Source organism: Spirosoma sp. SC4-14 (assembly GCF_037201965.1).
Lineage (GTDB): Bacteria > Bacteroidota > Bacteroidia > Cytophagales > Spirosomataceae > Spirosoma.
Genome location: NZ_CP147518.1, coordinates 2261172 through 2491857, shown reverse-complemented (window position 1 = coordinate 2491857; position 230686 = coordinate 2261172). Strand labels below are relative to the sequence as shown.

Sequence of the window (230686 nt, the reverse complement as noted above, 5' to 3'; positions counted from 1 at the left end):
TACAATAAATATATAAGCCTCGTTTAATTAACAAAATGGATACACATATATACATATCAAATACCCCGTTTCAAACATTGATGATAAAAGAGATTATACATACTCAAGAATGCACTAGTGTAGAAAATATTATTATCACGACATTAAAAAACACCAAAATAGACATCAAAAATGTGTCTGTTTTTTACGTTAGAAGAAATCTAATGGCAATATGGGATTGTCGTAAAATCAAAAAATTAATACGTAAATTAACTAATACTAAACAAACATTTTTTTTTATTCCTCATGTAAACAATTTATTAAGTTCTTACTTATATGAATATAGCAAACTAAACAATATCAAAATAAACATATACTACGAGGGAGTTGCACTATTGTATGATCCAGTGGTTAGAATAAGTACACTCTCCCTAATGAAAAGATACATAATTGGATACATCTCAGGGATGGGCTATGTGCATAGCCGTTCTTTATACCCACAATTACTTCGAGACAAATCTAATGCATATACACCTATACCTGAATTCACAGAAAATTTCAAGGGAATTATAAAAATAAATATTAATTACGATATAACTGATAAAGTAGAATCAAACATATTAATATTAACTCCACCTATAAAAAACAGGAAAAAATTACGCATATTTTTAAAAAATCTAAATCACACAATAAACACTCTTAAAAATGCAAATAAGATAACTTTTACATTTAAACTGCACTACGAAACTACAAAAATTCAACAGAGATATTTAAAAATATATTTAACAGATAAAAACTACAGATTTTCACTATTAGACAATAATTTACCTATTGAGTTAATATTACAAGATTCATTTTATTCTAAGATTATATCTTTTGGATTTTCTAGTGCTTTAATAAACGCTAAGGTATTTTTCAAAGATAATATTTCGGCCACTGCAATTGTAGATAACCATCTTGATAACATTACACTTCTAAAGATAGCCAATCAACTTGGTATTAGTGTTTTAAAAATTGAATCAACTGGTAATTTAAGAAGTTTAACACCCACAAATTACACCGACATTGGATAAAGAGTTTTTGTGATAGTTTAGGCATTGCATTTAAACCAACAATCAGTTAAGTAAGTAATCACGCAGAATTAATTTGAACTATTTTAACCCGTTTTTTTTCATTCCGACGCAGGGATCTTCGAAGATAAGTAGGAAATTTAGATTTATCCGAAGATTCCTCCTGCGTCGGAATGAAAAAAAATAGTTTAATCTAAATTTGCTTGACTACTTAAGTACTTGTGTTGAATTAAATTAGATTTTTTAGTTTACCAACATACTAATAATCAACAAATTGACTGGTATTGTGTTCTAACTTAAATTCGTCTAATTACTTTAAGTAAATGAGCGAAATAGTGATTTAGTGAATAATTACATAAAAATCAATGATTTAGCTTAGGATCTAATCTGGTTTAAATTTGCGTGATTACTAAAAAAAGCAAAAACGACAAACGACGAGATTAATTATTTTCTTAATTCATGAATTCAGTGTAGTCACTTAAATACTCGTACAACGACTTATATTTAAAGCAACCCAAAATGGAATTTTATATATACTTATTAATATTAGCTATTTGCACATATATTGTAGAGCGAAATTTCCGTATTAATAACTTTTACAATCCATTTGTTTTATTTTTCGTTAGTCATGTTTTTACCTTATATATAGCTCTTCTATGGGCTGATAGTTTTAAATCTTCAAAAGGGGTCAGTATTAGTGATAATACAAAATTCTTTATTTGTTATAGCTTATTAGTGAGTGTTATTTCTGCTACAGTATTTAACTTTTTTTTTACCAATAATACAAATAATACAAATTTCAATAAATGGTTTCTTCTTCCCCCAACAGCAAAGGAGATACGCATAGCATATGTTCTTTATATTTTGGGAATTTCCTTATGGTTATTTTTTATATTATCAGTAGGTACAATACCTATTTTACACGCTGATATAGATAATTTTCGAATAAAAGCTAGAGAAAGTATGGGCTATGTAACGTTAGGAAGTATATGCTTATTAACGTACAATGGTGTGCTCTTAAGTTTGCACTACAAAGGATTCGTCAAAATTATCTTTATTCTTATTAGTTCTCTATTCCTGCTAAGTTTTGGTAATAGAGAACCCTTCTTATCCTTTTTGATCTTCTGTCTAATATTACATATAATAAAAAATAAAATAAAGTTCAGACTTGGTGCCATTACAATTATTGGTAGCATCGCGTATGTAATCTTAGTAGTATTAGGCGCACACAGAATGAATGCAGATGCAGATTTTAAAACTAAGTTCCTTTTAACAATAGGCTGGAGACCATTTGTCAATATTCAAAACTTGGATATTATCCTTTCTAAATTTAATTCTTATTTATACGGACTAGGGTATTGGATTGATTTATACGTTTTAGCCCCAGGCTATTCACCAAATTTGGGAACTTGGCTAAAGGGTATTTTAAAACTCGACTTTGATGGAGGAAGTGTTACAATCACTCATTTAGGAGAATCTTATATTAACTTCGGATATGCTGGTATATATATATATCCAACAATAATTTCATTTTCACTTATAAAGACACATTATTCGTTTAAAAAAAAATATCTGTCTTACTTCCCGTTTGTACATACAAAAAAAGCAGTTATTTATTTGCTTTTAAGTTATAGCCTGAGCGGACTGGTTAGTAGCGGAGTAACTTCGGTTATGCTTTATAAGTTCATACCATTCTACATCATATATAGAATTCACCTGATACTATCTAATGCTGATTCAAAATTACAATAACGTGTCTTGGATCTGCGAACAGGCAATAACACAAATGTCGAATGTATAATCCTTCAATACATTCTTAAATATTATCTTTTCCCGAAAATATTTTCAAGTATGCAAATTGGAATTATAGGTACACGTGGCATTCCTAATTATTATGGTGGCTTCGAACAATGTGCTGAATTTTTAGCGGTTCAATTAACTCATTTAGGGCACGAGGTAACTGTCTATAATTCTCATTATCACCCCTATCGGGAGAAAATTTTTCAGGGTGTTACTATCATTCATTGCTATGATCCCGAAAAATACCTTGGTCTGGCAGGCCAATTTATTTATGACTTTAATTGTATATTAGATACTCGTAAGCGCAATTTTGATTTAATATTACAACTAGGTTATACAACAAATGCTATTTGGGGCTGGCTGTTACCATCTAGGCCGGTTATTGTGACTAATATGGATGGAATAGAATGGATGCGAAGCAAATATCCTTTCCTAGTTCAAGAATTCTTAAAAAAAGCTGAGCGTTGGGCTGTAAACAGTAGTGATTATTTAGTTTCTGATTCTATCGGCATTCAACAACATATAGAAAAAGTATACAATTTATCCTCTACATATATTCCTTATGGGTCTTATGTCTTTACTAATCCGAATTCTGAAATTCTTGAAGACTTTTCTCTTATGCCGTATCAATATGATATGCTGATAGCGCGCTTACAGTCTGACAATAGTATAGATGAGATTTTAGAAGGTGTTATTAAGGCATCCAAGAGAACATTTTTAGTCGTAGGCAATCATTTAACTAAATATGGAAGGTATCTAACAAGGAAATATGCCAAATACTCTAATATCAAGTTTTTAGGCGCTATCTACGATTTATATACACTAGACAATCTTCGCTACTATTCAAATATTTATTTTCATGGACATAGAGTAGGTGGAACAAATCCATCTTTACTAGAAGCAATGGCATCTAGTGCTTTTATTTGTGCTTATGACAACATATTCAATAAATCTATTTTAGGCAAGGATGCTTTCTACTTTAGAACATCTGAAGATATAGCACAGGTTATTTCTGAGTACACCAAACTTCAGTACCATTCCTTCTTGGAAAATAACCGCATCAAAATTGAAAATACGTATCATTGGCCACTAATAGTAAAACAATATGAAGAGTTGTTCAAAGAGGCTATAGCGTCAAATACACACTCCATAAAAAAACAGACTATCTCTATTTAAGTAGCTTCCTTTTACCTCATATCCATGAATCTACCCATTCCATATGGTCGCCAGCATATTACTGATGACGACATAGTAGCCGTGACTGAAGTGCTTCAGTCACCTTATCTAACTCAGGGACCTAAAATTGGAGAGCTTGAAGAAGCATTTGCCAAATACATCGGATCAAATTACGCAGTAGCTGTAGCAAATGGTACGGCTGCTCTTCATTTATGTTGTATGGCACTTGATGTAGGCCCTGGTACTCGCGTAATTACAACGCCTATTACATTTTCGGCCTCAGCCAATTGTATCCGCTATTGTGGTGGTGAAGTCTATTTTGCAGATATTGATCCCGACACAGTATTACTCGATCCAAAAGCTGTTCGAAAACTGCTTGAATCTCACCCAAAGGGCTATTTTTCAGGAATTATTCCCGTCGATTTTGCGGGCTATCCTGTCGATTTAACAGCCTTCCGGGCATTAGCTGATGAGTTTGGTTTATGGTTGCTTGAAGATGCATGCCATGCACCAGGGGCATTTTTTACTACTAATCAAACTGTTCATCGCTCAGGCGATGGTTCATTGGCTGATTTGGCTATCTTCAGCTTTCACCCCGTTAAGCATATTGCGGCAGGCGAGGGTGGTATGATCACGACTAATAATGAAGCGCTCTACAAACACCTGCTGCGATTACGGACTCATGGCATTACTAACAAATCTGAGGAGTTTACCCCCCCCTATCCTGGCGAACCCGAACGGGGCGGGTGGTATATGGAGCTACAGGAGCTAGGCTACAACTATCGGCTGACCGACATTCAGGCTGCTCTGGCATTAAGTCAGCTAAGCCGGGCCGACTCCATGCTCAATCGTCGTCGGGAACTGGCCAACCGCTATGATACGGCCTTTGCAGAAGCAGCCTTAACTGGCATTCCGATAGCGACTATTGCACCACCTGTGGAGATTGGTCATGCTTATCACCTGTATGTGATTCAGACACCCAACCGAAAGCAGTTATATGATTTTCTACGGACAAAAAATATTCTGGCCCAGGTGCATTATATTCCAGTTCACTTGATGCCCTATTATCAGCAATTTGGTTGGAAACCGGGTGATTGTCCCTATGCCGAACAATATTACGGTGCTTGTCTTAGTCTACCACTATATCCGACCCTAACTAACCAAGAGCAGGATTACGTGATCGAAACGGTTACTTCCTTTTTCAATTCCGCTGATAGATTAGTAACATACCCACTCGAAAAATCAGTTTGATGAGTAATCTAGCCATCATAACAGCGCGGGGTGGTAGTAAACGCATCCCGCGTAAAAATATCCGACCCTTTCTGGGAAAGCCTATTATTGCCTATAGCATCACCACGGCTATCCAGTCAGGTATGTTTGATGAAGTTATGGTTTCAACCGACGATGTGGAAATAGCAGCTATTGCTAAAGAATATGGCGCATCAGTACCCTTTCTGCGAGACTCCAAGACCGCCGACGATTTTGCTACTACAGCCGAAGTACTAACCGAAGTGCTAACTCAATATAATAGGCAGGGCTCTCATTTTAAGCAGGCTTGTTGCCTCTATCCAACAGCTCCATTCATTACTCCTTACTTACTCCAGAGCGCATTCGACTTACTTGTTAAAAGAGGTTTTGATTCAGTCTACCCAATTCAGCCATTCAACTTCCCCATTCAACGGGCTATACGGCTACAAGGAGGGAAAGTACAGTGGTTTCAGGCTGAACATGCGCTAACGCGCTCGCAAGATCTTGAACCATCTTACCACGACGCAGGGCAGTTCTATTTCTTTAGTGTAAATGCCTTTGAGCAAACCAGACGATTGATTTCTGACAATTCGGGTGGCATCATCATTTCAGAAATGGACGCTCACGACATCGATACTGAAGATGACTGGGAAATTGCAGAATTTAAATTTCAATTAAATAGAAGTCAAGAAAAACGATGAATCGAGTTGTTCTTCGTGCCGACGGAAATGCGCAGATTGGTATGGGGCATGTGATGCGTTGTCTTGCTCTGAGCCATATGCTCAGAGATGAGTTCTTACTGCAATTTGCAATTAAAGAACCGGAGGCCTATGTATGCACATTGATTCAACAAGCAGGGCTATGTGTTGTTCCACTACCTGAATCAACAGCCGATACAACGTTTCTGGAATTGATCAATACCGATGATATAGTAGTGTTGGACGGTTATGCATTTGACATAAGTTTTCAGAAACAGATTCGCAATCGAACCAAACGGCTGATATATATTGATGATTTACTGAAAGGCCATCAGGTAGCCGATGTAGTGATTAATCATGCAGGTGGTATTAGAACTAATGAATATGATGCAGAACCTTATACAAAGTTTTATTTAGGTCCTCACTACGCATTACTTCGTCCTGAATTTTTACAACCCCAAGGCTTTGGATCTGCAATAAGAGGTGGACCATTTTTTGTTAGCATGGGCGGGGCTGATTTACAAAATATGTCCTTACATATACTGGAAGCCATTCGATTAGTTGACCCAATGCTACCTATCCATATTGTTCTGGGACCGTTTCATCCCAATCGTCAATCAATAGAAGCATACTCCCTCCAATTACCGAACCTTGTCATTTTACAGAATCAGAATGTAAATGAAATGGTCCGCGAATTGCAGCAATGTAGTTTAGCTCTTACCTCTTGTAGCACCATAGCTTATGAGGTCTGCGCAGTAAACCGCCCATTAATTGCGATTGTAACAGCCGATAATCAAGCACGTATTGCTCAGTTCTTGTCTGAAGAGCAACTCGCCGTTTCGGTCAGTTTTCCTGCTTTACTACCACATTCAACTCCAAGACCTGCATTAGCACAGATGCTCAAACTGACAATTCAGTCATTCCAGCTTTTTTCCGATATAACCCTTAAATCGTTAGCTAGTCAAAAGCGTTTTTTCGATGGACAATCTCCTGAACGATTCCGAAAGCTTTTTCAGCAGCTAAGTGTTAATAAAGCATAAAACAACTAAGCCTATTTTTATGCTCACCTACCGCAAAGCTCAACCCAGTGATGTACAGCTTTACTTTGACTGGGCCAACGATCTCGAGACCCGTCAGCAATCGTTCAATTCGAGAGAAATTCCATTAGAGACACATACTGCCTGGTTTACGAAAAAGTTGACTGATCCCGATGCCCTATTATTGCTATTTGAGGATGAGCAGCATAAAGCTGTGGGCCAAGTTCGGTTTGAAAGAAAACATGAAACTGATATGCCTGCCGAAATTATAGTTGGCGTGTCGGTAGATGCTCGTGTTCGTGGTCAGGGATTTGCTAGCCAAATCATTACGCAGGGCTGCGAAGCATGTAAAGAACAATGGGGTGCTGTAACGATCCATGCCTATATAAAAGCTGATAATCAAGGCTCTGTACGTTCATTTCAAAAAGCAGGATTCAAATTTTCGCATGGAAGTGGTAAATTTAATCCTCCTGGTCAGGAAGGTTTAAACTTAGTTTATGTTAAAACCTTATAGTCACAACTCATATATACCTACCGAACTCTAGTTCTAAACCGTTATGACAGCAAATCAACCGATTCAGGTTGCCAATTTTACGATAGGTGCTGGCCACCGTCCTTTTGTAATCGCAGAGATGTCAGGAAACCACAACCAGTCACTCAGCAGAGCTTTAGAGATAGTTGATGCAGTAGCCGATGCAGGTGCTCATGCCTTGAAGCTCCAGACATACACACCCGATACGATTACTTTTAACGGTTCTTCAGAAGAATTTTATATTCGCGATGCTAAATCGCTCTGGGTCGATAAAAACCTGTATAAACTTTATGAACAAGCCTATACGCCTTGGGAGTGGCATAAACCTATTTTTGAACATGCCCAAAAGCGAGGTATGATTGCCTTTAGCTCTCCATTTGATACTACTGCTGTCGACTTTTTGGAGTCGCTCAATGTACCCTTGTACAAGATCGCATCTTTTGAAAATACTGACCATATTTTACTCAAAAAAATAGCTCAGACAGGCAAGCCGGTTATTATGAGTACTGGCGTAGCTTCTTTGGCCGATCTCGACGAATCAGTAAAGGTTTTACGCGAAAACGGCTGCAAGAACCTTGTTTTGTTAAAATGCACAAGCACGTATCCTGCCACGTCTGAAACCACTAACTTGCTCACCATCCCGCATATGCGCCAACTGTTCGATCTACCAATTGGCCTCTCCGACCACACAATGGGGATTGGTGCCGCCGTAGCTGCTGTAGCACTAGGTGCTGTTGTACTCGAAAAACATGTGACGCTTCGTCGGGCCGAAGGAGGTGTCGACTCGGCCTTTTCACTTGAACCCGATGAATTGAAAAGTCTGGTTATCGAAACAGAGCGAACGTCTCTAGCTATGGGACAAGTTAGCTATACACTAACCCCCAAAGAGCAAAAAAGCCTTCAATTTAAACGGTCATTGTATGTTGTGCATGATGTAAAAACAGGAGAAGCTTTTACACCTGATAACGTACGCAGTATTCGCCCATCTAACGGGCTACATACCCGCTATTACGAACAAGTACTTACCTGTTTTGCCAGCCAGGATATTAAAGCAGGGACGGCGCTCCACTGGGACTTAATTGATAAAGAGTGAAACGAATAGCTCAAATGGACAAGCTATATACTCTTTCTCTCATTAAAAAAAATAGGTATAATTGAATCGTAAGCTATTCAGAATTAGGACAGTCGTAATATTAACACTTTTTCATGTTTATAGTTTTTTCTGCTCTGATCTCATATGTTTAGGATTATCTCAACTACCCGTCGATAGGACAAATTCGTCATGAAGGGCCTAGAAGCTGAGATAAGTACCATAAAAATGTACTTACCGCAATCTCCTGCTCCACTCCTTCCGTACCCCCACATACATCCCAAAACCATTCGTATAGAGGCTTCCGTTATCCGCGCTAAGTGACGTCTGAAGCAGTAGCCCCTTCCAATACGATAAGGGAACCTGAAAGCTAACGATGCCTGAAAACTGGTTGAGTGGGTTCGCGAAAGGAGCATTATAGGTACCCAGATTATGGCTAAATGATCCTTTGATCTGGTAGGTAATTGGCCCGTTTAGCCAGCGTCGGGTAGGCTTCAGTAAAGTTCCGCTTAGCCCTATATGCCAAACCTGTACCCGGTTATTATTGCTAAACCCACCATAAGGCAACTCACCCGTTGTGCTATAGGCGGGGGTAATAAACGGCGTACCTAAGCCCATACTGGCATACGACCAGCCATCCCGAAACTGCGAATGGTTGAAATAATTGACTTTCCCGTTCTTTCCCTTCCCAAAGTCATCTCCACCCTGATTGGCCGTATTCAGGTATTCGATTAGTAGCTGCTGAATAAAGGCGTTTGGGTTAGTTGATCGGATACGCAAGCCGTTCAGGCCATCGGCAAAACTATTCCCACGAAAAAAGGCCCCCGTTTCATACGGGTTCTGGCGATAAGCGTAATAAATAAATCGATCTGTCTTGAATTCCACTGCCACATCGACCGAACCTACATGATTACCAATTCGATTCGTTAGGTCGAAATTGGCGTACGCCAGTGAATCGACAATGCCCGTTGCGTCTGCTTTCAGGCCACTGACTACATTGAGATAGTCTTTAAAACTGGAGGGTAAGTATGGACTTTTGACAAGTCCTATTTTCACCAGATCGTCGCTATAACCGCCCCAAACTACCTGGTGATTTACTCCTCCATATAGCTTCCATTTGCTATTGGGTTTTCCCAAACGCACGTATAAGGACTTTTGATGGAGCATCGTATGCTGCACATAACGTCCGCCCAGCCAGCCGTGCGCAAAACTACCTTTCACGGCCACAAATCCCCTTGTGAATGTTAATGGCGTAAACGGCCGGATTTCGAGTTGCACTTTAGGCACCGGGAGTGCATTTCCTGACCAGGCATAGGAGCCTGTCGACAAAGTTGAATCGGCCAATCCGAAAAGTTCGCGCCGACGACCTGCGTAAAACTCAAAAACCCCGTACCGAAACTTTACGTAACTTTCGGGTAGTAGCCATTGTGTGGTGGCACCAACATTGGCCACGGCATTTATGGCACCACCATAGCTGAGTTTGCCAGTAGCTAATCGTAAGGAATCATAGTCAAGGCTAGCACTCAGACGTCCTGTCGCAGCGGGCATTGAATAAGGGATAATACCATACTGATTACTCCGCAGCCAGAACGGCGTTCGTGCAGATGCAGGAATAAAACTGCCCGCTTCGCCCGATACCGTCAGCAATCGTTGTGCATATAAATGCGTACTTACAACGAAAAAACAAAAGATTATCAGAACAATACGATGCGTTGATGGCCTACCCAAACAAGGTAAACCAGTAGGTGGCTTTCCTTGCTGTTTAAGCAAATAAATTTCCATTATACAGTTACGGGCTGTTTCTATTCAATAACTCGCTGGTCTAAATGACGTAAATTGGTAGACCATCAAGCTAAATAACTATTCATGTATAATACATATACAATTATCCCATAAGACGATACCCACAAGAAAAAGTATCCCCCATTTTATGTTTTTTTGTTATTTATTATTATACTATAGTATCCACATTGGATAATTACTTAATATCTATTATGAACGTTGAACGAGGTATTCACTACAGATTGGTTATAAAAAAGGCGTTGTTGATTGCGCAATTAGCCGTGCGCAATCAACAACGCCTATAGGGGCATCTAACCTGGAATAGCTGTTTTCTATCCTATCCAACCCATAAAGCAACGGTTGTCAGAATGGTATCACTCTGTCCTTAAGCTCTTGGCCGGATTAGTTAAAGCAGCTCTGAAACTTTGGAAGCTAATTGTCAATAACGTTATGAGCATGGCTATTAGTCCAGCCAGAGCAAATACCCACCAGGTAAGATCTACTTTATACGCAAAATCCTGAAGCCATTCGTTAATTGCCCACCATGCTATCGGCGAGGCAATGATCAGAGCGACAACAACCAGTTTCAGAAAATCCTGAGAGAGCAATACGACAATATTCCCCGTACTGGCTCCCAACACTTTCCGAACACCAATCTCTTTCGTACGTTGCTCGGCGGTGAAGGTGGCTAGTCCGAATAAGCCCATACAGGAAACCAGGATGGCAATGGCCGTAGAGAGGTTAACGAGCTGAGCTGTTTTTGTCTCTTTTTCGTAAAGTTGAGCTATAGAGTCATCCAGAAAGGTATAATTGAACTTATTATCGGGATATACTGCTTTCCATGCCTGCTCGATATGGGCCAGGGTTTCTTTCAGGTCATCGGCCTGCCTACCTTTTGTGATTAATTTAATGCCAATGTTTTTGGCACGATCAGGTATATGGCCAATGAACACGGGCCCTATCTTTTCATGAAACGACTGTTCGTGAAAATCAGCGACAACCCCAACAATTGGAAGCTTTTTATCACCAAATTCGAGAAGTTGGTTGATGGCTTCAGCGGGCTTCCTGAATCCCAATGCTTTTGCGTAGGAGGCATTGATCACCAACTCACGCAATGAGTCGCTTTTGTAGTAGTTGCGGCCCGCCAGTAGCCGAAGCTTATACAACGGAATAAAATTAGCATCGCCAACTTTGGCCGATACATCCATCTCTATATCTTTATCATTTTGGCCATGGTATTTTAGCTTCGTCACCATGTAGCTCGACCCCATCGGTGGAAACCACTCCATCGTAATCCGCTCGACTCCCGCTAACTGTTTTATTTTTTGGGCCAGTACCTGACTCTTCTCATCCCAGAGTGTACGGACTTCTATGGTCGCGTCGGTCGAAAAACCGAGGTCTTTGTTTCGCATGAAATTTAGTTGGCGCCCAACCATTAGCGTACCAACAATAAACGCTAAGGATACTGTAAACTGAAACACAATAAGCCCTTTCCGTAGGTGGCCTGTTCTACTCCCTTTCAGTGCATTCTGCCCTTTCAAGGTTAGGGCAGGTAGATAAGACGACAGTAGCCATGCCGGATAAAAACCAGCCAACATTGATGTAACAACAATGAGCCCAAGTAGAAACAGGATCGTCTGTAGGTTAAATAAATCGACAGTTAGGCCTTTGGGCAGCAGCGGTTGCATAGCCAATAAAATTGGTCCCACAAGCAAGACGGCAATCCCAACTCCCAACAACGTCAGTACTGCGGTCTCGCTTAAAAACTGAGTAATTAGGCCCTTCCGACTACTTCCCATCACTTTCCGTATTCCAATTTCCTTCGCCCGCTGAATAGACTGAGCCGTTGACAGGTTAATAAAATTGATAGCCGCAATCAGCAGAATAAAAGCAGCTACCCCCATTAGGCCATATAACGTTGGCAAATGGGCTTTACGCGAATAATTATCCTGATAATCAGCATTAAAATGCACATCCGACAGCGGCTGCAAATCCGGCCAGAACTTCATCTCTTTTGCATAATGCTGTTTTGAAAATTGCTGAAATAACGGAACTAGTTGCGCAGGCACTGTCCCTTCCGAAAGCTTTATATAAGCCTGCGATGCCGACCAGTTGTCGTCCCATTGATCGAGATTGATCTCATTTTTTAGCCGACTGGCCCGCACGGTAGCCATCGAAATAAAATCGGTAAAGGTAAAATCGGTTGGCCGCTCCCAGTCTTTTACGATCCCGGCCACACTGACCCGAACTGAATCGCGGTAAATAATTTCCTTCCCAATCAGTTCTTCCACCGGCAATGGGCCAAAATACTTATGCGCTTTTTGTTCGGTTAATACAACCTTAAAGGGTTCATTGAGCACTTTAGGATTTCCGATCAGCCATTTATACGTAAAAATTTCGAAGTATTGGGGATCAACGACCACAATATCGGTACTTCCGCCCGTTCGCCGACTACTCTCAAAGTGGTTTGGTTTTTCCTTTCCAGTCGGTATCAATACATCCGTTTCAATAGTATGAAAAGCGGCTACCGTTTCAAGACCCGTTATTTCCCGACGAATAGCCGCCGGAACGGCATTTGGAATAAACCCAACGGTATGTACCTCGTCAGTCGGGTTATATTTCACCTTACCAACCAATCGGTAAATGCGCTCCCGATCAGGATGGAAGGTGTCGTAACTTAGCTCATAGTGCGTAATCAGGTAGATAACCAGACAGGCGGTTGCACCCAGCGTTAGCCCAAACAGATTAATCAGCGAGCTGACCTTATTCTTCGTCAGGTTGCGAAAGGCAATTTTGAAAAAGTTGCGTAGCATGACAGGATTTGCGAAAAAAGGTGATGGGTATTGATCAGGTTTGCGCTTCACAGCAAACGGCCGTAAAAAGCTCAGTACTTCCCGTCCATATTGTCGACGAGCAAACCCGATGTTAACTTGTTGGCAGTTTCGCTCGAATCGTTCGTGCAGATCGCCCTGCACTTCCTCCAGCAGATGCGGAGCGCAGAACCACTCAAGCAGTCGGTCAGCCCAGCGGGGTGGTAGTGGGTTCATAGTTGGGGACGGAGGGCTAGGGGCAGAGAGCTTAAGGCTGGGGATTACATAGCAAAGTATCCCTTTGCCCTACGTCCCCAGTCCTAAGTTCCTTACTCCGTTTTCAAACTTTTTACCGGATTTATAACCGCAGCCTGCAACGATTGCCAGCTAACGGTGAAGAAGGCTATGGTAATGGCGATCAAGGCTGTACTGGCAAATATCCAGGCGCTCAAACTAATACGGTATGGATAACTTTCGAGCCAGTGTTCCATAGCATACCAGGCCGCCGGAAACGCAAACAAAAACGACAGAGAGACCAGTTTCAGGAAATCGGTCGAGAGCATTTGAACAATGCTGGCAACCGAAGCTCCCAGTACTTTTCGAATACCAATCTCTTTAGTTCGGCGTTCGGCCGAGAGCGTTGCTAATCCAAACAGGCCAATACACGAAATGAAGATCGTCAGAATGGCACCAAACAAGACCATTTGCTTCCATTTCGCTTCCGATTCATACCGCTTCAAGTTCTCCTGGTCCAAAAACGTATAGGTGTACGGGCTTAGTGGAAAAAGCCGTTTAAAGGTTTTTTCAAGATGGCGAAGGCTGGCGGTTTCGGTATTGGGTTTGATTTTAATGAATGCTTTCCCATACTGATTACCAGCCCGCATCGTAAACAATTGTGGACGTATTTTTTCGCTCAACGAACCGTAGTGGTAATCTTTTACGACACCAATAACCTTATATTTTTTATCGTTGTTAAGCCAGAAATTCACAATCTGCCCAAGAGTTTTTTTCCACTCGGCCTTCTTCACAAATGATTCGTTCACAATAACTGATTCCGAAGAATCGGACGGAAACTGAGTCGAAAAATTTCGGCCCGTTACGATCGAAATCTTTAGCAACGGAATATAGGCTTCATCGACCGTTTCGTAGGTAAAACTAAGTTGGGTATCGCCGTTTATTTTAGCTACCGTTCCCCAGCGACCGCCATTCTTTGGAGCAATATCAATAATGTTGGCGTTTTTGGTCAGCTCATCTCTGAGCAGTTTCACTTCGCTCCGTTTCAGATTCGATTTGTCAATCATCACCAGATTTTTATCATCATATCCCAACGGCGTATTGGTCAGATAATCAAACTGGGAGTATATGGTTAAGGAAGCAATAATCAGAAACGAAGCCAGTGAAAACTGTAAGACAACGAGTGATTTTTGCAGGTAATTTTTACCCGATAAATTGAAACGGTTGTAAAGCGTTTTGACCGGATCGTATCCCGATAAAATCAGGGCCGGATAGAATCCTGATAATAGGCTGGTCAGAAAAAACAAGGCTATATATCCAGCCACCAGTTTTATGTCGAACAGATAGGAAAGCGACAGTGCTTTATTTGCTAGTTGATTAAAGGTGGGCAACGCCAGTTCGAGAAGGCCAATGGCCAATACGAAGGCGGCAAAGCAGAGCAGGAACGATTCGCCAAGAAATTGCAAGATCAATTGCGATCGGGCACTGCCAACCACCTTACGAACCCCAATTTCTTTTGCCCGCTTTAGCGACCGTGCTACCGTGAGATTCACAAAATTGATACAGGCAATGAGCAGAATAAACAACGCAATACCCGACAAAATATAGGAAAACACTGGATTGCTCTCATCCACAAGACCATTATTGGCCGGTAGCTCTTTACTCAGGTGCATGTCGGTCAGTGGCTGAAGTTCATAAATCGTTTTGTCGGTTTCGTTGAACTTCTCCGCAATTGCTTTGATCCCTTCGCGCGCATCGGCCAGATAAACCTGATTCATTTTAGCCTCTACGACTTTTTTACTGGCATTTGGACTAAGTACAACAAACGTGTTCAAAAACACATTGAACCAGTTTTCGTTATTACTCATTTCTTCGGCACTGACTTTAAGGGGGAGCAGTACATCGAATTTGACGGATGAGTTTTGGGGCGCTTTTCTGGTGATACCAGTTACAGTGTATGGCTCAAACTGATCGTCATCTCTTAAGTACATAATCTTGCCCAGCGCATCGGTAGTGCCAAACTGTTTTTTTGCCATCTCGTCAGATATAACGACCGAATGGGGCCGTTGCAAAGCGGTTTTCGGATTACCGTGGATCAGCGGAAACGTAAAGACCGAGAAGAAGCTGGTATCGGCCAGATAAACCTCCTGATTTATTACGTCATTCCCCAACTTCATATCTTTTCCATTCAACTGATAACGGACGAATGTTTGAATCTCAGGCACGCCAGCCTGAAACTTGGGTCCAGGAAAAAATCCGGTATAGGGTTGTCGGTATTTGGCAACGCCAGCAGGCGTAATCGCCTTACTCGTAATCCGGTAGATCAATGGATTGTTCTTATGAAACCGATCATAGCTAACTTCATCTTTCGTATACAGTATGATCATCATGGCGGCTGCTAAGCCGATGCTCAGGCCCACAATATTGATGGTCGAATAGGCCTTATTCCGGGTAAGATTCCGAAAAGCGATCTTGAAATAATTTTGTAACATATCGATACTGAGTAAAGGAGTTGACGGATATTGACTGGGTTTGCGCTTTACGGCAAACGGTCGTAAAAAACCAAGTACTTCCCGTCCATATTGTCGACGAGCAAACCCGATGTTAACTTGTTGGCAGTTTCGCTCGAATCGTTCGTGCAAATCGCCCTGCACTTCCTCCAGCAGATGCGGAGCACAGAACCATTCGAGCAACCAGTCTGCCCAGCGGGGTGGTGATTTTACCGGTCGTGGCGCCATATTCATATGCTAATGGCGGGAAGTGAGTTGGGGGCAATTGAATTCCACAACTGGTCGCGGGTAGCCCGGATGTCGTGTAGCGTGCGGCTCCCCAGCGCGGTAACCGTAAACAGGCGTTTCCGGCGGCCGCCCCGCTCAGCCGTAGCATCGCCCATGCGTGAGGAAAGCATCCCTTTTTCTTCCAGCCGATGCAAAGCTGCATGAACAGCGCTAATACTTACCGAACGCCCGGTTTGCCGGTCCAGTTCGTCGGTAATGGCCACCCCATAAGCACCATCGCCCAGCACGGCAACCGTCAGTAACACCACTTCTTCAAACTCGCCTAAATACGATCGTCTCATCCTCAAATCATATAATTAAGTTTTGTAGAACAAATGCTTTGCCAAAATCAAAAAACTTGATTTCCAGTCAGTATAAGCCTGCGAGAGTTTAGAATTTGTACGATTCCGGACATTTGGTGTGTCCGTTGTCGAACAGATCTGGATGGATTACGTGTTGCCATCAAACGGGAGTCTGTGCTTATTTTGCTTTGTTCTACAAAATTCTGCTCTTAGTTTCGTAGCCTCTGCCCTACCATACAGACAAGTATTGATTGTAATCATTGCATCGTTTAAAAATTAGTTTCTATGAACCAGCCTCTCTGGTCACTAAATGGCCAACGCGCGCTCGTAACGGGCGGCACCAAAGGTATCGGCGAAGCAATTGTCCGGCAATTTCTTGAGCTGGGCGCTGCCGTATTTATTATTGCCCGCGACAACGAGCTTCTTCGGCAACAACTAACAGCCTACCGCCAGCAGGGGCATATGGTAGAAGGGGTGGCTATCGATGTGAGTCAGCCGGGTGTAGCAGTTCAGATTATAGAAACTGTAAAAATAAAATGGGGCAAGCTGGATATTCTGGTTAATAATGCCGGAACGAATATCCGAAAACCGACTGCCGACTATACACCCAATGAGTATGACCACATCCTGAACACCAATCTTCGTTCGGCCTACGAGTTGAGCCAGGCGGCTTATCCCCTGCTGAAGGCTTCGGAACAGGGCGGTAAACTTGTTTTCGTTTCGTCAGTCTCGGGTCTGACGCACACCAGCAGTGGCTCACTCTATGGCATGACCAAAGCCGCGCTACTGCAACTTACCCGCAATCTGGCCGTTGAATGGGCCCCCGACGGTATTCGGGTAAATTCAGTAGCGCCATGGTATATAAACACCCCGCTGGCATCGCCAGTGCTAAATAATCCCGAAAAATTGAGTGGTATTTTGAAACGTACACCTATGAACCGGATTGGTGAGCCCGAAGAAGTAGCATCGGTCGTATCGTTCCTGAGTATGCCCGCTTCGGGATACGTTAGCGGACAAATCATTGCTGTCGATGGCGGCCTGCTGGCCTGGGGCTATTGATATAGTTAGTGTGCCTTGCCATAGGTTTTTTCTCCGGCTTCGATCGCTATTGGCAGCGTATTTTTTTTGGGAGGAACAGGGCAAGCGTAGCCTTCGTGATAAGCACAATACGGATTATAGGCTTTATTGAAGTCAATAATCATTCGTCCGTCTTTAATATCGCCCAGACGAAGATCGAGATAACGTCCTCCACCATACGTGGCATAACCTGAGGTAGCATCCCGAAATGGCAAAAAAAGGTAGTCGCGGTATTGGGGTAATCGAAGCAGGTTCAGGTTGCGGTAAAGAGTCAACTGCAACGATTTACCAGCCAATACAAACGACACCACCGCATACTCAACATGCGGACGGGTTTGCCCATTGTAGGTGGGCATTTCGAAGGGCTCGGCTTTGGGCGTTAGCTCAACGGTTGCCTCCACCCGATAGGTTGAATCAGGCTCATAAAAGCGCAGGTATGACAGATCTTCTTTCGACTTCAGTGGGCTATTGGACGAGGTCAGAAAATCGTTTTTATATACTTCGCGATGCTGTGTGATTTCGTTGGCAAAATGAGTTTGGCCAACCGCAACAGTTGTCAGAAATACAGACCCAAAAAGCAATAAAGCGCGCATAGGTATTCGGCAAAAGCGTGTTGCCCCGGATGAACTGGCAGGGCATATCCGGTGTTATAATAATACAAAACAACCACATCAGGTCAACAAACCAAATAGAACAATGAATCAGAAAGAAACTTTTCAGCAACTAATTAAAGGCGATAAGCCGGTGCTTGTCGACTTCTATGCCGACTGGTGTGGTCCCTGTAAACAACAGGCTCCCATTCTGAAGCAACTTACTGATCGCACTGGCGATAAAGTCCGCGTAATTAAAATTAACGTAGACCATGCTCAGGCAGCTGCCAACCAATATCAAATCCGGAGTATTCCAACTATGATTATGTTTAAAGACGGCAAAATTGTCTGGCGGCAATCGGGCGTACAGCCTCTTCACACTCTTGAAAATCTAGTGAAGCAATTCGCTTCTTAAAGCAGGCTAAACGATCAATTCAAACAAAAAACCCGACTAGGATTATGGTCGGGTTTTTTGTTTGAATTGATCGTTCTATTTCTTTTGAGCCTGCGCCAGTCCAAAACTTTTTAGGTTTGTCAGGGCAATCACATTAATAATCTTCCATTGCCCGTTTATTTTTTCGACTACCCGCGTCTCTTTCGATGTTGTTTTACCGTGGCTATCGACCAGGGTTTGATCATACGAAACAAAAGCCATATTCCCATTCTGGTGAATGGTGTAGTTGCCATTCTGAACCGTAACGTTGTCCGTTACTTTCGAGCTTTTAAATTGATTGGCAAACTGCTTTTCCAGGTCATTCCAGCCTTTTACCAGCAGGAAATCTCCTCCATATAAATTAGCCGCGAAATTGATGTAAGGCGTATGCGCCCAGGCGTTTGCCCATCTTGCTTTATCTCGCTTGAAAAACCCTACGGTTTCTTCGTGTAATACGCGTTTTATGGCATCGTTGTCGGATTGCGCCGAACTGACAGAAACGTTACTCAACAATAGGATGGTTAGCAAAAATAACGTTTTCATGGCTGGTAAATGTTGATTTACCGGTTAAAGTATAGAAGTTTATTATAACAATCAAATATTATTTTGTACTTTTTCAAATTGAAATAGATTAGGATAGTCTTCGCGTTCCCATCGGTTAAGGTAGGCTTTTGGTCAATGGTCCCGTCCTGTGCTGTTTACCCAATTTGGGTAGTTATCATTACCAATCGAAGGCCGAAACGCAACTGGCTATCAACAAATGATCAGCAGATTTCGGCTTCGGATTATCGTATTCTCGATGGGTTCGATTAGTTTAGCACAAACCCTTTAATCATGAAAAAAAGAACGTTTCTTAAGCTTTCTTCTGCATTAATGACTGCTCCTGTATTTTCTCCGTTAGCGAGTTGGGCATCCGACGATAAGCTAAAAAACTGGGCCGGGAATTACACCTACAGCACCGACCGACTCTATCAGGCCAAATCGCTCAAGCAGGTCCAGGAACTGGTCAAAAAGTATGACAAACTAAAAGTGCTCGGCACCCGGCACTGTTTCAACGGTATTGCCGATAGTACACATAATCTGATCTCCCTGCGGCAGATGGACCAGGTTCTTGGCCTGGACACAAAAGCGCATACAGTAACCATTGATGCCAATCTGAGCTATGGGCAGTTAGCTCCCTATCTGGAAAGCAAAGGATTTGCTCTGCATAATCTGGCTTCATTACCTCACATTTCCGTTGCCGGAGCCTGTGCTACGGCAACCCATGGATCGGGCGTAAAAAATGGTAACCTATCAACGGCAGTGTCGGCAATGGAAATCGTGACGGCAGCGGGTGAAGTCCGAAAGTTGTCGCGGCAGAAAGATGGCGATATGTTTCGGGCAGCGGTTGTTCATCTGGGGGCGCTGGGCGTGGTGACCAAGGTCACGCTCAATGTGGTACCAACATTTCAGATGCGGCAGGATGTATATGAAAACCTACCGCTGGATCAGCTAAAAAACCACTTTGAGGCCATTGCTTCCGCTGGCTATAGCGTGAGTCTGTTTACTGACTGGCAAAAGAAGCGGATCAACGAGGTCTGGATTAAACGAAAAATTGAGAAAGGCGTTAAACTGGATGCTAAGCCTGAATTCTTTGGTGCTAAGCGGGCCACCAAAAACCTGCATCCTATTGCTGAGCTTTCGGCCGAAAATTGTACTGAGCAACTGGGAGTTGCGGGACCCTGGTACGAACGATTACCGCATTTCAAAATGGGCTTCACGCCTAGTAGCGGCAAGGAACTTCAATCTGAATATTTTGTGCCCCGGAAAAATGCAGTTGAGGCTATTCTGGCCGTAGAACACCTCCGCGACCATATTAGCCCACATTTGCTGATTTCAGAACTGCGCACCATCGATGCCGACGATCTATGGATGAGTCCATGCTATAAACAGCCGAGCCTGGCTATTCACTTCACCTGGAAACAAGATTGGGCTTCAGTAAAAAAAGCCTTACCGATGATCGAAAAAGCACTGGCTCCGTTCACTGTTCGGCCGCATTGGGGTAAATTGTTTACCCTCTCCCCATCGGTGCTCCAGTCGCGGTACGAAAAATTGCCAGATTTTAAGAAACTGGTAAAGGAATACGATCCGAAAGGTAAATTCCGTAATGCGTTTCTGGACTCGACTATCTATGGATAGTTGCCATTTTTTCATTGGTGATTAGTCGTTGGGAAAAAACAAATACCTAATGACTAATTACCAATGCCTACCGACAAAGCTGTTAACGGGGTTGCTCAGGCAGCGGAGCTGTCAGAATAGCCAGACAGGTTTTGAGGCCCGTTCGCAGATTACCTACTCGTAAGTTTTCGTTCGGACTGTGCTGATTGTTATCCATGTTCACGAGCGGAACAATAACGGCCGGAATCGTTAAGGCCTGAATAAATGGCACAACCGGCACCGTACCTCCCATAATCCGGATAACAACCGGGTCTTTACCAAAACTATCGGAGAGGGCTTTACGGAGCCAAACCCCCATTGGCGCATTAGTATTGGTCCGAAACGCTGGTGTACCGGCATTTCCTTCGAAAAATACAATCTGCGAATGCATAAGTCGTTCTTCGGTGCCCGGAACATGGTCCAGAACGGTGAAGCCTTGTTTTTCGATGTGCATCCGCACCAATTCAACCATCCGTTTTCCATCCGTTTCGGGTACTAACCGAATATCGAAACTGGCTACAGCCTCCTCGGGAATAATTGTTCCGGAACCGGGCCCTACCACCGCCGATTTCATCCCTCGTATGTTTAGCGACGGATATTGCAGTGATTCCTGGTAGTTGGTTCCTACTTTTTCTTCTTCAGCAATTTGCAGCGTTTTGTTAATGTTCTGTTTGTTATCCGGCACGGCCGCCATAATCGTTCGGCTTTCGTCGTCGAATGAAATTCCATCGTAAAAACCCGGAATCAATACCCGGCCCTGCTCATCCTTCATAGAGGCAATCAGCCGGGCCAGACGAAACCCCGGATTAGGTGCATAGTTACCAAAATGGCCACTGTGCTGCGGAGTAACCGGGCCATAGGTTGTTATGGTAAAACCGGCATTGCCCCGGCACCCAAAAGTTAGTGTCGGCAGATTAGATGAGTGCATTGGGCCATCCATCACAATCATGTAGTTGGCCCGGAGTTTGTCTTTATAGGACGCCAAAGCGCTTTTTAGCCCCGGCGAGCCTTTTTCTTCTTCCGAATCGATAATAATTTTAACATTAAACGGCGGAGTCTGCTTCTGAGCCTGCACAATATCCAAAGCATTCAGCATCATAATGATTGGTCCTTTGTCATCTGAGGTCGACCGGCCAAACAGCCGCCACTCATCGTTGACTGTGGTTTTTGGCAAGCTGGCGGGCAAATCAATATAGGTGCCTGCGGTTGTTTTCTCCTTTAATACTGCCACAAATGGATCGTTCTGTTTCCACTCGCTGGCTCGAACCGGTTGGCCATCCAGATGGAAATAGAACAGAACGGTTTGTGTAGCTTTCGGAAAGGTTTTTTCGGCCAGAAGCAATGGCAACCGTGCTGTTTTCAGTACCGATGTTTGAAAGCCACGCCTGGCAAACGCTTTTTCGGTCCAGGCAATGTTCTTTTGTATATCGTCGGCATTGATGGCATCATTTGGCAGAGCAACATACTCACTCAGTTCATCAATAGCAGGCCACATCTGCTTATCGACCAGTTCATCTATCCGCTGTGCGTTCAATTTTTGGGCCTGGCCCGCCAATGGCATAAGCAACCAGAATGTGCTTACTATGCCCAAAAGATAGGTAGCTGTAGTTAATCTGGTCAAATACTGTTTTGATAGCGTAGTTTGCCGAAGTGTCATAGCTGGCCGAAAATCTCGATTATCTGCGAATTAAGTCAAGCCACCCCACAATACCAATTATTCTACCACCCAAAAGATTCTATTCAATATAAAGAATCACGTAACTAGTATAATACAAAATAATACCTTAGTTAAACATTGAAATTGGCCGGTCAGAAAGTTCCCGAATTCCATACGCCGGAATGGTTTTCAGATAAGAAGCAAACGTTCGGTTATACAATGCTCCGTGTCGTTTCGATTGAATCAGCCGAACAGCATCTTGTCCAGTAAATCCCATATAAGTCAGGATTAGTCCAGCCAAAAGAGCTGATCGATTATGCCCCATGCCGCAGTGTGATAAAACCTGATGACCATTGTTAATTAAACTAGCGCCGAAGCGGGCCAGCGCGTGTAATTTCCGTATATCGGGGAGTTCGTGATCTTCGAATGGGAAAAAAATATAAAGCGTCTGGTTCATAATTGCCGGGATATTCTGATCCAGCGAACTATCCAGATTAAATACGGCGTCTATAGTGAGTTGGGAAATGGGTTCCCAGTTATCGATCGTAGGGGAAATAAATAGTGACCCTTTGTCATCAATTTGATAGAGCTCCATTGTTATAAGTAATTTTCATCAACCTTTTGTGTCGCTTTGAGCTGCTCACCAACCAACAACGTTACGTTATCAGTTTAAAAGCCAATAAAACTAACCATAACTTTTACACATACTCATCGGGATTTACGTAACGGCAGTGATGAGTTCGTATAAGGTTAATAATCTGTTCGAGTCTGCCAATAGGGTTAGGGTATGTACAACTTTATCACTCAATTCGATTTAGATAGTACGGAGGTTTTCAAAAAACAGGACAGTATAAAAACATACTCCCGGCCATGTTACACACAGTCGGGAGTAGTAAGAATTTGCGCTTTCATTGCTTATGATCCACACATCTCGCAACCTTCCGGGTCGTCGAGCGAGCAGGTCATAGCCGCATATTGCTGTTCCAGATCGGTTACCATTGGTACCGGTATTGGTGTGGCATTGGTAGCGTGCTCTTTCGCGTACTGGGCGTAGTCGAGTGGTTTTTCGACTGGTGCTGTTTCGGCCATGGCTGGCTCCAGTTGCGGTTCGGCCTGAGGTTGTACAACGGTGAACTTCACGGCGTCGGTAGCTGCTTTCGTACGCAGGTAGTACATACCGGTTTTCAGACCAGCTTTCCACGCATAGAAGTGCATCGATGTCAGTTTACCAAAGTTCGAATCCTGAATGTGAATGTTCAGTGATTGCGACTGACAAATGTAAGCCCCCCGATCGGCGGCCATGTCGATAATATGTTTCTGTTTGATCTCCCAAACTGTTTTGTAGAGATCCTTGATATTCTGCGGAATACCCGGAATGGCCTGGATCGAGCCATTGGCCAGAATCAGGTTATTTTTCATGGCATCGTTCCACAGTCCAAGTTTTACGAGATCCCGGAGCAGATGTTTGTTCACCACAACAAACTCACCCGACAACACGCGACGTGTATAGATATTGCTGGTGTAGGGCTCAAAACATTCGTTATTACCCAGAATCTGCGATGTCGAAGCGGTAGGCATAGGAGCCAGCAACAACGAATTCCGAACACCGTGTTCAACAACTTCTTTCCGCAACGACTCCCAGTCCCAGCGATTCGATTTTGGATTTACGCCCCACATATCGAACTGGAATTGCCCCTGCGAAATTGGTGAACCTTTCCAGGTTTCGTATGGACCATATTCCTTGGCCAACTCCATCGACGCTGTCATGGCACCGAAATAGATCGTCTCGAAAATATCTTCGTTTAACCGACGGGCTTCATCCGACTCAAACGGCATCCGCAGCATGATGAAAGCATCCGCCAGCCCCTGCACGCCCAGACCAATTGGCCGGTGACGCATATTCGAACGACGGGCTTCTTCAACCGGGTAGTAGTTGAGGTCAATGATCTTGTTCAGGTTGCGCGTGGCAACTTTCGTAATATCATATAGTTTCTGATGGTCGAATCGAAGCACGCCATCTGTGCCACGAGTAATGAATTTTGGCAGTGCAATAGATGCAAGATTACAAACCGCTACTTCGTCGGGTGCTGTATACTCAATAATTTCGGTACAGAGGTTCGACGATTTGATGGTGCCCAGATTCTTCTGATTCGACTTCTTGTTAGCCGCATCCTTATAAAGCATATAGGGCGTGCCGGTTTCGGTTTGCGATTCCAGAATCTTAAACCACAGATCCTGCGCTTTCACCGTACGGCGTGCACGACCTTCGCGCTCATAACGGGTATATAGGGCTTCGAACTCATCGCCATAACAATCGGCCAGCCCTGGACACTCGTGTGGGCAAAACAGCGACCATACGTCGTTGTCTTCCACACGTTTCATGAATAGATCAGGAGTCCAGAGTGCATAGAACAAATCGCGGGCGCGGTTTTCTTCTTTACCCGAATTCTTTTTCAGATCCAGAAAGTCGTAGATGTCGGCATGCCAGGGTTCCAGATAAATGGCAAAGGAGCCTTTCCGTTTTCCACCACCCTGGTCGACATAGCGAGCCGTATCGTTGAATACCCGCAGCATCGGAATAATACCATTGCTGGTTCCGTTAGTGCCTTTAATGTAGGTTCCCGTTGCCCGGATGTTATGGATGCTCAAACCGATACCACCAGCCGACTGCGAAATTTTAGCTGTCTGCTTCAGCGTATCGTAAATCCCGTCGATTGAGTCGTCCTGCATGGTCAGCAGGAAACAGCTCGACATCTGGGGTTTGGGTGTACCGGCATTGAATAAGGTAGGCGTCGCGTGCGTAAACCACTTCTCACTCAGCAGATTATACGTTTCAATTGCCGACTCAATATCATCCATATGGATACCAACTGCTACCCGCATTAGCATATGCTGCGGCCGTTCGGCTATACGCCCATCAATTTTCAGCAGGTACGATTTTTCGAGGGTTTTATAACCGAAATAATCATACCCATAGTCGCGGTCATAAATGATGGTCGAATCGAGCAGGGCTGCATGCTGCCGTACAACTTCATACACCTCTTTTGAGATCAGTGCCGCGTTTTCGCCCGTTTTCGGATCTTCGTACGTATACAGGCGTTTGATAGTCCCCGAGAACGATTTATTGGTTTCTTTATGCAGGTTCGAAATAGCAATCCGGGCAGCCAGAATAGCATAGTCGGGGTGCTTGGTGGTCATCGATGCGGCTGTCTCAGCGGCTAAGTTGTCCAGCTCAGTAGTCTTTACTCCGTCGTAAAGACCATTAACCACCTTCATGGCAACCTCAACGGGCTGAACATAAGCCGGATCGAGGCCATAGCACAATTTTTCGATCCTGGCGGTAATCTTGTCGAACTTGACCGACTCCCGGCGTCCGTCACGTTTGATTACGTACATGAGCGTTTGGGTTAGTTTTTATATATGGAAAAATGTTGAATTCAAAATAAAAAACAGCTTGTGTTACCTTAAAAATATACCCAAATAGCCATCAGACTGCTTTGCCTTTCAAGAAGGCATAAGTAACCTGCATGGCCACCTAACATACCTAACGCTTCGCTGAGCCAGATGGCGTTTTAAAGTTCTATTGAAATAGACGGAAAAGCAACCGTGAAGGTTCGGGTGTTTTCACAATTCACCGAAACATGCAACTCTATCAGACAGGTTAAGAAATTGTTAAGCCGTAAGTCTTAGCGACTTAACAATACCCGGTAGAAGAGCTATGCTAAAAAAAATAAAAGAGCGATTTTACTGACCGGCCTATAGTTCCACAGAGGTCTATAAGCCAGCATAGAGGAAGTGTAACGTTCTTTAAAGTTAAAGAAAAAAGCGAGCAGTAACAAGTGCTTATTATGTCAATATTAGCCAACGGACCCTAATTATCCGGCTGATAATCAAATAGAAAAAGAACCCCTAAAACTATTTGCCAATCCGACCAGAACACCGTACCTTTGCAGTCCTTTTCGGTCGGAAACCGAGAAGATGCAAGAAACTGAGATTAGATCATGAAAAAGGGCATTCATCCGGATTACCGTGAAGTGGTATTCCACGACCTGTCGAGCGATTATAAATTTGTGACTCGTTCAACGGTTCAAACCAGAGACACTATCGAGTTCGAAGGCAAAACCTACCCACTCGTTAAAATTGAAGTTAGCTCCCAGTCGCACCCATTCTATACGGGTAAGAACGTACTGCTCGATACAGCGGGTCGTGTGGACAAATTCCGCAAGCGCTACGGCACCAAATAAGTGTAAAAACTTATACAACAAAAGCCCCGCTACAATGGGGCTTTTTGTGTTAACTGCTTAAAGGAAACCAGCGTATCCTGTTGCTTCTGTCAGTATGTAGTATGACCCAAATTCGCGAGCTTACTTCATTTATCGAATCATTGGCCCCCCTCTCCTACCAGGAGTCGTACGATAACTCCGGGCTGATTGTGGGCGATCCAGCTACTGTAATAACGGGAGTTCTGGTTACGCTCGACGCCACCGAAGCGGTTGTCGACGAAGCCATCGCTAAAGGCTGTAATCTACTAGTTGCTCATCATCCTATTGTGTTTAAGGGGCTGAAAAAACTGAACGGCAACACCTACGTTGAACGAACGGTTATTAAAGCCATCAAAAACGATATTGCCATTTACGCTGCCCATACCAATCTGGACAATGTATGGGGAGGGGTCAACTTCAAGATTGCCGAGAAGTTAAACCTGCAGAATGTACAAATTCTGGCTCCTAAATCGCAGGTGCTAAGCAAACTGGTCACCTTTGTTCCCATAGCTGATACACAACAAGTTCTGGAAGCGCTGTATGCTGCCGGAGCCGGACAGATTGGGAAATACAAAAACTGCAGTTTTCGGGTCAATGGAACCGGCACCTACCAACCCGACGCTGATGCCCAGCCAGCTATAGGGACTATAGGCCAATACCACGAAGAGGCCGAAAACCGGATTGAGGTTATTTTTCCATCGCAACAACAAGGTCAACTACTTACAGCGCTCCGCCAAGCTCATCCGTATCAAGAAGTAGCTTATTATATAACGCTGCTCGACAATCGGAATCAGGAAGTTGGTTCTGGTGCAGTAGGTGATTTGCCCGAAGCATTGGGGGGACAGGCCTGGCTCTCTTATTTGAAGGCAAATATGAACCTGAATCTGATCCGTTACACGCCTTTGGGCAACCGTCCGGTCAAACGAGTGGCGGTATGCGGTGGTGTCGGTAGCTTCCTACTATCGGATGCCATACGGGCCGGCGCTGACGTATTTGTTACGGCCGACTACAAATATCATGAGTTTTTCGACGCCGATGGCCGCATCGTAATCTGCGATATTGGGCACTACGAAAGTGAAGTGTTTACAAAAGAGTTAATTAGCCAGCATTTGGCAAAAAAATTTACTACTTTTGCGGTAATTTTATCTGAAACGGACACGAATCCCGTTAGCTATTTCTAATGAATAATGTATAATGAATAATACAAAACTATCATCCACCTAAAAGTCAGATAGTTACACAAATCTCATTATACATTAAGCATTATTCATTATACATTAAAAAAAATCACACTCCGAATGGAACTGACGATTGCGCAAAAATTAGACGCTCTTCTTAAACTGCAATCCCTTGACTCTCAACTAGACGAACTCATCAAAATTCGCGGTGGTCTACCCGAAGAAGTCCGTGATCTGGAAGATGATATTGCTGGCTTCGAAACGCGAATTGGTAAGTTTCAGGCAGAAATCAAGGCGCTGGAAGAAGACATCGAGCGCAACCGGGTTGCCAAAAAAGACGCCGAAAAGCTGATCAATAAATATAAAGATCAGCAAATGAACGTTCGTAATAACCGCGAGTTCGACGCCATTTCGAAAGAGATTGAATTACAATCACTCGAAATCGAACTGGCCGACAAGCGTATTAATGAGGCTCAATTCCGCGTACGTGGGAAAGAGGAAGAGATCAAGACCACCCAGGCCGCTCTCAACGAGCGTCGGGAAGACCTGAAAGCTAAAAAGCAGGAACTGGACCAGATTACGTCTGAAAGCCAGGAAGAAGAAAAAGAAATTATCAGACAACGCGATGAACAGGCCACTACTGTCGAAACTCGTCTGCTGAACTCGTATAACAAAATCCGCAGCAACGCCCTGAATGGTCTGGCTGTAGTGACCGTAAAACGGGGAGCTTGTGGCGGCTGCTTCAACGTGGTGCCCCCACAACGTCAGGCCGACATTAAAGACAAAAAGAAAATTATTGTCTGCGAACACTGCGGACGGATTCTGGCCGATGTTGAAGGCGTTCCTGAACCAGCTACCGTTGGTCGTGGCCGCTAGTCATCTGCCGACTATGAACCATTTTTTCTCAAGAGCGCCGGGCTTTAGCCCGGTGTTTTTGTTTATTTTATGCTCGTCCTTCCTTACGCAGGGTCAGGATTTCAACTGGACGCCACAACAGCAACAGGCCTATACGGAGTTGCAAAAGCTGAAAGTCTCCTCCGCTCAGCAGCTTTTGGCTAGCGATCAATCGCGAAATGGTATACGCATTTTTCTGGACGATTATCTGGATATGCTTACGCTCGTTACCTCCGACGATGACCGAGCCTACGCCAGCTTAAGCGATCGTGAAGATGAACGACTCGATGCGCTAAAAGATATGGATGGGAATTCGCCCTGGCAACGGGTTATGCAGGCCGAAATTCGCCTTCACTGGGCATTTATCAAACTCAAATTCGGCAAAGAAATCAGTGCCAGCTGGGACGTTATCAGGGCTTACAAGCTACTGGCTGCCAATCAGAAACGCTTTCCAACTTTTTTGCCCACCTATAAATCGCTCGGAACGCTCCATATCATGATTGGTTCTGTACCGGAAAATTATAGCTGGGTAGCAAGTCTGCTCGGGCTGCAGGGTAGCATTAAACAGGGGCAGCAGGAATTGGAACGTGCCCAGCAAGATCCTGCGTTTCGGCTGGAAGCCCAATTAATCGACCTGATGGTTCGGGCTTATGTTCTGAAATTTACCAGCGCCGACGAGCAGACACTCAAACACCTGATCGAAAGTAACCCTGATAATTTGCTGCTTCATTTCTTTGGTGCCACCATCGAGCAAAAAAATGGGCATAGCGCACAAGCGCTTTCCTATTTAACCACACGGCCCACTGGCCCGGCCTATCAGCCCATGCCCATTATTGAAAACATACTGGGCGACATTTATCTTCAAAAAGGCCAGTACACAACCGCAATCCGGCATTTTCAGCAATTTCTGAATACTTATCGCGGGCAAAATTTTGTTAAGGATTCGTACTACAAACTTTTTCTCTGCCATTGGCTTCAACCGACCGACCCATCAGCTACTAAAGCAACCTCTTTTCTACAGAAAGTGCTCCGGGTAGGCCGAACTGCCGTTGAATCGGACAAGGCGGCCCAAAAATTTGCAGAAGCCTATTTAAAGCGGGGTGTTTCGCCAAATCAAAAGGTACTGATGCGGTCACGGCTAGCATCCGACGGTGGTTTTACCGATAGTGCACTGGCCTATCTGCGTCCTTATAATGAAACAAACTTATCGTTACTAGCCGAAAAAGCGGAGTATAATTATCGGATGGGACGTATCTATCAGCGTCGTAACGAACCAGATGCTGCCATCCCCTATCTACAGCGTGCCTTAGCGCTGAGCGAATCGAAACAGGGAATCAGTGAGCAATTGTCGTTTGGCGCTACAGCGGCCTTACAACTGGGCTATATCTATCAACAAAAGAACGACCGCACCAGAGCACAGTCGTTCTTTGAGAAAGCCCTTAGCGTTAAGCACCACGAGTATAAAAACAGCGTGGATAACAAAGCAAAGGCCGCATTAAGCAATTTATAGGCGGCTCCCTATTCCAGGGCGGCAACGCCCGGAAGTACTTTACCTTCCATATATTCGAGCAACGCACCGCCACCGGTAGAGACATAGCTAACCCGGTCGCCATAGCCTGCCTGGTTGACTGCCGAAGCCGAATCGCCACCACCAATGAGTGAGAATGCGCCATTTTCTTCGGTTGCTTTCACCACCGCTTCGGCAATCGCGTTCGTGCCAATAGCAAAATTAGGGAATTCAAAAACGCCCATGGGGCCATTCCAGAGAATGGTTTTTGAACTTAATACAACATCAGAAAACAGCTTCACCGTTTCAGGACCAATATCCAGCCCTTCCCAGTCGTCAGGGATTTCGCCAGTAGCAACAACCTGCCGGTTAGCATCATTCGAGAAGCTATCGGCACAGAGGTTATCAACTGGCATATAAATTTTAACCCCTTTTTCGTCGGCTTTTTTGAGTAATTCAAGTGCCAGTTCCTGCTTATCGGCCTCCAGCAGCGATTTACCGATTTTGCCCCCCTGCGCCTTGGTGAAGGTATATGTCATACCGCCCCCAATAATCAGATTATCGACTTTATCGAGCAGTTTTTCGATAATCAGGATTTTATCCGAAATTTTGGCTCCGCCCATAATGGCCGTAAATGGACGTTCGGCTTCTTCCAACACTTTCTTCGCATTGTCGAGCTCGGCCTGCATAACATAGCCAGCCACGCGATCGTCAAAGAATTGTCCCATAACGGCTGTACTGGCATGAGCGCGGTGAGCTGTTCCGAATGCATCATTCACCCACACATCGCCAAGGCTCGCCAGTTTTTTAGCAAACTCTACGTCTCCTTTTTCTTCTTCCTTATAAAAGCGCAGATTTTCGAGCAGCAAAATCTCGCCCGGTTGCAAGCTGGCAGCCAGATCAATTGCCGACTGGCCAATGCAATCGTCAGCAAATTTCACCTCACGACCAAACGCTTCTTTCAGCGCAGGCAGGATGTGCTTAAGCGAATATTTTTCTTCTGGTCCACCCTTCGGCCGGCCCAGGTGCGACATCAGAATGGCAGAACCACCGTCGTTCACGATTTTCATGACGGTCGGAATTGTTGCCTTAATTCGGGTGTCGTCAGTGATGTTGAACTCTTTGTCGAGCGGAACGTTAAAATCAACCCGAACCAGGGCTTTTTTACCAGCGAAGTTATAAGAATCTACTGTTTTCATGCGACTGCGTATGGTCGTTGGTTTGCGGGGCCAAACTTAGCGGTTTTTTAGCAGAACCGGGCAGGATAGTCCAACTTATGGCTTTATAACTTGTAATGTCGAAAAGCGAGCGATCTGATCAAAATCGACGTCATTGTGTAAAATGGGCATAGTATAAAACATGGCATAGAAAGCGATCAGGCAATCGTTTGGCTTTCTGATCGTGATACCCGCTCGGCGAAGTCCTCGATAAAGATGTGCAGCGCCAATAGCGGCCTCAATGGGATCGGCCTGTAAGCAAATCCCTCCTCACGCGTTCCAATTGACTGTCAATAGCTATTTCCTGAAGAACTTCCCGCAAAATGGTAGGTGTCAGACAAATAAGTCCTTTACCGTTAAGTTGATCTGCTACTAAACTTGTTTTTGCATTATCGACACCCCGGAAACAATCAACCCAAACAGACGTATCAACAATGATCGATCCCAATTGTCTGGCTTATTGAGAGTGCGCATTTGATCTAAATCGCCCTCCCATTGAACCTTGCCGAATAATGATAATAAATCTTTACGACGCATCATATTAATATACTCCTATAAAGCTAACTCGATGGTTGCTTTCTTAGTCTTAGTGTTGCTGATTTCCATTGTCTCTCGAAGCAATTCATCATTGACATCAATATTAGCCCGCATAGCTATTACCTGTCTACTGCCTAAAAATACAGAAATTTACCCGTATCAATACTTCCCTTCACTTCCGCCACCACCAAAGTCTCCGCCCCCGAACCGAACGCCGTGTTTAGCATCAGGGTGCGTTCCGGCTGCGGCCTGAATGGCGGCTATGGTTTCAGTATGAATAAAAAACTCATCCGGCGAATCGTCGTCGGGCGCATCCATAAATCCGTTTTTAGGACTACGCAAGAGTTGAATACCGCCTACCGCAATGCCAATCAGCGTCAGCCCACCAATGGTCAGCGCAGTATTGAGCGGTACCAGCGCTTTGTATTCATGAAACGTAATAACAGCCCCGATCCAGCTCAATACGCCAAGAATAATCAGCATCCGATCCTTCTTCTGCAAACCCTGCCACAGATATAGGGTAGGAATGGCAAAGGTAAGGAACCAGAACAAGCCAGGCCACATAATTTCGGGAGCCAGTTGCGGGCGCGGCTTCAACAGCAATCGATTCAGTTCGCGAACCATAAAATAATTGCCGCTCGCAGCCAGCACAATCAGCGACAGCCACTGAGCCAGGTTTAGCGGATCGGTATAATAAGATGACCGGATTGTCGGTTGCGACAATATGAAATCAGGTTTTCGGGCCAATAGATAGAGCAAGCCCGATACTGCCATCATCACAAAAGGGAGCACCTCGTTGCCCCAACTGAATTTGAGTAAACCATCGAATACAAACGCATAAAAGACGGCAATTGTAAAAAAAGCAATCAACGTATCGCCATAATACCAGAGCACGATCAGGAGCAATGGCAGCGTAAACAGGCAGTGAGTTGCTACCGACAATCCATTGGGTAAAAACTGATTAGCTCCAAATGCCAGAAAGCCCGTCAACATAACCACAAAGGCATTATCGACACCATTGCGGTAGAATAACCGCCGATTAATCAGCCACCGCCCAACCAACCCCACTCCCGCACCAAAGGCTATATTGAACACGCCATAAGTGATTTGATCGCTAAACAACGTCGAATAGACACTGGCAGGCAATAGGTAACAGGCCAGAATGGCAACCGTAGTAAACAGAAACAATCCAATTTCCAGAAAGCCGTTTGTTTGTCTAAAATTGACCGGATAAGCCCGGCGAACAGCCGTAATCTGGGCATCGGTCAGCATCTGTTTCTGATACCATCGTTCGGCCTGTCCAACAATTTCCCGATTATAAATCCACTGTTCGTTATAGGCTTTCATGCGGGGTGTCTCGTTTTGGCAACTGACTGATCAGATAATAAACCACACCAATGCCCGTAAGAATGAAATACCAATAATAAGCGGTGTCGCCCTGAGGGTGTATGTAGTGATAAAATAGATAAGTTACGCCAATGTATCCATACACGACACTCATCAGCAGAAATAAAAATGATTGTTCCCGACGGGCATACTGGTCGAGCATCAGGCAGGCACTCAACAATCCGAAGGCGAATCCGATCCGCCATTCGTCGAAATTAAATAACCCACCCAATAGAGCTACCATCAACAGATTGCTGGCAATAGTCAGGTAGGTATCCGTAAAATGAGCTTTAACCCGACGTTGCTTCAGCAGAAAAGCTACTCCAATGAGGACTAATGAGAGCAATATGGCCGAAAAGACGGTTTTCTGATTAAAAAAATTCGTTTTAAAGTATAGCTCAAGTGGGCGTACCGTAACGCCAACCCATGAAATCAATGCAGTGAGGCCCATACCTACTACGCCCCGATGATCGAATCGGTAAGCCAGTGGCAAAAACAATAGCGCAGGCAACAGCGTGGCCAATCCATAGCGCGTTCCAAACAGGTTATACTGATATTGGGCATATCCTTCGAGCGTCAGAAATAGCAAACAGGCCAGAATAAGCGCATAATCGCCAAACGTTGAACGGCTTTGTGTCTGAGCCGTTGTCCATTTGGGCCGATAACGCCAGGCAAACCCATAACTAGCCACACAGCCCGCAGCAATAGCCACCAATAACGCCGTATGGCCAATCTGGTCGAAATGATCATAGACCAGTAAGCCCAGGCCCGAACTTACTAGCAGAATGCCAAGATAGAGCATCGACCGAAGCTCCCAATGCACCGAAAATAGCCTCGCACGTTCATAATCGGCCAGTTTAGCCTGCTGATCTGTCGATAAAATATCATGCTTCCCTAGTTCATTCAGAACATCAGTTGGGGACATAAATACACTTTTTTTTGTTTTACATATAGCCTTGCTGCTCGTTTACAGTCAGTCTAAGCTACGTTACCTCCAATACCAATACCCAATTTATTATACTAATGTTAACAGGCCCGACAGTATACTGAGGCTTTGATTACATGGTTGGACGCCAGAAAATTATTCTTTCGCCCCGATACTACCTCGACAATTTCCGCTACGTAGTGGATTTTGTTAAGCGTCTGTACGGCGGTTTGCTAAACGAAGCCGAGTGGGCTTTCATCCGCCAATTTGAAGCCTTATCAATCGATGCCCAGTGCCTATATGTTCGATTCAGTAACCGCAAAGGACTATTTTTTCGTATTAACAAGCTACAATACACCGAAATAACTGACTTACCGGCAGCGGTTGGCGAACTGATGCAGGCAAGCTTTATCGAACCCCTGTCGGCTCATCACGAAATCATGGGCGACGAAGCCCTTGGCATCTTCACGAAACCCGAACTGCTGGCACTACTGCCCTTAGAACCCGAAGAAATTAAACCCCTCAACAAGGAAAAAAAAGAAGGTGTTGTGAACTATGCCCGGCACGAGCTTGATTTTGGTGAAATTGTTACAAGCCTGACCACGCACGAAACGGTCATTAAAATGAACTTTGAGGCCGAGGGTATGATGATTAAATACCTGTTTTTCGGTAACCGCAGTGCCAACATGACCGAGTTTGTGGTTCGCGATCTGGGCATGGTTAATTTCGAACGATACGACGAGAGCAAACTCACAGCCCGTTTCCGAACCCGCAAGGAGGTCGAGGATAAATTGCTGATTTCGCTCACCAGCGAAGAATTTCATGATCTGAAAGAAGCCGAAACACCCGCCGACGACATCTATAACTGGTTTCTGAACTGGAATGAAACCCGGCCCGAGCTGAGCGAAATTGCCATACCGGGCTATCAGAAACTAGTTGTTCGGATCGGCAGTTACCTCGAACGACAAAAGCTGCCCGAACCCGCATTGGCCGTGTATGAACTTTCGAACCAGGTTCCGGCTCGCGAACGCCGGGTTCGGCTGCTCTATAAAAATGGTTCGGTAGATGAAGCTCTTGCGCTTTGCGACGAAATTGCGGTTAATCCACTCAATGCTGAAGAGCGTTATTTTGCCAACGATTTCCGGGAGAAAATTCTGGGCGCTGGCGACAGGAAAAAGCGGCCCCGAAAGGCAACGACGCGCTTTCTGTCCGATGCCGAGAGCGTGCGTATACCAGCAGCATACCGGCATCATGTCGAAGCAGGTGTTATGAACTATTATCTGGACCATGACTACGATGCCGCTTTTACCGAAAATTATCCCTGGCGCGGGCTGTTCGGGCTGGTTTTCTGGGATATTATTTATGACGCCAATGTGCAGGCTATTCATCATCCCCTGCAACGGGCACCGTCGGATTTCTATTTACCCGATTTCTATCACAAACGAGAAGAATTTCTGAAAAAACGGCTCGCCGAACTGGCCACCAAAGACGACTGGCGTCGGCATACGGGCCGAATGTTCAACGCCAAATACGGCATTACCAACGTGCTCGTCGACTGGTCCGACGAGCTGCTGGCTCTTGTTCACCGAATGATTGAGTTGCTGGAAACAGAACAACTTCGGCTTATTCTGCTCGAAATGGCCCGCAATGTCCGCGAACACACACGCGGCTTTCCCGATTTGCTAATCTGGAACCAACAAGGCCAGTACGATTTTGTAGAAGTAAAATCGCCAACCGATCACCTGGGTTCTCAGCAGCTTCACTGGCTGGAGTTTTTCCAGACCATTGGCGTTCACGGAAAAGTTGTACGAGTGATCTGGGAATTATAAAGTCGTGCTGCCAGCACTGTTTCTGCCAAAATATTTCCTGGTGAAAATGTGTAAAAGCGTGCCATCTTTGCGTTCTAAAGCCGCAAACAATTTTTATCATGCAAAGACGGAGTTTCCTTAAACAATCTGGCCTGCTCACGGCCGGAGCTTTTGCTCTTAACCAAGTTGATATACTGGCTAATGCACCCAAAAAGGTGATTAGCCCATTTGGTGTTCAGCTTTTCAGCGTTCGCGATGTGCTGCCTAAAGATCCCAAAGGCGTAATGACCGATCTGGCCAAGATGGGCTATAAACAGTTCGAAAGTTTTAGCGGTGCCAAAGGCTTTTTATGGGGTCTGGAGCCGAAAGAAATGAAATCGTTTCTCGATGGCATAGGCGTAAATATGGTTAGCACCCACTTCGATTTTCGGGGTTCGGCCGACAAGCCTGATGTACTGAAGAAAAACATCGAAATGGCTCAGGGTGCTGGTTTAAAATACCTGCTTTGCCCCTATATCGGCCCACAAAAAACCTGGGACGACTGGAAAAAAATTGCCGATCTGTTCAATACCGTAGGAGAGGAAGTCAATAAAGCCGGCCTGAAATTTGGCTACCACAACCACGATTATTCATTCCGGCCACTCGATGGCAAATTGCCGCAGGAGTTTCTGCTGGCCAATACCGATCCTAAGCACGTTATGTTCGAGCTAGACCTTTGCTGGATCGATGTGGCCGGTGTTGACACGGCATCGCACCTGAAAAAATACGGCAAGCGGTATGAACTCTGCCATATTAAAGACTATAAAAAAGAGAATGGCAAACCCGTTCAGAACGATCTGGGCAAAGGAAGTGTCGATTTCAAAAAGACCCTGCGTGTAGCCCTGAACAGTGGCATCAAATACTTCCTGGTCGAACAGGAAGAATATCCCGAATCGTCGCTAATTAGCCTCAAACACGACGCCGAATACATGAAGACATTGTCGGTATAGTCAGAACCGGGATTACACTGATTTAGCTGATTTCTTTTCGCTTCAAAAAAGCGCTTTTTCAGCTAAATCAGTGTAATCCCGGTCTTAATCCTCACTCCTTGCAGAAAATAGCCGTTTCAGCCAGCCTTTCTTTTCTTCGTCCTCTTCCTTTTTATCCTGATCGGTTAATTCATACTTTGCCAGCGCCCGCATATCGGGTTGCCCGGCATCAACCCAGCAGGTATACCAGAAATCGCCTACCATTTTGATGGAAGCGCGCATCTGCCGCTCAACCTGCCCACGCAGCCGCTGGTGATACTGCTTCGAAAAATCGCTCGAATACACTTTCGTAGTAATCCCGTTTCGTTCTTCAAAACCAAACTTACGCATCTCACCAACCTCAGCCGTTAATTGCTCTTCAAAATGCAGCACCGAATCGAGTGCAGCATTGGCCGTAAAGACGGCTTTCCAGGCAGCTTTCTGGGGTGAGTAAACATACTCGGCCTGCCCCGTCAGAAAATCATAATCAGCGCTAAATAGCTCAGGCAACCGCGACTCCCAAAACCCGTGAATTCCCTGCTGATTGGTCAACTGACCATTGTAATTCCGCGTCGTGTGTAAGGGCACATTAGCATCGGCAATGTAATGTCCCAGATCGGCTGCTACCCGTAGAATTCGGCGAACATCTCGTTGCTTAAAGGCTTCGGTCAGTTGGTATTTCGTTAACTGAATGTGCCACGGAACAATGCCATGTAAAGCCAGTGAGTCTTCACCATAGCGCTCCATTGCGGCCTTATAATAACGCGGCAGTGCCGTTGCTGAAGTGTCGGCATAGGCATCCAAGTCGATAAAATGCCGGGGAGCCTCTCCTACTACCGCATACCGGCGTTTATCAGGATTAACGGCATTATCGGTCAGATAAATGATGTGTTTTTTGAAAAAAGGCATCATTTCGGGTGGTAATGTGAATACAGCCAGCCGGTTAATCTGCTGATGAGCATAGAACCCCCAGACAGGCCGCCGTTGCGTTGCCGAGAGAGCCAGAATATAACTTTTCCGAGGTATTACACCCTTACAATTCAGGTTTTTGGGCTGAATTTCAGCATAAGCTACCTTACCATTTAATAAACTTTCGACAAAAAAAGTAAGAGCCACCAAAAACCAAATAAATCTATTGTAGTTTTGACTAAACATGGTACTTTACAGTTAAAATATTTAACTATTCACAAAAAGCACCGTGTTAATCAGAATAATATTTCGAAAAACAAAAGAAACACAAATAATCATGAATGCTAAATCACGGGGCTATGCCCTTATTGTTGTGCTGGTTTGCGCTTTTGCTTTGACAATATACGGTGCGTACTCACCTGCAAGAAAAGCTCAAAAACAGCAAGTTGTATGTATAAAATTTAAAAAAGGGGTTGAAAGTGCAGCTGTTGAACAGCATATGAACGGTTTTGCGGCCCTAAAGCACGAAATTCCACAGATCGTTGGTTATACCTCGGGTAAGACAATTTTGCCCAATCAGGCCGTTTCAGACTATGATGTTGTGCATTACCTGACTTTTCAGACTGAAGCAGATATTCGGACTTTTGAGCAAAGTGAAGCTTACAAACAGTTTGTAGCACAAAACCAAGGCGTTTGGGATAAAACCTTGATCGTCAATGCTGACATTCGCCCATAATTAGGCTAAACTTCTAGAAATTCGGCTGCAACTATTGATTGTTCCAGCCGAATTTCTTATTTTTGCGCCCTCTTATCGCGACAACGATTTCATAATACATACAAATGGCAAACCATAAGTCAGCAAAAAAAGCAATCCGGTCGAGCGCTAAAAAGCGGTTGTTGAACCGTTATCAGCACGTAACGACCCGGAACATGGTAAAAAAACTACGTACCACAACCGATCATGCAATGGCGGTTGAATTATTCAAATCAGTTTCGTCGGCGCTGGATAAACTGGCAAAACGCAATGTTATCCACAAAAACAAAGCGGCTAACAATAAATCGAAACTGGCTCGTCTGGTAAACGGTCTTAAACCGGCGGCTGCTTAGTAGCTAACGGAGCAAGCGTTTATAGTACTAGTTTTATCGTATAAGAACCTTATCTTTTTTGCAGATAAGGTTTTTTTATGCACTTTAGGAACGAAAACCTCCGTAACTAGCTCGTTTCCATGACCTATACAACCTCCGGCACCATTCAAAGCTGGGCCGAAGAAGACCGCCCGCGCGAAAAGCTGATGCTAAAGGGCAAAGCTGCCCTTTCGGAAGCCGAACTCATCGCCATATTGATCAACTCGGGCACGGTCGACCTAACCGCCGTCGATGTAGCCAAAATAATTCTGAAAAGTGTTGGTAACAACCTAAATGAGCTAGCCAGGCTGAGTGTTAAAGATCTCTCCAAATTCAGAGGTATTGGCGAAGCAAAAGCCATTAGTATTGTAGCTGCTCTTGAGTTGGGCCGCCGTCGGAAAGAACAGGACCGCCCGCAACGAGCCCGAATCACCTGCTCACGCGATGCGTACAATGAAATGATTCCGCACCTGATGGACAAGCCCCACGAAGAGTTCTGGCTTTTGCTTCTAAACCGGGCCAACGAAGTGCTGCGGCCTGTCCAAATAAGCTCGGGTGGGGTGTCAGGTACGGTTGCCGACGCCAAAATTATTTTCAAACAGGCGCTTGACTATCTGGCATCAGCAATCATTCTGATTCACAACCATCCTTCTGGCAATCTAATGCCGTCGCAGGCCGATAAAGAACTTACCCGCAAGTTGAAGGAAGCCGGACGCGTTCTGGAAATACCCGTACTCGACCATTTGATTTTTACCGACAAAGCCTACTACAGTTTTGCGGATGAAGGTATTCTATAACAGAAGTTACCTTGTCGACAAGTCTACGAGAACAAAAAAGGTTTTGGACTAAAACACAGTACAAAAACGATCAGTGCCAGCCAGCCCATTATCCTGCGTTTGGTATCGAGCGGTTCCTGCAACTCAGTTTCGGGGTGATAGATTCCGAGAAAACGCCCCAGCACAAAAACGAAGACCAGAAATCCCTGATATCCCTCCCATTGTGGCTGTACCCAGGAAAAAACAAGCTGAGTCGCCACTACACTGAGGGTAATCAGGAGAGAAGTCATACGGTTCTCGCTAATGTTGGCAAAAGCGAGATATAGAAATACGATGTAGAGTGCGAAATTACCTAACTCCGAAAAAAAGGCTTCGTCGGATGGGACCGCAAAATCGGTTGGTTTAAACAACCCCAAACCGGCATAAAAGGCAAAAACGATAAACAGTGCCGGAGCCACCCACCGATACAAGTCCCGCCCAATTAGCGCATACAGAATATGCCCTCCATCGAGCTGGCCGATGGGAATAAGATTCAGGGATGTAAAAAACAGTGCCAGGTAGCCTGCCATCAGATACGGATAATGAATCATCTCATACTGGTGCGGCAAACGGGCAGGATCGGCAACGTAGTTTTTGAAGAAGCTAAAGAGCAGGTTGTCGCCCAAACCGACAGCAGCCCCCGGCGGCAAATTCTGATACGCAAACTGACCGTAGTTGAGGCCCCACTTCTGATACTCGGGATGAATTGTGAAAATAAATTCAGGCGGTGGCAGGTGAGTGAAGCCATACCACAACACAACCAGCGCCAGAGCAAAACCAGCCAGCGGCCCAGCAATGCCAATATCGAAGTATTTCTTCCGGCTATTGATGTAATCCTTGATACGAATAAACGCCCCGAGGGTGCCTATGCTCTGTCCGATTCCTAACCAGAGCGGAATATAGTATGGCAACGTAACGCGAACACGATTGGCTTTAGCAGTAAAATAATGCCCAAACTCATGGACGGTCAAAATGGCCAGAAAGGGTATCGAAAACTGAAAGCCCTGCACAAATTCATCCCAGCCCAACGTTTTCATTCCATCAATCGGAATAAACAGCCGCCCAAACATCCACTCGGCTCCCGCCATCGTTGTTGTGACCAGCGTGATTAAAAAAAGACCTCCGTGGAGGAGGTACGTTTTGGTGCGTTGACTCATCAGTACTGTATGATCTATGAAATTTGATGTATGAGGTTGTTCAACAATGAACCTACCGATCGCTTGTGAATCATACCGTTTACTTCATATATCCTTTAAATAATCTAAAATTGTCTTAGGCGGTAACACATGCACCGCCTGAATCCCTAACGCTGCAGCGGCTTGTATGTTCGCAGCATTATCGTCGAAGAACGCCGTTTCGCTGGCAACCAATCCGGCTTCAGTTAGCACATGCTGATAGATTTCGGGCGATGGTTTTGCCAACCGAACCTCGTACGAATAAAACACCTGCTCAAAAAGATCCCCAAGCGTGGGCTGATTCAACCCAGCCAGCACCTGATTGACACGCCGAATATGAATTGGACTGGTATTACTGAGCAAAAACAGTCGATAATGTGGCTTTAATTCTTTGATTCGCTGAATACGCTCCACAGGCAAATCGAGCAGAACCGTATTCCAGGCCGTGTCGATCACTTCGTCGGCCCAGTCATCATTCTTAAGCAGTGACCGAACATGAGACCGAAACGCTTCGTCATCGATCAGGCCGGTTTCGTAATGATTAATAAAGTTGTGTTCTTTCCAGATCGTCCGTACCTGCTCTTCCGACACATTAGCCAGCATAGCAAAATTACGGATGGGAGCCGTTAGGTCAATCGGAATAATAACGTCGCCGAGGTCAAAAATGAGGTTACGAATCATCAGAATTTTAATGATTTTGCCACTGTATCAGCACTGTTCAGTTTATAATGTTACTCCAGCACAACACCCATTGAGCAGAACTTATCGATCCGTTGATTGATCCGTTCCTGAGCATCAATGGCATTCAGCTCGGCCAAAGCGTTGAGGATTACATTTTTTAAAATATAAGCCATTTGCTGATGATCGTTGTGCGCTCCGCCAATCGGTTCTTCCACAATGCCATCCACCAGTTTATAAAGCTCCATGTCGCGGGCTGTCAGCTTCATGGCTTCGGCGGCCTGTTCTTTAAAGTCCCAGCTACGCCAAAGGATAGTAGAGCAGTTTTCGGGAGAAATAACTGAATACCAGGTATTTTCGAGCATCAACACTCGATCGCCAATAGCAATACCCAACGCTCCGCCCGAAGCGCCTTCACCAATAACAATGCAGATAACCGGCACTGTCAGCATAAACATCTCTTTCAGGTTACGCGCAATGGCTTCGCCCTGGCCACGCTCTTCGGCCTCTAGTCCAGGAAATGCGCCCGGCGTATCGATCAGGGTAATGATCGGTTTATTAAATTTTTCGGCCAGTTTCATGAGCCGAAGTGCTTTCCGATACCCTTCAGGATTAGGCATCCCAAAATTGCGGTGTTGACGCTGTTTGGTATTCCGCCCTTTCTGTTGCCCGATAATCATTACTGTCTGCCCACCCAACTCACAAAATCCGCCTACCATAGCCGGATCATCGCGAACGGTGCGATCGCCATGCAGTTCGATAAACTGATCACACATGAGCGAAATGTAATCAAGCGTATAAGGACGATCTGGATGACGCGACAGTTGTACCCGCTGCCAGCGGGTAAGATTCTGAAATATTTCCCGACGGAGTTTGTCGATACTAAGCTCCAGCATGTTAACCGCTTCAGTAACATCGACATTACTGGTTTGGGCTAATTTCTTGGTCTCTTCCAGCCGCGCTTCAAGATCGGCTATAGGCTTTTCAAAATCGAGGTATGTTCTCATGAGCTAGTCATTAGGAGTAAGAAGCAGGAAGTACCCTAATCGGGGACTCCTCGCGTCGAAATACTCACTACTTATAAGTCGAAGCTTTCGCCTTTTTTGGGAATAGTTACCTGCGGGTAGCCAGCTTCAGACAGGGTTGCCTTAAAGGACTCCATGCTTTCGTATTCACCGTGAACAAGAAAAATATTTTTTAGCGTTTCGGGCGATTGTTTGCCAACAAAACTCATCAAATCATTGCGGTCGCCATGCCCGCTAAACACGTCTATTTTCTCAATATTGGCCAGTACCTGATGATCTTTCCCTTTGATGCTCAGCGTTTGCTGTCCATTCAGAAGACGCCACCCCAGGGTACCTTCGGCACAGTAGCCAATAATCAGAATGGTTGAGTAAGGGTTGCTAATATTTTGAGCAACGTGGTGTTCAACCCGCCCGCCCTGCACCATTCCCGACGAGGAAATAATAATACATGGTTCGGCATAGTCAGAAACGGCCTTACTGGCTTTTGATGATTCGAGAAACTGAAAGTTCTGAAAATCGAACAGTACTTCATTCTCTTCGTAGAATTCTTTAGCCTCGCCATTCAGCATTCTGATATGCTGTGTGTAAATTTTGGAGCTTTCAAATGCCATAGGGCTATCCGAAAACACGCGTATTGGCGGAAAATTCCGTTCCGTATAAAGCCGATTTAATGTATACAACAGCGCCTGGGTTCGCCCAACGCTGAATGACGGAATAATAAGGCGTCCGGGAATGTCGATACAGGTCCGCTGGATTACATCGGCCAGTGCGTCTTCGGGCGACATGTGGTTCTCGTGCAACCGATTGCCATACGTGCTTTCGCAAACCAGATAATCAACAGCGGGCACGGGTGCCGGGTCGACCAGGAGTGGGTAGTTCTTCCGACCAATATCGCCCGAGAAGCAAATACTCTTACGCTCTCCATTTTCAAACACATTGATCACGATATGAGCGGCTCCCAGCAGATGGCCCGCCGGAATAAACGTGACATCAACGTTGCTGGTAAGTCTGAACTTTCGGTTGAATGCAATGGGGACAACATTCTCCATTGCCTCCCGCACCTGTTTATCCAGATAGAGCGTTTTCTGCATCTGTACCTGCCGCTCTTTCACTTTCTGTTTTTTGCTGACATTCAGGTCATTGATCCGCTTCTGATTGAGCGATGCGGCATCTTTCAGCAATACATTGGTTAGAGCCAGCGTTGGTTCAGTACACAGAATCTGGCCTTCATACCCTTCCCGATACAGGTTTGGCAGATTACCCGAATGGTCAACGTGGGCGTGGGTCAGTAATACCACATTTATACTCGAAGCCTCAAACGGGAAAAATCCCCGGTGAGGAATAGTTGGAGCGGCTTCGTGTAATCCAGATTGACCGTTGGAGTTGGGTCTCTCCATGTCCGATCCACAGTCAATCAGGATGCGATAGTCATCCTCTAGTTCCAGCAGGTACATACTACCTGTTACCTGCCGGGCCGCCCCCAGAAACGATAATTTCATGCGTACAGCTTAATATTCCGATGCGTTTTTCGATCTCTCGTCAAGGGTGGAGTTTTTAACACAAGTCAGGTGGTAAGTATTATGTAAGTTTGCAAAAGTACAAAATAGACCCCGAATCGCCTAACCGTCTCTAAACGCAGTTATGCCCCATTTTTGCCATTGGTTATCCATTTCTCTGCTTATTTGCCAATTCAGCACCTGTGGCTGGAGCACAATTCCCTCTCGTCGGTTCTCCGTTGCCGATTCGCTGGCCATACAGCGATTGCTGGCCCATGTCGAAGCTTTCCAGTCGGGGCCAGCGGCTCGTTTCGGCACCGTTGCCTTATCCATCAGGCGGGTTAGTGATGGTACTGAGCTAATTGGCTACAATGCCCGCCAAAGTCTTCCATCAGCCTCAACCCTAAAACTTATAACCACCGGAACCGCTCTGGCTGTGCTCGGGAGCACCTACACCTATACAACAACGCTTGAATACGACGGCAGTATAAAAGACAGCGTTTTAACCGGAAATGTATACATAAGGGGTAGTGGCGATCCATCGCTGGGGAGTTGGCGTTTTCCTAATTATTTTGATCTGAGTTCACTCCTCGAATATTGGGCGTTGGCAGTCAAATCGGTGGGTATCCGTCGCATTCAGGGTTCCGTGATAGGTGATGCCAGCCTATACAACACATTAACAACTCCCGACACCTGGCCTTTTGGCGATCTGGGCAATTACTACGGGGCCAGCCTAAGTGCGCTGAACATCAACGAAAATTTATATCGGGTTTTTTTCAAAACAGGACGCAGCATCAATACCCCCGCTCCTGTTCTACGCACCGACCCGGCCATCCCATATCTTACGTTTCAAAATACGGTAACAACCGATGCGGCCCATACCGGCGATCATGTCAACATTTACGGTGCTCCGTTCATGAATCAGCAGTGGCTAACCGGAAAAGTGCCCATTGGTGAGCCAGCCAACGAATTCAGTGTGAAAGGTGCGCTACCCGATCCTGCTTATTTTACGGCCTTTGCTCTTCATCAACAACTCCAACAGACTAATGTTGTGGTTAGTGGTGCTCCGGTTTCGGTAGGTGGTGGCTTATCGACTACGGTAGCCGCAACAGGCCAACGAATAAAGCTTACTCAGCACCAATCACCTTCTCTGGCCGAACTGGCCCAGCAAACAAACTTTCAAAGTCTTAACCTGTATGCAGAAGCTCTGCTGCGAACCACAGCATTAACATTAGATAAAACAGTAACGACTACCGACGATAGCATTGAGGCTTTGCTAAAGTTCTGGAAAAGTAAGGGCGTTAATCTGGATGGTTTTCGCATTCGCGACGGAAGTGGCCTATCAACAGTTGGGGCGCTCACAGCCGATAATATGACAGGCATTCTAAGCGCATTGAGCCGGGAAAAAACCTTTCCTCAGTTCTACGAAACCATTCCGGTGCTTGGCCAGACCGGAACCGTCAGATCACTGGCCCGGCGAACAGCAGCCGCTGGCAATATACGGGCAAAAAGTGGGTCAATTGAAGGGGTTCGGGCCTATGCTGGCTATTTTACAGCAACCGATGGCGAACGAATGAGCTTCTGTATATTAGTCAACAAATTTACGCCCGGCCAGAATCGGGTAGTAACGGCTGAACTGGAAAAGATTTTTGTCGATCTGGTTAATCTGAGCGGCAAATAAGTTGGCGGTGAGTGACGTTACTACCCGTTTTCGGGCGTCACTCGCCACCGGTTTATTCTTCTGTTTCGTGGTCACACACAGTTACCACATTGAACCAATACTGCCCAATGGCTTTTGTTACTTCGCTCAACCGTTGAAACGTAGGCGGTTTGGTAATAAAGCTGTTGGCTCCATTGAAATACGAGGTCTCAATATCTTCCTTGGCATCCGACGTTGTCAGCACCACGATAGGGATATGCCGAAGCTGGTCGCTGGCTTTTATTTCCCGAAGAGCCTCCCGCCCATCTTTTCGGGGCATATTCAAATCCAGAAGAATCAGTTCGGGTAGTGTATGAACGGCCCCGGAATAACGGCCCTGATACGTCAAAAAATCAAGTAAGTCTTCGCCATCTTCAGCAAATGAAATATGGCTGGCAGGATAATGCTGATGAAACGCTTCTCGAGTAAGATAACGATCGTCCTCATCGTCATCAACTAATAGAATATGAATAGGTCTCGGTTGGGTTTGATCGGTCATAATCTTGTAATGATTGACTTTCGGGCAGAACTACGATAAATGTTGTCCCCTGGCCGGGTTGGCTACGGGCCGTGATATAGCCGTGGTGAGAGACAGCTACCCGTTTGCAAATAGCCAGCCCGATACCCGTGCCTTCAAATTCGCTTTTGCCATGCAATCGCTGAAACACTTTAAAAATATGATCTAAATATTTTTCATCAAATCCGATTCCGTTATCAGCAATTGTAATTTCGAAATAACGTCGGCCCGAAATTAGTTCAGGATACACGGAACCATCGACTGGAGTCGACTGAATACGCAACAGAGGTCTGACATCGTTTCGGGTAAACTTCAGCGCGTTTGAAATCAGATTGGTAAACAAATGATCCATTTGGCTACCAATTGCGTCTATAACAGGCAATTGACCAACCTCCAACTGCACATCAAGCCCTTTAATCCGAAGTTCCTGATCGTCCAGAATCCGTTGGATAATACTTGCCAGCGGCACTGGCTTGAACTCTTCCTGATGATTCGAAATACGGGAAAAGTTTAATAAATCTTTAATTAGCTTCGACATTCGTTCGGCCGAGTGAACAATTTTGTCCATAAACATCAGGCTGTCGCCATCGAACAGATTGCCATATCGGTCCGTAATAAGGTTAGCAAACGACTGAATTTTTCGAAGTGGCTCCTGAAGATCATGACTGGCCACAAATGCAAATCGCTCAAGTTCTTCATTAGACGCTTCCAGTTGGCGAATTTGTTCTTTAAGCCTGGCTTCATAGGCACGAAGCTGGTCTTCATTCTGCTGCCGACGCGTCAGTTCCTGCTCCAGTAGCCGATAGGAAATAACCAATGCCAGAAAGGTCAGTAAAGACAACGCAAAAATAATAATGAGCGTGTTTCGAAACGAACGGGCAGCCTGCCGGTTTCGCATTTCCATCAGCGTACGTTCCGTATCGACCATCACGGATACATGACGCCGAAGAGCTTCCATACGCCGACGGCCTTCACCACTCAATTTAAGAACAACAGGCGACTGAGAAGCCCGGTTTTTTATCCGCTGTTGGGCAATATCAATTTTAGCATTAACCAACCGGCTTAGTCTTGAGATTCGCTGTTTTTGTAATGGATTATCGCCCATCAGAACACGTAGTTCTTCAATTCGGCCAGGTATGGCAGCAATGGCAGTCTGGTAAGGCTCAAGATAGGTCGAATCGTTCGTTAGCAGATACCCTCGCGCCCCCGATTCAACATCTTTTACCAGCGAAAGAATATTCTGGAGCGAACTCAATACTTCATATGTATGCCGAACACGACCCGTATCGTCGCCATATTGATTATAGCTGTAGAACGACAATGTGAACCCCGACGCAATCAGGACCACGGCCACAAAGAAGCCCAGCGCAATGCGCCGGTTCATCACCTTTGGAGCAGACTGGCTGAGAAATTTCATAACGTCGGAAAAACAGTATCTCGCAAATATAAAAAAAGAAATAAGCAAACCTAGCCCCGGTCCGGAGGGTATCAGAACGATCTGTCTTATTTCCTTATAACGTTTCCACTACCAAATTATGATTGGTATAGATGCAGACATCGGCAGCAATATGCAGGCTCTCGCGCACCATTTCTTCGGCCGAAAGTGAAGGGGCGTGTTTTTTCAACGCTACCGCTGCCGACTGGGCATATACGCCCCCCGATCCGATTGCCGCAATTTCACTATCAGGTTCAATCACATCGCCCGTACCGGATATAATCAATAAATCGTCTTTTGACGCCACAATGAGCATAGCCTCCAGTTTTCGCAAATAACGATCTGTACGCCAGTCTTTGGCCAGCTCGATTGCTGCCCGTTTAAGGTTACCACCATAGGCGTTTAGTTTTTCTTCAAAACGCTCGATCAGTGTAAAGGCATCGGCCGTAGAACCGGCAAAACCCGCGAGAATTTTTCCACCCATCAGAACGCGTACTTTCCGTACATTACTTTTGGCAACGGTGTTGCCCATGGTAGCCTGCCCATCGGCCCCTAGCGCGACTTGGCCATTATGCCGGATACCAACCACTGTGGTTGCATGAATTGTAGGTTGCATGAAATTCAAGTTAATGTTCGCTATAACAAACCAGAAGCGGTTTAGGGTTCACAAGGGTGTAGGGCTTGGGGCACGGAGGATTGTACAGTACAGCCACGCCCTCCCTGCGCGAAGCCCTACACCCCCTTTCCTTCGCTAAACGGAATGGATCGATTGACGCTCTCTTCCAGCGAAATAAAGGTTTCGGTCCGCTGGATACCAGAGACTTTCTGAATCTTATCGTGTAGAACTTCCCGCAGGTGCTGCGTGTCGCGGCAGACAATTTTAGCAAAAATGCTATAGATACCAGTCGTATAATGAATATTGACGACCTCCGGAATTTTTTCAAGCTGTTCGGAAACTTCGCTGTAGAGCGAGCTTTTATCCAGATAAATCCCCAGAAAAGCGCTAATGTCCCACCCGAGCTTTGTATGATCAATCACCAACTGTGAGCCACGCACAATCCCCATCTGTTTCATTTTATTCATGCGAACATGCACTGTGCCCCCCGAAACAAAAATACGTTTCCCGATTTCGGTATAAGGCATGTTGGCATCCTGCATCAGCAAACTGAGAATTTTTAGATCCGTATTATCAATTTCTAAATTTTTCTCGGTCATTTCTAGTTTGTATTTGATAAAGATCAACAAAAATACCTTTTTTTTGACTGATTTGTAAATTTTAAGAAATTTTTATGTAAAATTTGCAACAATTAAGGCCCTCTATTACCTTTGCATTGTCAAGTTGATCGAGCGGGGTCACACGCCGATCTTCTTGATAACTTTTCCTCACACTGTAGGATGTCGAAATTGGCAGACGTGCCCTCCTGTCTCGGGGGTGGTGATAAGGGATAAACGCAGCATAATGCCGCCCGCAAGGGCGACTGGGGTTGACCACCAGAGTTGTACTGTGGCTAACTGCACCGTGGGCGGTTCGAGTCCCCCTCCTACAGCATTTGGTTTTTAGTTTGTTGATGAAGTGTAATTGAACACGCCGGCTCCGCGATGAGACCGGCGTTTGTTTTTTTATAGCCACTTATAGTTGATTCAAACGCGGACTTTTTTACCTATTTTTGTGGTTTCTAAGTATAGACTCCTCCGTTTTATAACGTGAAGCATATCCGTAATTTTTGCATTATTGCCCATATCGATCACGGCAAAAGCACTTTAGCCGACCGATTATTAGAATTTACCAAGACTGTAGGGTCGCGCGATATGCAGGCCCAATTGCTCGACGACATGGACCTGGAGCGCGAGCGGGGTATTACCATCAAGAGCCATGCCATTCAAATGGATTATATGTACAACGGCGAGTTGTATACACTAAATCTGATCGATACGCCTGGTCACGTCGATTTTAGCTACGAAGTATCGCGGTCAATTGCTGCCTGCGAGGGTGCTCTCCTACTCGTTGATGCCTCACAGGGTACCGAAGCACAGACAATCTCCAACCTGTATCTGGCACTTAACAACGATCTGGTCATTATTCCTGTGCTGAATAAGATTGACCTGCCCGGTGCTATGCCCGAAGAAATTAAAGACGAGATGGTCGACCTGCTGGGCTGCGACCGTAACGACATCATTCCGGCATCGGGTAAAGAAGGAATCGGCGTTCCCGAAATCCTGGCTGCCATCGTCGAACGGATTCCCCCACCGAAAGGCGACCCTGATGCTCCGCTGCAAGCCCTTATTTTCGACTCACATTTTAACTCTTACCGAGGTATTGAAGTTATTTTTCGGGTTAAAAACGGCCGCATTCGCAAGGGAGACAAGGTGAAATTCATGAATACCGGCAAAGAGTATTTTGCCGATGAGATTGGAACTCTACGTCTGACCCAGGAGCCCAAAGACGTTATCGAATGTGGCGATGTAGGGTACCTGATATCAGGTATTAAAGTGGCTAAAGAAGTAAAGGTGGGCGATACCGTTACAACCATCGACAACCCGGCTAAAACTGCCATTCAGGGCTTCTCAGAAGTTAAACCGATGGTATTTGCCGGTATCTATCCGGTAGAAACCAGCGAATTTGAAGACTTGCGTGATGCGATGGAAAAGCTTCAGCTCAACGATGCTGCTCTGGTTTGGGAACCCGAAACATCGGCGGCTTTGGGCTTTGGGTTCCGTTGTGGCTTCCTGGGAATGCTGCACATGGAAATTGTACAGGAGCGACTGGAACGTGAGTTCGACATGACTGTCATCACTACCGTACCATCGGTACGGTTTGAGGTATTAACAACCAAAGGCCAGGAAATTCAGGTATCGGCACCAGCCGATATGCCCGAACCAAACCTGATCGACTTCATTGAAGAACCGTTCATTAGAGCCCAGATCATTACGAAGGCCGAATACGTTGGCGGAATCATGAGCTTGTGTATGGACAAACGAAGTATTCTCAAAAATCAGGTTTACCTGACTGCCGATCGGGTTGAACTCCAGTTTGAGATGCCATTGGCAGAAGTTGTATTCGATTTTTTCGATAAACTCAAAACAATTTCCCGTGGTTATGCTTCGCTTGATTATGAGTTTATGGACAATCGCGAATCGGACATGGTGAAGCTGGATGTGATGCTCAACGGCGATAAAGTCGATGCGTTATCGGCCATCGTTCACCGGTCAAAATCGTATGAATGGGGTAAAAAACTGTGCGAGAAGCTTCGGGAATTAATTCCACGCCAACAGTTCGAAATAGCTATTCAGGCCGCTATCGGTCAGAAAATCATTGCCCGTGAGACCCTAAGCGCACTTCGCAAAGACGTGTTGGCAAAGTGCTATGGCGGTGATATTTCGCGGAAACGTAAACTGCTCGAAAAACAGAAAAAAGGAAAGAAACGGATGCGGCAGGTCGGCAATGTAGAAATTCCGCAGGAAGCCTTTATGGCTGTTTTGAAAATAAACTAAGTCCCGAAGCCAGTCAGGAACGACTGGCTTCTTTTTTTATAAACTCGTTTCCAAGTTACAATCATTACTTATTCAATTCACTCTAACTGGTTACGTAACAATACGCAAATAATCCGCCTGGCCATCTCCCAGGCCATTCATACAGAAAAGTAACCGTTCATCACAAAACAATTACTTTTCCTACGTACGCACGTCTTTGGGATACCGGACCCAAACGGTATCTCACAACAACGAATGAACCTAACAACGTGCGGTTATGAAATCTTTCTCTACCTGTTTTCTGTTCGCTCTGCTTCTTGAGTTTCAGGTAGCAGCTTCGCCAATACCTCAGCCCCGACAACGAGCCCAGCTAACTCGCCTTGCCCATTACAATGCTGGCGCTTATGTATCGAAAGATGGACGTTTTCTGCGCGTTAACATCGACAAACAACTGGGAGGGACGGTATCAATACAGCTTTCTGATGCCGATGGAGCCTCCTTTTTCGAGAAAATACTGACTCCACTCGACACAACGGTACGGTTGAATATCAATCTGACTGAACTAGCTGAAGGCATGTATCAATTAGCGATTTCAAATGGTCTGGACACCGATGTGCGAACGCTAAAAATCAGTAGCCCGAAACCAGCCCACCCTACCCGGACAATAACCCCGCTGTAAGCCACTCCTCTTCTACTTAGTCAATTAGTCTTTTGGTGCTACAAACGTTTGAAGCATTTAAACTGGCTATCAACAGTTCAAAATATGTCTATTTAATTAAATTTCATGATTTAACTATGAAAACTATCTTCTACCTATTTGTGATGATTGGCTCATTACACTGTGCATACGCGCAGGAACGAAGTGTGACAGGTAAGGTCACAACTGCCGAAGACGGGAAAGCCCTGCCCGGAGCCAATGTGCAGATTAAGGGAACCACGCGCGGCACCAATACAGATGCTGACGGTAACTATCAGATTACAGTATCCGACAATGCCACCCTTATTTATAGCTTTATCGGTGTTGAATCGCAGGAAATTAAGGTCGGATCAAAGTCGACAATTAATGTAGCTCTCAAAGCAGATACGAAACAATTGCAGGAAGTGGTTGTTACGGCACTGGGCTCTCAGCGCGAAAAACGAACGTTAGGCTATTCGGTATCGAATTTACAGGGCGATGTGCTTACCCGTTCGGGCGAGCCAAACATAATTCAGGGATTGGCAGCCAAAACGGCGGGGGTAATCGTGACCAGTTCGGCCGGTACGCCGGGAGCCTCCAGCAAAATTGTATTGCGAGGGCCGTCAACCTTTACGGGCGAACAACAGCCTTTGATTGTAGTGGATGGCGTACCGATCAATAACGAAACATTCACCTCTTCGTCAGCCGACTATCCCTTCAATCCGAATCTACAGGGCGTTAACAACTCCAACCGGGCTCTGGACCTCAACCCCGACGATATTGCCTCCGTAACGATTCTGAAAGGCCCCGCGGCATCGGCACTCTATGGGGCCAGAGCCGGTAATGGGGCAATCATTTACACAACCAAAAAAGGGCGCAGCCAACGAGGAATTGGCGTAACGGTAAGTTATCGGCTCGAACTGTCGCAGGTAAACAAACTCCCCAAACTACAGTCCGAATATGCCCAGGGTGCGAATGGCGTTTACCAAACAGCCGATGCAGGGCCCGATCAGCGACTCGGCACCGACGACGACCTGGCTGCCGGTACGCCTAATAGCTGGGGACCTAAAATTTCGAGCGTGCCGGGGCTTCAAACATTCGACAACACGGGTAATTTCTTCAAAACAGCCGTTTCGCACACGACCAATGTAGCACTAACGGGTGGCAACGACCGGGCAAATTTCCGGATTTCGTTTGGCAATCTGATTCAAAATGGAGTAGTACCGAATACGGATTACAAACGAAATACAATTCGTCTGACTGCCGATGCATACATGACCGATAATCTGAAGATTGGTGGTACGGTGAGCTACATGAAATCGGGAGGGATAAAAGCCCAGAATGGCAGCAATGTAGCTGGCGTAATGCTAAGCCTTCTGCGGGCACCGGCATCATACGATTTGCGGGATTATCACTACCCAAATGGGTTCAATCGTAACTACTACGCGTTCTACGACAACCCATTTTTTACGGCGTACAATAATCCATTTACCGACGATATCAACCGCGTGTTGGGCAACGTATACCTGAACTACCACCGGTCGTCGCATCTGGATTTTACCTATAAAATTGGCGTCGATGCCTATTCGGATGCTCGTCGGCAAGTGTTTGCTATCAGTTCAAACGGCGATGATAACCAGCAAACATACGGCCAGGTAAATTACGACAATGTCGTTAGTCGCGATGTTTATGCCGATCTGCTGCTACGGGGAGAGCACCGTTTTAGTGAAAAATTCGGCGTAAACTACACGGCTGGCCATAATATTACCTCGTTCAATTTTACCGACAACTTTGCTCGCGGTCGCAATCTGTCGATCCCGAATTTTTACAATCTGGGCAATGCCGCCGAACTATATGCCTCCAATACGGGTACACGCCGACTAACAACCGCTGTTTTTGGGCAGGCCGATTTCGATTATGCCAATCAGTTATACCTGACATTGACTGGCCGCAATGAATGGTCGTCGACTTTTGATCGCACACAGAAAAACAACTTCTTTTATCCCTCGGCTTCACTATCGTGGGTATTTACGGAAAGCGTTCTAAAAAATACACCTATCTCGTTCGGCAAACTACGCCTGGCTTATGCCGAATCAGGCATTCCGCCGGTTCCGTATCGGACCCGTACGTACTTTGGTAAGCCGTCGTTTACGGATGGGTTTACCAACGGGCTTATTTTCCCATATGGAGGTGTAAATGGCTTTGCTTATTATAATCAGGTGGTAGGTTCGCCTAACCTACGACCCGAGCGTGTGAAGGGCCTGGAAGCAGGTCTGAACGTGAAGTTTCTGCAAAATAAAATTGATCTCGACGTCACGGTTTATAACCAGACAACCGTCGATATTCTGTTGCAACGCCCAACAGCACCGGCATCGGGTTTTACGGCCAGTTACACCAATTCGGGCCAATTGCGCAACCGGGGCGTTGAGGTGATGCTCGGCATCAATGCCATAAAAACCCCGGCTTTCTCCTGGGATATAAACCTGAACTGGTCGATGAACCGGAGCAAAGTACTTAAACTGACTGAAGGCGTAACGGAGCTAAGTCTGGAATCGGCTTTCAACGGCATTGGTGGCTATGCCATTGTTGGTCAGCCATTAGGAGTCTTATATGGCACCAAATGGCAGCGCGACGATAAAGGGCAGCTCATCATTGGCTCGAATGGATTGCCCCAACTGCAAGGTGCTCAGCAAAACATTGGCAATCCGTATCCGCAATGGCTCAGCAACCTCCGCAACACGTTTACCTTCAAAGGCATTACCTTAACAGCCCTCATCGACATTCGTCATGGAGGTGCCATCTGGAACGGTACCTATGCCCGGCTCCAACGCCTTGGCCGCACTCAGGAATCGGCCGACCGCGAACATACTTATGTGATTCCTGGCGTAATGGCCGACGGTACGCCAAATACCACAGCCATTTCTGCCCTCAATTATTTTGGTCGTTATCTGGGCGATAATGGTGGAGCAGCCGAACAGTTTGTAGAAACCGTCAACTGGTTCCGGCTCCGCGAAGTTAGCCTGAGCTATCGAATCAAATTCAAGAAATACGTTGATTACGTCGACCTATCGCTGAGTAGCCGCAATCTGTACCTGAGTACCAACTATAAAGGTGTCGATCCGGAAACCAGCCTGACGGGCGCAGGTTCAAACCTGCAGGGTTTCGATTATTTCAATAACCCCGGTACTCGCTCATACATCTTCGGCATCAACTTCGGTTTCTAACTCACTCACAAAGATATTTCGCTATGAAAAAGATACTCCTTGCAGCACTGGCAATGGCGCTGGCTACCAGCTCCTGCAAAAATCAGTTCGATGAATATGGGGTCAACCCAAACTCTCCCGAAACGGCCTCGGCAGCCCTTCTCCTGTCGGGTGCCGAAGTGTCGACGTTTGCTACGTATGGCGGGCAGTTAGGCCGTATTAGCAGTGTGCTGGCTCAGCAGGCTGCGGGCAACCAGTTTCAATATCAGACCTTCGGACAGTATGTCATCACGGAAGCCGATATTACAAACGAGTGGGGAACCATTTACAATGGCACCCTTATCAATGCCCGAACACTACTGGACAAATATGGCGACCAGAACCCTTATTATTCGGGGATGACAAAAATTCTGATGGCTCTCAGCTTTGGTATGGCTACCGACTTTTGGGGAGATGTACCCTACAACGAAGCCGCAATGGGTTTGCAGGGTAATTTTCAGCCCAAATACGACAAGCAGGAAGATGTGATCAAAGGTATTCAGGCACTGCTCGATGAGGCTATAAGTAACTTAAGCCAGCCCCAGTCGGCCAATCAGTTTTTGCCCGCTGCCGACGATATTATCTTTAAAGGGGACGTTACTGCCTGGATCAACGCAGCCTACATCATTAAAGCACGGTATGCTAACCGGCTAAGTCAGGTCGATCCGTCGGGTAGTGCCACACAGGCACTGGCCGCACTCAGCCATGTCTCGGCCGACCAACCCGATATGAATGCCGTTTTCTATAACATTGCCGGTAGTTTTAATCAATGGTACGATTTTCTATCGAACCGGGCGGGCTACATTAAAATGGGCAAGTTTTTTGTCGATTATCTCAAAACAACCGCCGACCCCCGATTACCCTATCTGGTAGACAAAGATGAAGCAGGTGGCTACTCAGGATTAGCCCCCGAAGAGTCTGACAATTCGGCAGCGTCTGATCCGGGGCCGGGCGTTGCATCGGCCGATTCACCCACACCCATTGCTACCTATGCCGAAGCTAAATTTATTGAAGCCGAAGCTCAACTACGGCTTGGGAAAGCCGCCGAAGCTGCAGTTGCGTTCAACACAGCCGTAGCCGCTTCAGTCAACCGGATTACGGGTTCGCCGATTTCGGCCGATTTCAAACAAAAAGTAGCAAGCGAAACGGCCACAACAATTTCGCTGGAAAAAATTATTACCCAAAAATATGTAGCTCTGTTCACATCGCCCGAAGGCTACAATGATTGGCGTCGGACCAGCTTACCCAAGTTGACGGCCAATCAGGATTCGCAGAAAAAAGCGATTCCTGTCCGGTTGCCCACTTCGCAGGATGAACGCAACTATAACCTCAACGCAACCGTAGTTGACGACATCTACCAGCCGGTTTGGTGGGATAAGTAGGAGTATGGTTTATGGTTTACGGTGGCGCTGCCTCAATGAGATCTAGGCCAGCAGGCAGCACCACCGTAAACCATAAACCAAATACCAGGTAAGTAAACAACAACCACAAGCGGACTTTAGAGGTTGAAACCGTCCGATCAACTACAAAACAAAAGAAAGATGCATTGTAAAAAGCTGTTGTTCTTACTCATTGCTTTATGTACGCTAACTGCCGTTGACGGCTGGGCCCAAAAGCAGGATCAGGCTGTTGCTCAGGCTGTTGAAAAACTTCGCAAGCTCATGATCGACCCAGATAAGGCTGGGCTTGACGCCATTACGGCAACTCAATTGACTTATGGGCATTCGAGCGGAAAAATAGAAGACAAAGCCGCTTTTATGGAAGCACTGACAAGTGGTGCCTCCGACTTCAAAACCATTGAACTGACCGATCAGACAGTTACCGTTGTTGACAATACGGCCTGGGTACGGCATAAACTCTTTGCCGATACCAGCGATAATGGCAAACCCGGACAGGCCAAACTGTCAGTACTCCTGATCTGGGTTAAGCAGAAAGGCGACTGGAAACTCCTGGCCCGACAAGCCGTGAAAATCCAGCAATAAACCGATAAGGCTGGATGTTGGTCAATAGTCATTGGCTGGAAACTAGTATCCAATGACTATTGACCAACATCCAGTGCCTTTTTCTTAAATCGGCATTTATTTTGCGGTACTATCGTTATACCCATATACCACCGTACCGCAATGCGTATTTCAATCCTTATTTTTCTATGCCTGTTTGCTGGCTCCCTCGCTAACGGACAGGTTCTTAAAAAGATAGCCACAGCTCCGGCACCCAGCCAGCAAACGCTGTTTAGCCTTAAGGCCGTAGACGAAAAAACAGCCGAAGAACTTCCCGCTTTGTTTCATATTCAGGCTCGGCTGGCCAAAAAGCAATTTGAAGGAAAAAGTCAGCCAGGACAACCGTATACCTTTATCCTGACCCGCACCGATACATTATCCGTCGTAACGAAAGCGCAGGGTTATTACGAAACCGAAGAAATTATGGTTGTTTCGTGCGATACCTGCGCCGACTATGGGTATGTTGTTCAACTCGAAAAAGAAGACCTCAAAGCCGATAGTATTTTTCGAAATTTACAGGTTAATCAGGCATTTCGGCTCGACAATGTTTACTTCGACCAGAGCAGTTATGTGTTACGGTCAGAATCGTATCCGCAACTTAACAAACTGGTAAAAACACTTGTATCGCTTCCCAAACTGGTGATCGAAATTGCTGGCCACACCGACAATGTTGGCGACCGGCGGCTTAATCAATACCTGTCCGAAAACCGCGCTAAAGTCATCCGAAACTACCTCATTCGGCATGGCATTGCCGAAGAACGCTTGCAGGCCAATGGCTACGGCGATACACGCCCAGCCGCTCCCAACGATTCAGAAGAAAATAAACGTAAGAACCGACGCGTTGAATTTGTTGTCTTAGCTATGTAGGCAATTGGTTGAGTCCCCTTACCGATGTCGGACTTTACTAGCTGCTTTGCTAATCAACAACGTACTGATGGCTTATTTCGTTAATCACAACTCGATTGTTCGTCAGATCTGGGGTGATGCTGACGTTATTTTATTGGTTTTTGCGGGATCGGCTGCTGAGTTTGCCCTGAATCGTGCGGTTGACTGGTTATTTTTTACCGGAAAACTCCCTACCGACCCGATTGCCCGTTTATTCTCCACCGTCCGATATGCACAGGAAATTGTGTTTGCCCCTGAAACACAGGCTCGTCAGGCTATTGCCCGGATGAGTGCCATTCATGGAGGAGTTGAACGAAAGCGTGGCTATCAGATTCCCGACTGGGCCTATCGCGATGTATTGTATATGCTCATCGACTATTCGGAACGAGCCTATGAAACACTGCACCGCCCGCTTACCGATACCGAACGGGAAGAGCTGTTTCATACCTTTCGGGAAGTTGGCGCTGGTATGAGCGTGCCCGATTTGCCCATAACTTATGTCGATTGGAAACTCGATCGGGACGCCCACCTGAACCGCGACTTGGTTCGTAGTGAATTTACCGATAAACTGTTCCGGCGCTATCGCCAGCAACTCGGGGGCTGGCGATACGATCTGTTGCGGCAGGCTCAGGCCGTTCTGGTTCCCGATCAGGTTAGTCAACTGCTGGCCTTACCTAAAAAGCCCTGGCTCAACAATTCCATTGGCCTTTACAAAATCCTGAATTCACTTGGTTTACGATCGATCGTACAACGGGCTCTGCTCCCTACCGAATATCTGGCTCAAATTCGAAGCCTCGACGTAGCCGTATAAGCTAATTAGCCCATCGTTTCGGTCTAACAAAACCCATAAAGTCGGGCCCCGGGACCCGACTTTTTTATATAACACAGGGTACGGTTCAACACATATCGTTTTACCGATTACCTTAGTGTCCCTGCTTGCTTAATTCGACTCATCAACATGATCAGTGCTCCTATTACGACCTCGGTTTTCGACTTGTTTAAGGTTGGGCCGGGCCCATCGAGCTCACACACCATCGGCCCGATGAAAGCCGCCTATGATTTCCGACAGCGGTTAGCCCAGCTTTCTGCCGACCTACAAACCCAGGCTAACTCGGTGCATGTGTTGCTCTATGGATCACTTAGCGCCACCGGCAAAGGTCATGGAACCGACCGCGCCGTTGTGGCCGGGCTTCTGGGATGGCAGCCTGAAACAACCGATCCCGATGCGCTGCTCGAACTGCTTCAGAACCCGGCTAGCTCCTACCCGATTCTGGTGGGGGCCACCACCATTTTGCTGGAACCGCAGCATATCCATTTTGAGCGAAAGCGATACCCGTCGCCCTACGCCAACACGATGGTGCTACAACTCCGGCACCATGAACAGGTTCTTTATCAGGAAGAATACTATTCGGTTGGGGGTGGTTTCATTATCCGAAAAGGTGAACCCGAAGCAATTCCCGACGTTCAGTCGGTACCGTATCCATACAGTACAATGACCGAGCTAAAAACACAGCTTACTACTCATAATCTGCGAATTGACGAGTTGATTATGACCAACGAAATGGCCTTGACCGGACGCACACGGGCCGAGGTCAACCAACGAATCGATCTCATTCTGGAGTTCATGCATAAAGCTGTTCGGCGTGGCCTGCGACACAAAGGCATCTTACCCGGCTCGATCAAGCTGACCCGAAAAGCCCCCATTCTGTTTCGGCAGGCCAAAGGCATGAGTCAATCGTCGGATAGTTTTCTGATTTTCCTGAATGCCTATTGCCTGGCGGCCTCCGAAGAAAATGCGGCAGGTGGTATTGTTGTAACGGCACCTACATCGGGAGCGTCGGGCGTAATTCCGGGACTCACCTACCTGGCCAGGTATCATTTTCATCACGACAAAGCCACGCTGCGTGCTGGAATGCTGGCGGCTGCGGCTATTGGGTTTCTGGTAAAACACAATGCCAGTATTTCGGGGGCAGAAATGGGCTGCATGGGCGAAATTGGCACCGCTTCGGCAATGGGGGCGGCTTTTCTGACTCGTTGTGCACAACCCAGCGGGTCTATCAAAGCCATTGAAGCAGCCGCCGAAATCGCAATCGAACACCATTTGGGCATGACCTGCGACCCCATTGGCGGCTATGTCCAGATTCCCTGTATTGAGCGGAATGCCATGGGGGCCGTCAAAGCCTATAATGCTTTTCTGCTGGCCACCTCCGGAGCCGCATCGCTACAAAAAATCTCGCTCGACGCCGTTGTGAAAGTCATGAAAGCAACCGGTCGCGACATGTCGACCAAATACAAGGAAACCTCGGAAGCCGGGCTGGCGTTGAGCGCTACAGAATGTTAGCGGTCAAAACATTTGCCATGCTTTTCCGTGTTGTTAGGTTAGTGCTTAAATAGCAGAAAACTCCTTTATGGCAACTATTTATACGCCCCAACAGCAACGGGTTCTTCTTATTACCAGCCTTCTGGTTATTGCCGGTTTTATTATTGTAGGTCTTAGCAGCTATATATCGGCTTTTTTTGGCGCCGGAATCCTATACGTAGTCTTTCGTCCATGGTTCGCAACACTAGCGCTCAAACACAACTGGAATCGCCCACTTGTTGCTTCGCTGCTCATTCTGTTTGCGTTGGTAGTTATTATTCTGCCTTTTCTGACGCTGAGTTTGCTGCTTATCGGACGAATTCAGTACTACAGCCAGCACACCGACGAAATTTTGAATCTGGTCAAAAAAGCCGAAGACCTGACAGGCTACCAGATAACTAGTCCGCAAAATATTAAAGCCCTATCGCAGCAGGCAGCAGGCTATGCCTCTAAACTATTGCCATCGCTGGCTGGCGGTACGCTTGACTTCATCGTGATTCTGGGTCTGATGTTTTTCACGATGTATTTCATGTTTGTTCAGCAGGAAGATTTTCAGAAAGGTTTACAGAAATACCTGCCATTCAAACGCGACACGCAACGGGAGTTGGGCGAATCACTCAAAAACAACGTCAACGCCAATGTGATCGGGCAGGCACTGGTTTCGTTTGTGCAGGGAGTGTTAACGGGGCTGACACTCTGGATTTTTGGCGTACCCGATGCCCCTTTCTGGGGTGTTGTTGGTTTTTTTCTGGCCTTTATTCCGATTCTGGGCACGCCACTGGTTTGGGCTCCGGCAGGGTTAATTAAACTATCGCAGGGCGATACGGGGCAGGGTATTGGCATTCTGCTGGTTGGCGCTATCGTGATTATCAACATCGACAACCTGCTCCGTATTATGCTTGCCAAGCGCATGGGCGATATTCATCCCCTCATTACGCTAACCGGTATTGTTTTGGGCGTTCCTATTTTCGGTATTCTGGGTCTGGTAATTGGCCCACTGCTCCTCTCCTATTTTATTGTGCTGATCCGGGTTTTTGAACGCGAAAATAAAAAACAGCAGGAAGAAGTGGCCCGAGATGACGAAAGGGTCGAGGAGAAAGCTCAAAAGGGTGAAAGAGCGAAAACGGGCTAATTTCTACAGCTACTGCGTCCAGTGGATAAACAATCTTGTTGATTGTTTATCCACTGGACGCAGTAGCTACCCGCCAGAACCTAATTAACTTATGACCAGGGTATTGGTGATTAACCGTAGCGGCAGTTCTAAAACTTATTTTTACCTATTTATACTTTCAGGCAATCATCCACCCAAAGGAAAGGCTCAATCTGTCTTAAGAACAATGGATGAATTCAGATTGCATTTCTTCATTCGTTCTATAAAGACAGGCAATCCGGTTTGCATCAGTTGCTGGGTCTTTTTAAAATTAGTGTATATATTTTCAGGTGCCCAATCCCAATCCGGCGTAAAAACTAATCGTGCTGGCTATCGAATATCATTTTTCAGAAGCGCCCACTGCGCCAACGTTTTTTTCAACGTGGCTAGTGCTTCATTGGCAGTCGCTATCGCTTGCGTGGTTGGCTGCATGTCGGTATCCTGTAGTACACCAAAAATAGAACTGAAGGCCCGGTTCAAACTTGTTAAGCTGGTTTTCAGCTCATCGACTTTCTTTTTCTGGATGTCGGTAGTAGCCTTGGCTTGAATACTCTGTGCTTCGCCCAATAAATTTATTACCTGTTTCCGGCCTTCATAAACAGCTATGGAAAGGTCATGCTGCTGTTTCAACACTGCCGGGCTCACCTTTACACGCGGGTCCATCGTGATGGTAAGCGGTTGAGTATATACTTTACCATTTACCGTCAGTTTAATCGTGTAGGTTCCGGGTAGTACCCAGGGCGATGTAGGGTCAGGAGCCGTTTGATGATAGGTGGCTGCAATCGGGTAGGCTGGCGGAAGGGGCAGGGGCGTATAGTGCATATCCCACAGGAAACGATGAGAACCTGCTTTTGCCGATAAAATTTGCTGTGGCCGGATCCAGTAAGAGGGCAGATTTACATCAGGAACATTGTAGGGCTGTTCATCACTGCGGTAGTGACGAATGAGTTTACCGCCCGCATCCAGGACATCCAGCGTTACAACTGAGTTCGCATCGGCAGCAAGGTAATAATTGATGATGGCCCCATCGGGCGGATTCTGCCCCGCAGGTTCTTCCTGTGGCAAAGGTGTATCCGTATTCATATTCCAGCGAACGCGGTACGCTCGTTGGGGCTTGTACAGAATGCTCTCCGCTTTTATCAGTTCAGTTGTTACCTGACGTAGGGGGCTAATATCGTCCAGAATCCAGAACGACCGCCCATGAGTACCAACCACCAGATCGTCGTCTTTAATGACCAGATCGCGAATGGAGGTTGCGGGCATATTCAGTCGGAGTGACTGCCAGTGCCCGCCATCATCGAATGAGACGTAGACGGCTGTTTCTGATCCGGCAAACAATAAGCCTTTCCGAATGGGGTCTTCGCGGACGGTGTTGATCGGATCATTGGGCAAACCGGTTACGATTTCCTGCCAGGTTTTGCCTCCATCGTGGGTCCGATAGATGTGCGGACGCATATCATCACACCGGATGCGGTTGACAGCGGCATAGGCCGTGTTGACATCAAAGTGGCCAGCGTCCATAATCGACACTTTACTCCAGGAGCCAACGCCAGAAGGGGTAACATTTTTCCAGGTTTTACCCCCATCACGGGTAATCTGAATATAGCCATCATCCGTACCAGCCCAGATCGTATTTACGTCCTTGAACGAGGGAGCAATGGTATAAATTACCCCACGTCGGGGCATGGTTTTCATGGCGTCGGTACGATATACCCCAACGCTTTCGGGAATGTCAGGATAGGTTTCGCGAGTAAGGTCGGGACTGATGATTTGCCAGGAGTTTCCACCGTTCTGTGTTTTAAACAGTACGTTGCCCGCGAAATAGAGTGTTTTTGGGTCGATAGGAGAAAACAAAACCGGGGCCGTTCGCACAAATCGGTACTTGCCACTACGAACAGTTTCCGGTGCAATATTCTGCACCTGGCCCGTCCGTTTGTCGAATTTGGTAATCTTACCCCCATATATAATATTAGGATCGAGTGGATCGGCGGCTACATAGCCATATTCCTCGACACCAACCGGATGCCATTCCCGAAAGGTTAGCTGGCCATCGTTACCGCGGCTGGCAATGCCCACTGAGCCACTTTCCTGCTGACCACCCAGCACGTTATAGGGAAAACTGTTATCGGTGCTGACATGATAAAACTGTGCTGTTGCCTGGTTATACCAGGAGCTAAATGTTTGTCCGCCATTCACCGTAATAATACCTCCCTGATCGCCCGCCAACAACATCGTGTTGGGGTTGTTTGGATTGATCCAGAGTCGGTGATAATCATCGCCACCAGGCGCCCCCCGAAAATCATTCCAGGTTTTTCCTCCATCTTCTGATTTCCAGGCAGACACATCGGCAATAAAAAGAATATCTGGATTAGTGGGATGTGCTTTTACTTCGGCAAAATCGCTGCCACGACCCCATAGTCGCGGATCTTTATTGAAGCGCGTCCAGGTTTCGCCCGCATCGTCTGAGCGATAGACGCCACCGAGTTCGGGCGCATCGACGGTAGCATAGAGCCGATTAGGACTGCTGGGCGCGATACAAAAACCAATTCGCCCCAATCCCTGCTCAACGGTAGGCAGTCCTTTGGTGAGTTTCTGCCAGCTTGTGCCGCCATCCGTTGATTTATACAGTCCACTTTCCTTGCCTTGCCAGGCACCGTTTTCCCAGGGACCTTCCTGTGCTGTCCACAAATCAGCATAGACAATGGCTGGATTTTTCGGGTCGATGGTTACCTGAATGGCGCCGGTATCCTGGTCTTTGTACAAGACTTTGTCCCAGGTTTTACCCCCATCGGTCGTTCGATAGACACCCCGTTCGGTATTCGGTCCGTAGGGATGCCCTAATACAGCAGCAAAAACCCGGTTTTCATCGGTAGGATCGATTGATATACCACCAATTTGCTGAGCGTCGCTTAAGCCCAGGTGGGTCCAGGTTTTGCCCGCATCAGTCGATTTGTACATCCCGTTGCCCACCGATAAGTCTGGGCGGTGAAGTCCTTCGCCACTGGCTACGTAAATAACATTGGGGTTAGAGGGTGCTACGGCCACATCGCCAATGGAGCCAGTAGGTTGATCGTCGAAAATAGGAAACCAGGTACGCCCGTAGTCGGTCGTTTTCCAGACGCCCCCATTATTGACACCGATGTAAAATACGTTGGGTTGTTGAGGTACGCCCGCTGCTCCTACCGTTCGGCCACCCCGGTGCGGCCCGATCATCCGCCATTTCATAGCGTTGAAAAAGGCGGGATTGATGGTTTGAGCCTGCCCAAAAGCGGCTAAGCCGACAAACGTTAGCAGGAAGATCTGCCGTTTCATGGTATAAAATAGGCCCATGGCAATAGATGGAGTTAACGCTTAACAAACCAGATGAGAAGGCCTGTGACTGTTACAACGGCGGTTGCCAGTGCAAACAGGATATAAATGACCTGAGAAATCCAGCCGCCGTAACGGCCAAAGTGTAATTCCTCAAAAATGTGTTCGGCAATGTACTCCAGGTCAGCATCACGGGCATCGAATCCGCTGATGTAATGGCCGTTTCGGGCATCTATCGTAGCCGAAACAGTGTACTTACCAAGCATCCGGATACTGTTCGGCCTATTCCCCCGAATAACCAGCGTGCTGTCGCCTGGTTTTGGAAAGTCGATTAACTCAGGCTGAAAATCAGCGATGGATGTTTTAGCCATCGCAATCGACGAATCGACCGGAATGCGTTCAAATGCGATGGGAGTTACTGGCGTTTGCTCAGGCTTTCGTTCGTCGCCAAATTCCCGCTCAATTTGCTCCCAGTGAAAGAAAATACCCGTTGCGCTCATCATCAGCATAAACAACAGGGCAACTACGCCCAGCCATTTATGGATATCGGCATACACGATGCGAGATGATTTATTCCAGCGAACGCCAATTTTGAATACACTCAGCAGCGATCGCCGGTAATACCAGGTACCTGTAAGTACAGACGCCAGTAAACAGATGCCCGCTAGCCCCATGATAAATCCACCTGCGGGCTCCAACAGCAAGTTTTCATGCAATTCCCTCGCCCGTCGAACCAGCGTAGCATTGGCATTTCGAGTGCCAAGAATGGCTCCAGTATATGGGTTCATCTCAATCCATTTCCACTCGCCAGCATCCAGCAAATCAACCCGTACAGCTTCATTTGTCTGCTTTTCCGACAACTGAATACTTCGTATCTGAGCCGCAGGATACCGAGTACGTACTGTGGTTAGCAACCTGCCATACGATTGCCGCTGACCAACAGGCTCAATATGGGTTTGATTCGGATTCAGCAACTTATCAACTTGGCGATCAACGACCAGAATGGAGCCGGTGATCGTGATAATCAGAATAAAAAGGCCACCCACCAGGCCAGAAATTCGATGTAAACTGTAAACGGTTTTATCGGAGATCATAGAATGGAGTATTTTTTAGACAGGATGGACAGGATTTTCTTCATAGTGCCCCTGTTCACCCTGTCTAAAAACCTTTACACAAGTTAATTAATAATAATGGCCGGAACCTGTTGTTCTGTTACGACCTTGTTGAACGTTGGCACTTGTGTGTTAACAACCTCTTTCAGTTTACTAACCGCCGTATCAATTTGCTTAGCCAGATCCTCATAAACAGCATGTTCTGATTTGGTCGGTTTGGCATCAGCAGACGAAACGGCCGAACCTACCCCAGCCATCTTGTCATTCAGGCGAATAGGATATGCCAGCGCATCCTGACCCGCTTTCGACTTTGGTTGCATCAGGGTTGATTCAATCTTGTCTAACTCCTCCAGAATGGGTTTAGCCGCATTTTTAAATTTCTCGGCAACTTTCGGTTCTTTGACGCCGTTTGTGTAGGCATTGATCTGGTTCCGAATCTGACGAAGCTGGTTAATCGACTTGTGGGCTTCTGAAATTTTGCCGTTTATTTTTTGCAGTAAATCAAATTGCTCCTGTAACTCGGCAATGGTGGTTGTCAGCCGCGGATCTTTCCGAATTTCGATCGGTTGCTCGGCAATCAGCGAATCGCCCAGTAACAGACGAACTTTGTAAGTACCCGGCACTACTTTGGCTCCGGTGCCGCGCCCCGACCACATGACGTTGGTTCCTTCAACAGCGGTCGCATCCGGATAACGCATATCCCAGACAAAGACATTCATGCCCGGATTAGCCGTAGCCATGCCCGGCTTTGGAGCCGTTTCGTCCTGATAAAACTCGCTCAATACCTTGAACGGCTGTCCTTTTTTGTCTTTTGTATTTGAGTAGGTGATGATGGTATCATTGCTCGTGGTCATATACAAAAGGCGTAGTTCTTTTGTCGGTTTACTTTTCAGATAGTAGCGAACAATTACGCCATTAGGTGCATTTTCGCCTTCACTGGATGGTCCTCGGCGCCGTGGATTTCCGGCTCCCCCATCCATCCGATACGCGTGGCGAGGTTTGAACAAGTAGGCAGCAGCCATTGGTTTACCGGCTTGCTTCAAGTCCATCAGCTCGTGGAGGGGTGTTATGTCGTCCATGATCCAAAATGCCAACCCGTGGGTAGCAATAACCAGATCCTTTTCGCGCTTATGAATCTGCAAATCACGAACGGGTGTAACGGGTAGGTTCAGGCTCAGTTTCTCCCACGAACCACCATCGTTGAATGATACGTAAACGCCCCGTTCGGTTCCGGCATATAATAATCCGGCTTTATTAGGATCTTCACGAACCACATGGCAATATTCGTCAGCAGGAATTCCAGTGGTAATACTGGTCCAGGTCTTACCATAGTCGGTTGTCTTAAATAGATAGGGAGTACGGTCGCCAGACATATAGCGTTTGGCAGCCAGATAGGCCTTTCCGGCGGTATGATCAGACGGATGGACAATGCTCATGATAGCCAGCTCGGGGAGCATTGCTGCCGGTGGAGTAATGTTCTGCCAGGTTTTGGCACCGTCGCGGCTGATGTGCATCAAGCCATCATCGGAGCCCGCCCAGAATACATTCTTCTCCACGGGCGATTCAGCAAAAGTGAAAATCGTTGGGAAGGTTTCGGCGCCCGTGTTGTCTTTCGTAATGGGACCACCCGTATCGCCCTGCGTTTTCGGATCATTACGGGTTAGGTCAGGGCTGATGTCTTCCCACGAATGACCATAGTCGGTACTACGGTGTAGGTATTGGGAGGTGATATAGAGCGTTTTGTTGTCGTGTGGGGAGAAAACAATAGGATAGGTCCACTGAAACCGATATTTCCGGGCCGAGGAAGGCGATCCCATGAAATATTCCGGATATACGTTGATGACCTGATTTTGATCCGTCTTTTTATCATAACGAGTGATCAGGCCGTCATAACTACCACCATACGTTACATCCGGATTTCCTGGCTCAGGTGTAATATAGCCCGACTCTCCTCCCGACACAGCATACCAATCGGATTTGCCAATCGAATAACCCGTTGTGCGGCTGGCAATCCGTATGGATGAATTGTCCTGCTGAGCACCGTACAGATTATAGGGGAAATCATTATCCACAGCTACATGGTAAAACTGGCAGGTCGGCATGTCGACGTCCGAGAAGGTGGCTCCGCCATTGTAGGTTACTTCGGCCCCGCCATCATCGGCAATGATAAAGTTCTGTGAATTTTTCGGGTTCCACCAGATATCGTGCGTATCGCCGTGATGGACACCAAGAACGGTAAATGTTTTGCCGCCATCGTATGATTTCATGGCATTGACATTCAGAACGATCAGGCCATTTTCATCCTGCGGATCAGCGCCCATCATCATGTAGTACCAGGGCCGCTGCCACAGGTTTTTGTCTTCGTTAATAAGCTGCCACGAGTCCCCGGCATCATCCGAACGGTATAAGCCTCCCTTTGTATTTTCGACCATAGCATACAGCCGATTCGAGTTAGCAGGCGAAACAACAATACCAATTTTACCTAATATTCCTTTTGGCATACCGGGCTTGTTACTCAGGCTTACCCACGTATCGCCCCCATCGGTGGATTTAAACAGTCCGCTGCCGGGGCCACCGCTGCTCATCTTGTAGCTATTACGATAGGCCTGCCACATCGATGCGTAAATAATGGATGGGTTATTGGGGTCTATTTTGACCGTAGCCGCTCCGGTGCTGTCGTTTTTGGTGAGTACAGCCTTCCAGGTTTTACCCCCATCGGTTGTACGAAAAACACCCCGTTCCTTATTAGGGGCAAATGGATTCCCCAGGGCCGCTACATACACGATGTCGGGATTATGAGGATGGACTTCGACATTACCGATGGCATCAGCCATCTTCAGGCCAACATGCTTCCAGGTTTTACCCGCATCCGTTGATTTATAGACCCCATCGCCATTCGCAATGTTGCTCCGAATGTCGGACTCACCCATGCCAACATACACAATATTAGGATCGGAGGGCGCTACACCGATAGCCCCTACTGAACTGGACTTAAAGGTAGAATCCGACACCATCGTCCAGTTGCCGCCCCCATCGGTCGTTTTCCAGACGCCCCCACCCGTTGCGCCAAAATAGTAGGTCAGTGGCTGACTAGGATGGCCGGCCACACCTAGTGCACGCCCTGCCCGAAAGGGGCCAATGTTACGCCAACGTAAGGCATTAAAAAGACTGTCGGATGTCTGGGCAGGATTGGCCTTTGTAATTGGCTTGCTTTTTCGCTGCGCTAATCCGGGGAAGGCAATTAAGATCGTAACAAAAAATGCTCCGATTAAGCAGGTAGTGGTTTTACTTTTCATGAAGAGTGGGTTAGTTATTTTGTTGAGAAGGATAAACTTTAATCCAAGTTAATTGAACGGGGGCGAGACCGCCATGACGAGCTAAAATCATATTGAATACCAGTAAAAAACTATTCCAAGCATGAACCTATCTGATTTTCACTTTACACTGCTTACAAAAGTAGAAAAGAAACAAAATGTTAACTAACTACATTTTTAACAATTAAAAATGCCAGTAAAACCAGAAAATACAGAATCAACTTCTTATCGCTTACTTTGTATAATTCTCTAGGATTAGGCCCTGACAGGCGTTTCCGTTTTAGCTGGTATGAACTATACACGACTCATCAATCCGTTCTTCTATTCTGTAATGTTCGCTGTCGTTAGCAGCGCATTCGTAAGCGGCCAGCTTTTGGCCCAGCAATCAACACAAGCCGATACGGCGATTAATCCAGTTTTCAAGGGAATGGCCTGGCGAAATATCGGCCCTACGCGGGGAGGACGCTCGCTAGGTGCAGCCGGATCCCCTGGTCGAAAACAGGAATATTACTTTGGTGCAGTAGGGGGAGGCCTATGGAAAACGACCGATGGTGGCCAGAGCTGGTCACCTGTTACGGATGGACAGTTAAAGAGTTCATCGGTAGGAGCCGTCGCCGTAGCAGAAACTAACCCCGACATCGTATACATTGGTACCGGCGAAACCCAGTTGCGGGGCAATATCATGCAGGGTGACGGTGTCTATAAATCAACCAATGCCGGAAAAACCTGGACCAACGTCGGTCTGAAAAATACCCAGGCCATTGCCCGCGTACGCATTCATCCAACAAACCCGGATATCGTTTACGTAGCCGCACTGGGTCACCCCTACGGCCCGAATGAAGAACGGGGTATCTTCCGAACGACCGACGGCGGAAAATCCTGGAAAAAAGTCTTGTACAAAGGAGATAAAGCCGGTGGCGTGGATGTGATCATTGATCGAAAGAACCCCAACGTCCTCTATGCTTCGATCTGGGAGGTTTATCGAAAACCCTGGAAAATGTGGGGTGGTGGCGGTGCGTCGGGCCTGTTCAAGTCCACGGATGGGGGCGATACCTGGACCGAACTAACCCGAAAACCCGGCATGCCCAAAGGAACCGTCGGTAAGATTGGGGTAACCGTTTCGCCGGTTGATCCGAACCGGGTGTGGGCCATTGTAGAAGCAGAAGATGGGGGTGTTTACCGCTCAGATGATGCCGGAATGACCTGGAAGCACGTCAACGACGAGCGAAAGCTGCGTCAGCGGGCCTTTTATTACTCCCGTATTTACGCTGATCCGCTCGACAAAAATGGGGTTTATTGCCTGAACGTTGGCTTTTATAAATCCTCGGATGGGGGTGTAAAATTTAACAAGACCATTACGGTTCCCCACGGCGACAATCACGATCTGTGGATCGACCCGGCCGACTCTACCCGCATGATTACATCGAATGATGGTGGGGCAGCGGTGTCGGTCAATAGCGGTAAAACCTGGACCGACGAGAATTTTCCGACGGCGCAGTTGTATCACATTACCGCTACGAACGATTTCCCCTATCACATTGCGGGTGCCCAGCAGGACAATACGACGGTGGCCGTGCCCAGCGAAGACTGGACGAATCAGTTAGTAAAAGGAAACAGCATCAAAAAAACAGAATGGATGTATAATGTGGGGGGTGGTGAAAGCGGCTATATCGCTCAGGACCCCAAGAACCCCGACATCTTTTATGCAGGGAGCCAGGGAGCTTTGCTAACACGATACGACCGTTCTACGGGCCAAACCCGCGATGTACAGGTCTATCCTCGTTTCTTCTCCGGAGAGCCCGCCAGCGCACTTCCCGAACGTTGGCAGTGGACCTATCCGATCGTTTTTTCACCCAAAGACCCAAACCGACTCTATGTGTGTTCACAGCACGTTTGGGTATCGACCAATGAAGGCCAGAGCTGGGAAAAAATCAGTCCTGATCTCACCTTAGCCGACACAACAACGCTTGGTAAAAGTGGGGGTGTTATCACAATGGATATGAACGGCCCCGAAATTTACGCAACTGTGTTTGCTCTGGCTCCTTCGTATCATGATGTCAATACGATATGGGCGGGTTCTGACGATGGGCTGATTCATATCACCCGGGATCACGGAAAAACCTGGCAGAACATTACCCCGCCAGACTTGCCAAAACATACCCGAGTGAGCATTATTGAAGCATCGCGGCACAAACCCGGAACGGCTTACGTAGCCGCTAAACGCTACCAGATGGACGATCGGACGCCTTACATCTTTAAAACGAATGATTACGGCAAAACCTGGAAAAAGATCATTACCGGTCTACGAGCCGATGATTTTGCCCATGCGATTCGGGAAGATATCACGCGGCCAGGCCTGCTATATGCGGGGATGGAACATGGTGTATGGGTTTCATTTACCGACGGAGAAACCTGGCAACCACTTCAGTTCAAACTGCCAGATACGCAAATTGCTGACATTCAGGTAACCGAGAAGGATGTCGTAATCGGCACCCACGGCCGGTCTATTTATGTCCTGGATGATATTTCACCCGTTCGGGAGTTTACGCCTGATCTGGCCCAAAAACCCGTACATCTTTTTAAACCGTATTATGCCGTTCGCCGGGTGCAACCAGCCGTATTTCAATACTATCTGGCCAAACAGGCCGATAGCGTAAAAGTCGAAATTCTTGATGCCGCCGGAACGATTATCCAGACCTTTACCGGTACTAAACCGACGAATCCTAAAGCAGGTGACGATGACGACGATGATGAGCCAGGAAAACCTAAAGTCAAACTTCCGACAACAGCCGCCGGATTGAACCGCTACGAATGGGATCTCCGCTACCCCGGCGCAACCTACTTCAAAGGCATGATTATGTGGGGAGCACGCCCAACGTCGGGTCCATTGGCCTTACCCGGCCACTATCAGGTTCGGCTAACAGTGGCTGGCCAGTCGTTCACTCAGCCGTTCGAGATTCGGCTCGACCCTAGGCTAAAGGGAGTAACGACAGCCGATGTTGAAGAACAGTTTAAGCTGGCCATGAAACTGCGCGATCAGACCAGTAAAGCCAACGATGCGGTAATTCAAATTCGAACGTTGAAGGAAAAACTGTCGAAACAACCCGACAGTCCAGCCAATAAAAAGCTGAAAGAACAACTAAGCATCATCGAAGAAAATCTGTATCAGATTCGTAACCAGAGTGGCCAGGACCCATTGAACTTCCCGATCAAACTGAATAACCGACTGGCTGCCCTCTGGCGTAGTGTTGAAACGGGTGACGCAAAACCCACCGACAGTTCCTACAAAGTATACGAAGAATTATCGGCCGAACTGGACAAGCAAATAGCCGAACTGGATGTACTGCTGAAAACAAAAACCGTGAAAAGTATTGGTATGTGAATGTATTCTGGTGCGGGATGGCGTCCCGCACCAGAATACCACAATAATTTACAGAAAAATGCTCCTTGGACGTATCCATATCGTGCGTATCTTCCTGATAACAGCTTCCCTGATGCTGACAAGCATCTATGGCTATTATCAGGTCTGCGAATGGATGGCCAAGTGGGCCTTTACCCACCAGTCCTATTTTGCAGCCGATGAGCTTATTTTACTAAGGATTCCCCAAACAGACCTTTCTTCTCAGAACGATTTTCTGGTTAGCGAAGGTGAGTTTGAGTGGCAGGGCGAAATGGTGGATGTACTCCATCGCGAACTTCGTTCGGATACGCTGTATATCTATGGATTTCGGGATAAAGCCGAAACCCGGCTTAGGCAGGAAGCCGCCTGGCTCTACCCGGACACGAGACATCCTGACCACCAACCCATTAGCTCCCGTTCCCACACGAAACGGAATAAATGGCTTAATTTGTTTGTATTGCCCCGCCCGTCAGCAATGGCATCCTTGTCTGGATGCACCCTGTCTGGCCAGCAGACTTCCTTTGCCTATTCTCCATCCCGCATCTGGCTTCCTTTACTGGAAATACTTGCACCTCCACCTAACAGGTAGCAACAACCTACTGACTTGCGGGAGCTGCCTATTCACTCTCCTGATACATCAGCAACATCATCTGAAGAGGTAGATGCATACCCGTGCGTCTACAACTTTTCCGGATCGGTACATCCTGCCCGGCAGCATCTTCTTTTATCAATCAACAACCTGCTTTATGAAATTAATCTATATTCGATATATCCTGTCTGTACTCATGCTCGGGTGCCTGAGTACCAGCCTGTATGCCCAACAAACAATAACCGGACGTATTGTTGACCCAACTAACTCTCAGCCCATTGTTGGCGCAACGGTATTGGTTGGTGGTACAAACCGGGGCACAACCGCCGATGACAAAGGGCAATTTAGCCTGTTGGCCAATGAAGGTGATCAACTCCAATTTTCTGCTATTGGGTATCAGCCCTTGACAGTCGGCGTCAAAGCAAGTACGCGTATGCTAACAATTGAGCTTGATCCATCTAACACAGATCTAAACGAAGTGATTGTGGCAGGCTATTCGACGCCACAAACGATTCAGCGGACGGCCGGAGCGGTGGGGTTGATTACCAGCCGGGATATTCAGCGGACCAATGGAATTCACCTTCAGAATTATGTAAACCTGATTCCGGGTGTGAAGGTAGAGATGCGGACTATAGCTGCCGGGAACCGGATCGTTATTCGGGGCTACGGCAACCAGACCAACTTCAATGGAGTTGGTTATAAAGCCTATCTGAATGACATTCCCCTCACCGACGGGGATGGTACGACGTTTCTGGATGACATCGACTTTACAACGCTGAGCCGGGTTGAGGTCCTGAAAGGGCCCGGATCAAGTGCGTATGGCAATGCGATTGGGGGTGTCGTCAATTTCTATACCGAACGGGCACCCATTGGCAAAACGAGCATCAGCCAGCAGGTTTTGGGTGGATCATATGGCTTATTCCGAACAAACACCTCCCTAAAAACGGGTTCAGATAACACCAGTCTGAACATTAACTATGGCCATCAGAAGTACGACGGGTTTCGGGTACATGGCGGTTCTCAGAAAGACTTTTTGAGTATCACCAGCGACACCTATATGAGTGCCAAACGGTCGATGTCAGTCTTTGTAGGGTACACCAATTCGTATGATTTGCTGGCTGGAGAAATCGACAGTGTTGCCATTCTGGAGCATCCCGAAAGTTCTGATCCAGCTTATGTTGCCAACAACGCCAGCATCAAAACAGAGAGTGCGCGGGTTGGGATAAGCCACAACTACCAGTTCACCGACCGCTTTTCGAACAAAACGACCCTTTTTGTTGGTGGTCAGATTATTGATCAGCCCTTTGCTGCTGGGGTAAATAAGACGAACAAGTTCAAATTTGGTGGCCGTAGTGTATTTACTTATAGCAACGATGCCAGCCCATTACGCCCAACGATTAGTATTGGGAGCGAGTTTTTAAAGAACTTCAACTACGCTAAAGGCTATGGTTTGTCGGGTGGTGTTCTTGGCGCGCTCCGCTCCGATCTGGAAGTACAGGCCATGCAGTACAGTGTGTTCGCGCAGGCAGCACTGCAACTAGCACCTAAGTTAACTTTATCGGCGGGAGCGGGACTCAACTATGTCGAATATGGCATTACGGATATGCGGGCAGCGACTACAACCTACGTCAACGTGTCGGGGTATAAACGCTTCAAGCCCATTGTGGCTCCCAGGGCTGCTCTGGCCTATCAGGTCACCAACAATGTGTCGCTTTACGCCAGTGTTAGTCAGGGGTATTCGGCACCGGGTACAAATCAGGTAATTGTTGCCCAGACAGGTATGGTGAACTACAACCTTCGGCCAGAGTTAGGGACAAACTATGAGATCGGCAGCAAAGGAAGCTTCCTGAATAAATCGCTTACCTACGAAATCGCTTATTTTACAATGGCCGTAACGGATAAACTCGTGCCTCAAGGATTTGCAGCCACCTCAACTGTACCGGCCTATTCGATAACGACCAACGCGGGAAAAGTGCAACATAATGGTCTGGAACTGGCCATTCAATATGCCTATCGTCCAAATGCCGGAGCGGTTTCTCTCATCCGCCCGTTTGTGTCGTATACTTATAGCGACTTTTATTACAAAGACTATAAAAGCGACAATAATAGCGATGCCAAAACGGTCGATTATACGGGCAAGAAAGAGTCGGGTATTGCTCCAAACCTGCTGAATGTGGGATTGGATATTGAAGTTCGGTCAGGCTTTTACCTGAACGGAACCATGATGTATGTCGATAAAATGCCCATTAACCTGCCTAATAACCATTTTGCCGATGCCTATACACTCGTTAATGGAAAGCTGGGGTATCGTAGTGGATTAGGGAATCACGTCAATCTGGATGTTTACGTCGGTTCAGACAACATGCTGAGCAGTACGTATTCGTCGCTGGTATTCCTTAATCTGGCCAATCCGGCCAACAACCGCCCTCTGGCATATAATCCATCCCCGAAGATTACCTTCTATTCGGGAGCAATGCTGAAGTATATATTTTAGAACCTGTGCAGAGACGCAAGTATGCGTCTCTGCACATACATGACCACATTCCCCCCTGTTAATCAATGAACATCTACAAAAAAGTCCTTTTGCCAGCGTTTATTATCGTTGTTATCGCGGCTTGTACATCAACTCAAAAAGACCAGCAGACCATTGAAAAACAACGAATCGTCTGCGTAGCCAAGCAATTAACGGAACTGATTTACGCCCTCGGTGCCGGAGACCAGTTAGTGGGCGTTGACCTGTCGAGTACCTATCCCCCGGCCGCGCAGAAACTGACCAAAGTGGGTTACCACCGGATGCTTAATGCCGAAGGGATTATCGCCCTTAAACCGACCGTTGTTTATCATGATGGTAACGTTGCTCCGGAAGCGGTCATGCAGCAATTGGAGAAAGTAGGTGTGCCAATGAAAGTATTTCCTGATGCACATACCGTTCCTGAAGTTAAAGCTCTTTTTGATACACTGGCGGCTCAGTTTGGCGCTCAGAAACAAGCCGACAGCCTGAAAACGAAGCTGGATGCCGATCTGGCTCAAGCGGCCGACAGTGTGAAGCAATACAAAACCACGCCTAAAGTAGCGATCATCCATTTCGGACGAGTCATTAACAATTACCTGGTTATCGGCAAAGCCGGAACAGCGTCCTATATGCTGGAGATGGCCGGTGGTAAAAATGTAATGGATACGCTGAAGGGTATGAAGCCGCTCAGCCCGGAAATCATCAGTAAAGCCCAGCCCGACATTATTCTGGTAACTGATTTTGGCTACGACCGACTGGGTAATGCGGAGAAATTAGCCGCATTACCCGGCATTGCGCTGACACCAGCCGGGAAAAACAAAAAAATTTACCGCATTGAGGAGCACGATCTGATTTATCTGGGCCCTCGCACGGGCGAAAATATACTGATGCTCATGAAGTTAATTCACCAGTAATGAAATTATCTTCTCTGACGCCCGGAACTTGGTACCTTCTTTTGGCCATTCTCCTGCTGGTATCAATCGTGGCCGCGTTGCGAATAGGTGCCGTCGACCTGACATTCGATGATATCAATCAAATTCTGTTGAATGGCATGGGGTTGTCGAATGCATCGGTTGATCCCATTTCGCAAGGGCTTTTTTTGCAGATTCGCCTTCCCAGAGTCTTACTGTGTGCCACAGTTGGTGCGGGTCTATCCGTTTCAGGCGTATTAATGCAGGCATTATTTCGCAACCCCATTGTTGAGCCAGGACTGGTTGGTACCAGTTCTGGCGCTGCGCTGGGTGCGGCTTTGGTATTTGTACTTGGCAAGAACATCAACTGGGCGTTCACCGACGCTCTTGGGCTGTTTTTGTTACCCTGTGTGGCTTTCATCTTTGCTTTTTTTGCCACCTTGCTCGTCTACAGGATCGCATCCGTTAGCGGTAAAGTGAATGTGGCCACAATGATTCTGGCGGGCATCGCTATAAATGCGCTGGCAACTGGTGGCACCGGCTTTCTGTCGTACATTGCCCGTGACCCACAGGCACGATCTATTACATTCTGGAATCTGGGTACCTTTTCCGGTGCCGACTGGACTCAGTTCGCCATTGTGCTACCCGTCACCTTACTCGGGATTCTACTGGCCCTGCGCTTCACCAAAGCGCTGAATGTACTCATTCTGGGAGAAGACGAAGTGCGTCATCTTGGCTACAACATCGACCGGCTCAAGATTCAGGTACTCTTATTGAACACCCTCCTGGTTGCTATCGGTACTGCAATGGTAGGTGTAATTTCGTTTGTTGGACTGGTAGTACCCCACCTCCTGCGCTTACTGAAAACCTCCGACAATCGATTTCTGGTTATTGCGTCCGCCCTGTTGGGTGGGTCGTTGCTTACCCTGGCCGACACGCTGGCCCGAAGACTGGTAGCTCCCGCCGAATTTCCAATCGGCGTCATCACCGCTTTTGTGGGTGCCCCTGTATTTATCTGGCTCCTTATGCGGAATGCCCGATCATTTCAGAAAGGAGGATTTTATGCTTAAGGCAGAAAATCTATCGTTTTCTATTGGCGCTAACGTGCTGATCAACGATGTATCGCTAACGCTGATGCCCGGCGAATTTACGATGGTATTAGGCCCCAATGGAGCAGGAAAAAGCACATTACTCAAGTTGCTGACCGGTACCGAAACACCCCATCAGGGCCAGGTATGGTATGGTGATCAATTGCTTCCATCAATACCTCTCGCTACGCTGGCAAAACAGAAAGCAGTGCTCTCCCAACTGTTGTCGTTACCATTCGATTTAAGTGTATTAGACGTAGTGATGATGGGCCGTTACCCTTATTTCGACCTTAATCCGACTAGTCTGGACAAACAGATTGCAGACAATTGTCTGGAAGAGACAGGTATGCTTTCATTTAAAAATCGTGCGTTTGCGTCGCTTTCGGGTGGGGAAAAACAAAAGGTCCACCTGGCTCGCGTGCTCGCTCAGCTCCACCGCCCACCGTCCGATCAATCAATAAAATACCTTTTCCTCGATGAGCCCATTTCTGCACTGGATATTCACTACCAGCATCAGATATTAAGTCTGGTCCGCAACTTAGCAGCGCAGAATATGGTCGTCTTCGTTATTGTCCACGACATCAACCTGGCCCTGCAGTACGCCCAGAAAGTAATCCTGATCGACAACGGACGCATTTATGGCATAGGCACCGCCGATCAGGTACTGACCGAAACCGCTATCAAAGCGGTGTTTAAGCTGAAACCCTATTTTATGACGCACCCCGAAACTGGCCGACGAGTAATGGTTTGCTAATCAACAGGGCACGTACGATCCGAATAAATTAGTCGCAGAAAAAAGAGCGAAAGTTGCTTACGCCGTTATTTTACTTCCGGCGGTTCACTGCTTTCGCTCTTTAATTTATTGCCGCGTCACTTTGCTGGCACCTGAGGTTTCGGAGTCCAGCGAACCGACCTGACCCAACGTAGCATGACTGGCCCCGCTGGCATCGACCGATGCTTTATCGATGTTCATGCTGGTAGCTTCTATTTTGCTGGCCCCACTCAGATCGGCATCCAGCTTATTGGCACGACCACGTAATACAATATTTGAAGCCCCCGACAAATTAACCGACAAATTCTCAACCACGCCATCGAATACCGTCCGGCAGGCACCGCTCATTTCGATATTCAGGTTGTTGTAGTGATCGAACTCAGACAGGCTGGCTTTCGAAGCACCCGTCAATTTAAGTTCTTCAATAGAAGGAACCGTAATGGTGAGTCCAATTCGTCTCCGGTTGTTCCAGCTAAACAACCCGTTCCGATCCAGTGATACCTCCAGTGTATTACCATCGACTTTTACGTTGACGTCGTCCAGATCTTTTTCCCGACCGTCGGCCACTACTTTGTAGGTTGTTCCCTTACGAAAACGAACCACAAAAGCACCACCCACATCTACTTTCGAGAAATTTGAGACATTGAACTGACGAGTATGATCGCCAATGCGGTCAAAATCGTCGCCCAATTCATCGGTTACCGCATGTTGAACATCATCCGTCAGATCGGTCACATCATTGTCTTCGTCGTTATAGCTTCGGTCTTTCTCACGAGGATAGTTCAGGCAAATCAGGCCATCGTTCTTGGTGAATTTCCAGATACTCGATGCCATTCGGTCGAACTCTTTCTCGCCAAATTCATTGCGAATGAAGCGGGCAAACTCTCTGGTCATTCGGAATGGCTTTTCGTACGGAATCATCAAATCCATGTCCAGATCCTGCGCCCGGAAGTGCGCACCCGGTTGTAGTTCAAGTGCATTATCGAACCGAACGATCGAGTCTTTAATGGCATACGTGTACTTAACCTGCCGGGCATTGCTCTGAGCGTCGGCGCGGCTCGACCCCTGCGCCTTAAAGCGTTGAACCAGACTGAGCGTTGTGCCATCGTAGCCCTGCAACTCAATCGACGGCCGCCAGTGATCGCTTTCCAGATCGTTGATAGCAAAAGTTGGCACGGCCGCCGGAACGGCCAGCACTTTGGTTTCTTCAACCGTACCCCGGCGCTGGAAACTATTGATGAGCGGAGTGGCTGTTCCGCCAAAAATCACCAGTGCAATAAGCCATACTCCACCAATGGTTAGCGCCGTACGGCTACTCAGTACGTTACGGGTTGTGATAAGCATGACACCCAGAATGGCCAGACCAAACGCCGGAATAAACCCGACCAGAAAAGCCGACAGCACCATCGGTATCGTTATATCGGCCCGAATTAACTCAAAAGGAATATCACTGTCACCAAAATTACCACCCGATCCAATTCCAATGGCTGCCCCTAATACTGCCAGGCAAGCCACCATAAAGGCAAAAGCAATCACCAGCATCAATAGCCCGGCAAATACCCGGATGATGGTCAGCGTACCGTTCAGAAGTGGACCCAGTGCACTACCTAATCCACTGATAATTGTCGCTATGGCCCGAAAAGGAAATAGCAGAATTCGGGTAAATGTACTCTCAGTATTCGGGGCATCGTTGATATTCAGATTTTGCTTAATGCTGTGCTCAATATTCGACAACGTGATGGGTTGCCCCTGCATTTCCATCTTTTCTGTCAGCGTGTTGGCCTGTGGCGAAATAATCCACAGAACGATGTATAACAGAAAACCAACGCCAAAAAACACAATGCCCAGCACAAACAGCAGCCGAATAACACCCGTGTCGACACCGAAGTAAGCAGCAATACCAGACGCTACGCCCCCCAAAACTTTGTCTTCGGGATTCCGAAAAAATTTTTTTACGGTTTTGTCTTCTTCAATGGTCATCACACCGGGCAGCGCAATCCACATAGCGATATATACGATAACAGCAAAACCACCCAGGCCACCGAAGAAATCGTTGTGCGATGATCCACCCAGGGCAGGTAGCCCAACAACAAGCAGCACGAAAATCAACCGAACCCACACCACATCCATATTAAAATAGTGCGCCAGACCAGCCGCTACACCACCAAGGGTTTTTCGGCGCAGGTCGCGAACCAGCCGACGGGGTTCGGAGGAAGGATTCGAAGCATAGGACCTGGGATTGTGAGTTGGGTCCTCACCTCCGATGCCCCTGGCCCCTGGCCCCGTACTACTGGCCGAATTACGGCCACCACTCGTCACGAGTACTTCTTCTTCCTCAACGGCTTCAAAGTCAGCAACGGTACCCATGGCCGCAACGAGTTCATTGACATCGTCCAGCGAAACGGCCTGTTTGTCGGCGGCTTTCAGCTTGGCAAGCAATTTCTCGGCAATCCGGTTTTCGATATCGGTAACAATTTCCTGGCAGTCTTCGTAAGTGGAAAAATACTGCTGAACCGATGCCAGATAATTCTTGAGTTTGTCGTAGCCATCCTCTTCAATGTGGAAGATGACTCCACTTATATTGATACTTATTGTCTTTTTCATGGCGATAGAGAAGAGAATAGGTTAAGCGTTGGCTGAAGGATTAGATGGGTCCGGGGCTGGGGTAACTGACGTACTCCCATTGGCTGGTTTAAGGTGCTGTTCAGCTTTACCTACAATAGAGTTTACAGATGCGGCAAGTTCCTGCCAGGTTTCGTTTAGAGCGGTGAGCGAGTTACGACCAAGATCGGTCAGAATATAATATTTACGCGGAGGCCCGGAGGTAGACTCAACCCATTTGTAATCCAATAGCCCCGCATTTTTCAACCGGGTCAGGAGTGGATAAAGAGTCCCTTCTACCACCATGATCCGGGCAGAAGTCAGTTCATCGAGCATATCGGAGGCATAAACCTCGCCCCTCGATATGATGTGCAGAATGCAGAATTCCAGAATTCCCTTTCGCATCTGCACCTGAGCATTTTCAATATTCATCGGTGTATCGAAATTTAAAACAAGTCCGGGTCCGGTGCTCCGGCAATTATGATTACGAATTTCGGAATGCTAGGAAAGCGGGTTTACCACCGACGGAAAATCATCATCCGGAATTCTTGCAACAAAGTTAACATAAGGTACTATGTGATGCAAGGTACCTGTTAAAAAAACTTATTATTAACTGATGAATGGCAGAAAATTTAATTTGAGTGGTAAAATAGGTAGCTATACCTAGTGGTTCAATACCTCCCCAATCACTAATAATTGCCCCGCATAGCAGTTTTTGGGTGCATACTGATCTGGATTTTTTATGGTTTGATTCCGTTTTTGCAGTATAGCCGCTTTGTCGAGCGTTTCGGAGTCTACATAAAATTCGATGGTGTGTTCGCCATCGGGCAGAGCAGGCAGAATAAAGAAATTAGATCGATAATAGGTACAATAACTGTCGAAACGGGGGTATAATCGTGGCTCCTGTCCATCGATCACAACGCGGTACTGCCCGCAGCCCGGCCCCATTACATCGTATAGGCCCAGATGGGTTCCCCGAAAACGCACCAGAAATCGCTCCCCCGGTGTGGTGGCTTTTAATAAAGACGAAAAGCGGTTGGCCAATATCCGGGCCACCGAATCGGTAGTGGGTGTAATAGTCTGCCAGCCTGCCGAATGTGTTACCCGTTCGGCACTGACCATTTGTGCTTTCTCCCAATTGTTGGGGTATAATGGCTCTTTAAGCTGAGCCTTTCGGCCATTTGTTGCTTTTTCAAGCACACCAACAGCGCGGATCAGTGCTTCAGTATAGAGCTTATGACCGGTTTGTGGGTAGGGATGAACATTGTCGGCCGAAAAAACCAGTTTGCCGGGATGTTCGCCCGGTTTTCCACTAAAAACCAACTCACCTTTTTCGGCCAGTTCTACGACTTCCAGACCAAGGTGAACACTCGGAATTTCGTAATGGTCGGCTATTTTTTCCATCACCGTAGCCGATAGCGGGAAATAGCCTTTAGCTAATATCGGTGCCATCGTAGCCGTCAGTGTGTACACAAAACAAATATCGGTTTGTGGGTTAGCCCGCCAGATTTGGCGAACAATTCCTTCCATCGCAACCGCAATTTGTTCCTCGTTTTTGCCATTATCATTCACCGCAAATTCAACAAAGACCAGATCGGGCTTATGGTCCAGTACTTGCTGTTTTAACCGAAATACGCCCAAATCGGAGCCCGTACCGCCAATAGCCGCGGCTATCTGTTCAATTTTACTTTTTGGATATTGCTGCTGAAACCAGTGTAGCGATTGCTCTCGCCAGCCACCTTGGGCTTCGGTAATGCTGCCACCTAAATAAGCGATTTTGGCAGGCATCCCCTTTTTTACTTTTTTAAAGAAATAAGGTAGCCCACCCCGAACCCGACATTCTTTGGCTTTGGCCAGGGTATCGGATTGAGCCAGGGCCAGCGAGAAGCTGCCAGCAAGCATGATGATTAGAAATGATACCGAGAAGTTTTTTAACATACCGTAATTGAGTAGACAATGACGCAATGATAAGTGCTTGACCAAATAAGGCTTAGTAAGGTAAAAAGTACTGCTTTAACGAACAGACCATAGCCAATTTATAGGTACCAGTTCTGCAATCAGCTCCCCGACAGGTTCTAAAAGTATCCGTTTGTGTTGCATTTATCTCCAATTCAGACGCAACAACGCAGCCCACAGACTCGTATTAGTAAGTAGTTTTTCCACTATCTTATGCAGATGCGTTCTCCTTTTTTTTCTGTCGCTTTTATCCTTCGGTGTCGGTACGGCCGGATTGGGCGGACGGTTTAGTGGGCGTTATCGAGCGCGACATTGTCAATAATCGGTCGGGCCAAAAGCCCTGTTCAACCCCACAAACCCGGCATTCAATCCGATTCTTTTTCTGAAGCTATTTCTGTACGACACCTTTGTCTCAACGAAATAACAAAACCAATGAAGATCATGAAAAAAGTAATCGCTTTACTGCTGGGCCTCACTGCCGCTTCGGCATCATTCGCCCAAAACACTACTGACGATCAGCAGGATGTATTTATCCGATCAACCAATCAGAAAGTAGAAGTCTACGTAGCTCCGCAAACAGCCGATGCCACCATTAAATTGCTGGACGGCGAAGGACATACGTTATTTTTGAAAACCAGTACCGTAATAAACGGATTTCGGCAAAAACTGGATCTTAGCGAATTAGAACCCGGATCGTACCATCTGACGGTTTTAAAAGCCGGCGAGAAAGTCGAAAAAACGATTGTTATTGAAACCCTACCGGCGCAAAAGCAAATCTCGCTCAAAGCCTGACGGCCCCGCATACCGACGAAATCAGTCTTGCAGGCGGACTTCGTCGGTATTGAGTTTAATCAAGCATAGATTTACGTAAGATAACGCCGACCGAATACCAATACCTGTTACGGCACTCATTCAGGCTCCGCATTTCGCTCATTTATAGTAAGTAAATGGATTCAACATCGTCTCATACGCTAACCCTAAAGCAAAAAGCGCTGCTGGCGGCTGGCGTTTTTGCCATTTACTGGCCTATTCGGATCTACTACAATATAAATGAGTGGGATTGGTCGTTTGTGCAGGGAGCCTGGGGACTCTGGCTTATTGAAATTCCGCTAACTATTCTGTTTTTTATTGGCTGGCTGAGCGTTACCGAATGGCTCGAAGAAAAACTGTTTAATCGGTCGGGGCGCGAATTTCTTATCAACATGAACTGGTCGGCTCAACTGGCTACGTTGCTGGTGGCCGTTACGCTGGCTCTTGTATTCAATACGGTTTTTCACGCCATCACGCATCAGATTTATGGCCACGTTGCCCGACAGGAAATTCGGCAGAAACTTGGTGAAGTACCAGAACCCAGACGTGAGCCCCGATCACCAATGCGACCAGACCGGCGTCAAAAAGCCAACAACGGCCTAACCATTATGGCCATGCTAATGGCCTATTATCTGGCAGCCAATCGGCGCGGATATAGTCAGTTGGCTCTATTACGCATACAGGCCGAAGAGTTAGGGAAAGAAGCGGCTCAGGCTCAGTTCATGGCACTACGCAATCAGGTAAACCCGCACTTCCTCTTTAACAGCCTTAGTATTCTGTCGTCGTTAGTAGAGGTCGACCCCAAACTATCGGTCCAGTTTATCAACCGTCTTTCCAAAGCCTATCGGTACATTCTCGAACAACGCGATGCCGAACGGTTGCCGTTACGAACTGAACTCGATTTTATTGAATCGTATACGTTTTTGCTACGCATTCGTTTCGACGAACGATTGCAGGTGCACATCAACGTACCCGATGCCGACCGCGACCGCTACCAGATTGCACCATTGACGCTACAACTGCTGGTGGAAAACGCCGTGAAACATAATCGCATGTCGGACGAAGAACCACTTATTGTAACAATCGACATCGAAGACGATTATCTCCGCATTATGAATCGGCTCCAGCCCCGCCCCCGAATGGAAGAATCGACGGGTGTTGGTCTGACCAATATTGTAAACCGATATCGATTACTCACCAGTAAGCCCGTTTGGGTTGGCGAATCGGAAGGCGCATTTGTTATAAAAATTCCATTATTAAAGAGCGAAAAAGAGAACGCGTAACCGAGTGTCGCAAAACATCCGTTGCGGCACTCGATCACGCGTTCACCCATTCACCTCCTATGAACGTAGTAATTGTAGAAGACGAAAAACTTACGGCCCGGCGATTAGAAAATCTGCTGGCCGACTATGATTCCTCCATTGAGGTATTGGCCATATTGCCCTCGGTAGGGAAAGGAGTGGCCTGGTTTGCCGAACGAGTGGAGCAGGGGCTTCCGCAGCCCGAACTGGTGTTTCTCGACATTCATCTGGAAGACGATTCGGGCTTTCAGCTTATCGAACGGGCAGGATTGACGTTGCCAATCATTTTTACGACTGCCTACGATCAATATACCTTGCAGGCCTTTAAAACCAATAGCATCGACTACCTGCTTAAACCCATCGATGAAACTGAACTGGCAGCAGCACTGGACAAATTCAAACGACTCAGGCAGTCGGACACATCAACTCCCCTGCCCAATCTGAACCTTTTGCTCAAAGCTCTGCAAACGGCACCAGCTCCTTACAAAGAACGGTTTATGGTAACGATTGGCACCAAAATCCGAAGCATCGAGGCTGCCGATATTGCCTACTTCTTTTATGAAGATAAATCGACCTGGATCACCACCCGCGACGGACAGCATGTCAGCATCGATTATAGCCTGGACAAGCTGGCCACTATGATCGACCCAAAACAGTTTTTCCGGGTAAACCGCGCGTTCTTGGTGTCGCTGGAAGGCATCCGCACGATCCATACCTATTCGGGAAGTAAGCTCAAACTGGATTTACAGCCCGTTTCGCGGCAGGAAGTCTTTGTGAGTGGCGACCGGATTACTGATTTTAAAGAATGGCTTGGTAAATAGTACAGCCGTTGACCGCTATTCGCTGGTCGAAACAGACGATTCGGCCGGAGAAATCAGGCATTCACGCCGGAAGTTTTTAGTGTTCAGTACCCGATCAATAATTTCCCAGCCCTGACGTTTGAAAAACAATATAAATAAGGCTGAATAATAGCCTTACTGATGATTAAAACCGCTTTTCCAGTAATAAACTCATGAATACAATCTCACTTTTAGGACTTGTTCCGCTGGCTGTTGGTCTGCCCACTTCATCGGGCGCTACGGCTAGTGGCCTTTTTATCGATCACCTGGAAAACGTGCTCGGCACATCGTTCGACCTGAAGATTGTTGCCCGTTCGTATACCGTTGCCCGACAGGCCGAACAATCGATTCTGAACGAAATAGCCCGCCTGGATGCCGTGCTGAGCGGATATCGGTCCGATAGCGAATTCAGCCAGTGGCTCGCGGCCCCAATCCATGAAGCCATTCGTATTTCCGACGATTTATTTGCCGTGTTAAGCGGTTTCGACCACTGGCAGGCCAAAACAGATGGCGCTATCAATGCAGCTACCGAGCAGCTAAGTCAACTCTGGCAGCAGTCAAGTCTGCACAATGCGACGCCAGCCGAAGCCGACCGACAACAGGCTGTGGAGGCAGTCAACCAAAAACACTGGCGGCTCGATGCCGACCAGAAAACAGCGACCCGGCTAACCAAAGTACCGCTTCGGCTGAACACCTTTACCAAAAGTTATGTGCTGGATCGGGCGGCAGAGATGGCGCTAAATATGCCCGACGTCGATGGATTGGTACTCAATAGTGGTGGCGACCTTGTAGTTCGGGGAAACTGGCGGGAGTTGGTAGCCGTAGCGAACCCCCGCGCCGATGCCGAAAATGCGGTGGCAATGGCGCAAATAGCCGTAGAAAACACAGCCGTCGCTACCAGTGGCGACTACCGTCGGGGTTTTCAACTTGGCAACGAATGGGTATCGCATATCATGGACCCACGCACGGGCCTGCCCGCCCGCGATGTTATCAGCGCAACGGTGTTGAATCCAGATGCGGCTACGGCCGGTGCACTGGCTACAGCATTTAATGTATTATCGCCCGCGGAAAGCGCTTTACTGGCCGGGCAACATCCTGGTACAGACTACCTGCTCATCACCCGCGATGGTCAGTCGGTAAGTAGCGCCAACTGGCCCGGTATTGCTCTCCCCGAAAAAACAGCGATCACCGCCGAAACATCAACGAAAACGGCCCACCTGCTTTCGCTACCAGTCAAAGACAAACTGTGGAATCCTAATCAGGAATTGCAGATTACCCTCGAACTGCCCCGATTTGAAGGCCGCTCGCACCGTCCGTTTGTGGCCGTATGGGTTGAAGACGAATCGGGAAAACCTGTTCGGCAACTGGCTCTGTGGTATAACAAGCCCCGCTGGCTGCACGACCTGCGCGAGTGGTATACTCTAAATGTCAATTCGGATGCGGCTGCTTCGGTTACAAGTGCTACCCGGTCGCCGGGAGAGTATACCCTGGTCTGGGATGGCAAAGACGATCAGGGGCAATTCGTGAAACAGGGGAAGTACACTGTTATGATCGAAGCCGCCCGCGAACATGGCACCTATCAGTTGATTCGCCAGACAATGGACTTTAATGGAAAAACCAAACAACAAACTCTCAACGGAAATGTCGAAGTTGCAGCCGCAGCCCTGGATTACCGCGAAAAAGCAGCCACTCGCTAACGGGAAGCCCGAACGTCGTCAGCCAACGTCTATACCACAAGGAGGTATTCGCTGGGCCGGGCTGGCCCGGTGGCTGCATTTGTACCTTTCGGTAGTAAGTTTTGTTTTGGTTCTCTTTTTTGCCGTAACGGGCCTGACACTCAACCATGCCGACTGGTTCGACGACGCTACGGTCACAACCGACCTGAAAGGAAAGGTGAACCCAAGGTGGGTGGCTGGTACTGATACCGCTACGGTTAATAAGCTGGCTATTGTGGAGTACCTGCGGGCAACGCACCAGCTAAAGGGAAGCGTCAGTGAGTTTCGGATCGACGACCGCGAATGTTCGCTTTCGTTTCATGGACCGGGTTACTCAGCCGATGCTTTTGTGAAACGCTCAGACGGAACGTATGAGGTTACAGAAACCAAAATGGGGCTGGTTGCCGTACTGAACGACCTGCATAAAGGCCGCGATACGGGCCAGGGTTGGGCATGGGTGATCGACATAGCCGCCGTGTTTATGACACTGGTTTCTGTAACGGGTCTGGCGCTCCTGCTTGTTCTAAAAAAACGGCGGGTGAGTGGACTTGGCTGGATGCTTCTTGGTGCCGTTGTTACCGGACTGGCATACTGGCTGCTGGTTGTTTAGAGGTTGGTCACTACTCATTGGTCATCAGTTCAACCAATGAGTAGTGACCAACCAACTATTCAGAATATTATTTCGATATTCTGTACTTTTGAAGAATCATATCGCCCATCTCTTCATCCTGCATGGTTCTTCCTACAACTTCACCCAAACCAGCCACTACGGTCCGCTTATTCAGTTTGCCCGTTATTGTGGCAGCCTTGGGGTACTTCGTTGATATTTATGATTTGCTTCTTTTTGGTATTGTTCGCGTCCCAAGCCTGAAAGATATGGGCCTTACTACCGAGCAGATCTCAACGATTGGTGGGCGTATTTTGAACTGGCAAATGGCGGGCCTGCTGCTTGGCGGCATTCTATGGGGTATTTTGGGCGATAAGCGCGGACGTCTGTCGGTTCTGTTTGGATCGATCATCACCTATTCCATTGCCAATATTGCCTGCGGCTTTGTAAAGCACGTTACGTTCATGGACCCACTCACCTACTACGCTCTCATGCGGTTTGTGGCCGGTGTTGGGCTGGCGGGTGAACTCGGCGCAGGCATTACACTCGTGAGCGAAATCGTTCCGAAAGAAAAACGAGCCCTAGCTACCTCACTGGTAGCGGCCGTTGGCGTTCTGGGCGCCATAGTTGCTTATTTTACCGTTAAACTGTTCGACTGGGAAACCACCTTTTTCGTAGGCGGTGGTTTAGGGTTTGGCCTCTTATTATTACGAGTGGGGGTGATTGAATCGGGGATGTTCACCAGCATTACCGGGCAAAAGAACATTAGTCGGGGCAATTTCTTCTCCTTCTTCACGAATGCTGATCGGCTCAGTCGCTATCTCAAATGCATTGCTATCGGAATTCCAACCTGGTTTATTACCGGCATTCTGGCTTCGTTCAGTAACGAATTCGGGAAAGCGTTAGGTATTGCCCAGGAAATACAGCCCGGTCTGGCCATCACCTGGTTATACATTGGTATGTGTATCGGCGATCTGTCAAACGGGTTTGTTAGTCAGGCGCTGCAATCACGTAAAAAAGCGATTAGCCTGTTCATGACGATTGCTCTCATAGCCAGCATCGTTTATTTATATCTGGGAATTAAAAGTACTCCCCTTTTCTATGGTCTCTGTGTAGTGCTGGGGTTCGGCAATGGCTACTGGGCCATGTTTGTGACCATTAGTGCCGAGCAGTTTGGTACTAACCTGCGTGCTACGGCCGCCACCACTATCCCTAATATGGTACGGGCCTTTCTGATTCCAATGACGCTGGGTTACCAGGCTCTAAAACCGCAACTGGATGTCATTAATGCCGGGGCCGTAGTTGGCCTGATTAGCTTTATTTTCGGGTTTTATGCCATCCTGACAATACCCGAAACTCACAATAAAGAGTTGGATTATCTCGAAGAATAACCAGTTGCTGGTCATTGATCATTGGCTCATTCTATGCGCTACAGATCAATGACCAGCAACTGGTTAACTCTATGCCAGCGCCTTGCGTGCTTCGCGGTCGGGATCGTTGGCCAGAGCTGGAACATCGTCCAGAATCATGGTTTCACCATTCTGCGTTGTATAGGGCTTCCAGTTGGGGAGTCCACCGCCGTTTGGATTACCCGACTTCACAAAGTTAATAAACGAGCCCGCCATCTTTTCCGACAACGCGCGTGGACGTTTACCACCGCCCGTATGCGTAAGCATCAGATCGGTGTTGTAGAACCAGAAACAGATGTCGTCGCAGTGAAACGCCCGCATCCGCCCATCAAATAGCGGGGGTTGCCAGCCGAACCAGGCTACATACACGGGTGCTTTATGCTGCGACGCTTTGGCATCGGCAGCAGCAACGGCGTTTTTACGGTTCGACACAATCAACGCCCAAAGTTCAATAGGGCGGGCTTTGGGGAAATTTCGGGCATATGCATCGACAATGTCGCCCGATTTATCGCCAAAACGCGGCTTGATTTTCTCTTTCACTTCGTCCAGTGAAATGGTTTCCAGCGACGCATCGGTCCGGTTGGGATTCATTTCGTGGAATGTCGTACAGATCATCAGCGGAATATCGGCCGAGAAGTGATTGGGGTCGCTGAAAAACGCTCCGCTATTCAGAACATCGCCGTCGCCAACGGGTGCGTATCCTCCTCGCTGAATGCCAAGTCGTTTCGCTTCATCATTCATTTTCGTAACGGCCCGGTTGGCCACGGCAATGTATTCAAGCCACGGAAGTTGCTGCAGTTTCTCGATTTCACCGGGTTTCAACCCCGCTTCCTCCATCACTTTCAGACCCAGTTTTTCGGCATACTCTTTATTGGTTCCGGCCAGCGAACTACCGCTCAGTGCAACCGCCTTATGAAAGAGTCCCTTTGCCGATGGCATATTCATGAGCGTAGTCACTTTGGCTCCTCCGCCCGACTGTCCGATGATGGTCACGTTGTTAGGATCACCGCCAAAGTTGGCAATGTTGTTTTTAACCCATTCGAGAGCCGCCACCATGTCCAGATTGCCAACATTTCCCGATGCCGAATGACCGCCAGCCGCTTTCAGATCGGTGTAGCCCAGCGGACCGAGCCGGTGATTGAGCGAGCAGAAAACAAGGTTTCCGAACCGGGCCAGGTTTTCGCCATGATACCCGTCCTGTTCTATACCGTTTCCGTTGGTGAAGCCGCCCCCGTGTAACCAAACCACAACCGGGCGCTTTTGCTTGTCCAATGCGGGAGTCCAGACGTTCAATTTCAGACAATCTTCCGACACATCGTCGTAGTTCCAATGATCCACAAACGATGCATAGGGATTTGCATAACGTTTCTCCATAATCTGCGGAGCGGAGTTTCCCCACCACAGAGCAGGCCGAACGTCGGTCCAGGGCACTGGTTTCTGTGGCGGCATAAACCGATTCTTCCCAGATGTGTCGGCTCCATAGGGAATACCCAGAAACTGATGAATATCCCGCAGAATAAATCCCCTGACTTTGCCATATTCGGTAGCGGCTACCGCAATGTTGTCGCCCACAAACAGAATCTGATCATCGCCAGTCGGCTTTGCTTTAGGCCGATGCGGGCCAGCAGCAACGGAGGGATACGACACGCCTAAGCTGGCTACGCTGACGCCCAGCGATTGTAAGAAATTGCGTCTTGAAGCTTTCATCGTTGACTCATTTTAAAGGTTAAAGAAGGGTATTCGCCTATTGGCCGAACGCAGTCATTTGCCAGCAAACGATCTTACTGTCAAAAAGACATAAAGAAGCTTTTTTACTGCTACGAATTCGATTTGTTTCTGAATTTCAGCGGATTGTTTCTGGTTTCTGCTCCCGAAATTCGGTAGGCGATAAGCCAGTATGCTTTCGAAAGAATTTGGCGAAGTAGTTCGTAAATTCGAAATGAAGCAGGCAGGCAATTTCGGAAACAGAATAGGTAGGACAGGTCAGGTATTTGCGGGCTTCATCCAGAACCTATTGCTATACTAACGACTGGCCAATTTACCCGCTACCGACCGGCAAATTCGATTCAGGTGCACAGGCGTAATAGCTTAGTTGAATGCGCGGGTAACTCAACCACAGGTTATGCAAAATTGGATGGCGTGCCAGGTTCACGAAGCCACTGGCATATCGGGAGCCATATCAACGGCAACCACCTGTTTACTAGCCGGTTCAGTAGCCGAGGGTATCGCCATTGTACCGCAAACAACCGAAATGGGTTATCCTGTTGAACACCCAACGGGTGAGTTTACCGTCCAACTGGAACAATGCCTTCAAAATGGCATACTGCACATTGGTAAATCGGTTCTCATCCGCACCGCACGTTTGCTGAGCCGGGGCGCTGGTACCGATCATGTGGTGAGTTAACAATCGACTGGTAAAAACACAAAAAAGCTCCCACATTTCAGCAGGAGCTTTCTAACTGGATCAGGGTAGCCTTAGCGTACCCGCATCCGATAAATACTGCGACCACGCAGGCCGACTATTGGGCCACCCACTTCGATAATCCGAGGGCGTGGAGGCCGGTTAATGTGCATAAGATTCGTTCTCATTAGTAGTTGTTGTTGTTTGTGAATGACAATGCAAATATGCGGCACGATCACAGACAAAGAGTACCGAATTCGTACCAACTGCCATAAAAGTCTGATGAAGCTGCTAAAAACATCAATCAACGGAAAGATCAGTTAATATAACATTTCCAAGCGCTTAACAACAATTAACCAATAATAATATAAAAATTTAAAGTTATTACATTTTTCCAATATGTTACTCGTCTGCAATTGTATGGCGGATATCTAAGGCTCACGTCTTTGACTCAACAATAAATTCATCAACACAAGCGTCGCAGACGCGAGTCCCAATCATCCGCGATTGTATCGCGGACGAGCACTGAAAGTCAACCAAACCGTTGCTCCAGCCATCGAACGGCAAATTGAACAATGGCTTTGGCAGAAACAATGACTGCACTGGCACCTCCAACCCTTCCTATCAGTCCACTTTCGGTATTCAGAAAGTCTTCGACAATTGTTTTGAAATAATCGGCGTCAAGTCCATCTACAACCGGATCGGCTGTATCAAACTCTTCAATCATACGCCAACAAACCTCACCGTCAAGTTGTAGTGGAACCTCCATATGCCGAATACGTTTGCCGGGAATCTGCGCCAGATGTTCGGCATGGTGCAAGATGCTCATTGTGTCCAGCGGTGCCCCAATCATCAGAATTTTCCCATCGGTCAACACCAGTTTTTCAAACGGAGAGCCAGGCCCATAACCATAATCGAATGGATGATCAGTTGTAAACCACTTGGCCAGCCGACCAATAGCCGCAACCGAAGCGCCTGGATTCTGACTCCGTAGCGCACCGGGCGTTGTGCGTACAAATTCAGCAAAAACACCATGATCACGGCTGGCACGGGAACTAAATGTGTTGAAGGGAGCAATATCCGGTTTTAGCACGGCTGGGATCTGCCCCAATTCATTCAGCGCATCTTCATACTGCTGCTCCCAGTTTACATAACAAAGCAATGTCCCCTGATTACCAATAACATCCCGAATGGCGTCAATTAATGTATCGGGGCCATTAAGCATGGGTCCTACAGCCCGCAAACCGGCATGAACCATCACGGCGTCGCCCGCCCGAAGACCTAACCTTCGGAGGTGTTCGCCCAGCAATCGCCGTGTCCAATAGAGGTTATCGCCAACCGTTAGCATAAAATTGGTCATTGGTTGATTTGTCATTGGGTAATAAGCAAAGAAATATAGGAATGACTAATAAATTCTCTTTTTGACTACCTGTTGCACAAAGTGTTACCGTACTTTTGGGACATGAAAACGGCAATCTGCGTGTTTCTGAGCGTTTATATACTCCTGCTGTCGGGGCTTCCCTGCGCCGATGGCGATATTGAGCTACGCGCTGAATCCCAGATCGCAACGCTGGCTACCGACGATCACCCGCATCCGACCAATCACGCGGGTGGCGATCAGTGCTCTCCGCTTTGTGTCTGTAGCTGTTGCGGCACTGTCGTGGATACTCCGTCACTTTTTCAGTTTTCGTATCTGCCGAAAATACAATTTCGACCAAGTCAGTGTTTTGGGCCTGTCACGACTGACCTCAGTGCTCCTACATTGCCAACCTGGCAACCTCCTCAATTAGGCTAAGGCAGGATACATACGCCCTTTCGACTCCATATCAACATGGCTGCCTCGTCACGGGCTCCCATTTCTTCCTCTGTTCCACCTTAGTACGTTTCCATCATGCTGGATGCTATCATCCGTTTCTCCATTCAGAATAAACTGATCATTGGCGTTTTTACCCTGGCATTGATTGTCTGGGGTAGCTACTCCATTAGTCGGCTTCCTATTGATGCCCTGCCCGACATCACCAACAATCAGGTACAGGTTATCACCCAAAGTCCGGCGCTGTCGGCCCTCGACGTCGAACGACTCATCAGTTTCCCCATCGAACAAACCATGTCTACCATTCCCGATCTGGTTGAGGTGCGGTCCATCTCCCGGTTTGGGCTATCCGTTGTTACTATCGTTCTGAACGACGATGTCGATATTTACCTGGCTCGTCAACAGGTTTTTGAGCGACTTCAGCAGGCTCGCAGTCAAATACCCGCTAATGCTGGCGAACCTGAACTCGCCCCCGTTACTACGGGCCTGGGCGAGATCTATCAGTATGTTCTGCGGGCTCAACCCGGTTACGAGAAAAAATACCCCCCTATGGAACTGCGGTCGATTCAGGACTGGATTGTTCGGAGGCAATTGCTGGGCACTAAAGGTGTTGCCGATGTCAGTAGTTTTGGTGGCTTACTTAAGCAATATGAAGTAGCCGTCGACCCGCAGCGGCTGCGAGCATCGGGGGTTACCTTGGATGAATTGTTTACGGCTCTCGAAAAAAACAACCAGAATACGGGGGGAGCCTATATCGACCGTCGGCCCAATGCCTACTTCATCCGGTCGGAAGGGCTCATCAATACCCTTTCCGACATTAATAAAATTGTTGTTCACCGAACACCCAACGGCATTCCGGTCACCGTTCGCGATGTTGCAACCGTACAACTGGGCAGCGCAGTGCGCTACGGTGCCATGACCCGGACCGGAGGCTCCCGCAATGGCGAAGGCGAGGTAGTAGGCGCTATTGTGATGATGCTAAAAGGTGCCAACTCGTCCGAAGTTATCGCCAATGTCAGGCAGCGCATCGAGCAGATCAAAAAATCACTACCCAAGGGGGTCGAAATTCACGCTTTTCTAGACCGCACGAAGCTGGTAGGCCGTGCTATTGGCACGGTAGAACGCAATTTGACCGAAGGCGCACTTATTGTCGTTTTTGTACTGGTGCTCCTGCTGGGCAATTGGCGGGCAGGCTTAGTGGTTGCGTCGGTCATTCCATTGGCCATGCTCTTTGCCGTTAGTTTAATGAATCTCTTTGGCGTATCGGGCAACCTGATGAGTCTGGGTGCTATCGATTTTGGCTTGATTGTCGACGGAGCCGTTATCATTGTTGAAGCAACGCTGCACCATATTGCCCTAAAAAAATTCCGGCATACTCTTTCGCAAACCGAAATGGATGAAGAAGTCTTCCAATCGGCCAGTCGTATCCGGTCGTCGGCGGCTTTCGGCGAAATCATTATTTTGATTGTCTATCTACCCATTCTGGCTTTGGTTGGCATTGAAGGGAAAATGTTCCGTCCAATGGCCCAAACGGTGGTTTTTGCCATTCTGGGAGCTTTCCTTCTGTCGCTCACCTACGTTCCCATGTTGTCGGCGCTATTATTGAGCAAAAAGCCCATTCAGGAAGCCCAAACAACAGTTTCAGATCGAATTATGGCCTTTTTTCACCGGCTTTATGATCCAGCCATTCGCTGGGCACTCGATCATAAAAAGCTGGTTGTCGGTTTGGCCATAGGGCTGTTTGGCGTTGCCGTATTCCTGTTCAGTCGATTGGGTGGTGAATTTATCCCTCAACTCGACGAAGGCGATTTTGCAGTAGAAACCCGCGTTATGACTGGCGCTTCCTTATCCCAATCGAGCGATGCCGCGTTGCAGGCGGGCCGCGTGTTGAAAGAAAACTTCCCGGAAGTCATTGAAGTCATTGGCAAAACGGGTGCGGGTGAAATTCCGACCGACCCAATGCCCATCGAGGCAACCGATCTGATGGTTATTTTAAAAGATCGACGCGAATGGACATCGGCCCAAAGCCGGGAAGAACTGGCCGAAAAAATGGAACGTAAGCTGAACCAAATTCCGGGCGTCGATTTCGGCTTTCTGCAACCGATTCAGATGCGGTTCAGCGAACTGATTTCGGGCGTCAAACAGGACATAGCCGTAAAACTCTTCGGCGAAGATCTGGGTATATTGGCCGACTATGCTGCGCGCATTGGCCGCATTGCGGCTACTGTTCCGGGAGCGGTCGACCTCTATGTTGAACAGGTATCGGGATTACCGCAGATTGTGGTCAAATTTGACCGGGATGCCCTGGCCCATTTCGGGCTATCAATTGAAGACGCCAACCGTTATATTCAGGCTGCGTTTGCCGGAGCCTCGGCAGGTGTCGTCTACGAAGGCGAACGCCGTTTCGATCTGGTAGTACGTTTACAGGCCCAAAGTCGGCAACGGCTCGAAGATGTGCAAAACCTGCTCATTGCTACGGTCGACGGTCAAACGATTCCCTTAAGCCAGATTGCCAGCGTATCGTTCCAGAACAGCATCAATCAGGTGCAGCGGGAAGATGCCAAACGCCGAATTACGATAGCTTTCAATGTGCGCGGGCGCGATGTTGAAAGCGTTGTCAATGACCTACAACGCAAACTGGATCAGCAACTGCAGTTACCACCGGGTTATTACCTTACGTATGGAGGCCAGTTTGAGAATCTCGAAGAAGCGAAAGACCGCTTAAGCCTTGCCGTTCCGATTGCCCTCGGGCTTATTTTCCTGCTGCTTTTTTTCACCTTCGGCTCTATCCGGCAAAGTCTGCTGATTTTCTCGGCCATTCCATTGTCGGCCATTGGTGGTGTGCTTGCCCTCTGGCTGCGCGACATGCCGTTCAGCATTTCGGCCGGAGTCGGCTTCATTGCCCTGTTTGGCGTAGCGGTTCTGAATGGGATTGTACTCATTGGCGAGTTCAATCACCTCAAAGCCGAAACGATTCTGCCGCTTCGGGATCGTATTTTGCAGGGAACCGCCACCCGGCTCCGCCCTGTGATGATGACGGCTCTGGTTGCCTCGTTAGGCTTTTTGCCAATGGCGCTCGCCACTACGGCCGGAGCCGAAGTGCAACGTCCATTGGCGACGGTTGTTATTGGGGGGCTGATATCGGCCACGCTGCTTACCCTCTTGGTTCTACCTTGTCTGTACTGGTGGGAACAAACCCGTTTTGGTCATAAATCCATAGAGCAACCATCAGCACCGGCCCTGTCGGGTAGCACCAGCCGACTCGCAAACTGGGTTTGGCTATGCCTCATCTGTGCTGCTATACCAGCGGCATCGGCTCAGAATGTAACCACGCTGACGCTCGAAAAAGCGCTGAATCAGGCGCAGGAACGCAATGGGTCAGCCCAGGTAAACGCACTCAACACAGCACTCCAACGAAGCAACCGGGGCACTGCCCGTGCCATTGGCCGTACGGATCTGTCGTGGATGGGTGGGCAGTATAATTCGCTGAGCTGGGACAACAACTTCACGCTGACGCAAACTATTCCGAATGTTAAGCTCATCAAACGGCTGGAACAACTGGCCGACGCTACCATCCAAAAAGCCGAACTACAGACCCAACTGACGCGCACTGATTTGCGGACGCAGGTAAAACGGGTTTACTATGCGCTCGCCTACCTGAGCGAACGACTCCGGCTATTGCAGCGTCAGGACAGTTTGCTGGTCGAGTTCCGGCGGGCCACCGAGGTTCGGCACCGAACGGGAGAAGGCACATCGCTGGAAGTAGCCACGGCCGATAACCTGCTGGGCGAAGTACGCAATCAGATTGCCATTTCGCAGGCCGACCAGCAGATTGCCAGCAACCAACTCCAGACCCTGCTCAATACAACCAGCCTACTAACAATTTCGGATAGCAGCCTGACTCGCCGACCCTTACCAATCCTTAGCGACTCCGCGCTGGCGCAAAACCCAACACTCGCCCTGCTGCGTCAACAGATCGATATTGCGGGTCGGCAAGTGGCGGTCGAACAGGCCCGGCTCCTCCCCGATTTTTCGTTGAGCTATTTTAACCAGTCGCTGATTGGTACGCAGACGGTCGACAACCGGGAGATTTTTTACGGGGGTGGTAAACGTTTTCAGGGAGTGCAGGTTGGTGTTGCCATACCCATATTCCAGAAAGCACAGCGTGCCCGAATCGAATCGGCGCAGCTAGACCAGCAGCTAAATAAAGCACAATTAGCCCTAAACCAGCGAAATATAGAAGGCGAACTGACTACCGCCATACAGGTTATTCGTCAGCACCAGTCCAGCCTGGCCTACTACGATCAAACGGGTCTTCCGGTAGCTCAGCGGCTGGCCGAGGGAGCACAAAAAGCCTTTCATGCGGGCGAAGTCAGCTACGTAGAATATTCGCAGGCCTTAACCCGGTCGTACCAAACACGCACCGGCTATCTCGATACGATCAATCAATATAACCAGGCCGTTATCGCCTTAGAACAAATTCTGGGCCTTCCATAGTACGATCCAGGCATCCTTACTCCTCTATGAACCTATTATTTTTCAGAAATCACCCGCGGCTCAACGATGTAGCATCCAACGCTCCCTGTAGCGGCTGGGCGGTTATTGTCTGTTTATTACTCCTGCTACAGGGAGCCTCCTGCCAGCCTGGCAACGATTCTACAACAGAGAAAGCGCCCAACAAAGCCCCAGACCATAAACACGCAGAAACACCGGATGACCGGGTTGAGTTAACCTCCGATCAGATCCGGATTGGTGGTGTTAGGCTGGGAAAAGTCGAGTACCGCAATCTGGGCCAATTGCTACAGGTGAATGGTCGGCTGGCGGTACCGGCTCAGAGTCAGCAGACAATTACAGCTCTATTGGGTGGTTTTGTCCGTAGCCTGCCTTTGCTTGTTGGCCAGCCCGTTCGAAAAGGGCAGCTTCTGGCCCGCATCGAAAACCCCGACCTGATCCAGATTCAACAGGACTATGCCGAAACCAGTAGCCGGCTTACATATCTGGAAGCCGAATTTGCCCGACAGCAGGAACTTAGCCGGGAAAATATCAGTGCGTTAAAGGTATTACAGCAAACAACCGCCGATCTGCATGCTACCCGCGCCCGCGTCAATGGGCTGGCCCACCGGCTTCGGCTCGTGGGCCTTTCTCCGCAGGCAGCGCTAACCGGCAAATTCAGTAGCCAGTATACGATAACGGCCCCGGTAAGTGGAGTTATTACTGATGTAACGGCTACGGCGGGTGGCTATGTACAACCTAGCGATGTTATTGCCCAAATCACCAGTAATGAAGGGCTTTATGCTGAGTTAACGGTATTTGAAAAAGACCTGCCCCGGCTGCGGGAAGGCCAGCGGGTAAGTATTCGACTCAACAACGAAAGAACCAAAGAGCGAATGGGACAGATTACTTACATCAACCGCGCTATCGATACCGATCGATCGGTTCGGGTTGTAGCCCGACTCGATCGACCCGATTCGCAGTTAGCCCCTAATACCTTTCTGAAAGCCAGTCTGGATCTGGGCAACAGTCGAGTAACGGCCTTACCGGAAGAAGCCATTGTTTCAGCCGAAGGCAAAGACTACATTTTTGTAGTAACCGACGAAGAAATCCCCGACGAGCACGAGGAAGGTAAAGCTGGCCATACTGACGATGAACACGACCCTAAAACAAGCCAACCGGAGCCGCACGGAACCACGTTTCGTCGTATTCCTGTTCGGCGGGGAGTAACCGAAGCCGGTTTTTCGGAGGTTACCTTACCGGCCAGTCTTGATCCTGCCAAAGCGCAGGTAGTGCTGAAGGGTGCCTTTACGGTACTGTCGCAGTTAAAAGCAGCCAGCGGAGAAGAGCATGGCCATGCTCACTGATTCATGAAAATGTATTCGAGCCTGCACCAACCGGCAGGATTTACGAACGAAACAAGCCCTGATCGACTCTGCAACTCGTTGCAGAGTCGATCAGGGCTTATGCGTCAATCGATTAGCGAAGTAACGATTTCTTAATGACTAATTGACCGGTTTGGCGGCATCAGTTTCAATATACTGCCCATCGTTGCCAAATACTGCAACCACCGCCTTGCCATCCTGCGTAAAATGGGCGTATGAATAGTCGGCATTGTGCGTCCATTTTACAGACTCTACATTGCCAAATTTTTTCGTAAATGCTTTTTCAACCGTTTCATTCGGGGCAGTTGTTGAACTGCACGCCATAAACCACATGCTAAGAAAAAGAACAGCCGTCCAGTTAATAATCGTTTTCATAGTTTTGATGATTAGTTAGAATACGGATGCCCAGGGCTTATCTCTGGTAGTTAGTGGTAGGAATCTAACTGACACCCTGACGACGCAAAAGTCGTTATTTTTCAAACGTTTCGCCTTATCAATCAGCAGATATTACGCTGATTTTAATCATCTTTGGGAGATGAGCGGTCACTAAAACCACGCTGGGTCACAAACTGCTATTGACACTATCAGTGCCAGACAATGGTCTGGAAGAAGATCATCGTATTATTATCAGCCTGACTTGCATAACGTATACTTACCAAAACAAGCCATTGCCTAGGCCATTACGGTTTCAGCGACGGGTTCTATGGTAACAATCACAAATTTTGATGTTGGTGTATTGCTCCTATCGGCAACGCTCGCTACTGGCACTAATACGTTAGCTTCCGGAAAATAGGCGGCCGTATTCCCTTTCGGAATGTTGTAAGGAATGGCAATCACCCGTTCCATTGTTCGGGTTTGCCCTTCATAATGGCTCGTAATGTTCACCAGCTGACGTTCTCCAATACTGCGCCCAACCATGTCCTGCGGGTTCATAAACACAATACGCCGTTCGCCATGAATACCCCGATACCGATCATTGTAATCATAAACGGTTGTATTGAACTGATCGTGGCTACGAATGGTCATCAGCACCAGTTGATCAGGCTCCAGATGATGCATGACCATATCCGTAATGGAAAAATTGGCTTTCCCGTTTTCGGTCTTAAACGTGCGCTCACGCGGACCGTTAGGCAGATAGAAGCCTCCCGGCTGGCGAATCTTTGTATTGAAGTCTTCAAAACCGGGAATTACCCGGCTAATATCGTCACGAATACGGTCATAGTTTGCGGTATAGCTATCCCAATCAACGGTACTGCGTTTGCCCAGTGTTGCTTTTGCCATACCGCAGATAATCGCCACTTCGCTACGCATTTCGCCTTCCAGCGGTTCCAATGCACCTTTGCTCTGACCGACAACACCCATTGAATTTTCGCAGGATGTAAACTGCTGCCCCGACGTTTGCCGATCAATATCGAGGTGAGCCAGGCAGGGTAAAATCAGCGATGTAGAACCCGTGGTTAGATGCCCTCGGTTCAGTTTAGTGCTCACAAAAGCCGTAAGCCGGAGTTTCCGCATAGATTCGGCGGTAAATTCCGTATCGGGACCTGCCGACAGAAGATTCCCGCCCATGCTCACAAATACCTTGATTTTTCCCTTGTGCATGGCTTTGATAGAGTCGACGGTATCCAGTCCATGGTCGCGGGGTGGCTCAAAGGCATATTCGTTCGCCAGTGCATCCAGAAATTCTTTTTTCGGTTTTTCCCAGATTCCCATTGTGCGGTCGCCCTGCACATTCGAGTGGCCACGAACGGGACAAACACCCGCGCCCGGAATACCGATAGCGCCTTTGAGAAGATGCATATTCACAATTTCCTGAATGCTCATCACCCCATTTTTCTGCTGGGTAAGTCCCATTGCCCAGCAGGTAATGATCTTCTGTTTAGGCGCAATCAGGTTTGCCGCTTCGAGCAATTGTGCGCGTGAGATGCCACTCATCTGCTCAATGTCTTCCCAGGCGGTGTTGCGAATAACGGCCACAAATTCGTCGTAATGGGCGGTATATTGCTGGATAAATGCCTGATCGACAACCGTGCCGGGGGCTTTTTCTTCGGCAGCCAGCAGGTGCTTCATAATGCCCCGCAATACGGCCATATCGCCGTTTATTTTCACCTGCAGAAACAGGTCGGCAATGGGCGTACCATGCCCTAATAGCGTCCCCACTGCTTTGATGGGGTTCATAAAATCCTGCGGGTTTTTGAACCGGGTAAGGCCCGTTTCATGCAAGGGATTGACAGCTATGATTTTTGCCCCTTTACGCTTGGCTATCTGTAGGGCGGTCAGCATCCGAGGGTGATTCGTTCCCGGATTCTGCCCCATAATGATAATCACATCAGCCTCATGGATATCGTTGAGCGTAACGGACCCTTTGCCAAGTCCCAATGTAGGACTCAGGGCCGAGCCACTGCTTTCGTGGCACATATTAGAGCAATCGGGCAGGTTGTTGGTACCGAACTGCCGCACAAAGAGTTGGTACAGATAAGCAGGCTCGTTGGGTACTTTACCCGATGTATAAAAAACAGCTTCATCGGGCGATTGAAGGGCATTCAGTTCATCGGCAACGAGCCGAAACGCATCTTCCCACGTTATGGACCGATAATGGCTATCTCCTGATCGCAGCACCAGCGGATGTGTCAGACGCCCGGCATTATTCAGATCCCGGTCGGTCATATGCGACAGCTCGACAACGCTATGTTTGGCAAAAAATTCCGGATCAGCACGTCGGGTATCAGCATCGGAGGCCGTAGCTTTGGCTCCGTTTTCGCAAAATTCGGCAACCGAGCGGTGTCCATCCGGATCGGGCCAGGCACAGGACGAGCAGTCGAAACCATCTTTCTGATTGAGCTTCAGCAGTGCATGAGTCCCCCGGCCAATTCCGCCCTCACGCCAGGCAAATGCCCCCGATTTCAGTACAGCAGGCACTCCGGCGGCTATTTCGGATGGTTGATCGACCCGAAGGCCCGTCAATATTTCAGGCGGTTGAGCCAGAATAGGGAATGTATGTTTTGCGCCAACGGTATCGGGTGCCGGTACGATTTGCCTGTCGGCATTGGGTTTGCCCTGCGGATTATAATGATCCTGGGCCGAATCTCCTCCCTGTGCTGGCCGAGCACCGCTTTTTGGTTGCCGATCGACAGCCTGTTCGGATTGGCTGGCTAGTTTCTTTTCGTTGTTGGGCGACTTCTCCATGACAAAGCAGCTATTAACATCAATTGCCCTTGACAGGTGGCAGGTACGTAGTTTCTAAACTCATTCCGGGCCAAAATGGCTTATTAAAACACGATTATAGACATAGATTTAGAGTAAAGCGGCTCAAAAACGTCGCTCCATTCACAACCATTTTGTAAAGAAAGCCAGTATATCGGCTCGCATGGCGGCTGTTTCCAGATGGCCTACCTCATATATCCGCAGTTGCCAGGCATCCGGCGCTCCATCCTGTTCATATATCGCTTTCAGGTTTTTATCGATTTTTGCCAGCCCATCCAAAGGCGTCAGCGGGTCGAAGCGCCCGGCCAGTCCAAAATGCGGTCGTGGCGAAATAAGGCCATTGATTTCCGACGTTGTAAAATGATTCAGCAGATCGGGAACGTAGTAATAAATGCCATGCAGCCCTAGCCCTTTGGCGGCAATAAGCGACTGATAATCGGTCAGACAACACAGATCGACACAAACCTTTATGCGCTCGTCGAGGGCCGCCAGCCACCAGGCCATCGTACTTCCCATCGACATACCCATTGTTGCGATTCGGGCCGGATCGATTTCGGGTCGGGTTTGCAGATAATCCAGCGCCCGCAGGTTGTCGTAGACCATCATTCCCCACAATACCTGTCCATGCCAGAGCATTTCTTTAAAGGTATCGGTTTCGCCCCGTGCGCGTCGTTCGCCAAAGCACCAGCTATCGATGCATAAACCGGCATAGCCTGCCCGTGCCAATGCCAGTGCATAGGGAGGTTTCTGCATTTCGGGCCGTCCGCGCACAAATTCTTCCTTCCCAACGTCGTACTGCCCAAAATGCGAATGATTAAACAAAACGACCGGTACTTTGCCAGTTTGCTGTTTCGGTCTTGTAAAATAGGCCGGTACCTGTTCGATACCGTTCAGGTCGAGCAACAATTTTTCGATAATCAGCTCATCGGTTTCCTGTTTGTCGATAAGGGTTACCGTTATAGGCCGGTTTCGGTTGGGGAGTTTTCCGAGCAATTGATACAGCTCTTTCCGGCGCTCGGCCTTGCCAGTCATCGGATTATGTTCAGGCATATCTTGTTGAATGGCTTGTATGGGCGTTTTCGGGCAGTCTGAAAAAGGCCGCCAGTCTATTGTATAGAGCAGGGGGAGTACTGCGCCTAACAGTCCGAATTTGTAGTTCATGTTACGATTGCTAAATCAGTAGCTCTTGTAAGTCGTATTAAAAAATAATCCGTGAACTAAAGCTACTCATCGGCCTGGTATCCGTCAAAAGTCTTTCCTCATACTAAAAGTCTCTTTCGCTACCAAAACTTTATTCAGTTACTAGAGTCATAAACCCATTTCTCTAATCGAAGCCCCCGGCAACCTTACCGTCATTTTGAATACCATATGTTCCGTAACTTACTTGTCTTGCTCGCTGGCGTACTAAGTAGTATTGGCCTTGAGGCTCAGCCTCTGCCTATTGGTAATGAATGGATTAACTTTAGCCAGACCTATTTTAAGATTCCCGTTGCCCAAACTAGTTTATATCGCATCACAACAACCGAATTGCAAAAAGCGGGGGTTCCTGTCAGTCAACTTGACCCTACCACCGTCCAGCTCTTCCATCGGGGTGTGGAACAGGCCATTTATGTTGAAGGTGAAGCCGACAAACGATTCGACGCGGGCGATTTTCTGGAGTTTTATGGGCGAGGTAACGATGGTACTCAGGATTCACTCCTATACCGGCCAGCCAGCGCCCAACCGCATAAATACTACAGCCTTTTCAGCGACACGACGGCCTATTTTCTGACCTGGCGGCTCGACGGTAAGCCCGGCAGGCGAATGGCAACCTATTCGGATACTAACTTTACGAACCTTACGCCCGAAGCCTACCACTGGGAAGAAGAATTACGCGTGTTTACCCAAACCTATCCGGCTGGTAATATTTATCCCATCGGAGCCAACTACGAAAATGGAGCTATTCTCACTAGTTATGATGTTGGCGAAGGCTGGACGGGACCAGTCGTCAAAACAAACGATCGGTATGATCAAACCTTTACGCTCGCAAATTTCATATCAATCAACGGAATAAATCCACGAGCTAGTTTTCTAGTGGTTGGCCGAAACCCTGCCAATCATCGGGTTAATTATCTGGCGGGAGCATCGCCAACTACTTTCCGTACGCTCACGAGCACCCAGTTCAAAAATTATAATACAGATCAATTCGAAACAGAACTGACAACCAGCGACATCTCGGTAGCAGGAACGATTATTCTAACTATACAACCGCAGGAAACAGGCGAAGAAGTGTCGGTATCCTACCTAAAATTACAATATCCTCAACGTACAGAATTTGGTACAGCCTCACAGAAAATCCTTCGTTTAAACACGAACGTGGCAGGCCGTTCCTGGCTGGATCTAGGCAATGCTGGCAATACAAGCCGTATTTTTAATATTACGGATCCCATAAACCCGTCACGAATAAATGGTCAGCTTTCGGCGGGACACTGGCAGGGTATCATTTCCAACACACAGTTTACCCAGACACTGTTAGCCGTTAAAAAACCGCAATCTGTTCTAGCAATAAAGCCTGTTTTTTTCCGGCAAATAGATGCCTTAAAGCCCAACTACCTTATCGTTACCCATTCGTCTCTTCGGCAGCCAATAGGTAACGAAACCGATCCGGTTCGAGCCTATGCTTCGTATCGCGCATCTGAAGCAGGAGGTGGTTATGATACCCTGACGGTAACTATCGATCAGCTTTTTGACCAGTTCAGCTATGGCGAACGTCATGCCCTGGCTATCCGCCGATTTGCCGATTATATGCTGCGCAACGGAGGCTCAACACATAAATTTTTATTTCTGATTGGGCAATCGCGCGACCCACAGGGAATTCGTAAAAACTCAAATGGCCCCCTGCTCGATCTGGTACCTAATGCAGGCTGGCCGGGTTCTGATCTGGGATTGGTACAGGGGTTAAATGGGCAACCGACTGATGTACCAGCTATGCCGATTGGGCGTCTGAATGCATCAAAATCGCAGCAGGTGCTGGATTATCTGAACAAGGTGAAAGAACATGAAAACACAACAGAGCCAGCCCTGTGGCGCAAGGATATACTCCATTTGAGTGGCGGAGCAAATTTGTACGAATTGCAGGCGTTTCGAAGTTTCACCGATAGCTTTAAAGCAATTATTGAAAGTCAATATGTTGGTGCAAAGGTCACTACGCTATCGAAACAGACCGACAATCCCGTAGAAACCCTATCCGTTGTCGATCAAATTAACCGGGGTGTGAGCATGATTTCCATGTTCGGGCATTCAAGTCTGGATGTAGCCGATGTCGATATTGGATTTGTCAGCGACGACCGTCTTGGCTATCGGAACAAAGGCCGCTATCCTTTTCTGCTGGCCAATGGCTGTGCTGCCGGTAATTTTTACTTCGGGCGTCCTACTTTTGGTGCCGATTGGATTTTAACCCCTGACCGCGGTGCCATATTGTTTCTGGCTCATACATACAATGGCTTTCCGTTTGCCCTTAAAAACCTCTCCGATCAGTTGTATAGCCTGCTGACCGATAGCAATTATGTGAGCCGTCCGGTCGCCTATCTTCATCAGGAAGCCATCCGACGAAATCTGGCCAAAAACACCTCTATATACGACATTACCACCTCGCAACAGGTGACCTTGCAGGGCGACCCTGCCGTCAGTGTTTTCCCCTTCCCGAAGGCGGATTTCGCTTTTGCAACAGGCAGCTTAGCAGTAAGCGACACTCATGGCGACACGCTAACAACCCAGTCCGATTCGGTTGTTATTTCGGGAGTGGTGGTCAATTATGGACGAGTAGCGAACCAACCCCTCCCGATCCGTATCAGACGTTATATGGCCAATGGGCAGCTTATTCGTGAACAACGCTTTATTCTGTCGGCTCCATTTTATGCCGATACGCTACAGTGGAAATTCCCAAATGACCGTACTACTTTAGGCACTCAGTTTTTTGAGCTTGTTATCGACCCTGACAACACAATTCCAGAAATCCGAAAAACGAATAACAAAGCCGAAATCAACACCGGTGACCAGAGCAGCCATCTCCCATTTACACCCGATCAGATTCCTCCTGGTATTGAAGTAGCATTCGATGGCAAACGCATTAAGGACGGTGACATTGTATCGGCACAACCCGTTATCGATATTCTTTTGCAGGACGAAAACAAAACACTGCTACGAACCGATACGACGGGCCTGGAACTCTACCTTCAAAGCCCCTGCCCTACAGGTTCATGTCCATATAAGCGCTTAAGCCTGCTTGGGCAGCGCGTACACTGGACAGCCGCCGGAGCCGATAATGCATTCCGGTTAAGCTATCAGCCAGACCAACCCCTGGCAGATGGCGTTTATGCTTTTGAAGCCATTGGTAATGATCTAAGTGGTAATCGGTCAGCCCCCTATCAAATTCATTTTACCGTCAAAAATCAGCCAGAAGTAGTATCTACGGGCGCTTACCCAAATCCGTTTAACTACCAAACTTCTGTTCACATTACCATATCGGGTAAAAATCCACCTGACAATCTATCGGTACAAATAAGCGACCTTATGGGACATATTGTCCGAACACTGGGAGGTTCAACACGAATCGGTTTAAATGAATGGTTCTGGGATGGCACTTCCGATACCGGCAGCAACCTGCCATCAGGAGTATATGTTTACAAAATTCTTGGGGCCGACTTCCTCCTGACTACTGATGCTCAGTTGAAAGGCCGAATCATCCTGAATCGATGAAAAACTCATACCTGATTTCAGCAGCATTAGGCGTAACAGGTTTACTTATCGCAGGTTTAATCCTGATCAACCCCAATCATTTTACCAGTATTGACTCGGGTTATTATCTGCAATCGGCCACAAGTCTCTTAACGGGACAGGGCTACCGCTTTCAGGAAGACCGGCATCTGGTCTGGAATGGTGTTTTCCCCATTGGTTACTCTGCCCTCATAGCTCTGCTTTCGGCACTGACTGGCGTTTCGGTATTGATCGCATCGAAACTGGTTAACTATCTGGCCTTGTGTTTTTCTGCATGGCTATGGGTTCGTCGACTAAGCATCAATCGATCATTTTGGCTACTATCAGTATGGTGGCTGGGTAGTTTTCTGAAAATTCTGGCCTATACATGGTCCGAAACCCTGTTCTTAATCCTGCTGGCCGAATGGGTCTGGCAATTACACCTATTTCTCGAGCAACCATCAGGCGGGCGTTCAGGCCTTCTTTGGGGAAAGGGTTATCTGTTGTTTCTGATACGATATATGGGGGGGTATACATTCGGGCTTTTAGGTTGCCTCGGATTGCTCATTTGGATCTCCCCAAAATGGCTTCGGAATTGGCCAGACATTTCGACCAGTAGAACTATTTACGGGCGTTTATTGGTAATTTCATGTCTGGGAATAGCTGGAATGGGTTTCTATTTCTGGCTAAACTATCGGCTATCGGATTCTATGTATGGTGGAGAACGCTTTTTTCTAACCAGCTCAGTTCATGAACTGAGCTGGTTGTTCGGTCGGGCATTGCTGAATGAATGGTTACTCATCCGGGATTTTCTTCCCAATGAATCGAACCAACTAGCCTGGCTAGGCATGATCATTCAACTCGTTCTATTTGCCATTTTTTACGAGCGATTTTCTAATAAAATCCGTGCTTTAACCAGTTTAACAAGCATCCCTCCTGTAAGCCGTTTGTTCTTTCTGACAGGAGTAACCTATTTACTGGTTCTCTTTTCGATCCGAATTGTGAGTCCTTATGCTGGGCCTAATCTGCGGCTCATGGCCCCGTTTACTTTTTGTATACTAGCTGCCGGATTGATCTGGATAGGGTCACAATCTATAATCTGGCAGCGGTTTATTCGTCCCTACTGGATTGTTCTACTACTTTGCTCCTGGTTACAATTACTACCACAGGTTGATTTTAATCGGAAACTTGAACGAATCCGGGCTAAATTGCTAGCCGAATCAACGGACTTCCAGCGACTCCACTTCGATCAGCGTTATAACTACCTCCTATGGCCACACAACCAACCGTTTACCTTGTTCCCCGATGGGGCGGAACCATCTACTCCGACTGGTATGACTGGATTGATAAAGAAATTCAGAACCGGCATGGTATTTCGATTATCCGATTAAAGATGCCAAACTGGCACCAACCCAATATTGCAGAATCTGCCCAGTACCTGTTCAGCCAAATTGATCAACTCACCCCATCCACCTATTTTATTGCGCATAGTGTTGGCTGTCAGGCTGTAATTCGGTTTCTGGCAACGAAAATCGAAACCGATCCGGGGCTAAAAATTGGCGGCTTGCTGTTCGTAGCAGCCTGGATCAACGTCGTAAAGTCCTGGAGTACACTCGACCCCTGGCTCAACAATGCTACACTGCCCTATCAGGCTATCGCCAATCGGTCGGCTTCCCGCAAGGTGGTTATTTCTGACAACGACCCATTCACCCCCGACTACAAAGCCAACGAAACACTCTGGCACGACCAGCTACACGCCGATGTTACGCTGTGTCATGGCCGGGCTCATTTCAATGGAGCCATTGAACCGGCCGTTCTGGAAGCATTCGAAGACATGATGTCGGCTAATCCCAGCATTCCATAATCAGCAGGTCGCCGGTTTTGGCTTCAATTCGCACAAAACCGTCTTCGGCAACTTCATTGCTGCTACTGGTACGGTAGCCCAGCTTGAGGGTGGCGTCCTGAAGATTATATTTCAAGCCTTCCGACGTAAACCCGGCTACGGTACCGACCGGAATCAGCGAAATGGACGTTCCGGCTTCGTACCATTTTTCGAAATGGCCAACCAGCGGAAAAATCCGGGAATGATCATCGATCATCACGATCCGAATCTGATTTTTATACCGAACAATATTGGTCATGTTGGTCAGGCTATGATCGGCCCGCCGACCGGTTGCCCAGACTATATTGACTGCCGGATAGCCCTGTTCAATCAGGTATTCAATCCCCTTATCGAGGTCGGTCTTGTCCTGATCGGGGGTGTGCACAATTTCCAGTGGATATTGTTGTTCACGAATTGTGTCGAGATCCAGTTGGCGGTCGAAATCACCCAGCAGTACATCGACCTTAATGCCCAGTTCGAGCACCCGCCAGATGGCGCTATCGAGCACAACCACCGTTGGGCTCCATTCCAGTAGCTGCCCCAATAGGTCGGGCTGGCAGGCTTCGCCATTGGCGATCAACAAAGCGGGTTCCTGTTTTTCGCGGACAATATGATGAGATGACATAAGCAAAAAGTAAAGCTCCCCAAAAGCCCCCTAACCCCCAAAGGGGGAAGTGCTGCCGCCAGCTTTTGCTGCCAAAGGTAGCTATTCGAATGCGACAGCAACTAAGCGGCAGCACTTCCCCCTTTGGGGGTTAGGGGGCTTCTAATTAATTTTACAGAAAGTAACAACCTATTCTCCTCTGATTTTGCAACGAGTTCTTCATTTTCTGACGCTCCGACGTTTATTATGGCTATATATTATTGCCTATTGTGCGGTAGCGGTCCAGAACTACTTGCTGGGTTATGGTAATTACAACAATTACCTGATGTTTGCCAAGCCGTTTCATAACCTGCTTCTGGACAAAAGCATTTACGGCTTGCATCCCAATCTGTATTTCGACAACTACAAATATAGCCCGACATTTGCCTGGCTGATGGGGCCATTTTATTACTTACCCGACTGGCTGGGCATCATTCTCTGGAATTTACTCAACACGCTGGTACTGCTAACAGGCGTCTGGTTTTATCTATCCGATGAACCCGACCCAGCCAAACAGCGTCGTACGGCCCTGCTAATCATTTTCCTCGAAGCGCTTATTACGGCTCAGAATCTACAGAGTAATAACCTGATTGTTGGGGCAATGTTGCTGGGTCTCTATCATCTTCGCAACGAACGTGTCTGGCAGGCGGCCTTCTTTTTTGTGCTTTGTGGCTTCATTAAGTTTTATGGTATGGCCGCAGCCGGATTTTTTCTGTTCTATCCGAAAAAGCCGCAGTTCATACTGGCCATGCTTGGCTGGATTGTTCTGTTTGCTATTGCTCCGCTCACCATGATTCCGCCCGCTCACCTGCTGGCCGAATACCGCGAATGGTTCGATGTGATCGTTGTCAGCAAACTGGGCTTGCAGGTCTCAGTTATGGGAATTGCACAGGCCTGGTTCGGTATGGCCAAAACCGATAGCAACTATCGTATTATCGAAGCGGTCGGTGCTGTGCTGTTCCTGCTTCCCTTCCTGCGATTTAGCCTCTGGTCGGATCGGTTGTTTCAACGCCGGATGGTCGCTTACTTTCTGCTGTTTATGATCGTTTTCAACAAAATGGCCGAATCGCCAACCTATGTGCTGGCCGTGACGGGTGTGGCTCTGTGGTGGATAACACTCGACGTGCCAACGCCACTGGATCGTATTCTGCTAACACTGGTAGTTGTTTTCACCTCGCTATCGCCCACCGATATTTTCCCCAATATCGTGAAAGAGCAGTTTTTTCAGCCTTATAACATCAAAGCTGTGCCCTGTATCCTGATCTGGGCGCGGGTTCAATATCAGATCTGGACACAGCCAAAACCGGTCAGGCAGCTATTGCAACCCACGAGATGAACGTTGACAAAGCGGAGAGCTTTGTCAACGTTGTCCCATATCCCGCAGTGCTTTTTCAATATCGATCGGATCATCGACGCTTGGCGTCTGAAACTGTGTTTCAACAAGCTTGATGCGATAGCCAGCTTCGAGCCAGCGTAACTGTTCCAACGACTCAGCCCGTTCGAGCGATGAAGGCGGCAGGAGTGTAATTTTTTCCAGAATATCGGCCCGGTACGCGTATAAACCGACATGCCGATGATAGCTGTGATGCAGATGCCAGACCATCGGGTCTAGCCCCCACAGATGCGGAATAGCCGCCCGACTGAAATATAAAACTTCATTCTGAGCGTTAATCACAATTTTGGCTTCTTTAGGATCATGCAGTATCTCGGCCGAATCGACCGAGGCCATCTGCGTAGCCAGTTCAACAGTGCCATCCAGAATAGCCGCTAGCTCATCAATCTGAGCCGGATCGATAAACGGTTCGTCGCCCTGAATATTGATAATATAGTCTGATGCTTTTGCCCGGAGTTCGTCTTCTGCAATAAGATGACTATAGGCCTCCCAACAGCGGTCGGTTCCGCTTGGGTGATCGGTGCGCGTCATTATGGCTTCGCCACCAATCCGACGAACTTCTTCGGCAATTCGTTCGTCGTCGGTAGCTACGACTATTTTATCCAGAGATTGCGCCTTTTCGGCTTGCTCCAGAACACGCTGAATCATTGTTTTACCGCCAATATCAGCCAATGGCTTCCCCGGAAAACGGGTCGATCCATAACGGGCGGGTATAATACCAATTATCATGAGATGCTAGATAGTAGACGCTGGATGCTGGATGTTTATTTCGGTTCCGGTCCAGTAGGGCCAACGGTCCAGTAACTGGGGTCGATAGCTTGCCGTTGCTGGTAATACTGATCGTAAACGGGGCGATAGCGCAGACGTTCGTTCATGACGGTTTCGAACTGACCGAGCAGCCCCAGCATGAGTTCACAGCCTTCCCGAACAGCAAAATGACCACTTTCATTACCCGTAATGTAGTCGACATGTCCGTTGCGAATGACATAATCGGTAAAAAGTGGATTAGCTTTCCGGCGAATCATGATTCGAACACCTGCCACTTCGGCAACCGACAAATCGAGCGCATCATCGAAGAAAAAAGCCACCTGCTGCGGTTGCAGCTTGTGCTGATCCAGAAAATGAGCCAACACCTCTACTTTATTCTTAGCCTGTGAATAACAGGCATGAAAATGTTCGCGGCCAACCAGTTTATCGGCCAGCGCATTGTCGACACCGGTAACGATGGCCACGGCAGGCAATTGGCCGCCATGATGCAGCCAAAAACCAAACCGAAGCAGGTTTGTACCCATTGAATCGATTTCGCTAAAGGAACTACTCCCTGCTTCGGTTTTGATACCGTCGTTAAAAACGCCGTCCCAGTCGAACACAATGGCCCGGATGGTTTTCAGTTTTTCAGTAAGTACATCGGCAGGCGTAACAAACTGCCCACCCAGATCAGTGAAGATTTGTTCGATCATTTGAAGTAGTGAAGAATGAAGACCGCACCGGTGGCCCGGTCTTCATTCTTCACTTAATTTACGCCAGTTCTGGAAGTGTATTCCGATATTTTACCTCAACGGCATGCAGTTCGAGCAGCGGTTTCAGGAACTCTTCGAGGTAACGGATGTCGAGTTGGCTGGCAGCATCGCAAAGGGCTTCCGACGGGCAGGTATGCGTTTCAACAAACAGGCCATCGACACCGGCAGCCACACCCGCGCGAGCCAGAACGGGCAGGTATTCGCGGGCACCGCCTTTGGCATCGGCCGACGGAATACCGTATTTCCGAATGGCGTGCGTTACGTCGAACACTACCGGGTAGTTGGTGCGGGCCATGTGATAGAACGAACGGGGATCGACCACCAGATCGTTATAGCCGAAGGTGTAGCCGCGCTCGGTCAGAATGATCTGATCATTACCCGAATCTTCGATTTTTTTGACCGGATGCTTCATGTTTTCCGGTGCCAGAAACTGCCCATGCTTGACGTTGACGACGCGGCCGGTCTTGGCAGCAGCCGTCACCAACATGGTTTGCATACACAGATAAGCCGGAATCTGGATCACATCGACCACTTCGGCTACGGGTGCACACTGGTCGGGATAGTGAACATCGGTCAGCACCGGGAAGCCAAATTGCTCCTTCACTTTAGCCAGCACCTGAATGCCTTTTTCGAGACCGGGGCCATTGTAGTAGTTGAGGCTCGACCGGTTGTCCTTCTGAAAGGACGATTTATAGATGATTTTGATGCCCAGCCGCTCCTGAATTTCGCGGAGTTGCTCGGCTACGGTCATCATAATTTTTTCGTCTTCGATTACGCAGGGGCCGCTGATGAGGAATAACTCATCGGTCCCGCATTCGATGTCGCCAACGCGAACAATTTTTTGAGACATTTTTCTACTTGATTAACGTAACTTATCTGGTAAGCCACTATTGATTTTTTTTAGCCAGGCACTTAACCTCAAAGTAAACAGGCTCGAATATCTTCTTCAGTAATATAAAGGATACTCAGCCAGAATTTCCTGATAGGTAGCCCCATTAGCCAACAAACCAAGAATATACTGAACCGATAAGCGCGTCCCGGTAATAACAGGCTTGCCCGTTAAACTAGCTGGATTAGTTGTGATGCGCTTATCCAAGTCCATATCTCTTTCCCTTTACAACCGACGGAACAAATCTTTCAGCAGATCGATGGTAATGACTTCCTGCCAGTTGTCGCCAATGGCGTGCAGCCACATATGCGGCAGATTGTACGATACATGCGCCATCTTCGTGATGGTTTCGTCATCCCAATCCTTCGACAAACCCTGCGGCAGATCGATCTGATGGTATTCGACCATTTGTTTGAATTCAGCTACGCCCTCTGGATAGTAATCTTCCAGATGATTCATGATCAAACAATTGGCATAACAATGGCGAGTTCCCAGAATTTTCGACAGGCCATAGCTCAGCGCGTGGCAAACCCCCACTTCCGAATAGGTCAGGCTCAGGCCACCCATCAGCGAAGCAACCATCAGTTTGTCGTCGTTTTCGGGAGTCTGGCCCGAATTTTCGCCCAGATATACCTCCCGACACAACTTCATGGCCTGTTCGGCATAGGCGTGCGAATAAGCATTGTTCATCCGACCGTTTTCCGATTCTACGCAGTGGATATAGGTATCCATACCCGTGTAGAACCACCAGTTGCGAGGAACGCTGGCAATCAGTTCTGGATCGAGCACCACCTGATTGAATACCGTCCATTCGCATTTCAGACCCAGTTTTTTAACGGGCCCCGTCAGCACGGCAGTCATCGACACCTCGGCACCGGTACCCGAAATGGTTGGAACGCCAACGTGATAAACACCGGGTTTCCTGATCAGATTCAGTCCCTGATAGAGCGTTGATGAGCCTTCGTTGGTCAGCATCAGCGACAGTGCTTTGGCAATATCCATAATGCTACCGCCACCGATGCCCACAACGCCCGAAGGCAGGCCTTTTTTTGCCAGAATTTCGTCGCGAAGCTGGTCGATCTGATCAGTTGTCGGCTCGTGCTCTTCAACACTGATGTAATACGTCAGGTCTTCGGGATGAGCCGGAACGCGCTCTTCGAGCGGTTTGCCTTTGAAATAGTTATCGACGATAAAGACAAAATAGCCTTCGTTATCGCTCCGGCGCGGAGCCAGAATTTCGTCGAGCTGCGAGAAACTACCGCGTCCAAAAACGGTCTTCTCAATGCCTTTAAAATTTTTATGCGTGGTTTGTGTTGCTACCATTGTACTGATAAGAGCTATCCTGATTCAAAATTACGCTTCTACCAGCGTTGCTTTCCGAACGGCGGCTTCGATGTTTGCGGCCAGCGTTGCTACTTCATCGGCTGTCCAGGTTGCCCGAATACCGAACGAGATCAGTCGACCAATTACGGCCTGCGCATTCGGAATATCCAGGTTGTTATAGTCCTGTGGTGCTCCAAATTTTTCGATAGGTAAAGCAGCCGCCGTACGCATATCTTTCAGGTGCGTCCACTGGTTAATGAAATGGTACATATTTGTGAACCAGTAGTTGAAACCGCCAACGCCCGCGGCATTCAGTTCGGTCACCACCCGGCCTGCCGTTTCCGTATCGGGCAGGAGCATATTCAGGAATGTTGCCGAATCACCGTCCGCATCAGGAATACGGGCAAACGACATACCCGGCACCTGGCCCAGCGCTTCCATCAACTGTTTTTTGTGGCTGTTATTGCTCCGAATAATCTCAGGAACGCGACGGGTTTGTACGAGTCCAACAGCCGCATGGAGTTCGCTGATGCGGTAGTTGAAACCCATAATGGGGTGCTGTTCCATACCACGATTGCTACCAATATGGTCGTGGCCGTGGTCGGAATACGAGTCAGCGTGTTTATATGCCGTTTCGTCGTTCGTTACCATAATACCGCCTTCGCCCGCCGTTGCGATCTTGAAAAAGTCGAACGAATAGGCCCCGGTTTTCCCCCAAAGCCCCGTTGAAGTGCCTTTATAGCTGGCACCCATTGCCTGACCAGCATCTTCGACCAGCACCAGATTATGTTCGTTAACGACGGTCATAATGGCATCCATATCGGCCATCTGACCACACATATGCACCAGACAAATGGCCTTGGTTTTGGGCGTAATGGCCTTACGAATACCCTCTGCACTGAGGCATAGCGTGTCGTCGATATCAGCAAAAACCGGCAGCGCACCCGCCATCAGTACGGCTTCTACCGTGGCGATATAGGTAAACGGTGGCACAATAACCTCATCGCCCGCACCAACACCCGCAGCCGCCAACGCACACAAAACAGCCGTCGATCCGCTCGATACGGCATGCGCGTAGTTTGCGCCTACTAGTTTGGCAACTTCAGCCTCGAACTCACGGGCTTTGTAAATATTGTTGCGTTGTGCTTCGTGATTGTAGCGAAACAGGATGCCGGTCTCAAGCACATCGTTGATTTCCTTGCGCTCGGCCGCTCCGAAAAATTCCATTCCTGGCATAACGAAAACCGTTTAAAAGCCGCTCCTGAAAATGATTTTCGCAAGCGACTATGATTTTTTTGCAAAAGTACAGCTTTCTTTCGACAGGATTTACAGGATTGTTCAACAGCAAATTCAGTGATCCTTCACGAGTACTTAATACAACGTTCGAATGTCCATGGCAATCCATTCATCGAACACCGTGTTGGCTTCGTCGCGAAGGGTTTGCTGCATGGGAATATGCCGTTCTTCGCGCGGTTTTTCGATTTCCTGATAAATAAAATGGTCGTCGAAACCGGCCCGGGCAGCATCGTAATGAAACGCCCCAAACACAATCCGGCTGGGTCGCGCCCAGTAGATAGCTCCCAGACACATGGGACAGGGTTCGCAGGATGCATACAAGGTGCAGCCGTCGAGCTGAAACGTACCCAGATTCTGGCACGCATCCCGAATGGCTACCACTTCGGCATGGGCCGTCGGGTCGTTCGTTGAGGTGACCTGATTGCACCCCTGTCCCACAATCTGACCGTCTTTTACAACCACAGACCCAAACGGTCCACCCTGCCCGGTGGTCATGCCTTCGCGGGCCAGCCGAATGGCCTCCCGTAAAAAATCATCGTCAGTCTTTAGAGGCTGGTTCTGTTGTACTTCCTGCATATAGTGATTTCAAATAAGTTTCTACGGCGATATGAGCCACATCGTTTTTCTGCAAAGTAGCGGGTGCCAGCTTATCGCGCAACTCCGTATAGAATTGCGCAGCTTCGGTGGTAGCCTTAAGGAGTGAATCGCGCTCAGGTCTGGCAATAGTTTTATGCAAACGAGCTAAATCGGCCGAATCAGCTACGATTTCCAGCCGCCTTACACCACGCGGTAATCCATTATAATGCAGATGAATCATTGGGCCAAGCACAACATTTCGTACAAATCCCAGAAAATCTGTAGCTTCGACATACTCGCCCCGGCCAATTTTCAGCGCGGCATAATGAACCCATATCCAGAACCGATCTTCAACCCACTGAAAATCGAAAGGTGGATATACCGCTGTCGACTCGTGCAGTACAGCGGACAATAGCCCGTTGCGCTCCCAAACAATAACCGGATCTTCGACGCGCTGGTAAAACTCATCAAGTGTAACGAACTTAATATCGACATGAAGCAGGGGCAGTTCATAGAGCGCAATCAGCAGGCGCGGTTCACCAACGTGGTCGCCCCGAAACGATGCCAGCATGGTTCCCAGCCGGGCCGCATACGCACGCATCTGTTCCACATCGGGCGCAATGGGCTGCGCAGTAACCAGCACCAGATCGAGGTCTGAAAACTCATCCATATTGCCCGAAATCCAGGAACCGCCCACCGCCAGACCAATAGCATTAGGGTCTTTCTGGATGTGTGTACTGGCCGTATCAATAAACGTTTGAAAAGGCTGTAAAGTCGGTTGCATCGTGCGTTGCGATTAGTGAATTATCGCAAAACTCCGTGCTATCCGAATTAGTTCGGTGCTTTAGCGGCAACTTGTTAAAATGCGCCGATCTATTCGTGATCCAATCGTTTTTTCAGACTACGGAGTCGTAAGGCCAGCGAAATCCGGTAGGTTCCGGCAAAAAAGAACGCCATACTGGTCCAGATAACAATGTTGAACATACCAAATGTCGGATTACTGATCATCAGGATCGCGAAAACAACCAACCCAATACCCAATAGTAAAACCCATCCCCAATTTGGTATACCGGCCGAGCGCAAACTAAAGGCAGAACCCATCGCAAAGACGCCCCGCAACAAAAGCACCGCGCCCAGCAGCATGGGCAACACGACCATCGTTACCGAAGGATTAACCAGCAGATAGACGCCCAGGGCCAGGTCGATCAGGGCACCAATCATCATCCAGCCCCAACCCTGAATCCGTTGCCGGTTGTTAATCGCAAAAGCGACTTCGGCAATGCCTGTCACGGTAAGCATAAAACTGAATAGCACACTAAGCGACAGATAGGACGTGAGTGGCGTAGCTATGATCCAAATACTGAAACCAATCAGCAATAGACCTACCAACAAAGGAATCCACCAGTGTTTAGCCGTTTCCCGAACCGAATTGTGCAAAGGATCTTCCATAGTTAACCAGATTATGTTACGTTTCCTACAGGTAGTATAACCCCTATGCCCGGTAGTTGTTGGCATTATTTGATAGGCACGACAAAACCAGCCCCCATCGGACTGGCCGAAAGAAGCTTCATTTCCTGCCTGTCGCCACGGCGTTTAAAAATAGCGTAATTCACCAGGTCGAAGGCCAGCAGAAAGCCCCCCTGCATCATGATCGACTTGCCATACCCACGTAATTGATCCTGTTTGTTGGGATGCGACATTGCCCGTTCACTCAGGTACGCTCCGCCAGCTATGTAAGCCACATCCAGCCCCGCATTGAAGAGCAACACCTGTTTCATGGTTTCGTGCCGCCGAACTGCCTGCGGTAATGGTTCATTGGCAGCATTCGCTTTTCGCGCGCCTAATAGTCCGGCTCCGGCAATACCCAGGTTTACCAGATTCCAGTACACATTCATGCGATGCATGTATCGGGTTTCGCCTGTTGTTTGGCCTGCGGCAATACTACCCACCGCAATATTGGCCAATGCATACCCGCCAAGCGCCAGCCCGAGTATCTTCTGATGCTGAATTCGTTGCTCACTGAAAACACGGAGTTCTGGCACAGGCTCAACGCGCTGGGCATTAGCCATTGGCACTACAGATATCGACCCAATGGCAAGAAGCATTTTCCGGAGGCAGTTCATTCAAGTTCCTTTTTAAACTATAACAACAAGTTTAACGGCATGTTTTGAGTAGTTACGCATACTGCAATAAGTATTTTTTTCGGTATGATTTGGCTGTTTGTTAAAATAGCCTTAAACTTGAGTTTTTAAAAAATTTTCCTAACTTTTAGATAAATAATAAATTTTATGGGAAACTATTTACCCAAAACAGTATTGCTCTGGCTGCTGTTTTTTAGCCTTCAGGCCGTTGCTCAAAAAGCAACGATAACGGGTAGAGTGAGTTCAGGGGTAGGCGAAAACCTGCCAGGCGTGTCCATTATAGTACAGGGCACCACAGCCGGAACCGTAACCGACGCCAATGGCAAGTACACCTTAACTGTTCCCGACACGCGCGGAACCATTGTTGCTTCGTTTATTGGGTACGTTACTCAAACGATACCGCTCAACGGGCGCACAATTGTCGACATTACGCTACAGGAAGACGAAAAAGTGCTGAATGAAGTGGTTGTTACGGCCCTTGGTATTCCGAAAGAGCAGCGGAAACTAGGTTATGCCACTACGCAGGTTTCGGGCGAAAACATCATCAAAACATCCCCAACCAATTTCGCGTCGGCACTTTACGGTAAAGCCCCCGGCGTGGTTATCAATGCCAACACGGGCGGAGCTACCAGCGCCGTTGGTATTCAGATTCGGGGGGTAAACTCCATTGGCTACCAGCGCCAGCCACTGATTGTTGTCGACGGGGTCATTGTTCGAAACGGCGACGCTAACAACGAAGGATATTGGAACAACCAGAAAATTAACGGAAACGGTTTGCTGGATATTAACCCTGAAAACATTCAGGACATCAACATTCTGAAAGGTGCTGCGGCTTCGGCACTCTATGGTTCCGATGCCAACTTTGGTGTTATTGTGATTACGACCAAAAATGGTCAGGGTCGCGCCAGCCGTGGCTTGGGCGTTGATGTAAACCTATCGGCCAACGTCGAAAAAGTTTCCACAGCACCCGATCTGCAAACAGAATGGGGACCTGGTTACGAACGTTCAGTTAATAAAGCATCGTTTGGTGCCGACGACGACGGCTGGATTCATACGACCGTCAACGGCCAGTCGGTGAAGTATCCAAACTTCCGGTCTTACGCTCAGTTTGGCCCGAAGATGGACGGCAGCGACGTATACTGGTGGGATGGACAGATTCGTCCGTATGTTTCACATGCCAATAACTGGAAACAGTTCTACCGGACCGGTAGCAGCCTGATCGCTAACGTAGCGCTGAGCAACTCAACTGACAAAGGCAACTACCGGATTTCGTATACCCGCAACGATTATCAGGGGATTCAGATTGGAGGTCAGCAGCAGAAAAACACCTTTAACCTGAATTCGAAGTATTCGATCACCCCCAAACTGACGTTGAATCTGGTGATGAACTACGTGAACGAGAAAGTTCACAACCGTCCCCGCCAGATTTATTATCTGACTAACAACTTTGGCGGTTTCTTCAGTCCGGCCGACTATATGGATGTTTATTTCGACAAATACCAGACATCGAAAGGCTACAAATGGGTTGACTACAACTCTAACCTGGATACCGACGAGCGTCTGAAATACAACATCCGCGCGAAAGACTTCCTCGACTTCTTATGGAATCAGCTTGCCAACAGCTACGACGAAACCTCGAACCGTTTTATGCCATCGGCTATGCTGAACTACAATATTGCCAAAGGGCTAAATTTACGTGGCCGGATGGGTGTCGATTACACCAGCTACTATCAGGAAACCAAAGAACGAAGCACACAACAATTGTCGGCGGGAGCCAGCGGTTACTACGGAACCAGTGCCAACACATCGACCTTTACGTATGGCGACCTGTTGCTGAGCTACGAACGGAAACTAACCGACAAGTTTAACGCAACGGTTTCGGTTGGCTATCAGGGACGCCGGGAGAAATACACAACCAATACGGCAGGTACCCGCGATGGACTAACGTCGGAAAACTGGTTTAGCCTCAGCGCGAGCAAGAACAATCCGCCGTCGGGGAGCTCATCCATCGGCTATCTGCTCAAAGATGGAGTGTTTGGAATTGTCAATCTGGAATACAACAACTTCCTGTTTGTAGAAGGAACCCTGCGTCGGGAGCGTTCGTCGACACTGGCACCGGGTAACAACACCTTCTACTATCCCGGCGTCAGCACTTCGCTCGAATTGAGCAATGCCTTTCAGATGCCTAAGTTCGTATCGTACAGCAAACTGAGAGGTGCATGGGGTATTGTTGGAAACCCACCCGATCGATATATCTCCAACATTGTCTATTCGTCGGGAAGTCTCGACGGTGTGCCCTACCTCTATCCAGCATCATCGGGCTATGGGAACAAGAACCTGAAAAACGAGATGAAGACCGAATTTGAAATCGGGTTAGAGAATCGCTTCCTATCGAACCGGCTCGGCTTCGACCTGACCTACTACAACAACAAGATCAAAGATCAGATCACCAGCCTCGGTACACCATCGACAATTGGTGCAAGCAGCGTACTGGTAAATGTAGGCGATATGCGGAACTACGGTGTTGAACTGTCGTTATATGGCTCGCCAGTTAAAACCAAAGATTTTTCGTGGGATGCCCGTCTGAACTTCGCCGTAAACCGGGGCAAAGTAATTTCGCTGGCTAATGGTCTGGAACAACTTACGCTCGACAACAAGGACAACGGATCGCTGTATGTGTATGCCAAACCGGGCGAAGCCGCTGGTAGCATCTGGGGATACGATCATAAAAAAGACGCTCAGGGTAACTATATCGTTGGCGAAGATGGGTTCTATGTGATTGACTACAGCAAACTGGTCAATTTCGGAAATATCCAGTCGAAGTTTTCGGGTGGTTTGATGAACACGCTGACCTACAGAAATTTCTCGCTCAACGTGCTGACCGACTTTGTATGGGGTGGTCAGATCATTTCGCTATCGCGTCTGTACGGCACCGGTTCCGGTATGTACAAAAACTCGATCTTCGGTCGTGATGCCGAACACGGTGGGCTTTCGTACTACGACGATGGCACGGGTAAACTGGTTCAGGTTGCGGCTGGTACGGCGGCTGGCCCCAACGGCCAAAAAGTATTCACGGACGGTATCATTGCCAAAGGCGTTACCGAAAGCGGTGAAGAAAACAAAGTAGTGGTAGAAGCTCCGCAATATTATCGGTATCACTACAACTGGGGTGGCTATCCAGGCTCCGGCTCGAACATCACCTACAAAGACGCCGTTTTCGACAACAATTACATCAAACTGCGTGAGATTTCGCTGTCGTACTCATTCCCGGTGCGTTTGCGGTCGAAGTTAAAAATGCAGAATCTGACGATTTCGGCCTACGGCAGAAACCTGTTTTACTTCTACAAAACCCTGCCCGGTCTTGATCCTGAAGAAGGTGTCGGCACCAACTGGGTATCAAGAGCTACATCAGTAGGAGCAGGCAATGCCGCTACTCGCTCGATGGGAGGAAGTATCCGGTTCTCCTTCTAGTTAGTCATTCGTCATTAGAGTAATCCATAACAGAAGACCAATGACGAATAAAAGAACCCCAAATTGACCTCATTAACTGAATCATACTAGTGTTGATATGAAACGAATTATCATTACCTGTTTGCTTGGTCTGCTAAGCCTCGGAACGTTCCTGACCGGCTGTAAGCAATCCGAAATCGACAGTGCGTATATTAACCCCAGCGGTGCGGTTTCGGCCGATGTTCAACGGCTGTGGGCGGGTATGCTATTCAACGAACGCGTTAGCCCTCGCTATTGGAATTTATATACATTCCTGATTCCGGAAATTGGTACCTATAGCCAGCTCAATGGCTTTACTACCACAAACGGCGTGTACGAACAAGTTACGGCCTACAACTCCGACCGATGGAATGTGTATTATACACAAACGATGGCCCGATATCGGGAGCTCGAAAAAGTATATAACACGTTAGGAGCTGAAGACAAAGCCGGTCTACAACTCTTTCTGGAAACGGCACGGATCTTTCTCTACGATCAGACAGGGCAGATGATCGACCTGTGGGGCGACATTCCGTTCAAAACCGCTGGCCAGTTGAATGCACAGGGTACCATTAGCCTGGCCACCTACGACAACTCAAAAACGACGTATACCGACATGCTGACTGATCTGAAACGAATTTCAGATTATCTGGCCACGGCCACTCCTTCGAGCTTTTATACAACTCAGTTTACCTCGTATGACTATGTAAACAAAGGCAGCATTCTGAAGTGGCGAAAGTATTGCAACTCGTTGATACTTCGTTTGGCCATGCGAATTTCCAATGCCGATGAAACTACGGCTAAAGCGCTGGTTACGACTATTCTGAACAATCCGAACCAGTACCCACTAGTCGATTCAGCCAGCGAAAGTATCACTATTCAGCCGGCCACAACGACCAGCAATCTGGTTGCCGTGAACGATATGCGAAATGGCTTTGGCGTAAATCCATATGCTCCGTCCTATCTGATCGACAATGTAATGGCCCCGGCCAACGACCCCCGGCTACCGGTTTATTTTACAACTAATGCGTCGGGCAAATACACGGGCGTTGTCAACACCTGGAATGCAACTCAACTAACGGCCGCCCAAACGGCCAACGCTGTTTCGCGCTGGGATTCGACTACGTTCTCCGAAAACAACCTGTTTCCGGGTATTTTGATGACCTCGGCCGAAAGCTGGTTCAACAAAGCCGAAGCTTATGAACGGTGGGGGCTGGGCAATGCTAAAACAGCCTACGAAAGCGGTATTCGTCAGTCCATTGCGTTCTGGTATGGCATCAATAACAACAGTAGTTATACCGGCAAAAAAGATACAGCACCTACCGAAGCGCAAATCACGGCGTTTCTGGCCGCGCCATCAATCGCTTACGGAACCGACAATCTGAAGAAGATTGCCACACAGAAATGGGTCGACTATACGGTCATGCAGGCCACACAGGCCTGGGCGGAAGCGCGCCGGACAAAACTCATCGGTTTTACATTTCCAACCGATAATGGTTCAGCCACGGCGAAAACACCGCCCACTCGTTTGCTCTACCCGACCAGTGAAAGCTCACTCAACACTGCAAACTATAATAGCGTAAGTGCGAACGATAAACTCACAACTACAATTTTCTGGGATGTGAAGTAAGGTTATAAATGACATTGGTCATTGGTAGTAATGCCTAATGACCAATGTCATTTATAAAAGCGGCTTTGGTTTCCGGGTCGTTAATGTTCAGCAACTCACGAATGTCGGGCGGATGTAGCAGTTCAACATCGTTCACCATTAGCATTTGCCGGGGCGAATAATACCCATCGGCCAGTGATTTCTGCAATGCCGTTTTCATAGTAGGTTCCCAGATACAAAGCAGCGGCTCCGGAAATCGCCCATCCGAATCGTAAAAGGCCGTTGCCCGTTTTGCCGGATTACGAGCAGCCACCAGCCTATCAAGAGTTCGATTCGATAGCAATGGCATATCGCAGGCAACCACCAGCCAGGCCGCATTGGGCACGGTTTGCATAGCCGACATAATCCCGTTCAGCGGCCCCATCAACTCATCGAACGCATCGACAATCAGTGGCTGTTCGGTATTGGGTAGTTCGCCAGCCTGTTTGGCATTAACCGACCAATAAACCGTATCGCAATAATGTCGTAACAAATCGGTCAGGTATTCGCGCTGGGGCTTGTTGTGATAAACCAGTATCGATTTATCCTCCCCCATCCGTCGGCTTCGTCCGCCAATCAGCACCAGCCCATTAAGCATCGTCCCGTTTGAAATCGCGTTTTCCACCCGTTTTTTCCATCAGTTTGGTTTCCCTGATAATAATGTCGTGCGACAGGGCTTTACACATATCATAGACCGTCAGCGCAGCCACCGACGCACCAACGAGCGCTTCCATTTCAACACCGGTTTTTCCTTCGGTCGAAACCAGGCAGTCGATCACTGCATCAGACCCATCGACCGTAACCGTAATCTGGCAGTTATCGAGCCCCAGCGAATGACAAAGCGGAATGAGGTCGTCGGTGCGTTTGGCCGCCATTGTTCCGGCAATAATAGCTGTCTGAAAAACGGGACCTTTACGGGTTTGTATATCCGCAGCCGAACCGTCAGTCTGCGACAGATGCTGCATGATGTTGGGGCCCAGTGCAACTACGCTGCGGGCACGCGCCGTACGGCGGGAAATCCGCTTTGCCCCCACATCGACCATCGACGGATTACCTTCAGCGTTGATATGAGAGAGAGAATCCATGAAGATTAATGATGAGTTATGAATGATAAATGATGAATAGATTGCAACTTTTGTAGTAAAATTCATCATTTATCATTCATAACCCATCATTGACCATCATGTTTTCCGTTGCCGAAGCCTTTGCCATTACTCAACAGCACCTGCTCACGTTACCGACCGAAACGATACCGCTCATTGAAGCCACCGGCCGGGTCCTGCGTCAGAGTATCCGGGCCGACCGCAATTTCCCACCGTTCGACCGTGTCGCTATGGATGGGATCGGCATATCGTTTTCGGCGTATGCATCGGGGCAGCGGACGTTTCCAATCGCCGGACGACAATTTGCCGGTCAGCCTCCACAAGTCCTGACCGAGCCAACAGTATGCCTGGAAGTGATGACGGGTGCGATGCTTCCTACTGGCATCGATACCGTAATCCGTTATGAAGATGTGTCTATTGCCAACAGTCGGGCAACTATTTCTATCGACGGCGTTGAACAGGGTCAACACATACACCGGCAGGGCGTCGACCGAACATCTGGCGATGAGCTATTATCGGTAGGATCGCAACTCAGTCCATCGGCCATTGCTGTAGCGGCTTCGGTTGGACAGGCCACCGTTGAGGTGGCGAAACTGCCCCGCATAGCCCTTATCTCCACCGGCGACGAGCTGGTCGATGTCGACGAAACGCCACTCCCCTATCAGATTCGACGGTCAAATACCTACATGCTTCGGGCAGCGTTACAGGCACTGGGCATTACGGCTACGCTCAACCACATTGTCGACGACGAGGCCATTCTGGCAGAACAGTTGGCTACGCTCCTGTCGGAAAACGATGTGCTGATCCTGAGCGGTGGTGTTTCGGCGGGCAAAGCTGATTTCGTGCCCGATGTATTGGCAAAACTTGGTGTGCAAAAGCATTTCCATCAGATTGCCCAACGGCCCGGCAAACCGCTCTGGTTCGGAACAATGGCCGACAAAACCGTCTTCGCCTTACCCGGAAACCCGGTTTCGACGGTGCTATGTGCCTACCGATATGTATTGCCTTATCTGAAAGCCTCTATGGGTTTACCGGCTGCGGCACCGCAGTATGCGCAACTGGCAGAAGCGGTTACGTTCAAGCCCAATATCACCTATTTTCTGCCCGTTCGTCTGGTTTCTTCTGCCGATGGCCAAATGCAGGCTCAACCGCTACCGGGTTCTGGTTCTGCCGATTTTGCCAATCTGCTCAATGCCGATGGGTTTATGGAGTTACCCGCCGATCGGTCGGAGTTCAGCGCCGGAGAAGCGTTTCAGGTATGGAGCAACTAAGTACATTTCAAGTTTTCGATGGTACAGTTTAAAACCGTAAAAGTGGGCGTTGTGCAGGCCACTCCTGCCCTGTTCGATCTGGAAGCCAGTGTCGAGTTGGTTATTCGCTGGATTGAGAAGGCAGCTCAGGCAGGCTGCCGACTGCTACTCTTTCCCGAATCGTTTATTCCCTGCTATCCACGTGGCCTTACATTCGATGCCATTGTAGGGCGCCGAACTGACAAAAGCCGCGACCTATGGCTCGACTATTGGGCCAATAGCCTCGAAGAAACCTCACCTTATGTTCAGAAAATCGGCGAAGCCGTTAAGAAAGCAGGTTTATTCATGGCGCTGGGCGTAACTGAACGCGATCCCATCGGCGGCACACTCCATTGCGCACTGTTTTATTTTGGTAAGGACGGTACCTTTCTGGGCAAACACCGCAAGCTGAAACCAACGGGCCTCGAACGGTATATCTGGGGCGAAAGCGATGGCCGTACGCTGGTTAGTTTCAGTACCGATCTGGGCCGGATTGGTGGGCTAATTTGCTGGGAAAACTACATGCCCCTGGCCCGCACAGCGCTCTATCAGCAGGGCATCGACCTGTATCTGGCTCCGACGGCCGACTCCCGCGACTCCTGGCAGGCCACTATGCAACACATTGCGCTCGAAGGACGTTGTTTTGTTCTGGCCAGCAATCAGTTTGTTCGGAAAGCCGATTATCCCGAGCGGTATCAGCCCGACCTTGTCAACGAACCGGACATTATGAGCCGGGGTGGCAGCGTTATTATTTCTCCACTGGGCGAAATGCTGGCTGGTCCGCTCTGGAATCAGGAAGGGCTGCTGACAGCCGAACTTGATTTTGCCACACTGGCAAAAAGTAAGCTTGATTTCGACTGTGTTGGCCATTATGCCCGCAATGACGTTTTTAAACTGGAAGTGGTGGGGCAACCGCCAATTCAGAACATATAAGTTAGAACCGCATGCAGCTTCCCCCATCGCCAGACCTTTCGGGACTCGTTAAGCACTACCTGATCATTGAAAATCAGGCCGAGGGCGGGTTGTTGCACCGATTTTTTGCCGATGGGCATCCGGGTTTTGTTTTCTCCTATGCCGATCCGTTCCGGGAGTACGACAATCGTATGCAATCCTCTAGCCTACCCAGTAGCTTTGTGTATGGACAGGTGAACCGCTATCATACGCTGATTTCTGGCCAGCGAATTGGTTTGCTGATTGTTGTGATGCAACCCTGGAGTATATATACCATTTCGGGTATTCCAGGAAACGAGCTGACCAATCTCCAGATCAATTGCGTCGATGTGTTTGGTAGCGATGGCAACCAGCTCCAGGAGCAGGTATTGACCAGCACCAATCATATTAGCCGGATTAGCCACATCGAAGCCTTTCTGCGAAAACGCCGAACTAACCTCAGCCCTGAACTAACCAGTGTCGAAGTAGCCGTTCAGCTTATTGAGCAAACAAACGGTAACGCCACTATTCAAACCCTTACCAACACACTGAACCTGACCGAACGAAGTCTCGAACGCCGGTTCGACAAGGTCGTAGGCATTGCCCCAAAACAATTTTCCCGAATTATCCGACTACAAAGCTGTTTGAAAACCCATCGGCAACAGCCTAACCTTAGCCTGACCGAACTCGCTTATGCGGCAGGCTACTACGATCAGGCGCATTTCATCCATGAGTTTACGCGTCTGGTCGGGCTTACACCCTCGCAATACGAAATTAACAACCGGCGACTGGCGGTCAATCTGATGCCACTGACTGCTTGAATACGTTGTCGGTTTTGTACAATTGCGGGCTTATCGTATGATTTACTTTTGGCGCAAAAAACTGTGTCGGTCATTGGTCATACAGTAAAAAGTTAACCACGAAGTGGTGGCATTTTTGTAGCTGACAGATACGCCTTCTAACAATAAAGCTCCGAAGGAGTAACAGAATAGGCTATGCCTGTTACTCCTTCGGAGCTTCAATACAGGAAATATCTTTATCCTATAATCCTGTCATGCGGCATCGGCCCGCAACGGCGGACCGTGTCCGACTACGGCATTTTATGAAAATCACCAATGACAAACTATATGGAAAACCTTCGTATTGCAACAGCTCAGTTCGAAAATGCCAGTGGCGATAAAGCCTACAATCTGGCTATTATTCGGGAGTTATCGGCCAAAGCAGCTCAGCAGGGGGCTCAGGTCGTAGCGTTTCATGAATGCTCCATTACTGGCTACACCTTTGCCCGAAATCTCTCGAAAGACCAGATGCTGGCACTGGCCGAGCCGATTCCTGACGGCGACAGTATTCGGGCACTTACCCAAATTGCCCGCGACTATGATATTGTCGTATTGGCTGGTTTGTTCGAGAAAGATGCGCAGGACCGGTTGTTCAAAGCCTATGTGTGCGTCGGCAACGATGGCTTGATTGCCAAGTACCGCAAACTACATCCGTTCATCAATCCGCATCTGCTGCCCGGCGATCAATACGTGGTTTTCGACCTCTTCGGCTGGAAATGTGGCATTCTAATCTGCTACGATAACAACGTGATCGAAAATGTGCGGGCAACCGCGTTGCTCGGCGCCGACATTATTTTTATGCCTCATGTAACCATGTGTACACCCTCGCCACGACCAGGTGCCGGTTTTGTTGATCCGGCGCTATGGCAAAACCGAGAAGCCGATCCAACGTCTCTCCGGCTCGAATTCGACGGCATGAAAGGCCGCGCCTGGCTTATGAAATGGCTCCCTGCCCGCGCCTACGACAACGGTGTATATGCTGTATTTTCGAATCCAATCGGCATGGACGACGACCAGCTAAAGAATGGCTGCTCGATGATTCTGGACCCATTTGGCGACAGTATTGCCGAATGCCGACAGCTAGGCAACGAGGTTGTAACGGCAACGCTTACGCCCGAAAAACTACAGCAGGCGGGTGGTCATCGCTACCGAAGTGCGCGCCGACCCGATCTCTACCGCGACATTATTGGTCAGGCACACGTGGCCCAACAGAAAGTAGTCTGGCTAACTACCGATCAGCAATAACGTCTGGAAGGTGGTGCGCTGAATGCGCCGTTTGGCATCACTCAAAGTTTTTCTTTTTACGAAGCTCCCGAACTTCAAAATCAAACGGCAGTTCGTTCATGCATTTGAAATGCTTCAGCGGGCACCGATCGAAACCAATTTTAGAACATGGTCGACATTCGAGCCCTGTTTTTTCGAGTACAACGTAGGGAGTCTTGTAGGGATACATACCCAATTGAGGAGTTGTATTGCCCCAGATCGAGTATACTTTTTTCTTCAATGCAGCCGCAATATGCATCAGCCCCGTATCGTGGCTAAACACGATACGGGCGCCCTGAAGAATAGATGCCGACTGGTTCAGGTTATACTGGCCGCAGGCATTATAGATCATCCGGCTTCCTACAGCCCGTACAATTTCATCGCCAGCTTCGCGGTCTTCTTTACCACCCAGCAGCACAATTGGATGGTTTATTTTCCAGCAAAGCTCAATCATGCGCAGCACAGGCAGCTTTTTGGTAGCGTGCTGACCACCGATCGCGTAGGCAACATAATCGTGCCGATGGGTTTCGGGCAGCCAGTCGGTTTCGACCTGATCTTTATACGGAATAAAATAGTCCAGTCCCTTTCCGTCGTTTTGCACACCCAGCGGCTGCACAGTATCCATATACCGATCTACGATATGGACATTGGGCATAGCGTTTATTTTCCAGCGAACATACAGCCACTTCCGCAGATTCAGCTTATTGAAACTGTACGAACGAACGCCCAGACTTAGCTTGATGATACGCGTACGGAGATTGTTGTGCAGATCGATAATGTAGTCGTACCGTTCAGTGCGCAACTGCCGAATCAGATCCGACAGGCTATCGTCCAGATAGTACCGCTTATCGATATAGGGGTTATGATCGATCAACGTCTGAAAGGATCGCTTCGTACAGAAATGAACCTCAGCACCGGGCAATTGCTGTTTTAGACAACGCACCACGGGTGTCGTCAGAACGATGTCACCGATGGATGAGAAGCGCAGTACAAGAATTTTTACCGGGGAGGCCATAAACCACTCTATTTATGCAAAAATAGCGTTTTCCCAAGACGTAACCAAACCATTCAATAGACCCACCAGCGCGGCTGATAAGGAGTTCTGTACTGGCTGTCTTCACAAACAACACAGGCCGATGGTTGCGGTACGTTAACAATTGGGTCAACATCGGGCACGCCCTGCCCGTCGCTGCGGTCCACATACAGATATTGCTCGGCAAGACCTGTTGCCCCAAAGTAGCCAAAGGCCATAACAGTCGGGTCGCTTACGCAATGAATATTCCCCTGAATAGTTTGCGGAGCCGAATCGAATAAGCCGCCCGTATTGTCGGTCAATGCTTTTACCCCTTTCCAGAACGTATAGGCACCCTTGCTGATGGCCTGCTGCTGCACTTCCAGGTAATACTTATCTTTCGACTTATAGGGCACCCGCATAATGTACTGGCGGCTGATGGCATTGCCATTAATATTGGCATCGGAGGTTACGTTGATACAGGTGTAGCACCGATCAATATCCCAGCATGCCGAACAACAGCCTAAACCCGTGAGTGTACCATTGGGCAATTCTCGGGTATAGCAAACACTAATAGCCTCATAATGCGCCCAGTCCCACTTATAGTAATCGCCGGTAGTTTCGGGGTCCTTCATATCCAGATAGACATTCCAGCCCTGATTTTTGGCGCTCACAACCGACTCTCCTTCAACCGTATACTCATAATACAGTTTCTGGATAGGTGGTGCTGCTCTCAACAATTCGGGATCCGATTCGTAGCGAAGCCCAGCTTTGGTTTGTATCGTAATCCTATAGCTCCGTCCGGCAATGCCCCGGATACCACCCGCACTGGTTTTGTATACGCCACCAGATGCCTGTTCGGTCAGCATTTCACGATGGCCCTGATCATCTTCAATCGTAACGGTAGCACCGGTTTCCAGCAGGTTCAGGCTTTTGTAGGAATAATCGGCGGTGCGCGTTAGCTTAATGGTATAGGGTCCGGGCTGATCGGTAATTTGCCCTTCAACAATGAGCGAAGGCGCAATACTGACCGTTCCGGGCTGGTATTCTGTTATACAGGAAACAGCAGCCGCCACAATGCCAAGTCCCAGGAGTAGCAATCGAAAGTAATTCATGGTCAGAACTTGAAATTATAGGTCAATGACGGGAAGGCCGTTCCAAAAATAGAGAGCTTATAGGCATCGGCAAACGAGGCTGGCTGGAGTTTATAGAAAACAGAATACGCATTCTTGTGCGCGTAAACGTTGTAGATCGAGAACACCCAGCTACTCTGATTCCGCTTTTTCTTCAATGGATTCTGCTCGAAAGTCATTGCAAAATCGAGCCGATGATAATCAGGAATACGTTGCTGATTTCGGTCGAGGTAGATAGGTACCGATATACCCCCAACCCGCGCAATAGCCGATGGCTGCGTGGTTGGCCGACCAGTGCTGTAGGTAAAATTCAGGGATAAATTAAACCAGTTGTTTGGGCGATATACGGCCAGCACATTCAGTGTATGCGGCTTGTCGTAATTGGCTGGATAGGCTTTGCCGTTGTTAACCCGTTCTTCCGGATAGGGACTGTTCATGGTCAGGAACGTGCGGGCATAGGTATAACTGATAAACCCACTCCAGAGTCCTTTATTTTTCCGAAGCAATCCCTCAAATCCATACGCCTGACCTTTTCCCTGAACAATCTGCGTTTCAACAGCTTCGGCCAGTTGCAGTTCGGCACCATCGCGGTAATCGATCGCATTGGTCAGTGTTTTGTAATAGACCTCGCCCGAGACTTCGATATTGTTGTTGGGCGTGTTTCTAAAATAGCCCAATGCCCACTGATCGGCAATTTGGGGCTTGGTATAGCTATCGCTCAGGTGCCAGCGCGAAGTGGGCAGTGCCGCCGTTGTATTGGTCACCTGCTGAATATACTGCCGCATTCGACTATATCCCGCCTTAATGGCTTTTCCCTCACCAACCGACCATCGAATGGCAATCCGTGGTTCCAGCCCGCCAGCGGTGTGATATATTTTACCGGCATCATAGGTTTTGGTCGATGCTACGGTTTCGTCCTGCCGGGGCTGGTTTTCCTGATAGGATCGAACGGTTTCGGGACCACGGTTCAGCAATGCCGAATAGCGCAGCCCAACCACCATGGCTACATCCTGGTTCAGTTTCCATTCGTCCTGCACATAAGCCGACACTTCATAGGCGCGTTCGCGGGCAAGGTCAATAGGAAGTACATTCGAATACGCCCCCGGAACCCGCGTATTGGGTTGAATCAGGTAGTCGATAGCGCTCACTCCTGCCTGCCACTGATGGATTTCGTTGGGCGTATAGGTCAGATCAGACCTGATTTGCCGATGCCATACCCCCGATTTCAATTGAAATGCATTGGACGAATCGTCCGATGACAGATCGGCCTGATAGCGGCTGAAGATAGCGGCTGTATTTAGATTCAACTGCTTATTGATGAAGTAATTCCAGCGTAATGTTCCGGTCAGTGTCTGGTAGTTGAATTGGGTCGACGATGCGTTGATTTCCTGTCCGGAGAGCGAATCGGATGCGATCTTAAACAAATCGCTGCTTACGTAGCCAGTTGCCGTAATGGTGTGTTGTTCGTTAATCTGATACTTTAGCTTGGACGTCACATCGTAGAAATTGGCTCGTGTACCTTTGAGATTCGAGGGGGCCAGCTTGAACAGGAAATCGTTAATTGAGGCACGCGCTGCCGCTAGAAACGACAGTTTGTTTTTGATAATAGGCCCTTCAATACCCAACCGATCCGAAATCAGCCCAATTCCTCCATTGACACTCCATTTATCGGCGCTCGGCTCCCGAATTTTCACATCCAGCACCGACGATGCACGTCCGCCATACGTAGCCGCTACTCCACCCCGATTCAGGGTTACGTCGCGCACCACATCGGGGTTAAATACCGAGAAAAACCCCATCAAATGGCTCGAATTAAAAACCGGCGCATCATCGAACAGAATCAGGTTCTGATCGGCACTGCCTCCGCGCACGTTGAAGCCGGGTGCTCCTTCTCCTACGGTGGTAACACCGGGCAAAAGCAACAAACTACGCACAATATCGACTTCGCCCATCAATGGCGGAATCCGCCGTATACTACGAATGGTTAGCTGCGAAACACCGATTTCTACCTTGCGTACATTACGATCGGGCGCTTCGCTGGTAACGATAACTTCTTCCAGATCTTTCGCGTCGTCTTCCATCCGAACCTCCCGGAAGAGCGTTTTCTGAAGAGAAATTGTATCATCGAGTGTACGATAGCCCACGTGCGAAAACCGCAGCACGTACTTGCCGGGAGGCAATTGTACTACATAAAAACCATCTTTGGCCGTTACATAGCCTTTCGATACATTCAGAACAACAATATTGGCACCCTGAATAGGCTTACCCGTTTTGACATCCCGAACGTAGCCCGTTGCCGAATACGTAATAGGTTGGCCCCCCGGAGACCCTTTGGATTGAGCAATTGCTTCGTTGAGTATACAAGCGAATATGACCAGTAGAAGAAAGCGCATAGAGTCAGGTTTAGGAAGCGCAGAGCCAGCGGATAGAACAAATAACTGTATGACGCATCAATGATATAAAGGTAAAAATCGAATCATTTACCCTATTTTGACAAGTCATTAATTGATTATTAATACTTTCCGCCGTTCGCTGTACTCTATGTACGTACCTTTTCGCGCCGTCGTTGCAGATAATCGGCCATTTCCTGTAGAGGTAGTGCATTAAACGTCATTTCTTTGGTAAGTCCACCCTTACGCCCAACGGCCACGCCATAATGCATATCGAGCAGTCCAGCCAGATCGTGCGCATCAGGATTAATGCTCAGCATCACGCCCTGCTGCATGGCATAGTCGATCCAACGCCAGTCAATATCGAGTCGATATGGGCTAGCGTTAATTTCGATAATGACGTTATGTGCCGCACAGGCATCGATAATGGCCCGGTGGTCGATGGGGTACCCTTCGCGGGCCAGCAACAACCGACCAGTTGGGTGCCCCAGTATTATGGTATATGGGTTTTCAATCGCTTTCAGAAGCCTTGTAGTTGCCTTTTCAAGCGACATCGTTAAGGTTTGATGCACCGATGCCACCACATAGTCGAAGCTAGCCAGTGTCTGGTCGTCGTAATCGAGCGAACCATCGCCCAGAATATCGGATTCAATTCCTTTAAATATTCGGAATCCGTCGTCAAAACCGGCATTGAGCTGATCGATTTCGGCTTGTTGCTGCCGCACCCGATCAACATCGAGGCCATTGGCATAGGAAGCGGTTTTTGAATGATCGGCAATGCCGAAATATGTAAGGCCCAACTCACGACAATAGGCAGCCATATCGGCAACCGACTGCTTCCCATCCGACCAGGTGCTGTGGTTGTGGAGTGTTCCGCGTAAGTCGTTCCAGGTTATGAGTTCATTGTTCTGGTGCCGACTCGCCCAGCGAAAGGCAAAGTCGTCTTCCCGCATTTCCGGCACAATATAAGGCAAGCCCGCCCGCGTGTAGATAGTTGCCTCTACGGCTTCCGTTTCCAGTTCGGCTTCGGTACCGTTACTCATCAGCGCAAACTGCAGAAGCGGCAATCCGCCAGCCCCAGGCTGTTGCAAATGCGAATCGGCAGCCGTTTGAATGAATAACTGTTTGTTGAAATCAGTAGCCGGGAAGAACAGCAACTCAACTCCAACATCGAAGCCCTGCAACTGCCCGCGCCATGCAAACGGGGAGGATTCTGACTCGTTCTGCTCCAGATTGGGCAGGCTGGCCAGCATGTTCATGGTCCCAACGGGGTTGCTGGTCTGGATCAGCAACTGAACCGTATCGACCTCCTGTGCTTTTCGGCGCACCTGCCCGCTAATTTCGACCCGCTCGACATGGTTGCTCAATTCGTCGCGGAGCATATTGGCAATCATATCGGCTTTATCCATCCGCACTTTGCCCTGCTGTTCCTGCAAAAACTCCAGTGCAGCCAGAATCTTCTCCTGCGTATTGGCACCGAACCCTTTGATTTTGGCAATCTGTCCGTTCTCTCCGGCCAGTTTCAGATCGCGCAGGTTGTCGATACCGAGTTCCTGCCAAAGCGTTCGGACTTTTTTAACGCCCAGCCCTTTGATCCGAAACATATCCAGAACGCCCGAAGGCGTTTGAGCCAGTAGTTCATCCAGTTCGGTCAGATGCCCTGTTTCGGCAATTTCACGGATTTTATTGGCAACCGACTTCCCAACACCCGGCAACTTAATCAGCTCGTCGACTGACAGTTGTGCCAGATCGGCAGTAGTTTTATCTAAATTAAACGCGGCCGACTGAAATGTCCGCGTACGGAAGGCATCATGGTCGTGGAGTTCCATCAACCGGCCGGTCAGCTCAAGGAGGTCAACGATTTCGGAATTGGTCATGCTAATAGGTGAATTCACTCCGCAAGTTAGGTAATTGGTCAGATTTGGCGGGCAGGCTGGCTAAGCCATAGGCTATCTTTATGGCATAAACCAACACAACTCGGTTTCTTCCCGATATACCCTTATCAATTTATGATGGAATTTGCTCAACAAAAACCTGCCGACCGCGATCCGTTGCTGTGGAAGCAGGCCAAAGCCCGTGTTGGCTTTCGGATACATCTACGCACGTACCTGATTATTAATGCGGGGCTCTGGCTAATTTGGGCCATTTCGTCTTTCAGTTTCCAATCGTCGGGTAACTGGATTTTCCCGTGGCCGATTTTTCCAATGCTGGGCTGGGGGATTGGCCTGGTATCTCACTATTTTGCCGTATTCCACTGGCATAACGAACGCGCCATGATCGAGCACGAATATCAGAAACTGAAGAGCCAGCAACTGTAAGTAGGTGTAATTGATTGTTCACAGAGGCACGGAGATCACAGAGAATACAATATATTACTCTGTGATCTCCGTGCCTCTGTGGACAATGAGAAGTTCCCAATGCCCACTGACTACTATTTACTTCGTAATCACCAGATCATATTTGGTTAGGAGGCCCGGTAGGTTATGAAGCGAGAAACGGGCTTTTTTCACCTTATTAGTCTCAGGATTGAGTTGCAGATTGTAGGAGGTCGAAAAATCAACCTGACTCAGATCGTTATCGTCAAATTTGGTCAGTTCCAGATTACAATGCCGGAATGCGGTTCCGGTCAGTTCGCATTTCAGAAAGTGCGCTTCCCGGATCGAGCACTCCGTAAAATGAGATTTCTTCAGTTTCCGGTTTAGGAAGACCGCGTAATCGAGCTGGCATTCCTGAAAATCGACGTGAAAGCCGAACGGATTGCAAAGCCCGAAATCGACATACGGTAATTTGCAACGTAGAAAACTCACATCATAGAGCTTCGTATTTTTCAGCTCCGCCCGAGTCAGATTACAATCTTCGAATCGGCAATTGATAAAACTGGTACCTGTAATGAAAGCCCCCGACAAATCCAGTTTCTGAAAAATGCACTGTTCAAATTCCTGATCGGCCCACCGCGCCGGTATCGTGTCGGGCTGGTCAAAAGTCTGGTCGTAAAACTCCATACTACACAGCTACGGGTGCTTTAATAGCCGGATAGGGGTTGTAGTTTTCCAACGTAAAATCGTCGTAGGTAAAGTCGAAAATCGATTTCACATCGGGGTTCAACCGCATGGACGGCAACGGACGCGGCTCGCGAGCGAGCTGCGTTTCAACCTGCTCCAGATGGTTCAGATACAGATGAGTGTCGCCACCGGTCCAGATAAACTCATACGGCTCAAGCCCGCACTCCTGCGCAATCATCAGCACCAGCAAGGCATACGAAGCAATATTGAACGGAACACCCAGAAACACATCGGCGCTCCGCTGATATAGCTGGCACGACAGTTTACCATCGGCCACATAAAACTGAAAAAGAGCATGACAGGGTGGCAACGCCATGCCCGGCACATCGGCTGGGTTCCAGGCCGACACAATCATCCGACGCGAATCGGGCGAGTTTTTGAGTTGCTTCAATACATCGCTCAACTGATCGATGGTTCGGCCGTCTGGAGCCTCCCAACTCCGCCATTGACGGCCATATACAGGGCCTAAATCACCATTTTCGTCGGCCCATTCATCCCAGATTGATACACCGTTATCCTTCAGATACTTTATGTTGGTATCGCCCTTTATGAACCAGAGCAGTTCATGAATAATTGATTTTGTATGGACCTTTTTGGTTGTCAGCAGCGGGAAACCATCCTGCAGATTAAAGCGCATTTGGTAGCCAAAAACACTGATGGTGCCCGTGCCGGTGCGGTCGGTCTTGCGGGTGCCATTGGCCAGAATATGGCGTAGTAGATCGTGGTATTGTTGCATAGGACAAAGAAACAAAAAAGGGATTGGTTTTGATAGCCTTTTTCGTTTCATCTATGGGTAGCCTATTGGGTCCTGCCCGGCGAAGTCCCTTCTGTAGTCGTTTACTAATTTAGTCTTAGCAACGCATTTCTAAAAATGGTACACAAGGCTAATATTCATCAGAAAATTAACTTTCTATTTACTATATTTTATATTTATATCTTTTGTATAATTCGGCTTTGATTCCGCACCTACATTTTTTGATTGATGTTGGGCTTCTTGTTAAATTGTTGTAAAACTGACTTTACTGACTGATTTTATACCAACTGGTAATAAGCCCAGCCCTGCTTTTAGCGTATGAAGTCTACAAAACGAATTGGCTGGATTTTAGCCGTTGGTCTTCTAATACCTATTCTGATCGGCATCAATGCGCAGCGAACTACTCAGCGTATTGTTGAGCAGAATACCTGGCTGATTCACACTCATCTGGTTCTTCAAAAGACCCAGCAAATCCAGTCGCATTTAACCAATTTAGACAACGATCTGCGTGGTTATCTGCTAAGTCAAAACAATCCGTTTTTTAAGGCCGACTACGACCGAAACGCTCAGAAAATGGTGGAGCGCCTGCGCGAAATCAAGAAGCTTACTACCGACAGTCCTCACCAGCAAAAACGGCTACAGGTTGTCGATCAGTTACTCCGCCAGAAACTTACCCACGGTAAATTATTATTTACGCTTTCAACCAATGGTCTTGCCCGGCTTGACTCTGTTGAGGGATTTATGCTCATCAGCGACCGGTTGTCTTATCAGCTCAAGCAAATAGAAGCTGTCGAAAACGAACTATTGATTGTTCGGGCAGCGGCCAGTGAGCAGTCGGCTAGTTATGCCACCCGTAGTAGCCTGGTTGGAGCTGTAGCGGCATTGGCCATGATCCTCTGGGCCATTTATCTGTTATTCAGAACCCTGAAAAATACAACGAAGCTAAATCAGCAACTGGCCCAGAGCGAGCAACAGTTGAAACAGTTTCTGGAAGCCGTACCGGTGTCGATCATGGTGATCAGTAAAGATAGTACCTTGTATTATGCCAATCAGGCTGCCACAGCGATGTTTGGGGCGGCTACAAAACTGACCTCTTACGAAGACATCCTAAAACAAATTCAACTCTATAAATTTCCCGAAGGAACCCCCTACCCTGCCGAACAGCGCCCCGCTTATCTGGCCATGCAGGGCAAAACAGCCTGGGTCGATGATCTGGAGTTGCGTTTTGATGGCAAAGCAATTCAGTTACTGAGCTGCGCCAGTCCGGTTTTCGATACTGAAGGCAAATTGCAGTACGTTGTTTCGACCAGCATGGACATTAGCGAGCGGGCACAGGCGCAACGAAAGCTGGAAGAAGCAAAAGAATTAGCCGAACAGGCCGCCCGCCTGAAAGAAAATTTTCTGGCCAATATGAGCCACGAAATTCGGACACCCCTCAACTCGATTATTGGTTTCTCGAACCTGCTGGAAGTAACTACTCTTACCCACGAGCAGGCCGAGTATGTAAAGCTGGTGCAAACGGCAGGCAAGAATCTGCTTACGATTGTTAACGACATTCTCGACATCTCGAAGATTGAAGCCGGAATGATCCAGATGGAATCGATTCCGTTCAGCATTCGTTCGCTCATTGTTTCGTTGCAAACGATGCTTCAGCCATCGGCTACCGATAAAAACCTGGAACTGGTTTTCTTTATCGATCCAACCCTGCCACCACTCGTGCTGGGCGACCCAACCCGGCTAACCCAGATTCTGCTCAACCTGCTCAGTAATGCCATTAAGTTTACCAAAAATGGTTCGGTAACGGTCTATATTTCCCGTCAGGAAGAAACGCATGAGTCGGTTCGGGTTCAGTTTAGGGTAAAAGATACGGGAATCGGCATCGAAGCAACTATGTTGCCTCATATTTTCGAGCGGTTCAGGCAGGCCAGCGATTTTACGACCCGCTTCTACGGCGGAACAGGACTTGGACTCAATATTGTAAAATCGCTCATTGAGATGCAGGGAGGGTGGATTACCGTTGAGAGTCAGCCAGGTATCGGCTCCGAATTTACGCTGGAGCTGACCTATCCGGTAGCGCCAGAATCGGTTCGGCAAACCATGGACCCATCATGGTCTCCATCCGAATCGGCAAAAAAATCGCTGACTATTCTCGCCGTGGAAGATAATCCAATGAATCAGAAACTGGTTCTCCAGGTCATCAAACGCCTGGGCTATACGGCAAAACTGGCCGAAAATGGCCAGCAGGCACTCGATCTGCTTCAGGACAACCATTTCGATCTGATTCTGATGGACATTCAGATGCCGATCATGGATGGCTACCAAACAACCCGACATATCCGCAACACCCTCCAAAGCACAATTCCTATTATTGCGATGACAGCCCATGCCCTGGCCAGCGAACGCGAACAGTGTTTACAGGCAGGCATGAACGACTTTCTGCCGAAACCGTTTCAGATGGACGATTTAGACCGGATGATTAAACACTATGGGTTTTCAAATGAGCATCCGGCCCCCGTTATCGAATCGCCACAACCAGCCATTGCCGAAAGTTCGGGCGTATTTTCTCTTGAACCGCTGCTCAATTCGGTTGGCAACGACCCCGAACTGGCCATGGAATTACTGGAAATCTATCTCGACAAAACTCCCCAGGAAATTAAGTTACTAAAACAGGCAGTGGCCGACAAAGATGTGCCATCTATTGGCCGAACGCTCCATACCCAGAAAGCTCCCGCCATGATGATGGGACTGCAACGGGTAACCGAAAAAAACTTAACGATTGAGGCATTAGTAAAAGGCGACAAAAGTATCGACGAAGTGGCGCCACTTGTTGAAGAATATATTACCATTGTTGAAGCCGAATTGCCCGCCATTCGCGAAACGTGGCAAAAAGGCCTGGATCAGCAACAGAACGATTAAGCTGTTCTTTGCAAAAATTACAAAACAATCATATTGACAATTTAAAATTAATCTATTTTTAAGGCATCAATCAGGTGTAAGACAAGCTTTATCGACAGAATCAGCATGATTTCCATGCGTTTTAGTTAAGTAGAATCATCCTGTTAATCCTGTCGATAAAACTAGTCCTGCATCCCGTCAATCAGAGCGTATGCCTTATTTACTCTTTTTTACCATATCCATCCTTACTGGTTCAACTGCTTTTGGTCAATTCGCGGCTGCCGATAGCACAGTGCTGGCGGCAGCGCAGCAGCAGGCCATTGCGTTATACACAAATGCGCTCCGCGAAAAACCGCATTTGTATAACGGACACGAATACATTCCGCACGATAGACGGATAAAAATCCATCCTTATTTCAACTCCGACACGCTCCAATCGGGATCAATTACTTACAATGGACTGTCTTACGATCGGGTACTGATGCTCTACGATATTGTTCGGGATGAGCTGGCTATTCAGCTCCCCCGAAGCCCCTATCGCGCCCGGCCTCACAGTGAACAGGTAACTTCGTTTTCGTTAGGCCCATACCAGTTCAAACGCATCACTGGCGACAGTCTGGCGGGCGTTCGAACGGGGTTTTATCAGATTTTATACGACGGAAAAATTCAATTTCTGGCCCGGCACATTAAAACCGTTCAGGAAGATCTCTCCAGTGGCGTATATCGGGGAACGTACATTGCCAGAGATCGCTATTTCATCTATAAGGATGGGACTTATCATGAAATAAGGCAAAAGCGATCGGTATTTGCACTCTTCCCCGACCAGAAAGGTCCGCTTCGAAAATACATCCGGGCAAATCACTTAAAGTTCAAAGCCCAGCGCGAAAAGACTATTACGGCAATCGTAAAGCAATATGAAAAACTAACTCACTGAGCATGAACCAACTCTATCGAATCTTTTGGCTGGTTCTTTGCCTGAGTTGTATCGGCACGTATACCTTGGGGCAATCGACGCACGAAGTTCCCATCAGCGGAGATTTTTCAAACCTGCACTTTGACCAATTTGCCGGACAAATTGAGAGCCGTACGCCCTACCGGTTCTTTTACAACACCCGCGATGTCGACAGCCTGATTGTCAATCTGCAAGTGACCAATCAACCGCTCCACACGGTTCTTCGTCAGCTTTTCGAGGGCAGTAAGTACTACTATTCCATCGATCATCAACAACGAGTTTACATAACCCTCGACCGCCCAATACGAACCGAATTACCTATTGGTTTTTTCCACGGCGGAGCTGGTACTGCCAATGGCGATTCGGCCCTCAACGACTATATGACGCAAGGGGCAAAAAAACGAATTGAAACCGAAAGTAAGCTCTACGAAATTGGTCGACGTACTAACCCCATCCGACCGGGGCGGGCCACACTTGCCGGATCGGTGCGGAACGTGGCCTCGGGCGAACCCATTGTGGGAGCGGCTGTCTACATCGAAAACCCACGTATGGGCACCGTAACAGATCAGTTTGGCTATTATTCCATCACCCTGCCCCGTGGTCGGCACAGTCTGAAACTACGGAGTATTGGCATGAAAGATACCCAGCGCCGGATTGTTCTGTATTCGGAAGGCAAACTCGATATTGAGATGGAAGACGACGTAATTGCACTAAAAGAAGTGGTCATTGAAGCCGAAAAAGACGTCAACGTGTCGGGTATGCAGATGGGCCAGCAGCGTGTCGACATCAAAACCATTCGGCAGGTGCCCACAGCACTGGGCGAAGCCGATCTGCTACGGGTTATTCTGACCCTGCCGGGCGTAAAATCCGTTGGCGAAAGTTCTACGGGTCTAAATGTGCGCGGAGGAGCCACCGACCAGAACCTGATCCTCTACAACGACGCTACAATTTATAACTCATCACATTTGTTTGGCTTTTTTTCGGCCTTCAACCCCGATATTATCAAGAGTGCCGAACTCTATAAGAGTGGTATTCCGTCGCGTTATGGTGGGCGGTTATCATCGGTGCTCGACGTTCAGACCCGCGATGGCAACAAGAAAAAACTGGTTGGCTCAGGCGGTATTGGTTTACTGACGGGCCGCCTAATGCTGGAGGGACCGATACTGAAAGACAAAACGTCGTTCATTATTGGCGGTCGGTCGACCTATTCCGACTGGCTCTTGCGGCAATTACCCAATTCAGCATTCCAGAAAAGTCAGGCCTCATTTTATGACCTCAATCTGCACGTTACGCACGATTTCAACGAAAAAAATACGCTCTACCTGACTGGCTACCTGAGCAGTGATCGTTTTAGGCTCAATAGCGATACCACCTACCAGTATCAGAATCAGGCAGCCACATTGAAGTGGAAACACATTATCAACAACAAGCTCTACAGCGTTTTTACGGGAAGCTATAGCGGCTATAACTACCAGGTCTATAGCGAAAAAAATCCGGTCAATGCCTATCAACTGGATTTTGGCATTAAACAATCTCAGCTCAAGGCCGACTTCAATTATTATCCCACCAACCGTCATGCTGTCGATTTTGGGCTTAGTTCGACGTACTACAAGCTGTCGCCGGGCAATTTTCAGCCACGTGGCAGCGAATCGCTGATTGTACCCGATGTTGTTGCCGACGAACAGGGTATTGAAAATGCAGTCTATATTGGCGATAAATTCGACATCACCGACCAACTGTCGATTAGTGGTGGCCTGCGTTATTCGGCCTATACTTATCTGGGTCCCAAATCGGTGTATCAGTACATACCGGGGCAACCCATGACGGTAAATACGATTACGGATACGCTGGTTTATGTTAACAGGGCAGCTATAAAAACCTATCACGGTCCGGAATATCGACTGGCATTGCGGTATTCATTATCGCCAACGGCTTCCATCAAAGCCAGTTTTAACCGAATGCGGCAGTACATTCAAATGCTTTCCAACACCACCGTTATTTCGCCAACCGATATCTGGAAACTAAGCGATCCGAACATCAAGCCGCAGATTGGCGATCAGTATGCACTTGGGTTTTACCGAAATAACCGCACCAACACCATCGAAACATCGGTGGAAGTCTACTACAAAACCATGCAGAATCGGCTCGATTACCGAAGTGGAGCGGTGTTGTTGTTAAATCACCATATTGAAACCGACGTGGTCAATGCGCAGGGGCTGGCCTACGGTATTGAGTTTCTGATCAAAAAGTCGACCGGCAAGTTAAACGGCTGGCTAAGCTACACCTACGCCCGCACACTGCTGCGCACCACCGACCAGAGCAATGGTGAGACGATCAATCAGGGTAACTATTATCCGAGTAATTACGATAAGCCGCACGATGTAACAATGATCGGTAATTACAAAATCAATCGCCGGTTTAGCCTTTCGCTGAATTTCACCTACAGCACCGGTCGGCCCATTACGCTTCCTGTTGCCAAATACACGCTCGATGGCTCCCAACGACTGTTATTCTCAGACCGAAACCAGTACCGAATTCCCGACTATTATCGCGCCGATTTTGCCATGAACATCGAAGGGAACCACAAAGTCCGCAAGCTGGCGCATAGCTCCTGGACCGTTTCGGTCTATAATTTGACCGGTCGGCGCAATGTCTATTCGGTCTATTTCAAATCGGAGAATGGCGTTATCAATGGGTATAAGTTATCCATCTTTGGCCAGCCTATCCCATCCATCACGTACAATTTCAGATTCTAACCCATGAAAGAACAGGCATATAGCTGGGAAAGCATTCGTATAAATCGTACGTTTTTAAGGAAAGTGTTCATCTGGCTCATGCTGCTGGCGCTCGGTAGCTGCGTTGATCCGTATCGACCGCCCGAAGTAGCCTCTCCGGGTAGTTATCTGGTTGTTAGTGGATTCATTAACAGTGCTCCCGGCACTACGAGTACCATTCAACTCTCGCGCACGCAGAACCTGACCAATACCAAAGCGCCTGTTGTTGAAACCAAAGCACAGGTAACCATCGAAAGCAATAATAAGGCGAGCTATAGGCTACAGGAAGGTGCCAACGGAACCTATACATTATCGGGCATTGCACCTCAGTCGAACGAAACCTACCGGTTGCGCATCCGTACGGCTCAGGGTGTTGAATACCTTTCCGATTTTGTTCCGGTAGTGAACACGCCCCCCATCGACAGTATAAGCTGGCACGTTGAAAATGAGGGTGTCCAGATCAATGTCAACACGCACGATCCAACCAACAAAACCCGCTATTATCGCTGGGATTTCAACGAAACCTGGGAATACACAGCCGCTTTTTATTCAACGCTGGAGCTAATTAACAGTCGAATTATTCCGCGTAGCGAATCGGTTTTTCAGTGCTGGGGCAGTGGCGTCGACAAAACAATTCTGGTAAGCTCGTCGATCCGATTGAGTAAGGACATTATCAGTGAGCGGCCATTAATTTTCATTCCGGGTTCCTCCACCAAACTTAGTATTCGCTACAGCATTCAGGTCAACCAATATGCACTTACCGAAGAAGCCTACAATTACTACGATCAACTGGCCAAAATAACCCAGAGCGTAGGCTCGATTTTCGATCCGCAACCCTCGCAGATTATGGGAAATATCCACGCAACGGCTAATCCAAACGAGCCCGTTATGGGATTTTTCCGGGTCGGTACGGTTGCAACGACTCGTCGGTTCATCAACAAATTTCAACTGCCGCCCTGGCTTACGCTGGACGGAAATCGAAGTTGTGTGATGGATACCATGAGCCTAAGCGATCTGCTTGAGGAACCAACCGGAGTGATCAGTGAATATCAACCCGGATTCTATTTCACCTCCTCATACGATTGCCTCGACTGCCGCCTGCGCGGTGGTGTAACCACCAAACCCGATTTTTGGGACCAGTAGTTTTGACGTGAACCTTCCGATGCACACGACCTATAAACAACAGTTACTACTCCTGCTGCTTTTGCTAAACAGCCTTTGGGCATACGGTCAGGCCGTCCCGGCTAACACGATTGCCCAGTCGTTCGATAGCTACCGCCAGCAAACACTTCAGGAAAAGCTATTTCTACATATCGATCAGCCACTCCATTTCACGGGCGAAACAATCTGGTTTAACGTAGCGTACGTCGACGGATCGTTTCATCGGCCACTTTCGGTTAGTAAGGTTGCTTATGTTGAACTGCTGGACACCGATCATAAGCCAGTCCTGCAAACGAAAGTTTCGCTGACAACCGGCGGAGGAGACGGTAGTTTATTTCTGCCAGCTTCGATCAACTCGGGTAATTACCTGCTGCGGGCCTACACAAGCTGGATGCGAAATTTCAGCCCTGCCTATTTTTTTGAGCAGCCGCTGTCGATCATCAATCCATTTAAACCGCTGGAGCAGTCGGCCCCCAAACCTACATCGGCCTACACCGTTCAGTTGTTTCCAGAAGGCGGTAATCTGGTTCAGGGATTACCCGCTACTGTTGGGTTTAAAGTTGCCGACGCCAACGGTCATGGGCTGAATGCCAAAGGCTGGCTCCTGACTGCTCAAAACGACACCGTGGCCAGCTTCAGCACGGTCAAATTTGGCATGGGCCGCTTTTCGTTTACGCCAGCAGGCAACACCATCTACCGGATAGTTGTGGACGACACAAAAGGCAACATGGCCACACAGGCCTTGCCCACCATCTATGAGCAGGGTTATACCATGCACCTCGACGAAACTGCTGACGGTAAGCTCCGGATTACGATCCGAACCAATCTTCCTACGGCGTCGTCGGTTTATTTACTGGCCCACACCCGACAGGTTATCAAAGCGGCAGAAATGCGACCCATCCAGCAGGAAACAACTTTTTTGATTGACCGCAAAACGCTGGGCGAGGGCATTTCGCACCTGACCGTTTTCGATGCCAATCGCAAACCGCTTTGCGAACGACTATATTTTAAGCGACCCGATGCGCTTGCCCTGTCGCTCAAAACCGATCAAAACAGCTATGCCTATCGCAGCAAGGTAACCCTCGATGCTACCGTTCAGGCTTCCTCAATGGTACCTACCGATATGTCGGTAGCCGTTTACCGGCTAGACTCCCTATCGACGTTCCAGACCACCGATATTCTGAGTTATTTTTGGCTATCGTCCGACCTACAGGGAGCTATTGAATCGCCAGCGTATTATGTTCAGCCCGAAACCGAGGAGATTCGAAGCGCGGCCGACAACCTGATGCTCACCCACGGCTGGCGTCGGTTCAAATGGGAAACGGTTTTAGCCAACCCGCCAGCTAGTTTTCGATTCGTCCCCGACTATAACGGTCTGCTGGTTCAGGGTCGCGTAACGAACCCCGTTTCTGGCGCTCCCGTACCCAATATCCTCACGTATCTGTCGGCACCGGGCAAACCCGTTCGTCTGTTCGTTTCGCGAAGTGATTCGACCGGTCGAATTCGATATGAACTGCGTGATTTTTATGGTCCTAAAACCGTAATTGCGCAAACCAATCCACAGGACAGCCTCTATAAACTAACCCTCGACAATCCCTTTTCTGAGCAGGCTGCCGTAATGAGTTTACCCCCTTTGTTTGTCGATGAGCAGAAAGCCGAAAACGTGCTGAGCCGGAGTGTAGCGATGCAGCTTCAAAATACCTACTGGGGCGATCAGTCGCTTCGGTATCGGTATCCGAAGGTCGACAGCGCAGCCTTCTACGGTGCAGCGGGCGAATCGTATATACTGGATGCATATACCCGTTTCCCTACCATGGAAGATGTGCTCCGCGAGTATGTACTGGGCGTACAACCCCGCAAACGCCAGGGGCATTTCCGGTTATATGTACCTAACTTACCCTATCGCGAGTTTTTTGATGAAGAACCCCTCGTGTTGCTGGATGGCGTACCGGTTTTTAACACGGATAAAGTAATGGCGTTCAGCCCACTAAAAATACAGAAACTGGATGTGGTGACGAATCGCTATCTACTTGGAACAGCTCTGTTTAGCGGTATTGTCAGTTATATGACCTACAAAGGCGATCTGGCCGGTTTTCCGCTCGACGCGAATCTACTCAAACTCGACTACGAAGGGTTGCAACTACAACGAGAGTTTTATGCTCCCCGCTACGACACGCCAAAACAACAAAGCAGCCGATTACCCGATGCCCGTACGCTGCTATACTGGAATCCGTCATTACGAACCGATCAGCAGGGGAAAAGCAGAGTCGATTTCTACACCTCCGATCAGGCGGGTTTGTATCTGATCGAAATGAACGCCCTCTGCCGCGATGGTAAAACCGGGTTTCAGCGAGCCATTTTCAGCGTCAAAAAGTCGGAGTAGATTCGTCTCTAACAGCAAGAGGCTGTTAGAGACGAGCCACTTATTTCTTTGCCAGCGGTTTTACAGCAACTTCTTTAAAGAACACAACATCATGTTCGCCATGATTCTGTAGACCGATATAACCCGCATCGGGGCGTCGGCCACGGTAGGGTTCGAAGTCGAACTTACGTTCGGGCACAGGTTGGCCTTCCGTATAGTCGGTCACTTTTACGCCATTTACATAAATGATCGTGCGTGGTCCATCGAGCGTAATGTCCATTGTGTTCCATTCAGGACCAGGCTTGCCGGGTTTGGCCAGCGGTTTCGACAACGAATATAAGGTTCCGGTAACGTGGTATTCGTCTTCATCCGATGTTTCGGGATGGTTGTCAATCTGCACTTCATAGCCATAGTGAACCGGCATCCATGCTTCGCGGGGCTCAATAGGGATGCGGATATAGACCCCCGCATTACTATTTTCTTTCTCCATGCGGTATACAACCCGAATGGTGCAGTTGCTGAATTTTTCTTTTGTCCAGTAGAGTAGCCCCATACCGCCGTGACCGCGAATCATCCCGTTTTCGACCGACATGCTACCTTCTCCTACGTGTTTCCAGCCCGTCAGATCTTTGCCATTAAACAATTGCCGCCAGCCGTCGGCCCGTTTTGTTTTCTGCATCGTTAAGGTTGGTTTTGCAGGTAATGGCGGGGTGATGGCGTCACTATAGGTGGTTACACATAAAAGACTCAGACCCAATAGAATATTTCGAAAATGCAGGTAATTCATCGTTTTATTAAAGGGTTAACCGTGAGACTGTTTAAACTTTCTGAACTACTCTCAAGACGTTCTTTTTACAGCTATATCAGTATCCATAAGGACTCATCCAGTAAAGACCTACTGAAAATAGTTTTCGACCAACGTTATGGCATGTTATGCATAATAAAAATTCCCGACCAACTATGCCCTTACCGGTGAATACATAGCTAGTCGGGAATCAGCAGGTAAACAGGTACTACAGCTTTGCTTTTTTTGCACAGCAGGCATGCCCGCTCTGGGTGCAGCAGCCGTTCTTTGCCTTCGTTTTGCTCTTTTTTTCTTTGTGAGTCGATCCGGCAAACGAAACGGTGGTTAGGGTGGTCAGCAGTGCCAGGCCAAGCAGCATTTTTTTCATGGTACGTACAAATGTTAGTGGTTACGAGTCAATAACGTACTCATGTGAAATTTATGCAAAAATTACGCCACCTCGAAGGAGTAGGTAATGTCGGCCGACGGACGAAACTGGGCCGTTGCCGAGCAGTATTTATCCATCGACAGGTCAATGGCGCGCTTCACTTTATCGGAATCCAACTGACCTTTCAATAAATAGGTGATATGTATTTTTTTGAACGGGGCCGGTGTAGCGCCTTTTTCGCGCAGCCCATCCACCTTCAGCCGAAAATCCTCGATCACCTGTTTTTGCTTCTGAAGGATCAGGATGACATCGATTGCCGTGCAGCCTGCCAGCCCCATCAACAGCATTTCCATAGGCCTGGCCCCTGCATTATGACCACCAATATCCGTTGCGCCGTCGATATGCTGCTTTACGCCGGATGTGCCAATGGCCTCAAAATGAAAGGCATCGTCGACCCGAACGAGTTCGATTTGCATTGTGTTAAATTTTTCTATAGCGTCAACTGGTTGTGAATCAAGCATAGTACTTTTTGCGTTAATAGCTTATAAGTTGTAAATTCACCGCAGGGTGAACTCTAAAACCAAACAACCCAAATCATGTCCGAGAAATTCACCGACGACCTTTTCGACCTCAAAAATGACAGGCGACTGAGTGTATACCTCTACCGGGCTGGCTTCGCCTGCTGGTTGCTCTACATTGTGTCGGGTGCCCGTTTTATGCATTCAGTGAGCATGTATCGAACAGATTTTGGGGTGTTCTCGTTCTTTCTGATGGTTATGGGCCTGTCGGCCTCCATGATTTACGACTACTACCATCATCCGGTCGAGTTTGCCCAAAAGAAAAAGTGGCTGGCAATCAGCTATCTGGTGCTGGCGGGTCTGATCTATTTTTTCATTCTACACAACGAACCCGTATCATTGGGTCAGCTTTTCGGCAAAGGGTTGTTTTAGTTTAATAAGCTAAAACCCTGTCGTCATTTCTTTTCTTTATTGTGGCAGTTATATTCTGGCTAGATAGCTGCATACCAGATCGTATTTAACGAAAAGTTGTCTTCATTTAGCGGGCAACAGTTCAATTGTTACTCCCCATAAAGCGGCTAGTTCATCCCTGATTTCTTTCTGCTCGGCTGGCTTTCTCTTATTAAAAAAAATCCTGAACGATTCATCATTTATTTTGTTCTGCAGCTCACGGATGTCGTTTTTCTCCGTTCCATAACCATGGCGGTAACTCTCTTTGAGTAGTGAAATACAGTCAGATACCTTGCCATAGCGATTCATAATCTCATATAATGCCGCTTTAATATGCAATGTACGAAAGGGGTCCTGACGAGTCGGGATCTCGCGATTGGGTCTCAGTTTTGAATTTGGCAATACTAGACGATTTAGCCGACCGGCAAGATAAAATGGTAAGCCAGGCTCAATTTCCTTTAGGTCTGTCAGGTCTTTCTCTAAAAAAGGATCATATTCACGGTATATATCATACTCTTTTAATTTTATCTTTTCAAGATCAATATCCTTTAGGCTTACTAGTACTTCCATCCTTGCTTCAGGCATATCTTCAGTGTGCGCAAAACGACTCGATACTCCAAATGCCGTAGTAATAGAGCTACTGGGTTGAACTTTGAAATACATACTTAAATGAAATGTCTTCTTATCATTTCCCTCTCGACGCGAATCAAAATAAAGAAATAGCCTGTCAGTACCAGTATTATTAAAAGCACGGCCATAATATTCGATGGTATATTCACTCTCATCGGGCTTCTTTCGCTTCTCAAACTTCATTATCAATCGTCCATCAGGATGAATTTTCAGCGGATAGCCAGCAATTCTATAATTATCGTTTCGGTGATTCTTGCGGATAAGCGCAAAACATATATAATCACCTGCCAATTCTCGGGCAAAATGCAATTCCTCGGGTGTATGATGAGGACGCGGCAAATGAGGCCAACCAATATGCTGATACAATGGGAGTGTTTCGGTTGGGATATGTTGGCTAACTTCGAGCAAAAAATTAGCTAATGCCCGATCATATTGCAGGAGTTCACCGATTTTATCACTTGCCAGCCATTTGCTGTCAAGTGGATCTTTTCGTAATGCAAAGCGCCCTAGCAATAACTTCTGACGATTACGATTTTGCCCCATAATAGCCCCAAAGTACCATTCACTATCTGGCGATTTAGCAAACAAAATTTGGAAACGGAACCTATTCTGCTCGGGCATAAAATCGAATTCACCCCGAAACACCCTTCGCCCATGTCCTTCGGTAGCTTCGACCTGTAGATACCCTTTATTCGTTGGATTAGTTTGAGGATTATCATATTCAATAATAGCCTGGCTAGGCTGATCGGAATTTACCACAGCATTAACTTTTAGCATAAAATGAACCATATCCCGCTCAGCATCAGCAGGATCGTCCCGCTGGATGGCTTTAAAAAAATAACCATGCAGGGGTTGGCTAAACAATGCTACAGATTCTCGCCAAAGTAAAAAGCCGGGAATTTCGTCAAGAGTTGCAAATGAGCTAGGGCGCAGCAAGCGTGTCTGATAAGCCACATACGTTCGCGCAAACGATATTAAACTCTGCACTTCCTGCTGTTTTTCAGGTAATGCATCCTCGGGTAATTTAAGTAATTCATCAGCAATCAAAAATATACGTCCCATAGCCGGATACCCTTGAGCCAAATCAGCACTTGTAAACGTACCCGTCAGTACAGTATTGTCAGCATGATTATTCTGAACAGTAAACACTACCATCAATTTATCCGCTTCGCCTGGCCTATCGGTAGTTTCGGAAAGGGAGAGATAATAGGTACGGTGATTTTCGGTTGCGCCATGGGTTCCAGATATCGTTTCATTACGTAACTCAATAGGTCCCTCATAAGCGATTGCCCTACCGTCAGGTGTTTGATAGGAAAATCTGGCTGTGATCCAGTTACCGATAATGGTCAGATTACCTTCCATGACCTGACCAAGCAGTTCCTTTTCTCGCTTTGTACGCCGGAGCCAATGCCAGAAGTACACATTGAATGTACAGTATGGCTGCGGTTTTTTCAGTTCAAGCTGACTAGATTCGGTTTGCTTTACTTCGAAAAAACAATCCATCAGATCAAGCAAATACCCTTTAAGCCAGTTCTTTTTCAATAAATTTCTCCCTTGAAGGTCACCCTCTTTCTTTCCTGGTTTTGTACGATATTTTTCAATCCAATCATCCGGATATGGAGTGATAAGCGATAAACCTTGCGTTTTTAGATAGGTAGCAATATCAGCAATGTAACGCCTGAACGAAGTGGCATTACTACTAATATCGGGATGCTCAATCCGACGATTGGAGAAATGACTAAGTTGCTTATCTACCTGGGTAAGGTCATTACGATATTCTTTCAGTAATCGGGTTAATAGCTCTGCTAATTGTTGAAGCTCTTCATTACTAATTGTGGACAGCTTTGATTTCGAATCTGATTTGAACATTTGAAGATTGAATAGTCTGTTTTGTGGATTCAACAAAACTATTCAAAAATTTGGCAATACCAAAAATAGACTATGGTATGCCAAAAAAACAGTTTCCTTTCCAAAATCCTTTGTTGAAAAACCAATCTACCATATACGATTCTCCAAAATATAATTTCGTTAAAGCAATTTCTTTTTCAATAAAAAAACTAAAATCAACATAATTCCAATAAAAAATTCTGCAAAAAAGCTTGACATCAATTGTGTTTCTTTGACATATTTACCTTCGGAAGGCGGGAAATACCTGCTTCTACAAACTTCAAAATTCCAATACGATGAAAACCTCAAATTCAAAATCAACATTTTCTCAGGTCTCTGACATTTTTTCGAACAAACGATCAGCTAGAAAATCAGAACAGTCCGAACCTAAAAAACCTATGCACGAATTCTGGCTACATTTTTTTGCACTGGTCTGCTCGCACATAGTCTATCTGCTATTCGTTGATGTTACCCAAATTTTTTATCATACTTAAACAACTAAAACAATGAATAATAAACCAGACAAGAGGCTTTGGATTGTGCTGACTGTCTTTTGCATGGCAGCTTCGCTCATCAATTTAATAACCTCCATTTCTCACCAAGCCGACGTGCCGCTTATTGCTCTAATTAGTTATGATATCCCCTATATCTAAATCGATCTGACCGGCTCTGCATACGGAGCCGGTCTTTTTTTACTATATCCTCTCTATTAAGTTGGCCTCAATTAGAAAATAAACAGCATTGTTTTATAGTATATAATTTTAGTAGATTTATTTCCTACAAATATTTTGACTTACGGCAACAGCGCCCACCAATGCCCCAACTGCACTGCGCAGGCTATTTACCAACTCTTCATTTGCCAGAATACCATCTTCATCGAGCGAGCGGCCGGCCACCGACACAGCGGGCGAAGCCTCAGGAACAACGTTAGCCATCATCACCGTCAGCGTTTCAATCAGTGACGTATGTGCAAACAACGATCGGGGCGATGCATTGATGACGCCAACCGGTTTGTTCATAAACTCGCCACTGCTTACTATCCAGTCCAGCGCATTTTTCAGGACTCCCGACACGCCATGTGCATACTCGGGGCTGCAAATCAGGAGTGCATCGGCGGCTTGCAGACTGGCCCGAAAATCGGTAACGGCGGTAGCAACCTGCTCATTGTCGAGATCAGGATTGAAGGGAGGAATATCGCCCAGTTTATCGTAGAGCGTAATTGTAACACCAGCCGGAGCCAGCCGTATGATGGCGCGCAATAGCCGCGTGTTAGTCGAAGAAAGTCGTAAACTACCCGAGATAGCCAGAATATTCATGAGCGTTGGTGCATTATGTGCTCATTTCAACACCTTCGTAATCTCATTTAGTTTCTCCATTTTCTGCACGAAATCGCCTTTAAGCTGATTGCGGATGGCGGTCAGGTTATCGAGAGTTTCCTGTAAGCTATCGGGCAGAATATCTTCCAGCACTTCCCGAAATCGCTTGGCAAACGTTGGCGACTTCCCATTCGTTGAAATCGCAATTTTCAGATCGCCTTTCTTAACCACTGAACTCAAATAAAAGTCGCACAGATCGGGTGTATCGGCTACGTTTACTAGTATCCGTTGCCGTTTACAGTCCGCCTGCACCTGTCGATTTACGGCCTTATCGTTGGTGCCAACAATGACCAGATCTTTGCCGGAAAGAAACAATTCGTGGTATGGCTCCTGAATCAGTTCCAGTTTGGGATGCTGACGAGCCAGTTCGCGAATTTCGTCCCGAATCTGGGGAGCAATCAGGGTAACTCGGGCATCGGGAGCGTTGCCGAGCACGGCCGACGCTTTCTCTAAACCGACATAGCCGCCACCCACAATCAGGAGGTGCAGATGCTCGGCTTTTACGAAAATGGGGAATAGCGTATTCATAAAAAAAGTCGATAGTTGTCGGCCAATAGCCACTTGCTGGTATCTGACAGCAAACTTACGACTATTACCTGACGGCTATCGACTCTTGTCTGGCGGAGTATCGTTTTTAGAACTTCACCCCTAAATTGACACCCAAAATCCGGCGTTTGGTATTGCTCACATTATTAAGCACATCTGCAAAACCATAGTGATACACAAAATCGAGGAACAATGGGCCCGCATCGAACCCGATATTAGCCAGGCCATTGACCGTAGCAGCCGCAAAATCGCTCTGCGAAAAATTGAAGGCGTTGTTATTCACCCCTAGTGGCGCTGCGTATTCGGCACCAATCTGAATCCGAACGCCTGAGATACCCCGATCCGACTGAGCAACTTTCACCCCAATGTAGGCAGGAACATGAATATACTTCTGGTCGACATTGGAAGTAATATCGCTGATTGTGCTACCATCGCCAGCCTGATAAAAATCAGAACTGGATGTCAGGTATTCGGCACCAATCTGGCCATACACGCGACCACCACCCCGCACAAAGAAACCTAGCTGATAGCCTAACCGTCCGCTGAGTTTGTTCCCCTGAACATCTTCGCCTTCGAAACGGGTTGAATTGGCTCCGGCATACAGCCCAAACGTAAAGTTTTTGTAGTTCTCTTTATGCTCTTTACGCTCTTCAACTGCCACACTGCGCCGACCATCCTCGTAGCCTTCGTCGTAGGCCTGGCTCAGCTCGTGACCAGTGTACATGGGAGCCGAATACCGGCGGCCCATCTGCTCCTCATAGCGATTGTCGTACCGGCGGTTTTCGTCACTGCGCCGATTGTACTCTCGTCGTTCATCGAGCCGATCGTCCAGGCTCTGTTCATACCGGCGCGATGGCCGATAATCCTGCCGATAATCCTGATCGTATCGATTGTAGTAGGAATTTTGCTGACCGAGTGCCAACCCGGCACTGCATACGCCTGCCAGCAATAAAATTGCGTTAACTGATTTTTTCATAAGCTGTTGAGTTGAGTATAGGCATCTAGCCTGTATATTTTTACAACCATGTGCCCGTGTTGAATGTTTCGGGTATTTCTCAATAGTTGCTGGTCATCAGTCATTGGTCAGTAGCAATTGGTAAACAAATGACAACTGACCAATGGCAAACTACTAATGACCATAAAAAAGAGCCATTTCGGTGAGGAAATGGCTCCCTTTGCTGATAAAGGAATTGGCCAATTAGAATTTGAAGCCTACGCTTGCACTAAGAATCCGGCGTTGCGATCCGGCAAATCCGGTTGCCATAACGGGTTGAATCGAATTTCCGAAGCCATAATGATAGGTTAAATCGATCAGCAACGGGCCAATATCGAAACCTAGTTGCCCGAGTCCGTTAAAGGTGCCGCTTTTAATTTCAGAATTACTCAGGTTAAACGAGTTGCTGTTCGAATTGATCCGATTGGCATATTCGACCCCAACCTGCAAACGAACCGCCGAAATTCCCCGATCCGATTCAAGCAGTTTGTAGCCTATATAAACCGGAATCTGAACGTACTCGATATTAATCTTATCCTCAATCTGGCTCACACTAGAGCCATCGCCAGCCGTGAAATAGTTGGAACTGGATGCAAAATATTCAGCACCTACCTGTCCATATAAGCGACCGCCACCCCGAACGAAAAACCCCGCCTGATACCCAAGTCGGCCTGTCAGACGGTCGCCGTTCACATCTTCACCTTTAAACCGGGTCGTGTTTAAACCAGCATAGATTCCAAAGGCAAAGTTTTTATAATCTTTAGTCTTCTTCTCTCTAGCGGTTCGGGTAGTATAGGTTTCGGTAGACGTTGTTGTGGTTGTCGAGCCGTTGTAGCTGTTCGTTGTTGGCGTTGTCGAATAGGTGCTATTGGAGTTGTTCATATTCGACGAGTTGTCCGTCGACATGGTCGTAGGCGTTGATGAATACGTGTTGGTTGACGGATTGGTCGATGTGCTGGTTGTGTCAGTTACCGGCGCAACACTATAAGTCGACGTTGTTGTGGTTGTCGATGTTGTATTCGTCGTACTTTGTCCGTTCGTAAAGCCAACACCGAGCAGGCTAACTGCCAGCAGTGTAAGTTGAGTTTTCATGATATTTCCTATAACGTTGATTTGTATAAAAAAAGGGCGCAACCGAAGTTACACCCCATTAACAGCCCAATTACGAACAATGTTTTTAGATTATTTCAATTTGACGCTTTATGCTGTTTAGCCCAATTTGAAAACTATCCAGCGGAGTGTCGGCACACAGGCTGCTATTCGTTCCGCATTTTCTTGAATGCGTTGATCAGACCGTTTGTAGAGCTATCATGTGTGCTTACGGGGGCATCGTTCTGTAGTTCAGGCAAAATACGGCTGGCAAGCTGTTTGCCAAGCTCAACACCCCACTGGTCGAAGCTGTAAATATCCCAGATAACGCCCTGTGTAAAAATTTTGTGTTCGTAGAGCGCAATCAGGCTACCCAGCGTACGGGGTGTCAGTTTCTTGAACAGAATCGAATTGGTAGGCCGATTGCCCGAAAATTCCTTAAACGGAGTCAGAAAGGCGATTTCTTCTTCACTCTTACCCGACTTACGCAACTCTTCGGCGGCTTCGTCGGCGGTTTTTCCATTCATCAGGGCTTCGGTCTGCGCAAAGAAGTTGGCCAGCAGAATTTTGTGATGCTCACCAATGGGTCGCTGGCTGATAGCCGGAGCCAGAAAATCGCAGGGGATCAATTTCGTTCCCTGGTGAATCAGTTGGTAAAATGCGTGCTGTCCGTTGGTACCGGGTTCACCCCAAATGATCGGCCCGGTCTGGTAATCGACCGGTTTGCCTTCCCGATCAACCGATTTACCGTTGCTTTCCATATCGCCCTGCTGGAAATAGGCCGCAAACCGATGCATGTACTGGTCGTAGGGCAAAATAGCTTCGGTTTGCGCACCGAAGAAATTGTTATACCAGATTCCAACCAGCGCTAGTATAACCGGCAGGCTCTGATCGGCCGGTGTATCGCGAAAATGCAAGTCCATGGCGTGGCCACCTTCCAGCAATTCTTCGAAGTTATCGTATCCAACATACAACGCTATCGACAAACCAATGGCCGACCAGAGCGAGTATCGTCCGCCAACCCAGTCCCAGAAACCGAACATATTGGCCGGATCAATACCAAACTTTTCGACAGCCGCCTGATTGGTCGACAGTGCAGCAAAATGTTTAGCAATGGCTTTTTCATCTCCGGCAGTTTCCAGAAACCACTGCCGGGCCGTTTGAGCGTTGGTCATGGTTTCCTGCGTAGTGAACGTCTTGGACGCAATCAGGAATAGCGTTGTTTCGGGCTTTACGGTCTGGAGGGTCTCGTAAATATGTACCCCATCGACATTCGACACAAAATGAACGCGCAGGTTTGGGCTGGCGTAGGGTTTCAGAGCCTCCGTAACCATCACCGGACCCAGGTCCGATCCGCCAATGCCAATATTTACAACATCGGTGATCGCTTCGCCCGTATAGCCTTTCCACTCACCCGACCGAACCCGCTCCGAAAATTCTTTCATGTGTGCCAATACCTCATTAACGTCGGGCATCACATCCTTACCGTCGACCAGCACCGGTGTGTTCGAGCGATTCCGCAACGCCACGTGCAACACAGCCCGATCTTCGGTACGGTTAATTTTATCGCCCGAAAACATCTTGCCTATGGCTTCGGCAAGTCCGGCCTGTTCGGCAAGCTGCAACAGCAGACCAAACGTTTCGCTGGTAATCCGGTTCTTCGAAAAATCGAGCAGGATGTCCTCAAACTGCCGCGTAAACGTTGAAAAACGCCCGGCATCTTCGGCGAACAGATCGCGCAGGTGACGTTCTTTCAGGCTTTCGTAATGAGCCTGTAACTGAGCATAAGCCGGGAGGCTGGTAAATCGATGATTCGGAAGCATAAGAAGGAAGTTTATAGTTTATAGCTTTCGGCATATGGTTTACAGTTTTCAGTGCTCCGCCTGACCAGGGATTTCTCTCCTGCGGAGCACTAAAAACTGTAAACTGTATACTGAAAACTGAAAACTCATTTCTCGTCGCGAATATCGTATTTCCGACGCAATCTTTTTCCAGATAAAACAGTTTCCTTATGAACAGCCCCATTCAACAATTACCTTTGCGGTATGAATACAACCACGGCCGATACGCTCTTCGACTACGATCGCTGGCAGGCGACGCTACCTGCCGATGCTCAACGGTATCAACAAAACCAGCCTTATCCGCATATTGCGCTGGAAAATTTTCTGGAGCCCCAGGCAGCCGAACGGGCACTGGCGGCTTTTCCGGCCGTGGGCGATGCTGGCTGGATTCACTACGTTCACGTCAACGAAAAAAAACACGGGCTGAACAAAATGGATTTGCTGCCACCAGCTATTCAGGACGTTATTCGCGAAATGAACTCACCCCGGTTTGTGGCCTATCTGAGTCAGCTTACGGGTATTGCAAACCTGATTCCCGACGATTCGCTCGAAGGGGGTGGCCTGCACCAGTCTAAACGAAACGGCTTTCTGAATGTTCATGCCGATTTTACGGTACATCCACACAAGCGCAACTGGCGTCGACGGGTAAATCTGCTTATCTACCTCAACCACGACTGGAAACCCGAATATCGGGGTGATCTCGAACTCTGGGATCGCCAGATGAAAGGTGTCGTTCAGAAAATAGCACCGATCTTTAACCGCTGCGTGATCTTCAATACCGATGAAGATTCGTATCACGGCCTGCCCGATCCAATTTTGTGTCCCGACGATATGACCCGTAAGTCGATAGCACTCTACTACTTCACCGAAGAAACCGTAACGCCAACCCTGCGGGCTACCAACTACAAAGCCCGACCAGAAGATGGTGCCAAAGCCATTCTGATCTGGCTCGACAAAAAAATGGTGGCGACCTATACCTCCATCAAACGTACTTTAGGCATCGACGACGCCTTTATCAGCAATATTCTTAACCGGCTGAGTGGCAAGAAATAAGCGTTGTCCTATTCGCTAGTTTTCCGGCCCGACGTGTTCAGAACTGTTCCGACGAGGGTGCTGCCTCAAACATTTTTCCTTACTTTTGCAGCCCTGTTCACTGGTGTTGAACAGGGCTTTTTGCATTGCCTATGAACCAAAAACTGTTTTATTCGCTCCTTTTCGCAATAGTTGGTGCTTTACTGTTTATTCCTTTTCTGGGTGGGGTCAGGCTGTTCGACTGGGACGAAATCAACTTTGCCGAATGCTCCCGCGAAATGGTGGCCTTAGGCGATTATCTGCGCGTACACGTCGACTTTAAACCATTTTATGAGAAGCCGCCTTTCTTCTTCTGGTGTCAGTCGCTGATGATGACTATTTTTGGTACCAATGAGTTTGCGGCCCGGCTACCCAATGCTATATGTGGTATCATTACGCTCATTTACCTCTACAATCTGGGCGCTAAACTACACGGTCATCGGTTTGGTATTCTCTGGGCGCTGGTCTATCTGGGCTCGGTTACTCCTCATTTATATTTCCGGTCGGGCATTATCGATCCATTCTTTAACCTGTTCATTTTTGTTGGGTTAGTAAACCTGATTTTTGCCTCCTGGAAACGCGAAGGCACCGCCAGCAACCTGCTGTTGCCCCGCTCTGTGTGGGGTTATCTGTTTATTGGCGGGTTTGTCTTGGGAATGGGTATCAACACCAAAGGGCCGGTCGCTTATCTGATTGTCTGCCTTACGCTCTTCGTTTACTGGATACTGAGCCGTTTCCGCTGGTTTATTACCCCCCTTCAGTTTCTGTTCTATTCGGTAGCGGCTACGCTGGTTTCGGTAGCCTGGTATGGCCTCGAAACATTTCTGCATGGCCCGGTATTCATTACCGAATTCCTAAAATATAACTTCCGGCTGTTCAGCACGCCCGACGCGGGTCATTCGGGTTTTCCGGCCTACCATTTTATTATCCTGCTGGTTGGCTGTTTTCCGGCGTCTATTTTTGCCATTAGGGCGTTTGGTCAGCTCATGATCGAACGAAACTACCAGCGCGAATTTCGCCGTTGGATGATCATTTTGTTCTGGGTGGTGCTGATTCTGTTCAGCATTGTACAGTCCAAAATTGTTCATTATTCGTCCATGTGCTACTTCCCGCTGACGTATCTGGGTGCGCTGACGCTTATCCATATGGAAACCAACAAATTCCGGTTTAACAACTGGTTCCGGGCGGGGCTGATTGTGGTAGGTGGTTTGTATGTGCTGGCCACTATTGGCTTACCCATTCTGGCGCATCGGATGGATCTGGTTAAATCAGTAGCCGATCAGGATGCGTTTACGCAGGCGAATCTGGATGCCAAAATCAACTGGACGGGCTGGGAAGTGCTGCCGGGCATATGGCTATTGATTGTTCTGACGCTGAGCATTATGTGGTATAACCGACACCAGATTGCACAGGCAACGCTGCTGCTGTTTGGGGGCATGGCCATTTTTATTACGCTCACGCTCTGGTTCTTCATCGGCCGGATCGAAGGCATTTCGCAGGACGCGGCCATGCGCTTTTTCGAGCGGGCACAGGGGAAAGACGTCTACGTGAAAGCCTATGGCTACCGCAGCTACGGACCTTTCTTCTACACGCAGAAGCCGCCCGTTACGAATCCGAACTATTATGACGATAACTGGCTGCTACGCGGTAAAATCGACAAAGACGTTTGGTTCATCAAGAAAAACGTAGACACGCATACCGCCCTCGATTCGCTTCCCGACATCAAAAAAACTGGCGAAGAAAACGGCTTTGTTTTCTACATACGGAAGGCGAAATAGAGGTTTTCGGTATTTAGTTTTCGGTGGGTTGTTAACGGGCTTTTTAATAAACGGTTTTAACCCTGAAAGGGCGACCTAATTATAGAGCATTTCCTTTCAGAACTCCGAAGGAGTGGCATAATCAACCTATCATGTCACTCCTTCAGAGTTCTGAAAGATGGAAGTCTGTCCTTGTCTATAATTCTGTCATGCCTTCGGCATTTAGTACTGATTTTCCGTACTCAGTTTTTGTATTTTGCTCAGCGAGCATTCGATGGCAATTGACAACGTCATCAAGCGCCATACTTTTCCTCGTCATCGCTCAAGGGACCGATTCAGCCCTTTTCATCTCCCTTATTGCGCCAGCCACCGAAAACCGAATACCGAAAACTTACAAACAAATCTCCTTCATCCGGTTTTCGTCCATGACGAAGACGTTGAAATCGACCTGACCACGAATGCCCTGTACCCAACCGTTCTGGTTATGCTGCCAGAGATACAGATTGTCGGGGTCGTAGGCACGCAGGTGCTTTGTGGAGTAATCGGCTATCCAGAGCGGGTAATCGTCCAGGTGGCCTTTAATGTAGCGCTTGTAGAGATTCCCGTTGGTGTAGATGATTGGCCGGGCCTCATAATGCTCCTCCACCGTCTGGAGCCAGAGCCGCAGCCCGTCAATAATGGTCTCGTCGGATTGGCCGTTGGTTACCTCAAAATCGACCACGGGTGCAAAATCGCCGGGCGATAGGTCAACATGGCTGATAAAGTTACGGGCCTGCTTCAGCGGGTCGCGGGTTGGATGGTAAAAATGATAGGCACCCCGGCGCAGGTTCGACTTTTTTGCTTCCCGCCAGTTCTTGTCGAAATGCTTATCGGCCATGGTAGCCCCTTCGGTTGCTTTCACAAAAACGAACTGCAGCCGAACACCATCGGCCTCCATTGCCCGAACGCGCTTCCAGTCGATTCGGTCGTTATGGCGCGACACGTCGATACCATGAATGCCGTAGCGCATGGGTAACCGAATACCGAAGGCCCGTACAAAGCGCCAGTCCATATCGTCGTGGCGGTAAGCTCTAAATACCCAATAGCCAACTGCCAATACCATAAAGGCCGAAATCCAGAGACCGTATCGCCGAAAAATAATGTTGGCCAGAACGCGGGTTTTCATGAAGCACTCGTTACTTTTTGAGCCGAAAATACAGCTTTATGGGCGAATAGTATACACAAAAAAAGCTCTCCGCATAGTGCGGAGAGCCTCTTATTAGGCTGTTGAACCGATTTGCTCAATCGTGTCCTTCGAGCTTGACGATTTTGTTGTATAGCCCCAGAAGCAGGAATGGAGCGGCCCATTGGCCGACAAACAAGCTGCGGTTTTTTGAGCCCTGGTACTGTAAAAATAACGATACGGCCATTGAGCCAAGTGCCGACCATAGAAAAATGTCGGATGGCAGTTTGGCCGTTTGCTCCTCAATTGCACTTGCAACGGGGCCTTCTGTGTGTTCTGGATTTTGATTCTTTGCCATAACGTTGATTAATTGGTTTATTACAGAAGCCTTAACTGGCTGTTGAAAACCTTTGTTCAGTTTATGACCAAGTAATTAGGGGCTTTTGAGGGAATAGACCTAAAAGGTTTTTAAAAACCTTTTAGGTCTGCTGACTATTTGTTCGGCTGGGGCGTCGTACGCAGGTACGGTTTTACGAACGTTACTCCTTTCGGGAATTTCGTTTCCAGTTGGTCGTTCGACACGGCTGGCGTAACAATCACATCTTCGCCGTCTTTCCAGTCGGCTGGCGTAGCAACCTGATAATCGGCTGTCAGTTGCAGTGAATCGATTACCCGCAGCAGTTCGTTGAAATTACGACCTGTTGAAGCCGGATAGGTCAGCGTCAGTTTGATTTTCTTATCGGGCCCAATCACAAATACCGAACGAACCGTTGCTTTTTCGCTGGCATTAGGGTGAATCATGTCGTAGAGCGTAGCGACAGTCCGATCGGGATCGGCAATGATCGGGAAATTCACCTCAACACCCGTAACGTCTTTAATATCGGGCGTCCAGCGATTGTGCGAATCCAGATCGTCGACCGATACGGCAATCACTTTTACATTCCGTTTTCCGAACTCATCTTTCAGCAGGGCTGTCTTGCCTAATTCTGTCGTACAAACGGGCGTAAAATCGGCCGGATGTGAAAACAGCATACCCCATGAATTACCGAGCCATTCATGAAAATGGATGTGGCCCTGGGTTGTGTCGGCCTCAAAATCAGGGGCAATATCTCCTAAGCGAAGTGACATAGTGCAAAAGGTTTATATTATTAACTCTATATACTTTATCTAGTAAAGTCAAAATGGAAAAACCGGCGTGTTACACCGGTTTTACGAAGCAAACGTAGAAAAGATTTTCGAAGTTCACAATGCGTAGCCAGCTAATCTGGAACAATCAGACTATGGTCTTTTATCAGGCAACGTCTCTGCAATTACGTTCTTCGATAGCAGTACTATTGCGAACTTAAATCAGTTTTTCTTCAACAGCAATCCGAACCAGTTCGGCAGCATTCCGAACCTGTAACCGGCGCATCATATTGGCTCGGTGGTTATCGACCGTCCGAACGCTAAGCTGAAGCCGTTCGGCAATTTCGCGGCTACTCATGCCATCGACCAGAAATTGCAGAATTTCTTTTTCCTTATTCGACAAACGCGATGGCTGAACCTCACGCCCCTGCTTGCTGCCTTTTTTCAGTTGTTGCATATACCCGCTCAGAATGATGGAGGCTACTGGTGAGCTATAATATTTTTCACCTGCGGCAATCATTCGAATCGCCTTGATCATTTCGTCAGACGACGAATCTTTCAGAATATAGCCATAAGCTCCTGCTTCTACCGAGCGAAGAATATAGTCTTCGTTATTATGCATCGACAGCATCAACACCCGAACGCTCTTATACAACCGGGTAATTACCTGTGTGGTCTGAATCCCCGACATCCCCGGCAGTGAAATATCCATCAGAACAACATCGGGCTGATGCGATTTTAGTTTTTCGAGAGCCTCTTCGCCATCATTGGCTTCATCGATAATTTCGAGCCCTTCGGCCTGTTCCAGCAAAAGCCGAATTCCATCGCGGACAATTGAGTGGTCGTCCACTAACATTAATTTAATTGGCATCATAATGAACGGATTGCATCTGATAGGGAATACTTACCTGAACTTTGGTACCCTTTCCGGGTACTGAACTAATTTTTAATTTACCATTGAGTAATTTGGCACGCTCCTGCATGTTGTGTAAGCCCTGCGAAGGAGCACGCCCATTTTTAGAAGGCCTCGGAACAGCCGACCGCTGGTTGGCCAGCCGAAAGCCTCTGCCATCATCAGTAACAACAAGATGAATGTATTTTTCGCGCGCAATCAACTCAATATGAATATGCGACGGATGCGCATGTCGCACCGCATTGCTGATGGCCTCCTGCGTAATCCGGTAAAGCATTATTTCCACATTTTTATCTAAACGCCCATCGTCTATGGTTAGGTTCGATTCGAATGTAACATCCAGCGAATCGCTACGGTCGTTTTCGGCCAGCATTTTAATAGCCGGAACAATACCAAAATCACTTAATACCGTCGGCATCAGGTTGTTTGAAATAGTACGCGTTTCCTGAATGGTTTGCGTAACTAATTTTTTCAGGTTACCGATACTTTTCGACTGTGCAGCCCAGTTTGCATTATCGGGTTCTGGCGCACTCCGTTTTAAGTTAGCCTCCAGCCCCTCGATCTGCAACTTAATCGCTGTCAGCATCTGCCCTAACCCATCGTGCAGTTCCCGCGATAAGCGTTTCCGTTCGTCCTCCTGCCCTGCCATCAGATATGAGGTCCGAAGTTTCTGATCGTCGATTTCCTGCTTGTATTGTAAACGAGTGGCTTCGAATAGTTTTTGCCGCGTTTCGTTCAGCGATTTATTTACACTGAGCAACTCGCGGTTAGCAATGCTGGCCTGCTGCTCGGCCTCAACAAGTTGTTCGATGGTTTGTTTTAGACGCCGGGTGGCCGGTCTGAAAATCAGCACCCCTATTCCTGCTAAAACGATGATAGAAACGAGATAGATATAAAACTCAATGGATTCGAGCACACTAAGCTGATAACGGAGTTCGCCCGTCAGATGCCGAACAATGGCATCTATTTCTTCCAGAAAGGGTTTTTCGTTTGCCAGCAATAGTTCCAGACTCGCCTGAGCGTCGGAATTGTTGATTTCTTCGGGACTTTTCAGGGTTATGAGGTGGCCAACACTCCGCCGGAATGCGTCGAATTCGGGAGCTATTTCGTCGTACAACCGCTGCACGATTGGCGAATTCGGAATATTCACGTTATGCACCTTCACCTGCCCGCTCCGGCTTTGAAGATGGTAGCGCTCGAAGGTCCTGAAGATCTGGCGTAGCTCGTCGCGATTCAGGTAAAAGTTATCGCGCTCTTTCACATCCATTACCTGCAACGCCTGCTTCACAATTTGCTGGCTCTGATGCCGCTGAAGGGCCGTATAACGAATGATCCACAGTTCATCCTGCACAGAGTTTAGCCGCCACTGCGTCAGAATCTCGCTTCCGGTTAAGAGAATACCCAGAATCAAAAACAACGTTACATACAGGCGAGTGAACCGAAAGGGAATTGCCTGGTCGTTTTTTGTGTTATCGTTGAGTAGTTCAGACACAGTTAGTATGAACGAAGCTAAAAGATTGAGTAAATGTAGTAAATTTCGTAGTTTTACCTCACACTTGTCACATACTGTGCCCAACGCCATGAATCGCATTCTCGTTGTTCTGCTTGTTGCCAGCTTTGCTGCCTTCTCGTTCCGTCCGCAGACGTCGTTCGTCCCGAACCACGGAACTGTTCCACCAGTTGTCTCTGCAGCGGCTGAACCAGTCAAATTGTCGTGGGAGGTCCTGCGCGATGTTACTTTCAAAAAGAAGTGGTATGCCGAAGAATCGGTATACATGCTGTATCCAACGTTTGGACAGGGTGTTCAAAAACTCAACGGCAAAACGGTAGAACTAACCGGCTATGTGCTACCCGTCGATCTGGAATCGAACCTGTATGTGCTATCGGCTTTTCCGTATAGTGCCTGTTTCTTCTGCGGTGGCGCTGGCCCGGAGTCGGTTGTATCGCTCAAATTCAAGAAAGCGGGCAAGAAATTTAAGACCGACGAACGCCGGACGTTCCGGGGTACGCTTAAACTCAATGCCGACAATATTTACGAACTGAACTACATCCTGGCCGACGCCGAGATGCTTGATCAATAAGATTCTTTTTCTCCCAATCAAAAAAGGTCCCGGCTGAACAAAGTTTAGCCGGGACCTTTTTTGATTGGGAGATAGCCTATCTTTATTATGTCAACCGAAAAGTCATTTAATACGCTGAACTAAAGAATGGTACAAACAAAAAGCCACTGTTCTAAATTACAGCGGCCTCGTCTTAAAAAAATCATATTGAGTGGAGATAGTCGGATTCGAACCGACGGCCTCTACAATGCCATTGTAGCGCTCTAGCCAACTGAGCTATACCCCCGTCAAAACGCTCGTTTGCGTTTTGTGGGTGCAAAGATGAATAAAAATTTTGTAGGGCACAAACGCCTGTCCGAAAAAATTTAAGGATTTGAAGCAGAAGGTTCGTTACCTAAAACAATATTTGTTTTCTGTTAACAATTATGTAGCTTTGATTATAGTCTACGACAACGTATGCATACCGTTTATATTATTTATAGCCCCTCGACCGATCAGTATTTCATTGGGCAGACGAAAGATCTGAAAATCGCGTTATGGCAACACAACGCCAAAACAAACCCTGTTACGGCCGACGGTAAACCTTGGGAAGTGAAGTTTAAACAACAGTTTGACACACGCAATGAGGCCCTTAGCCTCGAAATGAAATTGAAGAATCGAGACCGCACTTTTTGGGAAGAACTCATACTTAGCGCTCAACCAACTATCTAATCGCTATGACAAAAGCCGCAGTTCGAACTGCGGCTTTTTTTTGTCTGTAACTGCGGCTAAGTGCTCACCCTAGTTGCGATATCTTCAGAAGGGTCGTAATGCCTTCACAAACCGACCTTTGAAATAATCGGAATACAAATTGTCTTCGCGCACACCCCGCGACGAGGAAGCATGGATAAATCGGATGTTGTTGGCGCCGTTCACCTCCGTAACAATGCCCGTATGCGACACATAGCCCGCCTGCCCCTTATCGGGTACAAAGAAAATCAGATCGCCGGGCTGAATCTCATTCACTTCCACTTCACGACCTACTTCCGACTGCTGCCAGGAAACACGCGGCATCCGCAGACCAACTGTATTGAACACGGCATATACCAAACCCGAACAATCGATACCAGAGGTTGTATTACCACCTGTTCGATAAGGCGTTCCGGTATAGGTTCGGGCAATTTTTACCACTTCGGGCACATACCGATTTTCGTAGGTTCGGGTATCGACTACCTTACCGGCTGCTTTTGCCGAACCAGTTGGCGAACGATTGGTAGACCGGGTCGATGACGACCGACGCGCTACGGAACTCGATGCAGGAGAACGACGACTAACCGAATGAGAAGGCCCTGACGAACGCAAAACCTCACAGGAACTAAGCAGCGATAGCAGGCAAGCGCTAAGTAGAACGGGACGCCATAAGTCCCGCGACCAGCATTGTTGCATACGGATGGGATTAGGGTTTCACCAGTCAGATCGTCAACTGTTTTGTAACCGAGAAAAATCTGACTGGTGCAAACTATCAAATTTTCATAGATAACGCAATCCGTTTGCGTCTCGTATCCACTTCCAGCACTTTAACTTTTACTTTCTGGTACACCTTCACCACAGTTTTAGGGTCAGAAACGAAATGATTGGCCAGTTGCGAAACGTGTACGAGCCCATCCTGCTTGACACCAATATCAACAAAAGCACCAAAGGCCGTAATGTTTGTGACAACGCCATTCAGCACCATTCCTTCGTGTAGATCTTCGACCGAACGAATACGGGCATCGTATTCGAATACCGAAAGCCGCTCGCGCGGGTCACGGCCCGGCTTTTCGAGTTCGGCCAGAATATCGCGCAGCGTCGGCAAGCCCACCGAATCGGTCACATATCGCTCGGGTTGGATTTGTTTGCGCAGTTCGGGCTTACGAATCAGGTCGGCAACTGTTGCTTTGATGTCTTTAGCCATTCGCTCCACCACCGCATACCGTTCGGGATGTACGGCACTGTTGTCGAGTGGGTTTTCGGCACCTTCGATACGTAAAAAACCTGCGCACTGCTCAAACGCTTTGGGTCCCAGACGCGGTACTTTTTTGAGCTGATCGCGTGAGGTGAACGCTCCATTCTGGGCTCTGAAGCTAACAATGTTTCCGGCAAGCTGAGGCCCCAGCCCCGACACATACCGCAGCAGATAGGCGCTGGCCGTGTTCAGCGAAACACCAACCTGGTTCACACAACTTTCCACTACGGTATCCAGACTGTTTTTGAGATCGGTCTGATCGACGTCGTGCTGATACTGCCCCACACCGATGGATTTCGGATCAATCTTAACCAGTTCCGCCAGCGGGTCTACAAGTCGGCGACCAATGCTGACTGCCCCCCGAACGGTTACGTCGCGATCTGGAAATTCTTCGCGGGCCACTTCAGAAGCCGAATATACCGATGCGCCCTGTTCGCTTACCATGAAGATAGGTTTGCCCAGAGCAAGGCTTTGAATAAACTCTTCGGTTTCGCGGCCAGCCGTACCATTCCCGATAGCGATCGTGTCTATGTTGTATTGTTCGACCAGTTTCCGAACGGTCTGAGCAGCCTGCTGTTTCTGGTTTTCCGACTGAAACAGGTAGAGTACTGTATCGATCAACAGATTACCCTGTGCATCAATGCAAACAGTTTTGCAGCCCGTCCGGTAGCCAGGATCAATGGCCAGCACACGCTGAGGGCCAAGTGGAGGGCTAAGCAATAACTGCCGCAGGTTGTCAGCAAAAATCCTGATGGCTTCGGCGTCGGCTTTCGCTTTGGAGAGATTATCGAATTCTGTTTCGAGCGATGGTTTCAGCAACCGTTTGTAGCCATCCCGAATGGCCAGCGAAAGCTGTTCGCTACAGGCTGCCGAACCCGAATATCGCCCGATAAACTGCCGTTCCAGCCGTTCGATAGCAGCCTCTTCATCGGGGCTGATGCTAACCGACAAAAAACCCTCCGTTTCTCCCCTACGCAATGCCAGTAACCGGTGCGAAGGCACGCGCCGAAGCGGCTCGGCAAAATCGAAGTAGTCCTTATATTTTACCCCTTCGGTTTCTTTGTTTTTTTTCACAACCGAGCGAATAATGGCTTCGCGGTCGAACAGGTTCCGAATTCGTTGGCGAGCGTCGGCATCTTCACTAATTCGTTCGGCCAGAATATCGCGGGCACCCTGCAGGGCGTCATCGATGGTTGGGACGACATCGGTCAGATAACGTTGAGCCGACCGATCCAGATTTGTTTCCCGCTGCAACATGATCAGATTGGCCAGCGGTTCCAGCCCACGTTCGATGGCCAGCGTAGCCCGTGTTTTCCGCTTTTGTTTATACGGTAAATACAAATCCTCCAGTTCGGTCAGCGAATCGGTTGCTGCTAGTTTTCGTCGGAGGTCATCGGTTAATTTCCCCTGTTCGTCAATAGCTTTCAGAATAGCATCCCGGCGCTTGTCGAGCTCCAGCATTTTCTGATGAGCGTCTTTGATTTGGCCAATTTGTAATTCATCGAGCTGCCCAGTAGCTTCTTTTCGGTAACGGGCAATAAATGGCACCGTAGCGCCCCCTGTCAGTAGTTCGATGGTGGCTGCTACAGACCGACTGCTGAGCCCGAGCTGTGCAGCGATCCGTTGCTCGATGGTATTTTCCCGAACCGGTGCTGCGCTGGTGTTCCGTGCGGGTTGATTGGATGCGAATTGAGACATGCGGTTGACTAGTAATCTAACGCAAAAATGGTCTCTGGAACCGACAGGGCAAAAAAAAACATGCCATAAGGCATGTTTTTACAACGGTTGTCTTTATATCTTACAATTAAGCTATTTCGACATTCACGGCGTTTAAGCCTTTCTTTCCGCGTTCGACATTGAATTTCACTTTGTCGTTTTCACGGATTTGATCAATGAGGCCAGAAGCGTGTACAAAGATATCTTCACCACCGGCATCGGGTACAATGAAACCAAACCCTTTGGTCTCATTAAAGAATTTTACTGTTCCTGTTTGCATTGTTTATTAAAATTTAAGCGAAGGACGGCACAATAATGCTCATTTCCAAATACTATTCAAATTTTTCTGCCGCTTTATTTAACATACGTCGAATAGTGCAATGTATTATTATTGCGCTACTTATCTCCGCTGATCCTTATGAATAGATTCGCACAAACCAGCTTTATCCTTCTCCTGTTTTATCTACTAACCTATATACCAGCCAGCGCCCAGGGAAAAATCGCCCCTTCTGCATTAAAAGCACAGATTGAGAACCGCGAAGATTCGCTCCGTAATCTGGTAAGTTATTTTGTAGGGCATAGCCTGAAACGAGGTCGAAAAGCCCGAATCATAGGCTATACCGTTGTGGGGAATACGCCCATTAAGGTCTACGACGAATACATTAAAACCTTCAAAAGTGGCCAGACCCTAAACCGACGTTACTACTACTTTCTTCCGAAAATGACGGTCAAACGGATGAATGAAAGAATTTTATATGCAACTTATTTGAGTAGTAACGGCCAACTCCTGGAGCTTTTCAATGAAACTATTGTTGGCAATCAGGCCAGGTAAGGCAGATATGGTTCCAGCCGGTCGGTATTCCGGAAAGCCGTTACTTCATGAAGCTGATTGTTATAGGCGTCGTAGCGAAGTTCGACGTAAAAGTCGCGAAGATTGTAGAGCAGAAAGATTGCATCACCTTCGTATCGATTAGCCAGAATATCGCCAGCAAAATATAAAGTATCGAGTTGCTGCTGGGCAGGAAGTTTTGTAAAGTCGGAGGGTTGCATACGACGACGGGGTTGACAAGCGAAATAAGCGAAAAGCGCTCGACTGTACAACCCCGACTGCCGACTTTATATACTATACATTAAACTGCAAACCAATACAACTAAAATATATATTTCTATAAAAACCTAATGGACAAAGGACTTAGGCATCCGCTGGCGACCGTAGCAGATGCCTGTTTTTTAGCTAAGTTTTACTTCCCGTCCGCTGTGAGCGGCCTGATAGATGGCTTCGACAATCCGAATATCACGCAGGCCCTCTTCGCCCGGCACCAGCATTGGTTTATTATTCAGAATCGCTTCGGCATCATCGTCCATTTGCTTGGTCTGTTGCCAGGGCACTTCGTAGGAATGTTCGATTACACCGCCGGGCCAGCTCCCTTTCTGGCCATTATAAGCCGAATAAGGCTCCATGCGCAGTCGGCCTTTTGAACCGGTCACATCCAGATAGTTCATGTTCATGCCATAGCTGGTTTGTAGCGCAGCCCGCGCTCCGCTCGGAAAAACGAGCTGAACCATGCTGGTTTCGTCGAGCCCATTTTTATAGACCTCAGGCCGGGTTGTATACTGCTGGGCCGTAAGGGCAATAGGTTCTTCGCCAGTGGCCAGCCGGGCGCCCTGGATCACATAAACACCCATGTCGTACATGACACCCCCACCCATTTCTTTTTTCTGCTTCCAGTGATCAGTGCGGGCATCGTAATATGCAGCCGAGCAACTCACCATCTGCACCTTACCAATACCGCCACTGCGTAGAACTTTGACGTATTCCTGCGTATTGGGTTCATGATGCAGCCGGTACCCTACTGCCAGCGACCGTTTATTTTTCGCGCAGGCATCGATCATATTCTGGCATTCTTTAGCCGTTACGGCCATTGGTTTTTCGACCCAAACGTGCTTACCAGCCTTGGCTGCCCGAATCACATACTCCTCGTGCATCGATGGCGGCAATACCACATACACCACATCGATGTCGGGATTATTGGCAATCTGGTCGAACGTCTGATACGAATAAATATTCTTATCAGGAATGTTGTACTGCTTTTTCCATTTCTCGGCCTTGGCGGGCGTGCCGGTTACGATACCTGCCAGATAACAATTTTTTGTTTTTTGCAGAGCCGGAGCCAGCAGATCGGTGCTGTAGTAGCCTAAACCAACCAATGCCACACCAAGTTTGTCTTTAGCGGGGCGCGTAGCCCCCCAGAGGGCATTGGGCAAAATAGTGGTGGCTGCGCCGGTCAACGCAACCGTATGCAGGAAGCTTCTGCGGGTAGTCATGGTTAATGGATTTATGGTTAGCCTGTTAGAATACCAAACTTACAGACATCAGGCTATAAACTGCAATTTTTTGTCGAACCCGCCCGATAAGAGTTTTGTTGCCTTAGTTACTGCCGTGCATAAAGATTCTAATTTTGCGTCTATAAAAACGGGCTTTTCTGATTTACTACTCCCAATCGTTCTGGTTTGGATTACTGATTATGTCGAAAAAAGTTAATATTGGTTTGGTTCAGATGAGTTGCTCGGCCGATGTCGAAGCAAACATTCTGAAAGCGATGGATGGTGTTCGAGAAGCGGCTCAAAAAGGCGCGCAGATCGTTTGTTTGCAGGAATTATTCACATCGTTGTACTTCTGCGATGTTGAAGATCATCATAATTTCAGTCTGGCCGAAGCTATTCCAGGACCAACTACCGAACGGTTAGGAAAACTGGCGGGCGAGCTGGGTGTCGTTATCATTGCTTCGCTGTTCGAAAAACGGGCTCAGGGGCTCTACCACAACACAACAGCAGTACTCGATGCCGATGGCAGCTATCTGGGCAAATATCGCAAGATGCACATCCCCGACGACCCCGGCTATTACGAGAAGTTTTATTTCACGCCCGGCGATCTGGGCTATAAAATTTTCGACACAAAATTTGCCCGAATTGGTGTGTTGATCTGCTGGGATCAGTGGTATCCCGAAGCCGCCCGGATTACAGCACTGATGGGTGCCGAGATTCTTTTCTACCCCACCGCTATTGGCTGGGATACCAACGAGCCCGATCCGAACCAGAATACAGAACAGTATAACGCCTGGCAAACCATTCAGCGCAGCCATGCCATTGCCAACGGGGTTCATGTGGTGTCGGTCAATCGCGTTGGGCGCGAAGCCGATCAGCAGTTCTGGGGCGGTTCGTTCGTGACGAATCCGTTCGGTTCACTGCTTTATCTGGCCCCCCACGATCAGGAAATTGTGCATGTGCAGGAAGTCGATCTGGCCTTATCCGATAAATACCGCACCACCTGGCCTTACTTCCGCGATCGGCGAATCGACTCCTATCAGCCAATTACAAAACGATACATCGACGAATAAATCCCTTACTTTCGCCTGTCGGCATGCTATTGTCACAATCTCTAGCGGTATAGCAACAGGCGGTCGTTTTTCTGTCCGGGTGTAATTGGTTCAGTTTGTCTATCTATCCGTCGTGAAGCCAACTATGAAAATAGCGTCCTTATTTCTGGTAGCCAGTCTGGCAGGCTGGGGTGCCTGGTATTCGATGCCCGGCGGCCCGCCCGATCCGGTAGCGATGCCTTTGCAGGGGCCAGTTCCGCCCCAAACGGTCATAACCCCTACCCCCCGTGCTCAATTTACGCCAACAACCCGAAAGGGGTACTATAACATTGATGTAGTTGGCGATTTTACGCTACCCACTACCAAAACCATTACGTTCTGCGGAGCGGGTCGGAATCTTCATGTCAGGCAGGATCGTACGAAACTGTTCCGACGGGGTTTTTCGGCTATCGAGCAAACGCGTATGATTCCCGATGTTGAAATCTGGATGAATGGCGACCCGCCAAGAGGCTGGAAAAGTCCACTGCGCCAAAGCCAGCGATCGCTCATCATTTATCAGGCTTATTTTGCCAATTCCTTTGGGCTGGAATGGGCCCGGAATAGTGATCGGGCCAACGATGTTTTGTATCGGACTCCGGCAGGCGCACGCACTACCCGCAATACGCTGTTTCAGGCTTCGTCAGAACTGGCCGGAGGATGCTATGGCTTCGGCGATTGCCCGCCGGGAAGGATGCAAAGCACATTCAGCAAACTATTTCTGGATATTGAGAACGAAGGCACCAGCGCAGGCAACCAGCAGGAACAGGCCAATCTCTACACGTTTATGGTGAAAACGCTGAAAGCCAACGTTAGCCCCCAAACCGAAATTGGCTCCATTGCTCCCGTTCCACACAACAGTTTCGGAAATTCGAAAGCCGAACATTATACGGCTGGTCCCGACTGGCTCTGGAACATGCCCGCCCGCCAGACCGCTACCAGCAAACAGCGGGGTATGCCCGACGACATTGTGGGTAAATCGTTTTCAGATTATGTCGATTTTCAGATGCCGGGTACCTATTACCTCTATCCCGACTTCGACTATTCGGCGCATCATACCAGCGATGGCGACCGCCATTGGCTGGCTTCTCTGCTGGCCGAACAGGAAGTAAACCGAAAGTTATCGTCTAAAAAACGAATTGCCTGGCACTGGGTTTTCAATACCCAAAGCGCCGATTTCCCCAACAGCGGTAAAGCCGAGCATCCTGCGCCACCCGCTGTGGCCGAAGGGATGAGCATTTTTTACTGGTTTACTGGAGCTTATGGCATCCTGTTCTGGGACGACCATAACGATCTTATCCCTGATCAGCCCTCGCCCAGCGATCCGCAGTTGCAGGGACTGGGCAACGATCGTAACTATGCCTGCTATGAACACTATATTCATGGACTCTGGCGGCTATTTAAGCATCATGGCGATTTGTTTAACGGGCAGGAAACCTATCTGAACGAAGCCACCGAATGTTCATACGATGGCGGTAAAACCTGGGTAGCCTACAATGCCAATCAGATCAAAACCCGCGATCTGCCGTTTGTGCGGGCTATTGTCAATAGCAACCAGATTCTGATAGCCGCCACCAAAGCCTATGCACGCCCCGAACAAAAAACACAGGTGATGATGCGGTATATTCGGAATGGCTATTCTTTTTATACAACCATATCGCTGAAAGGCGACGAAATTTTCCTCGGTCGGGCAACTATGCAGCGAACCCGTGGAAACTAAATGGTGATCATCGAATCACTACTGCTAACCACTTTTTACATGATTCTTGGGATTGAAATTGGCGGCACCAAACTACAACTGGTTACGAGCGATGAAACAGGACAAATCAAGCAACGCTTTCGGTATTCGGTTGATTCCTCACTTGGGGCCAGCGGTATCCGAACACAAATTGAAGCGGCACTTGCTCAACTCTCAGAACAACCCAAAGCGGTTGGTGTAGGCTTTGGCGGCCCCGTCGACTGGCAAAGCGGTCGAATTGCCACCTCGCATCAGATTGGTGGCTGGGCTGGTTTTAATCTGGCAGACTGGTTACACGAACAACTACCCGCAGCAAGCATACGAATTGAAAACGATGCGAATGTAGCCGCTCTTGGAGAAGCCAAACGGGGTGTAGCAACGGGCTTTAGCAATGTGTTTTATATTACACTGGGCAGCGGAGTTGGCGGAGGTATGATTCAGAATGGCCGGATTTATCATGGCACAACCCCCGGCGAAGCAGAAATCGGCCACCTATGGCTTATTCCACCTGATGAGGCTGGCTCACCAGGCCAGACCATCGAACAGACCGTTTCGGGCTGGGCCGTTGATAAGCAAATTCGTGATTTACTTCCTCAGCTCCCGGCTGATTCTGTACTAAAAACGCGGGTTCAGGAAGCCCACCTAAGCGGTCAGACCGGTGGCGAAGCCCGGTTTCTGCATCCGGCATATGAAGCCAGCGACCCCGTTGCCCGTATGCTAATTGAGCAGATAGGCTCTGTTGTGGCCCTTGGCTTGTCGCACGTTGTTCATTTGTTTCATCCCGATGCCCTTGTACTTGGCGGTGGCCTCTCGCTCATTGGCGAACCGCTGCGGGCCGCTGTGCGTCAGGCTCTCCCTCGTTTTGTAATGAAAACCTTTCATCCAGCTCCGATCGTGTTGCTGGCTAAACTGGGTGAAGATGCCGTACCGATTGGCGCTCTGCAGGTAGCACAGGCAGGAAATTAAGTAAAATTTAACGAGAGATCGCCCTACCCTGCCACAACCATTAGATAGTAACTCAATTTACCTGAAAAAGCCACTTTACGTGCTTAACGGGTAATTAACCAATATGAATTCCTTGGTTTATTAAATAGGCAAAGCAATCAAAATTACTGATGCTCTTGCATTTATACCGCTTACTCGTATTTTTGGGCAATTGCCTGACTACCGTTTGGCCCAGTATTCCAGTAGGCAGGCGCTCCTAAAACGTATCCCGCTTAACCTCTACCGTTATGTTTGCCAACAAAACTCCATGGATTGTCCTGTTGGTTTTATGGATGATCGGTTCTACCTGGTGGCATGTCTGCAAAATAAAGCATCTATGTGCCGACGATGCCCTTCCTGCATCAGAAACGGCTGTCACAGAACCTACAGTAGACACAACGCCACCCGGTGCCGATGGGTACACAATTGCCGACGGAAATCGCTTCCGGCTCGAACTACCCGGTAACTTTAGCTTTGCTAAATCGGGGGCCAATGCCAACCTCAATACCCTTGGCGGTTCGCTGGAGCCGCTCATTACCTACCTGAAAGCCAATCCCGGCCGGAAGGTAGAAATCATTGGCTATTATTCACCTTCGGAAACCAATACGGCTACCTTCACCAATTTAGGGCTGGCCCGCGCAGAAGGCATCAAACAATATCTGGTACAGCAGGGCATTCCGGCCGCATCGCTCACAACAATTGGTACAGAACGTAATCTTTCGTTTACGGCCAAAGGTGATTCTCTACTTGGAGGTCTTACTTTTGCATTTAGCGGAGCCGAACTTTCCACTACGGGTACCGAATCAGCGAGTGTGACGGCTCCGGCCCCCATTACGCTCACCGAACCTACCACAGAAGCCGATCTGGCAGCTTCTGAAAAATTCAAGTCAGTATTCGAACCCATTGATCTTTATTTCTCTCTCGGCGAGGCTAACTATATTAAAACCTCCGATACAGAGAAATTTTTTACAGAAGCCACGAAGTATCTGTCGGAGCATAAAGACAAAAAACTCCAGCTCACAGGCCACACAGACAGTTCAGGGCCCGATGAAGTAAACATGCGTCTATCGCTCGACCGCGCCAACGACGTAAAAGCCAAACTTCGCAAATCGGGGATTCCTTCTTCCCAGATTATTGTGGAAGCAAAAGGCGAAACGCAGCCTAAAGCTGATAACAGCACCATCTCGGGTCGTAAAGCCAATCGACGTGTAACGGTCGTCGTCATTCAATAGCCTCACTAAATGGCAGTCAGAATCAGGGAATCGCCCTGGTGCTGGCTACCTGTTAAAACTCCCGCAACCATGTTCGAATTAAACCCACTTAACCTACCAGACGCTCAGCTACAGCACCTGATTATGGCCGTTGTGACGCTGATATTGGGCTTTATTATTGGCTATGCATCGCGGCAACGGCTCATTAGGCAGCTAGAAGGCGATCTGGCCAGCACTGAACGCGAAGTAGCCGATTGCCGGCAAACCCCTTCGGAACCTGTTTTGAATGACGAGGAGATAATTCTCGATCGAATTCGTTCCCGGGCCAGCATACTGGATTTTAGCCGGATTGGCTACGGGTCAATTGCCGAGGCCGACGACCTCAAAAAAATAGTCGGCGTTGGGCCCTTTCTGGAACGTAAACTCCATGCCACCGGCATTTATACCTTTCGGCAGATTGCCAATTTCACCGCAGAAGATATCGATCAGGTAAACGACATTATTGAGTTTTTCCCTGGTCGTATCCAGCGGGATAATTGGGTTGGGCAAGCCACTGAATTAGCTAAAAAGAAATAAGTGTAGTGCTTTCGGAAATACTATTCCCAAAGCCAAAACCCATAAACTGAAAACGCTAAAAAGTCATGTTTGGATTAGATCCTTTTAGCCGCCCGGTAGCCATTACCGAAATACTCCTGATACTTGCTTTTATTGCTTTCATTGGTTGGCTGTTAGGTCGCCTGGCACTCAGTGGGCGTATTGGTGCGCTCAGAACGGCCATTGCCGATAAAGAAGCCCAACTGGAAGATTGCCGCCGATCGAAAATTATGGGTACTATTCCGCAAAAAACGGTTCAAAAAACCATTACTCCGGAAGATTTACCTCATTTTGTTCATGCTGATCCATTGCTGCCTGCCACCTCACTGGACGATACGCCGGAACTGATTGACGAAGACCCTGTGATTCCGATACCGGCCATTGTGGCTCCAATTGCAGGAACGTCGGCAGCCAATTCAGAATCAGCGATTTTAAGCCGGATAGCCGCCCGCTCGGGTGAGCTAAACTTCGACCGAATTGGCAGAGCGTCGGCGCTGGAAGCCGACGATTTGAAAGATATTGTGGGGGTTGGGCCGTTTCTGGAACGTAAACTCCATAGTCTGGGCATTTATACTTTCCGACAGATCGCCAATTTCACTCCAGAAGATATTGATAAGGTCAATGAGATTATCGAGTTCTTCCCCGGCCGAATTGAACGCGACAATTGGGTTGAACAAGCCAAAGCGTTTCATGAACGTAAGTATGGCTCTAAAAGTTAAGTAGTTGGTCATCAGTCAGTAGAATAAAGTCTATCAATGACTGATGACCAATACTATTACGCTTCGGCAATAAGCTGATCGGTTAGCTTTGTGAGTCCGGTTGTTGCAGGCTCCACGATAAACGTTACATTCGATCGCCCCTGAACATCCGGGCTGTGTGGGTCAACGACATAAATGGGCACACCCCGCCGAACAGCATACACCAATCCTGCAGCCGGATATACATTCAGCGATGTTCCAACCACAATAAAAATATCGGCCTCATCGGTAATATCATACGCCACATCCATCATCGGAACGGCCTCGCCAAACCACACAATGTGGGGCCGTAGCTGCGATCCTTTTTCGCACAAATCTCCTCGTTTAAGCTCCCATCCCTCAACGTCGTAAACCAATGACGGATCTTTTGTACTACGGGATTTAAACAACTCTCCATGCAGGTGAACAACCTTCGATGAGCCCGCTTTTTCGTGCAGATTATCGACATTCTGGGTAATGATTGTCACATCGAAATACTGTTCCAGTTTCACCAGTGCCAGATGCCCGGCATTGGGTTCGACACTCAGTGCCTGTTTCCGACGCTGATTATAAAAATCCTGCACCAGATCGGGGTTCCGTAGCCAGGCTTCGGGAGTCGCCACATCTTCGATCCGATGGTTTTCCCAAAGTCCATCCGATGCACGAAACGTTGGAATACCACTTTCGGCACTAATGCCTGCTCCTGAAAGTACGACTATCTTTTTCATAAGCTTTTTTGCTAAGGGCCAGGGGCTTGGGATTGCGGGGGTAGCGGGGAATGTTTCCTATCCCTGCCGCCCCTAGACCAACCCCTACGCTTTTACTCCACCACAATTTCATCCGTCGAGAACCAGGTTTTTTCGCCCGCGTTCGGATGCTCTGGAGGGCAAACACCAACGTTTTTGGCGCGAATCCGAACGTAGCGAGCCCGTGCGGTTTTGAAGTCGGCTACAACCGGCAGAATATCCCACGGGCCGTTTAGTTCGTATTTGATCGGTTGCTTGATGGCATCCTTGAAATCGGTTCCATCTTTCGATAACGCAATTTCGACCGATGTTGGCGGGAAGTTTTTCTCCAGAATAACCTTCAGGAAATTTAATGAAACTTTTGTAACACTGGTCACATCACCCAGATCGAGTGTTACATCCATATCGCCGAAGAAGTTAACCCACTGGCGCCGATCGCGTGGGGTTTCGCCCCGAATTCCATCCGTCAGTTTTTTAGTATCCTTATCGCTGTTGTTTTCGAGCGGTATGGCATAGGTATACGACTTGTTTTTGCCTTTATGCAGCGTAAAGGTTTGCGTTAGCCGCCCACCACTGGGAGTCATCGCCCGCAGCGTTGTTGTTTTGCTTAGCGTAATGGGGCCGATGTATTCAGTACTCGTTTCGCTCGGTTCTTTCCCGTTTAGCGTATAGAAAATCCGGCTGTCGGAGTCGATTTTTTTCAGTACCACCTGCAACTGCCCCTGATCGCTCGCCTGCGTGCTTGCCGTAATATCAAACAGGCGTTTGGCATAATTTACCGGAATCTGCGACAGGCGGGGCAGGTGATTCTTCAGCCGGAGAGCAAAATCTTCAAAATTATGGGGGCCCGTTTGCATCCAGGCAATTTCGGCCAGCGCAATTGCTCTCGGAAACATCATGTATTCTACAGATTCGGGAGTTGGCACATACTCGGTCCATAAATTCCCCTGAACACCCAGAATATACGTCTGCTCTGCTGGCGTTAGCTCGGCAGGCATTGGTTCGTAGGCATACACCTGATCGATGGGTAAATACCCACCAATAGCCAACGGTTCGGTAGCCGGATTACCCTGGTAATAATCCAGATAGCAGGTGCCGGTGGGTGTCATAACAACGTTGTGTTTTTGCTTAGCCGCAGCAATTCCACCTTCTGTTCCGCGCCAGCTCATTACCGTAGCATTGGGTGCCAGCCCCCCTTCCAGAATTTCGTCCCAGCCAATAATTGACCGGCCTTTACTGTTGAGAAACTTTTCGATCCGGCGAATAAAATAACTCTGGAGTTCGTGTTCGTCTTTCAGCTTGTTTTTCTTAATCAGTTCCTGACAGAAAGCACTCTGTTTCCAGGCGGTTTTGGGACACTCATCGCCCCCGATATGAATATATTTGCCAGGAAAAAGCGTCATTACTTCGGTCAGCACATCCTGAAGAAAACTGAATGTTTTTTCGGAAGGGCAAAACACATCTTCCGAAACGCCCCACTTGGTGAATACATCATATTTTTTACTCGGATCGCAGCTTAGCTCCGGATACGCAGCCAGGGCAGCCTGCGCATGGCCTGGCATCTCAATTTCGGGCACGATGGTAACAAACCGGCTTTGCGCATACCGCACCACATCTTTAATTTCGGCCTGTGTGTAGAACCCGCCGACGGGCTTTCCATCGAACTGCTGCGGATAATTCTGGAAGTACTGCCCTACAATCGATTCAGCGCGTTTACTGCCAATCTGAGTCAATTTCGGATATTTTTTAATTTCGATGCGCCATCCCTGATCGTCGGTCAGATGCCAGTGAAACGTGTTCTGTTTGTGCATGGCCATCAAATCGATAAATTTTTTCACGAACGATACGGGCATAAAATGCCGTGACACATCGAGGTGTAGCCCACGATAGCCATACCGTGGTTTGTCGGTAATGGCACAGGCAGGCATGGTTACCGTAGCCGATTGTCCGACGGGTAGTAGCTGACGCATTGTCTGGGTTGCGTAGAACAATCCTTTGGCCGTTGGTGCTTCGACAACCACTCTGGAAGGTGTTACGGTTAGCTTGTACCCTTCGTCGCCCAGGGTTAATTTTTTGTTGATGGTCAGAAAAATGTTAGCCCCCTTGGCCAAAGCAGCACTTGCAGGAGTTACTGCGAGTGTCAGGCCATTGGCGGTTTTAACCTGACCGACAAACTGTTGTGCAACTGACTTAAGCGAGGCATCGGTGGCAGGGGCCAGCACAACCCGCGTTGTTGTTGTGAGGGTAAACTGCCCATCCTGTCCGGCAAACCGGGCCGGAAATGGAATCAGATTGTATTGGTTTTCGGTTTGAGCAAATGCAGCACAGGGAAACAGAAGACAAAAAAGCAGATATTTCATGCGTTACGAATAGTTCAGCCAGCAAAATAGCGATGATTTTGTAAAGGCCGACAAACAAACGACCTTCCGGTTGGGGAAGGTCGCAGAATTATTCAGAATTTCATAAAGAGTATAAATCAACTGCGATCGGGCTCATACCGCACCGCAACAATACCGCAACTAAATGGCTGGCTATGTACCAGCTTCAGTTTAAGTCTGCCATCAAGCCCGTTGAATATGGGCATTCCTTTTCCTAAAATTACCGGATTGACAAACAGATTGTATTCGTCGATCAGGTTATGCCTGATACAGGATGCGACCAGCGATGCCCCACCGTATAGCATCAGATCATTCCCTGGTTGCTGCTTCAGTCGATTTACTTCTTCAACAAGATCGCCACCTGCCAGGGTTACGTTTTCCCATGCGGGCTTATCGAGCGAGTTTGAGAAGACAACTTTAGGCAAGTCGGTCATTTTCTGAGCAAACTCGCCTTCTTCCGGGTTCGATTCTTCGGCCCGTGAGGCCCAGGCTGGAATAAAACCCTGGGCCAGGTTTCGCCCCAGCAGAATGCAATCTATGGACTCCGTTATTGCGCCGACATAGGCTTTCAGTTCATCGTCCCAGTTCCAAACCAGCCAATCCATTTCACCGTTTGGCCCCGCCACGAAGCCATCCAGTGTCATCTGCATCTGTAATTTAACGTTTCTCATGTTTAGCATGTATTCCCATACTCTGGCTACAACCGTAGACCGTTATCCAATCATTTATTAACCCTGCCGATTGTAGGCATAACTAACCATCCACTGAATACCAAATTTATCGGTAAACATCCCGAAATAGTCGCCCCAGAATGCCTTGTGCAATGGCATCATGACCTGACCATCTGCCGAAAGGCCCGCAAACAATCGCTCGGTTTCTTCTTCGCTGTCAGTGCCGATTGACACATAGGTATTGGTACCAATAATGGCTTTCCCAAAAGCCTCTGGCACGTCGCTTCCCATCAAGACACTGGTTTTGCCGATTGGCAAAGCCGTATTAAGAATCTTGTCGGCCTCATTTTCAGAAAACGTGTGTTCGGCCGGGCCATCTTTAAAACGCATTTTACCGATTAGTTCGCCACCAAAAACCGATTGATAGAAGTCAAAAGCTTCTTCGCAATTACCGTTGAAATTCAGATAAGGATTCAGCGCTGCCATAGCATTGTTGTTTTACAATAGTAAAGAGTTGAACTGAGTAACCCGGCAAATCATCGGGATGAAACGACAGAAATTGCCCGATTCATTTAGGCAAATCTAGCGGCAGCTATCCAAACCCGAACGGGGCAATTCCGGCAATCTAAGGGGTAAATCCGACAATCGTCGATGAAATTACATCTTCCATACCAAAGCGGCTCAGTACTGAATAAAAGACGTCAGAAAGCAGGATTAGCCTGAATAACGAAAATGCGAAACCCCAATGCCAGTGGCTGCGCCAACTACGTAGCGAGTTTCCCTAAAAACACAGCCGCATCAGCAGATAAAGTACTGACGGACAGGCCAGACAGCCAAGCCCGGTATAGAATGTAGCGGTTAAGGCACCATATGGAACAAGAGCCGGATCGGTAGCGGCCAGCCCCGCCGACACGCCACTCGTGGTGCCCATCAATCCGCCGTAGATCATGGCCGTGTTTGGATTATTGAGACCGATATACCGCGCCATATAGGGCGTTCCGATAGTAACGAAAACACTCTTGACTACCCCTGCCGCAATACTGAGGGCCATCACATCGGAACTGGCACCAATAGCGGCACCCGTTACGGGACCAACAATATAGGTACAGGCGCCAGCCCCAATGGTTGTGAGGCTAATGGCATCGGTATAGCCCCAGAGCAGGGCCACAAGAACACCCCCCAGAAATGAGAGTACGATACCCAGAAAAAGCGACAATGCACCAATCCATCCGGCCCGTTTCATCACCACAAAGCTGGCCCCCATAGCCGTGGCGACAATAGCGAAATCCCGAAACATAGCGCCCCCCAACATACCAAAACCAGCCAGTGGTTTCCAGTCAGCAATTCCTTTTTCGCCACCGGTACTGATGCCACCAAGGTAGGCTAACAAGAGTCCCATCAAGATGGCGATGGCCGATCCCGGTATCTTTTTTCGCGTTAGTTTACTGGACAGAACCTCGGCCACAGCCATAATTATACCGAGCACCAGAAAACCAACAATCAGACCATTTTTATCAAGAAACCGGGTGATAAGTTCCATCGGGGCGGGTGTTTTTTGGGGTGGCTAACTTAGCAATCAGTGGAATAGATGCCACACAGATCAATACCGGAACGATTCCTGCCACAACGGCAATTAGCCCGCTCGAAACCGCCACTTTCACGTTTTGGGTTGCCGACATGGCCACCACAATCGGTATGTAGAGTTTATTCCAGAACAAAATGCCGGTTTCGGTTTCCAGGTTGACATATTTCTTTTTTACGAGCCAGTCGTTGAGCACAACCAGCAGCAGCATGGCAAAGCCAACACCCCCCACGTTGGCATGAACGCCCAGCAACAGACCAAGCCATTCACCAGCCAACTGCCCGGTCAGATAGCAGAATGCCAGAATAGCAACCCCATAAATAATCATAGATACGTAGTGGTTAAGTAGTTAGGAACAACGGTTTAAGATCGTTTTTGGTAACTTTGCCCATGGCGTTGCGGGGAAGTTCAGCAACCACCCGGTAGTGTCGGGGCACTTTATAAGCAGGCATTTGCTGACGCAGCCAGTTGTTGATTTCGGTAATGTCAACAGAATCGTCATTAACCAGCAGCGCAGCGCCAACCAGTTCGCCCCACTCTTCGTTCGGAATACCCACCACACTGCAATCGCTAATGGCGGGGTGGGTGCGGAGTACCTCTTCAATTTCGAGCGCCGAAATCTTGTAGCCCCCCGATTTGATGATGTCGATCGAGTCGCGACCCAGAATACGATAGTAGCCCTCTTCAACAACGGCAATATCGCCCGTTCGGAACCAGCCGTCGTCAGTAAATGCTTTTTGGGTAGCTTCTGGCCGGTGCCAGTATTCCAGAAAAACGGTATCGCCCTGTATCTGAATTTCGCCGGGTTGGTCGGTCGGTACCTCGTTGTTGGCTTCATCGACCAGTCGAACCTGCACGCCCGGCAACGGTTGACCAATGTGGCCCGCCCGGCGTTCGCCTTCGTAGGGATTACTGATGCCCATACCAATTTCGGTCATACCGTAGCGTTCGAGCAGCGTATGGCCGCTAATGGTTTTCCATTTTTCCATTACCGAAACGGGCAACGCGGCCGATCCAGAAACCATCAGCCGGAAGGGCTTCAGGATTGCCGATAGTTGTTGTTGCTGATCGACCGGAAGGCTTTCCCAATAGGCAATCAGCTTGAAATAAATGGTTGGTACGGCCATGAACACATTGATAGCCCCTTTCTGAAAGGCAGCAAAAACCGACTCGGCAGTAAATGTCGGCAAAAACTCCACCGTAGCACCCGACCAGAGCGCACAGCTAATGACGTTGACAATACCATGAACATGATGCAACGGCAGCACGCACAGAATATGATCTGTTGGCGACCAGTGCCAGGCAGCAACCAGCGTCGAAATCTGCGCTTCCAGATTCCGGTGTGTTGTCACAACGCCTTTGGGCAGGCTGGTGGTGCCACTGGTATACAAAATCATGGCCCGACGTTCTGGCTCAATAGTCGGTAACTGAACCGGCGGCACCGTTGGTTCTTCTCCCAAAACAATCAATCGCAACCCTTTTTGGGCAATCAGCGGGGCCAGCATGGTTGCATACGCACTACTGACAACGATTATTTCCGCTTCCGTATCGTCGATAACATATTGCAGCGACGGCAAGGGATAGGAAAGTGCCAGTGGTACGGCAATGCCGCCAGCCCGCCATACTCCCCACTGCACCCGTACATAATCGAACCCCGGCGTAACCATAAAGGCTATCCGTTTTTCGTTCAGATCAGTATTTTCGGCAAGAAGCAGGGCAGCAAAGGCAGCAGAAGCATCGAGAAGCTGTTGATAGGAATAAGATTGGTTGTCGGATAAAATTGCCGTGTTTTCGGGATGGCGGAGGGCACTATTGATGAGTTGAAGCATAAATTAACCTGAACTAGAGAACCGGATTTAGGAAGCAATTGTGCTTATAGCCTGGTGGCCTGTGTGCCAGCAACCGTAATGCCGTGTTGAGTAAGCGTTTCTACTTTTTTCGGATTGTTGGTTAACATTCGAATGGATTTCACGCCCAGCACCCGCAGGATTTCGGCGGCTTGAGCATAATCCCGTGCATCGCGTTTGAACCCAACTGCTTCGTAGGCATCGGCCTGTGCCAGCCCCAGCCGTTTATGTTCGACGCTTTTCAGCAAAGCAAAATGCCCGTTGCCTTTACCCTCCTGATCGAGCCAGATAATTACGCCCTGCCCTGCCTGCTGAATAAGTCGCTGCGAGATTTCCATCTGTTCCCGACAATCACATTCGATGCTGTTGAACGCATGGCCAAACAAACACGACGAATGAACCCGGCACAGGACGTTTTCAGCTTCGTTTACATCGCCCATAATAAGCGCTATCGATTCTTTTTGTCCGTTGTAGAACAGCACTTCGTGATACTCGCCAAACTTAGTTTTAAGATTGCCTTCAGCTAATTTAACGATCATGGTTGAGTGTTTTTTTGGTAAAACTAAGCAGACTCAGCCTAAGTAGCGTCACGACATATACAGCCGCGAATACAACCGTTCGTGCTGCATACTTCGAATGTCGAAACCGGGGCAGCATAGCCCAATGCAACTTCGGTTGGGGTTGAGCGTTTGTTCGGTTAGCTCCTGGATAAGTTGCTGAAACGAAAACAGGATTTCCTGCCCATCCTGCTGGCCCAACGGAATCAGTTTGACACTATTGGTAACCATACCAACGGCAGCATTGTAATAAAAACCGGTTAACGCATCGGTTTTGGGAATTTGCAGGACTGATGCATATATACCGAAAAGCAGGCAGTAATGACCAGTAGCCTGTTGGGCCCGAATGGCATTGCGGTACTGATCAGCCAGTAGACTGGAACAAAGAGGTTGAAATATTTTTAACAACCGCATGCCAAGTTTCTGACTGGCCTGCCGCATTTCTCGCGGCAACTTCACGGCTGTGCATTCGTCGTCGAGTTGCAGAAGTTCGTTCAGATCGTTATGGGTAGCGGCATCGAAAGCCAGCGAAACCAGAGCAGCATCTGTGTAGAACAGATTTCTGGACAGCATTTCGGTGATGAACGCCCGCGCCGTTGCCGCATCATGCACCACTCCGGCCTGCACGTAAGTTTCCAGTCCCGCCGAATGGGCGTAACCGCCAATGGGTAAGGTTGGGTCGCTCAGTTGTAACAAACGTAACAGGGCGGTATTCATTCGGGAGAGGCTGTAAGTTTCAGGATTTTCGAAAATAGGCTACTGCTGCTGTCGGCGTGTGCATGGGGTGAAACCGAGGTGTTGAGCGGATTTAGTAATTGTCGCTGCTGACGTTCTACGGCATAGCCCGATGCGGTCAGTAAGCGAAACAGCGGTGCGTCGTAGGGAGCCAGCAAGCTATCGTTTTCGTAAAACAAAGGCAGATGCTTGTTGCCAATTTCGTAACAGACAGAAGCCATTTCATGCATGGATGCCGGACAAATCACGAGCGCATCGCAGGGAAGAACCTCAACGACAATAACCGTCTGGCTGTCTTCGTAGAGTACATCGCCCTGCGTCAGACGTGGGTTTTCGGACAGAAATTTCAACGCAACATCCTGCCCATTTCGTGTCCGTTTTCGCATGATGCGTTTGCTGGTTTCATACCATTCCAGCGGGAGGTAGTCGATCGTTCGGTTATTGAGAACGATGGCATCAAGAGAGGCTATTTTTTGCTGAATCAGCATTGGTTTTAGCACACGGATTTAACGGATGCTTACGGATAAGCAATTTTCTAAAACAAAAAATACCGCTGGGCGAGTGGGACCACCGTAACGGGTTCACAGGTGATGGGATGGCCATCGACTTTCACTTCGTAGGTTTCGGGATTTACGTCGATTTGGGGCGTTGCGTCGTTATGAATAAGGTCTTTCTTGGAGATTGCCCGGCAGTTTTTGACGGGCAACACCAGTTTCTGCAAGTCATATTGCTGCACAATCCCTTTGTTGAGCGATACCTGCGATACAAACGTGGCGCAGGTTTTATGCAACGCTTTCCCGTATGCCCCAAACATATGCCTATAGATGACTGGCTGAGGTGTTGGAATCGATGCGTTGGGGTCGCCCATCCGGCTGGCGATAATCATACCGCCTTTTATAATCATTTCGGGTTTGGCACCGAACATAGCCGGTTTCCATAGCACCAGATCGGCCAGTTTACCCGCTTCCAGCGAACCTACATAGTCTGAAATTCCGTGCGAGATTGCGGGATTGATGGTGTATTTGGCTACGTATCGTTTCACCCGGAAATTATCGTTTTGATGGGCTACATCTTCGGGCAAAAACCCGCGTTGTTTCTTCATCTTATCGGCGGTTTGCCAGGTGCGCGTAATTACTTCGGCCACGCGACCCATTGCCTGCGAGTCGGAACTCATCATACTGAACACACCCATGTCGTGCAGAATATCTTCGGCGGCAATGGTTTCGGGACGAATGCGGGAGTCGGCAAAGGCCACATCTTCGGGAACCGACCGCGACAGGTGATGACAAACCATTAGCATATCGAGGTGTTCGTCGATGGTGTTGGCTGTGTATGGTCGCGTTGGGTTGGTTGAGGAGGGGAGCACGTAGGGGTACATGGCCGCTTTGATGATGTCGGGGGCATGGCCGCCACCAGCGCCTTCCGTATGAAACGTATGAATAACCCGTCCGTTGATAGCGTTGATGGTATCTTCCAGAAAACCGCCTTCGTTCAGCGTATCGGTATGGATCGCTACCTGCACGTCGTATTTATCGGCCACTTGCAGCGATGCGTCGATAACGGCCGGTGTCGAACCCCAGTCTTCGTGAATTTTTAGTCCCAGCGCCCCGGCTTCGATCTGTTCTTCGAGCGGAGCCAGGGAAGCACAATTGCCTTTGCCCATAAAGCCCAGATTCATCGGAAACGCATCGGCCGACTCCAGCATTTTTTGAATATTCCAGGCTCCGGGCGTTACGGTCGTGGCGCTGGTGCCATCGGCGGGTCCGGTTCCGCCACCCATCATGGTTGTGATGCCACTGAACAGGGCATGGTCGATCTGCTGTGGACAGATGAAGTGGATGTGCGAATCAATACCGCCCGCTGTGGCAATCAGCCCTGCACCACCGTGTACTTCGGTCGATGCGCCAATGATCATGTTCGGGTCGACGCCGTCCATGGTATCGGGGTTTCCGGCTTTGCCAATGCCAACAATTTTACCATCTTTCAGACCAACATCGGCTTTCACGATTCCCCAGTGGTCGATGATCATGACGCTGGTAATGACCATGTCCAGAACGCCTTCGCTGCGGGTTGCCGTAGCCGACTGGGCCATACCGTCGCGGATGGTTTTGCCGCCCCCAAATTTCGACTCGTCGCCGTAGACAGTAAAGTCTTTTTCAATTTCGATGATCAGATCCGTATCGCCCAGGCGCACTTTGTCACCGACGGTTGGGCCATACATATTGGCGTATTTGATGCGGTTGATTTTCACGGCGTTTATAGTCCTAAGCGAAAGCCTTAAGTTCTTTGATCATGTCGTAATTTCCGATTCCGTTATGCTCGAAATAACCGAGTTCGCGAAATCCATATTTTTCATAAAAGCGAATAGCGCGCTCGTTGCTGCTTTGTACTCCTCCCCACAAAATCATGCGCTCGAATGGCTCCGTTTGCAACTCGTTGAGTACCATTCGAAACAACAGATTACCTACGCCCGAACTCTGCCAGGCATCGGCCACCGATGGCGCAAACGTACAATCAGTTTCAGCGCTTAACTGCAATCCGTAGCTTTCTAACCGTTCTGCTTCTTTTGGTAGAAAACCGCGTTTAATGATGAAATAAGCCACAATTTCAGGCTCGTCAACCGATTCGGCTATGTAGGCCCGGTGGTTCGCATCCTGATAAAAGTTCGTGACCGACTGGCTATCGAACGAGTGCGGCTCAAATCGACGGCGGGTTGCCTGACTAAGTTTGTCCAGATAATTGACCAGCGCCGGTAATTTGTCAATGGCCAACAGGCTAATCGAAACGGATTTATGGTCTTTTGTCTGAACGGTCATGCATTTTTAAAGCCTTTCGAGATGGCCTCCTGTGTGGTTGTTGCAGCATTTTTTTCGGCAATTGAGCCATCGACCAGATTGCTGAAGCCAACTACGCGCTTATTGCCCCCCAATTCGACCAGTTCCACTTCTTTTTCTTCGCCGGGTTCGAAGCGAACGGCCGTTCCGGCCGGGATGTTCAGTCGCATTCCCAACGCTTTCTGCCGGTCGAAAGCCATCAGTCGGTTAATCTCAAAAAAGTGAAAGTGCGATCCTACCTGCACCGGCCGGTCGCCAGTATTAACAACCATTACCGTAGTGGTTTTCCGACCTACGTTGCATTCGATATCACCTTCGGCAAGTATGTATTCTCCTGGAATCATGGTTATAGCTAGCTGCGATATGCTGTTAAATCCGTGTCATCTGTGTTCTGAAAAGACTATTACCGGATCGGATCGTGTACGGTTACGAGCTTGGTGCCGTCGGGAAATGTGGCTTCAATCTGAATTTCATGAATCATTTCGGGAATGCCCTCCATCACATCCTCACGCGAGAGAATGGTAGTGCCATAATGCATTAGTTCGGCTACGGTCCGACCATCGCGGGCAGCTTCCTGCAAACGACTACTGATCAGGGCAATGGCTTCGGGATAATTCAGTTTCAGGCCACGTGCTTTTCGTTTTTCGGCTAGCTCGCCAGCCAGAAACAGGAGGAGTTTTTCGGTCTCGCGTGGAGTTAGATGCATAAACGACGTCGGGATTTGCAGGATTGCTATGCAATATAGACGAAAAAAGAATTTTCGCTACCTTGGTTTAAACCCACAAGTCGGATGTAGGAAATTACTCTCCCGGATGATACACTCGTTCGGCAGTAGCCACAACCTCTTTTTTGTAAAACAGAATGTCTTTGTACTGCCCTTTAATATAACCGTCGACCTGATCGGTGAAGTGGCCCGACGCGGGATCTGAGCTCGATCCGCCCGTAAGGATAGATTTCCCTTTCAGCGTTTTTCCGAATTCAATCACAGCCGCAAAGGTATTGCCCGTAGCACCGTATCGCTTCTGAGTCTGTGGGCTTTTTCGACTGACATATGCATTCAGTGAACCCATATAACCGGGTGTAGCCGGTACAGCCCAACTCCGGCTGACATCACTGAACGATTGCCCGTTGGGAACGCGCTGAAATCGATTAATCGATCCCCAGGCCACCTGCCAGGTACCAAAATCTTTTTGTAAGCCATTAACCACCTTCTTTAACGCATCGAGTATTTGCGTTGTCGAAACGGCATCAGTCGAAATATTGGCACCATTAGTTATCGAATAACGCTCCTCATTAGAGGTAGGTTTTTTCAATTGGGCCACATTCAATTCAATTATTTTCTCCAGCCATAGCACGGCCAGTGTTGTTGCGACTGAGTTGGTATCGGTCTGGAAATTCCAGGATTGCAGGGTTTCTACAGGACCAGCCAGCAAACTGTAGGTCGTATCGGTTTGCAGCGTTTTGTAGGCGGCTACCAGTTTAGGAATATGGTGCTCTCCATTGGGCAGATACGGGTCATGAGCGGCCCTGACAACATCGTCGATCGTGGCATCATTGATTTTATTCAGTACACGAATGGCACTCACGGCACGTGCCGTATGCCCGTCGGGAAGCATATAAACCGGCTTCTTAGCCATCACGGAATCATAAACGCCCGTTCCATACAAAGGTGTCGAATTACAGTTTTGTACCCAGCCGTTTGTGGGGTTGATGTAGTGCGGAATCTCGTCCAGCGAATAGGTTCCCTGCCAGTCAGTAGCGCTGGTGCTACCATCGACGGGGCGTTTCCAGTCGAGCGATGGATCGCGTTTGGGCACAAAGTTGCCATGCCAGTAGGCAATATTGCCTTGCTGATCGGCATAGATAATGTTACTACCGGTCATGGCTCGTTTGTTCAAGACCGATTTGAATTCGTTGAAGTTTCGGGCTTTCATCTTCTGCCAGTGCATGGCCAGCAGGTCGATGTTGGCATCGTGCGTTTTGTGGGCAATCCATTTTGTATTAACCGATGCGATGATTGGCCCATGGTGCGTACGGTAGGCCATCCATTTTTTGGATATGAGCTGGCCGCCCTGTTTGTAATACAGCGTAATGCCCGTGCTGTCGACGGGTCGTAGCTCGCCATTGTAGCGATAGAAATAGTGTCCGTTCTTCCGTTCGATCTGCTCGGCATACAGGTCTTTGGCATCAGATAAGGAGACGGGGTGCATCCAGCCCAGGTGTTCATTAAAGCCTTGAAAAATAGTGAACTGCCCCAGAAAAGGAGCCCCGTAGGCATTAAGCCCTTTTTTGCTGATAACCTGAATTTCAATTCGCCCGTAGAATTCGGCATGTGGATTGATGAGCAGCATTGCCTTTTTGCTTTGCGTACGCGATGGAGCAATAGCCCAACCATTCGATCCGCCATACTCCTGATGTTCGCTCAGGTCTTTGGGCATAAACGACATCGACAGACTGGGATTTCTGGAATAAAAAGCGCGAAGCTCGGCTTCTCCTGAATTGCTGCCTTCGAGCGAGGGCACATTGTTCATCAGCGCCATCCAGGGTTGCACCCGTGTAATGAGCCGTGGTTTCTTCTCTGGATGTGAAATCATATAGAAATTGATTCCATCAGCATACCCATCGCATAGTTTGCGAAGCCATCCTGGCGATTGCTGATAGAGGGCAACCGCTTTAGCGGAATCGATGAACATACGAGTCCAAAGATCTTTGTATAGAGCCGACTCACCTTCAACCTCCGCCTGACGCCCCAGTCGACTGATCAAGGTGTTTTCCACGCTTTCAAAAAACTCCTCGCATTGCACGTACATCATACCGAACACGGCCTCCTGATCGGTTTTTGTGTATACGTGTGGCACTCCCCATTTGTCTTTGATGATCGTGATTCGCCGGGCCTGTTTTTGCAGATGGCTAATTTCTTTTTGGGAAAAGGGTTGTGCCTGAACCGAACAGGCTATGACAAAGACTATGAGGGTTGCTAATTGCTTCATAAAACGTTTGGACTAAGCCGCCGTGCAGAATACAAAGAGGAAGGCATAAAACACGAAACACCAAAAAGGCGACGCGAATCCCAGCACATAATACAACTAATAATTCTGAAATAAATCAATTTCACAGAATATAAAAACACAAAACATGCATTTTCTGTATTTTATTCAAAATTTACAGGAGCTTATAAAATTGTGAATATATGTTTTGCACAAAATGAAAAAGTGGCCGAAATATATATTCAGCTTAAGTATTGATTCTTCACCTGAATAATTTCGGCGGCAATACTTACGGCAATTTCTTCGGGAGTCTGGCTATGGATGGACAGGCCAATCGGTGCATGGATTTGAGTCAGCCCTTCGTCGGAAATACCTTCTGCGCGATAATCGGCAAACAGTTTTCCGATCTTGGTTTTACTCCCCAGCACACCAAAATACCGAAATGACTTATTCAGCAACGCCCGGATAGCCAGATCGTCGGTTCGATAGCCAAAGGTCATAACCACCACAAATTTGTTTGCTCCTGACGGAATCAGATTGGTTAGGTCGCTATACGTACGAATGGTAATTTTCTCATGAGCAACGGCATTCAACTGCATGGTATGCAGGTCCGGGCGGTCGTCGTAGATGCGAATGTAAAAATCCATCAGGCTCATCATTCGCGACAATGCCAATGCACAATGCCCCCCGCCAATAATGAATAGCTCATTTTTATAACCCAGCCGTTCCTGATATTGCCACTCGTCTACCGATCCCCTATTGAAGCTGTAATCAGTATTCAGCGATACGTTTTCCGTAAACTGAATGCCGGATGGCGATAGCGTTAACTGCCCGTTTCGATTTTGGTCAAGGCAATCGACAATGGCCTGAACAGCCGATTCGTCGTGCGGTCGAATCCGATAAACCAGGATGGTCTGATCGCCTGAACAGATCATACCGCTCTGGTTATGAGTGGCTTGTTTGTCATGGTATTGGGTTCGGATGGAAAGCTCAGTGGTGTGTCTTCTAAGCTTTTCATTGGCCATTTCCACAAACTTGTGTTCCATAATGCCGCCCCCAATCGACCCTTCCATGTCGCCCGATGCGGTCACGGCCATCAGAAACCCCTGCCGGCCTGGGCTACTCCCATGACTCTCCAGCACATACAGCAGCATCACTGGCTGCTGTTGTCGTATGCACGTATGAATAAGTTGCCAGGTGGTTAATGATGTTGGTTTGGACATCAGACGGAGTAATATCGTTGATAGAACCGCGAAGCGGTGGTAGTATTATAGAAAAGAAGCCCCTACATTCATTAGAGAGCTCCGAAGGAGTGACATAGTTGATCTATTCTGCCACTCCTTCGGAGTTCTGAAAAAGAGAGGATGTCTGCTTTCTACAATACTACCACCGCTTCGCGGTTATGACGGAAGCTGTTTACTATAACTACTAGTTGAAGAGGTTACGGTTCTATTGTTCGCGTTTTTATCGTACAACGCCATAAGAACCTTTTCAGGTGTCATAGGGGCATCGAACGGAATGTTGGCTGTTGGATTAAAGGCCCGAATAGCATTGCGCAGAGCGAAATAGGCGCCAATGCCGTACATCAGGGGAGGCTCGCCCACGGCTTTCGACCGGAAGATGGCCAGATTGTCCTGCTCGGTTTTCAGGGGTTCGATAGCTATTTCCTTTGGCACCGAATAAATATCCGGCACTTTATAGGTTGATAAGGCATTGGAGCGCAACCGTCCGGCTTTATCATAAACGACCTCTTCCATGGTCATCCAGCCAAGGCCCTGTACAATACCGCCTTCGATCTGCCCACGGTCGATGAGCGGGTTCATGCTGACGCCAAAATCGTGAACAACGTTAACAGCGTCCATTTCATAGGTGCCGCGCAGGCAATCGACCGTCACCTCAACAATGGCCGTACCGTACACGTGATAGGCAAAGGGATGGCCTTTCTCCCGGCTGGCATCGTAATGGATTTCAGGGGTGGCATAATGCGCGTGTTCAGACAGGCTAACCCGTTTCATAAACGCTTCCATTACCAGCCGGTTCCAGTTCCAGTCGGTTCGATTACCGTTCACAAAAACCCATTCATCTTTTAGGGTAACGGCTTCCGCTGACGTTTGAAATTCGCCCGCGGCCACAACCTTTAGCCGGTTAATGATTTCAGCGCAGGCCAACTCCACAGCTTTCCCGTTCAGATCAGCCGTGGCACTGGCTGCCGATGGTGATGTGTTGGCGATTCGATAGGTACTCGTCGTCTGCAACTTCACTCGCTCCGGCCGAATGGACAGCACATGAGCAGCCACCTGTAACATCTTCGTGTTTACCCCCTGTCCCATCTCGACAGCGCCCGTACTTACGCCCACGCTCCCATCGGTATAGACGTGTACCAGCGCCCGCGCCTGATTCATGCGGGTGTTGGTGAACGAGATACCGAAGCAGATTGGCATCAGCGCCAGACCTTTTCTATACAATGAGGTGTTGCTATTGAATGCATCAATTTGGGTTCGAATCGTTTCCAATTGATACAATTCCACGGCTTTATTCCAGCAGGCATGGGCTTCACTCACAGCGTGTTGTCCATAGGCAAATTCATCGCCGGTTTTGTTGAGGTTTTTAGCCTGAATTACCGACGCTTCAATGCCTAATTCCTCGGCCGCTTTAGCGATGGCTGCTTCAATGACGAACATACCCTGCGGCCCACCGAACCCCCGGAACGCCGTATTGGGCGGTAGGTGTGTCCGACAGCTATAGGCCGTGGCCGTTACATTCGGAATGAAATAGGTATTAGTGCAGTGAAACAAGGTACGCTCCAGCACCGCTGGCGACAGATCGGCAGCCGCACCGGCATTCTGGTAGAACGTAGCTTCGTAGGCAATGATCTTCAGATCGTCGTCGAGTCCGATTTTAAAGTCCGACGAATAGGGATGCCGTTTGCCGGTCATGGCCATATCTTCCATCCGGTGCAGCGAATATTTAACGGGCTTACGGAGTACGTGGGCCGCCAATGCACACAGAGCGGCCCACATATTGGCCTGATCTTCTTTGCCACCAAACCCACCACCCAGCCGCGTTACATCGACATCAATCTGGTGCATAGCCAGCCCCACCGACCGACTAACGGCCCGTTGCACAGCCGTAGGACCCTGCGTTGATGAGTAGAGTTTGATGCCGTTATTCTCCTGCGGAACGGCATAAGCTCCCTGGGTTTCGATATACAGGTGCTCTTGCCCGTTGGTTTCCGTTCGGCCTTCAAAAATATGCGTACACTGCGCCCAGGCCATTGTGGTATCCCCCAGTTTATGGGTCCTTGGCTTTACAATCAATTCTCCTTTTGCCTGGGCTTCGCGAGGGTCGGTAATAACGGGTAACGGATCGATGTCGACGGTAATTTTCCTGACGGCGGCACGGGCGATCTCGTCACTTTCGGCCACGACAAATACAATCGGCATGCCGCAGTAGTGGACGTGCTGTTCGGCCAGCAACGGCTCGTCAGGAATGATGCCACCAATCTGATTTTCGCCCGTTACATCTTTGTACGTGAACAGTTTGACCACGCCGGGCATAGCCTCCGCTGCCGATAAATCCAGTTTTTTAATCACACCATGCGCTACTGGCGAGCCAAATGCAGCTCCGAACAAAGTCCCTCGGATCAGCGGAATATCGTCCAGATACACCGATTCGCCCCGTACATGCGTTCTGGAATCTATATTTTTCATTGTTTGTCAATTCTATGTCGCCCAATCTTATGTCTCCGCACCATAGGGGAGCTTGTATATATCGCCCCGTCGGGGCTTATGTTACGGTGTTGCCTTTCTGCTATAATCCTGCCGCCCCTTCAGGGCTTTTGTATGGCATTTGTCTTTCTGCTATAATATTGTCACCCCCTTCGGGGTTTTGATTAGGTGTTTGCTTTTCTGCTACAATATTGTTACCCCTTCAGTGGTTTTGTTGCAGTTTCCTTTTTCTATAATGCTGTTAGCCTTTCAGGCTTATTTAAACTAAATCTTTTCAAAAATGTAAATCCCGAAGGGATGGTATTATTATAGCAAAAGACCATGCCAGCACGAGTAAAGCCCCGAAGGGGCGACACCATTTACTCCTCAATCCAATCAAACAAATATTTTTCGTCGAATTCAATCTGAAATTTTCTCAAAAACTCGTGGTATTCTTCTTTAAATGTACGATTTCTATGATGTTCTTCCTGATTCAGGATGTACTGATAGACGGAATCAACCTGCGATTGCCCATACGAAAACGCGCCATATCCTTCCTGCCATGAAAACTTACCCCTTACCCATTTACGGTCATTAATGAAATTGCAGGAATTGCTCTTGATATCCCTTACCAAATCCGAAATAGACATCGATGGCCGCAAACCAGCAAAAATATGAACGTGATCGGCTGCTCCATTTACGATTATTGGTTTTTGGTCTTTCCCTTTTATGATTCCGGCAATGTATTTATACAAATCGTCCTTCCAATCTTTCCTAATTAAATTGTCTCTGCCTTTTACCGCAAATACAATCTGTATATAAATCTGAGAGTATGTACCAGCCATAGTTAAAATGTCGCCCCGTCGGGGCTTATGTTACGGTGTTGCCTTTCTGCTATAATCCTGCCGCCCTTTCAGGGCTTTTGTATGGCATTTGTCTTTCTGCTATAATATTGTCACCCCCTTCGGGGTTTTGATTAGGTGTTTGCTTTTCTGCTACAATATTGTTACCCCTCCGGGGCTCTGGGTTATTAACGCGTGGTTGGCTCTATAAAACCAGCAGCTTTTCAAGCTTTTTGTTGCGGGGTTTTTATTGCTGATATACTCCTGACAGACTTTCTGTTTTCTGGAGTCAGCCCTTCACATTTGCTATGACATTGACTGCATTAATCCCGAAGGGATGACATTATTATAGAAAACAGGCCACGTTAACCCGAGTAACAGCCCTGAAGGGGCGGCAGAAATGCCTTTACATTCTATCCAACCACCAACTGTTCCGCCTTCAATTCGGGGAACAACTTAATAAAATGGGCTTTTATTAATTGACTGAGCAAAAGCCCTTTATAGGTTTCGGTTCCGCGTGCGTCGCTAATGGGCGCGATGTCGGTTTGGGCTACGTTTGTGGCTTCGAGAATTAATGCTTCAGTGATCGGTTGCCCCGTTAAAAACGCTTCGGTGTTCGTTAATCGCTTTGGGATGGGCGCAATGCCACCCGCCGACAAGTTTACTGATGTTATCTTATCGTCATCAACCGTAAGCTGAATGGCCGAATTAACACTGGCGATATCCAGATGGGTCCGTTTGCTGACTTTCTCGAAATTGAATCGAGTCGATGAACCCGGCAACTGAAAGCAAATCTGTTCGAGATATTCATCAGGGCGTTTATCGAGCGTTTTATAGCCAAGATACAATTCTCTCAATGGCAATTCGCGAGTCGTTACCCCATCCGTCAATGTAAGCCGGGCATCCAGTGCGAGGAAAAAGATCGTAAAATCGCCAATTGGTGAAGCATTGATAAAGTTACCGCCGATGGTCGCCATATTGCGGATTGGCGTCGATGAAACCAGCTTTGTGTAGGCCTTAAAATCAGGAAAATAGCGCTGTATCACAGGCGATTCTACCAAGTCAGTAACAGTCGTCGCAGCGCCAATAACACATTGATTACCATCCTGACGGATACCTTTCAGCGCTATATTATCGGACAGAAACTGAATGGAAGCTTCCCTGATTTCGTCGTGTTTCTGTACGTAAACGTCTGTTCCTCCGCCAACCCGTTGCGCCAATGGATTGTCGTTCTTTAATTCACCATTTAAATTTAACCGCAAAGCCTGCAATCGCTCCTGAATCGTAGCAAAATACGACGGCAAAATTCCACGATCTGCCACAAACTGCGCTGGTGTTTCTTCTGTTCGTGACCCTACCAATTCAGCCACATGAGCAGCTGCCCGCTCGATAGACTTATAGCCTGTACAGCGGCAGATATTACCATCTATAGCCGCAATGGCATTTTGCGTAGTAGCCGTTTTATTACTCAGACAAAAGCCCGCCAGCGACATCACAAAACCGGGCGTACAAAACCCGCATTGTGTAGCCGATTCGTCGGCCATGGCCTGCTGAATAGGATTCAGGTCATCCATGTTGATGCCTTCAATTGTAACGATGTGTTTTCCGTGGGCATTCCCCAACGGCATCAGGCAGGACGTAGCTGTCTGATAGCGTAACTCCCCAGTCGAACTATCGCCCACCAGCACCGTACAGGCCCCACAATCGCCTTCCCGACAGCCAATTTTTGTACCTGTCAGGTAGTGATGATAGCGCACAAAATCAAGCACCGTCGTTCCGGGCGGCAGCGTCGTACTTACTTCTTTATTATTTAAAATGAAGGAAATCAAAACGTTAACTCAATTAATTTTAGACTTTCTTAGGCACTCACATCAATTGTGAATGATCATTTGTGTAGCTCTGTTCATCATTTATCATTCATAATTAGTTAATGATCGTTCAGGGGTAGTCCGCGCCGTTGGAATTCTTTCCAGTTCAGGTATTCGTCGCCTTTGCGTTGCTCAACCATCGTTATACAGCTATCGACAGGACATACTAATTTACACAAATTGCAGCCTACACACTCATTTTCGATGATCGAATAGGTGTTATATGGCTTTCCGTAGGTCAGACTGATGGCCTGATGCGAGGTGTCTTCACAGGCAATGTAGCATAGGCCGCAGTGAATGCATTTATCCTGGTTGATATTGGCAACGATGTGGTAATTAATGTCGAGATCTTCCCAATGCGTGATGGTCGGCACCGATTTACCGATGAAGTCGTAAATGGTTTTAAAACCTTTTTCGTCCATCCAGTTGTTGAGTCCGTCGCACAGATCGTCGATAATCCGAAAACCATGTTTCATAACGGCCGTACATACCTGTACCGATGTAGCGCCCAGCAGCATAAATTCGGCGGCATCTTTCCAGGTACTGATACCACCAATACCCGAAATCGGTACGCGCGATGTAACCGGGTCCTGCGCAATGGTCGTCAGCATTTTCAGGGCAATTGGCTTTACGGCCGGACCGCAATACCCACCATATACCGATTTCCCGGCTACGTATGGATTTGGCACAAAGGTATCCAGGTCGACACCCGTTACAGACTGAATGGTATTAATCAGCGAGAGCGCGTTGGTGCCTCCTTCAACCGACGCCCGGCCCGTTGGCACTACCGAATGAACGTTGGGGGTCAGTTTGGTAATAACTGGTATTGTGGCCTTTTCCATGACCCATTCGACCACCATTTTGGCAATTTCCGGGTCTTGCCCAACGGCCGCACCCATGCCGCGCTCAGTCATGCCATGCGGGCAACCGAAGTTCAATTCAAGCCCGTGTGCGCCTGTATCTTCCACTTGGGCAATCAGTTCATGCCATTTGTCGCGGGTATTATCGGCCATTAGCGACACAACCATCGCCCGGTCGGGAAACTCCCGAACGCATTCGGCAATTTCGCGCAGGTTGATATCGAGGGGTCGGTCGGAAATCAGTTCGATATTGTTGAACCCCATCACTTTGGTGCCGTTATAATCGACCGCCGAATAGCGTGATGACACGTTTTTGATCTGAGATCCCAGCGTTTTCCAAACCACTCCGCCCCAACCGGCTTCAAACGCCCGCAGGACATTATATTTTTTATCCGTAGGCGGAGCACTCGCCAGCCAATACGGATTCGGCGATTTGATCCCGAGGAAATTTGTGCTTAAGTCTGCCATAATTTTAATGATTGAATGATAGAATGACTGAATGATAGAATGATAAAAATGGACAGTATTCTATCATTCAGTCATTCTATCATTTTTTTCAGTATCGCTCTTGCTCCGTCTTTACCGGCCTGTACGGCGTCGACGACTTCTTTGCCGCCGTTTACACAGTCGCCACCGGCAAAAACACCGGGGATGTTGGTTTCGCAATTGTCGTTGATGGCTAGTTTACCAGACCAGTTTGTGAGCTGGTTGCTGCTAACCAGTTCTTCATAGGGAATCTGTCCGGCGGCTTTAATGACCATATCGACATCCAGCGTGATGGTTTCACCCGTTTCGACCGGTGTCCGGCGGCCACTGTTGTCAGGTACACTCAGTTCCATAACGTTGCAAACCAGTTGTGTTACCCGGCCATTTTCGCCTAGTATTTCTTTGGGCGATGCCAGCCAGATGATGTTACAACTGTCCAGTTTTGCCAGGTTCAATTCTACTTCGGTACTTGGCATTTCGGCCTGTGTTCGACGATAAACGATGGTTACCTCTTTGGCACCCAGCCGTTTGGCTTGCGTAGCGGCATCGATGGCGGTCATGCCTAGTCCAATCACGGCTACTTTATCGCCAACCGGAACGGATGGATACCCTTTTTCGCGGATGTCGTAAATGAATCGGATAGCGTCTTCAACCCCTTCCAAATCTTCGCCGGGAATAGCCAAATGCCGGGCAACACCAACGCCGATGCCCAGATAAACAGCATCGTAGTTAGCCTGTAGCTCGGCAAGCGTCACATTTCGCCCCAGTTCCTGATCGTAGTTGATGGTAATGCCGCCGAGTGATGTGATAAAGTTCACCTCATCCTCACAGAACTGCGGAGTCACTTTGTAGGCTGCAATGCCGTAGGTCATTAGGCCACCGCCTTTGCTTTCCTTTTCATAGATCGTTACATCGACTCCTTCGCGGCTTAGTACGTGAGCGCAACTCAATCCCGCCGGTCCAGCCCCGACCACGGCCACTTTTTTGCCGACAGAAGGCTTCCGCTGAAACAATGGCCATTTTTGCTCAATCGCTTTCTCGGTCGAATACCGCTGCAGTTTGGCAATCGGAATGGGTGGTTCTTCGAGCAGATTGTATACGCAGGAGCCTTCGCACAACTTCTCAACGGGGCAGACTTTCGAGCAACCGCCCCCCATGATGTTGGCGTCCAGAATGGTATAGGCCGAACCTTTAATGTTATCGGTGGTAATCTGCTTGATGAATTTCGGGATATTGATGCTCGTCGGACAGCTTTTGATGCAGGGAGCATCGTAACAAAACAGACAGCGATTTGCTTCCACCAGAGCCGCTTCGCGTGACTCAAACGGCGGGTGAATGTCACTGAAGTTTTGCTCGTATTGTTCAGTCGTAAGTCGGTTGTTGAGAATAGCCACGTTGATAATTATGAATGATAAATGATGAATTGTGAATGACAGTTGACTTGTTTCGTTCATCATTTATCATTCATAATTCATCATTGCGTTACAGTTCTACCAATTCCTTATACGTCTCGGGTCGGCGGTCGCGGAAGAACTGCCAGACGCTGCGTACTTCGTCGATCATGTCGAGGTCAAATTCGGCAATGAGGAGTTCGTCTTTATCTTCCGAAGCCTGGGCGAAGATTTGACCGCGTGGGTCCACGAAATAGGAAGTACCGTAGAACCGACCCAGATTCCAGGGCTTTTCTTCACCGACGCGGTTGATGCAGCCCATAAAATAACCATTGGCGGCTGCATGAGCCGGTTGTTCGAGCTTCCAGAGGTATTGCGATAGTCCGGCTACCGTTGCCGACGGATTGTACACGATTTCGGCACCGTTCAGGCCAAGACACCGGGCCCCATCGGGGAAATGGCGGTCGTAGCAGATGTAAACGCCGATTTTGGCATAGCGAGTCTGGAAGACCGGGTAGCCCAGATTGCCGGGTTTGAAGAAAAATTTCTCCCAGAAACCCGATGTATGCGGGATATGGTTCTTGCGGTATTTGCCCAGATACGTACCATCCGCATCGATAACAGCAGCGGTGTTGTACAATACGCCAGCCTGCTCCTTTTCGTAAACCGGAACAATCATCACCATATTGTACTTTTTAGCATATTCAGCCATCCGCTCAGTGGTAGGACCAGGAACTGATTCGGCCGAAGCATACCAGGCACTATCTTGCCCCGGACAGAAATAGGGTGTATTAAAAATTTCCTGCAAACATAAAATCTGCACGCCCTTCTGACCGGCCTCTTCAATGAGCGGTATGTGCTTCTGCACCATCGCTTCTTTAATTTCGTCAATCGTGCCTTCGCCTTCGGTCTTCGGCAGGCTCATCTGGATCAATCCCGATTTAATTAGTCTTGGCATGCTTACGTTGGGTTTAAAAGCCCCTGGCCCCCAAGGGGGTTAGATTTTATTACTTACTTTATTTCGTTTTATAAATTGACCGAAGCCTTTGTCGATCAGGCATTTATTGTCGTCAATAGCGACGGTGCCGCGTAGCAGAACGGTCTTGACTTTGCCGGTTAGTTCCCAGCCTTCGTAGCCAGAGTAGTCAACGTTCATGTGGTGGGTTTTGGCCGACAAGGTATGCTTTTCGTTCGGGTCAAAAATCACAATATCGGCATCGCTGCCGATTCCGATGGTTCCTTTTTTAGGGAACATACCGAAGATTTTGGCCGGGTTCGTACAAGCTACTTCTACGTACTTGTTTAGCGTGATTTTGCCTTTGTTTACGCCCTCACTGTACAATAACTCCATGCGATTTTCGATAGCCGGGTGCCCATTCGGAATCTTCGAGAAATCATCCTTGCCCATCAGTTTCTGTTCCCACATAAACGGGCAGTGATCGGTTGCGACTACCTGCACCAATCCCTGATTGATACCAGCCCAGAGCGCCTGCTGGTCTTTTTTCTCCCGCAAGGGCGGACTCATCACCCACTTTGCCCCCTCAAAATTCTGCTCGTACAATGACGCATCCAGAATCAGGTATTGAATACAGGTTTCGGCAAAAACTTTCTGGTTACGTCGGGTAGCATTCCGAACGCCATTCAACGCTCCCTCACAGGTCATGTGTACGATGTAGCCCGGACAGCCGGTGTAATCGGCCAGATCGGTAAAGCGGCAGCTTGCTTCCGCTTCGGTCACTTCAGGCTGTGAGAGATAATGGTAAAGCGGAGATAGTTTGCCCTCCGACCGATGTTTGGCAATCAGGTAATCGATCATATCGCCGTTGGTCGCATGAACCGTTACCATGCCGCCCTGCTTTTTCACCTCCTGCATCAGGCCAACCATCTGGCTGTCGTTGATCATCAAAGCCCCTTTATAAGCCATGAACGTTTTGAACGAGGTAATCCCCTCGTTCTCAACCATATCCTTGATTTCGGACTTCGACTCATCGGTGAAATCGGTGACAGCCATGTGAAAACTGTAGTCGCCAACGGCCGTGCCACGGGCCCGGGAATTCCAGTCGGCGAGGGCTTCTTTCAGTGAATACCCCTGTTTTTGCAGCACAAAATCAATGACAGTCGTTGTTCCACCAAATAATGCCGCCCGCGTTCCGGTTTCATACGTATCGCTCGAAAAGGTACCCATAAACGGCATCGACAAGTGTACATGCGGGTCGATACCACCCGGGAAAACTAGTTTTCCCGACGCATCGATCACCGTATCGGCCTGAATGGGTAAATTCTTACCGATGGCCGAGATCGTTTCACCCTCAATAAAAATATCCGCAACGTAATCCTCAGCCGCCGTAATAACCCGACCGTTTTTAATAAGTATTGACATGTCTTTCTTTGTGTTCTTTACGAACCTTATGCGCTCTTTGCGAAAACCTCTGCGTTCTTTGCGGTTGAGAAACTACTCCGCATCAATCCCAGATAGACACCACCGCTCAGGAAAAAGCCGACGAACCAGGCATAGTTATATAGCTGTGAAATCCAGGTCGGTACACTGTCGGCCGGAATGGCCTGGATAGTCGTCAGAAAACCAGGAATGTTCGGGATAATACCCGCCAGCAGCGCAATGACGGCCGATGAATTAAATCCATTTTTGAAACTATAAATCCCGGTCGTGCTATAGAGGTCGGTCAACACCAGTTTCTGTTTCCGTAGGAAGAAATAGTCGGCGATCATGATACCACCCACCGGCCCGAGCAGACTGGAATACCCAACCAGCCACGTAAAAATGAAGCCTGTGGGGTCGGCAATTAATTTCCAGGGGAAGATCAGTATACCGATCAGTCCTGTAATGTATCCCCCCTTTCGAAAATCAATTTTTGATGGTGCCAGGTTGGCAAAATCATTGGCGGGACTGACAATGTTAGCAGCAATATTGGTGGCCAATGTGGAGATTGCCACCGAGATCATGGCTATGCTGACCAGTAGTTTGTTTTCAAATTTTCCGGCCAAAATCAGCGGGTCCCAGATCGTAGTCCCATAGATGATTGTCGTAGCCGAGGTAACGACTACCCCTATGAACGAAAACAAGGTCATAGACGGTGGTAAGCCAATGGCCTGCCCTTTGATCTGCGCTTGCTGGCTGGTAGCATACCGGGTAAAATCGGGAATGTTCAGCGAGAGTGTTGCCCAGAAGCCTACCATCCCGGTTAAGGCCGGAAAGAAAAACGCAAAGAACGCCGATGAATCGGCAAATTTGGACGACTGCTGAAGGATGGGTCCTAATCCATTTCCGGCCGATATGGCCCACCAGAGCAAGGCAAGAGCAGCAACTGGCAGAAAGAACGCTTTGAAAATGAGAAGCTTCTTAATGCTTTCGACACCCAGATAAACGACATACATGTTCAGCAGCCAGAACAACAGAAAACAAATGGCTGGTCCCGTTTGCAAACCAAACGAAGCCGGAAATATGCCGGGCAATGTCTCCAGCGATGGAATCCACAACCGAAGCATCTGGTATAACGAAAAACCACCAAGCCAGGTCTGAATACCGAACCAGCCACAGGCTACAATGGCACGTAGCATTGCTGGTATATTTGCTCCACTAGTACCAAAGCTGGCTCGTGCCAGCACCGGAAAGGGGATGCCGTATTTAGCCCCGGCATGACCGTTCAGAATCATCGGAACCAGGACAATGGTATTTCCCAGAAAAATGGTCAGAATGGCCTGCCACCAGTTCATCCCGCCTTCAATGAGCGAACTGGCCATCATATACGTGGGAATACACAGACTCATACTAATCCATAAGGCCGCATAATTCCAGGTTCCCCATGTCCGTTTCGATGCCGGAATGGGGGCCAGATCTTCACTATAAAGCGCCGATGATTCGTCTACGGTTTCCATTTTTCGGTTGTTTAAGCCCCTAACACACTGCAACGGCAGTCCGATGCAACGGCAGTCCGATGCAACGGCAGTCCGATGCAACGGCAGTCCGATGCAACGGCAGTCCGATGCAACGGCAGTCCGATGCAACGGCAGTCCGATGCAACGGCAGTCCGATGCTTCGGCAGCCCGATGTCCGGTTACTGTCGCCTACCCAATTGGCTGCCAAAGTCCGTAACTCTGGTAGCGGCAGCACTGGCCCCGTTGGGGCTAGGGGCTTTGTAACTTACAAACTATTTAGCTCATTCTCAATGTATCGAAGACCATTTTCTTGAACCTGGCTTCGTCGGCTTCCACACAGATGGTGGTGTTTGGGGGCTTACCCCACACCCCCAATTCATCAATCGCCAGCGCTCCAAGGGTCAGTTCTCCCCGGGTTTCGACATCCACAAACCGGGTTATTTTTTCTGTAACGATAGTGGGGTCAATTACAGCGGCAATGGTGATGGCATCGGGGTGATTCGAGCCATTCATTTTCTGATGCTCCTTGCAATACATCCGACGAATACGGTTGATTTTCAGAAAGAAATCAGCATATTTCGTCCCTAACGTTTCCACTTTCTCGTAATCAGCATCGGTAAATACCGAACTCTTTACACTTACATCAAACCCGACGGTTGTAATTGGAATCCCCGACTGAAACACTACCCGAGCAGCCTCAGGATCGACCCAGGCATTGTAGGTAGCCCCCGGATTTATATTCCCGTAGAACTTGTAAAATCCCCCCATGAAATACAGTTCTTTTACTTTCTTCACGATGGAAGGGTCTTTCAAAATGGCCAGTGCTACGTTGGTCAACGGACCAATGGCCACAAGAGATAGCTCGCCGGGATTGGCATTGACCAATCGAATGATGGCATCCACGGCATGCTCTTTTTCTGGCTTCTGTTTTGGATCGGGAAAATGAGCATCACTCATGCCGTCGCTTCCGTGTACGTAGGTTGCATTGCCGTGTACCTGCCGAACCAACGGCCGCGCCGATCCCTGATAAACCGGAATTTGCCCTGATTTTCCGGCCATTTCCAGCGTGTAAAGCGCATTTTTTGTCTGCTGCTCAAACCCTACGTTACCACAGGTAATAGTTATGGCTTCGACTTTCAGTTTTGGCGATGTTACTGCCATCAAAACCGCCAGTGCATCGTCGGTAGCGGTATCGCTATCCAAAATAATTCGTTTTGCAGAATCAGCTTTATTCAATGTTTCTTTTACAGACGCAAACGTTCCAATGGGTAGTAAGACGGAGGCCGTACCAATCGAAAATGTTTCTATGAATTTGCGTCTGTTTGTGAGCATAATTGTCCAAGTGTTGAGTGTTTTAGGATTGACTTTGTAGCCTTTTGTTAACTGACATATTCATCGGCAATTTTCAGGGCCTCGCTGATGATGGCTAACCCTTCGTCGATTTGTTCTTTTGTTACGCAGAGCGGAGGAGCCACAAACACATAACTCCAGCGAACGAAGGTATACATGCCTAACTCTTTGAGTTTGGCTCCGACTTTGCTCATGACCGCCATTTCATCAGGTTTTGCGTTGAAAGGGGCCATAGGTTCGCGGGTTTCCCGATTCCTGACAATCTCAAAACAGCCCAGCAAACCTGTCGTTCTGAAATCGCCGATGCAGGGATGTTTCTGTTTCATTAGCTCAGCCTGCCCGGCAACGTAGCGCCCCATTTCAGCCGCATTTTCAATCAGATTCTCATCTTCATAAATTTTGATGGTTTCCAGTGCAGCCGCACAACTAACCGGATGTGCATTATAGGTCATGCCCGTAGCCAGAACAGTATCGTTGTATTTGGCCGCAATTTTATCCGTAACCATCAGGCACCCAAATGGCAGATAACCAGCCGTAATACCTTTGGCCATCGTCACCATGTCGGGCACAATGCCATGATTTTCAAATCCAAACCACTTGCCTGTCCGGCCAAAACCACTCATTACTTCATCGATAATGAGCAAAATACCGTACTTGTCGCAGATCTCGCGAACGGCTTTTAAATAACCAACCGGATATTGCAAACAACCCGATGTACCCGACTCCCCTTCCAGCAAAATGCCCGCTACATTTCCGGGTCCTTCATACGAAATGATTCGTTCAAGCTGCGCTACAGAATCGGCTAACATACTGGCTTCATCATGATTCCATCGGTACCGATACGGAATATCGACATGAACAAAGTTGGGCGACTGCTGAGAATCGTCGGGTAGTTTACGAGGGTCTCCACCAACCGACAGAGCACCGTAAGTAGCGCCATGGTAGGATTGGTAACGGCTAATAATTTTATGCCGCCCGGTGTATGATCGCGCCAGTTTGATGGCAGCTTCAATTGAAGTTGCCCCACAAAGTGTGAAATAAGCCTTGTTTAGATCGCCAGGACAGATTTCGGCAAGTTTCTTACCTAATTCACCCCGCACTTTCGTCACACAGTAGGGCGTCACATAACTCACTTCCTGCATTTGCCGAACAACGGCTTCTGTAACCCGCTGATTACCATGACCGATATTGACGTTCATTAGCCCCGACGAAAAGTCGATATACCGTTTATCGTCGTAATCGTACAGATAAACTCCTTTCGCGTATTTGACCGCAATAGGAGAAATCCCTTTTTGTTTACTCCAGACAAACACGGTCGAATCAAAATTCTCTTGTAGAATTTCTTCTGTTTCAGTAAGTGAGATTGTATCTAGCATAGTAGTATAAGCCCCCCAAGGGGGCTTGATTAGGTTTGTTAACTCATCCAGTTAATTCCCGCTTCGGGGTTCCATTTTGTTGTTGTTTTTCTAAGTTTTGTCCAGAATTCAATAGAGCTTTTGCCCGTAATGTCGCCAACACCGAAACGGCTTTCGTTCCAGCCGCCAAAAGAGAACGGTTCACGCGGAACGGGCACACCTACGTTGACACCCACCATACCGGCACTGGCTTTATCCATGACGTAGCGTGCCATACCGCCGTTTTGGGTGAAAACCGCTGCCGCATTTCCGTAGGGATTCGCATTTTCAATGGCCAGCGCTTCGTCAACTGTATTCGTCCGCATAATACTGATTACCGGTCCGAATATTTCTTCCTGCGCAATAGCCATGTCGGGTTTCACAAAGTCGATAACCGTAGGACCAACATACGTACCCTTTTCCTTACCTTCTACTTTGGGGTTCCGGCCATCCACCAACACTTTGGCCCCCTGTTGTTCGGCTTCGGTAATGTATCGCTCGATTCGCTCTTTCGATGCCCGATTGATGACAGCACCCAGATTTTTACCGGGTACCACTTTCTGCGCTTCTTCACACAATTTTTCGATGATATGGTCAACCGGACCGACAGCCACCATTGCCGAAGCAGCCATGCAACGCTGTCCGGCACAACCCGCCATCGATGCGGTAATATTTTGGGCTGTCATGCCCGGAATGGCATCGGGCAGCACAATCAGGTGGTTTTTTGCTCCACCAAGCGCCAGACACCGTTTGAAATTGCTCGTTGCCCGCTGATATACCAGTTTGGCAATTTTCGTGGAACCAACAAACGAAACCGCTTCAATGGCAGGGTGGTCGCAAATAGCGTTCACTACTTCACTATCACCATGAACAATGTTGAATACACCTTTGGGTAAGCCCGCTTCCTGCAACAACCCCGCCAGTCGGCCAACACTCAGCGGCACTTTTTCCGACGGTTTTAGTATCATACAGTTTCCGAGGGCTATAGCATTGGGAATTGTCCAGTTCGGCACCATGCTCGGGAAATTAAACGGCACAATACTGGCCACCACTCCCAACGGTACGTGCTCGGTTCGGCACTCTACGCCTTTGCTCACTTCGAGAACTTCGCCAGGAATTAACTGCGGAAGCGAACAGGCAAACTCCGCCAACTCCACTCCTTTTTCAATTTCTGCAACAGCCTCCTCGTAGGTTTTGCCATTCTCTTCCTGCACCAGCAAAGCCAGTTCTTTTATATTCTTTTCTAACAGCGCCTTATATCGAAAAAAGACCTGTACCCGCTCTTTTATAGTGGTTCGGCTCCAGATCGGGAAGGCAGCGCTGGCCGCTTGTACTGCTTTATCCAGATCAGCACTTGTTGATAGTGGAACTGTCGACAGATGGGAGCCATCTACAGGCGAAATAACGTCGAGCAGGCGGTTGGCAGAAGCACTGACAAAGTCTCCATCTATATAATTTTGAACGGGCAAATATTTCATGGTTTTGTTGTTATGCTGCATTTTTTGCAGAAATAAGAGGTGCAAACTAAAAATTATTTATTTATGTATCAAATATTAGCAATAGTTTTGTCAAACAAAACCACATAAATGGAAAAGAATAGTAGCATACTGGATGATCTCGATTTTTCTATCTTATCCTGTTTGCAGAAAGATGGTCGAATGTCATTTACCGAAATTGCCGAACAGTTGAATGTATCCGTCGGTACGGCACGCACTCGGCTAAATCGGTTGATTGAGGAAGGTATAATTAGTATAGTAGGGCGTGTTGACCCCGAAAAAGTGGGTTTCCGAGCCTATGCGCATGTAGCCGTATATGTACGACCCGCAACGTTGAAGGAAGAGATAGCTCAGACAATATCCAGGATGCCCGAAGTTAGTTTTCTGGCCAGCACATCCGGTGACTATGATCTGGAAGTAGATGTAATGTGCCCTACCAACCACCACCTGGTCGAATTCATTAACGAAATTTCAAAGATAGAAGGGGTTTACCAGACCAAAACGACGCTGTATTTCAAAGTGTATAAGTACGCCCAGCCCGATCTGAATCTGCTCAAAAACTAATAATACCACTTGTCTGGCACCAGGTGAGCGGCTTTCTGCTCATGGTCCGTGGCAGACTGGGTCTAATCGGAAAATGTAAAAATTCCTGGTTGTGGCATTCTGAGTCCAGAAATTCTTCCTAAAAGAAAGCCAAAGACCATATGAACCTATGCCTGGTAAAAATAGTACAGAACAAATAGCTACTATTTTTTATGCAAACGGTTGCGGTATCGTTTGCATAAAAAATGTGCTGATAAAGTAGGGATCTCTATGCTTTGTTGTTTTGATAGATTGAATAATTCAGATAATATTCTGTAAAAAGCTAGTAAATACCGCGCGATTCGGCATCTCGATTGTGTAGCCTAAACACCTGAACAATCGCCAAAAATGGTACTTATCCGCGAAACCTTGCTACTTATAACCATAAACTATTTCTGAATTATTCATGCAGGTACGCTATGCTGTTGGTCCGAACGAAACACGTCGGTTTAGCACCGATGAGCTTCGTGAGCATTTTTTGATCGAAACGCTCTTTTCCCCCGATACAATACAACTTTGCTACAGCCATTTCGATCGCGTTATTGTGGGTGGTGTTATGCCGGTAAGTTCGCCGGTTGCGCTAAAAACGTACGACGAACTTAAAAGCAATTACTTTCTGGAACGGCGAGAGCTGGGCATAATCAATGTGGGAGGCACTGGAATTATCGCGGTAGATGGGCAGTTGTATGAACTCGCTAAGTTGGATTGCCTCTATATCGGCCGGGGTAGTCAGGAGGTAACATTTAGCAGTCAGCAAGCAGATGCTCCCGCCTTGTTTTATCTGTTGTCGGCTCCGGCTCATACCACTTATCCAACCCGAAAGGCAGCCCAGGCCGACGTTTTTTCGGCACCAATGGGTTCAAAGGAAGCGGCTAATGAGCGAGTCATTTACCGCTATATCCATCGCGATGGTATACCGAGTTGCCAATTAGTTATGGGGCTTACCATTCTGAAGCCCGGAAGTGTCTGGAATACGATGCCTTCGCACGTACACGACCGACGCATGGAAGCTTATTTTTATTTTGATCTTGACCCCGCCCATCGCATTGTACATCTGATGGGTCAGCCAACCGAAACCCGGCATCTGATGGTGGCCAATCATCAGGCTATTGTGTCGCCCCCCTGGTCTATCCATTCAGGCTGTGGCACCTCCAATTATTCGTTTATCTGGGGAATGGCGGGCGAAAATATGGACTATGCCGATATGGATATGATCGCAATCAATGACTTACGTTAGACGGTATTCGGTTTACGGTTGCTCCGCCTGTTAGCTGGCTTTGATGCGGAGCAACCGTAAACCGAATACCGTAAACCATAAACCCCTCCTTTTCATGAAACGGTATTTGCTTAGTGTTTTTACCCTCGTTACGATGTCGGCCGTTGCGCAGACACCGATCGATGTCGACAAAGAGTTTGCTTTTGCGACTCAGCAGTATGAACGAATGCTGCAAACGCACCCCGACACAACCAAATTTCCACAATCGACCAATCCCGATGGTAGCATCCGCGATATGAAGTCCGACTGGTGGTGCAGCGGTTTTTTTGGTGGCTCGCTCTGGTTCATTTATGAACGCACGAAAAATCCGACCTGGAAAGACGCGGCTCAAAAGTGGACAATGGCGGTGGCAAAAGAGCAATACAATACGGGCACGCACGATCTGGGTTTTATGATCTACTGCCCATTTGGCAATGGCTATAAGCTTACGAAAAACGAAGCTTATGTGCCTATTATGCTAACAGGTGCCAAGTCGTTGTCGACCCGGTTCGACCCAAAGGTTGGCCTGATCAAATCCTGGAACAAGTTTCAGGAGTATTCCTACCCAGTAATCATCGACAACATGATGAATCTGGAGTTTTTGTTCTGGGCCGCCCGTAAATCAGGAAATAAAGAGTTTCAAAACATCGCCATTACTCATGCCGACAACACGCTCAGGAACCATTTCCGCCCCGACTATAGCAGCTACCATGTGATTTGTTATAACCCCGATGGAACGGTAGCCGCCAAAAAAACGGCTCAGGGAGCAGCCGACGGCTCAGCATGGGCACGCGGCCAGGCTTGGGGGTTGTATGGCTATACCGTTATGTATCGCGAAACAAAGGATAAAAAGTATCTGGATCAGGCCCGGCACATCGCCGATTTTTACCTGAATCACCCAAATCTACCCGCCGACAAAATTCCGTACTGGGATTTCAATGCGCCCAATATTCCAAACGAAGAACGCGATGCGTCGGCAGGTGCCATTGCCGCATCGGCGCTGCTCGAATTATCGACTTATGGCGGCCCATCGGCTAAAACCTACTATCAGTCGGCAGTACAAATGTTACAAAGCCTCGCGGGGCCAGCTTATAAAGCAACGCTGGGCGAGAACAATAACTTCATTCTCAAGCATAGCGTTGGCCATAAACCCGGAAAAAGCGAAGTGGATACCCCATTAATCTACGCTGACTATTATTATCTGGAAGGGCTGCTGCGGTACGATGCGTTACGGAAAAAGCACGGAGCTAAGTCATAAAATCGGTAGCCCGGATGGAATCCATCCGGGCAGAAAAACACAGTAATACTTCTAAGTTAACTCTAAAAGGTTTTTACCTTTTAGGGCTGTACATCAGTTGTTCACTGTGCGCATCGCCTTATAACGTTCAATGGCTCCAGCAAACTGTTCGTAAGAAAAAGGTTTTTGCAGATAAGCGATTACTGGAAAGGGTAGCTGGCCAACTTCTTCGGGATAATAGCCTGTGGCAACCACAATACCCTTATGATAGGTAAGTATTGGTCGTAAAAGCGGATCAACATATACGGGTATGTGCCGAAGCTGGAGAAATAAAATGTCAGGTACTTTATACTCAAAATACGAATGAGCTGTCTCCTGAAATTCACACTCCCATACTAATTCCAATTCTGGTTTTCGGTCAATAAAATGCTTGATTAACGCCCTGTGTAGAGCAGCCTTTTCAATAATACCACAAGTGATTTTCTGGGCAGGTTGCTGTTCCATCTGTATTAAAAAATTGCCCTGAGTGAATGACTAAAAGTAATCGACTCAGGCTTCAGGCGTAAAGAAATTAGACCAACCACCCGATTTACTCGGCTAATTCCTGAATTACCTATAAAATGGTATTGAAAATCCGATCAAATAATCGCTTATCGTCCAGCATAACCTCCGCTGTTCCCTGTAGGAGCGGTTGTATGGGTAGCGTATGGCTCGTATTGGTTGTCAGGCCATGCGTTAGGGTCACATTGGCCCGATAATGATTATCCAGCGAGACCGGCACCATACTGGCAATTTTTCCTTCAACAAAACCAAACTCGTTGCTCGGATAGGCATCAAGCCGGATCAGTACACGCTGACCGATATGAATTTTCCCAGCTCCCTTTACGGGTAGTTTAAGTTGTACTTCGTATTTCGTAACTGGAGGGACGACCAGCAGCATAAACGCTTTGGGATTGTTGTCAACTCCTTTCAACAGATACGTGCGACCCGAAACTTTGGCCCGCACAGGGGTTATTATTTTTCGATTTCCGTCAATCTCCGACAGCAGCGTATCGCCAACTTTAACCTGTTGGGCGTCGTTTACGGCCCGCCGGTAGGTAATATTGGGATCTGTAATGAACCATGTAATTTTCTGCGGTTGCTCACGGGCGTTGATCAGTGCCTGTGCTGTAATAATATCGGGATAACGCACTGTGTAGGAAGTAAAGATCAAAATCGTCACGACAACGAAAATAACCAGATTTCCCCATCGAATAAGCCAATGCGGAACATGACCGATGATTTCCTGCATCTCGTCACTGTGCGTATCGTGGCGATTAATAATTCCCTGTAAACGTTCGACTGGCATAGTTTAAGCGTCGGCTAGTTCTAACTGATTCTTTACTAATTCGTAATAAAATCCTCGGCGGGCAGTCAACTGGCTATGATTACCTACTTCCTTAATCTGGCCATGATCGAGTACAATAATCTGATCGGCATTTTTAACCGTGCTGAGCCGGTGGGCAATCACAACAACCGTTCTTCCTTTGAAAAACTGGTCCAGATTGTCCATAATAATTCGCTCGTTGTTGGCATCGAGAGCACTGGTGGCTTCATCAAAAAAAATGTAGGACGGATTTTTGTAGACGGCTCTGGCAATAAAAATCCGCTGTCGTTGTCCACCACTTAAACCAGCGCCGGAGTTACCAATTTTTGTAGTAAACCCGAGCGGAATTTTGCGCAGATAGTCCTGCAGGTTGGCAACCCGAACGGCATCCCATAACCGATCTTCATCAATCTTTTGTCCATCAACTGCAATGTTACGGGCAATGGTGTCGGAGAAAATATAGCCATCCTGCATTACCGTTCCGCACGATTTACGCCATTCGCGGGCCGACAGGTCGGTAAGGCTGCTTCCATTCACAATGATTTCTCCGCTGGCGGGCGGGTAAAATTTCAGAAGAAGCTTAAGCAAGGTTGTTTTACCACTGCCACTTGTACCAACAATGGCAGTAACCTTGCCTTCAGGAATGTGAAGTGTTAAGTCGTTGAGAACAAGCGTAGAATTGGGCCCTCCATAACGGAACGATACGTTTCGCAAATTAATGCCCCGGTTTTGATGCGGATGACCATAAACGGCCGAGATGCGGTCGTCGTCGAAGTATCCTTCCGAAATCACCGATGGGCCATCGGGCGATAACGCAATTGGCCGGCTTAACAACCGCTCCTCATCCAGTTCTTCGTCGGGTTTATTATGAACTTCGCCCAGCCGGTCTAAACTGATTTTGGCATCCTGAATGCTCCGCATAAACGACATCAACTGACTCAGTGGACCATTCATTTGCCCAATGATGTAGGAGATACTCAGCATAACACCGAGTGTAATCTGATTGTCGATAACCAGGGTGGCAGCAATGTAGGAAATCAGTATATTTTTCAGTTGCGTAACAAACGAAGAGCCTACTTCCTGATATTGCTCCAGCGCCAGGCCTTTAATATTGATCTTAAAGAGTTTGGCCTGAATTCGTTCCCATTCCCAACGCCGGGCTTTTTCGCAGTTGTTCAGTTTAATTTCCTGCATGCCCGTAATCAGTTCGTATATCGTGTTTTGATTTTCGCGCATTCGCTGAAAACGCCGGTAATCCAGATCTTTTCGCTGATTCAGGAATATGGTAATCCAGCCGATGGAAATGACACTGCCGATAACAAAAATACCTAATAGCTGACCGCTATAGGTGCCTAATACAATGGAGAAAATAAGCAGGTTGACAACCGAAAAAAGTGTGTTTAAGGTAGCACCGGTCAGAAATGTTTCGATTCGGTGATGATCCTGAATGCGTTGCGAAATGTCGCCTATGTTTTTCGATTCGAAAAAATTGATAGGCAGTTTCATCAGCTTCACCAGAAAATTCGAAATAATGGTAACGCTGACGCGGGTACTGATATGAAGCAGAATCCAGTTACGAATCAGATCGACGGCAATGTTGCCAATAAACAACAGGAGTTGCGATAGTAAAATCAGGTGGATGAAATTCAGATTATGGCGATGAATTCCATAATCGACCAGACTTTGGGTAAGAAACGGAAATACCATGCTCACAATGCTGGCGATAAGCATGCCCAGCAGCACCTGCGTAATGTAGCGTTTGTAGGGGGTGAGGTATTCGAACAGAAAATGAAATCCGGTAGAACGTTGCTGCGTTTCTTCCTTTAACTGATAAAATTCGGGGGTTGGCTCAAGCAGTAAACTAATGCCCTTTTCGTCGGCCGTGCCCGACCAGCATTTCATAAACGTGTCTTTGTCGACCGTTACGAGTGCGTGGCCGGGGTCGCCAATGACCAGCCGATCCGCCGATTTCTGTTTTCGGCCCGGCAACCAGTTCCAGCCGGTCTTTCGAACGTCGTATAGAACTACAAAGTGCTCCTGATTCCAGTGTAAAATACAGGGCAGGGGCGCTTCTTCAGTCAGTTGCCGGTACGAAAGTTTGGCTTTAAGGGTTTTGAAGCCAATGCGTTCGGCGGCATCACTGATTCCCAATAAACTAACGCCCGAACGGGTAATATAGGAGTTGGCTCGAAGGTAATCCAGCGAATAGTCTTTGCCATAATGCGCGGCTACCATTTTTAGACAGGTAGGTCCGCAGTCCATAAAATCGAGCTGACGAAAGTATTTATACCGGGAGACCATAACGATAGGCTGGATTTAGAACAAACGTGTAATCGTTGATTAGAAATGGCTGGAGAAATTAAGCTTCTGAGGCAGGCCATTTTCAGGATTCGCCGGCACTGCCAAACCGCCTAAAGGAAGAGCCGGGGTCTGAAACCGGAGGAAATGATGGCAGGTGATTCCTGAAAATTACATGCTCTATTTCATCTAACAACTTATCATCTTTTAGTAATGAATCAGGTTGAGACTCATCCAGGGTCTGCCGTATAATTTCTGAGCTATAACGAGACAACTTATTGGCCTTTTCGAAAAGGCTAATAAAGTGGTCATAACCCCAGGTATTGCGCCCATTGTAGGTATATATATAGAGAAACGGAAGCGGCAAATGACATATGCCGTAGGTAGTATACAGTTGATGGATGAACAGATTGTCTTCGCCTTTCTCAAAATCCGGGTACCGGATTGTGGTGCAGGCTATGTCGGTTTTACACAGAATGCTGCCTTCCCAAATCCGATGATGGGAACAGTAAGCATCACCGGTTAATGTATCGAACATTAGCCAGTAGGTGAGGGCGCTGGCGGGTTTATTGCTCCGACGAATGGCCTGCCATTGCAACTCAATTCGTAGTGGGTGATACCAGTCGTCGTCGTCCCATTGACAGAAATAGTCGCCTTTGCAGACATCGACCGCAATATTCCGTAGCTGGCCCAATGTCAGCTTAGGCTGGTTGGTGATCATAACAGGACGAATGGTATCCGACTGAATGGACATGGCCAGATTGTGCGAGGCCATGTCGCCGTCTTCGTAAACAATAATTAGTTCTTTATGCGGATAACTCTGACGCTGAAAACAGCGGATGGCCCGTTTCAGTAATTCGGGTTTGTTATGAGTAACACAAAGGCACGAAATCAGAGGAGAGTCCTGCATAGGGTTGAATAATATATGGGTTGCCTTCACAATGCATCAGAAGCGTTCGCGACAGACTATTGGTAAGTCGACGTTCGGTTTATGACGGAGCCTGCCCATTCATGGCTTTCCGCTAACTGATGGTGGATTAGGCTCGTTAGCTGCGGTAACCGGAGCCGAAAGAATATTCCTTCGGCCAGGCACGCTGCGGTATATGCAGCGTAACGTTGGATATAGACCTCGTCGTAAAACTGGCGGATTGCCGAGTCATTATCTGTGCTTACTGTGTCTCTGGATAGAATATGAACGGGTGCAATGTCAATAATGTCGTCGCCCCGGTCGAACCATTTGTTGGTAAACTGTCCCAGTGTTTTGTACTTCGCCAGAAAGTGCGTGTAGCCACAACACGGAAAGTGAAGTATGCAGGGGGCATTTATAGCATGGATAACGCTAGCGCCCGGTTCAAATTCATGAACACCCATCGGCCGCGTTTGTCTGGTGACCAGAGCTGCTGATTTGCCATTGTCATAAAAATGGAAATAGGGCGTGGGCAGCTTAATCTGATTCCGAAAAACATCTTTCTGATGTGCATCGAACGACCCTCGGTTGCGCTTAAAAAGAGAAACCTCTGTAAAGAAGTTGGTAATATGCGGTGTTTCGGGAATAGCCTCATGGTTGAGGTACCGAACAACGTTGATGTTTTGATCGGACAGTGCGTTGAAATGATCCTTTACGGAAGAACCCGAACAGTAAAACAACTCATCAGCATCAATGTGTACTAGCCAGTCAATATCCATATCGAATGCCAGCATGGCAGCTATCTCTGCGTTCATGATCTGACGGGCCATCACTTCCCGTTGCGCAAATGCATAGTTGCTGGTTGCGGATTTCGTTCGAAGCCACAGTTTTTTTAGTAGGCTATTGTGTTGTATTGCCGTAACATCCGGCCAATGGTTGAACTGTTCGAAAAGCGGATCGTTCGGGTCATCGAAAAAAAGAAACAGATGGTCGAACCCGATAGCCATATGGTAGGCTACAAAATAAGACAGTGTAGCTTCTGCGTTTCGAAGGGTAGTGACAATGGCAGTACGCATGATGGGTTTCGGCAAAGTTCTTACACGTATGAAAACGGCTTTCTAATGTCGGACAGGAATTGAAACGCCTACCGGTATTCCCGAATCTGGCTAAAGTCATTTTGAGCAAGGGTGGTCTCTGGCTTACCCTGATAGTAGATTGTGCTCGATCCGCTGGCCGTTGCCTGGAGCTTATCACTGACAAAGACATTGGCTTTGCTCATGCCATTTACAGCCAGCATTGCCTGCCTGGTTTTGAAACCACCAGCCGTTAATTCCGACTGGCCTTGCAGATCGGCATCAAGGTACGAGGTCTCCCCAAGCAACGTTACAGCAGCATGGCTTTGGAGGTTGAGTTTAAGTCGTTCAGCCTTAAGAGTAGCTGTACCGCTGGCTAATGAGTTGGCAAACAATTCTACTGAGCCTAATCGGCCAAAGCCGTCGATGTTGAATTTCGACGCTTTTTCAAATGTTGCTTCCTTAAGCACTGGAAGCGTAACCGTAATATTGACCCATTCATGATTAATGATAACATCTTCCTCTTTTTTAGAGGCAGCAACAGGTTTATACGTAATCGTTAACAACCCTTTTTTAGTACGTACATCCAGCCTATTTATGTCGCTGGAACTACCCGTTGCATTGACCGTAAATTGCTCTCCCGATTTTATGTTGACAATAAATGCGTCGGTTATTTTGATTCGCTCGAAGGGCTGGACAGAAAACGCCCGTGTGCTATCGACCTCTTTGGCGAGGTTGGATTCTGCAATAGAAACCAATTCGTATGGATTGATAAGACAAGACCAGATTCCTACAGCAAGGCTGACTACAAACTGACTGAATAGTGATGTGTTCATGGCATTTTAAGGGATTAAGACACCTGGCTTATGAGCGAATGGGAATCGGGCGATTGCGCACCCAGATATTGCAGGCATATTTAACGCCCTGATCTACAGGAAGGCCAGCGTGAGCCGAATAGAGCAAAACGGCGTCGTCTTCATCCCGATTCAGGAAATAAAGCGCCCGGCCTTTCTGAGGCTGCACTTTTAGGTTCAGTTCAGGAAAAAACGTTTCTCCGCCTTCAAAATCATCGTTCAGGTAAACCAGCAGTGTATGGATCCGATGGTTGGTATCGCCCGAGTCGAAATGGGGTTTAAACTGCTGGGCCTGACCATAGCGAACGCACTGGAGATGTTCGATGTACTGATCACTGACATCCAGCACGGCTGCTACTTTTTCGTAGATGGATTGAAAAACCGGATTCGTGCGATCTTTTAGAAAGGCCGAATAGCTGGTTCTCGATTCCGATAAAGTGCTTTGATTATCCGTATATTCGACAAGACTTGGTTCAAATAACTGATCATGTTCGGCATATTGAACGATAAAATCACATTCGTCATCCGTAAAGAAATGATCGAACAGGCGAACGTTGTTCTGTTGATAGATCGCTGCGGCTATGGATTCCTGATCGTCTGACTCAACCAGGTTCGTAAGCAGATTAAGATCCGCAGCCGCTACGAGTAAGGCTCCGCTCCAATGCTGTTCAAAGCTTTCCAGTGGTTCGGCTATTTCGCCCCGGAAAGGAGAGAAATAATGAATCAGACCAGATTCAACGTTGTGAATAACGACGAAATACCGATCGCCATCGGGCCAGATGCAGTGCCCCAGTAAAGGCCCCTCAAGTTTGGCCAGTAGCGATGACTGTGCTTTGAAGAGAGTAGTGTCTATTTGCCAAGACTGGAGCAATTTGTTAATATCATTGAGTGATACAATCGGAAAGCGAGGAAGTTGTTCAACAGCCGAGCGAACGAGACTACGGTTAACGGAGCCACAGAGCGCTTGCACAAACTGTTGTAATGCAAGCACATTGGGGCATTGAACGGGCGAATAAACGAGTGTTGATTCCATTATTGACGACAGAATTAAGCATCTACGCAGAGTTAAATTAGATTAATCGAATACAGAATTTACTGTAGATAAATAGGTCATTCGCTCAATCACTAATTCACTCATTTTCTTAATTAACGGGCCCGATTTTCTTCTTCAGAGCTACCCGATGTACGGTTTTTACGATTAAAGGTCGACTTACCAAAATTGTAGGTGAACCGTACAGAACCTTGCTGCACATTGCGGGTCTGGAGTGTCGATACATTTACCGCTTCGTACTGACCATAGAAAGCCTCACGATAGGTGTTGAATACATCCGAAACGTTGATCTGGATATTACCAGCCCCCTTAAGCACATTTTTCTGAAGGCTGAAATTGACTGTGCCATAGCTTTTATTTCGATAAAACTGGCTGGCACTTGGAGCGCTGTAGTCGTAGCTACACTCGAGTGTATAGCCATTCGGTAGTGTAAAAACCTGCTGTCCGTTCAGAATGAAGCTCAAAGCCCGATTATCGAAGCTGCTGTTCTGAAAAGCCGATACTGTTCTTACATAGTAAACAACGGCCGTATGCTGCATCTTCCACCACTTGTTTATTGTAAAGGGGGCTGTTACGTCGACGGCTATTACCTGGTTTTTGTCGAGATTTGTGCGGGTATAACGAATTACTTTGGTAACTATATCCTGAATAGGCATCTGAGCGATTACATCCCGGTCTATCCGATAGGTAGCGGTAAGGGTAATGTCTTTGTGCGTATACGAAAGCTCCGTCGTATTTCGGGTCATTGGCAATAGAAAAGGGTTACCTTCCGAATATTCGAAGGGGCTCGTATAAAACTGGAACGGGTTGAGTTCGTAAAACGACGGTCTTCTGAGCTTTCGCGAAAACCCAAAGGCAATACTGTGCTGATCATCGAACTTATGCTGAAGCTGAAAACTGGGGAGCCAGCGCATGTACTGCCGTTTTACGACATTATCGAGAGTCAGCGAGTTGCCTTCTGATTGGGTTTGTTCGACTCGTAGGGCCGCTTCGAAGCTGGTTTTCGTAAACTCTTTACTGAACAACCCATAGGCGGCTACGATATGCTCGTTATACAAAAAATGATTGCTACGCTGTAAATCTCTGATTAGTAGGCCCGATGCAGCCAGCGTGTCGTAGATGAGTTCGTTATCGGTTTGCGTGTGGCTTATTTTGGCTCCAAAATCCAGTTTAGCGGTTTTGCCGAGAGGGTGCGAGTAGTCTGCTTTGGCCGATTTAATCGAAATACTGGAAGGAAACTGCCCCAGCAATACGGACGGAAACGTTAGCGAACTGCCGCTGTCACCGGCATAATTACTACGGAGATCCTGCGTTTTTTGGGTATTGTAGCTGGCATAATCCAGATTTACCGACAACTGATTTCCTGCCGGACTTAACGTGCTTCTATAGTTAGCGTCAATGGCAATGTTGGTTGGATGAGCCTGAGTCAGCGTATTGGTAGGCAGGAGTTGTTGCAGCGGGTTGCCCGTATTTCCCGACTCGGTGAGGATAAGCGTATTGTTGGTTGTGAGGTCGCGCTGCCGGTTATCCGTTCCTTTGACCATTACTCCAATCGTATTATTTTGGTTAATGGTGTAGTCGATGGTACTCTGATAAGAAAGAGGGCGGTTGCGCCAGTGTGTAAAGGCGTCGCTGTCGAAGGTTGTACGGGTCGAATTATCCTGTACGATCCGATGACCCACCTCCCGTAAAAAATCGTTGTTTTCGTAATAGCCTACACGGCCATAATACATGAAGCGTGGTGTTTTAAAACTCGCACTGATGCCCGATTCGTAGCCGCTATAGTGACGATTGATGAAAGCACCAGCATAGGCGCTTCCCTTCAACCCCAGCGTTTTGTCGCGCTTGAGTTTAATATTGATAACGGCTCTGGTTTCGCCATCGTAGCGGGCCGATGCATTGGCAATGACTTCTACCTGATCAATGTCTTCCGACGATAAGTTTTTGAGTTCTTCGGCTGTTAGCGGAAGCTGTTTGCCGTCGATATAAACAACGGGTGTCACCGACCCTTTGATGGTTATGGCTCCCTGCGGATCAATGCGAATACCCGGAGCCTTTTTTAAAACGTCCAGCGCATTGGTTGCCGTTTTAAAAAATGAGTTTGAAACATTCAGCACCAGTTTGCCGAGCACACGCTCAACCACGGGACGTTCGCCTTTCACAACTACTTCCTGTAAGGTTTTGGTATCGGACGTAAGTGTATAACTGCCCAGGCTAACGGTTTTTGTTGTATCGGAAAGAGAGAGAGCGTTAGATGTAAAGGTGGCGTAGTTGAGCGCCGAGACATTGAGGATGTATTGACCTGGTTTAATACCTGCCAGTTCGAAATAGCCTGCCGTATCGGCCAAAACACCTTTAGTCAATGTCGAATCACTTACCGATTTCAGAATAACGGTAGCAAATTCAACCGCTTTGTTATCGGTATTTTTAATTGTGCCCGTTATTGCAACATTTCCTGGAGTCTGTCCCCATAGGCTAGTCAGGAGGCCCAGCGTCAAAACTGCGATTATACTTACTCGCTGTATTGTTTTCATGGTCGATTAGTTTAAAAATCTCATTTACTCATCACTTGATATGCCTTGATTCGGCCAGATTTTCCAGGGCGGTTTCGTGCCTTATAACGAGCGATATAGGAGAGAGCAAATATGGATCAGACTCTTTGTAATCGGATAAGGGGCATGTACTGCCAAAGAATTGGTTAATTGTCGGTTAATTGTCGAAAGAAGATAGAGCAGGTTTCGTGTTGTTTTTTGCTTATCTGTAGCTTACTTATAAAATGCTGAATCGCTTCGTTGATGGTCATCGTGTATGCATCGCGCTGGTTTACGCCCTCTGCGATGTCCATCAAAATCGACAGCTTACAGGAGTCGAAGCGGTTGGGCTGCGTTACTAAAAACACTAGGCTCTCCTGCAAAAACCGGTTGAACTGATCTTTGGCATAGATCTCTTTAAGCCAGAACCACTGTTGCAAAATATCTTCATCATCGGTATGGGCGTCGGCGAAGGCTAAATTCCGGAATGCAATCTGACATAATTCCCTGTTTCGGTCGGGATAAGCCAGAAACAAACCTGCGGTTTCGTTTGTGAGCTGAAACAGCATGTCGGACGAAAGTTGTGCTGGAATTTGCGCGGTATTCTGTTCCTGCCAGCCACTGCCATTTCCAACCGATGGCTTATGACCATAGATAATAAATTGCAGCGCTTCGGCAATCATTTGTGCGCCATCTTCCAGACGATTCTGGCGGAAGTAGAGCCGGGCCAGGTTATGCAACTGCTGAACACGGTGATATTCCAGAATATAAAAGCCTTCAGAAAGCAGTTGAGCGTCGCTATCGATTGAGGCAATTAGGAGCGATTCGGCTTCCTGATAACGGGCTTCTTTATAGCGCAGATAAGCAATTGCTGGCAAGGCTGCTACCTGCACCAGTTGACCGAACGACGGGTTGCTACTCAATTGGTGGCAAGCCTCATTGGCTTCAGCAAACGCCTGCTCTGCACCATTCAACTTTCCTTCGCGAGATAGTTTAAGTCCTGTTTCATATTTATCCCACAGATAGCTTAAGGCTCGCCACTGAGACCCAACATAAGCACGGCTTAAGCGAGCAAGAATGTCGGCAAACAAGCCCGTCTGCAATAATTCCTCGTCGGTATCCGATTTGTCGAATGTCCATAGTGTATTAATAAATTGCTGTAAATAGGGCTGAGTAGGGTCCATACAATGCTTATCTGTTTGGTTAGTGCCAGGCTAGGGACGGTAAGCAAAATCGATGTGATAGAAGCTGGAAGCAGGGCGAGGTATAGCTGATGCGTTAGTCGGCAATCATGGCAACAAACTCTTCCTTGCCACTCTTTTTAATGGCATAATGCATCAGCAACTTGTCTTTGATATTGAATTTATTGGTTGGACAGGCGGCCATACCTTCCCGCCACGATTTGGGACAGCTTCCGCCACATACGGGCAGCATCTGGCATGACGTACAGGGGTATTTTCCGTCCATTATTTCATCATTGAAACTCAATAGGGTGCGGTGTTTTGATAAGGAGTTTAAGCCGTTGTTGATATTCCCCAGTACATATTCTGTTCCTTCATAACTTTCCACATAAGGCACCTCTGTGCAGTCAAACACGTTACCAAAAGCGTCGAAAACCTCGGCGTCGGGCGTCACCGACAGGCAAACCACCGGATTCAGACCGGGTAATAGGGAGGGAGTAAAACCGTGTTTAAATTGCTCGACAATCCAGTCAATTTCCTGCTCAGCAAAAACCTGTTTTTCCAACGAAAGTTTATGAGCATCGTTGCCCCAGGCATGAATCGGCGCTACGTAGAAATAAGCAATTTTGTCCTGCAAATTGTGCTTGGCTAGTAATTTGATGAGCGGAACAACACTCTCATTATTACGTTCGTCGACATTACACCGTATGGAAATCGGGCAGGCCAACTCTTTGAAATCAGAACGATTGTAAATCTTTACCAGATTCTGGAAAATGAGGTTGAATGTTGAAAGCCCTTCTTTCGTATGCCGCCGGGCGTCGTGGTATTCGGCAGTACCGTCTAACGTCACTTCTATTGAATTAACACCATATTTCTGGACCAGATCCAGGAAAATAGGCTCCTTTAAACTTAAGCCATTGGTGACCAGCTTGGCACTATAGGTGCAATTATATTGCCTGGCTAGTGCTTTAAGTTTAGGCGTCAGTTCGCGAATTTGAGCATAGGCCATGAGCGGCTCCCCACCGAACCAGGCAATTTCGACATGCCTGTAATTCTTGAGCGAAAATTTGCTCTCGATACGTTCCAGGATCAACTCTGACGATGCGGCCCCGACGTAGTCTTTAGTATGTTTTTGGCCGCAGTAGCCGCATCCTAACTGGCACATTGCCGTTGGCTGAATAACATGATATAAGGTATTCCCATCGGCTACTGCGGCTTTGTTCCGGCCAATAATGGTTTGTAATTCATTTTCATTTGCTGGTACAATAGCTTCGATCTGACGCAGTTTGTCAAAGTCATTGTCATTCATTTCGTCCCAATCCTCGTTTTGTAGTTTCGTATGGAGCGATTCGTTGATTACGAGGGTTCGGGCCGTACGGGTTGCTAATAACATTCGTTTAGGAATCGTATCCGATATAGGATCGGTGATGACCAAATAGTGTGATCGTTTGAAGTTCATAGCATCAAAAAGATTAGAAAACGGGAAGGATTGGGTGAAAAACGAATGTGAATGATAATGAGTAACGCCAGTAGGAAAAGGTTAAGCGGCAGGACTGGGGCAACCCGTGTTATACACAGGACAGCCCGTATTTTTTTCACCACTGTATCCTCCGGCTAGTTCGTCGGCTTCTTCGGGAGTAATTTCTGAGAATCCTTCCGTTTCTTCGGCGGACGATTGGCCTACTTGTTTAATAGCGTTTTCCAGAGATTTATTGGTCATGGCGATATGACAGATGATTTGTTATTTTTTTAGGGAAAGAAAATCGTATGCTGGAGGATAGATTCCTGCTTTAGCAGGATATAAGGGCTGCGCCATACGAGTACAGGCTTGCCCCGCATGGCGCAGGGAACTTTACGATTTACCGCAACTTGAGTTAGTGGTTGGGCAGCCTTTGTTACCGCAGGCACCATTAACACCAATATCGGTTAGGCCGCCAGCCAGTTCTTCGGCTTCTTCGGGCGATAGTTCTGAGAAGCCTTCGCTTTCAGAGCCGTCTTTACTGGTCAACTGGTTCAGGACTTGTTTTAACGATTTAGTAGCCATGTTTTTTTACTGGTTGAATTGTGGTTGATTGGGAAAGTTGAACAAGGGTGGTCAGATTAATTTCCCTGAATTTGCATACCTGTAGGGGAATATGGGCTGCTTAACCCGAACCCAGTCGTTGGTGAGTACCCTTATTTACATCCTGTATTTGACACCGGGCATCCTCTGTTGCCGCAGGCACCATTAACATCAATGTCGGAAAGCCCCCCCGATAATTCTTCGGCTTCTTCAGGAGTGATTTCTGAGAACCCTTCCGTTTCCTCGCCTTCGTTGCCTGGTAGCTGATTCAGGATTTTGTCTAACGATTTAGTAGCCATAATCTGGTTTAAAAATAAAATAGAATGAATAAACGCTGCGTGCTGGTAGGCCGATAGGGTGCTTGACTAGTCAAGTTCTGCTATACCCGATCGTATAAGTCACTATCCCGATCGCTAACAGCCTGAGTTTGATATGGGGCAGCCTTTGTTGCCACAGGCGCCATTAACACCTATATCGGTCAGGCCACCAGCCAGTTCTTCGGCTTCTTCGGGGCTGATTTCCGAGAATCCTTCTGTTTCTTCGCCCTCGCTGGCGGGGAGTTGGTTCAGGATTTTGTCTAACGATTTAGTAGCCATGTTTTTGAGATAAAATAAATTGTGAAGAAATGCTCTGAAACAGCGTGTATGCTACTGCGACTGCCCACAACTGGTGTTGGTTGTTGGGCAACCTTTGTTGCCGCAGGCTCCGTTCAGGCCAATGTCGGTTAGCCCACCGGCCAGTTCTTCGGCTTCTTCAGGCGTAAGCTCAGAAAAGCCTTCGGTTGTCTCAGGATCACTGCTTTTCAGTTGATTTACAATCTGTTTCAATGATTTACTTGCCATTGTTTTAGGAATTAAAGTGAACTGACTATAAACACATTAGGCCGCTTGTGGCGCCTTATAGGCAGCGCATGTGTTTAACAAGTGAAAGATGCAGGCTATCGTAGCAATCCAAAAATTCTTTAGACCAAGCTTTCGATATACTCGACAAATTCGAATCAACTCTCGCTGTTTGACTTGCTTAAGATCTCCAGGGCCTGTTCGAACGGCAACGGTCGAACGGAATAGTTTTCTACTAACGAGCGTGGTAAAGTAGCCAGCACTGTGGTTTGAATATGGGTAATAAGCCTGAGCAAGTCCCGGCAATAAACCGACGGATTGTCGAATCCATTCTCGGGATGGTAGCGATGTACGACAAACCCTCCTCCGCAAACATTTCGAATGGGGCAAGGCAGGCATTTGGTTGGTAAGGCTGACCGGCTGTGCGCGCATTGGGTAACGAGGGGGGCTGCCAGAGCCGATTCCAGGGTATGCGTCTGTAGATGCTGTCCTTCCTTGGTAATGCCGGGCTGGCAGACTTTCAGTGAATCTTCAGCTTCAATGCTACCGTCGGTTTCAATAACCAGAAAAACACCCGGTTTGCGTCCAACAACGGTAGCGGCTGGCGTAAAGCCAAGAATTAGATTGATAAGTTGCTGGAATAAACGAATGGAAGGCCGTTCCGATACCGGTAGTTGCAACCATTTATCAAAGACCTGAACAAGCCAATCTGCATAAGGTGTTTCTAATGAATGAAGCGGTAAATGAGGAGGCCGGTTCGTGTGCGTTCCATCGGGAAAAAGCAGATTCAGCGAGCTAATCTTTAACCTGACCATTTGCTCTAAAAAACTGGCGGGATCACTGCCTGGATCTATAACTACTAAAATACCAGGCTCATAGCGAACGGCTTTGTGAGCCTGGGCTTTGCGTAGCCCCCGAATGGTTGCTTCGTAAGAACCTTGCCCTTTGTGGTCGACCCGGTATTTATTATGGGTTTGTGGGTCTCCATCCAGGCTAATGCCAATCTGGATATTCAGCTCACCCAGCACCTGGCACCACCGATCGGTTAGTAAAACCCCATTCGTCTGAACAAAATAACTAACCGTTGTGTAAGTGGGCAGGTAGCTAGTCACTTTTCCGACAAACTCATAATAAAACGAAACGGGGACGAGCAGTGGCTCGCCCCCGTGGAAAATAAAGCGGAATGTTCTTGATCGGTGCCTTCGGCAATAATCGCCAACACGCTTCAGCAGCAACGAAACGGTTTCGCCCGACATGAAGCGCGGCTGTAATTGATAGGTAGTGTCACCCTGATTGTAAACGTAACAGTAGGAGCAATTTAAATTGCATCGACTGGCTACCTTAATAACCAGGCCTTTTATCTGCGGATGACGATGCTTTCTCATGTCAAACCCGATTGTTACATTTTTGGCGTACCAGAAGCTTCGCTCTTGAGCCATCCTACTTCTGGCTGTCCGGGTGTCGATGGAGTGCCACCAGTTACCTGATTGGCATCGATTGGGCCATCAGCTTCGCTTAGGTGGTCCAAGATTTTTCGACGAACTTTTTTGCGTTTCGGTAATGAAAAGACATTTTTCCACTTCATAACGATATGGTATATACGTTTTGGTTTTGAAAGACAGAAGACTTATGCCGCTAATAAGTGTTTAGCATTAGTAGTTGCGCATATACCTGCTGCGGTCAAATCGCTCACTCAAACAACTGTTAAAACCTTAGTAGAATAGAAGGATCAGTAAACTTGCTTTGTTTTTCTACTTCATGCTCGTATGTGGGCGAGTAATCTTTATCGCCCCCGCGCACTTTTAAGGATAACTCGTCGGATAAAAGTTCGATTTCATTGCTTTGCAGCTTACGATTGACTGAATCAGCCATTGCCTTTGGCATAAACTTTTCCAGAAATGATTTCATTGAAAAGGGTGTGTTATGTGTTTGTTGAAACAAGTTTAGCCCTACTGATTGGAATTCCTTAAAAATTTAGACTAACGTTCCCATCAACTCG

194 protein-coding genes and 1 tRNA gene are annotated in these 230686 nt (G+C 48.0%); 77 read left to right on the top strand and 118 right to left on the bottom strand.

The genetic code is table 11. The annotated features are described in order from the left end of the window. Nucleotides 1–80: 80 nt before the first annotated feature. The 8 genes from WBJ53_RS10120 to pseI all read left to right on the top strand — a co-directional run bounded on the left by WBJ53_RS10120 (nucleotide 81) and on the right by pseI (nucleotide 8633). Complete coding sequence (locus WBJ53_RS10120) at nucleotides 81–1052, top strand: hypothetical protein (RefSeq protein ID WP_338875983.1); 972 nt, start codon at nucleotides 81–83, stop codon at nucleotides 1050–1052. Nucleotides 1053–1568: 516 nt separating this feature from the next. Next, a complete protein-coding gene (locus tag WBJ53_RS10115; protein ID WP_338875982.1) occupies nucleotides 1569–2801 on the top strand; it encodes an O-antigen polymerase in 1233 nt (410 codons plus the stop codon). A gap of 99 nt (nucleotides 2802–2900) precedes the next feature. Beyond that, a complete protein-coding gene (locus WBJ53_RS10110; RefSeq protein ID WP_338875981.1) occupies nucleotides 2901–4025 on the top strand; it encodes a DUF1972 domain-containing protein in 1125 nt (374 codons plus the stop codon). 24 nt (nucleotides 4026–4049) lie between these two features. Continuing rightward, nucleotides 4050–5276 (top strand): UDP-4-amino-4,6-dideoxy-N-acetyl-beta-L-altrosamine transaminase, encoded by a 1227-nt coding sequence (gene pseC / locus WBJ53_RS10105; RefSeq protein ID WP_338875980.1) that lies wholly within the window; start codon nucleotides 4050–4052, stop codon nucleotides 5274–5276. After that, a complete protein-coding gene (pseF, locus tag WBJ53_RS10100; RefSeq protein ID WP_338875979.1) occupies nucleotides 5276–5974 on the top strand; it encodes a pseudaminic acid cytidylyltransferase in 699 nt (232 codons plus the stop codon). The genes pseC and pseF overlap by 1 nt, the downstream gene beginning before the upstream one ends. Continuing rightward, nucleotides 5971–7011 carry a UDP-2,4-diacetamido-2,4,6-trideoxy-beta-L-altropyranose hydrolase gene (pseG, locus tag WBJ53_RS10095; protein WP_338875978.1) on the top strand — a complete coding sequence of 347 codons (1041 nt, stop codon included), beginning with the start codon at nucleotides 5971–5973 and terminating at the stop codon, nucleotides 7009–7011. Before pseF ends, pseG begins: the two co-directional genes overlap by 4 nt. Before the next feature lie 19 nt (nucleotides 7012–7030). Continuing rightward, nucleotides 7031–7522: a GNAT family N-acetyltransferase gene (locus WBJ53_RS10090; RefSeq protein WP_338875977.1), complete on the top strand. Its 492-nt coding sequence runs from the start codon at nucleotides 7031–7033 to the stop codon at nucleotides 7520–7522. A 43-nt stretch (nucleotides 7523–7565) separates the two neighbouring features. Further along, nucleotides 7566–8633: a pseudaminic acid synthase gene (gene pseI / locus WBJ53_RS10085; RefSeq protein ID WP_338875976.1), complete on the top strand. Its 1068-nt coding sequence runs from the start codon at nucleotides 7566–7568 to the stop codon at nucleotides 8631–8633. Between the two features lie 231 nt (nucleotides 8634–8864). Here the strand turns inward: pseI and WBJ53_RS10080 are convergent, their stop codons facing one another. The 4 genes from WBJ53_RS10080 to WBJ53_RS10065 form a co-directional block, all read right to left on the bottom strand. Then, entirely contained in the window at nucleotides 8865–10277 is a 1413-nt protein-coding gene (locus tag WBJ53_RS10080) for a capsule assembly Wzi family protein (protein WP_338875975.1), read from the bottom strand. Between the two features lie 509 nt (nucleotides 10278–10786). Continuing rightward, entirely contained in the window at nucleotides 10787–13459 is a 2673-nt protein-coding gene (locus WBJ53_RS10075; protein ID WP_338875974.1) for a permease prefix domain 2-containing transporter, read from the bottom strand. Nucleotides 13460–13551: 92 nt separating this feature from the next. After that, nucleotides 13552–16200, bottom strand: a complete 2649-nt coding sequence (locus tag WBJ53_RS10070) for an ABC transporter permease (RefSeq protein ID WP_338875973.1) — start codon at nucleotides 16198–16200, stop codon at nucleotides 13552–13554. Then, nucleotides 16197–16535, bottom strand: a complete 339-nt coding sequence (locus WBJ53_RS10065) for a helix-turn-helix transcriptional regulator (RefSeq protein ID WP_338875972.1) — start codon at nucleotides 16533–16535, stop codon at nucleotides 16197–16199. Before WBJ53_RS10065 ends, WBJ53_RS10070 begins: the two co-directional genes overlap by 4 nt. A gap of 285 nt (nucleotides 16536–16820) precedes the next feature. Between WBJ53_RS10065 and WBJ53_RS10060 the strand changes: the two genes are divergently transcribed. Beyond that, nucleotides 16821–17594, top strand: a complete 774-nt coding sequence (locus tag WBJ53_RS10060) for an SDR family oxidoreductase (protein ID WP_338875971.1) — start codon at nucleotides 16821–16823, stop codon at nucleotides 17592–17594. Between the two features lie 5 nt (nucleotides 17595–17599). On the opposite strand, the gene WBJ53_RS10055 is transcribed toward WBJ53_RS10060, so the two are convergent. Then, on the bottom strand, nucleotides 17600–18205 hold the full coding sequence (locus WBJ53_RS10055) for a DUF1684 domain-containing protein (RefSeq protein ID WP_338875970.1): 606 nt from the start codon (nucleotides 18203–18205) through the stop codon (nucleotides 17600–17602). A 103-nt stretch (nucleotides 18206–18308) separates the two neighbouring features. Here WBJ53_RS10055 and trxA point away from each other — a divergent pair, with 103 nt between their 5' ends. Then, nucleotides 18309–18617 (top strand): thioredoxin, encoded by a 309-nt coding sequence (gene trxA, locus WBJ53_RS10050; RefSeq protein WP_338875969.1) that lies wholly within the window; start codon nucleotides 18309–18311, stop codon nucleotides 18615–18617. Nucleotides 18618–18692: 75 nt separating this feature from the next. On the opposite strand, the gene WBJ53_RS10045 is transcribed toward trxA, so the two are convergent. Beyond that, the gene (locus WBJ53_RS10045; RefSeq protein WP_338875968.1) at nucleotides 18693–19178 is read right to left on the bottom strand and encodes a hypothetical protein; all 486 of its coding nucleotides are present in this window, start codon (nucleotides 19176–19178) and stop codon (nucleotides 18693–18695) included. A 291-nt stretch (nucleotides 19179–19469) separates the two neighbouring features. On the opposite strand from WBJ53_RS10045, the gene WBJ53_RS10040 reads away from it, so the two are divergent. Beyond that, nucleotides 19470–20813, top strand: a complete 1344-nt coding sequence (locus WBJ53_RS10040) for a D-arabinono-1,4-lactone oxidase (protein ID WP_338875967.1) — start codon at nucleotides 19470–19472, stop codon at nucleotides 20811–20813. Between the two features lie 82 nt (nucleotides 20814–20895). On the opposite strand, the gene WBJ53_RS10035 is transcribed toward WBJ53_RS10040, so the two are convergent. The 3 genes from WBJ53_RS10035 to WBJ53_RS10025 form a co-directional block, all read right to left on the bottom strand. Continuing rightward, nucleotides 20896–22452 carry a M20/M25/M40 family metallo-hydrolase gene (locus tag WBJ53_RS10035; RefSeq protein WP_338875966.1) on the bottom strand — a complete coding sequence of 519 codons (1557 nt, stop codon included), beginning with the start codon at nucleotides 22450–22452 and terminating at the stop codon, nucleotides 20896–20898. Nucleotides 22453–22615: 163 nt separating this feature from the next. Beyond that, nucleotides 22616–23083, bottom strand: coding sequence for a dual specificity protein phosphatase family protein (locus tag WBJ53_RS10030; RefSeq protein WP_338875965.1), 468 nt, complete (start codon nucleotides 23081–23083; stop codon nucleotides 22616–22618). A 320-nt stretch (nucleotides 23084–23403) separates the two neighbouring features. Further along, nucleotides 23404–25884 (bottom strand): ribonucleoside-diphosphate reductase subunit alpha, encoded by a 2481-nt coding sequence (locus WBJ53_RS10025; RefSeq protein ID WP_338875964.1) that lies wholly within the window; start codon nucleotides 25882–25884, stop codon nucleotides 23404–23406. Between the two features lie 605 nt (nucleotides 25885–26489). Between WBJ53_RS10025 and WBJ53_RS10020 the strand changes: the two genes are divergently transcribed. The 4 genes from WBJ53_RS10020 to WBJ53_RS10005 all read left to right on the top strand — a co-directional run bounded on the left by WBJ53_RS10020 (nucleotide 26490) and on the right by WBJ53_RS10005 (nucleotide 30332). After that, a complete protein-coding gene (locus tag WBJ53_RS10020; RefSeq protein WP_338875963.1) occupies nucleotides 26490–26732 on the top strand; it encodes a type B 50S ribosomal protein L31 in 243 nt (80 codons plus the stop codon). Between the two features lie 101 nt (nucleotides 26733–26833). Further along, entirely contained in the window at nucleotides 26834–27931 is a 1098-nt protein-coding gene (locus WBJ53_RS10015; RefSeq protein ID WP_338875962.1) for a Nif3-like dinuclear metal center hexameric protein, read from the top strand. A 117-nt stretch (nucleotides 27932–28048) separates the two neighbouring features. After that, nucleotides 28049–28804, top strand: a complete 756-nt coding sequence (locus WBJ53_RS10010) for a C4-type zinc ribbon domain-containing protein (protein WP_338875961.1) — start codon at nucleotides 28049–28051, stop codon at nucleotides 28802–28804. 13 nt (nucleotides 28805–28817) lie between these two features. Next, a complete protein-coding gene (locus tag WBJ53_RS10005; protein ID WP_338875960.1) occupies nucleotides 28818–30332 on the top strand; it encodes a tetratricopeptide repeat protein in 1515 nt (504 codons plus the stop codon). A gap of 8 nt (nucleotides 30333–30340) precedes the next feature. Here WBJ53_RS10005 and WBJ53_RS10000 read toward each other — a convergent pair whose 3' ends face one another. The 4 genes from WBJ53_RS10000 to WBJ53_RS09985 all read right to left on the bottom strand — a co-directional run bounded on the left by WBJ53_RS10000 (nucleotide 30341) and on the right by WBJ53_RS09985 (nucleotide 34394). Beyond that, nucleotides 30341–31528 carry a phosphoglycerate kinase gene (locus WBJ53_RS10000; protein ID WP_338875958.1) on the bottom strand — a complete coding sequence of 396 codons (1188 nt, stop codon included), beginning with the start codon at nucleotides 31526–31528 and terminating at the stop codon, nucleotides 30341–30343. A gap of 570 nt (nucleotides 31529–32098) precedes the next feature. Then, the gene (locus tag WBJ53_RS09995) at nucleotides 32099–32152 is read right to left on the bottom strand and encodes a hypothetical protein (RefSeq protein WP_338877176.1); all 54 of its coding nucleotides are present in this window, start codon (nucleotides 32150–32152) and stop codon (nucleotides 32099–32101) included. Nucleotides 32153–32242: 90 nt separating this feature from the next. Further along, nucleotides 32243–33430: a hypothetical protein gene (locus WBJ53_RS09990; protein WP_338875957.1), complete on the bottom strand. Its 1188-nt coding sequence runs from the start codon at nucleotides 33428–33430 to the stop codon at nucleotides 32243–32245. Continuing rightward, complete coding sequence (locus WBJ53_RS09985; RefSeq protein ID WP_338875956.1) at nucleotides 33417–34394, bottom strand: DUF2157 domain-containing protein; 978 nt, start codon at nucleotides 34392–34394, stop codon at nucleotides 33417–33419. The genes WBJ53_RS09990 and WBJ53_RS09985 overlap by 14 nt, the downstream gene beginning before the upstream one ends. A 137-nt stretch (nucleotides 34395–34531) precedes the next feature. Here WBJ53_RS09985 and WBJ53_RS09980 point away from each other — a divergent pair, with 137 nt between their 5' ends. Further along, a complete protein-coding gene (locus WBJ53_RS09980; RefSeq protein ID WP_338875955.1) occupies nucleotides 34532–36223 on the top strand; it encodes a VRR-NUC domain-containing protein in 1692 nt (563 codons plus the stop codon). A gap of 98 nt (nucleotides 36224–36321) precedes the next feature. Then, nucleotides 36322–37191, top strand: a complete 870-nt coding sequence (locus tag WBJ53_RS09975; protein WP_338875954.1) for a sugar phosphate isomerase/epimerase — start codon at nucleotides 36322–36324, stop codon at nucleotides 37189–37191. A gap of 84 nt (nucleotides 37192–37275) precedes the next feature. Here the strand turns inward: WBJ53_RS09975 and WBJ53_RS09970 are convergent, their stop codons facing one another. Further along, entirely contained in the window at nucleotides 37276–38364 is a 1089-nt protein-coding gene (locus WBJ53_RS09970; RefSeq protein WP_338875953.1) for a zinc dependent phospholipase C family protein, read from the bottom strand. Nucleotides 38365–38455: 91 nt separating this feature from the next. Between WBJ53_RS09970 and WBJ53_RS09965 the strand changes: the two genes are divergently transcribed. From WBJ53_RS09965 to radC, 3 genes are all read left to right on the top strand, one after another. Next, nucleotides 38456–38854 (top strand): Dabb family protein, encoded by a 399-nt coding sequence (locus WBJ53_RS09965; protein ID WP_338875952.1) that lies wholly within the window; start codon nucleotides 38456–38458, stop codon nucleotides 38852–38854. Nucleotides 38855–38958: 104 nt separating this feature from the next. Next, complete coding sequence (gene rpsT, locus WBJ53_RS09960) at nucleotides 38959–39225, top strand: 30S ribosomal protein S20 (protein ID WP_338875951.1); 267 nt, start codon at nucleotides 38959–38961, stop codon at nucleotides 39223–39225. A 119-nt stretch (nucleotides 39226–39344) separates the two neighbouring features. Further along, nucleotides 39345–40040 (top strand): DNA repair protein RadC, encoded by a 696-nt coding sequence (gene radC / locus WBJ53_RS09955; protein ID WP_338875950.1) that lies wholly within the window; start codon nucleotides 39345–39347, stop codon nucleotides 40038–40040. Between the two features lie 23 nt (nucleotides 40041–40063). Here radC and WBJ53_RS09950 read toward each other — a convergent pair whose 3' ends face one another. From WBJ53_RS09950 to WBJ53_RS09935, 4 genes are all read right to left on the bottom strand, one after another. Then, nucleotides 40064–41215: a site-2 protease family protein gene (locus tag WBJ53_RS09950; protein ID WP_338875949.1), complete on the bottom strand. Its 1152-nt coding sequence runs from the start codon at nucleotides 41213–41215 to the stop codon at nucleotides 40064–40066. An 84-nt stretch (nucleotides 41216–41299) separates the two neighbouring features. Continuing rightward, nucleotides 41300–41914, bottom strand: coding sequence for an HAD family phosphatase (locus WBJ53_RS09945; protein WP_338875947.1), 615 nt, complete (start codon nucleotides 41912–41914; stop codon nucleotides 41300–41302). 50 nt (nucleotides 41915–41964) lie between these two features. After that, a complete protein-coding gene (locus tag WBJ53_RS09940; RefSeq protein ID WP_338875946.1) occupies nucleotides 41965–42918 on the bottom strand; it encodes an acetyl-CoA carboxylase carboxyltransferase subunit alpha in 954 nt (317 codons plus the stop codon). 71 nt (nucleotides 42919–42989) lie between these two features. After that, on the bottom strand, nucleotides 42990–44435 hold the full coding sequence (locus WBJ53_RS09935; protein ID WP_338875945.1) for an MBL fold metallo-hydrolase: 1446 nt from the start codon (nucleotides 44433–44435) through the stop codon (nucleotides 42990–42992). Between the two features lie 142 nt (nucleotides 44436–44577). On the opposite strand from WBJ53_RS09935, the gene dacB reads away from it, so the two are divergent. Further along, nucleotides 44578–46113, top strand: coding sequence for a D-alanyl-D-alanine carboxypeptidase/D-alanyl-D-alanine-endopeptidase (gene dacB / locus WBJ53_RS09930; RefSeq protein ID WP_338875944.1), 1536 nt, complete (start codon nucleotides 44578–44580; stop codon nucleotides 46111–46113). A gap of 52 nt (nucleotides 46114–46165) precedes the next feature. On the opposite strand, the gene WBJ53_RS09925 is transcribed toward dacB, so the two are convergent. The 4 genes from WBJ53_RS09925 to WBJ53_RS09910 all read right to left on the bottom strand — a co-directional run bounded on the left by WBJ53_RS09925 (nucleotide 46166) and on the right by WBJ53_RS09910 (nucleotide 49298). After that, the gene (locus WBJ53_RS09925) at nucleotides 46166–46630 is read right to left on the bottom strand and encodes a response regulator (protein ID WP_338875943.1); all 465 of its coding nucleotides are present in this window, start codon (nucleotides 46628–46630) and stop codon (nucleotides 46166–46168) included. Next, nucleotides 46584–48065, bottom strand: coding sequence for a CHASE3 domain-containing protein (locus WBJ53_RS09920; protein WP_338875942.1), 1482 nt, complete (start codon nucleotides 48063–48065; stop codon nucleotides 46584–46586). The genes WBJ53_RS09925 and WBJ53_RS09920 overlap by 47 nt, the downstream gene beginning before the upstream one ends. A gap of 94 nt (nucleotides 48066–48159) precedes the next feature. Next, nucleotides 48160–48699, bottom strand: a complete 540-nt coding sequence (gene hslV / locus WBJ53_RS09915) for an ATP-dependent protease subunit HslV (RefSeq protein ID WP_338875941.1) — start codon at nucleotides 48697–48699, stop codon at nucleotides 48160–48162. Between the two features lie 116 nt (nucleotides 48700–48815). Beyond that, the gene (locus WBJ53_RS09910; protein ID WP_338875940.1) at nucleotides 48816–49298 is read right to left on the bottom strand and encodes an Lrp/AsnC ligand binding domain-containing protein; all 483 of its coding nucleotides are present in this window, start codon (nucleotides 49296–49298) and stop codon (nucleotides 48816–48818) included. 489 nt (nucleotides 49299–49787) lie between these two features. Here WBJ53_RS09910 and lepA point away from each other — a divergent pair, with 489 nt between their 5' ends. The 9 genes from lepA (at nucleotide 49788) to WBJ53_RS09865 (ending at nucleotide 61848) form a co-directional block, all read left to right on the top strand. Then, nucleotides 49788–51575, top strand: coding sequence for a translation elongation factor 4 (gene lepA, locus WBJ53_RS09905; protein ID WP_338875939.1), 1788 nt, complete (start codon nucleotides 49788–49790; stop codon nucleotides 51573–51575). Between the two features lie 256 nt (nucleotides 51576–51831). Further along, nucleotides 51832–52233, top strand: a complete 402-nt coding sequence (locus WBJ53_RS09900; protein ID WP_338875938.1) for a hypothetical protein — start codon at nucleotides 51832–51834, stop codon at nucleotides 52231–52233. 116 nt (nucleotides 52234–52349) lie between these two features. Further along, nucleotides 52350–55454, top strand: coding sequence for a SusC/RagA family TonB-linked outer membrane protein (locus WBJ53_RS09895; RefSeq protein ID WP_338875937.1), 3105 nt, complete (start codon nucleotides 52350–52352; stop codon nucleotides 55452–55454). A gap of 23 nt (nucleotides 55455–55477) precedes the next feature. After that, complete coding sequence (locus WBJ53_RS09890; RefSeq protein WP_338875936.1) at nucleotides 55478–56854, top strand: SusD/RagB family nutrient-binding outer membrane lipoprotein; 1377 nt, start codon at nucleotides 55478–55480, stop codon at nucleotides 56852–56854. 159 nt (nucleotides 56855–57013) lie between these two features. After that, nucleotides 57014–57454 carry a nuclear transport factor 2 family protein gene (locus WBJ53_RS09885; RefSeq protein WP_338875935.1) on the top strand — a complete coding sequence of 147 codons (441 nt, stop codon included), beginning with the start codon at nucleotides 57014–57016 and terminating at the stop codon, nucleotides 57452–57454. A gap of 141 nt (nucleotides 57455–57595) precedes the next feature. Then, the gene (locus WBJ53_RS09880; RefSeq protein ID WP_338875933.1) at nucleotides 57596–58339 is read left to right on the top strand and encodes an OmpA family protein; all 744 of its coding nucleotides are present in this window, start codon (nucleotides 57596–57598) and stop codon (nucleotides 58337–58339) included. 67 nt (nucleotides 58340–58406) lie between these two features. Continuing rightward, on the top strand, nucleotides 58407–59168 hold the full coding sequence (locus WBJ53_RS09875; RefSeq protein ID WP_338875932.1) for an oxygenase MpaB family protein: 762 nt from the start codon (nucleotides 58407–58409) through the stop codon (nucleotides 59166–59168). 147 nt (nucleotides 59169–59315) lie between these two features. After that, nucleotides 59316–60698, top strand: coding sequence for an L-serine ammonia-lyase (locus WBJ53_RS09870; RefSeq protein ID WP_338875931.1), 1383 nt, complete (start codon nucleotides 59316–59318; stop codon nucleotides 60696–60698). Between the two features lie 67 nt (nucleotides 60699–60765). Further along, entirely contained in the window at nucleotides 60766–61848 is a 1083-nt protein-coding gene (locus WBJ53_RS09865; RefSeq protein ID WP_338875930.1) for an AI-2E family transporter, read from the top strand. Nucleotides 61849–62196: 348 nt separating this feature from the next. Here the strand turns inward: WBJ53_RS09865 and WBJ53_RS09860 are convergent, their stop codons facing one another. The 3 genes from WBJ53_RS09860 to WBJ53_RS09850 form a co-directional block, all read right to left on the bottom strand. Next, a complete protein-coding gene (locus WBJ53_RS09860) occupies nucleotides 62197–65178 on the bottom strand; it encodes a glycoside hydrolase (RefSeq protein WP_338875929.1) in 2982 nt (993 codons plus the stop codon). 32 nt (nucleotides 65179–65210) lie between these two features. Further along, nucleotides 65211–66269, bottom strand: a complete 1059-nt coding sequence (locus tag WBJ53_RS09855) for a PepSY-associated TM helix domain-containing protein (protein WP_338875928.1) — start codon at nucleotides 66267–66269, stop codon at nucleotides 65211–65213. A gap of 83 nt (nucleotides 66270–66352) precedes the next feature. After that, nucleotides 66353–69583, bottom strand: coding sequence for a glycosyl hydrolase (locus WBJ53_RS09850; RefSeq protein ID WP_338875927.1), 3231 nt, complete (start codon nucleotides 69581–69583; stop codon nucleotides 66353–66355). Between the two features lie 307 nt (nucleotides 69584–69890). Here WBJ53_RS09850 and WBJ53_RS09845 point away from each other — a divergent pair, with 307 nt between their 5' ends. From WBJ53_RS09845 to WBJ53_RS09820, 6 genes are all read left to right on the top strand, one after another. After that, nucleotides 69891–72983: a glycosyl hydrolase gene (locus tag WBJ53_RS09845; RefSeq protein ID WP_338875926.1), complete on the top strand. Its 3093-nt coding sequence runs from the start codon at nucleotides 69891–69893 to the stop codon at nucleotides 72981–72983. 58 nt (nucleotides 72984–73041) lie between these two features. Then, the gene (locus WBJ53_RS09840) at nucleotides 73042–73590 is read left to right on the top strand and encodes a hypothetical protein (protein ID WP_338875925.1); all 549 of its coding nucleotides are present in this window, start codon (nucleotides 73042–73044) and stop codon (nucleotides 73588–73590) included. Between the two features lie 157 nt (nucleotides 73591–73747). Then, nucleotides 73748–76084, top strand: a complete 2337-nt coding sequence (locus WBJ53_RS09835; RefSeq protein ID WP_338875924.1) for a TonB-dependent receptor — start codon at nucleotides 73748–73750, stop codon at nucleotides 76082–76084. A 65-nt stretch (nucleotides 76085–76149) separates the two neighbouring features. Next, nucleotides 76150–77016, top strand: a complete 867-nt coding sequence (locus WBJ53_RS09830; protein ID WP_338875923.1) for an ABC transporter substrate-binding protein — start codon at nucleotides 76150–76152, stop codon at nucleotides 77014–77016. Further along, nucleotides 77016–78083: an iron ABC transporter permease gene (locus WBJ53_RS09825; protein WP_338875922.1), complete on the top strand. Its 1068-nt coding sequence runs from the start codon at nucleotides 77016–77018 to the stop codon at nucleotides 78081–78083. The genes WBJ53_RS09830 and WBJ53_RS09825 overlap by 1 nt, the downstream gene beginning before the upstream one ends. Then, a complete protein-coding gene (locus tag WBJ53_RS09820) occupies nucleotides 78076–78855 on the top strand; it encodes a heme ABC transporter ATP-binding protein (protein WP_338875921.1) in 780 nt (259 codons plus the stop codon). Before WBJ53_RS09825 ends, WBJ53_RS09820 begins: the two co-directional genes overlap by 8 nt. Nucleotides 78856–78960: 105 nt before the next feature. Here the strand turns inward: WBJ53_RS09820 and WBJ53_RS09815 are convergent, their stop codons facing one another. From WBJ53_RS09815 to WBJ53_RS09805, 3 genes are all read right to left on the bottom strand, one after another. Beyond that, on the bottom strand, nucleotides 78961–81477 hold the full coding sequence (locus WBJ53_RS09815) for a PspC domain-containing protein (RefSeq protein WP_338875920.1): 2517 nt from the start codon (nucleotides 81475–81477) through the stop codon (nucleotides 78961–78963). 21 nt (nucleotides 81478–81498) lie between these two features. Next, nucleotides 81499–81906 carry a PadR family transcriptional regulator gene (locus tag WBJ53_RS09810; protein WP_338875919.1) on the bottom strand — a complete coding sequence of 136 codons (408 nt, stop codon included), beginning with the start codon at nucleotides 81904–81906 and terminating at the stop codon, nucleotides 81499–81501. A 231-nt stretch (nucleotides 81907–82137) separates the two neighbouring features. After that, on the bottom strand, nucleotides 82138–83412 hold the full coding sequence (locus WBJ53_RS09805) for a GDSL-type esterase/lipase family protein (RefSeq protein WP_338875918.1): 1275 nt from the start codon (nucleotides 83410–83412) through the stop codon (nucleotides 82138–82140). Nucleotides 83413–83871: 459 nt separating this feature from the next. On the opposite strand from WBJ53_RS09805, the gene WBJ53_RS09800 reads away from it, so the two are divergent. The 6 genes from WBJ53_RS09800 (at nucleotide 83872) to WBJ53_RS09775 (ending at nucleotide 90093) form a co-directional block, all read left to right on the top strand. Next, nucleotides 83872–84222 (top strand): hypothetical protein, encoded by a 351-nt coding sequence (locus tag WBJ53_RS09800; protein ID WP_338875916.1) that lies wholly within the window; start codon nucleotides 83872–83874, stop codon nucleotides 84220–84222. A gap of 155 nt (nucleotides 84223–84377) precedes the next feature. After that, nucleotides 84378–85523 carry a histidine kinase gene (locus WBJ53_RS09795; protein WP_338875915.1) on the top strand — a complete coding sequence of 382 codons (1146 nt, stop codon included), beginning with the start codon at nucleotides 84378–84380 and terminating at the stop codon, nucleotides 85521–85523. 59 nt (nucleotides 85524–85582) lie between these two features. After that, nucleotides 85583–86362 carry a LytTR family DNA-binding domain-containing protein gene (locus tag WBJ53_RS09790; protein ID WP_338875914.1) on the top strand — a complete coding sequence of 260 codons (780 nt, stop codon included), beginning with the start codon at nucleotides 85583–85585 and terminating at the stop codon, nucleotides 86360–86362. Between the two features lie 191 nt (nucleotides 86363–86553). After that, nucleotides 86554–88077, top strand: coding sequence for a DUF2271 domain-containing protein (locus tag WBJ53_RS09785; RefSeq protein ID WP_338875913.1), 1524 nt, complete (start codon nucleotides 86554–86556; stop codon nucleotides 88075–88077). Continuing rightward, nucleotides 88022–88705, top strand: a complete 684-nt coding sequence (locus WBJ53_RS09780; protein ID WP_338875911.1) for a PepSY-associated TM helix domain-containing protein — start codon at nucleotides 88022–88024, stop codon at nucleotides 88703–88705. The genes WBJ53_RS09785 and WBJ53_RS09780 overlap by 56 nt, the downstream gene beginning before the upstream one ends. Nucleotides 88706–88827: 122 nt before the next feature. Beyond that, nucleotides 88828–90093, top strand: coding sequence for an MFS transporter (locus tag WBJ53_RS09775; protein ID WP_338875909.1), 1266 nt, complete (start codon nucleotides 88828–88830; stop codon nucleotides 90091–90093). Between the two features lie 69 nt (nucleotides 90094–90162). On the opposite strand, the gene WBJ53_RS09770 is transcribed toward WBJ53_RS09775, so the two are convergent. Beyond that, nucleotides 90163–91818, bottom strand: a complete 1656-nt coding sequence (locus WBJ53_RS09770; RefSeq protein ID WP_338875907.1) for a carboxylesterase family protein — start codon at nucleotides 91816–91818, stop codon at nucleotides 90163–90165. Between the two features lie 136 nt (nucleotides 91819–91954). Further along, nucleotides 91955–92059, bottom strand: coding sequence for a hypothetical protein (locus tag WBJ53_RS09765; protein WP_338877175.1), 105 nt, complete (start codon nucleotides 92057–92059; stop codon nucleotides 91955–91957). Between the two features lie 174 nt (nucleotides 92060–92233). Here WBJ53_RS09765 and WBJ53_RS09760 point away from each other — a divergent pair, with 174 nt between their 5' ends. After that, nucleotides 92234–92515 carry a PrpF domain-containing protein gene (locus tag WBJ53_RS09760; RefSeq protein WP_338875906.1) on the top strand — a complete coding sequence of 94 codons (282 nt, stop codon included), beginning with the start codon at nucleotides 92234–92236 and terminating at the stop codon, nucleotides 92513–92515. Between the two features lie 529 nt (nucleotides 92516–93044). Here WBJ53_RS09760 and aac(3) read toward each other — a convergent pair. After that, nucleotides 93045–93887 (bottom strand): aminoglycoside 3-N-acetyltransferase, encoded by an 843-nt coding sequence (gene aac(3) / locus WBJ53_RS09755; RefSeq protein ID WP_338875905.1) that lies wholly within the window; start codon nucleotides 93885–93887, stop codon nucleotides 93045–93047. An 87-nt stretch (nucleotides 93888–93974) separates the two neighbouring features. Between aac(3) and WBJ53_RS09750 the strand changes: the two genes are divergently transcribed. The 3 genes from WBJ53_RS09750 (at nucleotide 93975) to WBJ53_RS09740 (ending at nucleotide 100183) form a co-directional block, all read left to right on the top strand. Beyond that, nucleotides 93975–94307 (top strand): DUF6660 family protein, encoded by a 333-nt coding sequence (locus WBJ53_RS09750; RefSeq protein ID WP_338875903.1) that lies wholly within the window; start codon nucleotides 93975–93977, stop codon nucleotides 94305–94307. A gap of 96 nt (nucleotides 94308–94403) precedes the next feature. Beyond that, the gene (locus WBJ53_RS09745) at nucleotides 94404–98822 is read left to right on the top strand and encodes a CusA/CzcA family heavy metal efflux RND transporter (RefSeq protein WP_338875901.1); all 4419 of its coding nucleotides are present in this window, start codon (nucleotides 94404–94406) and stop codon (nucleotides 98820–98822) included. A gap of 26 nt (nucleotides 98823–98848) precedes the next feature. After that, nucleotides 98849–100183, top strand: a complete 1335-nt coding sequence (locus WBJ53_RS09740) for an efflux RND transporter periplasmic adaptor subunit (RefSeq protein ID WP_338875900.1) — start codon at nucleotides 98849–98851, stop codon at nucleotides 100181–100183. Nucleotides 100184–100321: 138 nt separating this feature from the next. Here WBJ53_RS09740 and WBJ53_RS09735 read toward each other — a convergent pair whose 3' ends face one another. The 3 genes from WBJ53_RS09735 to WBJ53_RS09725 all read right to left on the bottom strand — a co-directional run bounded on the left by WBJ53_RS09735 (nucleotide 100322) and on the right by WBJ53_RS09725 (nucleotide 104566). Beyond that, the gene (locus WBJ53_RS09735; protein ID WP_338875899.1) at nucleotides 100322–100576 is read right to left on the bottom strand and encodes a hypothetical protein; all 255 of its coding nucleotides are present in this window, start codon (nucleotides 100574–100576) and stop codon (nucleotides 100322–100324) included. Between the two features lie 297 nt (nucleotides 100577–100873). Beyond that, nucleotides 100874–103387 carry an FdhF/YdeP family oxidoreductase gene (locus WBJ53_RS09730; protein ID WP_338875898.1) on the bottom strand — a complete coding sequence of 838 codons (2514 nt, stop codon included), beginning with the start codon at nucleotides 103385–103387 and terminating at the stop codon, nucleotides 100874–100876. 141 nt (nucleotides 103388–103528) lie between these two features. Continuing rightward, nucleotides 103529–104566 carry a dienelactone hydrolase family protein gene (locus tag WBJ53_RS09725; RefSeq protein WP_338875897.1) on the bottom strand — a complete coding sequence of 346 codons (1038 nt, stop codon included), beginning with the start codon at nucleotides 104564–104566 and terminating at the stop codon, nucleotides 103529–103531. A 207-nt stretch (nucleotides 104567–104773) separates the two neighbouring features. On the opposite strand from WBJ53_RS09725, the gene WBJ53_RS09720 reads away from it, so the two are divergent. The 3 genes from WBJ53_RS09720 to WBJ53_RS09710 are packed head-to-tail and all read left to right on the top strand — an operon-like array spanning nucleotide 104774 to nucleotide 110003. Next, entirely contained in the window at nucleotides 104774–108142 is a 3369-nt protein-coding gene (locus WBJ53_RS09720) for a C25 family cysteine peptidase (protein WP_338875896.1), read from the top strand. Then, nucleotides 108139–109530 carry a hypothetical protein gene (locus WBJ53_RS09715; protein ID WP_338875895.1) on the top strand — a complete coding sequence of 464 codons (1392 nt, stop codon included), beginning with the start codon at nucleotides 108139–108141 and terminating at the stop codon, nucleotides 109528–109530. The genes WBJ53_RS09720 and WBJ53_RS09715 overlap by 4 nt, the downstream gene beginning before the upstream one ends. Next, the gene (locus tag WBJ53_RS09710; protein WP_338877174.1) at nucleotides 109458–110003 is read left to right on the top strand and encodes an alpha/beta hydrolase; all 546 of its coding nucleotides are present in this window, start codon (nucleotides 109458–109460) and stop codon (nucleotides 110001–110003) included. The genes WBJ53_RS09715 and WBJ53_RS09710 overlap by 73 nt, the downstream gene beginning before the upstream one ends. Here the strand turns inward: WBJ53_RS09710 and WBJ53_RS09705 are convergent. Further along, on the bottom strand, nucleotides 109984–110646 hold the full coding sequence (locus tag WBJ53_RS09705) for a thiamine diphosphokinase (RefSeq protein WP_338875894.1): 663 nt from the start codon (nucleotides 110644–110646) through the stop codon (nucleotides 109984–109986). The genes WBJ53_RS09710 and WBJ53_RS09705 overlap by 20 nt on opposite strands. Before the next feature lie 184 nt (nucleotides 110647–110830). Between WBJ53_RS09705 and WBJ53_RS09700 the strand changes: the two genes are divergently transcribed. After that, the gene (locus tag WBJ53_RS09700; RefSeq protein WP_338875893.1) at nucleotides 110831–112000 is read left to right on the top strand and encodes a glycosyltransferase family 87 protein; all 1170 of its coding nucleotides are present in this window, start codon (nucleotides 110831–110833) and stop codon (nucleotides 111998–112000) included. Between the two features lie 24 nt (nucleotides 112001–112024). Here the strand turns inward: WBJ53_RS09700 and kdsB are convergent, their stop codons facing one another. The 10 genes from kdsB to WBJ53_RS09650 form a co-directional block, all read right to left on the bottom strand. Further along, nucleotides 112025–112786 (bottom strand): 3-deoxy-manno-octulosonate cytidylyltransferase, encoded by a 762-nt coding sequence (kdsB, locus tag WBJ53_RS09695; RefSeq protein ID WP_338875892.1) that lies wholly within the window; start codon nucleotides 112784–112786, stop codon nucleotides 112025–112027. 35 nt (nucleotides 112787–112821) lie between these two features. Then, nucleotides 112822–113517, bottom strand: a complete 696-nt coding sequence (locus WBJ53_RS09690) for a phosphatase (protein WP_338875891.1) — start codon at nucleotides 113515–113517, stop codon at nucleotides 112822–112824. Nucleotides 113518–113575: 58 nt separating this feature from the next. Continuing rightward, entirely contained in the window at nucleotides 113576–114427 is an 852-nt protein-coding gene (gene kdsA, locus WBJ53_RS09685) for a 3-deoxy-8-phosphooctulonate synthase (protein WP_338875890.1), read from the bottom strand. A 96-nt stretch (nucleotides 114428–114523) separates the two neighbouring features. Continuing rightward, on the bottom strand, nucleotides 114524–114679 hold the full coding sequence (locus WBJ53_RS09680; protein WP_338875889.1) for a DUF433 domain-containing protein: 156 nt from the start codon (nucleotides 114677–114679) through the stop codon (nucleotides 114524–114526). Between the two features lie 12 nt (nucleotides 114680–114691). Further along, nucleotides 114692–115789, bottom strand: a complete 1098-nt coding sequence (locus WBJ53_RS09675) for an iron-containing alcohol dehydrogenase family protein (protein ID WP_338875888.1) — start codon at nucleotides 115787–115789, stop codon at nucleotides 114692–114694. A 30-nt stretch (nucleotides 115790–115819) separates the two neighbouring features. After that, on the bottom strand, nucleotides 115820–117025 hold the full coding sequence (locus WBJ53_RS09670) for a DegT/DnrJ/EryC1/StrS family aminotransferase (protein WP_338875887.1): 1206 nt from the start codon (nucleotides 117023–117025) through the stop codon (nucleotides 115820–115822). A 135-nt stretch (nucleotides 117026–117160) separates the two neighbouring features. Beyond that, the gene (locus WBJ53_RS09665) at nucleotides 117161–117661 is read right to left on the bottom strand and encodes a nucleoside deaminase (protein WP_338875886.1); all 501 of its coding nucleotides are present in this window, start codon (nucleotides 117659–117661) and stop codon (nucleotides 117161–117163) included. Further along, the gene (locus WBJ53_RS09660; RefSeq protein WP_338875885.1) at nucleotides 117624–118445 is read right to left on the bottom strand and encodes a nucleotidyltransferase domain-containing protein; all 822 of its coding nucleotides are present in this window, start codon (nucleotides 118443–118445) and stop codon (nucleotides 117624–117626) included. Before WBJ53_RS09660 ends, WBJ53_RS09665 begins: the two co-directional genes overlap by 38 nt. Nucleotides 118446–118534: 89 nt before the next feature. Then, nucleotides 118535–119110 carry a DUF308 domain-containing protein gene (locus WBJ53_RS09655; protein WP_338875884.1) on the bottom strand — a complete coding sequence of 192 codons (576 nt, stop codon included), beginning with the start codon at nucleotides 119108–119110 and terminating at the stop codon, nucleotides 118535–118537. A 65-nt stretch (nucleotides 119111–119175) separates the two neighbouring features. Next, on the bottom strand, nucleotides 119176–119766 hold the full coding sequence (locus tag WBJ53_RS09650) for a hypothetical protein (protein ID WP_338875883.1): 591 nt from the start codon (nucleotides 119764–119766) through the stop codon (nucleotides 119176–119178). 183 nt (nucleotides 119767–119949) lie between these two features. Between WBJ53_RS09650 and WBJ53_RS09645 the strand changes: the two genes are divergently transcribed. Both WBJ53_RS09645 and WBJ53_RS09640 read left to right on the top strand, forming a co-directional pair. Further along, nucleotides 119950–123273 (top strand): SusC/RagA family TonB-linked outer membrane protein, encoded by a 3324-nt coding sequence (locus tag WBJ53_RS09645; RefSeq protein WP_338875882.1) that lies wholly within the window; start codon nucleotides 119950–119952, stop codon nucleotides 123271–123273. 97 nt (nucleotides 123274–123370) lie between these two features. Next, the gene (locus WBJ53_RS09640; RefSeq protein WP_338875880.1) at nucleotides 123371–124921 is read left to right on the top strand and encodes a SusD/RagB family nutrient-binding outer membrane lipoprotein; all 1551 of its coding nucleotides are present in this window, start codon (nucleotides 123371–123373) and stop codon (nucleotides 124919–124921) included. A gap of 34 nt (nucleotides 124922–124955) precedes the next feature. Here the strand turns inward: WBJ53_RS09640 and WBJ53_RS09635 are convergent, their stop codons facing one another. Then, nucleotides 124956–125537, bottom strand: coding sequence for an NTP transferase domain-containing protein (locus WBJ53_RS09635; RefSeq protein WP_338875878.1), 582 nt, complete (start codon nucleotides 125535–125537; stop codon nucleotides 124956–124958). Beyond that, nucleotides 125530–126024, bottom strand: coding sequence for a cyclic pyranopterin monophosphate synthase MoaC (gene moaC, locus WBJ53_RS09630; RefSeq protein ID WP_338875877.1), 495 nt, complete (start codon nucleotides 126022–126024; stop codon nucleotides 125530–125532). Before moaC ends, WBJ53_RS09635 begins: the two co-directional genes overlap by 8 nt. 98 nt (nucleotides 126025–126122) lie before the next feature. Here moaC and WBJ53_RS09625 point away from each other — a divergent pair, with 98 nt between their 5' ends. From WBJ53_RS09625 to WBJ53_RS09610, 4 genes are all read left to right on the top strand, one after another. Next, nucleotides 126123–127313 carry a molybdopterin molybdotransferase MoeA gene (locus tag WBJ53_RS09625; RefSeq protein ID WP_338875876.1) on the top strand — a complete coding sequence of 397 codons (1191 nt, stop codon included), beginning with the start codon at nucleotides 126123–126125 and terminating at the stop codon, nucleotides 127311–127313. A gap of 18 nt (nucleotides 127314–127331) precedes the next feature. Further along, on the top strand, nucleotides 127332–128264 hold the full coding sequence (locus WBJ53_RS09620; RefSeq protein ID WP_338875875.1) for a carbon-nitrogen hydrolase family protein: 933 nt from the start codon (nucleotides 127332–127334) through the stop codon (nucleotides 128262–128264). An 11-nt stretch (nucleotides 128265–128275) separates the two neighbouring features. After that, nucleotides 128276–129082, top strand: a complete 807-nt coding sequence (locus tag WBJ53_RS09615; RefSeq protein ID WP_338875874.1) for a helix-turn-helix domain-containing protein — start codon at nucleotides 128276–128278, stop codon at nucleotides 129080–129082. 306 nt (nucleotides 129083–129388) lie between these two features. Then, the gene (locus tag WBJ53_RS09610; protein ID WP_338875873.1) at nucleotides 129389–130345 is read left to right on the top strand and encodes a nitrilase family protein; all 957 of its coding nucleotides are present in this window, start codon (nucleotides 129389–129391) and stop codon (nucleotides 130343–130345) included. Nucleotides 130346–130382: 37 nt separating this feature from the next. On the opposite strand, the gene WBJ53_RS09605 is transcribed toward WBJ53_RS09610, so the two are convergent. The 4 genes from WBJ53_RS09605 to WBJ53_RS09590 form a co-directional block, all read right to left on the bottom strand. Next, a complete protein-coding gene (locus tag WBJ53_RS09605; RefSeq protein WP_338875872.1) occupies nucleotides 130383–131378 on the bottom strand; it encodes a glycosyltransferase family 9 protein in 996 nt (331 codons plus the stop codon). Between the two features lie 53 nt (nucleotides 131379–131431). Next, nucleotides 131432–132490: a DUF4249 domain-containing protein gene (locus tag WBJ53_RS09600; RefSeq protein WP_338875871.1), complete on the bottom strand. Its 1059-nt coding sequence runs from the start codon at nucleotides 132488–132490 to the stop codon at nucleotides 131432–131434. A gap of 2 nt (nucleotides 132491–132492) precedes the next feature. Then, a complete protein-coding gene (locus tag WBJ53_RS09595) occupies nucleotides 132493–134901 on the bottom strand; it encodes a TonB-dependent receptor (protein WP_338875870.1) in 2409 nt (802 codons plus the stop codon). A 146-nt stretch (nucleotides 134902–135047) separates the two neighbouring features. Continuing rightward, complete coding sequence (locus WBJ53_RS09590; RefSeq protein WP_338875869.1) at nucleotides 135048–136775, bottom strand: helix-hairpin-helix domain-containing protein; 1728 nt, start codon at nucleotides 136773–136775, stop codon at nucleotides 135048–135050. A gap of 132 nt (nucleotides 136776–136907) precedes the next feature. Between WBJ53_RS09590 and WBJ53_RS09585 the strand changes: the two genes are divergently transcribed. After that, nucleotides 136908–137216, top strand: coding sequence for a 2TM domain-containing protein (locus WBJ53_RS09585; RefSeq protein ID WP_338875868.1), 309 nt, complete (start codon nucleotides 136908–136910; stop codon nucleotides 137214–137216). 117 nt (nucleotides 137217–137333) lie between these two features. Here WBJ53_RS09585 and WBJ53_RS09580 read toward each other — a convergent pair whose 3' ends face one another. Further along, nucleotides 137334–137900: a pentapeptide repeat-containing protein gene (locus WBJ53_RS09580; protein ID WP_338875867.1), complete on the bottom strand. Its 567-nt coding sequence runs from the start codon at nucleotides 137898–137900 to the stop codon at nucleotides 137334–137336. A gap of 1 nt (nucleotide 137901) precedes the next feature. Continuing rightward, the gene (locus WBJ53_RS09575) at nucleotides 137902–138696 is read right to left on the bottom strand and encodes a thymidylate synthase (protein ID WP_338875866.1); all 795 of its coding nucleotides are present in this window, start codon (nucleotides 138694–138696) and stop codon (nucleotides 137902–137904) included. 336 nt (nucleotides 138697–139032) lie between these two features. Between WBJ53_RS09575 and WBJ53_RS09570 the strand changes: the two genes are divergently transcribed. The 5 genes from WBJ53_RS09570 to WBJ53_RS09550 all read left to right on the top strand — a co-directional run bounded on the left by WBJ53_RS09570 (nucleotide 139033) and on the right by WBJ53_RS09550 (nucleotide 148879). Beyond that, entirely contained in the window at nucleotides 139033–141630 is a 2598-nt protein-coding gene (locus tag WBJ53_RS09570; protein ID WP_338875865.1) for a response regulator, read from the top strand. 190 nt (nucleotides 141631–141820) lie between these two features. Further along, complete coding sequence (locus WBJ53_RS09565; protein WP_338875864.1) at nucleotides 141821–142543, top strand: hypothetical protein; 723 nt, start codon at nucleotides 141821–141823, stop codon at nucleotides 142541–142543. Nucleotides 142544–142545: 2 nt separating this feature from the next. Beyond that, nucleotides 142546–145317, top strand: a complete 2772-nt coding sequence (locus WBJ53_RS09560; RefSeq protein ID WP_338875863.1) for a TonB-dependent receptor — start codon at nucleotides 142546–142548, stop codon at nucleotides 145315–145317. A gap of 3 nt (nucleotides 145318–145320) precedes the next feature. After that, on the top strand, nucleotides 145321–146478 hold the full coding sequence (locus WBJ53_RS09555) for a DUF4249 domain-containing protein (RefSeq protein ID WP_338875862.1): 1158 nt from the start codon (nucleotides 145321–145323) through the stop codon (nucleotides 146476–146478). A gap of 19 nt (nucleotides 146479–146497) precedes the next feature. Next, entirely contained in the window at nucleotides 146498–148879 is a 2382-nt protein-coding gene (locus WBJ53_RS09550; protein WP_338875861.1) for a hypothetical protein, read from the top strand. A gap of 40 nt (nucleotides 148880–148919) precedes the next feature. On the opposite strand, the gene WBJ53_RS09545 is transcribed toward WBJ53_RS09550, so the two are convergent. From WBJ53_RS09545 to WBJ53_RS09535, 3 genes are all read right to left on the bottom strand, one after another. Next, a complete protein-coding gene (locus tag WBJ53_RS09545; protein WP_338875860.1) occupies nucleotides 148920–149645 on the bottom strand; it encodes a DUF1080 domain-containing protein in 726 nt (241 codons plus the stop codon). 226 nt (nucleotides 149646–149871) lie between these two features. Further along, a complete protein-coding gene (locus WBJ53_RS09540) occupies nucleotides 149872–150030 on the bottom strand; it encodes a hypothetical protein (protein WP_338875859.1) in 159 nt (52 codons plus the stop codon). 62 nt (nucleotides 150031–150092) lie between these two features. Further along, nucleotides 150093–150506: an OsmC family protein gene (locus WBJ53_RS09535; RefSeq protein ID WP_338875858.1), complete on the bottom strand. Its 414-nt coding sequence runs from the start codon at nucleotides 150504–150506 to the stop codon at nucleotides 150093–150095. Between the two features lie 120 nt (nucleotides 150507–150626). On the opposite strand from WBJ53_RS09535, the gene WBJ53_RS09530 reads away from it, so the two are divergent. Then, a complete protein-coding gene (locus WBJ53_RS09530; protein ID WP_338875857.1) occupies nucleotides 150627–150980 on the top strand; it encodes a hypothetical protein in 354 nt (117 codons plus the stop codon). Nucleotides 150981–151082: 102 nt separating this feature from the next. Here the strand turns inward: WBJ53_RS09530 and WBJ53_RS09525 are convergent, their stop codons facing one another. The 6 genes from WBJ53_RS09525 to pgi form a co-directional block, all read right to left on the bottom strand. Then, nucleotides 151083–153497 carry a hypothetical protein gene (locus tag WBJ53_RS09525; RefSeq protein WP_338875856.1) on the bottom strand — a complete coding sequence of 805 codons (2415 nt, stop codon included), beginning with the start codon at nucleotides 153495–153497 and terminating at the stop codon, nucleotides 151083–151085. Nucleotides 153498–154285: 788 nt separating this feature from the next. Continuing rightward, nucleotides 154286–154831, bottom strand: a complete 546-nt coding sequence (locus tag WBJ53_RS09520; RefSeq protein ID WP_338875855.1) for an NADPH-dependent FMN reductase — start codon at nucleotides 154829–154831, stop codon at nucleotides 154286–154288. A gap of 21 nt (nucleotides 154832–154852) precedes the next feature. Continuing rightward, entirely contained in the window at nucleotides 154853–155419 is a 567-nt protein-coding gene (locus WBJ53_RS09515) for a bifunctional precorrin-2 dehydrogenase/sirohydrochlorin ferrochelatase (RefSeq protein WP_338875854.1), read from the bottom strand. Between the two features lie 106 nt (nucleotides 155420–155525). Further along, nucleotides 155526–156413 carry a hypothetical protein gene (locus WBJ53_RS09510; RefSeq protein ID WP_338875853.1) on the bottom strand — a complete coding sequence of 296 codons (888 nt, stop codon included), beginning with the start codon at nucleotides 156411–156413 and terminating at the stop codon, nucleotides 155526–155528. 222 nt (nucleotides 156414–156635) lie between these two features. Next, nucleotides 156636–157523, bottom strand: a complete 888-nt coding sequence (locus WBJ53_RS09505; RefSeq protein ID WP_338875852.1) for an outer membrane beta-barrel protein — start codon at nucleotides 157521–157523, stop codon at nucleotides 156636–156638. Between the two features lie 164 nt (nucleotides 157524–157687). Further along, complete coding sequence (gene pgi, locus WBJ53_RS09500) at nucleotides 157688–159343, bottom strand: glucose-6-phosphate isomerase (protein ID WP_338875851.1); 1656 nt, start codon at nucleotides 159341–159343, stop codon at nucleotides 157688–157690. 222 nt (nucleotides 159344–159565) lie between these two features. Between pgi and WBJ53_RS09495 the strand changes: the two genes are divergently transcribed. Both WBJ53_RS09495 and WBJ53_RS09490 read left to right on the top strand, forming a co-directional pair. Beyond that, complete coding sequence (locus tag WBJ53_RS09495; protein WP_338875850.1) at nucleotides 159566–160414, top strand: 2OG-Fe(II) oxygenase; 849 nt, start codon at nucleotides 159566–159568, stop codon at nucleotides 160412–160414. Between the two features lie 131 nt (nucleotides 160415–160545). Then, nucleotides 160546–162210, top strand: coding sequence for a glycosyltransferase family 39 protein (locus tag WBJ53_RS09490; RefSeq protein ID WP_338875849.1), 1665 nt, complete (start codon nucleotides 160546–160548; stop codon nucleotides 162208–162210). A 370-nt stretch (nucleotides 162211–162580) separates the two neighbouring features. Here WBJ53_RS09490 and WBJ53_RS09485 read toward each other — a convergent pair whose 3' ends face one another. The 5 genes from WBJ53_RS09485 to WBJ53_RS09465 form a co-directional block, all read right to left on the bottom strand. Further along, nucleotides 162581–163354 (bottom strand): GH25 family lysozyme, encoded by a 774-nt coding sequence (locus WBJ53_RS09485; RefSeq protein ID WP_338875848.1) that lies wholly within the window; start codon nucleotides 163352–163354, stop codon nucleotides 162581–162583. Nucleotides 163355–163469: 115 nt separating this feature from the next. Next, entirely contained in the window at nucleotides 163470–163709 is a 240-nt protein-coding gene (locus WBJ53_RS09480) for a hypothetical protein (RefSeq protein WP_338875847.1), read from the bottom strand. Nucleotides 163710–163843: 134 nt separating this feature from the next. Then, on the bottom strand, nucleotides 163844–164479 hold the full coding sequence (locus WBJ53_RS09475) for a peroxiredoxin (protein WP_338875846.1): 636 nt from the start codon (nucleotides 164477–164479) through the stop codon (nucleotides 163844–163846). A 214-nt stretch (nucleotides 164480–164693) separates the two neighbouring features. Beyond that, the gene (locus WBJ53_RS09470) at nucleotides 164694–165332 is read right to left on the bottom strand and encodes a response regulator transcription factor (RefSeq protein WP_338877173.1); all 639 of its coding nucleotides are present in this window, start codon (nucleotides 165330–165332) and stop codon (nucleotides 164694–164696) included. A gap of 4 nt (nucleotides 165333–165336) precedes the next feature. Beyond that, on the bottom strand, nucleotides 165337–166881 hold the full coding sequence (locus WBJ53_RS09465; RefSeq protein WP_338875845.1) for a sensor histidine kinase: 1545 nt from the start codon (nucleotides 166879–166881) through the stop codon (nucleotides 165337–165339). An 88-nt stretch (nucleotides 166882–166969) separates the two neighbouring features. On the opposite strand from WBJ53_RS09465, the gene WBJ53_RS09460 reads away from it, so the two are divergent. Next, nucleotides 166970–167470: a DUF3299 domain-containing protein gene (locus WBJ53_RS09460; protein ID WP_338875844.1), complete on the top strand. Its 501-nt coding sequence runs from the start codon at nucleotides 166970–166972 to the stop codon at nucleotides 167468–167470. Nucleotides 167471–167661: 191 nt separating this feature from the next. Here the strand turns inward: WBJ53_RS09460 and WBJ53_RS09455 are convergent. Continuing rightward, a tRNA-Ala gene (locus WBJ53_RS09455) sits at nucleotides 167662–167735 on the bottom strand. 170 nt (nucleotides 167736–167905) lie between these two features. On the opposite strand from WBJ53_RS09455, the gene WBJ53_RS09450 reads away from it, so the two are divergent. Beyond that, nucleotides 167906–168160, top strand: coding sequence for a GIY-YIG nuclease family protein (locus WBJ53_RS09450; protein WP_338875843.1), 255 nt, complete (start codon nucleotides 167906–167908; stop codon nucleotides 168158–168160). A gap of 84 nt (nucleotides 168161–168244) precedes the next feature. Here the strand turns inward: WBJ53_RS09450 and WBJ53_RS09445 are convergent, their stop codons facing one another. From WBJ53_RS09445 to WBJ53_RS09435, 3 genes are all read right to left on the bottom strand, one after another. After that, nucleotides 168245–168874 carry a C40 family peptidase gene (locus WBJ53_RS09445; RefSeq protein ID WP_338875842.1) on the bottom strand — a complete coding sequence of 210 codons (630 nt, stop codon included), beginning with the start codon at nucleotides 168872–168874 and terminating at the stop codon, nucleotides 168245–168247. 76 nt (nucleotides 168875–168950) lie between these two features. Further along, nucleotides 168951–171131: a Tex family protein gene (locus WBJ53_RS09440; protein WP_338875841.1), complete on the bottom strand. Its 2181-nt coding sequence runs from the start codon at nucleotides 171129–171131 to the stop codon at nucleotides 168951–168953. A gap of 106 nt (nucleotides 171132–171237) precedes the next feature. Continuing rightward, a complete protein-coding gene (locus WBJ53_RS09435) occupies nucleotides 171238–171429 on the bottom strand; it encodes a cold shock domain-containing protein (RefSeq protein ID WP_338875840.1) in 192 nt (63 codons plus the stop codon). 138 nt (nucleotides 171430–171567) lie between these two features. On the opposite strand from WBJ53_RS09435, the gene WBJ53_RS09430 reads away from it, so the two are divergent. Then, a complete protein-coding gene (locus WBJ53_RS09430; RefSeq protein ID WP_338875839.1) occupies nucleotides 171568–171981 on the top strand; it encodes a hypothetical protein in 414 nt (137 codons plus the stop codon). Here the strand turns inward: WBJ53_RS09430 and WBJ53_RS09425 are convergent. Together WBJ53_RS09425 and WBJ53_RS09420 are read right to left on the bottom strand one after the other, a co-directional pair. Then, nucleotides 171969–172199 carry a hypothetical protein gene (locus WBJ53_RS09425; protein ID WP_338875838.1) on the bottom strand — a complete coding sequence of 77 codons (231 nt, stop codon included), beginning with the start codon at nucleotides 172197–172199 and terminating at the stop codon, nucleotides 171969–171971. The two genes, WBJ53_RS09430 and WBJ53_RS09425, sit on opposite strands and share 13 nt — an antisense overlap. 180 nt (nucleotides 172200–172379) lie before the next feature. Beyond that, a complete protein-coding gene (locus WBJ53_RS09420) occupies nucleotides 172380–173474 on the bottom strand; it encodes a Gfo/Idh/MocA family oxidoreductase (RefSeq protein ID WP_338875837.1) in 1095 nt (364 codons plus the stop codon). Between the two features lie 200 nt (nucleotides 173475–173674). Between WBJ53_RS09420 and WBJ53_RS09415 the strand changes: the two genes are divergently transcribed. The 6 genes from WBJ53_RS09415 (at nucleotide 173675) to WBJ53_RS09390 (ending at nucleotide 179808) form a co-directional block, all read left to right on the top strand. Next, nucleotides 173675–174547 (top strand): carbon-nitrogen hydrolase, encoded by an 873-nt coding sequence (locus tag WBJ53_RS09415; RefSeq protein ID WP_338875836.1) that lies wholly within the window; start codon nucleotides 173675–173677, stop codon nucleotides 174545–174547. Between the two features lie 124 nt (nucleotides 174548–174671). Next, a complete protein-coding gene (locus WBJ53_RS09410; protein ID WP_338875835.1) occupies nucleotides 174672–176282 on the top strand; it encodes a hypothetical protein in 1611 nt (536 codons plus the stop codon). A gap of 39 nt (nucleotides 176283–176321) precedes the next feature. Then, nucleotides 176322–177266 (top strand): ROK family protein, encoded by a 945-nt coding sequence (locus WBJ53_RS09405; RefSeq protein ID WP_338875834.1) that lies wholly within the window; start codon nucleotides 176322–176324, stop codon nucleotides 177264–177266. Nucleotides 177267–177532: 266 nt separating this feature from the next. Next, nucleotides 177533–178516 (top strand): OmpA family protein, encoded by a 984-nt coding sequence (locus WBJ53_RS09400; RefSeq protein ID WP_338875833.1) that lies wholly within the window; start codon nucleotides 177533–177535, stop codon nucleotides 178514–178516. A 69-nt stretch (nucleotides 178517–178585) separates the two neighbouring features. Further along, entirely contained in the window at nucleotides 178586–179071 is a 486-nt protein-coding gene (locus WBJ53_RS09395; protein ID WP_338875832.1) for a hypothetical protein, read from the top strand. 65 nt (nucleotides 179072–179136) lie between these two features. Then, on the top strand, nucleotides 179137–179808 hold the full coding sequence (locus WBJ53_RS09390) for a hypothetical protein (RefSeq protein WP_338875831.1): 672 nt from the start codon (nucleotides 179137–179139) through the stop codon (nucleotides 179806–179808). Between the two features lie 56 nt (nucleotides 179809–179864). Here WBJ53_RS09390 and WBJ53_RS09385 read toward each other — a convergent pair whose 3' ends face one another. The 27 genes from WBJ53_RS09385 to WBJ53_RS09255 form a co-directional block, all read right to left on the bottom strand. Then, nucleotides 179865–180554 carry an NAD-dependent deacylase gene (locus tag WBJ53_RS09385; RefSeq protein WP_338875830.1) on the bottom strand — a complete coding sequence of 230 codons (690 nt, stop codon included), beginning with the start codon at nucleotides 180552–180554 and terminating at the stop codon, nucleotides 179865–179867. Between the two features lie 92 nt (nucleotides 180555–180646). Next, nucleotides 180647–182932, bottom strand: coding sequence for a family 20 glycosylhydrolase (locus tag WBJ53_RS09380; protein ID WP_338875829.1), 2286 nt, complete (start codon nucleotides 182930–182932; stop codon nucleotides 180647–180649). A 116-nt stretch (nucleotides 182933–183048) separates the two neighbouring features. Continuing rightward, a complete protein-coding gene (locus WBJ53_RS09375) occupies nucleotides 183049–183621 on the bottom strand; it encodes a dihydrofolate reductase family protein (RefSeq protein ID WP_338875828.1) in 573 nt (190 codons plus the stop codon). Between the two features lie 57 nt (nucleotides 183622–183678). Further along, nucleotides 183679–184107, bottom strand: coding sequence for a VOC family protein (locus tag WBJ53_RS09370; protein ID WP_338875827.1), 429 nt, complete (start codon nucleotides 184105–184107; stop codon nucleotides 183679–183681). A gap of 295 nt (nucleotides 184108–184402) precedes the next feature. After that, entirely contained in the window at nucleotides 184403–185161 is a 759-nt protein-coding gene (gene madM, locus WBJ53_RS09365) for a malonate transporter subunit MadM (RefSeq protein WP_338875826.1), read from the bottom strand. Next, nucleotides 185136–185531: a malonate transporter subunit MadL gene (gene madL, locus WBJ53_RS09360; protein WP_338875825.1), complete on the bottom strand. Its 396-nt coding sequence runs from the start codon at nucleotides 185529–185531 to the stop codon at nucleotides 185136–185138. Before madL ends, madM begins: the two co-directional genes overlap by 26 nt. Before the next feature lie 13 nt (nucleotides 185532–185544). Continuing rightward, nucleotides 185545–187032, bottom strand: a complete 1488-nt coding sequence (locus tag WBJ53_RS09355; protein ID WP_338875824.1) for an acyl-CoA synthetase — start codon at nucleotides 187030–187032, stop codon at nucleotides 185545–185547. Between the two features lie 44 nt (nucleotides 187033–187076). After that, on the bottom strand, nucleotides 187077–187589 hold the full coding sequence (gene ribA / locus WBJ53_RS09350) for a GTP cyclohydrolase II RibA (RefSeq protein WP_338875823.1): 513 nt from the start codon (nucleotides 187587–187589) through the stop codon (nucleotides 187077–187079). 48 nt (nucleotides 187590–187637) lie between these two features. After that, nucleotides 187638–188324: an urease accessory protein UreF gene (locus WBJ53_RS09345; protein ID WP_338875822.1), complete on the bottom strand. Its 687-nt coding sequence runs from the start codon at nucleotides 188322–188324 to the stop codon at nucleotides 187638–187640. After that, nucleotides 188321–188830, bottom strand: coding sequence for an urease accessory protein UreE (ureE, locus tag WBJ53_RS09340; RefSeq protein ID WP_338875821.1), 510 nt, complete (start codon nucleotides 188828–188830; stop codon nucleotides 188321–188323). Before ureE ends, WBJ53_RS09345 begins: the two co-directional genes overlap by 4 nt. 47 nt (nucleotides 188831–188877) lie before the next feature. Further along, the gene (gene ureC, locus WBJ53_RS09335) at nucleotides 188878–190593 is read right to left on the bottom strand and encodes an urease subunit alpha (RefSeq protein ID WP_338875820.1); all 1716 of its coding nucleotides are present in this window, start codon (nucleotides 190591–190593) and stop codon (nucleotides 188878–188880) included. Nucleotides 190594–190606: 13 nt separating this feature from the next. Continuing rightward, complete coding sequence (locus tag WBJ53_RS09330) at nucleotides 190607–191158, bottom strand: GNAT family N-acetyltransferase (protein WP_338875819.1); 552 nt, start codon at nucleotides 191156–191158, stop codon at nucleotides 190607–190609. Continuing rightward, entirely contained in the window at nucleotides 191155–191520 is a 366-nt protein-coding gene (gene ureB, locus WBJ53_RS09325; RefSeq protein WP_338875818.1) for an urease subunit beta, read from the bottom strand. Before ureB ends, WBJ53_RS09330 begins: the two co-directional genes overlap by 4 nt. Before the next feature lie 59 nt (nucleotides 191521–191579). Further along, nucleotides 191580–191882, bottom strand: coding sequence for an urease subunit gamma (gene ureA / locus WBJ53_RS09320; RefSeq protein WP_338875817.1), 303 nt, complete (start codon nucleotides 191880–191882; stop codon nucleotides 191580–191582). A 94-nt stretch (nucleotides 191883–191976) separates the two neighbouring features. Further along, the gene (locus WBJ53_RS09315; protein ID WP_338875816.1) at nucleotides 191977–194166 is read right to left on the bottom strand and encodes a penicillin acylase family protein; all 2190 of its coding nucleotides are present in this window, start codon (nucleotides 194164–194166) and stop codon (nucleotides 191977–191979) included. Between the two features lie 239 nt (nucleotides 194167–194405). Further along, a complete protein-coding gene (locus tag WBJ53_RS09310; protein WP_338875815.1) occupies nucleotides 194406–195386 on the bottom strand; it encodes an XdhC family protein in 981 nt (326 codons plus the stop codon). A 177-nt stretch (nucleotides 195387–195563) separates the two neighbouring features. Next, the gene (locus tag WBJ53_RS09305; protein WP_338875814.1) at nucleotides 195564–197873 is read right to left on the bottom strand and encodes a molybdopterin cofactor-binding domain-containing protein; all 2310 of its coding nucleotides are present in this window, start codon (nucleotides 197871–197873) and stop codon (nucleotides 195564–195566) included. A gap of 377 nt (nucleotides 197874–198250) precedes the next feature. Further along, complete coding sequence (gene tnpA / locus WBJ53_RS09300; RefSeq protein WP_338875813.1) at nucleotides 198251–198715, bottom strand: IS200/IS605 family transposase; 465 nt, start codon at nucleotides 198713–198715, stop codon at nucleotides 198251–198253. Nucleotides 198716–199125: 410 nt separating this feature from the next. Beyond that, on the bottom strand, nucleotides 199126–200541 hold the full coding sequence (locus WBJ53_RS09295) for an FAD binding domain-containing protein (RefSeq protein WP_338875812.1): 1416 nt from the start codon (nucleotides 200539–200541) through the stop codon (nucleotides 199126–199128). Nucleotides 200542–200639: 98 nt separating this feature from the next. Further along, nucleotides 200640–201908: an NAD-dependent dihydropyrimidine dehydrogenase subunit PreA gene (preA, locus tag WBJ53_RS09290; protein WP_338875811.1), complete on the bottom strand. Its 1269-nt coding sequence runs from the start codon at nucleotides 201906–201908 to the stop codon at nucleotides 200640–200642. 71 nt (nucleotides 201909–201979) lie between these two features. After that, nucleotides 201980–203383, bottom strand: coding sequence for an NAD(P)-dependent oxidoreductase (locus WBJ53_RS09285; protein ID WP_338875810.1), 1404 nt, complete (start codon nucleotides 203381–203383; stop codon nucleotides 201980–201982). A gap of 25 nt (nucleotides 203384–203408) precedes the next feature. Beyond that, nucleotides 203409–204275, bottom strand: a complete 867-nt coding sequence (locus tag WBJ53_RS09280) for a nitrilase-related carbon-nitrogen hydrolase (RefSeq protein WP_338875809.1) — start codon at nucleotides 204273–204275, stop codon at nucleotides 203409–203411. A gap of 39 nt (nucleotides 204276–204314) precedes the next feature. Next, complete coding sequence (gene hydA / locus WBJ53_RS09275) at nucleotides 204315–205697, bottom strand: dihydropyrimidinase (protein WP_338875808.1); 1383 nt, start codon at nucleotides 205695–205697, stop codon at nucleotides 204315–204317. Nucleotides 205698–205723: 26 nt separating this feature from the next. Continuing rightward, a complete protein-coding gene (locus WBJ53_RS09270; protein WP_338875807.1) occupies nucleotides 205724–207211 on the bottom strand; it encodes an NCS1 family nucleobase:cation symporter-1 in 1488 nt (495 codons plus the stop codon). Between the two features lie 276 nt (nucleotides 207212–207487). Further along, a complete protein-coding gene (locus WBJ53_RS09265; protein WP_338875806.1) occupies nucleotides 207488–208543 on the bottom strand; it encodes a nucleoside hydrolase in 1056 nt (351 codons plus the stop codon). Between the two features lie 47 nt (nucleotides 208544–208590). Beyond that, complete coding sequence (locus WBJ53_RS09260; protein WP_338875805.1) at nucleotides 208591–209937, bottom strand: aminotransferase class III-fold pyridoxal phosphate-dependent enzyme; 1347 nt, start codon at nucleotides 209935–209937, stop codon at nucleotides 208591–208593. A gap of 38 nt (nucleotides 209938–209975) precedes the next feature. Next, nucleotides 209976–211433, bottom strand: coding sequence for a CoA-acylating methylmalonate-semialdehyde dehydrogenase (locus WBJ53_RS09255; RefSeq protein ID WP_338875804.1), 1458 nt, complete (start codon nucleotides 211431–211433; stop codon nucleotides 209976–209978). 108 nt (nucleotides 211434–211541) lie between these two features. Here WBJ53_RS09255 and WBJ53_RS09250 point away from each other — a divergent pair, with 108 nt between their 5' ends. The 3 genes from WBJ53_RS09250 to WBJ53_RS09240 all read left to right on the top strand — a co-directional run bounded on the left by WBJ53_RS09250 (nucleotide 211542) and on the right by WBJ53_RS09240 (nucleotide 214546). Beyond that, nucleotides 211542–212015 carry an Lrp/AsnC family transcriptional regulator gene (locus tag WBJ53_RS09250; RefSeq protein WP_338875803.1) on the top strand — a complete coding sequence of 158 codons (474 nt, stop codon included), beginning with the start codon at nucleotides 211542–211544 and terminating at the stop codon, nucleotides 212013–212015. 424 nt (nucleotides 212016–212439) lie between these two features. Then, nucleotides 212440–213270: a 5-dehydro-4-deoxy-D-glucuronate isomerase gene (gene kduI, locus WBJ53_RS09245; RefSeq protein WP_338875802.1), complete on the top strand. Its 831-nt coding sequence runs from the start codon at nucleotides 212440–212442 to the stop codon at nucleotides 213268–213270. 94 nt (nucleotides 213271–213364) lie between these two features. After that, nucleotides 213365–214546 (top strand): glycoside hydrolase family 88 protein, encoded by a 1182-nt coding sequence (locus WBJ53_RS09240; RefSeq protein ID WP_338875801.1) that lies wholly within the window; start codon nucleotides 213365–213367, stop codon nucleotides 214544–214546. 93 nt (nucleotides 214547–214639) lie between these two features. Here WBJ53_RS09240 and WBJ53_RS09235 read toward each other — a convergent pair whose 3' ends face one another. The 18 genes from WBJ53_RS09235 to WBJ53_RS09150 form a co-directional block, all read right to left on the bottom strand. Continuing rightward, the gene (locus tag WBJ53_RS09235; protein ID WP_338875800.1) at nucleotides 214640–215029 is read right to left on the bottom strand and encodes a hypothetical protein; all 390 of its coding nucleotides are present in this window, start codon (nucleotides 215027–215029) and stop codon (nucleotides 214640–214642) included. Between the two features lie 109 nt (nucleotides 215030–215138). Beyond that, nucleotides 215139–215873 carry a hypothetical protein gene (locus WBJ53_RS09230; RefSeq protein WP_338875799.1) on the bottom strand — a complete coding sequence of 245 codons (735 nt, stop codon included), beginning with the start codon at nucleotides 215871–215873 and terminating at the stop codon, nucleotides 215139–215141. A 3-nt stretch (nucleotides 215874–215876) separates the two neighbouring features. Continuing rightward, nucleotides 215877–218192: a peptidase domain-containing ABC transporter gene (locus WBJ53_RS09225; RefSeq protein ID WP_338875798.1), complete on the bottom strand. Its 2316-nt coding sequence runs from the start codon at nucleotides 218190–218192 to the stop codon at nucleotides 215877–215879. A gap of 82 nt (nucleotides 218193–218274) precedes the next feature. After that, on the bottom strand, nucleotides 218275–219099 hold the full coding sequence (locus tag WBJ53_RS09220) for a glycosyltransferase family A protein (protein WP_338875797.1): 825 nt from the start codon (nucleotides 219097–219099) through the stop codon (nucleotides 218275–218277). A gap of 56 nt (nucleotides 219100–219155) precedes the next feature. Beyond that, nucleotides 219156–220172 carry a glycosyltransferase family 2 protein gene (locus tag WBJ53_RS09215; protein ID WP_338875796.1) on the bottom strand — a complete coding sequence of 339 codons (1017 nt, stop codon included), beginning with the start codon at nucleotides 220170–220172 and terminating at the stop codon, nucleotides 219156–219158. A 68-nt stretch (nucleotides 220173–220240) separates the two neighbouring features. Then, the gene (locus WBJ53_RS09210) at nucleotides 220241–221005 is read right to left on the bottom strand and encodes a DUF2807 domain-containing protein (protein ID WP_338875795.1); all 765 of its coding nucleotides are present in this window, start codon (nucleotides 221003–221005) and stop codon (nucleotides 220241–220243) included. A gap of 28 nt (nucleotides 221006–221033) precedes the next feature. Then, nucleotides 221034–222056 (bottom strand): 2OG-Fe(II) oxygenase, encoded by a 1023-nt coding sequence (locus tag WBJ53_RS09205; protein WP_338875794.1) that lies wholly within the window; start codon nucleotides 222054–222056, stop codon nucleotides 221034–221036. A 113-nt stretch (nucleotides 222057–222169) separates the two neighbouring features. Next, nucleotides 222170–224608 carry an outer membrane beta-barrel family protein gene (locus WBJ53_RS09200; RefSeq protein WP_338875793.1) on the bottom strand — a complete coding sequence of 813 codons (2439 nt, stop codon included), beginning with the start codon at nucleotides 224606–224608 and terminating at the stop codon, nucleotides 222170–222172. Nucleotides 224609–224772: 164 nt separating this feature from the next. Beyond that, nucleotides 224773–225789, bottom strand: coding sequence for a hypothetical protein (locus WBJ53_RS09195; protein ID WP_338875791.1), 1017 nt, complete (start codon nucleotides 225787–225789; stop codon nucleotides 224773–224775). A gap of 94 nt (nucleotides 225790–225883) precedes the next feature. Then, nucleotides 225884–227245 carry a radical SAM protein gene (locus tag WBJ53_RS09190; RefSeq protein ID WP_338875790.1) on the bottom strand — a complete coding sequence of 454 codons (1362 nt, stop codon included), beginning with the start codon at nucleotides 227243–227245 and terminating at the stop codon, nucleotides 225884–225886. Nucleotides 227246–227326: 81 nt separating this feature from the next. Beyond that, nucleotides 227327–227506, bottom strand: coding sequence for a hypothetical protein (locus tag WBJ53_RS09185; RefSeq protein WP_338875789.1), 180 nt, complete (start codon nucleotides 227504–227506; stop codon nucleotides 227327–227329). A 132-nt stretch (nucleotides 227507–227638) separates the two neighbouring features. Then, nucleotides 227639–227830, bottom strand: coding sequence for a hypothetical protein (locus WBJ53_RS09180; RefSeq protein ID WP_338875788.1), 192 nt, complete (start codon nucleotides 227828–227830; stop codon nucleotides 227639–227641). Nucleotides 227831–227961: 131 nt separating this feature from the next. Next, entirely contained in the window at nucleotides 227962–228147 is a 186-nt protein-coding gene (locus tag WBJ53_RS09175) for a hypothetical protein (protein WP_338875787.1), read from the bottom strand. A 114-nt stretch (nucleotides 228148–228261) separates the two neighbouring features. Further along, nucleotides 228262–228444 (bottom strand): hypothetical protein, encoded by a 183-nt coding sequence (locus tag WBJ53_RS09170; RefSeq protein WP_338875786.1) that lies wholly within the window; start codon nucleotides 228442–228444, stop codon nucleotides 228262–228264. A gap of 51 nt (nucleotides 228445–228495) precedes the next feature. Then, a complete protein-coding gene (locus tag WBJ53_RS09165) occupies nucleotides 228496–228690 on the bottom strand; it encodes a hypothetical protein (RefSeq protein WP_338875785.1) in 195 nt (64 codons plus the stop codon). 155 nt (nucleotides 228691–228845) lie between these two features. Next, nucleotides 228846–230072: a radical SAM protein gene (locus tag WBJ53_RS09160; protein ID WP_338875784.1), complete on the bottom strand. Its 1227-nt coding sequence runs from the start codon at nucleotides 230070–230072 to the stop codon at nucleotides 228846–228848. Between the two features lie 14 nt (nucleotides 230073–230086). Then, complete coding sequence (locus WBJ53_RS09155; RefSeq protein WP_338875783.1) at nucleotides 230087–230272, bottom strand: hypothetical protein; 186 nt, start codon at nucleotides 230270–230272, stop codon at nucleotides 230087–230089. Nucleotides 230273–230391: 119 nt separating this feature from the next. Next, the gene (locus WBJ53_RS09150; RefSeq protein WP_338875782.1) at nucleotides 230392–230595 is read right to left on the bottom strand and encodes a hypothetical protein; all 204 of its coding nucleotides are present in this window, start codon (nucleotides 230593–230595) and stop codon (nucleotides 230392–230394) included. Nucleotides 230596–230686 lie beyond the last annotated feature (91 nt).

What these genes read in the sequence shown, in the direction of transcription:
- WBJ53_RS10120 (WP_338875983.1), top strand. Translation starts at nt 81, where the DNA reads ATGATAAAAGAGATTATACATACTCAAGAATGCACTAGTGTAGAAAAT.
- WBJ53_RS10115 (WP_338875982.1), top strand. Translation starts at nt 1,569, where the DNA reads ATGGAATTTTATATATACTTATTAATATTAGCTATTTGCACATATATT.
- WBJ53_RS10110 (WP_338875981.1), top strand. Translation starts at nt 2,901, where the DNA reads ATGCAAATTGGAATTATAGGTACACGTGGCATTCCTAATTATTATGGT.
- pseC (WP_338875980.1), top strand. Translation starts at nt 4,050, where the DNA reads ATGAATCTACCCATTCCATATGGTCGCCAGCATATTACTGATGACGAC.
- pseF (WP_338875979.1), top strand. Translation starts at nt 5,276, where the DNA reads ATGAGTAATCTAGCCATCATAACAGCGCGGGGTGGTAGTAAACGCATC.
- pseG (WP_338875978.1), top strand. Translation starts at nt 5,971, where the DNA reads ATGAATCGAGTTGTTCTTCGTGCCGACGGAAATGCGCAGATTGGTATG.
- WBJ53_RS10090 (WP_338875977.1), top strand. Translation starts at nt 7,031, where the DNA reads ATGCTCACCTACCGCAAAGCTCAACCCAGTGATGTACAGCTTTACTTT.
- pseI (WP_338875976.1), top strand. Translation starts at nt 7,566, where the DNA reads ATGACAGCAAATCAACCGATTCAGGTTGCCAATTTTACGATAGGTGCT.
- WBJ53_RS10075 (WP_338875974.1), bottom strand. Translation starts at nt 13,459, where the DNA reads ATGAACCCACTACCACCCCGCTGGGCTGACCGACTGCTTGAGTGGTTC.
- WBJ53_RS10070 (WP_338875973.1), bottom strand. Translation starts at nt 16,200, where the DNA reads ATGAATATGGCGCCACGACCGGTAAAATCACCACCCCGCTGGGCAGAC.
- WBJ53_RS10065 (WP_338875972.1), bottom strand. Translation starts at nt 16,535, where the DNA reads ATGAGACGATCGTATTTAGGCGAGTTTGAAGAAGTGGTGTTACTGACG.
- WBJ53_RS10060 (WP_338875971.1), top strand. Translation starts at nt 16,821, where the DNA reads ATGAACCAGCCTCTCTGGTCACTAAATGGCCAACGCGCGCTCGTAACG.
- WBJ53_RS10055 (WP_338875970.1), bottom strand. Translation starts at nt 18,205, where the DNA reads ATGCGCGCTTTATTGCTTTTTGGGTCTGTATTTCTGACAACTGTTGCG.
- trxA (WP_338875969.1), top strand. Translation starts at nt 18,309, where the DNA reads ATGAATCAGAAAGAAACTTTTCAGCAACTAATTAAAGGCGATAAGCCG.
- WBJ53_RS10045 (WP_338875968.1), bottom strand. Translation starts at nt 19,178, where the DNA reads ATGAAAACGTTATTTTTGCTAACCATCCTATTGTTGAGTAACGTTTCT.
- WBJ53_RS10040 (WP_338875967.1), top strand. Translation starts at nt 19,470, where the DNA reads ATGAAAAAAAGAACGTTTCTTAAGCTTTCTTCTGCATTAATGACTGCT.
- WBJ53_RS10030 (WP_338875965.1), bottom strand. Translation starts at nt 23,083, where the DNA reads ATGGAGCTCTATCAAATTGATGACAAAGGGTCACTATTTATTTCCCCT.
- WBJ53_RS10025 (WP_338875964.1), bottom strand. Translation starts at nt 25,884, where the DNA reads ATGTACGTAATCAAACGTGACGGACGCCGGGAGTCGGTCAAGTTCGAC.
- WBJ53_RS10020 (WP_338875963.1), top strand. Translation starts at nt 26,490, where the DNA reads ATGAAAAAGGGCATTCATCCGGATTACCGTGAAGTGGTATTCCACGAC.
- WBJ53_RS10015 (WP_338875962.1), top strand. Translation starts at nt 26,834, where the DNA reads ATGACCCAAATTCGCGAGCTTACTTCATTTATCGAATCATTGGCCCCC.
- WBJ53_RS10010 (WP_338875961.1), top strand. Translation starts at nt 28,049, where the DNA reads ATGGAACTGACGATTGCGCAAAAATTAGACGCTCTTCTTAAACTGCAA.
- WBJ53_RS10005 (WP_338875960.1), top strand. Translation starts at nt 28,818, where the DNA reads ATGAACCATTTTTTCTCAAGAGCGCCGGGCTTTAGCCCGGTGTTTTTG.
- WBJ53_RS10000 (WP_338875958.1), bottom strand. Translation starts at nt 31,528, where the DNA reads ATGAAAACAGTAGATTCTTATAACTTCGCTGGTAAAAAAGCCCTGGTT.
- WBJ53_RS09990 (WP_338875957.1), bottom strand. Translation starts at nt 33,430, where the DNA reads ATGAAAGCCTATAACGAACAGTGGATTTATAATCGGGAAATTGTTGGA.
- WBJ53_RS09985 (WP_338875956.1), bottom strand. Translation starts at nt 34,394, where the DNA reads ATGTCCCCAACTGATGTTCTGAATGAACTAGGGAAGCATGATATTTTA.
- WBJ53_RS09980 (WP_338875955.1), top strand. Translation starts at nt 34,532, where the DNA reads ATGGTTGGACGCCAGAAAATTATTCTTTCGCCCCGATACTACCTCGAC.
- WBJ53_RS09975 (WP_338875954.1), top strand. Translation starts at nt 36,322, where the DNA reads ATGCAAAGACGGAGTTTCCTTAAACAATCTGGCCTGCTCACGGCCGGA.
- WBJ53_RS09970 (WP_338875953.1), bottom strand. Translation starts at nt 38,364, where the DNA reads ATGTTTAGTCAAAACTACAATAGATTTATTTGGTTTTTGGTGGCTCTT.
- WBJ53_RS09965 (WP_338875952.1), top strand. Translation starts at nt 38,456, where the DNA reads ATGAATGCTAAATCACGGGGCTATGCCCTTATTGTTGTGCTGGTTTGC.
- rpsT (WP_338875951.1), top strand. Translation starts at nt 38,959, where the DNA reads ATGGCAAACCATAAGTCAGCAAAAAAAGCAATCCGGTCGAGCGCTAAA.
- radC (WP_338875950.1), top strand. Translation starts at nt 39,345, where the DNA reads ATGACCTATACAACCTCCGGCACCATTCAAAGCTGGGCCGAAGAAGAC.
- WBJ53_RS09950 (WP_338875949.1), bottom strand. Translation starts at nt 41,215, where the DNA reads ATGAGTCAACGCACCAAAACGTACCTCCTCCACGGAGGTCTTTTTTTA.
- WBJ53_RS09945 (WP_338875947.1), bottom strand. Translation starts at nt 41,914, where the DNA reads ATGATTCGTAACCTCATTTTTGACCTCGGCGACGTTATTATTCCGATT.
- WBJ53_RS09940 (WP_338875946.1), bottom strand. Translation starts at nt 42,918, where the DNA reads ATGAGAACATACCTCGATTTTGAAAAGCCTATAGCCGATCTTGAAGCG.
- WBJ53_RS09935 (WP_338875945.1), bottom strand. Translation starts at nt 44,435, where the DNA reads ATGAAATTATCGTTTCTGGGGGCGGCCCGGCAGGTAACAGGTAGTATG.
- dacB (WP_338875944.1), top strand. Translation starts at nt 44,578, where the DNA reads ATGCCCCATTTTTGCCATTGGTTATCCATTTCTCTGCTTATTTGCCAA.
- WBJ53_RS09925 (WP_338875943.1), bottom strand. Translation starts at nt 46,630, where the DNA reads ATGACCGATCAAACCCAACCGAGACCTATTCATATTCTATTAGTTGAT.
- WBJ53_RS09920 (WP_338875942.1), bottom strand. Translation starts at nt 48,065, where the DNA reads ATGAAATTTCTCAGCCAGTCTGCTCCAAAGGTGATGAACCGGCGCATT.
- hslV (WP_338875941.1), bottom strand. Translation starts at nt 48,699, where the DNA reads ATGCAACCTACAATTCATGCAACCACAGTGGTTGGTATCCGGCATAAT.
- WBJ53_RS09910 (WP_338875940.1), bottom strand. Translation starts at nt 49,298, where the DNA reads ATGACCGAGAAAAATTTAGAAATTGATAATACGGATCTAAAAATTCTC.
- WBJ53_RS09900 (WP_338875938.1), top strand. Translation starts at nt 51,832, where the DNA reads ATGAAATCTTTCTCTACCTGTTTTCTGTTCGCTCTGCTTCTTGAGTTT.
- WBJ53_RS09895 (WP_338875937.1), top strand. Translation starts at nt 52,350, where the DNA reads ATGAAAACTATCTTCTACCTATTTGTGATGATTGGCTCATTACACTGT.
- WBJ53_RS09890 (WP_338875936.1), top strand. Translation starts at nt 55,478, where the DNA reads ATGAAAAAGATACTCCTTGCAGCACTGGCAATGGCGCTGGCTACCAGC.
- WBJ53_RS09885 (WP_338875935.1), top strand. Translation starts at nt 57,014, where the DNA reads ATGCATTGTAAAAAGCTGTTGTTCTTACTCATTGCTTTATGTACGCTA.
- WBJ53_RS09880 (WP_338875933.1), top strand. Translation starts at nt 57,596, where the DNA reads ATGCGTATTTCAATCCTTATTTTTCTATGCCTGTTTGCTGGCTCCCTC.
- WBJ53_RS09875 (WP_338875932.1), top strand. Translation starts at nt 58,407, where the DNA reads ATGGCTTATTTCGTTAATCACAACTCGATTGTTCGTCAGATCTGGGGT.
- WBJ53_RS09870 (WP_338875931.1), top strand. Translation starts at nt 59,316, where the DNA reads ATGATCAGTGCTCCTATTACGACCTCGGTTTTCGACTTGTTTAAGGTT.
- WBJ53_RS09865 (WP_338875930.1), top strand. Translation starts at nt 60,766, where the DNA reads ATGGCAACTATTTATACGCCCCAACAGCAACGGGTTCTTCTTATTACC.
- WBJ53_RS09860 (WP_338875929.1), bottom strand. Translation starts at nt 65,178, where the DNA reads ATGAAACGGCAGATCTTCCTGCTAACGTTTGTCGGCTTAGCCGCTTTT.
- WBJ53_RS09855 (WP_338875928.1), bottom strand. Translation starts at nt 66,269, where the DNA reads ATGATCTCCGATAAAACCGTTTACAGTTTACATCGAATTTCTGGCCTG.
- WBJ53_RS09850 (WP_338875927.1), bottom strand. Translation starts at nt 69,583, where the DNA reads ATGAAAAGTAAAACCACTACCTGCTTAATCGGAGCATTTTTTGTTACG.
- WBJ53_RS09845 (WP_338875926.1), top strand. Translation starts at nt 69,891, where the DNA reads ATGAACTATACACGACTCATCAATCCGTTCTTCTATTCTGTAATGTTC.
- WBJ53_RS09840 (WP_338875925.1), top strand. Translation starts at nt 73,042, where the DNA reads ATGCTCCTTGGACGTATCCATATCGTGCGTATCTTCCTGATAACAGCT.
- WBJ53_RS09835 (WP_338875924.1), top strand. Translation starts at nt 73,748, where the DNA reads ATGAAATTAATCTATATTCGATATATCCTGTCTGTACTCATGCTCGGG.
- WBJ53_RS09830 (WP_338875923.1), top strand. Translation starts at nt 76,150, where the DNA reads ATGAACATCTACAAAAAAGTCCTTTTGCCAGCGTTTATTATCGTTGTT.
- WBJ53_RS09825 (WP_338875922.1), top strand. Translation starts at nt 77,016, where the DNA reads ATGAAATTATCTTCTCTGACGCCCGGAACTTGGTACCTTCTTTTGGCC.
- WBJ53_RS09820 (WP_338875921.1), top strand. Translation starts at nt 78,076, where the DNA reads ATGCTTAAGGCAGAAAATCTATCGTTTTCTATTGGCGCTAACGTGCTG.
- WBJ53_RS09815 (WP_338875920.1), bottom strand. Translation starts at nt 81,477, where the DNA reads ATGAAAAAGACAATAAGTATCAATATAAGTGGAGTCATCTTCCACATT.
- WBJ53_RS09810 (WP_338875919.1), bottom strand. Translation starts at nt 81,906, where the DNA reads ATGAATATTGAAAATGCTCAGGTGCAGATGCGAAAGGGAATTCTGGAA.
- WBJ53_RS09805 (WP_338875918.1), bottom strand. Translation starts at nt 83,412, where the DNA reads ATGTTAAAAAACTTCTCGGTATCATTTCTAATCATCATGCTTGCTGGC.
- WBJ53_RS09800 (WP_338875916.1), top strand. Translation starts at nt 83,872, where the DNA reads ATGAAAAAAGTAATCGCTTTACTGCTGGGCCTCACTGCCGCTTCGGCA.
- WBJ53_RS09795 (WP_338875915.1), top strand. Translation starts at nt 84,378, where the DNA reads ATGGATTCAACATCGTCTCATACGCTAACCCTAAAGCAAAAAGCGCTG.
- WBJ53_RS09790 (WP_338875914.1), top strand. Translation starts at nt 85,583, where the DNA reads ATGAACGTAGTAATTGTAGAAGACGAAAAACTTACGGCCCGGCGATTA.
- WBJ53_RS09785 (WP_338875913.1), top strand. Translation starts at nt 86,554, where the DNA reads ATGAATACAATCTCACTTTTAGGACTTGTTCCGCTGGCTGTTGGTCTG.
- WBJ53_RS09780 (WP_338875911.1), top strand. Translation starts at nt 88,022, where the DNA reads ATGTCGAAGTTGCAGCCGCAGCCCTGGATTACCGCGAAAAAGCAGCCA.
- WBJ53_RS09775 (WP_338875909.1), top strand. Translation starts at nt 88,828, where the DNA reads ATGGTTCTTCCTACAACTTCACCCAAACCAGCCACTACGGTCCGCTTA.
- WBJ53_RS09770 (WP_338875907.1), bottom strand. Translation starts at nt 91,818, where the DNA reads ATGAAAGCTTCAAGACGCAATTTCTTACAATCGCTGGGCGTCAGCGTA.
- WBJ53_RS09760 (WP_338875906.1), top strand. Translation starts at nt 92,234, where the DNA reads ATGCAAAATTGGATGGCGTGCCAGGTTCACGAAGCCACTGGCATATCG.
- WBJ53_RS09750 (WP_338875903.1), top strand. Translation starts at nt 93,975, where the DNA reads ATGAAAACGGCAATCTGCGTGTTTCTGAGCGTTTATATACTCCTGCTG.
- WBJ53_RS09745 (WP_338875901.1), top strand. Translation starts at nt 94,404, where the DNA reads ATGCTGGATGCTATCATCCGTTTCTCCATTCAGAATAAACTGATCATT.
- WBJ53_RS09740 (WP_338875900.1), top strand. Translation starts at nt 98,849, where the DNA reads ATGAACCTATTATTTTTCAGAAATCACCCGCGGCTCAACGATGTAGCA.
- WBJ53_RS09735 (WP_338875899.1), bottom strand. Translation starts at nt 100,576, where the DNA reads ATGAAAACGATTATTAACTGGACGGCTGTTCTTTTTCTTAGCATGTGG.
- WBJ53_RS09730 (WP_338875898.1), bottom strand. Translation starts at nt 103,387, where the DNA reads ATGGAGAAGTCGCCCAACAACGAAAAGAAACTAGCCAGCCAATCCGAA.
- WBJ53_RS09725 (WP_338875897.1), bottom strand. Translation starts at nt 104,566, where the DNA reads ATGAACTACAAATTCGGACTGTTAGGCGCAGTACTCCCCCTGCTCTAT.
- WBJ53_RS09720 (WP_338875896.1), top strand. Translation starts at nt 104,774, where the DNA reads ATGTTCCGTAACTTACTTGTCTTGCTCGCTGGCGTACTAAGTAGTATT.
- WBJ53_RS09715 (WP_338875895.1), top strand. Translation starts at nt 108,139, where the DNA reads ATGAAAAACTCATACCTGATTTCAGCAGCATTAGGCGTAACAGGTTTA.
- WBJ53_RS09705 (WP_338875894.1), bottom strand. Translation starts at nt 110,646, where the DNA reads ATGTCATCTCATCATATTGTCCGCGAAAAACAGGAACCCGCTTTGTTG.
- kdsB (WP_338875892.1), bottom strand. Translation starts at nt 112,786, where the DNA reads ATGATAATTGGTATTATACCCGCCCGTTATGGATCGACCCGTTTTCCG.
- WBJ53_RS09690 (WP_338875891.1), bottom strand. Translation starts at nt 113,517, where the DNA reads ATGATCGAACAAATCTTCACTGATCTGGGTGGGCAGTTTGTTACGCCT.
- kdsA (WP_338875890.1), bottom strand. Translation starts at nt 114,427, where the DNA reads ATGTCTCAAAAAATTGTTCGCGTTGGCGACATCGAATGCGGGACCGAT.
- WBJ53_RS09680 (WP_338875889.1), bottom strand. Translation starts at nt 114,679, where the DNA reads ATGGACTTGGATAAGCGCATCACAACTAATCCAGCTAGTTTAACGGGC.
- WBJ53_RS09675 (WP_338875888.1), bottom strand. Translation starts at nt 115,789, where the DNA reads ATGGTAGCAACACAAACCACGCATAAAAATTTTAAAGGCATTGAGAAG.
- WBJ53_RS09670 (WP_338875887.1), bottom strand. Translation starts at nt 117,025, where the DNA reads ATGCCAGGAATGGAATTTTTCGGAGCGGCCGAGCGCAAGGAAATCAAC.
- WBJ53_RS09665 (WP_338875886.1), bottom strand. Translation starts at nt 117,661, where the DNA reads ATGCAGGAAGTACAACAGAACCAGCCTCTAAAGACTGACGATGATTTT.
- WBJ53_RS09660 (WP_338875885.1), bottom strand. Translation starts at nt 118,445, where the DNA reads ATGCAACCGACTTTACAGCCTTTTCAAACGTTTATTGATACGGCCAGT.
- WBJ53_RS09655 (WP_338875884.1), bottom strand. Translation starts at nt 119,110, where the DNA reads ATGGAAGATCCTTTGCACAATTCGGTTCGGGAAACGGCTAAACACTGG.
- WBJ53_RS09650 (WP_338875883.1), bottom strand. Translation starts at nt 119,766, where the DNA reads ATGCTTCTTGCCATTGGGTCGATATCTGTAGTGCCAATGGCTAATGCC.
- WBJ53_RS09645 (WP_338875882.1), top strand. Translation starts at nt 119,950, where the DNA reads ATGGGAAACTATTTACCCAAAACAGTATTGCTCTGGCTGCTGTTTTTT.
- WBJ53_RS09640 (WP_338875880.1), top strand. Translation starts at nt 123,371, where the DNA reads ATGAAACGAATTATCATTACCTGTTTGCTTGGTCTGCTAAGCCTCGGA.
- WBJ53_RS09635 (WP_338875878.1), bottom strand. Translation starts at nt 125,537, where the DNA reads ATGCTTAATGGGCTGGTGCTGATTGGCGGACGAAGCCGACGGATGGGG.
- moaC (WP_338875877.1), bottom strand. Translation starts at nt 126,024, where the DNA reads ATGGATTCTCTCTCTCATATCAACGCTGAAGGTAATCCGTCGATGGTC.
- WBJ53_RS09625 (WP_338875876.1), top strand. Translation starts at nt 126,123, where the DNA reads ATGTTTTCCGTTGCCGAAGCCTTTGCCATTACTCAACAGCACCTGCTC.
- WBJ53_RS09620 (WP_338875875.1), top strand. Translation starts at nt 127,332, where the DNA reads ATGGTACAGTTTAAAACCGTAAAAGTGGGCGTTGTGCAGGCCACTCCT.
- WBJ53_RS09615 (WP_338875874.1), top strand. Translation starts at nt 128,276, where the DNA reads ATGCAGCTTCCCCCATCGCCAGACCTTTCGGGACTCGTTAAGCACTAC.
- WBJ53_RS09610 (WP_338875873.1), top strand. Translation starts at nt 129,389, where the DNA reads ATGGAAAACCTTCGTATTGCAACAGCTCAGTTCGAAAATGCCAGTGGC.
- WBJ53_RS09605 (WP_338875872.1), bottom strand. Translation starts at nt 131,378, where the DNA reads ATGGCCTCCCCGGTAAAAATTCTTGTACTGCGCTTCTCATCCATCGGT.
- WBJ53_RS09600 (WP_338875871.1), bottom strand. Translation starts at nt 132,490, where the DNA reads ATGAATTACTTTCGATTGCTACTCCTGGGACTTGGCATTGTGGCGGCT.
- WBJ53_RS09595 (WP_338875870.1), bottom strand. Translation starts at nt 134,901, where the DNA reads ATGCGCTTTCTTCTACTGGTCATATTCGCTTGTATACTCAACGAAGCA.
- WBJ53_RS09590 (WP_338875869.1), bottom strand. Translation starts at nt 136,775, where the DNA reads ATGACCAATTCCGAAATCGTTGACCTCCTTGAGCTGACCGGCCGGTTG.
- WBJ53_RS09585 (WP_338875868.1), top strand. Translation starts at nt 136,908, where the DNA reads ATGATGGAATTTGCTCAACAAAAACCTGCCGACCGCGATCCGTTGCTG.
- WBJ53_RS09580 (WP_338875867.1), bottom strand. Translation starts at nt 137,900, where the DNA reads ATGGAGTTTTACGACCAGACTTTTGACCAGCCCGACACGATACCGGCG.
- WBJ53_RS09575 (WP_338875866.1), bottom strand. Translation starts at nt 138,696, where the DNA reads ATGCAACAATACCACGATCTACTACGCCATATTCTGGCCAATGGCACC.
- WBJ53_RS09570 (WP_338875865.1), top strand. Translation starts at nt 139,033, where the DNA reads ATGAAGTCTACAAAACGAATTGGCTGGATTTTAGCCGTTGGTCTTCTA.
- WBJ53_RS09565 (WP_338875864.1), top strand. Translation starts at nt 141,821, where the DNA reads ATGCCTTATTTACTCTTTTTTACCATATCCATCCTTACTGGTTCAACT.
- WBJ53_RS09560 (WP_338875863.1), top strand. Translation starts at nt 142,546, where the DNA reads ATGAACCAACTCTATCGAATCTTTTGGCTGGTTCTTTGCCTGAGTTGT.
- WBJ53_RS09555 (WP_338875862.1), top strand. Translation starts at nt 145,321, where the DNA reads ATGAAAGAACAGGCATATAGCTGGGAAAGCATTCGTATAAATCGTACG.
- WBJ53_RS09550 (WP_338875861.1), top strand. Translation starts at nt 146,498, where the DNA reads ATGCACACGACCTATAAACAACAGTTACTACTCCTGCTGCTTTTGCTA.
- WBJ53_RS09545 (WP_338875860.1), bottom strand. Translation starts at nt 149,645, where the DNA reads ATGAATTACCTGCATTTTCGAAATATTCTATTGGGTCTGAGTCTTTTA.
- WBJ53_RS09540 (WP_338875859.1), bottom strand. Translation starts at nt 150,030, where the DNA reads ATGAAAAAAATGCTGCTTGGCCTGGCACTGCTGACCACCCTAACCACC.
- WBJ53_RS09535 (WP_338875858.1), bottom strand. Translation starts at nt 150,506, where the DNA reads ATGCAAATCGAACTCGTTCGGGTCGACGATGCCTTTCATTTTGAGGCC.
- WBJ53_RS09530 (WP_338875857.1), top strand. Translation starts at nt 150,627, where the DNA reads ATGTCCGAGAAATTCACCGACGACCTTTTCGACCTCAAAAATGACAGG.
- WBJ53_RS09525 (WP_338875856.1), bottom strand. Translation starts at nt 153,497, where the DNA reads ATGTTCAAATCAGATTCGAAATCAAAGCTGTCCACAATTAGTAATGAA.
- WBJ53_RS09520 (WP_338875855.1), bottom strand. Translation starts at nt 154,831, where the DNA reads ATGAATATTCTGGCTATCTCGGGTAGTTTACGACTTTCTTCGACTAAC.
- WBJ53_RS09515 (WP_338875854.1), bottom strand. Translation starts at nt 155,419, where the DNA reads ATGAATACGCTATTCCCCATTTTCGTAAAAGCCGAGCATCTGCACCTC.
- WBJ53_RS09510 (WP_338875853.1), bottom strand. Translation starts at nt 156,413, where the DNA reads ATGAAAAAATCAGTTAACGCAATTTTATTGCTGGCAGGCGTATGCAGT.
- WBJ53_RS09505 (WP_338875852.1), bottom strand. Translation starts at nt 157,523, where the DNA reads ATGAAAACTCAACTTACACTGCTGGCAGTTAGCCTGCTCGGTGTTGGC.
- pgi (WP_338875851.1), bottom strand. Translation starts at nt 159,343, where the DNA reads ATGCTTCCGAATCATCGATTTACCAGCCTCCCGGCTTATGCTCAGTTA.
- WBJ53_RS09495 (WP_338875850.1), top strand. Translation starts at nt 159,566, where the DNA reads ATGAATACAACCACGGCCGATACGCTCTTCGACTACGATCGCTGGCAG.
- WBJ53_RS09490 (WP_338875849.1), top strand. Translation starts at nt 160,546, where the DNA reads ATGAACCAAAAACTGTTTTATTCGCTCCTTTTCGCAATAGTTGGTGCT.
- WBJ53_RS09485 (WP_338875848.1), bottom strand. Translation starts at nt 163,354, where the DNA reads ATGAAAACCCGCGTTCTGGCCAACATTATTTTTCGGCGATACGGTCTC.
- WBJ53_RS09480 (WP_338875847.1), bottom strand. Translation starts at nt 163,709, where the DNA reads ATGGCAAAGAATCAAAATCCAGAACACACAGAAGGCCCCGTTGCAAGT.
- WBJ53_RS09475 (WP_338875846.1), bottom strand. Translation starts at nt 164,479, where the DNA reads ATGTCACTTCGCTTAGGAGATATTGCCCCTGATTTTGAGGCCGACACA.
- WBJ53_RS09470 (WP_338877173.1), bottom strand. Translation starts at nt 165,332, where the DNA reads ATGTTAGTGGACGACCACTCAATTGTCCGCGATGGAATTCGGCTTTTG.
- WBJ53_RS09460 (WP_338875844.1), top strand. Translation starts at nt 166,970, where the DNA reads ATGAATCGCATTCTCGTTGTTCTGCTTGTTGCCAGCTTTGCTGCCTTC.
- WBJ53_RS09450 (WP_338875843.1), top strand. Translation starts at nt 167,906, where the DNA reads ATGCATACCGTTTATATTATTTATAGCCCCTCGACCGATCAGTATTTC.
- WBJ53_RS09445 (WP_338875842.1), bottom strand. Translation starts at nt 168,874, where the DNA reads ATGCAACAATGCTGGTCGCGGGACTTATGGCGTCCCGTTCTACTTAGC.
- WBJ53_RS09440 (WP_338875841.1), bottom strand. Translation starts at nt 171,131, where the DNA reads ATGTCTCAATTCGCATCCAATCAACCCGCACGGAACACCAGCGCAGCA.
- WBJ53_RS09435 (WP_338875840.1), bottom strand. Translation starts at nt 171,429, where the DNA reads ATGCAAACAGGAACAGTAAAATTCTTTAATGAGACCAAAGGGTTTGGT.
- WBJ53_RS09430 (WP_338875839.1), top strand. Translation starts at nt 171,568, where the DNA reads ATGAATAGATTCGCACAAACCAGCTTTATCCTTCTCCTGTTTTATCTA.
- WBJ53_RS09425 (WP_338875838.1), bottom strand. Translation starts at nt 172,199, where the DNA reads ATGCAACCCTCCGACTTTACAAAACTTCCTGCCCAGCAGCAACTCGAT.
- WBJ53_RS09420 (WP_338875837.1), bottom strand. Translation starts at nt 173,474, where the DNA reads ATGACTACCCGCAGAAGCTTCCTGCATACGGTTGCGTTGACCGGCGCA.
- WBJ53_RS09415 (WP_338875836.1), top strand. Translation starts at nt 173,675, where the DNA reads ATGTCGAAAAAAGTTAATATTGGTTTGGTTCAGATGAGTTGCTCGGCC.
- WBJ53_RS09410 (WP_338875835.1), top strand. Translation starts at nt 174,672, where the DNA reads ATGAAAATAGCGTCCTTATTTCTGGTAGCCAGTCTGGCAGGCTGGGGT.
- WBJ53_RS09405 (WP_338875834.1), top strand. Translation starts at nt 176,322, where the DNA reads ATGATTCTTGGGATTGAAATTGGCGGCACCAAACTACAACTGGTTACG.
- WBJ53_RS09400 (WP_338875833.1), top strand. Translation starts at nt 177,533, where the DNA reads ATGTTTGCCAACAAAACTCCATGGATTGTCCTGTTGGTTTTATGGATG.
- WBJ53_RS09395 (WP_338875832.1), top strand. Translation starts at nt 178,586, where the DNA reads ATGTTCGAATTAAACCCACTTAACCTACCAGACGCTCAGCTACAGCAC.
- WBJ53_RS09390 (WP_338875831.1), top strand. Translation starts at nt 179,137, where the DNA reads ATGTTTGGATTAGATCCTTTTAGCCGCCCGGTAGCCATTACCGAAATA.
- WBJ53_RS09385 (WP_338875830.1), bottom strand. Translation starts at nt 180,554, where the DNA reads ATGAAAAAGATAGTCGTACTTTCAGGAGCAGGCATTAGTGCCGAAAGT.
- WBJ53_RS09380 (WP_338875829.1), bottom strand. Translation starts at nt 182,932, where the DNA reads ATGAAATATCTGCTTTTTTGTCTTCTGTTTCCCTGTGCTGCATTTGCT.
- WBJ53_RS09375 (WP_338875828.1), bottom strand. Translation starts at nt 183,621, where the DNA reads ATGAGAAACGTTAAATTACAGATGCAGATGACACTGGATGGCTTCGTG.
- WBJ53_RS09370 (WP_338875827.1), bottom strand. Translation starts at nt 184,107, where the DNA reads ATGGCAGCGCTGAATCCTTATCTGAATTTCAACGGTAATTGCGAAGAA.
- madM (WP_338875826.1), bottom strand. Translation starts at nt 185,161, where the DNA reads ATGGAACTTATCACCCGGTTTCTTGATAAAAATGGTCTGATTGTTGGT.
- madL (WP_338875825.1), bottom strand. Translation starts at nt 185,531, where the DNA reads ATGATTATTTATGGGGTTGCTATTCTGGCATTCTGCTATCTGACCGGG.
- WBJ53_RS09355 (WP_338875824.1), bottom strand. Translation starts at nt 187,032, where the DNA reads ATGCTTCAACTCATCAATAGTGCCCTCCGCCATCCCGAAAACACGGCA.
- ribA (WP_338875823.1), bottom strand. Translation starts at nt 187,589, where the DNA reads ATGATCGTTAAATTAGCTGAAGGCAATCTTAAAACTAAGTTTGGCGAG.
- WBJ53_RS09345 (WP_338875822.1), bottom strand. Translation starts at nt 188,324, where the DNA reads ATGAATACCGCCCTGTTACGTTTGTTACAACTGAGCGACCCAACCTTA.
- ureE (WP_338875821.1), bottom strand. Translation starts at nt 188,830, where the DNA reads ATGCTGATTCAGCAAAAAATAGCCTCTCTTGATGCCATCGTTCTCAAT.
- WBJ53_RS09330 (WP_338875819.1), bottom strand. Translation starts at nt 191,158, where the DNA reads ATGACCGTTCAGACAAAAGACCATAAATCCGTTTCGATTAGCCTGTTG.
- ureB (WP_338875818.1), bottom strand. Translation starts at nt 191,520, where the DNA reads ATGATTCCAGGAGAATACATACTTGCCGAAGGTGATATCGAATGCAAC.
- ureA (WP_338875817.1), bottom strand. Translation starts at nt 191,882, where the DNA reads ATGCATCTAACTCCACGCGAGACCGAAAAACTCCTCCTGTTTCTGGCT.
- WBJ53_RS09315 (WP_338875816.1), bottom strand. Translation starts at nt 194,166, where the DNA reads ATGAAGCAATTAGCAACCCTCATAGTCTTTGTCATAGCCTGTTCGGTT.
- WBJ53_RS09310 (WP_338875815.1), bottom strand. Translation starts at nt 195,386, where the DNA reads ATGTCCAAACCAACATCATTAACCACCTGGCAACTTATTCATACGTGC.
- WBJ53_RS09305 (WP_338875814.1), bottom strand. Translation starts at nt 197,873, where the DNA reads ATGAAAAATATAGATTCCAGAACGCATGTACGGGGCGAATCGGTGTAT.
- tnpA (WP_338875813.1), bottom strand. Translation starts at nt 198,715, where the DNA reads ATGGCTGGTACATACTCTCAGATTTATATACAGATTGTATTTGCGGTA.
- preA (WP_338875811.1), bottom strand. Translation starts at nt 201,908, where the DNA reads ATGGCAGACTTAAGCACAAATTTCCTCGGGATCAAATCGCCGAATCCG.
- WBJ53_RS09285 (WP_338875810.1), bottom strand. Translation starts at nt 203,383, where the DNA reads ATGATGAACGAAACAAGTCAACTGTCATTCACAATTCATCATTTATCA.
- WBJ53_RS09280 (WP_338875809.1), bottom strand. Translation starts at nt 204,275, where the DNA reads ATGCCAAGACTAATTAAATCGGGATTGATCCAGATGAGCCTGCCGAAG.
- hydA (WP_338875808.1), bottom strand. Translation starts at nt 205,697, where the DNA reads ATGTCAATACTTATTAAAAACGGTCGGGTTATTACGGCGGCTGAGGAT.
- WBJ53_RS09270 (WP_338875807.1), bottom strand. Translation starts at nt 207,211, where the DNA reads ATGGAAACCGTAGACGAATCATCGGCGCTTTATAGTGAAGATCTGGCC.
- WBJ53_RS09265 (WP_338875806.1), bottom strand. Translation starts at nt 208,543, where the DNA reads ATGCTCACAAACAGACGCAAATTCATAGAAACATTTTCGATTGGTACG.
- WBJ53_RS09260 (WP_338875805.1), bottom strand. Translation starts at nt 209,937, where the DNA reads ATGCTAGATACAATCTCACTTACTGAAACAGAAGAAATTCTACAAGAG.
- WBJ53_RS09255 (WP_338875804.1), bottom strand. Translation starts at nt 211,433, where the DNA reads ATGAAATATTTGCCCGTTCAAAATTATATAGATGGAGACTTTGTCAGT.
- WBJ53_RS09250 (WP_338875803.1), top strand. Translation starts at nt 211,542, where the DNA reads ATGGAAAAGAATAGTAGCATACTGGATGATCTCGATTTTTCTATCTTA.
- kduI (WP_338875802.1), top strand. Translation starts at nt 212,440, where the DNA reads ATGCAGGTACGCTATGCTGTTGGTCCGAACGAAACACGTCGGTTTAGC.
- WBJ53_RS09240 (WP_338875801.1), top strand. Translation starts at nt 213,365, where the DNA reads ATGAAACGGTATTTGCTTAGTGTTTTTACCCTCGTTACGATGTCGGCC.
- WBJ53_RS09235 (WP_338875800.1), bottom strand. Translation starts at nt 215,029, where the DNA reads ATGGAACAGCAACCTGCCCAGAAAATCACTTGTGGTATTATTGAAAAG.
- WBJ53_RS09230 (WP_338875799.1), bottom strand. Translation starts at nt 215,873, where the DNA reads ATGCCAGTCGAACGTTTACAGGGAATTATTAATCGCCACGATACGCAC.
- WBJ53_RS09225 (WP_338875798.1), bottom strand. Translation starts at nt 218,192, where the DNA reads ATGGTCTCCCGGTATAAATACTTTCGTCAGCTCGATTTTATGGACTGC.
- WBJ53_RS09220 (WP_338875797.1), bottom strand. Translation starts at nt 219,099, where the DNA reads ATGCAGGACTCTCCTCTGATTTCGTGCCTTTGTGTTACTCATAACAAA.
- WBJ53_RS09215 (WP_338875796.1), bottom strand. Translation starts at nt 220,172, where the DNA reads ATGCGTACTGCCATTGTCACTACCCTTCGAAACGCAGAAGCTACACTG.
- WBJ53_RS09210 (WP_338875795.1), bottom strand. Translation starts at nt 221,005, where the DNA reads ATGAACACATCACTATTCAGTCAGTTTGTAGTCAGCCTTGCTGTAGGA.
- WBJ53_RS09205 (WP_338875794.1), bottom strand. Translation starts at nt 222,056, where the DNA reads ATGGAATCAACACTCGTTTATTCGCCCGTTCAATGCCCCAATGTGCTT.
- WBJ53_RS09200 (WP_338875793.1), bottom strand. Translation starts at nt 224,608, where the DNA reads ATGAAAACAATACAGCGAGTAAGTATAATCGCAGTTTTGACGCTGGGC.
- WBJ53_RS09195 (WP_338875791.1), bottom strand. Translation starts at nt 225,789, where the DNA reads ATGGACCCTACTCAGCCCTATTTACAGCAATTTATTAATACACTATGG.
- WBJ53_RS09190 (WP_338875790.1), bottom strand. Translation starts at nt 227,245, where the DNA reads ATGAACTTCAAACGATCACACTATTTGGTCATCACCGATCCTATATCG.
- WBJ53_RS09185 (WP_338875789.1), bottom strand. Translation starts at nt 227,506, where the DNA reads ATGACCAATAAATCTCTGGAAAACGCTATTAAACAAGTAGGCCAATCG.
- WBJ53_RS09180 (WP_338875788.1), bottom strand. Translation starts at nt 227,830, where the DNA reads ATGGCTACTAAATCGTTAAAACAAGTCCTGAACCAGTTGACCAGTAAA.
- WBJ53_RS09175 (WP_338875787.1), bottom strand. Translation starts at nt 228,147, where the DNA reads ATGGCTACTAAATCGTTAGACAAAATCCTGAATCAGCTACCAGGCAAC.
- WBJ53_RS09170 (WP_338875786.1), bottom strand. Translation starts at nt 228,444, where the DNA reads ATGGCTACTAAATCGTTAGACAAAATCCTGAACCAACTCCCCGCCAGC.
- WBJ53_RS09165 (WP_338875785.1), bottom strand. Translation starts at nt 228,690, where the DNA reads ATGGCAAGTAAATCATTGAAACAGATTGTAAATCAACTGAAAAGCAGT.
- WBJ53_RS09160 (WP_338875784.1), bottom strand. Translation starts at nt 230,072, where the DNA reads ATGAGAAAGCATCGTCATCCGCAGATAAAAGGCCTGGTTATTAAGGTA.
- WBJ53_RS09155 (WP_338875783.1), bottom strand. Translation starts at nt 230,272, where the DNA reads ATGAAGTGGAAAAATGTCTTTTCATTACCGAAACGCAAAAAAGTTCGT.
- WBJ53_RS09150 (WP_338875782.1), bottom strand. Translation starts at nt 230,595, where the DNA reads ATGAAATCATTTCTGGAAAAGTTTATGCCAAAGGCAATGGCTGATTCA.